The sequence below is a fragment of the Streptomyces sp. HmicA12 genome, from assembly GCF_000373565.1.
Lineage (GTDB): Bacteria > Actinomycetota > Actinomycetes > Streptomycetales > Streptomycetaceae > Streptomyces.
Genome location: NZ_KB891799.1, coordinates 57,672 through 285,921, shown reverse-complemented (window position 1 = coordinate 285,921; position 228,250 = coordinate 57,672). Strand labels below are relative to the sequence as shown.

Sequence of the window (228,250 nt, the reverse complement as noted above, 5' to 3'; positions counted from 1 at the left end):
TGTAGAGGACCGCCGTCGAGCCGGGGCCGGGCCGTTTCCGGGTGGGGCCGTGCTCGTCGGTCGGCGTCCGGCCGGTGCTCTCGGGCCGTGCCCTACGCTGGACGGGTGACGACCCCGGAGACCGACGACGTGGCAGAGCAGCCGGAGGAGCAGCCTCGGGAGCGGCTCAAGGACCGCTTGAAGGAGCGCCTTGAGCGGGCCGAGGCGCGCGCTGAGGCGCGGCCCGAGGAGCGGCTCGAGCGGGCGGTGCGCGCTGCCGAGCAGGCGCTGATCGAGTTCGAGATCGCCGTGGAGACCTTCCGGGTCGAGGTGGAGAACTTCTCGCGGCTCCATCACCAGAAGCTCGGCCCGATGTACACCCGGCTCGACGAGCTGGAGGCGCTGATCGCCGAGGCGACGGCGGAGCGCACCGGCGATCCGGAGGACCGGCGCAGGGCCGACGAGGCGCGGGCGCGGGTGCTGCCGATGCCCGGCGTCGAGGAGCTGTTCCACGGGTGGATGGACGGGGACGGGCTGTTCCCGGAGGCCGTCGCGATGCTCACCGACCAGCCGGTGCGGCCGCCGCAGCGGGTGCGGCCCAGCGAGGAGGCCCGCAAGCTCTACCGCGAGCTGGCCCGCCAGGCGCACCCGGATCTGGCGCAGGACGACGCGGAGCGGGAGCGGCGCGACGAGTTCATCTCGCGGGTGAACGCGGCGTACGCGCGCGGCGACGAGACCCTGCTGCGTGAGCTCGCCGACGAGTGGGCCGCGGGGCCGGTGCCGCCGGAGCGGGAGCCGTCGCCGAGCGAGGAGCTGTACGCCCGGCTCGAGTGGCTGGCGCAGCGCAAGGAGATGCTCACCGCGGTGGCCAAGGAGCTGGAGGAAGGTGCGATCGGCTCCATGCTGCGGATGGCGCCGGAGGACCCGGACAAGCTGCTCGAAGAGATCGCGGAGCAGCTGATCGCGCAGGTCGGCGAGCGGGAGGCCGAGTTGGAGCGGCTCACCGCGGGCTGAGCGACGGTGGGCGGTCGGGTAGCGTCGGGGGCATGGTTTTCGGTTCTGGTGTGCCCACGGTCGGTGTCGACGAGCTCAAGGAAGGTGACTTCCTTCTCGACGTGCGTGAGGACGACGAGTGGCAGGCGGGTCACGCCGCGGGCGCGCTGCACATTCCGATGAGTGAATTCGTCGCGCGGTTCGGTGAGTTGACCGAGGCGGCGCCGCAGGACGGCCGGGTCCACGTGGTCTGCCGGGTCGGCGGACGCTCCGCCCAGGTCACGGCGTACCTCGTGCAGCAGGGCATCGACGCGGTGAACGTCGCGGGCGGCATGCAGGCCTGGGAGTCGGCCGGCCGCCCCGTCGTGGACGACAAGGGGCAGCCGGGCGCCGTCGTCTGACCGGCCGGGTTTCTCAGCCCAGGGGATGGGCCGCCAGCAGATCGCCGAGCGCCTCCTCGTGGGCCGCGGCCGGGCCGAGGGACAGCTCCAGGTGCTTGGCCCAGGCGTGGTAGCGGTGCAGCGGGTAGTCGGTGTCGGCGCCGAAACCGCCGTGCAGGTGCTGCGCGGTCTGCACGGTGCGCCGCACGCCGTCGGACGCCCAGGTCTTGGCGACCGCGATGTCACCGGCGACAGGTAGCGCGCCGCCCGCCCCGGTGCTGATGCGCCAGGCGGCCTGCCACAGGGTGGCCTCCATGGCGCGCAGGTCGATGTAGCGGTCGGCGGCCTGGACGGCGACGGCCTGGAACGTGGCGATCGGGTACCCGAACTGTTCCCGCTTGCCCGCGTAGTCGCTGGTCATCTTCAGGACGCCCTCGCCGAGGCCGAGCGCGAGCGCGCAGGTGCCGGTGGTGAGCAGGTCGTGCAGTCGGCTCCAGGCCACGGCGTCCTCGATGAGGTGCCGGTCGTCCAGGTGCACGCCGTCCAGCCGGATTTCGGCGAGACGTTCGCCGGTCGTCGAGATCTGCTCGGTGAAGGTGAGGCCCGGGACCTGGGGTCCGTCCGCGGCCGGGCCGGGCAGGACCGCGAGCACCGCGGTGCCTTCGCCGGTGTGCGCGGGGACGAGGACCAGGTCGGCGCCCCAGGCCCAGGGCACCGCCGTCTGTACGCCGTCCAGGACCCAGCCGCCCGCCTCCGTGGTGCCCTCGCGCCGTGCGGTGACGGCGAGTTCGGCCGGGTCGTGTCCGGTACGGCCCGCCGACGCCACGGTCAGCGTGAGCTCGCCGGTGGCCGCGCGGGGGAGGATCTCCCGCTTCAGTTCCTCGCCGCCGTACGTCCCCACGGCCGCCGCCGCCGCGCTGTGCTCCAGGAGAGGTACGCGGGCCAGGACCTTCGCGGACTCGCGCAGCACCAGGCACAGCGCGATCGCGTCCAGCCCGGCGCCGCCGTGCTCGGGCGTGATGAGCAGGCTGAGCAGATCCGCGTCGCCGGCCTTGGCCCACAGGGCGCGGTCGAAGTCGTCGGCCACGGCCCCGGAGGTGAGAGCGGGGCTGGGCACGCTGTCGGGGGCGACCGGCGTGAACACCGCCCGCGCCGCCTCGACGGCCGCCTGCTGCTCCTCGGAGAAGGTGAAGTCCACCGGGCTGTCCTCCCGTTCCTGCTCGGTTCTTCCTGCCGTGCCGAATCTGACGGAGCGTCAAGATAGAACAGGTTCTACGAGAAGGGAACAGGTCCAGGCGGGTCCGGGCCGTCCCGCGGCTCAGCGGTCGAAGTCCAGCTCCACCTTCTCCGTGGTCGGACGGGACTGGCAGGCCAGGACGTACCCCGCCTCGGTCTCCTCCGGTTCGAGCGCGAAGTTCCGGTCCATCGTGACCGAGCCCGAGACGAGGAAGGCCCGGCAGGTTCCGCAGACGCCGCCCTTGCAGGCGTAGGGAGCGTCGGGACGATTGCGCAGCACCGTCTCCAGGAGGGACTCGCCGCTCTGCACCGGCCAGCTGCCGGCGCGGCCGTCGAGCTGCGCGGTCACCGTGCTGTGGGCGGGAGTCGAGGTCCGGCCGGCCCGGTCGGGGGCCGGGCCCGCGTCCACGTGGAAGATCTCCTCGTGGATGCGGTCGCGCCGCACGCCGAGCCCGCGCAGCGCCCGCTCGGCGCTCTGCACCAGGCCCAGCGGACCGCACAGGAACCAGCCCGCCATCCGCTCCACCGGCAGCAGCGCGGGCAGCAGTGCCGTCAGGCGCTCCTGGTCGAGGCGCCCCGACGCCAGGCCCGCCTGCTGCTCCTCCCGGGACAGGACGGTGACCAGCTGGAACCGGTCCGGGTAGCGGTCCTTCAGGTCGGCGACCTCCTCCAGGAACATCGTCGAGGCGGTGGTGCGGTCGCTGCGTATCAGGCAGAAGCGGGCCTCGGGCGCCCGATCGAGGAGCGTCGTGGCGATGGACAGGACCGGGGTGATGCCGCTGCCGCCGACCACGGCCGCGTAGTGCCCGGGGGCCGCGTCGGGGGTGGTGTCGGGGGTGGTGTCGAGGGTGAACCGCCCCGCCGGTGTCATCACCTCCAGCTCGTCGCCGACGGCGATCTCCTTGTGGGCGTACGTGGAGAAGGCGCCGCCGTCGACCAGGCGCACGCCGACCCGCAGTGTGCGGGGGGCGCCGTCGGCGGGGGCGGCGGAGCAGATCGAGTACGTGCGGCGGACCTCCGTGCCGTCCACGGTGCGGCGCAGGGCGAGATGCTGGCCCGGTGCGTGGCGGTAGGCCTCGCGCAGTTCCTGGGGGACGGCGAAGGTCAGGGCCACGGAGTCGTCGGTGAGCCGGTCGACCGCTGTGACGCGGAGCCGGTGGAAGCGGGCGCGGGCAGCGGCTGCCATCACAACTCCTTGAAGTGGTCGAAGGGTTCACGGCAGGCGAGGCAGCGGCGCAGCGCCTTGCAGGCGGTGGAGGAGAACCGGCTGAGCAGCTCGGTGTCGGGCGAGCCGCAGTGGGGGCAGACGAGCGCGTCCAGGGTCGTGTCCCCGGCCGTGTCCGTGGTGTGCCGGGTCGGGCCGAGGCCGACGGCGACCGGGCCCGCGGGGGCGTGTGTGGTGCGCGGGGGCGCGATGCCGAACTCCTGGAGCTTTCGGCGGCCTTCGGGGGTGATGTCGTCCGTCGACCAGGCCGGGGCGAGCACCGGGCGGACGGTCACGTCGGGGACGCCGTGCTCGTGCAGGACCCGCTCGATGTCGGCCGACATGGCCTCTATCGCGGGGCAGCCGGTGTACGTGGGGCTGAGCTCGACCTCCACGCGGCCGGGGCCGAGCGTGTGCACGGCGCGCAGTACGCCCAGCTCCTCCAGGGTCAGCACCGGCAGCTCAGGGTCGGGCACCGAGCCCGCGAGGCGGCGCAGTTCGGCTTCCAGCGGCGTGGTCACCATGTCGCCCCCGGGTGGCTGCGGTGCAGGTGCTGCATCTCGGCGAGCATCCGGCCGAACGACTCGGTGTGCAGGCCCTGGCGTCCCGCCCCGGCCCGCCAGGCTCCGGTCCGCGGGCCCTCGGGAACGGCGAGCGTCGCCTCCCGGAGCGTCGCGGTCACCGTCGCCGTCCAACTGATCCGCATCTCCTGCCAGTCGACGTCGACCCCCGGGACCGGCTGGAACATCTCGCCGGTGAAGCGCCACAGCGCGTCGACCGCCCGCCCCATGCGCGTGTGGCTCTCCTGCGTGCCGTCGCCGAGGCGCAGCGTCCATTGCCGGGCGTGGTCCTGGTGGTAGGCCACCTCCTTGACCGCCTTGGCGGCCAGCGGGGCGAACGCGCCCTCTCCAGCGGCCAGTTGACCGTACAGAAGGTGCTGGTACGTGGAGAAGAAGAGCTGGCGGGCGATGGTGTGGGCGAAGTCGCCGTTCGGCTGCTCGACCAGTTGGAGGTTGCGGAAGGCGCGCTCCTCGCGCAGGTACGCCAGCTCGTCCTCGTCGCCGGCCATGCTCAGCAGGACGCGGGCCTGGCCGAGCAGGTCGAGCGCGATGTTCGCCAGGGCGACCTCCTCCTCCAGGACCGGGGCGTGGCCCGCCCACTCCCCCAGGCGGTGCGAGAGCACCAGGGCGTCGTCGCCGAGAGCCAGGGCGGCCGCCGCGGTGTCCGCGCCGGACAGGCCGGGCGTGCCTGGCGCGCCGTCCGTCTGCTGCACGGGCCGCGTCACAGGTGCTTCACCCCTTCCGGGATCTCGTAGAACGTCGGGTGCCGGTAGGGCTTGTCGGCGGCGGGCTCGAAGAACGGGTCCTTCTCGTCCGGCGAGGACGCGGTGATCGCCGAGGACGGGACGACCCAGAGCGAGACGCCTTCACCGCGGCGCGTGTACAGATCCCGCGCGTTGCGCAGCGCCAGCTCCGCGTCCGGGGCGTGCAGGCTGCCCGCGTGGGTGTGGGCGAGGCCGCGACGGGAGCGGACGAAGACCTCCCACAGGGGCCAGTCCGTGCTGCTGTGGGTCTCGCTCATGCCGCCCTGCCTTCTCGGGTCCGTGCCGTGGCTGTCCTGGAGTGCTTGGCCGCGTGGGCCGCGGCGGCCTCGCGCACCCAGGCGCCCTCGTCGTGGGCGCGCCTGCGCTGGGTGATCCGCTGTTCGTTGCACGGGCCGTTGCCCTTGAGGACGTCCTTGAACTCCGCCCAGTCGATCGGGCCGAAGTCGTGCTGCCCCCGCTCCTCGTTCCACTTCAACTCCGGGTCGGGGAGCGTCAGTCCGAGGGAGGCGGCCTGGGGGACGCAGATGTCGACGAAGCGCTGCCTCAGCTCGTCGTTCGAGTGGCGCTTGATCTTCCACTCCATGGACTGCGCCGAGTGCGCCGACTCGTCGTCGGGCGGGCCGAACATCATCAGGGACGGCCACCACCAGCGGTCCACCGCGTCCTGGGCCATCGCGTGCTGGGCCTCGGTGCCTCGGCTCAGGGCGAGCAGCAGCTCGTACCCCTGGCGCTGGTGGAAGGACTCCTCCTTGCAGATGCGGACCATCGCGCGTGCGTAGGGCCCGTACGAGCAGCGGCACAGCGGTACCTGGTTCGTGATCGCCGCGCCGTCCACCAGCCAGCCGATCGCGCCCACGTCGGCCCAGGTCAGCGTCGGGTAGTTGAAGATCGAGGAGTACTTCTGGCGGCCGCTGTGCAGCTTGTCGAGCAGTTCGTCGCGGCCGGTGCCGAGGGTCTCCGCCGCGCTGTAGAGATACAGCCCGTGCCCTGCCTCGTCCTGCACCTTCGCCATCAGGATCGCCTTGCGGCGCAGGGACGGTGCGCGCGTGATCCAGTTGGCCTCCGGCTGCATGCCGATGATCTCGGAGTGCGCGTGCTGGGCGATCTGCCGCACGAGCGTGGCGCGGTAGGCGTCGGGCATCCAGTCGCGGGGCTCGATGCGCTCCTCCGCCGCCACGGCCGCGTCGAACGCCGTCTGGAACTCCGCGGCGCCGGTGGCACCGTCCACCTGCTGCGGGGCTGCTGTCGCCATTCCCGGTCCCCCTCGACCTCGACCTCGGCTGCCCGATCCGCCCGCCCGGGGCTCACCCGCTCCCGACCGATCGTTCGGTTCGTCGGATTCAATGGTGGGACGCGGCGCCGTAGGGTGTCAACCCTGAATGACCCGGCCTGTGGATAACCCCGGCCGCCTGTGCTTCGGGGCCGCTCCCCAGTACCGTGCCGGTGCGCCGCACCTGCGCGTCGGCGGCGCGGAATCGGTTCGGCGGTGGGCGGGCCGAACACGACGGGACCGGGACGGGGAACGGGGAGCATTGATGAAGACGGAAGCAGGCGCCGCGGGCGAGGCCGATCGGCCCGCACCGGGGCCGCCGGCCGCACCACCGCCCGGTTGGGCCCCGCCGTCGGACCCGGTCGGGAAGCCGGGTGCGGAGCCCTCGGGTCCGGCCGAGCACTCGAACCCCTACGCGCCGCCGGACGAGACCGCGAACGAACCTGCCGAGCCCGCGCTCGACCCCGCCGGGCCCACGCACGAACCCCCCGAGCGCCGGGGGCTCGCGGCCCTCTCCCCGGGCTACCAGGTGGTCGCCGCGCTGGCGCTCGCGGGCGTCGTACTGATCGCGTGCATCCACATCCTGATGGTGTTCCTGCACGTCGCCCCGGCGAACACGATGACGAAGAAGCACGGCGCCGTGGTCGACGAGTGGATCTATCCCGAGTTCGAGCAGAACTGGAAGCTGTTCGCCCCCAACCCGCTGCAGCAGAACGTCGCGGTGCAGGTCCGCGCCCAGGTGCGCTCGTCCGACGGGGAGCGGCGCACGACCGGCTGGTACGACCTGTCCGGGCAGGACGGCGCCGCGATAAAGGGCAACCTGTTCCCCAGCCACACCCAGCAGAACGAACTGCGTCGCGCCTGGGACGTCTTCGTGGCCACGCACGACGCGCAGAACCGGCCCACCGGCCTGCGGGGCACGCTGTCCGAGCAGTACCTGCGCCGCATCCTCGTGCTGCGTCTCGACCGGCTCGACGTGGGCGGGAAGGGCGACGTGATCGAGCGCGTCCAGACCCGCTCCCGGGCGACGACGATCGCGCCCCCGAAGTGGAGTGACGAGAAGGTGAACCAGAAGCCGGTCTACCGGCAGGTGCCCTGGTGGACGGTGACCTCGACCGACGCGCCGCTCGACAGCGGTACGCGCGTGCGCGTGCAGGGTTCCGCGGGCGGTGCCCGATGAGCCTTGCGGAGAAGGGAGCCCCCCGCGGTCTCGGGGGCACGCTGAGCGCCGGAGTCCAGCGGATCACCGGGTCCGCGCTCGGCCCGTACCAGAGCGCCGTGGTCCGCATCGGGTTCTCGGCGACCTGGCTGCTGTTCCTGCTGCGCGAGTTCCCGCACCGCCAGGAGCTCTATGGCCCCGACGGCCCGTGGAGCTGGAACCTGGCGCAGCAGCTGATCGCGAACAACCACGCGTTCACCGCGCTCCTGTGGTCGGACGACCAGGCCTGGTTCGAGTTCGTCTACATCGCCGCCATGGTCGCCTCCGCCCTGCTGATGCTGGGCTGGCGCACCCGCACGACGGCGGTCCTGTTCATGATCGGCGTGCTGTCGCTGCAGAACCGCAGCGTGTTCATGGGGGACGGCGGCGACAACGTCATCCACCTGATGTCGATCTATCTGGTCTTCACCCGGTGCGGGCAGGTGTGGTCGCTCGACGCGCGCCGGGCGGCACGCGCGCGTGCCGGGCAGTCCGGCCGGTTCGGCACCGACCGGGTCGGGCCCGCCCTGTGGTGGGTGGTCGGTCTCGCGCTCTCCGCGATCACGTTCACGGGGAAGGTGAGCGGCGGCTGGCTGCTCTTCTTCTGGGCGCTGTGGGCCGTCCACGGAGTGTGGTGGTTCCTCAACCAGCGCTTTCCGCAGGGCGATCCGCGGCTGCTGGGCGACGTCGTCGCGAACCTCGCGCACAACGCCGCCCTGCTGGTCGTCATGGTCGAGGCGTGCCTGATCTACGCCACGGCCGGCTGGTACAAGATCCAGGGCACCCGTTGGCAGGACGGCACCGCCGTCTACTACCCGCTCCACCTGGACTACTTCTCGCCGTGGCCCGCGCTGGGTGATCTGCTCAGCGCGTACGGCCCGATGGTGATGCTCGTGACGTACGGGACGGTCGCCGTACAGGTCGCGTTCCCGTTCACCGTCTTCAACCGGCGCGTGAAGAACGTCCTGCTGGTGCTCATGATCATCGAGCACACGTTCATCGCGGTCGCGCTGGGGCTGCCGTTCTTCTCGCTCGCCATGATCGCGGCCGACGCGGTGTTCCTGCCGACGTCCTTCCTGCGGCGCGTCGGCGGCTGGGCGGCACGCGCGCGTGATCGCGTGCTCCCCGCTCGTGCGGCGAGCGGCACCGAGCTGCCCGAGCAGCGTCGGGCGGAGCAGACGACCGGGACGGAGCAGGCGGGGGCCGAGGAGGGTGCCGAGCCGCTGGCGGCGGATCCGTCCGCGGCGCGCACGTAGGCTTCCTGCCATGAGCGGGACGAGCACGGCGGGCGGCCGGGACAGCGGGCTTCAGCGGGGCGCCGAAGGCGCTGAGGACGCCGTACGGGCCTGGCGCCGGGGCGCCGACACCGCCGTGCTCCTCGACGGTTTCCACGCGCTCAAGCACGCTCTGCGCTTCGGCGCGGACGTGCCCGTGGCGCTCGCCGTCGACAGGGCGGCCGCGCTCACCCTGGCCGACGAGCTCGCGCCCGATGTCGCCCCGGACCTGGCCGCGCGTCTCGTTGAGGTCCCCGGCGACGTGCTGCGTTCGCTCGTGCCGCGGCTGCATCCCACCGGGGTCGCCGCGCTCGCCGGGCGCCCCGCGCGCGCCGACCACCTCGCAGCCGTCGCCCGTACGGCACGCACCACACCGGTCGTCGTCCTCGACAACCCGCGCAACCTCGGCAACGCGGGCGCGGTCATCCGCCTCGCCGCCGGGTACGGGGCGGCCGGGGTCCTCACGACGGGCAGCCTCGACCCCTGGCACCCCACCGTCGTCCGGGGCGGTGCCGGGCTGCACTTCGCGACGGCCGTGGAGCGGCTGGCCGTCGACGAACTGCCCGGCGGGCCGCTCTACGCGCTCGATCCCGAAGGCGCCGACATCCGCGGCCTGAAGCTGCCCGACGACGCGCTGCTCGCCTTCGGGTCCGAACGCAGTGGCCTGTCCGGCGAACTGCGCGCGCGTGCCGACCAGTTGGTGTCCCTGCCGATGCGGCCCCAGGTCTCCAGCTACAACCTGGCCACCAGCGTCGGCATGACGCTCTTCCACTGGAGCGCGCACAGCGCGCACGCGCCCCAGTAGGTCGTGTCGGGCGCTGTCAGGCGCCTTCCCGGCGCACCTCCACCACCCGGAAGCGGTTCGCCACGAAGGCGGCGTCGCACAGTGCCGCGTTCGCCGCGGGGTTGCCGCCCGAGCCGTGGAAGTCGGAGAACGCCGCCGTCTGGTTCACGTACACCCCGCCCGTCAGGTTGAGCGAGAGCTGGGCGCACTCCTCCAGGCAGACCTCCTCGACGGCCCGCGCCACCTCGTCGGAGGTGGTGTACGCGCCGACCGTCATGGCGCCCTTCTCGCGCACCGTGCGGCGCAGCAGGTCCACCGCGTCCTGCGTGGAGTCGACGGCGACCGCGAAGGAGACCGGGCCGAAGCACTCGCTCATGTAGGCGGCTTCCGCGTCGGGCTTGGCGCCGTCCAGCTTCACGATCACGGGGGTGCGCACGACGGCGCCGGGGAACTCCGGGTTGTCGATCTCCCGTGAGGGCAGGGCGACTTCACCGAGTCCGGGCGCCGCCTCCAGGCGGGACTTCACCTCGGGGTTGACGAGCGCGCCGAGCAGCGCGTTGGCCCGGGCGTCGTCGCCGAGCAGGCCGCCCACCGACTTCGCGAGGTCCGTGACCACCTCGTCGTACGACTTCGGGCCCGCGTCGGTGGTGATGCCCTCGCGCGGGACCAGCAGGTTCTGCGGGGTGGTGCACATCTGGCCGCTGTACAGGGACAGCGAGAAGGCCAGGTTGGCCAGCATGCCCTTGTAGTTGTCGGTCGAGTCGACGACGACCGTGTTGACGCCCGCCTTCTCCGTGTAGACCTGCGCCTGGCGGGCGTGGGTCTCCAGCCAGTCGCCGAAGGACGTCGAGCCCGTGTAGTCGATGATCCTGACCTCGGGGCGCACGGCGAGGGTCTTCGCGATGCCCTCGCCGGGCCGCTCGGCGGCGAGCGCCACCAGGTTCGGGTCGAAGCCCGCCTCGGTGAGCACCTCGCGGGCGACCCGCACGGTGAGCGCGAGCGGCAGCACCGCGCGCGGGTGGGGCTTCACCAGGACCGGGTTGCCGGTCGCCAGGGAGGCGAACAGGCCCGGATACCCGTTCCACGTCGGGAACGTGTTGCAGCCGATCAGCAGCGAGACACCGCGCCCGACCGGTGTGAACTCCTTGGTCAGCTCCAGCGGATCGCGCTTGCCCTGCGGCTTGGACCACTGCGCCGTGTCCGGGGTGCGGACCTGCTCCTGGTACGCGTACGCCACCGCCTCCAGGCCGCGGTCCTGCGCGTGCGGGCCGCCCGCCTGGAACGCCATCATGAAGGCCTGGCCGCTGGTGTGCATGACCGCGTGCGCGAACTCGTGCGTGCGCGCGCTGATCCGCGCCAGGATCTCCAGGCACACCGCAGCGCGGACCTCGGCGCCCGCCTCGCGCCATGCGCGCATGCCGACGCGCATGGCGGGCAGCAGGGCGTCCACGTCCGCGTGCGGGTACGTGACCCCCAACTCGATTCCGTACGGCGAGACTTCACCGCCGACGAAGTCGTCCGTGCCGGGCTGCCCGAGGTCGATCCGGGTGCCGAGCAGCGCGTCGAAGGCGGCCTTGCCCTCGGCCATGCTCAGGCTCCCGCCCTCGCCGTAGGCCTTGGGGTGTTCGGGATGCGGGGACCAGTACGCGCGCGTGCGAATCACTTCCAGCGCCTGGTCGAGGGTGGGCCGGTGCTTGGCGATCAGGTCGTGCGCGGTGGATTCGGCGGCAGCCATGACGGACCAACTCCTCCTCGGCGGCGGCTCCTCGTCGAGCCGGCGAGCTGGGTGGGGACTGGGCGAGCTGGGCGGGTGGGCACAGCAAGAGTTAGAGTAACCGAACGATCGGTCGGGACAAGGGGGTGCGGAAAAGCTGTGGAAAACCCGCCCATCGGGCCCCGGAGGCCCGGGTCCCGGACTCGTGCGGGAGGATCGCGGCCATGACTGCACATGACCGCCTCGTCGGCGTGGTCGGCACCGGGACGATGGGGCAGGGCATCGCCCAGGTCGCGCTCGCCGCGGGCCATCCCGTCAGGCTGTACGACGCCGTGCCGGGACGGGCGCGCGAGGCCGCCGACGCGATCGCCGCGCGGCTCGGCCGGCTCGTCGAGAAGGGGCGCATGAGCGCCGAGGAGCGCGCCGTCGCCGTCGCGCGCCTCGACCCCGCGCAGACGCTCCACGAGCTGGCCCCCGCCGTCCTCGTCGTCGAGGCGGTTCTGGAGCAACTGGACGTCAAGCAGGAGCTGTTGCGCGACCTCGAGGACATCGTCACGGACGACTGTCTGCTCGCCACCAACACCTCGTCCCTGTCCGTGACGGCGATCGGCGGCGCGCTGCGCCTGCCCGGCCGCTTCGTCGGACTGCACTTCTTCAACCCGGCCCCGCTGATGCCCCTGGTGGAGGTCGTCTCCGGCTACGCCACCGACGTCACCGCGGCCACGCGCGCGTACGAGACCGCACGCGCCTGGGGCAAGACGCCCGTGGCCTGCGCCGACACCCCCGGCTTCCTGGTCAACCGGATCGCGCGGCCCTTCTACGCGGAGGCGTTCGCCGTCCACGAGGAGCAGGGCGCCGACCCCGCCACCATCGACGCGGTGCTGCGCGAGAGCGGCGGCTTCAAGATGGGCGCCTTCGAACTCACCGACCTCATCGGCCAGGACGTGAACGAGGCCGTCACGCGCTCCGTGTGGGAGGGCTTCTTCCAGGACGCGAAGTTCCGGCCGTCCCTGGCCCAGCGCCGCCTCGTGGAGGCAGGACGGCTCGGCCGCAAGTCGGGGCAGGGCTGGTACGCCTACGAAGAGGGCGAGGAGCGGCCCGAGCCGCACACCGCCGCCCCGGCGGAGCCGCCCGCGCGCGTGACCGTCGAGGGAGACCTGGAGAACGCGGCCGAGCTGGTCGCGATGATGCGCGAGGCCGGCATTGAGGTCGTCCAGGAGGACGAGGACAAGGGCACGCGCATCGTGCTGCCCAGCGGTGGCCAGCTCGTGCAGGCGGACGGGCAGACGTCCATCGAGTTCCGGGACGTCGTCTACTTCGACCTCGCGCACGACTACCGGGCGGCGACCCGGATCGCCCTGGCGACCGGCCAGGACGGCAACCCGCGCACCCTGAAGGAGTCCGTGGGACTCTTCCAGGCGCTCGGCAAGAAGGTCAGCGTCATCGGGGACGTACCCGGCATGATCGTCGCCCGGACGGTGGCACGGATCATCGACCTGGCGCACGACGCCCTCGTGCGCGGAGTGGCCACCGAGGAGGACATCGACACCGCGATGCGGCTCGGCGTCAACTACCCGCTCGGGCCCTTCGAATGGCACCGCAGACTCGGCCGCAACTGGGCCTGCGGGCTGCTGGAGGAACTGCACGACCGCGACCGTTCCGGACGCTGCGCACCGTCCCTCGCACTCCTGAGGCACTCGTACGACCCCAAGAAGTGGGAGGGCTCCGCATGACCACCGCCCGGCGCGACACCTACACACCGGAGTCCCTGCTCGCGGTCGCCGTGACCGTCTTCAACGAGCGCGGCTACGACGGCACCTCCATGGAGCACCTCTCCAAGGCGGCCGGTATCTCCAAGTCGTCGATCTACCACCATGTGGCGGGCAAGGAGGAGCTGCTGCGCCGCGCCGTCAGCCGTGCGCTGGACGGGCTCTTCGGGATCCTCGACGAGCGTCCCGCGCGCGTGGGGCGTGCGGTCGAGCGCCTGGAGTACGTCACGCGACGCATGGTCGAGGTGCTCACCGGTGAACTGCCCTACGTGACGCTGCTGTTGCGCGTGCGGGGGAACACCGGCACCGAGCGCTGGGCCATGGAGCGGCGCAGGGAGTTCGACCACCAGGTGGCCGAGCTGCTCAAGGCGGCCGCCGCCGACGGCGACGTACGCGGCGACATAGAGGTGCGGCTCGCGACGCGGCTCGTCTTCGGGATGATCAACTCCATCGTGGAGTGGTACCGGCCCGAGGGCGGCGAGCTGGTCAGCCAGGAAGTGGCCGATGCCGTCGTGGAGTTGGTCTTCGGAGGGCTGCGCAAGGAAGCGCCCTCCTCGTAGACCCGTGCCGGGCTACGCCTCCGGTGCGCTGGAGTCCAGGGTCTCCTCCTCGAAGACCAGCAGCGTGCGCGTGCTGAGCACCTCCGGGATGGCCTGGAGCTTGGTGAGGACCAGTTCGCGCAGCGCTCTGTTGTCCCGCGTGTGCACCAGGATCAGGACGTCGAAGTCGCCGCTGACCAGCGCGATGTGCGAGGCCTCCGGCATCCTGCGCAGCTGCTCGCGGACCGTGCGCCAGGTGTTCTGGACGATCTTGAGCGTGATGTACGCGGAGGCGCCCTGTCCGGCCCGCTCATGGTCGACGCGGGCGCCGAAGCCGCGGATCACGCCGTCCTCGATGAGGCGGTTGATCCGCGCGTAGGCGTTCGCCCGTGACACATGGACGCGCTCGGCCACGGAGCGTATCGACGCGCGCCCGTCCTTGAGGAGCATCTGCAGGATGTCGCGGTCGATGGCGTCGAGCGGACGGGCCGCGGGGTCGGGGGTGCCGGGATCCTCCGGGGGGCGGCCCCCGGAGCCGTCGGCCATTTGTTCAGATGCCATGTGGCCCCGCCTCCTTACCATGGACGTACTGCGTTCATCTCAGGCTGTGGAGAACCGATTGTCCACAGCCTGGAGGGGCCTGTAGCCAAAATGTGCCGACGACCGAACAATCGGTAGGTGAGGCGGGTCACACCCGACGCGTCTCACGAGCCGCTCCCACGAGGAGGTGTCGTCATGACGGTCATGGAGCAGCAGGGCGCCCGCAGCCCCGGCGCGCCGACCCCGCCGCCCGCCTGGCAGCCCCGCACGGATCCCGCGCCGCTGCTGCCGGACGCGGAGCCGTACCGGGTCCTGGGCACGGACGCCGCCGCGCAGGCCGATCCCGGGCTGTTGCGCCGGCTGTACACGGAGGTGGTGCGCGGCCGGCGGTACAACGCGCAGGCGACCGCGCTGACCCGGCAGGGCCGCCTCGCCGTCTACCCGTCGACGACCGGCCAGGAGGCGAGCGAGGTCGCCGCCGCGCTCGTCCTCGAGGAGCGCGACTGGCTCTTCCCCAGCTACCGCGACACCCTCGCGGCCGTCGCCCGGGGCCTCGACCCCGTCCAGGCCCTGACGCTGCTGCGCGGCGACCGGCACACCGGCTACGACCCGCGCGAGCACCGCATCGCGCCCCTGTGCACCCCGCTCGCGACGCAGCTCCCGCACGCGGTCGGCCTCGCCCACGCCGCACGGCTCAAGGGCGACGACGTGGTGGCGCTCGCCATGGTCGGCGACGGCGGCACCAGTGAGGGCGACTTCCACGAGGCGCTGAACTTCGCCGCGGTGTGGCGGGCCCCGGTCGTCTTCCTCGTCCAGAACAACGGGTTCGCCATCTCCGTGCCGCTGGCCAAACAGACCGCGGCGCCGTCCCTGGCCCACAAGGCCGTCGGGTACGGGATGCCGGGCCGCCTGGTCGACGGGAACGACGCGGTGGCGATGCACGAGGTCCTCGGCGAGGCCGTCGCCCGCGCGCGTGGGGGGCACGGCCCGACGCTGGTCGAAGCGATCACGTACCGCATGGAGGCGCACACCAACGCCGACGACGCGACCCGCTACCGCACCGACGCCGAGGTGGCGAGCTGGCGCGCGCACGACCCGATCCTGCTCCTGGAGCGGGAGCTGACGAGCCGCGCGCTGATCGACGAGGCCGGCATCCAGGCCGTGCGCGACGAGGCGGAGGCCATGGCGGCCGGGCTGCGTGAGCGCATGAACCAGGATCCGGCGCTCGACCCGATGGACCTGTTCACCGACGTGTACGCCGAGCAGACGCCGCAACTGCGCGAGCAGGCGGCCCAGTTGAGGGCCGAGCTCGACGCCGAGGCGGAAGGGGGCCGGGCATGACCGCCGTGGCCGAGCCGGCCGTGACCAAGCCCGCCACCATGGCGCAGGCCCTCGGCAGGGCGCTGCGCGACGCGATGGCCGACGACCCGAGCGTGCACGTCATGGGCGAGGACGTGGGCACCCTGGGCGGTGTCTTCCGGATCACCGACGGGCTCGCCAAGGAGTTCGGCGACGACCGCTGCACGGACACGCCGCTGGCCGAGGCGGGCATTCTCGGCGCGGCCGTCGGCATGGCGATGTACGGCCTCAGGCCGGTCGTGGAGATGCAGTTCGACGCGTTCGCCTATCCCGCCTTCGAGCAGCTGATCTCGCACGTCGCGCGGATGCGCAACCGCACGCGGGGCGCCATGCCGCTGCCGATCACGGTGCGCGTGCCCTACGGCGGCGGGATCGGCGGGGTCGAGCACCACAGCGACTCCTCCGAGGCGTACTACATGGCGACGCCGGGCCTGACCGTCGTCACGCCGGCCACCGTCGCGGACGCGTACGGGCTGCTGCGGCAGTCCATCGCCAGCGACGACCCGGTGGTGTTCCTGGAGCCCAAGAGGCTTTATTGGACGAAGGATTCCTGGAACCCCGAGCGGCCGACGGACGTTGAGCCCATTGGTACGGCAGTGGTCCGACGCCCCGGGACCAGTGCCACGCTGATCACGTACGGACCGTCGGTGCCCGTCTGCCTGGAGGCGGCCGAGGCGGCCCGGGCGGAGGGCTGGGACCTCGAAGTGGTCGATCTGCGCTCGCTGGTGCCGTTCGACGACGTGACGGTCGCGGAGTCCGTGCGGCGCACCGGACGTGCGGTCGTGGTGCACGAGTCGGGGGGCTTCGGCGGTCCTGGCGGGGAGATCGCGGCGCGCGTCAGTGAGCGGTGCTTCCATCATCTGGAGGCGCCGGTGCTGCGGGTGGCCGGGTTCGACATCCCGTATCCGCCGCCGATGCTGGAGCGGCACCATCTGCCCGGTGTGGACCGGGTGCTCGACGCGGTGGCGCGGCTGCAGTGGGACCAGTGAACATGGGGCCTGTGACGGAGCCGGCGATGGGTCCGGTGAGGGACGGTGGACTGATGGCGCAGGTGCTGGAGTTCAAGCTGCCCGACCTCGGGGAGGGACTGACCGAGGCGACGATCGTGAACTGGTTGGTGCGGGTCGGTGACGTGGTCGCCGTCGACCAGCCGGTGGTCGAGGTGGAGACCGCCAAGGCGATGGTCGAGGTGCCGTGTCCCTACGGGGGTGTCGTCACGGCGCGCTTCGGGGACGAGGGCGCCGAACTTCCCGTCGGAGCGGCGCTGTTGACGGTCGCCGTGGGAGCCACCGACGCGACGGCGGCCGCCTCCGCGTCGTCCGCCGCCTCCGCGCAGGTGCCGCTGCCGGTGCCCGTCGCCGAGGAGTCCAAGGCGCCGAGCGCGTCTGAGGGGTCGGGGAACGTGCTGGTGGGATACGGGACCGGCGCCGCCCCGGCCCGGCGACGCCGGGTGCGGCCCGCGCCGCAGGGCGGCGAGCCCCAGCGGCCCGCGCGTGCCACGCCGACGGGGCCGCCGGCCCCGCCGCGTACCGGGGCCGACGCGCCGGAGCGTCGGGCGGCCGGTGGCGGGCCCGTGCCGGTGATCTCCCCCCTCGTGCGCCGGCTGGCCCGTGAACACGGCCTGGATCTGCGGCAGATGACCGGCTCCGGGCGCGACGGGCTCATCCTGCGCTCGGACGTGGAGCGGGCCGCAGCGGAGCTCGCCGGAGCGGCGGGCACCCGCACCGCGGCCGCCGTGCCCGAGGACCGCACCCTCCAGGCCCCGCCCGCCACGGCGAACGGCTCGGCGAAGGCGCCTGCCCCGCAGGGCCATCGCACCCCCTTGCGCGGGATCCGCGGTGCCATCGCGGACAAGCTCTCCCGCAGCCGCAGCGAGATACCCGACGCGACCTGCTGGGTGGACGCCGACGCCACCGAACTCCTGAACGCCCGCGCGGTGATGAACGGGGCTACCGGCCCGTCCGCCGGGCCGAAGATCTCCGTCCTGGCCCTGTTCGCCCGCATCTGCACGGCGGCCCTGGCCCGTTATCCGGAGCTGAACGCGACGGTGGACCTGGAGTGCCGCGAGATCGTCCGCCTCGACGCGGTGCATCTCGGGTTCGCCGCCCAGACCGAGCGCGGTCTGGTCGTGCCCGTCGTCCGGGACGCCCACGCGCGCGGGGCGGAATCGCTGAGCGCCGAGTTCGGGCGGCTCACCGAGTCGGCCCGGGCGGGGACGCTGACGCCCGAGGAACTCACGGGCGGGACCTTCACGTTGAACAACTACGGGGTGTTCGGGGTCGACGGATCCACGCCGATCATCAACCACCCCGAGGCGGCCATGCTCGGCGTCGGCCGTATCGCGCCCAAAGCCTGGGTGCACGAAGGGGAGTTGGCGGTCCGTCAGGTCGTCCAGCTCTCCCTCACCTTCGACCACCGGGTGTGCGACGGCGGCACGGCCGGCGGATTCCTGCGGTACGTGGCGGACTGCGTGGAGCGACCGGCGGTGCTGCTGCGCACGCTGTGACCGGCGCCGCGTCGCCGAGTTGGGCTCCCCCGGGGTGGCAATGATCGCTTCTGCGCCCATACTCGGGGGATGACCGAAGCCGCCGTGACCGGCCGTCGCGCCGCGCCCGGGTTCGACGCCGTCGTGCTCGCCGGGGGCGCCGCGCGCCGGCTCGGCGGCGCGGACAAGCCCGGGGTGCGGGTCGGCGGCCGCGCGCTGCTCGACCGGGTCCTCGCGGCCTGCGCCGGGGCCCGGACCACGATCGTCGTGGCCGAGCCACGGCCGACCGCGCGCCCCGTCGGCTGGGCACGCGAGGACCCGCCCGGCGGCGGGCCGCTCGCCGCGCTGGACGCCGGAGTACGGGCACTGGGCGCGGAATCGGAGGGCCTGGACCAGGGGTCCCCGGGGGTGCCGGGGTCTTCGGCGCCTTCGGAGTATTCGGCCCCTTTGAGTCCTTCGGTGTCTTCGGGGTCTTCGGAGTATTCGGCTCCTTCGCGTCCTTCGAGTCCTTCGGTGTCTTCGAGTCCCTCGGTGTCTTCGGGTCCCTCGGGGACGGTCGTCGTGCTCTCCGCCGATCTGCCGTTCCTGGAGGAGCGCACCATCGGACTGCTGCTCGACGCGCTGGCCGGGGCTGCCCCGCATTCCGGGCCCGACCGGCTCGCCGCGCCTGACCCGCCGGCCGGGCCCGGCAGACCCACCGCACCCGCCACGCCCAGCAGCCCCGCCACGCCCGGCCCGCTCGTCGCTTCGGGTGTCGAGGGAGTGGTGCTGACCGACGCCGAGGGGCGGGACCAGCCGCTTGTCGCCGTCTATCGGATCGCCGCCCTGCGCCGGGTCCTCGACGCCCTCGCGCGGGAGCACGGGGCGCTCACGGGTCTGCCGCTGCGGCTGCTCACCCGGAATCTGGAGCTCGCCCGCATCACCGACCCCGTCGATCCTGCCGCGTCCTTCGACTGCGACACCTGGGACGACATCGCCGCCGCCCGATCACGGATCAGGGAGCATGGGCACGTGTTGGATGAATGGATCTCCGCAGCCAAGGACGAACTGGGCATCGACCTGGACGTCGACACCGGCGTCCTCCTCGACCTCGCCCGTGACGCGGCGCACGGGGTGGCACGCCCCGCGGCGCCGCTGACGACGTTCCTCGTCGGGTACGCCGCCGCGCAGGCGGGAGGCGGCCCCGAAGCCGTGGCCGCGGCCGCCGCCAAGGCCGCCGCGCTCGCCAACAGGTGGGCCGAGGAGGCCGCGAGCGAGGCGGCCGACAAGCCGGGCGACGCCGCACCGGACGCGGGATGAGCGGCGGCCACGGGCGGGCGGCACAGGCCGACCCGCTGGACGGCGACGTCGCCGAGGCGCTCGCCCTGGCCAACGGCGACCGTGACCGGGACCGGGACCGGAACCGTGACCGTGATCGGGACCGGGAGGCATCCAGGGCCGACGGCACCCGGGCCACGGACGCCGCCTTCGACGGCCCGGCCGACGGCACCGTCGGCGATCCCTCCGACTCCGGGCACCGGGCGGGGGACCGGCAAGCGGCGCCGCCCGGCGCCCGTTCGGCCCCCGACACCCCGCACGGTGCGCCGGCCCCGCAGGACGGTACCGGCCACCGCGAGGGAACGGCCTGGTCCGCCGCCCGCCGCGCGGCCGCGCAGGCCGGCCGGAGCGCGGCCGAGCACCGGGCCCGCGTCGCGCGTGCCGCACAGGAGCAGTCGTCTCGTACGGCACGGGCCGGCACCGTCGGCACCGTCGGTGGCGCGGCTTCCCTGCCGGTGCCCGAGGCCGTCGCCGAGACCCGGCACCCTCGTACGGAAAGGGAAGGCGCCACCGGCGCCAGCGACGCGCTCGCCCCCGTACCCGTGGACGAGAACCAACTCCCTCTCCCTGGGCTGCCGTTCACGGCTCCGGCCCCACCGCCGCCGCCCCCGGTCGCGCCCCCGGTCGCGCCCGCGGCCGCACCCCCGGCCGAGAGCACCCCGGCCGGGACCGTCCCGCCCGGCGCCACTCGTACCCCCCTCGACCGGGCCCTCGGTCTCGTCCTCGCCGCGCCGCTCACCGCCCTCACCGACCTGCCGTCCTTCGACACGTCCGCGATGGACGGCTGGGTCGTGGCCGGGCCGGGGCCGTGGGACGTCCGGGGCGCGGGGATCCTCGCCGGGCACGACCTGTCGATGCGGCTGGCCGACGGCGAGGCGGCGGCGATCGCCACCGGCGCCCGCATCCCGCCGGACACCACCGCCGTCATCCGCAGCGAGCACGGACACCTCGACGACAAGGGCCGCCTGCATCCGCTGCGCGACGTCGCGCACGGGCAGGACATCCGGCCGCGCGGCCAGGAGTGCCGCAGCGGTGACCTGTTGCTGCCCGCGGGTGGGATCGTCACCCCGGCGGTCCTCGGACTCGCGGCCGCCGCCGGGTACGACGAGCTGGTCGTCGTCCCCCGCCTGCGGGTCGAAGTCCTCGTCCTGGGCGACGAGTTGCTGACCTCGGGCCGCCCCCGCGACGGCCTCATCCGGGACGCGCTCGGCCCGATGCTGCCGCACTGGCTGCGCGCGCTCGGCGTCGAGGTCACGGCGGTGCGCAGGCTCGGCGACGACGCGAAGGCGCTGCTCAAGGCGGTACGGAAGTCCACCGCCGACCTCGTCGTGACCACCGGCGGTACCGCGTCGGGCCCGGTCGACCACGTCCACCCGACCCTCAGTGCCGTCGGCGCCGAACTCCTCGTGGACGGCGTCACGGTCCGCCCCGGTCACCCGATGCTGCTCGCCCGCCTCAAGGAGGGGCAGCACCTCGTCGGCCTGCCCGGCAATCCGCTGGCCGCCGTCTCCGGGCTGCTCACCCTCGCCGAGCCGTTGCTGCGGGAGCTCTCCGGACGGGCGGCCGCGCACCCGGAGCCGTACAGCGCCCCCCTCCACACCCCCGTCCACGGCCACCCGCGTGACACCCGCCTGGTCCCCGTCGTCGTACGACAGGACGAGGAGAGCGGGCACGACTGGGCGGTTCCGCTGCGCTACAACGGCCCGGCCATGCTGCGCGGCATCGCCGCCGCGGACGCGCTCGCGGTCGTCCCGCCGGGCGGTGCCACGGAGGGGCAGGAGGTCGAGATCCTGGATCTGCCGTGGTCCTGGGGCCCGCGATGAGAACGGTGACCACGGCCGTGCCGAAGCGCGGTACCGGCGGCGGTACGAGGCCCGCTGTGAGGGGCGCGACGACAGCAGGGACGATGGACCTTCTCAACTCTCCGCGGAACGAAGGGTGTTTCACGTGAAACTGGCCGGCCATGACGCCATGGCGCGCCAAGCGGACGAGCGCACCACGACCTACCGGGTGAAGCTGCCCCGGCGGGTCGTCGAGCGTCCGCTGCGCCAGGTCGCCCGCCGTGTCCTGATGGCGCTCTCCGTGCTGGTCGCCACCGCGCTGATCGTGTGGTTCGACCACGACGGCTACAACGACACCTCCGACGGCAAGGTCGACCTGCTCGACGCCTTCTACTACGCGACGGTCACCCTCTCCACCACCGGCTACGGCGACATCGTCCCGGTCAGCGACGCCGCCCGCCTCGTCAACATCTTCGTCATCACGCCCATGCGCGTGCTCTTCCTGATCATCTTGGTCGGCACCACGCTCGAAGTCCTCACCGAACGGACCCGGGAGGAATGGCGTCTGAACCGCTGGAGGTCCACCTTGCGTGACCATGTCGTCGTCGTCGGCTTCGGAACCAAGGGCCGCAGCGCCGTGGAGACCGTCTGCGCCACTGGCCTGAAGCCCGAGCAGGTCGTGGTCGTCGACCCCAGCGCCAAGGTCATCGAAGCCGCCAACGCCCATGGGTACGCCGGCGTCATGGGCGATGCCACCCGCAGCAGCGTCCTGCTCCGGGCCGAGGCGCAGAAAGCCCGGAAGATCATCGTCGCCACGCAGCGCGACGACACCGCGGTCCTGGTGACGCTCACCGCGCGGCAGATGAACCGCGCCGCGAAGATCGTCGCCTGTGTGCGCGAGGAGGAGAACGCGCCGCTGCTGCGCCAGTCGGGCGCCGACGCCGTCATCACCAGCGCCAGCGCGGCGGGCCGGCTGCTCGGCCTGTCCGTGCTCAGCCCGCACGCGGGCATGGTCATGGAGGACCTGATCCAGAAGGGCAGCGGCCTCGACCTGGTGGAGCGGACGGTGACCAAGTCCGAGGTCGGACTGAAGCCGCGGGACACCGAGGACCTGGTCGTCAGCGTCGTACGGGGACACCGCGTGCTCGGCTACGACGACCCGGCCATCGGCACGCTCCAGCTGACCGACCGGCTGATCACCATCTCGCGGGTCACGCCCAGCGCCCAGATCGCGCCGGACACGAAACCGCTGCCGTAGGCACGGACGGGAACTCGGACGTGGACGTCGGCGCGGGTACAGGCACGGGCGTAGCTGTATGTGTGTACGTACGGGAACTCGGACGTGGACGTCGGCGCGGGTACAGGCGCCGGTGGAGCTGTATGTGCGTACGGACGGGAACTCGGACGTGGACGTCGGCGCGGGCGCAGGCGCCGGTGGAGCTGTATGTGCGTACGGACGGGAACTCGGACGTGGACGTCGGCGCGGGTACAGGCGCCGCGTAGCCGTACGCGCGTACGTACGGGAGTAGCCTCGCGGCCATGTATGCGATCACGATCCCGGAACCCGGCGGACCCGAGGCACTCGTCTGGACGGAGGTCCCCGACCCCGTGCCCGGCGAGGGCGAGGTTCTCGTCGAGGTCGTCTCCAGCGCCGTCAACCGCGCCGATCTGCTCCAGCGGCAGGGCTTCTACAACCCGCCGCCCGGCTCCTCCCCGTACCCCGGTCTGGAGTGCGCGGGCCGGATCGTCGCGCTCGGCGACGGTGTCGCCGGCTGGTCGGTCGGCGACGAGGTGTGCGCGCTGCTCGTGGGCGGCGGTTACGCCGAGAAGGTCGTCGTCCCGGCCGGCCAGCTGCTGCCGGTGCCCCGCGGTATCGACCTCGTCACGGCCGCCGCGCTGCCCGAGGTGACCTGCACCGTCTGGTCCAACGTGTTCATGATCGCCCACCTGAGGCCGGGCGAGACCTTCCTGGTGCACGGCGGCTCCAGCGGCATCGGCACCATGGCGATCCAGCTGGCGAAGGCCGTCGGCGCCAAGGTCGCGGTCACCGCGGGCACCAAGGAGAAGCTCGACTTCTGCGGGGAGCTCGGCGCGGACATCCTGATCAACTACCGCGAGCAGGATTTCGTCGAGGAGATCAGGAACGCCACGGACGGCGCCGGAGCCGACGTCATCCTCGACAACATGGGCGCCAAGTACCTGAACCGGAACGTCGACGCCCTCGCCACCAACGGCCGCCTCGCCATCATCGGCATGCAGGGCGGCGTCAAGGGCGAGCTGAACATCGCCACCCTGCTCGGCAAGCGCGGCGCCATCACGGCGACCACGCTGCGGGCCCGCCCGCTCGCGGAGAAGGTGGCGGTCGTGGCGGCGGTGCGCGAGCACGTGTGGCCGCTGATCGAGGGTGGCCACGTGCGGCCGATCGTGGACCGCACGCTGCCGATGAGCGACGCCGCGCAGGGCCACCGTGTCCTGGAGGAGTCGGGCCACATCGGCAAGGTGCTGCTGACGAACGGCTGAGCCGGGTCAGCGGCGCAGCCGCAGCGCCAGGAAGCCGATGCCGAGCCCGGTCAGCAGCAGGCCGGCGCCCAGCGGCAGCACGTTCACGACGGGCCCGTCGTACCCGCGCGGCACGAGCGACTGCCGTGCTTCGGCGGGGCGATCGGGCCGCCGAGGGGTCGGCGTCGCCGACCCCTCGGGGCTGTCCGGGGTGGACGAGGGCGGCGGGGTCTCGGCGGCCGGGGGCAGCACCCGCCCCGGCGGAGTCCGCCCCACGCCCGCCCGGCTGCCCGCGAGGGAACCGTCCGGAGAGGGTGCGGAGGAGAAGCGCGGCGAGGGTTCGGCAGCGTACGTGAGACCGGCGTACGCGAGGCCTCCGAGGAAGAGGGGCAGTACGAGCAGAGCGGCGAGCGCTCCGGCCACCCACCGAACCCGCCGCATGCCCTGCCCCTTCCGGCCGGCCCGGGCGTGATCGCCCGATGCCTGCGATAAGCCTCACATAGCCAGATAAAACGGGCACGCCGGATTTCGGGGCCGCCGCACACGGTGGATCAGCCCGGAACGGGGGCACCACGGTGATGTGACAGCTCGGTGCGAGAGAATGGCGGCATGGAGATGCCGAGGAACGAACAGTCGCCCAAGGACCCGCAGATCTTGGTCGTGGGCCAGGACGGAATGGCTCTGGGCGGCGGCGGAGACGATGACTCCCGCGAGGTCCCGGTGACGGAGATGGTGGAACAGCCCGCCAAGGTGATGCGGATCGGCAGCATGATCAAGCAGCTGCTCGAAGAGGTGCGCGTGGCCCCGCTGGACGAGGCGAGCCGGCAGCGGCTCAAGGAGATCCACGCCAGCTCCGTCAAGGAACTCGAGGACGGGCTCGCGCCCGAGCTCGTCGAGGAACTGGAGCGGCTCTCCCTGCCCTTCACGGACGACGCGACCCCCACCGACGCCGAACTGCGCATCGCGCAGGCCCAGTTGGTGGGCTGGCTGGAGGGTCTCTTCCACGGGATCCAGACGACGCTGTTCGCGCAGCAGATGGCGGCGCGGGCCCAGTTGGAGCAGATGCGCCGCGCCCTCCCGCCGGGGGTCGGCGGCGGCGACGAGGACGAGGACCCGCGAGCGGGCGGCCGCTCGGGCGGGCCGTACCTGTAGACGTCCGTACCTGTAGACGTCCCTACCTGTAGACGCCCGTACGGACGGCTGACCGCCGTACAGAACGGAGAAGGGCCCGGCCCGCGCGAGCAGCGCGGGCCGGGCCCTTTCCCATGGGGCTTCCCCGCTCGTTCGGGTTCTTCTGCGGATATGCGGACGAGGGCCGGACGAGGGCGAACGAGGGCCGGATGGGGGCGGACGAGGGCCGGACGGCCGGACGAGGCCGGGCGCTGTCCGGGTGCGTGAGCTTCGCCACCGCCCGGGCCCCTGGCGCGCGACGTCGGCGGAAAAAGTTCGCACGCCCGGGTTCCGTCTGCAAAGTCCGGATGGCGACGGTGCGGCCGGTGATCGAATGCAGCCGTTCCCGGCCAAGTCCCCCCACAGGAAGCGATACGGGAAGGGGCAGGAGAACAGCCCTGGAACAGTCATGGAACGGTCATGGACCCGGCACAGAAATTGCGCGCACGATTTGCATGGCGTGCACGGCAACGGGTTTGATGTCCGGTCCGTCTCGGGCCGGAGCGGTGGCCGGAGCCTGTAGCGTGGCCCGACGGAGACCGTAATTCACAACCGCGCGTACTCCGACGGGATGCAGGAATCCGGCAGCACGGACAGAAACGACGGCGAGGACTGATGGCACAGCAGCGCGCTCAGGGCCCGTCCGACCCCGAGGCGACTGGCGGCGGTATGTCAGATGCGCCGGAGATGTGGGGCAACGGCGGACTGGTCGGGGACGGACGGTACCGACTGACCCGCAGACTCGGCCGGGGCGGCATGGCCGAGGTCTTCGCGGCCGAGGACGTACGCCTCGGGCGCACCGTCGCCGTCAAGCTGCTCCGCTCCGACCTCGCCGAGGACCCGGTCTCCAAGGCCCGCTTCACGCGCGAGGCGCAGTCGGTCGCCGGTCTGAACCACCACGCGGTCGTCGCGGTCTACGACTCCGGCGAGGACTACGTGAACGGCTCGACCGTTCCGTACATCGTCATGGAGATCGTCGAGGGCCGCACCATCCGCGACCTCCTCCTCAACGCCGAGGCGCCGGGCCCCGAGCAGGCCCTGATCATCGTCTCCGGCGTCCTGGAGGCGCTCGCCTACTCGCACCAGCACGGCATCGTGCACCGCGACATCAAGCCCGCGAACGTGATCATCACCAACACCGGCGCGGTGAAGGTGATGGACTTCGGCATCGCCCGCGCCCTGCACGGCGCGCAGTCGACGATGACGCAGACCGGCATGGTCATGGGCACGCCCCAGTACCTCTCCCCCGAGCAGGCCCTCGGCAAGGCCGTCGACCACCGCTCGGACCTCTACGCGACCGGCTGCCTCCTCTACGAACTTCTCGCGCTGCGCCCGCCGTTCACCGGTGAGACCCCGCTGTCGGTCGTCTACCAGCACGTCCAGGACGCCCCGGTGCCGCCCTCCGAGGTCTCGGACGCGACGCCGCCGGAGCTCGACGGGCTCGTCATGCGCTCCCTCGCCAAGGACCCGGACGACCGGTTCCAGACGGCCGAGGAGATGCGCGGCATGGTCCAGTACGGGCTGCAGATGCTGTACGAGCAGGGCGGTCACACCGGCACCTGGAACACCGGCCCGGTCGCCCTGCACGAGGGCGGCGGGACCCCGGCGATGGGCGTCGCCGCCACCACGGCGATGCAGCACCCCGGGGACAGCGGCACGGCCGCCCAGCCGATGCTGCGCCCGCCGGGCGGCGACGACGGCGGCTTCGAGGGCGGCGGCAACCGTGGCGGTGGCCGCGGCCGGATGTGGATCGTCGCCGTGCTCGCGGTGATCGCGATCGCGGTGGGCGTCGCGTGGGCGCTCAGCAACAGCGGTGGCGACGGTGGGGGCGGCAAGAAGGAGTCGCCGTCGCCGAGCCAGTCCCAGAAGTCGAAGTCGCCCAGCGAGACGTCGTCCGACGACGCGACCGACGAGGCGACCGAGGAGCCGGGCGGCGGCACGGGCGGCCAGTCGGACTACACGCCGTCGACGGATCCGACCACCGCGAACCCCACGCCGACCGACACGGGCGAGCCGACCGACACCGGTGAGCCCACGCAGCCGACCAAGGAACCGACCAAGGAGCCGACGGACACGGGCGAGCCCACCCAGCCCACCGACGAACCGACGCCCTCGGACGACGGCAACACCGGCAGCCCCGCCGCCGACGGTGGCCTCAACGGCGGGATCGGGTGACCCGCGGCTGATCCTGCCGGTCCTTCGGCCCCGCCGACCCACCCCGCAGTTCGTGCACCGTCACGAACTGCGGGGTGACGTGCAGATAGACCGGGTCGAAGACCTCGCCGTCCGCGAAGTGCGGGGCGGGGCCGAAGAGTTCGAGTTCGGCGGTGCTGGGGTCGATCTGTTCACAGGTGCCGACGCACTGCACCGACCACTGGCCGTCGTCGCCGGGTCCCGAGGCGCCCAGGTTGTCGGCGCCGTACGCGACGACGCTGCCGACGCACGCCACGTGGTAGCCGTATCCGCGGTGCAGGCGCAGCAGCAGGCGGCCGTCGGCCACGACGTGGCGGGCGGAGGCGAGGAAGGGCAGGGCGCGCATGCTGGTGGCGACCCGCCCGTACGGTACGCGGGCGAGCAGTTCGAAGCCGCGGTCCAGGTCCGGCTGCGTCTCGGAGGGCATGTCACCACTGTGCGTTGCCGACGCGGTGCCGGAAAAGAGGAGCCCGCCCCCACCACGGGGGACCTACGTCCCGTGCGGGAGGGCGTCCGGGGGACCGGCCGGAGCGGTCACGGCAGGGGCGGTCAGTGCTTCTCGGCCTGCATACGGGCCACGTACGCGGCCGCCTGGGAGCGGCGCTCCATGCCGAGCTTCGAGAGCAGGCTGGACACATAGTTCTTGATCGTCTTCTCGGCGAGGTGGAGGCGCTCGCCGATCGCGCGGTTGGTCATGCCCTCGCCGATCAGGTTCAGGATCTTGCGCTCCTGGTCGGTGAGGCCCGCGAGCCGGTCGTCCTCCTTGCTGCGGCCGCCGTCGCGCAGCCGCTCCAGGACGCGGGCGGTGGCGACGGGGTCGAGCAGGGACTTGCCGGCGGCGACGTCACGTACGGCCGTCAGCAGCTCGTTGCCCCGGATGGCCTTCAGCACGTAGCCGGAGGCGCCCGCCATGATCGCGTCGAACAGGGCCTCGTCGTCCGCGAACGACGTCAGCATCAGGCACTTGATCGACTCGTCCTGGGAGCGGATCTCGCGGCACACCTCGACGCCACTGCCGTCGGGCAGCCGCACGTCGAGAACAGCGACGTCGGGCCGGGTCGCGGGGATGCGCACCAGGGCATCGGCGGCGGTGCCGGCCTCGCCGACGACCTCGATGTCCGTTTCCACCGAGAGCAGCTCATGGACCCCCCTTCGCACCACTTCGTGGTCATCGAGGAGAAATACCTTGATTTTTCCGTCTTCGCGCACGCTGTCAGTCTCACACACGAACTCTTCCCGCGCCCCAGGTGACCGGGATAACGTGCCGGTGTTCCGGCCCCCTGCCAGGCTGAGACCAGGTGTCGTCGCACAGCTGTTGACCTGCGGCGCTCCGTCCGACGTGCGGTTACTAGGACCTCCAAGCAAGCAGATACTTGGAAATCCAAGCAAAATCGCAGGTCAGATGGGGTTTCGCGGATGTGTGACCCACTGGGTAACGTGCTGGTTGAAGGGTGCTCGCCGGAGCACTTGTCCCGCCTGCCTCCGGCACCTCGCACCCACCCCGTGCGTGGACGGATCAGGCGAGCCGAGCCGACTGGCCATCCGGCAATCCCGGGGCCGGACCGACGGAGGAGCACACGTGACCGTTGACAGTGCTGACAGCACTGCCGCAGCGCGCAGCCCGCGCAAGCGAGCCGCTGCGAAGAAGTCTGTGAAGAAAGCCCCCGGCAAGACCGCCGCGAAGCAGCAGCCGGAGCTGGTCCAGCTGCTGACCCCCGAGGGCGAGCGGGTCAAGGACGCCACGTACGACAAGTACGTCACCGATGTCACCGACGACTCGCTGCGCGGCCTGTACCGGGACATGGTGATGGCCCGCCGCTTCGACGCGGAGGCGGTCACGCTGCAGCGCCAGGGCGAGCTGGGCCTGTGGCCCTCGCTGCTGGGCCAGGAGGCCGCCCAGGTCGGCTCCGGGCGCGCGACCCGCGACGACGACTACGTCTTCCCGACCTACCGCGAGCACGGCGTCGCCTGGTGCCGCGGGGTCGACCCGACGAACCTGCTCGGCATGTTCCGCGGCGTGAACAACGGCGGCTGGGACCCGAACACCAACAACTTCCACCTGTACACGATCGTCATCGGCTCGCAGACGCTGCACGCCACCGGCTACGCCATGGGCATCGCCAAGGACGGCGCGGACAGCGCGGTGATCGCGTACTTCGGTGACGGCGCCTCCAGCCAGGGCGACGTCGCCGAGTCCTTCACGTTCTCCGCGGTCTACAACGCCCCCGTCGTGTTCTTCTGCCAGAACAACCAGTGGGCCATCTCCGAGCCCACCGAGAAGCAGACCCGCGTCCCGCTCTACCAGCGCGCGCAGGGCTTCGGCTTCCCGGGCGTCCGCGTCGACGGCAACGACGTGCTGGCCGTGCTCGCCGTGACCCGGTGGGCGCTGGAGCGGGCCCGCGACGGCGAGGGCCCCACCCTGGTCGAGGCGTTCACGTACCGCATGGGCGCGCACACCACCTCCGACGACCCGACGAAGTACCGGGCCGACGAGGAGCGGGTGGCCTGGGAGGCGAAGGACCCGATCCTGCGCCTGCGCACCTACCTGGAGAACCACACCGACACCGGCGAGGAGTTCTTCACGGAACTCGAAGCCGAGAGCGAGACGTTGGGCAAGCGGGTGCGCGAGGCCGTGCGCGCCATGGAGGACCCGGACCGGATGGCGATGTTCGAGAACGCGTACGCGGACGGACACGCGCTCGTCGACGAGGAGCGGGCTCAATTCGCCGCCTACCAGGCGTCGTTCGCGGACGGAGAGGGTGCCTGATCATGGCGGTACAGAAGCTTCCGATCGCCAAGGCGATCAACGAGTCCCTGCGCACCGCGCTGGAGAACGACCCGAAGGTCCTCGTCATGGGCGAGGACGTCGGCAAGCTCGGCGGTGTCTTCCGCGTCACCGACGGCCTGCAGAAGGACTTCGGCGAGGAGCGGGTCATCGACACCCCGCTCGCCGAGTCCGGCATCGTCGGCACCGCGATCGGCATGGCCCTGCGCGGCTACCGGCCGGTCGTGGAGATCCAGTTCGACGGCTTCGTCTTCCCCGCGTACGACCAGATCGTCACGCAGCTCGCCAAGATGTACGCGCGCTCGCTCGGCAAGGTGAAGGTGCCGGTCGTCGTGCGCATCCCGTACGGCGGCGGCATCGGCGCGGTCGAGCACCACAGCGAGTCGCCCGAGGTGCTGTTCGCGCACGTGGCGGGCCTCAAGGTGGTCTCGCCCTCCAACTCCTCGGACGCGTACTGGATGCTCCAGCAGGCCATCCAGAGCGACGACCCGGTGATCTTCTTCGAGCCCAAGCGCCGCTACTGGGACAAGGGCGAGGTCGACACGGAGGCCGTCCCCGGCGACCTGCACAAGGCCGTCGTCGCGCGCGAGGGCACGGACGTCACGCTCGTCGCGTACGGGCCGATGGTGAAGGTCTGCCTGGAGGCGGCGGCCGCGGCCGAGGAGGAGGGCAAGTCCCTGGAGGTCCTCGACCTGCGCTCGATCTCGCCGCTCGACTTCGACGCCGTGCAGAAGTCGGTGGAGAAGACGCGGCGGCTCGTCGTCGTGCACGAGGCGCCCGTGTTCCTCGGCTCCGGCGCGGAGATCGCGGCCCGGATCACCGAGCGGTGCTTCTACCACCTGGAGGCGCCCGTGCTGCGGGTCGGCGGGTACCACGCGCCGTATCCGCCGGCGCGCCTGGAGGAGGAGTACCTGCCGGGTCTGGACCGGGTGCTCGACGCCGTCGACCGCTCGCTGGCGTACTGAGGAAAGGGCCGAAGAACGATGGTGCGCGAGTTCAAGATGCCCGACGTGGGCGAGGGCCTGACCGAGGCCGAGATCCTCAAGTGGTACGTGCAGCCCGGTGACACCGTCACCGACGGGCAGGTCGTCTGCGAGGTGGAGACGGCGAAGGCGGCCGTGGAGCTGCCCATCCCGTTCGACGGGGTGGTGAGCGAGCTCAAGTTCCCCGAGGGGACGACCGTCGACGTCGGGCAGGTCATCATCGCCGTGGCGGTGGGCGGTGAGGAGCCCGCCGCGGTCCAGGAGCCGGTGGCCGAGCCCGCCGCCGAGTCCGCCGCCGAGCCGGACGCCGAGGAGCAGCCGGCCGGGCGGCAGCCCGTGCTCGTCGGGTACGGCGTCGCCGAGTCCTCCACCAAGCGCCGGGCCCGCAAGGACCCCGCGGCCGCCAACGGGTCGGCGGCCGCCGTGCTCACCGAGCAGCGGCCGCTGGCCAAGCCGCCGGTGCGCAAGCTCGCCAAGGACCTCGGGGTCGACCTGACCACCGTGATCCCGTCGAACCCGGACGGGATCATCACGCGCGAGGACGTGCACGCGGCGGTCGCTCCGGCGCCCGCGCCCGTGGCGGCCCCGGCGGTGGAGGTCCCGGCCGTGGAGGTGCCCGCGCAGACGACGCCGGCCGCCCCCGCCGCCGTCTCGTACGACGCCGTGCGCGAGACGCGGATCCCGGTCAAGGGCGTGCGGAAGGCCACCGCGCAGGCGATGGTGGCCTCGAAGTTCACCGCGCCGCACGTCACCGAGTTCGTGACGGTCGACGTGACGCGGACGATGAAGCTCGTCGAGGAGCTGAAGGCCGACAAGGACATGGCCGGCGTGCGGGTCAACCCGCTGCTGCTCATCTCCAAGGCGCTGCTCGTCGCGATCCGGCGCAACCCCGAGGTCAACTCGGCCTGGGACGAGGCGAACCAGGAGATCGTCCAGAAGCACTACGTGAACCTGGGCATCGCCGCCGCCACGCCCCGCGGGTTGCTCGTCCCGAACATCAAGGACGCGCAGGCCAAGACCCTGCCCGAACTGGCGTCCGCGCTGGGCGAGTTGGTGGCCACGGCGCGCGAGGGCAAGACGTCCCCGGCGGCGATGCAGGGCGGGACGGTCACGATCACGAACGTCGGCGTCTTCGGCGTCGACACCGGTACGCCCATCCTGAACCCGGGTGAGTCGGCGATCCTCGCCGTCGGGGCCATCAAGCTCCAGCCCTGGGTGCACAAGGGAAAGGTGAAGCCGCGGCAGGTCATGACGCTGGCGCTCTCCTTCGACCACCGGCTGGTGGACGGGGAGCTGGGGTCCAAGGTGCTCGCCGATGTGGCGGCGATCCTTGAGCGGCCGAAGCGGCTGCTGACCTGGAGCTGACGAAGAAGGGCGCCCCTCGCGGGGCGCCCTTCGTTCAGTTTCCTGAGCCGTACGTCACTTCTTGAAGCCGTAGTCCATGAGCTTCTTCGCGTCCGACGTGCGCGCGTTCACCGACGTCGACTTCAGGACCGTACCGATCACGGTCTTGCTGCCCCGGGTCGCCGCGAACACCAGGCAGTAGCCCGCCTCGGGGCCCGAGCCGGTCTTCACGCCGATGGTGCCGGAGTACGAACCCAGCAGGGTGTTCGTGTTGGACCACGACATGTACCGGTAGCCGCCGGACTTCGTGGTCACCTTCTGCTTCGTCGACTTGGTCTTCACGACCGAGCGGAAGGTCGAGCTCTTCATGGCGCTGCTGGCGATCTTCGTGAGGTCGCGCGGCGTCGAGTAGTTCGAGCCCTTGCCTATGCCGTCGAACGAGTCGAAGTGGGTGTTCTTCAGGCCCAGCTTCTTCGCCTCGCTGTTCATCTTGCCGATGAACGACTTCACGCGCGCCGAGCGCGTCGTGCCCGAGCCGAACTTGTCCGCGAGCGCGTAGGCGGCGTCGCAGCCCGACGGCAGCATCAGCCCGTACAGGAGCTGGCGGACGGTCACCTTGTCGCCGACGATCAGGCGGGCCGAGGAGGCGCCGTTCTTGACGATGTAGTCGCTGTACGCCTTGCTGACGGTGACCTTGCTGTCCAGGTTCAGGTTCTTCTGGGCCAGCACCACCTTGGCGGTCATGATCTTGGTGGTGGAGCCGGTGGACCTGCGGGTGTCCGCGGCCTTGGTGAACAGGCTCTTGCCCGTTCCGTTGTTCATCACGTAGCCGCCCTTGGCGGCGATCGTGGGCGTGGCCAGTGTCGTGGCGGCCTGCGCGGAGGTGGTCAGGGCTCCGCTGGTGAGCACGGCTCCGGCGACGAGGACAGCCATGCCCGTTATGCGAGTTTTCAAGGTAAACGCTCCAAATGCCCCTGGGGTGCCGCCCGTTGAGGTAGGGCGCACGCACTAGGGAGACGGTTGAGGCGGGTGAAGGGTTGCACGGGCGGCTACCCCTGAAGCACATCGAGGAACGCGTCCCGCATCCTGGACGTGATCCATCTTGCGTACGTGTTGTATCTATGATGTGCGCATGCCCTCGACGGTCACCGAAAAACGCCCCCCAGCTGCCGAACGCGTCTACGACCACGTCAAGCGCGCCGTACTCGAACGCCGTTATGAGGGCGGGACGTTGCTCACCGAGGGCGAGCTCGCCGAGGCCGTCGGCGTCTCCCGCACCCCGGTCCGCGAGGCCCTCCTCAAGCTGGAGGTGGAGGGGCTGCTGCGCCTCTACCCGAAGAAGGGCGCCCTCGTGCTGCCCGTCTCCGCGCAGGAGATCGTCGACGTGGTCGAGACCCGGCTGCTCGTCGAGGAGCACGCGGTGCGCAAGGCGGTGCCCGCGCCGCCGCGCCTGATCGAGCGGCTCACCGAGCTGCTGCAGGAGCAGCGTGAGCAGGTCGCCGCCGGTGAGCTCGCCGAGGCCGCCGCCACCGACCGCTGCTTCCACGCGGAGATCGTGCGCAGCGCGGGCAACGCGATCCTGGCCCGCGTCTACGACCAGATGCGCGACCGGCAGTTGAGGATGGGCGTCGCCGTCATGCAGGCCCACCCCGGCCGCACGGCGAAGACGCTCGCCGAGCACGAGGAGATCCTCGACGCGCTGCGCGCCGGGGACATGGAGGCGGCCGTGGCCGTCGTGCGCCGGCACGTCACGCGCGTGCGCGACCTGGCCCGTGGAGAGGAACGATGAGCACCACCAGTCCCACGTCCCTGCCCGGTGATCCGCCCGGCGGCCGCCGGGCCGTCGTCGTGTGGTCGATCGGCGTCGCGGTCTACTTCGTCGCGGTCGTCTTCCGTACGTCGCTGGGGGTGGCGGGCCTCGACGCGGTGGAGCGGTTCCACATCAACGCGTCCGCCCTGTCCACCTTCTCCATACTCCAGCTGCTCGTGTACGCGGGCATGCAGATACCCGTCGGCCTGATGGTCGACCGGCTCGGCACGAAGAAGGTGCTCACGCTCGGCGTGGTCCTCTTCACCGTCGGCCAGCTCGGCTTCGCCTTCTCGTCCTCGTACTCCATGGCGCTCGCCTCGCGCGCGCTGCTCGGCTGCGGCGACGCCATGACGTTCATCAGCGTGCTGCGGCTCGGCACGCGCTGGTTCCCCGCGCGGCGCGGTCCGCTGGTCGCGCAGCTCGCCGGTCTGGTGGGCATGGCGGGCAACCTCGTCTCCACGCTGGTCCTCGCCCGGCTGCTGCACGGGGTCGGGTGGGAGACGGCGTTCGCGGGCAGCGCGGCGCTGGGTGTCCTCGTCCTCGTGCTGATGCTGCTGTTCCTGAAGGACCACCCCGAGGGCTTCGAGCCCGCGCCGCTGCCCGTCACGCACAAGGGCGCCGTGTACGTCCGCGCGCAGATCCTGGCCTCCTGGCGGGAGCCGGGGACGCGGCTGGGCCTGTGGGTGCACTTCACCACGCAGTTCCCGGCGATGGTGTTCCTGCTGCTGTGGGGGCTGCCGTTCCTCGTGGAGGCGCAGGGCCTCTCGCGGGGCACGGCCGGTGAGCTGCTGACGCTCGTCGTGCTCGCCAACATGGTCATCGGGCTCGTGTACGGGCAGATCGTCGCCCGGCACCACGCGGCCCGGCTTCCGCTGGCGCTCGGCACGGTCGGGAGCGTGGCCGTGCTGTGGGCGGCGCCCATCGTGTGGCCCGGGCAGGCGCCGATGTGGCTGCTCGTGGTGATGTGCGTGGGGCTCGGCGCCTGTGGTCCCGCCTCGATGATCGGCTTCGACTTCGCGCGGCCCGCGAATCCGCCGGAGCGGCAGGGCACGGGCTCCGGGATCGTGAACATGGGCGGCTTCGTCGCCTCCATGACGACCCTGCTCGCGGTGGGCGTGCTGCTGGACGCGACCGGCGACAACTATCGGGTCGCGTTCTCCGCGGTGTACGTGCTGCAGGCGCTCGGGGTCAGCCAGATCCTGCGGCTGCGTCGGCGGGCGGCTCGGGCGGAGCGGGAGCGGCTGGTCGCGTCCCGGGTCACTTCGGTGCACGTTCCGGCCTGAGCGGAGTGCGGCGCCGGGCCGGGGCGGGGGTCTCCTGAGCGCCTGCCCCGGCGCTGGAGTGCTGTTACGACGTGACGACCATCGAGCGGAGTATGGCTGCCGCCAGGTCCGTGTCGCCCTCCGTCTTGATGCGGTCCGCCACCGCTTCCGGGGTGACGCGGCCGCAGGAGAGCCGGACGAACGTCTCCCAGTCCATCGCGAGCGTCGCCGCCGGGCCGAGCGAGGGGGCGCCGTCGATCGTGCCGTTGCCGTCCGCGTCGACGCGGACCGTGCGCAGGAACTCCATCGGGCCGTGCACGTCGAAGACGACCGCCGAGTTCGCGGGGGCGCCCGCGTCCTTCGCGACGATCTTCGGGAGGACCGCGAGGATCATGTCGCGGGTGATGTGCGCGCCGGGGGAGTCGAGATTGCCCGGCTTGTTCAGGGACACCCGCAGGTCCTGCTCGTGCGCCCAGATGTCGAACGCCCGCCGGCGCAGCGCGAATTCGAGGGTCTCCTCGACGGCGCGCGGGCCGCGCACGATGGTGCCGGGCTCACGGCTCTCGTTGCGCAGCTGCCGCGAGCGGCGAATGATCGTGTACTCCAGCTCGGAGACCATCTCCGGAGCCGTGTGGTGGCGCCGGACGTCGACCTGGACCTCCGTGTAGCGCTGCGCCTCCGTCTGTACGTGGTAGAGGTCGCGGGGCAGCGTGTGGATGGGGCGGGGGTCGCCCAGCATCTCGCAGTCGACGCCGATGACATGGGAGACGATGTCGCGCACGGACCAGCCGGGGCACGGGGTCGCCCGGCTCCACTCACCCTCCGCGAGCGGTGTCACCAGCTCGGATATCGCTTCCACGGAGTGGGTCCAGGCATCGGCGTAGGACTGAAGGCTGGGGTGGAGACTCACGGAAGGGAACCCCTTGAACGGTTGGTGCGCGATGGGTACGCGGGCGGTGACGTAGGCGGCGGGCACATTCGGCGTGGGTGTCTTGGGTGGCTAAGTTACGCTGCCCCGAGGTACCCCTGCAGTGCTTTCGTGTGACGATCGTAGGCCGTTGTTGACGTCTAGCCGACGGCTCGAATGCCAGGACGGTGGTAGTGTGCGCGCCTCCCTCATCCAGATCGCTGTAAACGAGGACGAATCGGTCAACTCTCGTCGGGAGCGAGTCGGTTCGCTGGTGCGGGATCAGGCCGGTTCGGCCGACCTCGTCGTCCTGCCCGAGCTGTGGACCACCGGCGCCTTCGCGTACGAGCTGTTCGCGGCCGAGGCCGAGCCGCTGGAGGGGCCGACCTTCGAGGCGATGGCGAAGGCGGCGCGGGACGCGGGCGTATGGCTGCACGCCGGCTCGATCCCCGAGCGCGATCCCGACGGACCGCTCTACAACACCGCGCTCGTCTTCTCCCCCGAGGGCGAACTCGCCGCCGCCTACCGCAAGATCCACCGGTTCGGCTTCGACAAGGGCGAGGCGGTACTGATGAGCGCGGGCCAGGAGCTGGTGACCGTACGGCTCCCGGAGACCGTCGCCGGCGTGACGACCTGCTACGACCTGCGCTTCCCCGAGCTGTACCGGGGTCTGGTCGACCGGGGCGCCGAGACGCTGATCGTGTCCGCGGGGTGGCCCGAGCGGCGCCGCTCCCACTGGACGCTGCTCGCGCAGGCGCGGGCCGTGGAGAACCAGGCCTATGTGCTGGCCTGCGGCAGCGCGGGGACGCACGCGGGGGTGCCGCAGGCCGGGCACAGTGTCGTGATCGACCCGTGGGGCGAGGTCCTCGCCGAGGCCGGGGCCGGGGAGGAAGTGCTGCGGGTGGAGTTCGACCCCGCGAAGGTCGGGGTCACGCGCGAGCAGTTCCCCGCGCTGAAGGACCGGCTGCTGGGGCTGGACGCGCCGCGACGCTGAACGGGGACCCCGGCGGGGCGGGTCGAGCGCTCGCCCCGCGCCGCCCCTGGCCGCGCCGCCCCGTCCCTCAGTCCACGACGCCACGCTCCTTCTCCGCGAGGTGGATCACGCACACCGCGACCGCGATCAGCAGCGCCGGATCGGCGTCCTCGCGGATCACGTTCACGCCGTACGTGTCACGCACCCGCAGCCAGCGCCGGGAGATCTCGGCGAGCAGCTCACCCTCGTACTCGATGGCGAACTCGCGGTCCAGGATCTTGCCGCTGACATCCAACTCGGTGCTGCCGTCGGCGAGTTGAACGCGGTAGTGATTGCGCAGCAGGGACAGGCGCTTGCGTTTGATCCGGGCGAGTTCCTGGTCGCCCTGCTCGATCACCATGGTGTCGCGCAGTGCGAACACCTTCTTGTGGATGTCGATCAGCACGCGCCCGTCCGGGCCCTTCAGCTCGAAGGTGTCGCGCAGTCGCATCGCCTTGCCGTCGACGAGGAACGCCTTGCGGCCGCTCTCGTCCTCGATCCAGTAGTCCTCGCCGATGGCGAAGAGCTTCTCTCGTACTTCGTAGCGCATACGTCGATGAGTGCCCGGAAGCCGCCGGGCGGACCCTTCCGCGGCCCGGGCGGGTGAATTCGGCGCGAAGTGGATGCGGGTGCGTCCCGGCGGGTGAGTGGATGCGTGGACTGTCACGCAACGTGCCCGGAGGTCACGCCCTGTGAAGGTCCGCAGATCACTCGCCCTCGCCCTCGCGGCTCTGCCGCTGCTCGCCGCGCACCCGGCGGCCGCCGACATCGGGCCCCGCTACCACGAGTACGCGGCGCTCGGCGACTCGTGGAGCGCCGACGTCACGCCCGTCGGAATCCAGACGGACCAGGCGCCCAGCGGCTGCGCCCAGTCGTCCTGGAACTATCCGCGGCAGGTCGCGAAGGCCCTGGGCGTCACGACGTTCCGCGACGCGACGTGTGGTGCCGCGACCTCCGACCACGTACGCGCCGCACAGGACGTCACCTACGTCAGCGGTCTGCTCGACGGGGTCAACGAGCCGCAGATCAGCCGGGTCACGAAGACGACGGACCTGGTGACGTTCGGCTTCGGCGGCAACGACATCGGGCTCGCGGGCGCGGCGGCCGGCTGCTTCGCCCCGCTGCCCGTCGGCGAGGACTGCCGGTCGGAGTGGGTGAAGCCGGACGGCACCGACGCGATGTCACGGCGGATCGCCGACGCGGAGCCGAAGCTGGTCAGGGCCATCGAGGCCGTGCGGGACGCCGCCGCGCCGGACGCCACCGTCCTCGTCGTCGACTATCTGGCCGGGGTCCCTGTGGACCACGGCTGTTACCCGTACGTGCAGGCGCACAACGGCGACCTGATGTGGCTCGGCGCGAAGCTCCGGGAGCTGAACGGGATGCTGAAGCGGGCCGCGGACCGGGCGGGCGCCACGTACGTCGACACGTACAGCGGCAGCGTCGGGCACGACGTGTGCCGACAGCCCGGAACCAAGTGGGTCGAGGGCTTCGTGCCGCTCACCACCGACCCGCCGGGACTGGCCGTCCCGCTGCACCCGAACCGGCTGGGCGCCGACCACCAGGCGCGGTCCGTCCTCGACGCGGTCAAGACCCGTAAGAAATAAGACAGTTCGGTGGTACGTGCAACCAAAAGAGAAACGGTTGGGTCCTAGGAGGTGGACGTGACTTTACGACCTGACCGATCGAAGGAACTCCTCTCATGGCACGTGCACGACTCCGGCTCTCCGCACCGCTGATGGCCGCCGCACTCGTCGGCGGCGGGCTCGGCGCCCTGTCGCTCGCCCCGGGCGCGGTCGCCGCCACCGCCCACGGCAAGGCAGCGGCCGCCGACGACTTCAACGGGGACGGGTACGCGGACCTCGTCGCCGGCGCCCACGGCGGCACCGTCTCCGGCAAGAGCGACGCGGGCTACGTGGCGGTGACCTACGGCTCGCCGACCGGCCTCACGGCCGCGAACAAGAAGCTGATCAGCCGCTCCACCAGCGGTGTCCCCGGCTCGGCCACCGCCAACGAACGCTTCGGCACGTACGTCACCAAGGGCGACCTCGACGGTGACGGCTACAGCGACCTCGTCATAGGCAGCGAGAAGGCGACGACCGGCGCCGTCATCCTGTGGGGCTCCGCCTCCGGCCTGACCGGCGGCACGAACATCGCCACGTACGGCCGCTCCCCGCAGATCGGCGACTTCGACGGCGACGGCAAGGCCGACCTGGCGCTGCTCGCCGCGATGGGCCAGTACGGCGACGACCCCGAGCACCAGGACGCCGCCCTGTGGAAGGGCCCGGTCACCCGGGCCGGCGCCCCCGCCAAGAAGCTGGACTTCATGGACAAGTCCGCGTGGTGGGGCTACGGCGCCGACGACGCGACCTGCGTCGACGACGAGTCCGGCTGTGTCGACGGCCCCGGCTCGACGACCGGCCCCGTCGTCTTCAAGGCGGTCGGCGACCTCAACGGCGACGGCCGCGACGACCTGGCCCTGCGCTCGTACAACGGCGACGGCATGTGGAACAACACCGTGCTCTACGGGAGCGCCACGGGCTTCAAGCGCGGCTGGGCGCCGGAGACCCAGGGCGCCCTGGCGGTCGGCGACGTGAACGGCGACGGCATCGACGACCTGGTCGTCGGCTCCGACCCCCAGATCTCCGACATCGGCGAGACGATGCAGAAGGCCACCCTCGCGTTCGGCACGAAGGACGGCCTGAAGGGTGACCGCGTCCAGGAGTTCGACCAGTCGCTGCCCGGCTTCTACGGAGCCCAGGAGGAGGGCGACACGGTCGGCTCCTGCGTCGCGGTCGGCGACGTGAACGGCGACGGCAAGGCCGACGTCGCGCTCGGCATCTCGGGCGAGGACTTCAGCGGCCAGACGGACGCGGGCGCGTTCGCCCTGCTGCCGGGCACCGCGAACGGCGTGACCGGCACGGGCTCCGTGGTCCTGAACCAGAACTCGGCGGACGTGCCGGGCGTCGCGGAGAGCGGTGACCGGTTCGGCTCGAACTGCGCGCTGCTCGACGTGAACGGCGACGGGTACCGGGACGCGGCCGTCGCCGCCACCGCGGAGAACGCCTCCTCCGGCGCCGTCTGGTCCTTCCCGGGCTCCGTGAACGGGGTCACCGGCAAGGGCTCGGTCGCCATCAACCCGAACGACCTGGCGGCGCCCGCCACCAAGGCGCTTCTGGGCAGCCCCCTGAAGTAGGCCCGCGGCAGTTCCGCGAGCAGTTCCGCGAGCAGTTCCTCGAGCAGTTCCTCGAGCAGGCGGGGAGCCGTGGAAGCGTCCACGGCTCCCCGCCCCCTTTAGGCCCATCCCAGCGAGCGGAAGCCGCGCACTCCACGTCTCCTTGAGTCATGACCAGGGACGACGAACTCGCCGCACTGAGAGCTCGGGTGAGCGAACTGGAGGCCGCGGAGCACCGGCCGCCCCGCTCCCGCGTGAAATCGACCTTCGCCGTCGTCCTCGTCCTGCTGGCGGCGCTCCTCACCCCCCTGAGCGTCGTGGCCGTCTGGTCGAACGCGCTGATCGGCGACACCGACCGCTACGTCCAGACCATGGCGCCGCTCGCCGACGACCCGGACGTGCAGGGCGCGGTCGCGAACCGCGTCACCACCGCCGTCATGCAGCAGATCGACGTCGACGACCTGCTCGGCGACGTCGCCCCCGCCGACCGGCCCCGCCTGGAGAAGGCGCTCGGCGCGGCCAGCGGCCCGATCACCAGCGGCCTCACGTCCCTGGTCCACAACACGGCCGAGAAGTTCGTGGCCAGCTCCGCCTTCGCCACCGTGTGGAACCAGCTCAACCGCACCGCCCACGCCGCCGTCGACAAGGCGCTCACCGGCAACGGCGGCGGCGCCGTGAAGGTCGAGAACGGCGAGGTCACCCTCGATCTCGCGCCGGTCGTCGAGAAGGTCAAACAGGCCCTCGTCGACCAGGGGCTGACGGTCGCAGGGAAGATCCCCGAAGTGCACACCAGCATCACGGTCATGCAGTCCACCGGCACCCTCGCCAAGGCCCGCACCGGCTTCCGGCTCCTCCAACTCCTCTCCTGGGTCCTGCCGTTGATCGTCCTCGTGCTCGCGGCCGGCGCGGTTCTGCTGGCCCGGCGCCGCCGCCGCGCGCTGATCACCGCGGCCCTCGCGGTCGCCGTCGGCGCGCTCGTGCTCGGCCTCGCGCTGTGGATCGGCCGCGCGGTCTACCTCGACGCGCTGCCCCCGGACGTCTCCCGGGCCGCGGCCGGCAGCGTCTACGACACCCTGGTCCGCTTCCTGCGCACGGCGGTACGCGTCGTCGCCGTACTCGGCGCGGTGGTGGCCCTCGCGTCCTGGCTGGGCGGTCCCGGCCGCTGGGCGCGGGCGGTGCGCGGCGCGTGGACCGGCGCGATCGGCTCCGTACGGGACGCCACCAACGTGGGCACGTTCGGGCCGGTGGGACCGTGGGTGCACCGGATGCGCAGGTGGCTGAACTGGACGGTGGCGGCCGTCGCGGCCGCCGTCCTGATCGCCTGGAACTACCCGACGGGCGCGGTCGTCGCCTGGATCGCGGTGTGCGCGGTCTGCGCGCTCGCCGTCATCGAGTTCCTGGACGCTCCCGCGCTGCCCGGGCCGGATCCCTCCGAAGCAGCCGCGCCACCGGCCGCTCCTGCGCGATGACATAGCCCGCGGCGATCCCCACGCACACCACCGTGAACAGCACGATCAGCCAGGACAGCAGGGTGAACACCAGCCCCAGCGGCCCGAACTGGGCCAGCGAGCGGTCCAGGGTGCGCGGGATGTAGATCCGCGAGGCGACCGTCAGCGCGACCACGCCGACGGCGGTGAGCAGCGCGCCGGGCAGCAGCGGCAGCCAGGTCACCCGCCCGCCGAGCAGCAGGTGCTGGGTCCACCACCACAGAAGAGTGCTGGTCAGCAGGGTCAGCGGGACGCCCACCCACAGGCCCGCGCCGAATCCGTCGCGCAGCAGGCCCTGGGCGACGAGCGCGACCAGCCACACCGCGAGCCAGGCGAGCCAGCGCCAGGCGACCAGCGAGAACTTGCCGGGCGGCAGATGCCAGGCCCGCTCGCAGACCCGCTGCAGTGCCCGGCTGCACGCGGTCGCCGAGACCAGCAGGACCAGGACGCCGATCACCCCGGTGGTGTTGCGGGTGGCCCCGTCCTGGGCGCCGTACACCTGCCTGACCTGGTCCAGGGAGGCACCGTCGAGGCCGAGCAGGGAGCGCAGCGAGTCGACGAGCTGATCGCGCACCGAGGCCGGGGTGAACGCCGCCGCGACGAACAGCACCGGCAGCCCGGTCAGGAACGTCTGCGCGGCGAGCCGGGTCGCCGAGTCGAGCAGGTTCACGGCGACCATCTGCCGGGTCATGCGCGTGATGAAGGGGAACTCCTCCTGGAGGTCCCGCACACGTGTGGTGGCCCAGCGCGTCGCCCGGGCCAGGGTGCTCGTCTCGCTCATGCGGCCACACAAGCGCATGCGCCGCCCGGCCCGATGGTGGCCGGGCGGCGCGTTGGGCCGTACGGGGGGCCGCCGGGCCCGGATTTGTCCGAACGTCGCGGAGCCGCCGATGCCAGGATGCGCAAGGCTTGGGGGTGTTCGTATGCCACAAGGCGTCGACTGCGTACGCGGACGTGGAGTATGAGAGGTGTTGCCATGGGACCGGTGGAGTTCATCGTCCTGGCCTTCCCCGAGGAGGAGCTCCGGGTCGGGGTGGTCGACACCCTCGCCGACCTGCGCCGTGAGGGCTCGCTCCGGGTCATGGACTCGCTCGTCGTCACCAAGGCCGGGGACGGTTCGGTGACGTCGAGCGAGCTGCACGAGTACGAGGAGCTGAAGGCCGTCCTCGGCCCCGGGTACGAGGACGAGGCGACCCTGATCGGCCCGGAGGACGCTCAGGAGGCCGCCGGCCTCCTGGGCAAAGGCAACTGCGCCCTCCTTCTGCTGGTCGAGCACGTGTGGGCGCAGCGCGCGGCGGAGTCGGTGCGGGAGGCGGGCGGCCGGATCGCGGCGTCCGTGCGCATCCCGCCGGAGCACGTCGACGAAGCGGCCACGGCCTATCTGCGCGCGGTGGCCGACGCGGCCGCCGGGAACGGGAGCTGACAGCGATGTTCATGCGACGAGGACCGGCGATCCGCCCGGCGGTCAGGCCCGCGGGCCGTCCACTGCTGCGCGGCGCCCTGGTGGGCGGCACGGCGTACGCGGCCGGGCGCAGCGCCGCGAGGAAGCAGCAGAACGAGTACGAGCAGAACCAGCAACTGATGGACCAGCAACAGCAGATCGCCGACCTCCAGGCACAACAGGCCCCTCCGGCACAACAGGCCCCTCCGGCACAGCAGCCGGCGCCCACCGGCGCCCCCAGCCTGGCGGACCAGCTCGCCCAGCTGGGGCAGCTGGTGCAGCAGGGGCTGATGACGCCGGAGGAGTTCGCGGCGGCCAAGGCGAAGCTCCTCGGAACCTGACACACGGCGGGCGCCGCGCGCGGACACGACCTAGCGGCCGGCGTCCACCCCGGTCCGGAATCTGCGCCGGTACGCCGACGGACTCAGCCCCGTCTCCCGCTTCACCCGCGCCCGCAGATTCGCCGCGCTGCCGAGGCCGCTGCGCCGGGCCACCACGTCGAGGCGTTCCTCGCCGCGCTCGATCAGCCGGCAGGCGAGGGCGACGCGCTCGCCGAGGAGCCAGGCCAGCGGGGTCGTGCCCAGTTCGGTGCGGAAGCGGCGGTGCAGCGTGGCGGGGCTGACCCCGGCACGGGCGGCCAGCGCGGAGACCGTCAGGGGCCGGTCGAGCCGCTCCTGCGCCCAGCCGAGCAGCGGCGCGAGCGAGGCGTCCGGCACCTTCGGCACCGGCCGCTCCACGAACTGCCGCTGCCCGCCGTCCCGGTGGGCCGCGAAGACGAGCCGCCGGGACACCGAGTTCGCGATCTCGGCGCCGTGGTCGCGCCGCACGAGGTACAGGCCGAGATCGAGCGCGGCCGCGCTGCCCGCCGCGGTCAGCACGTCGCCCTCGTCGACGAACAGCACGTCCGGTTCGAGCAGCACCTTCGGGTGCAGCGCCCGGAACTCCCCGGCCCACCGCCAGTGCGTCGTCGCCCGCCGCCCGTCCAGCAGCCCCGCCTCGGCGAGCGCGAAGGCCCCCGTGCAGAAACTGGCGATGCGGACGCCGCGCGCATGGGCGTACCGGATCGCGTCGAGGACGGCCTCGGCGCGCGGTACGACGTTGTCCGGCCGCCCCGGCACGATCAGCGTGTCGGCCCGGTCCACGGCGTCGAGCCCGGCCGCCCCGGTCAGCGTGAAGAAGCCGTGGTTCATCCGGATCCCGGGGGCCGGGGTGCACAGCGTCAGCTCGTACAGGGGTGTGCGGCGGCCGAGTTCGGGCCGTGGGAGGCCGAAGACCTCGGTGGCGACACCGACCTCGAAGGGGTTGATGCCCTCGTCGACGAGGACGACGACCCGGTGCGGCACTGGCTGCGAGGATCCTTGCGGCATGTGCGATTTCTAGCACTCGTACGCGGGCGGCGGCCGCCGCACGATGAAGCCATGGAACCCGTCGCCCTCACCGAGGCACTGAAGACCTTCGACGCGCTGTGGAGCCCCCGCATCGTCACCACCGTCAACGACTACGACGTCCGCCTCGCCAAGGCCGAGGGCGAGCACGTCTGGCACGTCCACGAGGACACCGACGAGTTCTTCCTGGTCGTCGAGGGAGAGCTCACGATCGCGCTGCGCGAGCAGGACGGCGAGCGCGCGGTGACCCTGCCCCGCGGCGCGGTCTTCACGGTCCCCCGCGGCACCTGGCACAAACCGCACGCGGCCCCCGGCACCGCCCTCCTCGTCCTCGAACCGTCCGGCACGTCGTCGACGGGGGACGCCCACGATCCCGTACCGGAGCACGTGGACTCGACGACGGGGCACGTCTGGCACGCCTGAGAGCACCGCTCGAAGACCGCGTGGCACCCTTGAATCATGAACGACGCAGCGCCCGCCCCAGCAGCCCGCCGTGCCCGTGTCCGCGCCCCCGAGCTGGTCGGCGAAGGCGGCTGGCTGAACACGGGCGGGACCGAGTACACCCTCGCCGACCTGCGCGGACGCATCGTCATTCTGGATTTCTGGACATTTTGTTGTGTGAACTGCCTGCACGTCCTCGACGAGCTGCGCGAGCTGGAGGAGAAGCACCGCGACACCGTCGTGATCATCGGGGTGCACTCGCCGAAGTTCGTGCACGAGGCCGAGCACGCGGCCGTCGTCGACGCCGTCGAGCGGTACGGGGTCGAGCACCCGGTCCTCGACGACCCGGAGCTCGCGACCTGGAAGCAGTACGCGGTCCGCGCCTGGCCCACGCTCGTGGTGATCGACCCCGAGGGGTACGTCGTCGCGCAGCACGCCGGTGAGGGGCACGCGCACGCCATCGCCGCGCTCGTCGAGGAGCTGGAGGCCGAGCACGGGGCGAAGGGGACGCTGCGGCGCGGTGACGGGCCGTACGTCGCGCCGGAGCCGGTCGCGGGCGACCTGCGCTTCCCCGGCAAGGCGCTGCTGCTGCCCTCCGGGAACCTCCTGGTCAGCGACACGACCCGGCATCAGCTGGTGGAGCTGGCGGCCGACGGGGAGACCGTGGTGCGGCGGATCGGGAGCGGGGAGCGCGGCCTCGGCCCCGACTCCTTCAACGAGCCGCAGGGCCTCGCCCTCCTCGACGAGGACACGGTCGTCGTCGCCGACACCGTGAATCACGCGCTGCGCGCCGTGGACCTGCGGAGCGGCGCCGTCTCGACGCTCGCCGGCACCGGCCGGCAGTGGTGGCGGGGGTCGCCGACCAGCGGTCCGGCCCGCGAGATCGATCTGTCCTCGCCGTGGGACGTGGCCGTCTTCGGCGGCAAGGTGTGGATCGCCATGGCCGGCGTGCACCAGCTGTGGACGTACGACCCCCGGGCGGGCGTCGTGGCCGTCGCGGCGGGGACGACGAACGAGGGCCTGGTCGACGGGCCCGGCGCCGAGGCCTGGTTCGCGCAGCCGTCCGGGCTCGCCGCCACGCAGGAGCGGCTGTGGGTGGCCGACTCGGAGACGTCGGCGCTGCGCTGGGTGGACCGGGAAGGCGTCGTGCACACGGCCGTCGGCACCGGCCTCTTCGACTTCGGTCACCGCGACGGAGACGCCGAACAGGCCCTGTTCCAGCACCCGTTGGGCGTCACGGCCCTGCCCGACGGCTCGGTCGCGGTCTCGGACACGTACAACCACGCGCTGCGCCGCTACGACCCGGCGACCGGTCAAGTGACCACGCTCGCGACCGACGTGAGGGAGCCGAGCGACGCCGTCCTGGTGGGCGACTCCGGTGACATCGTGGTCGTGGAGTCCGCGCGGCACCGGCTGACCCGGCTGCGGCTGCCGGAGGAAGCGGTACGCGTCGACGCGGTCGCCCACCGCACGCAGCGCGCCGCCACCGAGGTGGCGGGCGGGAAGCTGCGGCTGGACGTGGTGTTCCAGGCGCCGGCGGGCCAGAAGCTCGACACCCGGTACGGTCCCTCGACCCGGCTGCTCGTCTCGTCGACCCCGCCGGAGCTGCTCGTGTCCGGAGACGGCGCGGGCACCGGCCTCTCCCGCGAGCTGGTCCTGAACCCGGACATCACGGACGGCGTGCTGCACGTCTCCGCGATGGCCGCGTCCTGCGACGACGACCCGGCGAACGAGTACCCCGCCTGCCACGTCCACCAGCAGGACTGGGGCGTCCCGGTCGTGGTGGTCGGGGAAGGCGGGGCGGAGCGGCTGCCGCTGGTGCTCGCGGGGATGGACGAGCCCGACACGGCTTCCTAGAAGTCGAATTCTCAGAAGTCGAACGGCTTCTTCGGGTTCCAGGAGAGGACCTCGATGCCGTCGGCGCGCTTGCCCGCGTACTCGACCTCGCCGGGCGTCTTCAGCGTGACGGACGCGCCGGAGGCGTCCGCGTCGTTCCTCACCAGGGACAGCCGGATCGACGTGAAGTAGTCGTCCTCGGCCTTGGTCTCCTGGTAGACGGGGAGCGCCGAGTAGACGGTGCCGCCGGCCGGGACGAGCAGCGGCTGCGCGGGCCGTACGTCGTCCTTGGCCACCGGGACGTCACCGTTGGCGCCGCCCGGGGTCACGACAGGGAACTTCTGCACCGTGCAGGCGCTGCCGGACGTGTTCACCGCGGTGATGAGCAGGTGGTCGCCCTGCTGCTCGGGGAACCTGCGCTTGAGGGTGTACGAGAGCGAGGTGACCTTGCACTCGGGGGCCGACTTCGCGGCCGCGCCGGTTCCGGTTCCGGTTCCGGTGGAGGTCTTCTTGGCGGCGTCGGCCTTGGTCGCACCCGTGCCGGTGTCGGAGCCCGTGTCGGTGGCGCTGTCCTCGGTCGACGCGGAGGACGAGGCGGCTGCGGTGGTCGACGACTTGGCGGCCGCGCCCTCGTCCTTCGTCCCGGACCCGTCGCCGGAGCAGGCGGTCAGCGTCAGGCCGAGCGCGGCGGCGGTGGCGGCGAGGACGGCGGTGCGGGTGCGGATGCTGGTGCGGGTCATGGTGGTACTCCCCCGGTTCCGTGCGGCCGCCCGGTCGGTGGGTGGGCCGCTGTGATCACTACAGTGCCCGGTGCCGTCGCCGTTCCGTCGCTCCCGCGCTAGTGCCCCGTCACCGTTCCGCTGCCGAGCGCTTGTCGACCGCGCTGAGCTGGGCGTTCGCCTCTCGCACTCCCTGCTCGAAACCCCGCCGCAGCGCGTCCTCGTGGGCCTCGCGCAGACACGTGCGGGCCGCTTCGAGCTCGCCGAGCGCGAGCAGGGCGGTGCCGCGCGAGACGCGCAGCGAGATGCGGCGCAGCGGGGCGAGGCCCTCGGTGCCCGCGCCGGGCAGCGTCGCCCCGCGCTCCGTACAGGCGAGTACGGCGTGATGGTCGGCGCGGGCGAGCAGCTGGCGGGCCCGGTGGTCCAGGGCGAGCAGCTCGGTCAGTACGTCGTCGGCGGCGTGGGCGAGATCGGCCGCGCGCGCGACATGGGCGAGGGAGGCGGCGCCGGGCGGTCCCTCGCGGTCCATGGCGAGGGCGAGGTTGACCAGGGCGGTGGCCTCGCTGGACGGGTCGCCGGCGCGGGCGGCGAGTGCGGGCGCCAGCTCCAGGTGGTGCAGGGCCTGGGTGAGCCGCCCCTCCTCGGTGAGCACCCAGCCGTACAGGGCCCGGATCCGGGACTCGGCGTCCGGGTCGCCGAGCCGGACCGCGGCGTCGAGTCCCTGTTGCAGCAGGGGCACCCAGTCGTCGCGGACGTATCCGACGATGTACGGCCACTGGAGGACGGCGAGCCGCCAGGCCCGGTCGTCGAGTCCCGCCGCGTGGGCGGCGGCGGTGGCGGCCGCGAGGTTCTCGCGCTCGGCCGCGTACCAGCCCAGCGCGCTCGCCCGGTCGGGCAGCGGCGGCCCGCCGTGGTCGGCGCGCAGGCCGGCGGGTGGCGTGCAGCAGGGCCGGTCGTCGGGTTCGGCGACGGCGGCGGCCCGCAGGGCGGTGCGCAGGTAGTGGTCGAGGAGGCGGGTGAGTGCCTCGGCCGTGGGCTCCGCGTCGCCGGTCCCGGGGGCGGACTCCGCCGGGTCCACGAGGCCGCGCGCGTACAGCCGCACCAGGTCGTGCATGCCGTACCGGCCCGGCGCCCGTTCCGTCACGAGGTGGGCGTCGGCCAGCCGGTCCAGGTCCGCGGCGGCCTCGGCGGGCGGTGTCGCGGTGAGCGCGGCCGCGGCGTACCGGTCGAGATCGGGGCCCGGGAGGGCGCCGAGCAGGCGGAACAGGCGCCGGGCGGCGGCGGGCAGGGCCCGCAGGGTGAGCCGGAGCGCGGCCGCGACGCCGGTGTCGCCCACGTCGAGGAGGGCCAGCCTGCGCTGTTCGTCGGCCAGTTCGTCGGCGAGGGCGGACAGGGGCCACTGCGGCCGTGCGTTGACCCGGGCGGCGACGACGCGCAGTGCGAGCGGCAGTCCCGCGCAGAGTGCGGCGAGCCGGGCGGCGGTGTCCGGTTCGGCGGCGAGTCGGTCGTCGGTGGCGGCGGCGAGCAGCGCGGCGGACGCGGCGCCGTCGAGCACCCCGATGTCGACGGTGCGGGCGAGTTCGCTGACCGCGAGGCCGTCCAGGCGCAGCCGCGAGGTGACCAGGGCGGCGCTGCCGGGTCCGGCCGGGAGCAGTGGGCGGACCTGGGCGGCGGTGCGGGCGTTGTCGAGGACGACGAGGATGCGGCGCCGCTCGGTGCGGCCGCGGTAGGCGGCGGCCAACGCGCCCTGGGTCTCGGGAAGTTCACGTGCCGGGACGCCGAGGGCGATGAGGAACTCCCGCAGGACGTCGGCCGGTTCGTGCCCGTCGTGCCCGTCATGGCCGTCGGGGCCGGTGTCCGCGGGGGAGTCCGTGCTGAAGCCGCGCAGGTCGGCGAAGAGGACGCCGTCGTAGGCGTCGCGGGCGGTGTGCGCCCAGTGCAGGGCGGCGGCCGTCTTGCCGGCCCCGGCGGGCCCGGTGATGACGACGACGGCGTGTTCGCGGCCCGCGGCCCCGCCGATCGCGGCCAGTTCCCGCTCCCGGCCGACGAATCCGCGGGGCGGCCGGGGCAGCAGATCGGGCCCGGGCGCGCTCGGCACCGGCTCCCGGACCGGCACCGTCTCCCGGCCCGTCTCCCGGCCCGGCTCCCGGCCCGGCACCGGCGCCGGCCCGGGTGAGGAACCGTCCCCCGCGAGGATCTCCGCGTACGCCTCCCGCAGGGCGTGCCCCGGGTCGACGCCCAGCTCGTCGGCGAGCAGCGTGCGGGTGCGGTGGTACTGGTCGATGGCGTCGGACTGGCGACCCGCCCGGTACAGGGCGCGCATCAGTGCCGCCGCCAGGGACTCCCGCATCGGGTGGGCGACGGCCTCGGCGTGCAGCAGGGCGGCGGCCCGCGCGTGGTCGCCGAACTCCCCGTAGGTGCGGGCGAGTTGCTCGACGGCGCTGATCCGTGCCTGCTCCAGGCCGTCCGCCGCGACCCGCAGCGGCCCGGCGGTGGCGACGCCGACCAGCGCGGGCCCGCGCCACAGCCCGAGCGCCTCGCGCAGCAGGGCCGCGGCGTCGTCTGGGCGGCGCTGGTCGTGGGCGAGCCGGACCAGCTCCTCGAAGCGGTGGGCGTCGAGCAGCGTCTCCGGCATCTCCAGGACGTACGCGTCGCCGCGGGTCACCAGCCGTACGCCCCACTCGTCGGCCCCGCCCTGCGCGAGCAGCGCCCGCAGCCGCGACACATGGCCCTGCGCCACGGTCCTGCCGCGCGCGGGCGGACCCTCGGGCCACAGCGCGTCGATCAACTGGTCCAGCGGGACGGCGGTGTTGGGGCGCAGCAGCAGCGCGGCCAGCAGGCTGCGCCGCTTGGCGGGCCCGAGCGGCAGTTCACCGCTCTCCGTGGCCACGGCGACCGTTCCGAGCAGGCGGAACTCCACGGCAGTGCTCCCCCCGGCCACCCCGGCCATCACCCCGAAAACTCAGGTGATCAGGGTACGTGGCGGGAGCAACCGGTCACGTGGCAAGGGGGGCTCAGATGCGGTGGTCCCGCTCCTCCTCGATCACGGTCGTGTGGCTCGGCGGCATTCCACGGCGCTTGCCGATGCTGCGGAACGCGAAGACCCCGATCAGCCCGACGATCATCAGGATCCAGCCGACGAGGTCGAGATTGACGTCCTGTATCTGCCAGTCGGTCGCGAACGCGAGGATCGCGCCGACGGCGATCAGGATGATGCAACCCCCCAGGCTCATGAGGTCTGCCTCCTGCCGTGTGTACGTGGATACGGGTGTGGATCTGCTTGAGGGGTCCGGGTACCCCGAACCCCTCCGCGTCACACGGCAGTCGCGACGAACGCGAATCAGCCCTCCAGGAAGGCCGTCAGCGCGTTCGCCAGATGGAACGGGTCGTCCGCGCCGCACAGTTCGCGCACGCTGTGCATGGAGAGGATCGCCGCGCCGATGTCGACGGTCTTGATCCCGTGCCGGGCGGCGGTGATCGGGCCGATGGTCGTGCCGCACGGCATCGCGTTGTTCGACACGAACGCCTGGTAGGGCACGCCCGCCTTCTCGCACGCCGCGACGAACACGGCGCGGCCGGCGCCGTCGGTGGCGTAGCGGTTGTTGACGTTCACCTTGAGGATCGGGCCGCCGTTGGCGCGCGGGTGATGGGTCGGGTCGTGCCGCTCGGCGTAGTTGGGGTGCACGGCGTGCCCGGTGTCGGACGACAGGCAGATCGTTCCGGCGAAGGCGCGGGCCCGGTCCTCCAGCGAGCCGCGGCGTGCGAACACCGAGCGCTCCAGGACGTTGCCGAGCAGCGGGCCGTCGGCGCCGGTGTCGGACTGCGACCCGTTCTCCTCGTGGTCGAAGGCGGCGAGCACCGGGATGTACGGCAGGTCCTCCTGCTTGCTCACCTCGGTGAGCGCGGCGACGCAGGCGTGCACGGACAGCAGGTTGTCCATCCGCGGGCCGGCCACGAGCTCCTGGTCGCGGCCCAGGTAGGAGGGCGCCTCGATGGAGTACGGCATCAGGTCCCAGCCGGTGATGGCGCCGGACTCGAGGCCGTACTCGTCCTCCAGGAAGCCGAGCAGATCGCCCTCGTGGACGTCGCCGCCGAGGCCCCAGATCGGCTGCATGTGGCGCTGCTTGTCGAGCTTCAGGCCGTCGGCGTTCACGCCGCGGTCCAGGTGCACGGCGAGCTGCGGCACCCGGAGCAGGGCGCGGTCGATGTTCACGAGGCGCTCGCTGCCGTCGCGCAGCGTGATCCGCCCGGCGAGGCCGAGATCGCGGTCGAGCCAGGAGTTGAGCAGCGGGCCGCCGTAGATCTCGACGGCGACCTGGCGCCAGCCGTTGCTCCCCATGTCGGGCTGCGGCTTCACCCGCAGGTTCGGGGAGTCGGTGTGCCCGCCGACGATCCGGTACGGGGTGTGGGCCTGCGCGCCCCGCGGCACGTACCAGGCGATGACCGCGCCACCGCGGGTGACGTACTTGCCGCCCGCCTCACCGTCCCAGGCGTCGGTCTCCGCGACCTGCTTGAAGCCGGCCTTCTCCAGGCGCGCGGCGACGTTCGCCACGGCGTGGTACGGCGTGGGGCTCGCCGCGAGGAAGGTCATCAGGTCGTCGGTGTGGCGGCGATCGAAAGAGCCGCTGGGGCCGGTGGGTGTGTGCATGACGCCAGCGTAATGCGGGCCCCACCGGGCCCGCCCTCGGTGGTCCGCGCCTGTTCTTCCGCCGGGTGCGCCACCGTTCGCGGCCGCGGGCCGGTGGGGCTTCTCGCGCGGTTCCCCGCGCCCCTGGAAGCGGGCTCCGCTCGCCAGGCCACGACGCACCCGCGCCCGCGAAGCAACCGCACCCGGCGGACGGAACGGCCCGCCGCCCCGGGCGAGGGGTGACGGGCCGTGCGTCAGGTGCGGGTCAGAACGACGCCTCGTCCAGCTCCATCACGCCGAGCCCCGCCTCGCTCGTGCCCTGGGCGAGCTTGCGCGCACCCGTGACACCCGGCAGGACGTTCGCCGCGAAGAACGTCGCCGCGGCGACCTTGCCCCGGTAGAACGCGGTGTCCTTGCCCGCGTCCCCGGCGGCCAGCCGCTCCGCGGCGACGGCCGCGCCCTTCAGCAGCAGGTAGCCGACGACCACGTCACCGGAGGCCATGAGCAGCCGGGTCGTGTTCAGGCCGACCTTGTAGATGTTCTTCGGGTCCTGCTCGGTGGCGGCCAGGTCGGTCAGCATGACGCCGACGATGGCCTCCAGCTCGACGGCGGCCTTGGCGAGGGACTCGCGGGCCGCGGCCAGCTCCTCGCCGCCGGTCTCGACCGCGAGGAACTTCTTGATCTCCTCGGCGAGGCCGTTCAGCGCGGCGCCCTGGTTGCGGACGATCTTCCGGAAGAAGAAGTCCTGGCCCTGGATCGCGGTCGTGCCCTCGTAGAGGGTGTCGATCTTGGAGTCACGGATGTACTGCTCGATCGGGTACTCCTGCAGGAAGCCGGAGCCGCCGAAGGTCTGCAGCGACTGCGCGAGCTGCTCGTAGCCCTTCTCCGAGCCGTAGCCCTTCACGATCGGCAGGAGCAGGTCGTTCAGCGCGTGCTCGGTCGAGGCGTCCTCGCCGTTCGCCTCCTTGACCTGGATCGCGTCCTGGACGGAGGCGGTGTGCAGCACGAGCGAGCGCATGCCCTCCGCGTACGCCTTCTGCGTGAGCAGCGAGCGGCGCACGTCCGGGTGGTGCGTGATGGTGACCTTCGGCGCGGCCTTGTCCATGAACTGGGCGAGGTCGGGGCCCTGCACGCGCTCCTTGGCGTACTCCAGGGCGTTCAGGTAACCGGTCGACAGCGTCGAGATCGCCTTCGTGCCGACCATCATGCGGGCGAACTCGATGATGCGGAACATCTGGCGGATGCCGTCGTGCTTGTCGCCGATCAGCCAGCCCTTGGCGGGGTGCTGGTCGCCGAACGTCATCTCGCAGGTGTTGGACGCCTTGAGGCCCATCTTGTGCTCGACGTTGGTCGCGTACACGCCGTTGCGCTCGCCCAGCTCGCCGGTCTCCCAGTCGAACTCGAACTTCGGGACCAGGAAGAGGGAGAGGCCCTTGGTGCCGGGGCCGTGGCCCTCGGGGCGGGCGAGGACGTAGTGGAGGATGTTCTCCGACATGTCGTGCTCGCCGGACGTGATGAACCGCTTCACGCCCTCGATGTGCCAGGATCCGTCGTCCTGCTGGACGGCCCTGGTGCGGCCGGCGCCCACGTCCGAGCCGGCGTCCGGCTCGGTCAGGACCATCGTCGAGCCCCACTGCTTGTCGACGGCGATCTCGGCGATCTTCTTCTGCGCCTCGTTGCCCTCCTCGAAGAGGACACCGGCGAAGGCCGGGCCGGACGCGTACATCCACACGGCCGGGTTGGCGCCCAGGATCAGCTCGGCGTGGGCCCAGATGAGCGAGCGCGGGGCGGTCGTGCCACCGATCTCCTCGGGCAGGCCCAGACGCCAGTACTCGGAGTCCATGAAGGCCTGGTAGCTCTTCTTGAAGGACGCCGGGACCGGCGCGGTGTTGGTCTCCGGGTCGAAGACCGGCGGGTTGCGGTCGGCGTCCGCGAAGGAGTCGGCCAGATCGGTCTCGGCGAGGCGGGCGACCTCTTCGAGGATGCTCTTGGCGGTCTCGACGTCCATCTCCCCGAACGGGCCGGTGCCGTACAGCTTGTCGCGGCCGAGCACCTCGAAGAGGTTGAACTCGATGTCGCGGAGATTCGACTTGTAGTGCCCCATGGCGACGGCTCCGTAAAGGCTTGGGAGGGATCGACGTCGGTCGATCTCGTACGCGTACTAACTAGTAACCACCAGGATGCTACCCGCCGGTAATAAGAATCAACCCCTCTGGGGTCAACTGTGACGAACGCTTCCGCTTCCGCTGGGCGGGCGGAGCGGGCGCCGCGCCTCGCTCATCCCGCGGTCTCCGCGAGGAACTCCACCATCAACGTGCCCCATGCGTCAGGCAGTTCGGCGAACGGGAGGTGGCCGGTCGGGAGTTCCGCGACGCGGGCGCCGGTGATGCCGGCGGCCAGCTCGCGCTGCACGGCGGGCGGGACCAGGCGGTCCTTCGTCGTCACCGTCACCAGCGTCGGCGCCGCGATCCGGGCCAGGTCCGCGCGCACGTCGAACCGTGTGACCAGGTCGGCGTGGTCCGCGGTGCCGGGCGGGGTCGTCGCCGCACTCTCCGTCAGGGCGGCCGCCACCTGCTCGTCGGTCAGTGAGCGCAGCGCCTCCTCGCTCAGGGCGCGCGGCATCGTGAAGCGGGCCAGCGTGTCCAGGTCGCCCGCTTCGGCGAGCGTGCGCCAGACCTCGACGGTGAGGCGTACGTCGTGGTCGGGGCGGGCGAGGGTGGCCGTGAGCAGCAGGGCGGTGACGCGCTCGGGGTGCCGGGCGGCGATCCGCACGGCGACCGCGCCGCCCAGCGAGTACCCCGATACGGCGAATCGGTCGAGGCCCTCGGCGTCGGCCGCGGCCACCAGCTGGTCCGCCAGATCGTCCAGCCGCAGCGGTGAGGTCGCGCGCGGGGTGGCGCCCGTGCCCGGATAGTCGACGCCGACGACCGTGCGGGCCGCGGCCAGGGTCTCCAGGACCGGGCCGTAGTTCGCCTCGACCGAGCCGCCCGCGCCGTGCGCCACGAGCAGGCCGGGCCCGGAGCCGCGCACCGTCCGTGCGTACGCCGTGACCTCGCCGGATGTGATGCCGGACGCGATGCCGGACGCGATGCCGGACCCAATTCCCCTGGCTGCCATGCCTGTTCCTCCCCGTCGGCGCGCGGGCGTCCCCCGCCACGCAATTCTGTATCGGCGACTACATAAATAACGTAGCAGCCCTCCCCGCCCTTTCACTAGCCCCCACTACAGAAATCCATCCCGCGCCCATCACCCCGCCCGCCCTCGGTACCCTTGCCCCCATGTACGGATACGAGCGGACCCCGGGCGGAGCGGGCGCCGGGCAGCAGTACGCCCCGCCGCAGCAGGGCATGCCCCCGCAGGGCGGCATGGGCGGATACGGGCAGCAGGCGCCGCTGTACCCGGAGCCGTCGCCGCCGTCGCTCGCCGACGCGGTCCGCGCGTTCACCACCGGCTCGATGTCCGCCGAGGACTTCCAGCAGATCTTCGCGTCGTCGAAGGTCTACTGCCCGCGCGGCGACAACCCCGGGTTCCTCGCGCTGCACAACACCCAGCAGCCGGTGATCCCCATGTTCACCACGCTCAAGGAGCTGCGCCGGTACGCGGGCAAGGAGTCCAAGTACTTCGTCATCACCGGCGCCGAGGTGATCGACCTGCTGCCCACCGGGTACGGCTTCGTCCTCGACATGGAGGGCGAGCATCGGATGGTCTTCGACGCGAAGGCCGTCGAGCAGATGGTCGACTTCGCGATGCGCCGCATGTACGGCTGACGCACCACGTCGCACAGCGCGAGAGCGGGCCCGGGCGGGCTGAACACCCGTCCGGGCCCGCTCTCGCGTATGTCCGGGAGGTGCGCTCCCGAAGCCCCCGCAGTGCCCCCGCGGCACCCCCCTCAGGACCCCCGAGGACCCCTGGCGGCCCGCCCGGAATAACGCGGGGCTTGCGAGATGTTCACTGTTCAACTAAATTGATGGCAGAGCTTGAGGAGGCCGCCATGCCCGCTGTGACCGTCGAGAACCCGCTGACCCTGCCCCGTGTGTCCGCGCCCGCCGACGCCGTGGCGCGCCCGGTGCTCGCCGTGACGACCGCCCCCGGCGGATTCGAGGGGGAGGGATTCCCGGTGCGCCGCGCGTTCGCCGGGATCAACTACAAGTACCTCGACCCGTTCATCATGATGGACCAGATGGGCGAGGTGGAGTACGCGCCCGGAGAGCCCAAGGGCACGCCCTGGCACCCGCACCGCGGCTTCGAGACCGTCACGTACATCATCGACGGCACCTTCATCCACCAGGACTCGCACGGCGGTGGCGGCACCATCACCAACGGCGACACCCAGTGGATGACGGCGGGCTCCGGCCTGCTGCACATCGAGGCGCCGCCGGAGTCCCTCGTCATGTCCGGCGGCCTCTTCCACGGCCTGCAGCTGTGGGTGAACCTGCCCGCCAAGGACAAGATGCAGGACCCGCGGTACCAGGACATCCGCGGTGGCCAGGTCAAGCTGCTCACCACGGCCGACGGCGGCGCGCTCCTTCGCGTCATCGCCGGTGAGTTCGACGGCCACGAGGGCCCCGGCATCACGCACACCCCGATCACGATGGTGCACGCCACGATCCGCCCCGGCGCCGAGGCGACCCTGCCCTGGCGCGAGGACTACAACGGACTCGTCTACGTCCTCGCCGGACGCGGCACCGTGGGCACCGACCGCCGGCCCGTCCACACCGGGCAGACGGCCGTGTTCGGCGCGGGCTCGTCGCTGACCGTGCGGGCCGACGAGTCCCAGGACGGGAACACCCCCGACCTGGAGGTCGTGATCCTGGGCGGACAGCCCATCCGCGAACCCATGGCGCACTACGGCCCGTTCGTGATGAACACCAAGGCCGAGCTCCAGCAGGCCTTCGACGACTTCCAGGCCGGCCGCCTGGGCGTCGTCCCCAGCGCGGAGCGCCTGCCGCACACCAGCTGACTGCACGTCACCCGGCTGGGCCCGCCCGGAAGGTGGGCCCGGCCGAGACGTGATCGCCTGGCTGCGTGGACACCAGTAAGCCGGACAGCAAGCCGCTGCTTCCCGACGGCGCTCGGCGCACCGCAGCCTGGTGCGCCGTGGCGCTGCTCGTCATCGGGGTCGCCGCCGTCGGCGTCTGGCTCTGCGTCGTCTTCAAGTCGGCGGTCACGCCCACCCTGCTCGCGCTGCTCGGCACCGCGCTGCTCGCGCCGGTCTTCGACTGGCTGATCAAGAAGAAGGTGCCGCGGGCGCTGGCCGCCGCCCTCACCTGCGTCGCGTTGGTCGCCGTCGTCGGCGGCGCCGGATACATCGTCGTCAAGTCCCTCATCGACTCCGGTGAACAGATCGTCGACTCCCTGCAACAGGCCGGGGACTGGTTCCGCGACCACCTCGGGATCACCGGCGCCGACGATCTCGGCAACATCGCCGACAACGCCAAGAACCTGCTGACCAAATGGGGATCGAGCCTGGCCAGCGGAGTCCTCGCCGGGCTCTCCGTGCTCGGTTCGCTGCTTGCGACCAGCGTGCTCGCGCTGCTGCTGACCTTCTTCTTCCTGAAGGACTCCAACCGGGCCGTGGGCCTCGCGCACGCCATCGCGCCGCGCGGCACGGGACCGGTCATCGAAGCGATGGGCCGCCGGGCCTTCGAGGCCGTCTCGGGCTTCATGCGCGGCACGACCTTCATCGCCCTCATCGACGCGGTGTGCATCACGGTCGGCCTGCTGATCCTGCGGGTTCCGGGCGCGGTGGGCCTGGGCGCGCTGGTCTTCGTCGGCGCGTACATCCCCTACCTGGGCGCCACCATCTCCGGCGCCGTCGCCGTCCTCGTCGCGCTCGCCGACCGGGGACTCGTGATCGCTCTGTGGGCGCTCGGCGTGATCCTCGCGGTGCAGCAGCTGGAGGGGCACATCCTGCAGCCCATGATCCAGTCGCGCACGGTGCAGATGCATCCGGCGATGGTGATGCTGGCCATCGCGGCGGGCGCCTCGGTCGCGGGGATCCTCGGGATGCTGCTCGCGGTACCGGTGGTGGCCGCCGCGTTCGGGGTCATCGGGGAGCTGCGGGGCCGCTACGCGGACCCGGTGGAGCCCTCTGTTTCACGTGAAACAGGCTGATCGGGTGACGGCTCGTAGAGCTCGAACCAGATGCTCTTGCCCTCGCCCCTGGGGTCCACGCCCCACTTCTGGGCGAGCAGCTCCATCAGCACCAACCCCCGCCCGGACGAGGCGAGTTCGCCGGGCCTGCGCTTGTGCGGCAGGTCGTCCGAGGCGTCCGCGACCTCCACGCGGAGCCGGCGCGTGCCGTCCTGGACACAGCTGACCTCGGCGACCAGGAGGGCGTCGCCGTCGGTGTGCACCAGGACGTTGGTGGCCATCTCGGAGACCATGAGGACCGCCGAGTCGACCTGGTCCTCGTCGGCCCAGTCGTGCAGCAGCTCGCGCAGCTGCTGACGGGCGGTGGCGATCCGCTCGGGCTCGGCCTGGGCGATGGTCATCGCGGTGCGGCGGGCCGTGGTGGGCATCCGCGACTCGGTCGTACGGCGCAGCAGCAGGAGCGCTATGTCGTCCTCGCGGCGATCCGCGAGCGGGCCCGTGGTGTGGTGCGAGGACGGCCCGTGGACCGCCTGTACGAGCGCGTCGGCCAGCTCCTCCAGCTGTGCGGCGGGGCCGTTCTCCAGCGTCGTGCGCAGCCGGGCCCAGCCGGAGTCGAGATCGTGCCCGCCCGTCTCGATCAGGCCGTCGGTGCAGAGGAGGAGCGTCTCGCCGGACTCCAGGACGAGGCGGGTCGTCGGGTAGTCGGCGTCCGGGTCGATGCCGAGCGGCAGGCCGCCCGCGGTGGGGCGCATCAGGACCGTGCCGTCGGCGGTGCGTATCGCGGGGTCGGGGTGGCCCGCGCGGGCGATCTCCAGGGTGCCGGTGGCCGGGTCGACCTCGACGTACAGGCAGGTCGCGAAGCGCGCGCTCAGTTCGTCGGTCCGGTTGTCGGTGATCCCGTACAGGAAGCGGGAGGCGCGGGAGAGGACCGCGTCGGGGCGGTGGCCCTCGGCGGCGTAGGCGCGCAGCGCGATACGCAGCTGGCCCATCAGTCCCGCGGCGCGCACGTCATGGCCCTGCACGTCGCCGATGACCAGGGCGATCCGGCCGTTGGGCAGCGGGATCATGTCGTACCAGTCGCCGCCGACCTGGAGGCCGCCGCCGGTCGGGACGTAGCGGGCGGCGATGGTCATGCCGGGGATCTCGGGGCCCAGCGTGGGCAGCATCGACTTCTGCAGGCCGTCGGTGAGCTCGCGCTCCGACTCGGCGACCCCGGCCCGGGAGAGGGCCTGCGCCAGCATGCGGGCGACGGTGGTGAGGACCGAGCGCTCGTCCGGGCTGAAGGTGACCGGGTACGCGAAGCCCGCCATCCACGCGCCGATCGTGCGGCCCGCGACGACCAGCGGCAGGAACGCCCAGGACTGCCGCTCGAAGCGGGCGGCCAGCGGCCAGGCGGCCGGGTAGCGGCGCCGGTACTCCGCGGGTGACGAGAGGTAGACGGCCCGGCCCGTGCGGCAGACCTCCGCCGCCGGATAGTCCGTGGCCAGATCCATGTCGGTGAAGGGGCCCTCGGCACCCGGCTGGTGCCCGTGGTGGCCGATGACGGTGAGCCGGTCGCCCGCGACGCCGAACACGGCGAGGCCGTCCGGCGAGAACCCGGGCATCGACAGGCCCGCCGCGACCCGCATGACCTCGGCCGTCGAGTCGGCCTCCGCGAGGGCGCGGCCCGCGTCGAGCAGGAACGCCTCGCGGGAGCGGCGCCAGTCGCCGGTGACGGGGGTGCGCGACGAGGCGCCGGGCGGGGGCTCGGCGACCTCCTGGAGGGTGCCGACCAGCTCGTACGAGTCCGGGGCGTCGCCGTGCATCACCGGCCTGGAGCGGCTGCGTACCGTGCGGATGACGTGACCCTGGTCGTCCATGATGCGCAGCCGGGCCTCGGCGAGGGTGCCCTCGGCGACGGCGAGGCGGACGACGCCGTCTATCTCGTTCCAGTCGACCGGGTGGAAGCGGGCCCGGGCGCCCGCCTCGGACAGCGTGGTGACCTCCGCGGGCAGCCCGACGAGGCGGGCGGCCTCCGCGTCGAAGGTGACCAGACCCGCTCGGTTGTCCCAGCGCCACAGACCGGTCGCGAGAGCGGCGAGGACGTCCTCCAGCGGAGGGAGGGGGTCACCAGTGAGCATTGCCCCACTTTAGGAAGAGGTGATCGGGAAGTGCCACCGAGAGTATTTGAAGAGCGATCTTGAGGCGGCCGGTACCCTTGGGGAGATCCGGGTTGTCTCCCCGGGAACCCCAAGCGCAAAGGCTGGATGAACGACGATGCATCGGTACAGGTCCCACACCTGCGGCGAGCTCCGCGCCTCTGACGTCGACACCGACGTCCGGCTGAGCGGCTGGCTGCACAATCGCCGAGACCTGGGCGGCATCCTCTTCATCGATCTGCGCGACCACTACGGCATCACGCAGCTCGTCGCCCGCCCGGGCACGAAGGCCGCCGAGGTCCTCGACAAGCTCACCAAGGAGACCGTCGTCCGTGTGGACGGCAAGGTCGTCTCCCGCGGCGCGGACAACGTGAACGGCGAGCTGCCCACCGGCGAGATCGAGATCGAGGCCGCCGAGGTCGAGGTGCTCGGCGCGGCCCAGCAGATCCCGTTCACGATCAACGCGGACGACGGCGTGAACGAGGAGCGGCGCCTGGAGTACCGCTTCCTCGACCTGCGCCGCGAGCGCATGCACCGCAACATCATGCTGCGCTCCGCCGTGATCGCCTCGATCCGCTCGAAGATGGTCGCCCTCGGCTTCAACGAGATGGCGACGCCGATCCTCGCCGCGACCTCCCCCGAGGGCGCCCGCGACTTCGTCGTCCCGTCCCGCCTGAACCCGGGCAAGTTCTACGCGCTGCCGCAGGCCCCGCAGCAGTTCAAGCAGCTGCTGATGATCTCGGGCTTCGACCGCTACTTCCAGATCGCGCCCTGCTTCCGCGACGAGGACGCCCGCGCGGACCGCTCGCCGGGCGAGTTCTACCAGCTCGATGTCGAGATGAGCTTCGTGGAGCAGGAAGACGTCTTCCAGCCCATCGAGAAGCTCATGACGGAGATCTTCACGGAGTTCGGCGGCGGCCGCGAGGTCACCTCCCCGTTCCCGCGGATCCCGTTCCGCGAGTCGATGCTGAAGTACGGCAACGACAAGCCGGACCTGCGCGCCAAGCTGGAGCTCGTCGACATCACCGACGTGTTCGAGGGCTCGGAGTTCAAGGCGTTCGCGGGCAAGCACGTGCGCGCGCTGCCCGTCCCGGACACCGCCTCGCAGTCCCGCAAGTTCTTCGACGGCCTCGGTGACTACGCGGTCGAGCAGGGCGCCAGGGGCCTGGCCTGGATCCGCGTGGGCGAGGACGGCGCGTTCGCGGGCCCGATCGCCAAGTTCCTCACCGAGGAGAACGTCAAGGTCCTCACCGAGCGTCTGGGTCTCGCCGCCGGCCACGCCGTGTTCTTCGGCGCGGGCGAGTACGACGAGGTCTCCAAGATCATGGGCGCCGTCCGGGTCGAGGCCGCCAAGCGCGCCGGGCACTTCGAAGAGGGCGTCTTCCGCTTCTGCTGGATCGTCGACTTCCCGATGTACGAGAAGGACGAGGAGACCGGCAAGATCGACTTCTCTCACAACCCGTTCTCCATGCCGCAGGGCGGCATGCAGGACCTGGAGGAGAAGGACCCGCTCGACATCCTGGCCTGGCAGTACGACATCGTCTGCAACGGCATCGAGCTGTCCTCCGGCGCGATCCGGAACCACGAGCCCGACATCATGCTGAAGGCGTTCGAGATCGCGGGCTACGAGGCCGAGACGGTCGAGGCCGAGTTCGCGGGCATGCTCCGCGCGTTCCGCTTCGGCGCCCCGCCGCACGGCGGGATCGCCCCGGGTGTCGACCGCATCGTCATGCTCCTCGCGGACGAGCCGAACATCCGGGAGACGATCTCGTTCCCGCTGAACGGCAACGCGCAGGACCTGATGATGGGCGCCCCGACCGAGCTGGACGAGACGCGCCTGCGCGAGCTCAACATCCAGCTGCGCAAGCCGGTCGAGAAGAAGTAACCGGCACCGTACGGCAGTTCACCTCAGGGCCCCCGCTCCGCACGCCGGAGCGGGGGCCCTGACGTTTCCGGGTGATGCACAGCCTGATGCGCGGCCCTGATACACAGTCCTGATACACAGCCCTGATTCACAGTCCGCACCCATGGCCCTGACAGCTTCGGCCCCTAGCGTCCACGCCCATGACCGATCCGACTGAGCAACCTGAGCCCCAAGTAGCTTCACACAAAAGAGAGTTGACCCGACGGAGGGCCATCCTGGCGGCCGGCGCGACCGTCGCGGCCGTGGGGATCGCCGGCACCCTCACGGAGGGTGGAGCGTTCGCCGACGACACGGCGTCGGGCACGGACGCCTGCTATCGGCTCACCACGGAGACCACCGAGGGCCCGTACTACATCGACGCCGACAAGCTCCGCCGCGACATCACCGAGGACCAGGAGGGCATCCCGCTCCTGCTGAGCCTCAAGGTGATCGACGCGGACACGTGCGAGCCGCTGAAGGACGCCGCCGTCGACATCTGGCACTGCAACGCCGTCGGGATCTACTCCGGCTACGAGGACATGAGCTCCGGGGGCGGCGGTACGCCTCCCACCGGCGCCCCCACCGGCGCCCCCACCGGCGCCCCCACCGGCGCCCCCACCGGCGCCCCCACCGGTGAGCCCACCGGCGCCCCCACCGGTGAGCCCACCGGCGCCCCCACCGGTGAGCCCCCGACGGGCGGTCCCGGTGGCGGTGGCGGTGGTGGCGGGCACCAGGTGCCCACCGACGACGAGCGCTATCTGCGCGGCACATGGAAGACCGACAAACACGGCCGCGTCGCGTTCAGGACGGTCTTCCCTGGCTGGTACCAGGGCCGCTGCGTGCACATCCACGTCAAGGTGCACGTCGACGGCGAGTGGACCGACGCGGGCTACGAGGGGGGCCACACCTGCCACACCGGCCAGCTCTTCTTCTCCGAGGCATCCGTCCTCGCCTCGGCCGAGGTCGCGCCGTACTCGACGAACACCACGGCCCGTACGACGCTCGACGAGGACACGATCTACCCGGACAACGGCACCGAGGGCGGCCTGCTGCACCTCAAGTACCTCAAGAAGCACATCGGCAAGGGCGTCGTGGCGTCACTGACGATGGGGGTGGCGCCGGACGAGACGCACGAATCGACGGACACGATGCCGGGGGCTCCTTCGGCCTCCGCGTCGTCCGCCGCCTCGTAGGACTCAGCCCGAGCGCGGCACCACGAGTCCCGACTCGTACGCCGCGACCACCGCCTGCGCCCGGTCGCGCACCCCCAGCTTGGCGAGCACCCGGCTGACGTGGGTCTTCACGGTCTCCCCGCCGACGACCAGACGCCGGGCGATCTCCTGATTGGACAGGCCCTCGGCGATCAGCCGCAGCACCTCGCGCTCGCGCGGGGTCAACGCGTCGACGGCGAGGGCCTGTTCGGGCACCGCGCGCGGGCGCAGCCGGGTGAACTCGGCGATCAGGCGGCGGGTGACCGTCGGCGCGAGCAGCGCCTCGCCCGCCGCGACCACCCGCACCGCCTCGAAGAGCCGCTCGGCCTGCATGTCCTTGAGCAGGAAACCGCTGGCACCGGCGGCGAGCGCGTCGTACACGTACTCGTCGAGGTCGAAGGTCGTCAGCATCACGATGCGGGTGTCCGGCAGGTCGCGGGTGATGCGACGGGTCGCCTCGATGCCGTCCATGCCCGGCATGCGGACGTCCATGAGGACGAGGTCGGGGCGGACCTCGCGGCAGACGCGGACCGCCTCGGCGCCGCCGGGTGCGCTGCCGACGACCGTGAAGTCCGGCTGGCTGCCGAGCAGCGCCCCGAAGCCGGCCCGTACGACGTCCTGGTCGTCGGCGACGACGATGCGGATGCCGTTCACCGGGCGGCGCTCCGCACCGGCAGCACGGCCTCGACCAGGAACCCGCCGGCCGGGGCCTGCCCCGCGTGCAGGGTGCCGCCTGCCATCGCCGTGCGTTCACGCATGCCGAGCAGGCCGTGACCCGGCTCGCCGGCCCCCGTGCCCGGGCCGCAGTCCCGTACACGTATCGCCAACTGGCTCTCCCTGTAGTGCAGTTCGACGTCGACGGCGACGCCGGGCGCATGCCGGCGGGCGTTGGTCAGGGCTTCCTGGACGATGCGGTACGCGGTGAGTTCCAGGCCGGGATCGAGGGCGGTGACACGACCGCGGACGATGAGGCGGACGGCGGTGCCGGTCGCCGCGCGGGCCTCGTCGACCAGGGTGACGAGCTGGTCGAGGCCCGGCTGCGGGGAGCGGGGCGCGGCCGCCGCGGGCTCGGCGGGGGCGTCCTCGCGCAGGACGCCGAGGAGGCGGCGCATCTCCGTGAGCGCGAGGCGGGCCGTGTCGCCGATCGCCAGGAAACGCTCGGCACCCTCCGGCGGCAGGCCGGGGGTCGTGTAGCGGGCCGTCTCCGCCTGCACCGAGATCGTCGAGATGTGGTGGGCCACGATGTCGTGCAACTCCCTTGCGATACGGGCGCGTTCACCGAGCGCCGCATGGGCGAGGGCCGTGTCCGCGTACGCCCAGTCGGCGGCGGAACGGCGGGCCGCCTCGGCCTTCGCGCGCCGGGCGCCGCCCGCGGTGAGCGCTGCCGCCGCGCCCGCGAGGAGGACGACGCCGTAGGGGCCGCTGTCGTCCGTGAGCGCGTACGTGGTGAAGGGCACGGCGAACAGGACGGCGGTGCGGCCAGGACCGCGCCGCCCCACCAGGTACAGGGCGGCGGCGAGGGCCGGCAGTCCCGCGTACAGCGTCCGGCCGTATGCGAGAGGGGCGAGCAGCGCGGCCGCGGTGAGGGCCGTGGCGGTGAGCAGGAGCTGGGAGCGGACGAAGGCGAGGGGCGCGGTCGCGCCGAGCGCCAGGGCGAGCAGCCCGGGAAGTTCGGGCTCCGGGCCCCGGCCCTGTCCGGTGACTTCGGCAAGGGCCGCCAGGGCCAGCACCGCGGCGGCGAGCAGCGGCAGGTCACGTGCGGTCGCCGCGCGCCGCGCCCGTGCCCGTGCCGCGGTCCAGGTCCCGGTCATGGCGGTCATTATCGGCGGGGCGCGGCGTGGGCGGCGTCCCCCTGCGGGGGGAGCGGGCCCCCCGTGAGACCACGCCCGGGCGGGACGCCGTTCCGCCGCCCGGTCCCTAACGTCAACAGGCATGACGGATATGACGATCGAGGCCCGCGGGCTGTGCAAGCGGTACGGGTCCACCACGGCCGTGGACGGGCTCAGCTTCACCGTCGAGGCGGGGCGGGTGACCGGGTTCGTCGGGCCCAACGGGGCCGGGAAGTCGACGACGCTGCGGATGATGCTCGGGCTCGACCGGCCCGACAGCGGGGCCGCGCTCATCGGCGGGCAGGACTACACTCGGCTCGCCGACCCGCTGTCCACCGTCGGCGCGCTGCTCGACTGCGAGGCGCTGCACCCGGGCCGCCGGGCCCGCGACCATCTGCTGTGGCTCGCCCACTACAACGGGCTGCCGAGCCGCCGCGTCGACCTCGTCCTGGACCAGGTCGGCCTCGCCTCCGCCGCGAAGAAGCGCGCGGGCGGCTTCTCCCTCGGGATGCGCCAGCGGCTCGGCATCGCGGCCGCCCTGCTCGGCGACCCGCCCGTGCTGATCCTCGACGAGCCGGTCAACGGGCTCGACCCCGAGGGCGTCCAGTGGATCAGGCGCTTCCTCAAGTCCCTTGCCGCGGAGGGGCGTACGGTCCTCGTCTCGTCGCATCTGATGAGCGAGCTGCAGGACACCGCGGACCACGTCATCGTGATCGGCCGGGGGCGGCTGCTCGCCGACACCGGCGTCGCCGCGCTGCTCGACGAGGCGTCCGGCGAGCGTGTCGCCCTGCGGACCGGCCGGCGCGCCGAAGCCCTGGCGGTCCTCGCGGGGGCCGACGCCACCGTCGCCGTGACCGGCCCCGACTCGCTCACCGTCACCGGACTGGCCGCCGAGGAGGTCGTCGCCCGGCTCGGCGCGCACGGCATCCCGTTCTCCGAACTGGCAAGGCACCGGGCCACGTTGGAGGAGGCGTACATGGAACTCACCGGTGCAGCGACGGAGTTCACGGCACAGGAGGCGTCGTCATGAGGTCGCCGATGCTCCGTGCCGTGCGCGCCGAGTGGACCAAGCTGCGCAGTGTCCGCAGCACCCCCCTCGCCCTGATCGCGCTGATCGCCCTCAGCCTGCTGCTGACCGTCGCGTCGGCGAACGGCAGCACGTTCAGCTACGCCGGCCCGAAGAAGTACGACAGCTCGACCTTCGTGCACCGCACCGCCGCGGGCGACGGCACCTTCACCGTGCGGGTCGCCGCGCAGCAGAACAGCGCCGCCTGGGCGAAGGCGGGACTGCTCCTGAAGGACGGCACCGCGAGCGGATCCTCGTACGCCGCCCTGATGGTGACGCCGGAGCACGGCGTGCGGATGATGGCCGACGGGGAACACGAACTGACCGGCTCCGGCGGCGCGGACGCCCCGCTCTGGCTGCGGCTCGTACGGTCCGGGGACCGGGTCACCGGCTACGAGTCCGCCGACGGCCGCGCCTGGACCAGGGTCGGCACGCTCACCGTCGCCGGGCTGCCCACGGCCGCCGAGGCGGGCCTCTTCGTCACCTCGCCCGTGGACGGCAAGGAGGAGCGCACCGGCCCCGGCGATCTGCGCATGCACCCCGTGGCCACCCTCGGCAGGGCCGTCTTCGACCACGTCGCCTTCCCCGCGGCGGCAGGCGCCGGCGGCTGGCGGCAGGCGGACATCGCACAGCCCGTGAAGAAGGGGGAGAAGGAGGAGATGGCCGACCCGGTCGCCGCCCCCAAGCCCTACCGCGAGCACGACGGCACCTTCACGATCACCGGCAGCGGCGACCTGGGCGGCCTCGGCATGGGCGGTGTCGGACAGCTCGGCGGACAGCCCGACCTGGTCAAGATGGCCCTCGACGACGGCATCCAGATCGCGACGATCGCGGTGATCGCCCTGGGCGTCCTGTTCATCACGTCCGAGTACAAGACCGGGACCGTGCGCACCACGTTCACCGCGAGTCCGCGGCGCGGCCGGGTGCTCGCCGCGAAGGCGCTCGTCCTCGGCGCGACGGTGTTCGCCGTGGGCCTGGTCGCGTGCGTGGCCGAGTTCCTCGTCGCCCGCCCCGCCCTGCGCGACAACGGCTTCGCCCCGCCGCTCTTCCCCGAGCTCTCCCTCACCGACCCGGCGACCGTGCGGGCGATCGTCGGCAGCGCGGCGTTCCTGGCGCTGGCCGCCGTGCTGAGCCTGGGAGTCGGGGCGCTGCTGCGGCGCGCCGTGCCGGCCGTGGTGCTGATGATCGTCACGTTCGTGGTGCTGCCGATCGTCGCGCAGAGCACGTCCATCGGGTTCAGCGACTTCGTCGGCCGGGCCACGCCCACGGCCGGCCTCGCGGTCCAGCAGACCCGCCGGCTCCTCGACACCGTCGTCACCCCGTGGGTGGGCTTCGGAGTGCTCTGTCTGTACGTGGCCGTGGTGCTCGGGGCGGCGCGGTGGCGGCTGGCCGGGCGGGACGTATGACGGCCACGGGAGTCCGCCGGGCGATCCACGGGGAGTGGACCAAACTCCGTACTGTTCCCGGGCAGTTGTGGACGGTGGCGTCCCTGACCGGAGTGATGGTCGCGTGCACCGCGCTGATCGCGGCGAGCGCCGGGAAGGGCCAGTCGGGGGTTCTCGCGCCGACCGCGCTGTCCCTGTCCGGGGTGTACCTGGCGCAGACGGCGGCCGCGCTCGTCGCCGTCGCCGTGGTCTCCTGCGAGTACCCGCGCATGATCCGTACGACCCTCGCGGCGAACCCGCGGCGCACCACGGTGTTCCTGGCGAAGGCGGCGGTGACCGCGGCGGCGGTGCTTGCCGCCGCGCTCCCCGCGGCCCTCGGCTCGCTGGCGGCGGGCCGCACGGTCCTGTCGGGACAGTCGGGAGCATCGGGATTCGGTCAACTCCCGCTCTCCTCCAGCATGTTGTGGCGAGCGGTGCTCGGCACGGTCGTCTATCTGCTGCTGGTCGCGCTGCTGAGTGTGGGGGTGGCGCTGCTGGTGCGGCACGCGGCGGCGGCCGTCGGGGCGGTGATGGCGCTGCTGTACGGGCCCTACCTGGCCACCCTGATCATCCAGATGCCGGCGCACGTGCTGCACCGGGTCCAGAAGTTCTCCCCGATGACGGCGGGCCTCGCCGTCCAGACGACGAGCGGCACCGGTACGGCTCCGCTCGCCCCCTGGACGGGCATCGCCGTCCTCGCCGCCTATGCGGGCGGGGCGCTGATGCTGGGCTGGGGGGCGCTGAGGGCGCGGGACGCGTGAGGTGGCGGAGGGGGTGACGTGCTGTGATGGCAGGACCTTTTCCGCGATGACGAGGTAGGGGGGAGACCCTCATGAGTCCCGTAGAGGCGCGATCCACTGTGATGCTGAGTCAGGGGGGCTTCGAGGAGCTCGCCGGGCACGCCCTGCGGATCGATGAGTCCCTGTGGCGGGAGGCCCTCGGAGGGAGGCTGGGCGCCAAGGCCCTGTCGGACGGAGACCACAGCACGATCGTCGAGTGGTCGACGAGGCTGTGCAGGCAGGCGCACGGCGGCGGGTGGCTCTGTCTACCTGCTGATCGACCGGGACACGGGATCGACCGGGACACGGGATCGACCGGGACACGGGCGAGGTCAAGGTGCACTCGCAGCCGGACGGGGTGCGGTACGAGCAGGTCGTGACGGTGCCGTTCGGGAAGGCGGTGACGTTGCCCGAGCCGGTCGGCATCGTGCTGGACACCGAGGCGCTCACCCAGTGGGCGCGCTGAGCAGCGCGAAGGGCCCGGAACCGGGGAATCGGTTCCGGGCCCTTCGCGCACGCGTCCGCGTTACGCCGCAGGCTTCTCCTCCAGGCGCGGGAAGAGCACCGCGCCCTTCGTCACCGTGGCGCCCGCCGACAGCTGACCCCAGCTGCCCGCCGACTGGACCCGCTGGTCGGCGAGGGCGCCCAGGGACGCCTCGGCGCCGAGCGACTCCCACAGCTTCGCGGAGGTCTCCGGCATGACCGGGTTGAGCAGCACGGCGACGGCGCGCAGCGACTCGGCGGCCGTGTAGAGGATGGTCGCGAGCCGCGCCTGACCCTCGTCGGAGGTGTCCTTGGCGACCTTCCAGGGCTCCTGCTCCGTGATGTAGCCGTTGACCTGCTTCACGAAGTCGAAGATCGCCAGGATGCCGCCCTGGAAGTCCAGCTCCTCGCCGATCTTCCGGTCGGCCTCGGCGACGGCCTTGGCCAGGCCGTCCTGGACCGCCTGCTCGGCCTCGCCCGCGGCGGTGGTCCCGGGCAGCGCGCCGCCGAAGTACTTGCCGACCATGGCGGCCACGCGCGAGGCGAGGTTGCCGTAGTCGTTGGCCAGCTCGGAGGTGTAGCGGGCGGAGAAGTCCTCCCACGAGAACGAGCCGTCGCTGCCGAAGGCGATCGCGCGCAGGAAGTACCAGCGGTACGCGTCCACGCCGAAGTGCGAGGTCAGGTCCTGCGGCTTGATGCCGGTCAGGTTCGACTTCGACATCTTCTCGCCGCCGACCATCAGCCAGCCGTTCGCCGCGACCTTGCCGGGGACCGGCAGGCCCTGCGCGAGCAGCATCGCGGGCCAGATGACGGCGTGGAACCGGAGGATGTCCTTGCCGACGAGGTGCACGTTCGCGGGGAACGTCTCGTCGAACTTCTCCTGGTTCGCGCCGTAGCCGACCGCGGTCGCGTAGTTGAGCAGCGCGTCGATCCACACGTAGATCACGTGCTGGTCGTCCCACGGGACCGGGACGCCCCAGTCGAACGTGGACCGCGAGATCGACAGGTCCTGAAGGCCCTGCTTGACGAAGTTCACGACCTCGTTGCGCGCGGACTCCGGCTGGATGAAGTCCGGGTTCGCCTCGTACAGGGCGAGGAGCTTGTCGCCGTACTCGCTCAGCTTGAAGAAGTAGTTCTCCTCCTTGAGGATCTCCACCGGCTTCTTGTGGATCGGGCACAGCTTGGTGCCGTCCTCGGCCTCGATGAGGTCGCCGGGGAGCTTGTACTCCTCACAGCCCACGCAGTACGGGCCCTCGTAGCCGCCCTTGTAGATCTCGCCCTTGTCGTAGAGATCCTGGACGAACTCCTGAACGCGGTCCGTGTGACGCTTCTCCGTCGTGCGGATGAAGTCGTCGTTCGCGATGTTCAGGTGCTCCCAGAGGGGCTTCCAGGCTTCGGTGACGAGCTTGTCGCACCACTCCTGGGGGGTCACTCCGTTCGCGTCGGCCGTGCGCATGATCTTCTGACCGTGCTCGTCCGTGCCGGTGAGGTACCACACCTTCTCGCCGCGCTGACGGTGCCAGCGCGTGAGCACGTCCCCTGCGACGGTCGTGTAGGCGTGGCCCAGGTGAGGAGCGTCGTTTACGTAATAGATCGGGGTGGAGACGTAGTACGCCTTCTCACCCTGCTTCTCGGTTCCAGTGGCCGCCATGGTCGAAATCCTACTGGGCCGACGGAGGGCGGTTCACCCGCGTTTCAGCGGGTGGACCGCCCTCGTCCGGTTGATCAGGGATGTCGATCAGGGATGTCGACAGGGATGTCGATCAGGGGTTACGGGCGCCAGCCGGCGAGCAGCCCCTCGTACAGCTCGGTGTCGGTCAGTTCCAGGGGAGTCTCGCCCGCCGGGAAGTAGCCGGTGTTGGCGGCCTTGAGCTTGCGCAGGTAGTCGAAGCCCTTGCCCTCCGGGGCGCCGAACGAGACGAACCGGAAGTGGATCGGGTGGCTCGCCGCCTGCGCGAGGGCCTCGTTCGCCGGGCGCTGCACGTCCGGCGGGCCGTCCGTCTGGAACACCACGAGGGCCGGTGCGGTGGGGTCGTCCGACTTCTCGTGGTGGGCGACGACCTCCTCGATCGCACGGTGGTAGCTGGTGCGGCCCATCCGGCCCGCCGCCGCGTGCCACGCGTCGATCCTGCCCTCGTACGAGCCGTCCAGGGCGAGGTCGCCCGTGGCGTCGATGTCCGTCGAGAAGAACACCGTGTGGACGGTGGGGGTCTCGCGCTCGTCCAGGTGGGCGGCGAGCGCGAGCGTCTGCTCGGCGAGCGCGGTGGCCGAACCGTCCTTGTAGTACGGGCGCATCGACCCGGACCGGTCGAGCACCAGGTAGACCGTGGCCCGGGCCCCGGCCAGCCCCTTGTCCTTCAGCACGGCCCCGGCGGCCTTGTAGGCGGCGACGAGCCCCGGCGTGCGGGCCTTGACGCGGGTGACGGGGTGAGCGGGCTTGCCGGGGGTGGCGGTGTCCGGCTCGGGGGCGGCTGCGACGGGTGCGGTTTCGGGGGTTGCCTCGGGTGCGGGTGCGGGTGCGGGTGCGGGTGCGGTGACCGCGAGGGGTTCGGGCTCCGGAGTGGGCTCCGGGGTGGGCTCCGGCTGGGGCGCGGCTGCGGCGGCGACCGGCTCGGCTTCGGGCGCGGCTTCCGGCTCGGGTGCCGGGGCGGGGGCCTCGGGCTCGGCGGCCTTCTTGGGCTTCCGGGCGGCTGCCTTGCGAACGGGGGCGGCTGCGGGCTCGGGGGCGGCCTTGGGCTCGGGGGTGGCTTCCGGCTCGGATTCCGTCTTCGGCTCGGCGGGGGCCTCCGTCTTGGCGGTGGCCTTGGTGGCCTTGGTGGCCTTCGCCTTGGCGGCGGTCCTGGGCTTCCGGGCGGCGGCCTTGGGCTTGGCCACCGGCTCGGCCTCGGGCTGGGCCGTCTCGGCTTCGGGCGCCTTGGGCTCGACCTCGGCCTCGGGCTGAGCCGTCGCGATCTCGGCGGCCTTGGGCTCGGTCTCGGTCTTCGGGGCCGGCTCGATCTCGGCTGCCGTCTCGGCGGCGGCTTCGGCGACCGGCTCGGTCTCGGCGGCGGCCTTCGGTTCGGCTTCCGCCTTGGCCGTCGGTTCGGCTTCGGCCTTCGGCTCGGCGGTGGCCTCCGCCTCGGCCTGCGGTTCGGCGACGGCGGTCTCGGGCTCCGCCTTCGGCTGGGTCTCAGCCGGGGCCTCCGCCTGAGCCTCCTCCTGGGCCACGGGCTCAGCCTCGGCCTCAGCCGCCGACTTGCCGGAAGCCGCGGTCTCGGCCCCAGCCACCGGCTCGGCCGCGCCCTGCGCCGCCCGACCGGAAGCCTCAGCCCCGGCCTCGCCCGAGGTCTCCGCGTCCGCGGCGCCGCCCACCCGCTCCTCGCCCACCGGGCGGGACGGATTCGGGACCGTTACGTTGTCGAAGGCCGCGGCCACCAGGTCGTCGGCCGCGCCGGCCTTCTTCGGGGCGGGGACCTTGGCGGGCGGGGCCTGCTCGGTCGACTCCACGGCCGCGGGCGCGGCCGGAGCGGGGACGGTCGGCTCGTCAGCGGCGGCGGCCGGCGCGGACGACGCGGTCGACGCTGCCTCCGGTTCCGACGCGGCCGCGGCCTCGTCCTTCTTGCGAGACCGCCCGAACGCGTTCCGCAGCAGATCCAGAATGCCCATGTGCGCAACCTTCCGCATGAATTGGTCGAGTTGGTCCCGATCCCCTGGAACCCCTGGCCAGGGCGGACACGTAAGGTTAGCCGCCACCGGCGGTGATCTTGGGAAGGGTCGGCCCGATCGGCGGAGCGCGTGACGAGCGCACAACTTCCCTCCCCCTCGTACAGGTTCACTCCTCGTTCATCCCGAGTCCCCCTCCGCGCACCCGCACCCCCCTACCGTCGCGGCCGAGACGAATCGCAAAGGGGAGGAAAAGCGTGCGCAAAATGCTGCCGCTCATCACGCTCAACAGCGGGCACAGCGGGGGGCGTTCGGCTCTTACGTGCAGGTTCCGGTGCGGTGACGCCTGCTTCCACGAGGTGCCCAACACCAGTGACAACGAGTACGTCGGCGATGTCATCGCCGGTGCGCTGAGCCGCCGTTCGATGGTGCGGGCCGCCGCCGTGGTGACCGTGGCGGCCGCCGCCGGATCGGCGGTCGTCGGTGCGGGGGCGACGCCGGCGAGCGCATCCTCGTACGACCACGACCACGACCACGACCACGACCGCGGCCATGACCACGGTCACGGTCACGAGGCGCAGGGTGCGCGCGGGCTGCGCTTCGCCCCCGTCGCGCCGAACACCGCCGACACGGTCACCGTGCCCGCGGGCCACGAGCAGAACGTCGTGATCCGGTGGGGCGAGCCGATCCTGCGCGGGGCGCCGGCCTTCGACGCGGAGAAGCAGACCGCGAAGGCGCAGGCGGGCCAGTTCGGTTACAACAACGACTTCCTGAGCCTGCTGCCGCTGCGCGGCGAGCACGGCCGTCAGGTGCTCGTCGCCAACCACGAGTACACCGACGAGATCCTGATGTTCCGTGGGTACGACCCGGCGAACCCGACCCGCGAGCAGGTCGAGGTGGCGTGGGCCGCGCACGGTCTGTCCGTGGTCGTCGTGGAGGAGAGCCGCAGGAGCGGCGCGCTGCACGCCGTGACCCGGCACCGGCTGAACCGGCGGCTCACCGCCACCAGCCCGTTCCGCCTCTCAGGACCCGTCGCGGGCAGCGCCCTCGTGCGGACGAAGGCCGACCCGAGCGGCATCACCGTCCTCGGCACGCTGAACAACTGCTCCGGCGGCACCACCCCGTGGGGCACCACCCTCCACGGCGAGGAGAACTTCAACCAGTACTTCGCCAACGCCCAGGACGTGACCGACCCGACGGCCGCCGCCCGCCTCAAGCGGTACGGCGTCGCGGGCGGTGCCTCCGAGCGCAAGTGGGAGCGGTTCGACGCGCGCTTCGATCTCACCAAGGAGCCCAACGAGGTCAACCGGTTCGGCTGGGTCGTCGAACTCGACCCGTACGACCCGGAGTCGGCCCCGCGCAAGCGCACCGCCCTCGGCCGCTTCAAGCACGAGGCCGCGCAGCCGCGCCTGACCTCCGACGGCCGCCCGGTCGTCTACATGGGTGACGACGAGCGCTTCGACTACTTCTACAAGTTCGTCAGCAGCAAGCGCGTCGCCAAGGGCACCTCGCGCGCCGCGCACGAGCACAACCTGACCCTGCTCGACGAGGGCACGCTCTACGTCGCCAAGCTGACCGGCGACTCCCCGGCGGAGCAGATCGACGGCAGCGGCGCGCTGCCCGCCGACGGCGAGTTCGACGGCAGCGGTACGTGGATCCCGCTGGCCACCGCCTCCGCGGGCGGCCGCGCCGTGTCGCACGTGGACGGCATGACCGCCGAGGAGGTCTACCTCTTCACGCGGTTCGCGGGTGACGCGGTCGGCGCCACGAAGATGGACCGGCCCGAGGACATCGAGCCGTCGCCGCGCACCGGCAAGGTGTACGTCGCGCTCACCAACAACACCGACCGCGGCAAGGCGGGCAAGGCGGGCGCGGACGAGGCCAACCCGCGCAACCTGAACAAGCACGGCCAGGTCCTGGAGCTGACGGAGCGCCGGAACGAGGCGGACGCGAAGTCCTTCGGCTGGTCGCTGTTCCTGGTCGCGGGCGACCCGGAGGACCCGGCGACGTACTTCGCGGGCTTCCCGAAGGAGAAGGTCTCCCCGATCTCCTGCCCGGACAACGTCGCCTTCGATCCGCACGGCAACCTGTGGCTCTCGACGGACGGCAACCAACTCGGTTCGCACGACGGCCTGTTCGGGGTCGCCACGCGCGGCGAGCGGCGCGGTGAGCTGAAGCAGTTCCTGACCATGCCGACCGGCGCCGAGACCTGCGGCCCGCTCGTCCAGGACCGCCGCGTCCTCGTCGCCGTGCAGCACCCGGGCGAGGTCGACGGCGCCTCCGTGGAGAAGCCAGCGAGCAACTGGCCGGACGGGCCGGGGAAGATCGTGCGGCCCTCGGTGGTGTCCGTGTGGCGTGCGGACGGGCGCGACATCGGCGTCTGATCCCGGCCCCGGTCAGGGCCCCGGTCAGGGTCCCGGTCAGGGTCCCGGTCCGGGCACGTAGGCGTACGACGATCGGGGCGTCCCCCGAGGGCGCCCCGATCGTCGTCGCTCCGGTCCGGCGGTCCGGATCAGCTGCCTGATCAGTTGTCGTGCTTGCGGCGGTAGACGGAGAAGCCGAGGCCCGCCGCGCCGACCGCCGCCGCACCGGCACCGGCCGCGATCAGTGCGGTCCGGGCGGCGCCGCCCGAGGTGTGCGCCGAGACGTTCTCCGCGCCCGCCTTCACACCGCCCTGCGGGAGGGCGCGGGCGCCGTCCTGCTGCGACAGCTGTGTGCCGCCTTGGGTGTTCACGTGCGTGCCGCCCTGAACGTTCCCCTGGGTGCTCCCGTGGGCGTTCGCGTGGACGCTTCCCTGCGTGGTCCCGTGCGTGGTCCCGTGCGTGGTCCCGTGGGTGTTTCCGTGGGTGTGGGTCCCGGAGCCGTCCAGCCAGGACGTGACGGTGCCGTCGCACTTCAGGGCGATGTGCAGACCGTTGTGGTGGCTGTACGCGATCCGGTGGTCGGCGTCGAGGGTGCCGACCTTCTTGCCGTGGGCGTGCACGTCGGCCTGGTGGTGGTCCGCGCCCAGCCGGTAGACCCTGGCCGCCGAACCGTCGGCGAGCTTCACCGTCTTCACGTACGTGCGCTTGGTGTCCGGTACGGGCTTGGAGTGGCCGTCGGACCAGGACTTCACGGTGCCGTCCGGGTTCAGGACGATGTGCAGGCCGTCGTTCATGGCCTTCCCGGCCTTGCCGTTCGCGTCGACCGTGCCGAGCTTGGTGCTGCCGGAGTAGATGTCGGCCTGGTAGTGGTGCGCGCCCAGCCGGTAGATCTTCGCCGTGGAGCCGTCGGCCAGCTTGACCGTCTTCACGTGGACCCGCTGGTGGACAGGGGTGGGCTTCGGGCCCGGGGCCTTCTTGGCGGTGACCGTGCCGTCGGCGGCCAGCGTGAAGGTGCGGTCGCCGATCTTCTTCGAGGCGTTGTCGATGTACGCCTTGAGGTGGCCCTTCACCGTGCCGCTCCGGGAGATCTCGGCGCGGGCCGAGCGGGCCGAGGCGTTGACGTCGACGTTCGCGGACCAGCCGCCGCCGAGGTCCGTGGTGCCCCGGGACTCCCAGCTGCCCGGGGCCGGGGGCCGGGGCTGGGTGTGGTCACCGCTGCTGTCCTGGTCGGCGGTGAGCTGCCCGTCCGTCGTCAGCTGGAAGACGTAGCCGCCGGTGGTGGTCCTGGCGGTGGAGCCGTTCGCCTTGAGGGTGGTGACGAGGTCGCCGGACTTGAATATGTCGGCCTCGGAGCCCTTGCTGCCGACGCTGTAGACCTTGGCGGAGAAGCCCTCGGACAGGTCGACCGAGTTGATCAGCTGACGGGCGTCCTGGCCCTGGCCCTGGCTCTGGTCCTGGCCCTGGCTCTGATCCTGGCCCTGGTCTTGACCCTGGTTCTGGTCCTGGGTCTGGCCGTTGTCGACCTGGCTCTGGTCCTGACCCTGACCCTGGTCCTGGCCGTCGCCGCTCTGGTCCTGGCCGGTGCTCTGGTCGCCCGCGGCGGCCGGCTGCGGGGCGGGCGTGGTGTCCGCGAAGGCGGCCGTGGCCGGGACGGCCAGGGCGGCGATGGCGCCGGTGGTGACGGCGGCGGTGCGGAAGGTGCGACGGGTGGCGCGCATGGCGGTGTTCCCTCGTTCGTGCCGGGCCTCGCGACCAACGGCTTCATGTCCCTGTTTGTGCCCCTTTGTGGTGGCCACGGATATGAAGTTAGGCGCGTCGTGTGTGCGTCACCCGTACGTCGTGTAACAGTCGGCGCGCTGCCCGGCCAAGCAGTCGTAAAGAGGGAAAAAGCCCAGGTCAGAGCGGGTTATGTGGGGTCCTGGACCTTGGTCCTGACTGGCGTGGGGCCAAGGTCCGCGGGGCCGGGACCGAGGTCCGGGCCGGTGCCGGGGCGCGCGAACCGCTCCGAGTAGGCGGGGGCCTGCCGCGCCGCCTCCCAGTACGCGGCCCGCAGGTCCGGCAGCACGGTGTCCAGGACCTTCTCGGTGCGGGCCGCGAGCAGCAGCCGTACACCCACGGGGTCGCCGTCCAGCGGCCGGATCGCCATGTCGGAGCGGGCGCGGGACGTGGGCTGACAGAGGGTGACCACCTCGCCGGTGGCGACGAGGGAGGAGGCGGTGTGGTAATCGCCGTGCAGGACAAGGGGGTTGAGGCCCGCGGAGCGCAGTGCGCGCAGGAGCCCGTCCCACTCGCCGTCCACCGTCGGGTCGACCATCCACCGGTCGCCGGCCAGGTCGGTGAGGCGGACGACGCTGCGGCGGGCGGCCGGATGGTCGGTGGCGAGGGAGACGAACTGCGGCTCGCGCTCGACCAGGACCCGGCTGACCAGGCCCGGCGGCATCCGCAGCGGGCAGCCCTCCACCTCGTGCACGAACGCCACGTCGAGCCGCCCCTCGGCGACCAGGCGCAGCAGAGCGTGCGCGGAGACGTCCATGCGCAGGACCGGTTCGGCGCCGTGTCCCGCCGGTCCCGTCCGCAGCCTGCGCAGCCAGCCGGGCAGGGCGCGGCTGGCGGTGGAGCCGATGCGCAGCGGGCCCGCGGCGTCGGTGGCGGCGGCCGCGCGGGTCTCGTCGACGAGCGCGCGCATCCCGTCGACCAGGGGCCGGGCGCGGCCGAGCAGCACGCGGCCGAGCGGGGTGGGGCGGCAGCCGGTGCGTTCGCGGGTGAACAGCCGGCCGCCGACGAACTCCTCGATACGGCGTACCTGTGTGCTCAACGAGGGTTGGGTCATGCCGAGCCGACGGGCCGCCTTGTGCAGGCTTCCGGTGTCCTCGATCGCGCACAGGACGCGCAGATGCCGCACCTCCAGCTCCATGAACGTCGAGGGTAGGCGGGGCCCACGGCTCGCACCAGGGTGCCAACTCGGAGGTGATAGCCCCGAGTTATCACCAAGTGCCATCATTCCCCCGGGCCCCTCGCACCCCCACACTCACTTGCATGACCATGACATCGCCCCCCACAGGCGCCCCCACAGTCATCCGTCTCCTCGCGTGCGCGCTCGGCGCGGGGCTCACCGTCACCGCCCTCGCGGCGGCCCCCGCGACCGCCCAGGCCCCCACCTCGGCGCGCGTCCACTACGCGGGCTCCGCCGAGGACGCCGCCGCCAACAAGGCGTTCTTCGAGGCGGTCGTGAAGTCCGTCGCCGAGAAGCGGGCCGCCAACCCCGGTGCCGCGTCGGTCACCGTCACCTACGACGCCTCGCAGGCCCCCAGCTTCCAGCAGCAGATAGCGAACAGCGCGTCCATCTGGAACTCGTCCGTGTCGAACGTGAAGCTCCAGGCGTCGTCCGGCGGCGGCGACTTCGCGTACTACGAGGGCAACGACGCGCGCGGTTCGTACGCCTCCACGGACGGGCACGGCAGCGGCTACATCTTCCTCGACTACGCGCAGAACCAGCAGTACGACTCCACGCGCGTGACGGCGCACGAGACCGGGCACGTGCTCGGCCTCCCGGACCACTACGAGGGTCCGTGCAGCGAGCTGATGTCGGGTGGCGGTCCGGGCCCGTCGTGCACGAACCCGTACCCGAACGCGAACGAGAAGTCTCAGGTCAACTCGCTCTGGGCCAACGGTTTCGCGAAGGCCCTCCGTAAGGCGGGCGCCCAGCTCGGCTAGTCCGGTTCGGCTAGTCCGGTTCGGCTGGTCCGGTTCGGCTGGTCCAGCTCAGCTGGTCCGGTTCGGCTGGTCCGGTTCGGCTGGTCCGGTGACGCGCCGGACCAGCCCCGCTCACCCCGCGGTCGGCTGATCCGCGGCCGGCCCTTCCCGGACCCCGATCGCCCGCGCGGCGGCCACCTCCTGGCGGACCGGTTCGAGAACCCCGCCCGGCGAGCCGGCCGGACCGAAATCGGCCCGCACCTCCCACAGCACCACGGACGCCCGCAACCCGTCCGCCAAGTCCCGCAACTGCAGGACGACCTGGCTGACCTCCGCCGCGGCAGGCGGCGGCGATCCGTGGCGCACGCGCACCGTCGCCGCGGTCGTCGCGTCCACGATGCGCTCCACCGCGACGACCAGCGGCCACCAGGCCGCCGCCCGCTTCCCCACCGGCGGCGGCTCGGTGAGCGCCCGCTGGAACTCGGCACGGATGACGGACAGGTCCCGGTACAGACGGCGCCGCGCGCGGGCCCGTACGGCGAAGTCGTCCGTGGCACCGAACGCGCACTCCACGTACGCCGCCGCGTCCGCGACCGCGTCGGCGAGCCGGTCCCCGATCCGGGTGTGCCAGCTCTCCGGCCACAGCAGATACCCGGCGACGAGCGCGATCCCGCACCCCATCAGGCTGTCGAGCAGCCGGGGCCACAGCAGCGCCGTGCCCTGGTGGTTGAGGATGTCGGAGAGCAGCAGGATGACCGGGGTGATGGCGGCGGTCTGGAAGCCGTAGCCGCGCGGGGTGAGCGCCGGGATCAGCGGCGCGAGCACCATCATCACCGGCACCGACCACCAGCCGAGCGGCACCTCGGAGAGCACTGCCGCCGCCACGACCAGGCCCGCCGCAGTGCCGAGCGCGCGCAGCACGGCCCGCGAGAACACCGACCCGAAGTCCGGCTTCATCACGAACGTGATGGTCAGCGCCACCCAGTACGAGCGCGGCACCGGCACGATCGACACGAGCGCCTGCGCGATGCCGATGCAGAGCGCGAGGCGCAGCCCGTACCGCCAGGACGCGGAGGACAGCAGCACGCCGAGGACGGCGCGGCGGGCGCGCACCCGCAGCGCGGCCGGCCGGCCGAGCCGGTCGTCGACGTTGGTGAAGTCGGGGTCCCCGCTCCGGGACGCGACCTCGGCGGCGTGCCGCAGCGCGTGGTCGACGGCGCGCGAGGCCGGGCCCTCCGGCTCGGGCAGGTCGAGGACGCCCACGTCGCCGGGACGGCCCGCCGCGATGGAGTCGGCGATGCGCCGTACGGCGGCCGGCACGGACGGGGACAGCGGGATCCCGCAGTGATGGGCGGCGGGCGCGGCCTCCACGACGGGCGTCACGGCGTTCAACGCGCTGACCAGCCGCACCAGTTCGGGGTTGCGGCCGTGCGCGCGGGTGCGCCGGGCGAGGACCAGGTCGTAGGCCTGGTTGAGGGACTGGGTGACGGCGAGCCGGGTCTCGGCGTAGGTGAGGGCGTCGGTGGCGGCGGCCTCCAGGAGGTTCGCGACGCTGCGGTACGTCGCCGCGACCGCGGCCCGTTCCGGTACGCCGGCCCGCAGCGGCCAGGTGAGCAGCGCGAGCAGCAGCACGAGCAGCCCGCCACCGGTCATCAGGAGCGGCGCCAGCCACCAGTCGCCGGGCATCGGGAGCCCGGCGCCCACCACGCAGTTCAGCAGGAGCAGCAGCCCCGACACGGAGGCGACCGCGCCGACCGTCGAGATCATCCCGGAGGCGAGCGCGACGGCGGTGACGATCCCGACCGCGAGCCACCCGTGCCCGTACACGGCCGAGCCGACCGTCACCCCGACCGCGCCGAACAGCTGCGGCACGGCGATGTTGAGGATCCGCATCCGGTACGCGTCGGCGGTGTCCCCGATGACCCCGGAGAGCCCGCCCATCGCGGCGAGCGCGCCGTACGCGAAGCGGTCCGTGGCGAGGCCCACCGCGAGGGGCAGCGCCAGCGCGATCGCGGCACGCGCGACGGCGGGCCAGGGTACTGCGGCCTTCTGCGGCCGCAGTGTTCTGACCAGCCAGTCCGGGGGCGTCGGCATGTGATCATTATGCGAGTTGTGCGTGATGTTCGTCCGCGGGCCGGTGGGAACCGCGCGGCCGGCCCCCACCGGCCGTCGCCCGACGAACGCCGCGCTACCTGCGCAACGTCAGATCCGCCAGCACCGCCCGATGGTCCGTCTCCGCGAGCCGCAGGAACCGCACTGCCTCGGCGGAGAACCCGTCGCTCACCAGCACATGGTCGATCTGCGTCCCGAGCGGCCCCGGCGCGGACGACGGCCAGCTCGGGGTGCGGGACACCCCGTCGATCCGGGCCGCGTCCCGGAGGGCCCCCGCGTCGAGGATCCGCCGGAACGCGGCATGGTCCTGCGTGGCGTTGAAGTCCCCGGCCATGATCATCGCCCCGTCCCGCGCGGCGGCGACCCCGCGCAGCCGGCCCAGCTCGGTCCGCCACACGCCCACCTGCCCCGGCAACGGCGGCATGGGATGGACGAGTTGGAGCCGTACGGCATGTCCGCGTACGTCGGCGACCGCGCCCGGCATACCCATGGTCCCGGCCACCGCGGGCGCCGCCTTCAACGGGAACACGGACAGGATCAGCGATCCCTCCGAGCCGCCCGCCCGCACCGCCCGCCGGTACGGGTAAGCGGTCTTCAGGGAGTCGCGGGCCAGTGTGTCCTGGCAGGCGTAGTCGCACTCCTCGACGAACACGATGTCGGGGTCGTGCCGGGTGATGGTGTCGATCAGCGCGTGCGTCCCGCGGCCGAACTGCACGTTCGAGGCGAGCACCCGCACCCCGGAGACGGGCACCCCGGTCGCCCCCGACGTGCTCCCGTACGGCTCCATGTACCAGGCGAGCGCCCCGAGCGCGGCGACGCCCCACACCATGCCGGTGCGCCAGCGCGCGAGCAGGGCGAGGAGCAGCGCGGCGACGGTGGGGACGATCAGCCACGGCAGGAACGCGAGCAGTTGCGGGACCGGGGTGATCCCGTCGCGGTCGGCGGCGCGGACGCCGACGACCGCGCTGACCCCGGCGAGCAGCAGCCCGGCCGCCCAGGCCCCGGCCCGGTGCACCCGGCGGCGCCCGGCGCCCCGGGGTGCGTACCGCAGGGCGTCGGGCGCCGTGTCCGTGATGTGCCGCTGGTCCAAGGCCCGGCCCTTCGTCGGTGACTCAGGCATCATCCTGAAGGACGGGAACGGGGGCCGGACGGTTGTCAGGCGTGCTTGGCCGTACCTGGGCCGGACGGTTGTCAGGCGTGCTTGGCGGTACCGGGGCCGGACGGTTGTCAGGCGTGCTTGGCCGTACCTGGGCCGGACGGTTGTCAGGCGTGCTTGGCCGTACCCGGGCCTACCGCACCGCCGGGGGCGCTCTGCGACGCGGTGGCGAGCGACCAGATGACGAAGACGCCGATGCCGATGGAGATCACCGACCAGACGGGCGCGTACGGCAGGAACATGAAGTACTCGACGATGTACAGCGCGGCGAGCGCGATGCCCGCGCCGCGCGCCCAGTCGGCGCCCTTGAGCAGGCCCCAGCCGACGATCGCCACGACGACGCCGAGGATCAGGTGGATCCAGCCCCACGTGGTGAGGTTGAAGGAGTACACGTAGTCGCCGACGCGGCCGTACACGTCGTCCTTGGCGATGCCCGCGATGCCGTTGAGGATCCCGAGGACCCCGCTGACCAGCATGAGGACACCGGCGAACATCATGCCGCCGCTCGCCCATCCGTTGCCGGTGCCCTGACCGCGGGTCGGATCGGGGGTCTGCGCGCGGTGGTCCGCGGACCAGGCCGCGGGGTTCGGCTCCTGCTCGGGGGTCGCGTTCGGGGTGGTCTGGCTCATGGGGGCGCCTCCTGTTCCGTCACCTGAATGCTCGGGCCGACACCGGCTGACGGCATTTCAGGCGCGGCTGAACGGGTGGCCCGTTCCGTCCGCCTCCGGCTGTTGGTGCCCCGTGCCGACCCGCGCCCCCGTGCCGACCCGTGCCCCCGTGCCGGGCCGCCCCCGGCGCCCGACCACCCACGCGCCGAGCGCCACGACCAGGCCCACCGCCACGATCACCCACGAGGCGACCCGCATCGAGGACGTCAACGCGTCGTACACCGCTCCGGCGGCCGCCTTGTCCGAGCCGTTCGCGCTGTCCGGCAGGTCGCCGAGGGTGAGGGCGCGGGCGATCGTCAGGGCGAGGAGCAGCGCGCCCGCGCCGAGCGCCAGGCCGACGGCCGTCCAGGCGACCGCGAGGCGGCGGCGCGCGGCGAGCGCCAGACCCGCGGCTCCGCACACCAGGGCGGCCAACAGGGGCCAGATTCCGGCCAGTTGGAGCAGATGGAAGCCGCCCCGCAACGCTTCGAGGTCGCCGCCGGACAGCAGGGTGATCTCGGTGTAGGTGACCGGGATCTGCCCCGCGAACGGCACGTTCTCGTCCTGGAGCTGCTGCTTGACCTGCTCGGTGACCGGCGCCAGGTCGAGGGTGACGGGGCCGGTGCTGCCGTCGTCGAGGGCCTGCTGCACGGCGTCGTGGGCGGCCCGGTTCGCGGTGTTCCACGCCTTCTGGAACGCGGTGGTGTCCGTGAACGAGACGACCGCGTCGTGCAGGTACTTCTCGACCGTGGACCGCAGCGGGCCCACGTCGACGCTCTTCATGATCCCGTCGGTGACCGCGTCCGCGACCGCGCTCCGCACGTCCGGCTGGGTGGCGAGCGGCGCCATCGTGGACACGTACCGGTCGCTGTCGCCGATCTCGAACTTCGCCCAGGTGGAGAGCGTGCCGATCGGGACGAGGAGACAGGCGAGGACGAGCAGCACGGGCGACAGGAAGGTTCGGGTCACCGTTCCAGGCAAGGCCCCGGCCGCGCGGGTCGCGACCGGGGTGCCTGCATACGGACTACCGCGGGGCTGGGGCAGGTGCCTGGATACGGACTACCGCGGGGCTGGGGCAGGTGCCTGGACAGGTGCCGGGGCAGCGCCTACTTGCGGTTGTAGAGCCGCATCGTGACGGGCCCGAACACGGCCACCAGCAGCGCCGCCCAGCCCAGTGACCACAGCACCTCGGAGGCGGGCCAGTCGCCCTCCATGAGGCCGCGCACGGCGGAGGCGACGTGGGTGACGGGGTTGTTGTTCACGAACGCCTGCAGCCAGCCGGGCATCGTCTCGGGCTTCACGAAGATGTCGCTGAGGAACGTCAGCGGGAAGATCACCATCATGCTGACGCCCATCACGGACTTCTCGGTGCGCAGCAGCAGCCCGAACATGGTCCAGATCCAGGAGAACGCGAACGAGAAGACCAGCAGCAGGGCCACGCCCGCCACGACGCCGAGCACCCCGCCGTCCGGCCGGAAGCCCATGATCAGGCCGACGACGAGCATCACGACGGACGCGATCGTGTAGCGCAGGGCGTCGCCGAGCAGGTAGCCGACCATCACCGCCGGGCGCCAGATCGGCAGCGTGCGGAAGCGGTCGAAGACGCCTTTCTCGATGTCGGTGTTGACCGAGACGCCCGTGTACATCGTGATCATGACGACGGACATCACGAGGATGCCGGGTAGCAGGTACTGGATGTACGCGGACGGGGAGCCGGCCAGGGCGCCCCCGAACAGGTACGTGTACATCAGCACCATCATGATCGGGAACGCCGTGACGTCGAAGAGCTGCTCCGGCACGTGCTTGATCTTCAGCACCGCGCGCCAGCCGAAGGTGAGCGAGGCCGCGACGGCGCTGGGCCGCGCCGGGCGGTCCTCGGCGATGAGGAGTCCGGCCAGCGTCTCGGCGCTGACCGGGGCGAGGTCCCGGGTGTCGGTGGGGGTGGTGGCGGTGCTCATGCCGTCGCCTCCTGTGCGGGCTCGGTCGGCGCGGGTGCGTCGGTCAGGGCCAGGAACACCTCGTCGAGGCTGGGCTGGCCGAGGGAGAAGTTGTCCACGGTGATGCCGGCGGCGGCCAGTTCGGCGAGGGCGCGCGAGGCGGCCTCGGCGGCGCCCCGGTCGCCGGTGCCCACGCGGGCGGTGAGCGCCACCGGATCGGGCTCCGGCTGGACGGCCGCGCCCGCCAGCGCGGCCGTCAACAGCCGCTCCGCCTCCGGGCGTTGCCGCGCGTCGCGCAGTCGTACGTGCACGGAGCCCGCCCCGACCGACGCCTTCAGTTCGCCCTTGGTGCCCTCGGCGATGACCTTTCCCCGGTCGATGACGGCGATCCGGGACGCCAACTGGTCCGCCTCGTCGAGGTACTGGGTGGTCAGCAGGACGGTCGTGCCCTGCGCGACGACCGCGCGCACGATCTCCCACACCTGGTTGCGGCTGCGCGGGTCGAGGCCGGTGGTCGGCTCGTCGAGGAAGAGCAGATCGGGCGTGTTGAGGATGGATGCGGCGATGTCGATGCGGCGCCGCATGCCGCCCGAGTAGTTCTTCACCTGGCGGCCCGCCGCCTCCGACAGGCCGAAGGCGGCGAGGAGTTGGTCGGCGCGGGCGGCCGCCGGCTTCCTGCCGTGGCCGGTCAGCCGGGCCAGCAGCACGAGGTTCTCGTGGCCCGTCAGGTCCTCGTCCACGGACGCGTACTGCCCGGTCAGGCTGACCCTGGAGCGTACGGCGTCGGCCTCGCGCACCACGTCGTGCCCGAAGACATGGGCCTCGCCCGCGTCCGGCCGCAGCAGCGTGGCGAGCATCTTGACGGTGGTGGTCTTGCCCGCGCCGTTCGGCCCGAGCACGCCGTAGACCGTGCCGGACGGCACGGTCAGGTCGACGCCGTCGACCGCGCGATTGTCTCCGAAGACCTTCACCAGGCCCGCGGTCTCGATGGCGATGGTGCTCATGTCGGGTGCCCCTCTCGGTCACGTCACAGGGGCAGACCCGCCGCGCGCCGCGAACTCATCGCCCGCGAGGGTTCCGGTGGAGGGCTGGGCCGAACGGGTGTTTCCTGGAACTGGGGAGCTAGGAGGCCGATCATGCGCCGTAAGCCTGTTGCTCTTGCCGCGTCCGCCCTGCTCGCGGGCGGTGTGCTCGCCGTGACCGCGGCGTCTCCAGCCAGTGCCAACAGCGGTGGCGGGAGCGTCGTCTGGGGGACGGTGGTCTCCGGATCCGATCTCAATCTGCGCTCCGGTCCGAGTACGTCCTCGTCCGTCGTCTACCGGCTCGCGCCGGGCAGCCAGGACCGGATCGAGTGCGCGACCAACGGTTCGTCCGTGCACGGCAACTCGACCTGGTACTGGTTCACGGGCGCCCAGGGCTGGGCCAGCGCCGCCTACGTGTCCATCAGCGACAACGTGCCGAGCTGTTCCGGGACCGAGGTGCCCTGCCCGCCCGACCATCAGCAGAGCGGCGGCCCGAGCAGTTTCTGGTTCCGCTCGGACTACCGGGTGGAGTTCGGATTCACGAGCTGAGCGAATAGGAAAAAAATATGCACAAATGGGGATGAATGGGCCGGTGTAACACTGTTACACCGGCCCATTCATCCCCATTCCTTGCCCATCCCTTATTCCTTGCCCATTCCTTGCCCGTTCCTGCAGGCGCACCGACGGTCAGACCGGCTCGTTCGCCGTGTAGTAGCGGTAGTACGTCGCCACGAACGTGCCGGCGGCGACGCCGAGGCCGAGCAGCGACGACCAGACGTGCGAGGCGTTGGAGAGGCTGTTGAGGAAGCCGACCGCGATGCCGGCGAACACCGCCCAGGTCGCCGCCCGCAGCCCGAAGTGCCGTCCGGCCTGCTGCTTGGACCACTGGTGGATGCCGAAGCAGAGGGCCGCGACGAGGATGCCGGTGACCAGGCCGAGGGCGATGTTGCCGCCGGTGACGCCGTGGCCGTAGCGCTGGATGTTCGCCGCCCAGAAGCCGTAGAGGACGCCGGTCCAGACCGGGATCCACACGGCGGCGCTGGTCGGGGAGAAGGCCGTGCCCGTACCCGGGGCCGCATGCTGAGCCATGAGGGGCTCCTTTCCGCGCGTCGCCGCGCAGACCGCGAAGGGTTCCCCCGCCTTCCATTGACCGCTGGCCGGGTGCCTTCCGCAACATGCGCGCGATCGGGCACCGTGTTTCGCTGAGGTCATGTCCCTGAACATCGTGCTGTTCGGCGCCACCGGCATGGTCGGCAGCCGCATCGCCGCCGAGGCCGTGGCGCGCGGCCACCGGGTCACGGCCGTCAGCCGCTCCGGTGGGTCCCCCGTGGAGGGCGCGATGCCGGCCGCGGCGGACCTGGCCGACCTCGCGAGGGTCGCGGAGGTGGCGGCCGGGCACGATGTGGTGGCGTCGGCCGCGGCCCCGCCGCGCGACGGCAGCGATCCGAGGGCGCCGTTCCTGAAGGCGAACCAGACCCTGGTCGCCGGTGTCCGCAGGGTGGGCATCGGACGCCTGGTGGTGGTCGGCGGCGCGGGCAGCCTGGAGGTGGCGCCCGGCCAAGCCCTGGCCGACCAGCCGGACTTCCCGGACGCCTACCTCGGCGAGGCCCTCGCCCACCGCGACGTACTGGAGTATCTGCGCACCGTCGACGACCTGGACTGGACGTACATCTCCCCGGCGGCGGAGATCGCGCCGGGGCAGCGCACGGGCGAGTTCCGGATCGGCGGCGACCGTCTGATGAGCGACGCCGACGGCAACAGCCGGATCAGCGCCGAGGACTACGCGATCGCGTTCGTCGACGAGGTCGAGCGGGACGGACACGTGGGCTCGCGCATGTCGGTCGCCTACTGAGCCTTTGCCTGCTGAGCCTTCGTGTACGGAGCGCTGGCCTGCTGAGCCTTCGTGTACGGAGCGCTGGCCTGCTGCGCCTTCGCCTACTGCGCCTTCGCCTACTGAGCGCTCGCGTACTGGGCGCTCGCGTGCGTGGGTGCGGAGGGCTGCGACCGCGGCAGGTACAGCCCCGCGTCGGACGCCGTCGCGTACGGGGCCACGGTCTCCGTCGTCCGCCGGATCACGGTCACCGCGGCGTCGTCGCTCGGCGGCCCGTACCGGTGCTCGTGCAGATCGAGCGCCAGGCGGCGCAGCAGCTCCTGCGGCGGCGCGTCCGCCGGAAGCCGCTCGACGAGGCGCGGCAGCCGCTCCCGTACGGGGTAGAACGTGCCGCCCGCGTCCCGGCACTCGGTGACGCCGTCGGTGAAGAGCACGAGGGTGTCGCCGGTACGGAACGGCAGCCGCACCGGCTCGGGCAGCCCCGCGCCCAGCGACCCCATGCCGAGCGGCACCCCGGGCGTCACCTCGGCGGTGTGCACCCGCCCCTGCGCGGTGACGACCAGCGGCGGCTCGTGCCCGAAGTTGACCACGTCCACGGCGTCGGCGTCCGGCGGGAAGTGCAGCAGCAGCGCCGTGGAGAACGGGTCCGGCAGCTCCTCCTCGTCCACGACCCGGGTCCACGCGCTGTAACGCTGCATGGCGATCTCCAGGCGGCGGGCCACCTCCGACACATCACCCTCGTGGTACGCGGCCTCGCGGAACGCGCCGAGCAGCGACGCCGACGCGGACACCGCGGGCAGCCCCTTGCCGCTGACGTCGCCGAGCACCGCGCGGACGCCGTGCGGGGAGGGCTGGAAGTCGTACCAGTCGCCGCCGACCCGGGCCGCGCGCGCGGCCGGCTGGTAGAAGTCGGCGATGTGCAGATCGCCGACGTGGTCCGGCAGGGAGCGCATCACAGCCCGCTGGGTGGCCTCGGCGATGTCCGTGACCGCCTGCAGCCGGGCCTGCTGCTCCTCCCTGCGGCGGGCGATCAGCACACCGAGAAGACCGCCGGTGCCGATGAGCAGCGGGCCGAGCACGGCCCAGCCGCCGGACGGCGTGGGGGAGACGGCCTGCAGCCCGACGTAGACGACGATCAGCGCCCCGGTGACGGTCGCGGTCGCCGTGACCGAGGCCAGGATCGCCACCACGATCGGCACCAGGCCGAGCAGGGCGCGGGCCCGGAAGTCGTAGGGCGTGGCCAGGTCGAGCGAGACGATGCAGACCAGCATCACGAGCGCGAGCAGCACCATGGTGCGCCAACCACCCGTGGGACGCACGGTGCTGGGCCGTGCCTCACGGGTCGCGGAGGTGAAGCTGCTGGAGCCGGTGAAAGGCATCCTGTAAAGAGTCCGGGGATTTGGTCGCCGCGAACAGGGCCGAAAGTCCGTCCCCGGCTGAGATCCCCGTCTCATGGCCTGCGCCACACGGCGCCGGGCTCTCAGTGCGCGGGTACGGCCACGAACCGCGAGGTCACCCGCAGGTCCGCCTCGATCAGCGCCGCGGTCTCCCGCAGCGCGTCCGCCCAGGCGAGGGCTTCGCCGCGTCCCCGGTGCGCGGTGACGTCGAGCGCGGACACGACGTCCCCGTCCCGCCCCCGCACCGGCACGGCCACCGACCACAGCCCGTCCTCGGGCCCGTCGGCCACGGCCTCGGCCACGCCGTCGGCCAGCACGTGCCCGGACGCCGTCATCCCGGCGGGCAGCCGTGACCCGACGCCGATGTCGACGCTCATCACCCGACGCGGCGCGACCCGCGCGGTGCACCGCACCCACTCCCCGTCCGGCACCGAGAGCCCCACCGACTCACCCAGCCGCTCCGACAGCGCGGCCAGCCGGGGCGCGGCGATGCGCGGCAGCGTCGTACGGGACAAGGGCGCACACCCGAGCCCCAGCACCCGCGGCGTGAGCCGCCAGACCCGGCCGTCCTGACGCACGTACCCGAGATGCTCGTACGTGATGAGGGCCCGCCGAGCGGTGGCCCGGGCGAGCCCGGTGGCCTCGGCGATCTCGCTGAGGGCGAGCGCGGGCCGCCGCGCACTGAACACGGTGAGCACGGAGAGCCCGCGGGCCAGGGACTGGACCGGGGCGTCGGCCATCCCGGCAAACTCAGCCTCTCCGGCGTTTGAGGCGAGGGGTCCGGGGCGGAGCCCCGAGACATCAGCCTCGGCGCGGAGAGCCTCCTCCATGGATCGCACACAGTCCGACAGAGCCCCCCGCACGGCCCCCGGCAGGGAACCCGCGCCGTGCCGACTCGTATGACTGACCACGCTCACGGCACAGACAACCCGCCCGGAGGGCCCCCGCACCGGCACCGCCACCGCGACGAGCCCCGGCTCCACCAGCTGATCGTCCACGGCGAAGGGCACCCCCCGCCGGAACACGATCCCCGGTGCTGAACCCTCGCCCGGCAGCAGATCCCCCACCCGGAAACTGATCGACAACGCGCGCCGCCGCAGCACCTGATGCACGAAGCGGATGTCGTCCCCGTCCGGCACGGCGATCGACACCGACTCGTCGAGCGCGTCGGCGAGCCGGTCGGCGAACGGCCCGAGCAGCTCCGGTACCCGCAGCGCGTCCAGGCAGGCGTTGGCGACGGCCATCAGGCCCGGCGCGAGAGACGCGTCCCGCCCGTCGAGCCGTACGTAGCCCAGGTGGGCCAGCGTCGCGCAGATCCGGTCGACCGTGGAGCGGGCGAGCCCGGTGACCCGGGCGAGTTCGGCGAGGGCGAGCGTGCCGTCCGCGTCCGTGAGCCGCCGCAGGACGTCGAGGCCGCGCATCAGCGGGGCGACGGCCTCGGCGGGCGGCTGCTGGGTCACGTACGCGGACGATCCGGTCGGTACTTCGAGCACGGGGCAACCGTAAGGGACGGGGCCCGCGCTCAGCGGTTCAGCAGTTCCACGATCCGGTCCAGGGCCGAGGGGGCGAGATGCCGGCGCAGCGCCTCGACGACCTCCTCCGGGGTGGAACGGCTGTCGAGCTCGATTACGCCGTAATCGTTCTTCCTCCGCTCGCGCTTCTCCTTGCGGGCGGCCGGGACGACCGCGGTGACCGGACCGGGGAGTTCCTGCTCGTCCTTCGGCAGGCGCGCGATGCGCCGGGCGTCCTCCACGGACACCCGCCCGTCGGCGAGCGCCTCCTGGATGTCGTCGCGGAGCTTCATCAGGGAGAGCCGCTGCGAGATGAACCCCTGGGTCTTGCCGATCCGGGCGGCGACCTGGCGCTGCGAGTAGCCGTACGCGGTGATCAGGCCCTGGATCGCCTGGGCCTGCTCCAGCTCGGTGAGGTCGTCGCGCTGGACGTTCTCGATGAGCGCGTCCTCGTCGGAGCGGGTGGCGTCGTCCCGGACCAGGACCGGCACCTCGTCCATGCCCGCCATCTTCGCGGCGGCCAGCCGCCGGTGGCCGTGCAGGACCACGTACGGGGCCTTGCCCACCGGCTCCTTGTGATGCGGGTGGGCCGCGAGGAACACGGCGGCCGGAACGACGCTCAGGGCCTGGAGAACGCCGCGCTCGCGGAGGGTCTCGGCGAGTCCTTCCAGGTCACGCAGCTCGTGGCGCGGGTTGTCGGGGTTCTCGGCGAGATCGCCGACAGCGACGGTCAGCGGTCTGGTGTCGGGGCGCTTCTTCACCGCGGTGGCTGTCCCCGCCGTGCCCGCGGCGCTCGCGGCGTCCTTCTCCGACGACAACAGGGAGGACAGATCGGTACGGCGGCCCATCAGGCGGTCACCTTCTTCTTCGTGGCCTGCGCAGGCTTCTGGGTCTTCGTGGCCTGCGCAGGCTTCTGGGTCTTCTGGGTCTTCTGGGTCTTCGTGGGGTTCGCGGCCTTCGTGGGGTTCGCGGACTTCCTGGGGGGCGGGGTCTTCGCGGCCTTCGTGGGGGTCGCGGTCTTCCTGGGGCTCGGGGTCTTTGCGGTACTCGCCGTGCTCGGGGTCTTTGCGGTGCTCGCCGTGCTCGGGGTCTTCGTGGTGCTCGCCGTGCTCGGGGTCTTCGTGGTGCTCGCCGTGCTCGGGGTCTTCGTGGTGCTCGCCGTGCTCGGGGTCTTCGTGGTGCTCGCCGTGCTCGGGGTCTTCGTGGTGCTCGCCGTGCTCGGGGTCTGCGGACGCGAGGTCTTCTTGCGGCTCGCGGGCCTCGGGATCGCCGCGAGTCCCACCTCCAGGGCGAGGCGGAAGAAGTCCTCGCGGGCCTGGAGCGCGACTTTGTTGGCCCCGTACTGGGTGACGACGAGTCCGTCCGCGCTGGCACGGGTGTGCAGCTTGTAGTGGCGGACGACGGTGCGGGCCAGCGGCCAGCCCTGGCCCTCGACGAAGGCGCGGGTCTGCTCCAGGTCGGACTTGCCGTCGCGCGGGTCCCAGTTGTTGATGACGACGCGGAAGGGGAGGCCCCGGGGCTTCACGACCTTCTCGACCGTGCGCTGCGTGGGCTGGAAGCCGAGCGGCTCCGGCTCGATGGGGACGATGACGTCGGTGGCGTTGGACAGGACCGCGCGCAGGGCGTCGGCGGCGGCGCCCTTGCCGAGCGGGTCGGCGCCGTCGTCCTCGGCGAGGTCGAGCCAGCCCGGGGTGTCGACGAAGACGTGCTGCGCGGACGGGATCCGGGACAGCGCGGCGAGGCCCGCGAGGTCGTCGTGGGCCTGCACGAAGTCGAAGGGCAGGCCGTCGCCGACCCGCTCGGACCACCACACGGCGGAGCCCTGCGGGTCGATGGAGACGGCGACGACGGGCGGTTGCCCGCCCGAGCCGCTCGGGGGACCGCCCAGGACGTCCGCCGTCACGGCGGCCAGGTTCACGGCGAGCGTGGACTTTCCGACGCCGCCCTTCTGGTTGAGGATCACGTGTACGTGTGCCACGAAAGCTCCCTGACTGGTGCTTTTGGGGGGTATTCGTGGCCACTGTGGCAGCGGGGCCACCGCGAGCCGCGGTGTACACGCCGTCACGTACGCGAGGAGATGCCCCAGATGTCCGGGGGGACGAGGTGCTCGCGGTTCCCGTCGGGGCCGAGCACGTGCGCGCCGAGCTTGTGCACGCGCAGCGAGACCATCGTGTCCGCGATCCGCATGTCGGGCGCCTTGAGGGCCAGTTTCTGGATGTACGCGGGCAGTTCCTCGACGCGGCTCAGCCAGGCGCAGACGAAGAGGTTGTGGGGCCCCGTCACCGCGGTGACCGTCCGGGTGTCGCGCAGCCGGGCCGCCGCCGTCGCCACCGGCGCGAGCTGGTCCGGCGGTACGTCGGCGCAGATCAGGCACCACACCGGGCGGCCCGAGTGGCGGGGCGCCACCTCGGTCCTGAAGAGCACGGCGTCGGTGGCCTCCAGGCGGGCGAGCCGGCGCCGCGCGGTCGACTCGCTGGCGCCGATCTCCTGGGCGAGCGCGGCGACGCTGACCCGGCTGTCCGCCGCGAGGGCGAGCAGCAGTCGCTGGTCGACCGCGTCGGGCGGCGCCACCAGCGGGGCGGCCCGGCCGGTGCGGGACGGGCGCCGGCCCAGCTCGCGCACCCTGCGCAACTGCGGGGGAGTGAGCTGGTCGAGACGCGGGGGCGCCCCCGGGCCGTAGAGGGCGGTGATGACATGGGTGCGGGTCGCGCGCACGCCGGGCAGCCGGTGCAGCCGGTCCACGAGGTAGCGGTCCAGGGCCGCCGCGTCGGGCAGGGCCACGAACACGACGAGGTCGGCGGCGCCGGTGACGTGCTGCACGGTCAGGGTGCCCGGATCCCGGGCGAGCGCCGCCGCGGTGTCCGGCACGGTGCCGGCCGCGCACTCCACCCGGATCCACGCCGTGGACACCGCGGGGCTGCCCGCGGTCAGCGCGCCCGGCAGCATCCCCGACCAGGCGTATCCCTTGGCCGTGAGCCTGCTCCAGCGCCGGGCCAGGGTGTCGGCGGAGGGGCCCAGCGCCCCGGCCAGCTGGGCCCAGGTCGCGCGCGGGGAGATCTGGAGTGCGTGGATCAGCGTGAGATCGGCCTCCGAGATGGCGGATTCCCGTGTGCGCACAACCTCTCCTCGGTGGTTATCCGGACAACACCGTGGCGTTTCGTCGTGCGATACGAACATGGGCCTCAGGCATATGCATTGAATAGGACACGCAGCGCCCACGACCATAGAGCGTGCCCCAAATCCGGAATCGGGGGATCGGAACCATGGCGCCGTACGGCGAGCTGGACGGACGGGACGGCGGTGCGGGGGACCGCCGCTCGGCCGGAAGGGTACCTGCCGGAAAAGGCGAGAATCCACCTCGAAGCGGACAATTCGCCGAGCGAGGTGATGTCGCCCGGCCCGGCCATCTCGTCGGTCGTACCCGGGAGCTCGCCGCGCTCCTCTCCCGTCTCGCCACCGCCCGCCTCGTCTCCCTGACGGGGCTGCCCGGCGTGGGCCGCACCCGGCTCGCCCGCGAGGCCGTCGCCCAGGCGCGACGCGAGGTGCTGTGGGAGTCCGGGGCCGCGTACGAGCCCGAGATGCTGGACGGGGTCGGGGCGCGGCTGCGGCACCGGTTCCAGGACCGGCGGGGCGCCCTGCTCGTGCTCGACGACTGGGAGCGGCTCGGCGGCGCGGGCACCGCCCTCGTCGCGTCGCTGCTCCTGGACCTGCCGGAGCTGACGATCCTGGTCGTCGCCGAGCGGCCGTGCCATCTGCGCGGCGAATCCGTCGTGGTGCTGGCCCCGCTCGCGGTGCCGCCCGCCGGGTGCCCGCCCGAGGAGAGCGGCCGTCACGAGGCCGTGGAGCTGCTCGCGGCCGAGTTCGGCGACGCGGTGGTGGCCCGGGACCCGCTCGGCGCGGCTGAGCTGTGCCGGCGGTTCGGCGGGGTGCCGGGACCGCTGATCGAGGCTGCGCGGGCCTGGGCCGGTGGGGAACGTGGCGCAGCCCCGGGCGCGTTCGCCCCGGGGGAGTTCGCCCCGGGGGAGGGGCAGATCGCCGCGGCGCGGCACTCCTACGCCCGCTGTTCGCGCGTCGAGCGGCTCCTGTGGCGCAGGCTCGCCGTCTTCGAGGGCGGCTTCGACCGGGAGGCCGTGCGCGAGGTATGCGGCAGCGGCGCGCTCCCCTCCGACCAGGTGCTGACCGTCCTCGACCGGATCGCGCCGCACGTCCTGCTCCTGGACCCCGCGGACGACACCGGCCGCTACCGTCTTCCGCCCGCTCAACTAGTCTTAGGGCAAAGGGAGTTGGAAGCTTCCGGCGAACGCTGGGCGGCCGTCCTGCAGCACCGCCGCTGGGCGGTCGGCGTGGCCCAGCAGGCCGCCGAGTGGTGGAACGCGGGCCGTCAGGACGAGGCACTCGCCCTGGCCCTGCGCGAACTGCCCGACCTGCGGGCGGCGATGGACCCGGCGACCGCGCCGCTGTCTCCGCACGTCGAGGCGGGCACGGCCCTGAAGGTGGTGGTGCACCTGTGGTTCCTGTGGGCGGCGTGCGGGCGCACCGCCGAGGGCCGCGCCCTGCTGCGCCACGCCCTCGCCCTGCACCAGGACCCGCCGCCCGCGCGGGCGCTGTGGCTCGCGGCCTGGCTGGAGCTGGACCTCGGCGCGCCCGAGGCCGCCGACCCGCTGCTCACGGCGGCCTGGGCGGCGGCGGTGCGCGAGGGCGACGACCACTGCCTCGGCCTGCTCGCCCACGTCCGGGGCGCGGTCGCGCTGTGGCAGGGCCGCGGCGAGGCGGCGGTGACGGAGTTCCGCGAGGCGCTCGAACTCATCGGTGATGTACCGGACTTCGGTCCCGGCCCCGCGCACTGCCGGGCCGCACTGGCCCTCGCCCTCGTCCGCACCGACCCGGAGGCCGCCCTGGAAGTGGCGCAGCCGGGCCCCACCCACCCCGGCGAGGCGCGGGACGTCTGGGCGGAGGCGTGGATGCGGTACGCGCGGGCGGAGGTGCTGCGCTGGGAGGGAGACGCCGACACGGCGCGGGACCTGGCGCTCTCGGCGCTGCGGACGTTCCTCGCGTTCGGCTCCACGGTCGGCGGGCTGTGCGCGGGGGAACTCCTCGCGGACGCGACGGCGCTGCGCGGCGACGCCGTGCGGGCAGCCCAACTCCTCGGCGCAGTAGATGAGGTGAGGGCCGGGGCGGCGCCTCTGCAACGGGCCCCCTACCTGACCCCCGTGCGCCGCCGCTGCGAGGCGCTGCTCGCGGAGGCCCTGCCGCCGCAGCAGCGGGCGGAGGCGTACACGAGCGGGGCCCGGACCGGGCTCACGGGGCTGCTGGTGCGGGCCTGACGCCGGGGCCGAGTGTCCGGGGCGGGCCGAGTGTCCGGGGCGGGCCGAGTGTCCGGGGCGGGCCGAGTGTCCGGGGCGGGCCGAGCGTCCGGGGCGGGCCGAGTGTCCGGGGCCTGACGTCCGGGGCCTGATGTCCGGGTCCCGCGCGGCCCGTACCGCCTAAGGCAGGGCGCCCCGCACCCACGCCTGAGTCTGGGCCGGCTCGTCGCGCGCCGCGTTCCCGGCCCAAGTCACCAGGCCCAGCAGGACGAACGCCCCCACGAGGATCCGCCCGGTCCCGCTCACCATCAGCGGGCGGGTCGCCGAGGGACCCCGTACGACACCGATGACCGACTCGGCGGACGACTGGTCGCCGAAGAGGCGCTTCGGGTACGAGGGCGTCAGCAGCAGGACGTACGACGTGACCCGCATCCGGTACCGCAGCACCGCCGCCGTCGCCTCGAACAGGGGCAGCGGCATCCGGCCGAGCACCAGCACGACCAGCCACGACACCAGTGACACCGCCCACCATCCGGCCATCGCGAGCCAGGCGAGCAGCGCGGCCGGGAGGACGAGCAGCAGCCGGAAGAAGACCGCGAGCCGGTTCAGGGCGGTCGGGCGGAGCCGGACCTGGACCGGATACCCGTACGCCTCCCCGAGCAGCTGGAACGGCGGGTAGCGGTCCGTCAGCAGCATCGCCGAAGCGCTCAGCCGGGTCTCGTAGCCGACGAACCCGGCCAGCCAGTGCTCCAGCGGGTCGGGGACCCGGCCGAGGACCAGCGTCGCGCACCACGCCGCCACCGCCACGAAGAACGTGACGACGGAGACGAACGCGAGGACGACGGCGTGCGGGAGCAGGAGCAGCAGCCGCAGCAGCACGGTGAGCCGGTTCTGTCCGCCGGGCGGCGGCACGTCGAGCTCGGGCAGCGGTTCGGTACCGGGGACCGGTGGAACGGCGCCGTAGTGGGGGGAGGAGGCAGCCATGCCCGTAACTCTGCCGAGCGCCGCAGGTCAGGGCATCCGCTGGCGGCCGATCAGGTGGCGGTTTCGGCGGGCCCGGCGGGCTCGGTGGACCCGGCCGGTTCAGCGGGCCCGGTGGCCTCGGCCGTGCCGCTGTTCGCGGTGCCGCCCCGGCCGAGGAGCAGTGCCGGTGTGGCGAGGAGCAGGAGCCCCGCCGCCCCGATCGCCTCCCGCGTCCCGGTCACGGTCGCGAGGGCGCCCGCGGCGAGGGTCAGCAGGGCCTTGGCGGCGTTGCCGGTGACGGTCCACGCGGCGAGCACCCGCGTGATCCGGTCCGGGGCGGTCTCCTTCAGGCGGAGCGTGGCGTACACCGGGTTGAAGACGCTGCAGCAGAAGATCAGGCCCAGTTCGACGAGGGCGACGGTGGCGAAGCCCGCGACCCCGGGGCCGGTGAGGGCGAGCCAGGGCAGCCAGACCGCGCGGGCGACGCCGCTCCACAACAGCACGCGCCGCTCCCCGTACCGGGGGACCAGGCGGCGTGCGAGCCGCGATCCGACGAGCCCGCCGAGGCACGGGAGGCCGAACATGAGCCCGTAACTCCAGGGAGCGAAGCCGAGTTCACCGAGGAGGAGGACGGCCAGGAGCGGGGCGGTGCCCATGATCAGGCCGTTGACGAGGGTGGTGTTGAGGAACAGGGCGCGCAGTTCCGGATGGAACCAGATGTACCGCCAGCCCTCGGCGATCTCCCGCGCCTTCGTGGGTGAAATCGCCGGGGCCGCGGGGCCCGCGGGCGCCGCCGGGGGTCGTTCCGGCGCCCGGATCGCGCGGAGGGCCGCCGCCGACAGGACGTAGCTGAGCGCGTCCGCGACCACCGTGACCAGCGGCCCGAGGACCCCGATCGCCAGCCCCCCGAGCGGCGGTCCGACCGCGGTGGCCGTCCACTGCGTCGACTCGAAGCGGCCGTTGGCGACGAGCAGTCCGTCCCTCGGCACCAGGTCCTTCAGGTGGGCCCCGCTCGCCGCCCGGAAGACGATGTCGGCCGCCGCGACGACGACCGAGACCAGCACGAGCTGGGTGAAGGTCAGCGCGCCGAGGACGTAGGCGCCCGGCAGCGACAGCAGCGCCGCGCACCGGACGAGGTCCGCCGCGATCATCACGGGCCGCTTGCGCCGGAACTCCACCCAGGGCCCGAGCGGCACCGCGATCAGCGCGCCCACCGCGAGCCCCGCCGCGGCGAGGAGGGAGACCTGCGCGGGACCGGCGTCGAGGACCAGGACCGCGACCAGCTGGAACGCGTCGAGCGCCAGCCAGGTGCCCGCCGTGCTCACCGCGAACGCGGCCCACAACCATCCGAAGTCCCGCCCCAGCCGCCCCGGCCGCACATCGCTCATGACCTGCGATCCAAGCCGCCCCGGCCCGCCCGATCAAACAACCGACAGGCCGCCCGTACACAACCCGTGGTTGTATGGCGAGGCATGGTCGTATGGCGAGGCATGGTCGTATGGCGAGGCATGGTTGTATGGCGAGGTGGATCTGGAAGCCGTACGCACCTTCGCAGCCGTCGCCGCCGAAGGGCAGATCCAGGTGGCCGCGGCCGAACTGGGCATCACCCAGCAGGCCGCCTCCAAGCGGATCGCGGCCCTGGAGCGGGAGCTCGGCGTCCGGCTCTTCACCCGCACCCCGCGCGGCGCCCGCCTCACCCTCGACGGGCAGGCGTTCCTGCCGCACGCCAAGTCGGTGCTGCGCGCCGTCGACCGGGCCGCCGCCTCCGTGCGCCCGGGGCGGCGCCCCCTGCGCGTCGACGTCATGGGCACCCGCGTGGTCACCGCCGGGCTGCTGCAGGCCTTCCACCGGGACCACCCGGAGATCGACCTCGACATCGTCGCCCAGGGCGGCAGCGGCCGGGTGATGCTCGCCGCGGTGCGCGACGGCGGCCTCGACGCCGCGTTCTGGGCCCGCCGGATGCCCGAGGAGCAGCTGCCGCCCGGGGTGCGCAGCACGCGCGTACTCGACGAGCCGCTCCTCCTCGTCACCGGCCCCGCGCACCCCCTCGCCGCCGCGGAGCGCCTCACTCCGGCGGACCTCGCCGGGCACCGCATCTGGATGCCCGGACTGACCGAGGGCACCGAATGGGCCGCGTACTACGCGGAGTTCGCTGCCGCGTTCGGCCTGGACATCGACGCGTCGGGGCCCAACTTCGGTACGGACCACCTGTTGCAGGCGGTCGCGGAGTCGGCGTCTGTCGCCACGTTCATGGGCCCGAGGACCCCGCTCGCCTACCCGGCCGGCCTCACCCTGCGCGCGATCCCGGTGCACCGGCCGACGCCCGTCTACCCGCACTCCCTGCTGTGGCGGGACGACAATCCGCACCCGGGGCTCGAAGCGCTGCGGGCGTACCTGGTACGGGACTACGAGGCCGCGCCCGTCCCTGATCACTGGCTGCCGGGGTGGGCCTGACCCGGGACCCGTTCGGCCCGCCCCCACATGCGTGACGCCCGCACCTGACCCAGGCTCAGGTCATGTCGACCATGCGTACGCGTACTCCTCTCGCCTGTTGCCTCGCCGCCGCCGTCCTGCTGACCGCCACCGCCTGCGGTGACGACAGCAAGCCCGATCCCATGCGGGACCAGCAGTGGGCTCTCGACGCGCTCGGCCTGCCGGACGCCTGGGACACGTCGAAGGGCGACGACACCGTCATCGCGGTCGTCGACACCGGCGTCGATCTCGGCCACCCCGACCTCAAGGGCCGGCTCGTCGACGGCCACGACTTCGTCGACAACGACGACGAGCCCAAGGACCTGAACGGCCACGGCACGCACGTCTCCGGCATCGCCGCCGCCCACACCGACAACGGCGTCGGCATCGCGGGCGGCGCCCCCGGCGCCAAGATCATGCCGGTGCGGGTCCTCGGCGCCGACGGCTCCGGCACCAACGACAACATCAACAAGGGCATCAAGTGGGCCGCCGACCACGGCGCCGACGTCATCAACCTCTCGCTGGGCGAGTCGGGCCTCATGGCCAAGCTCCTCAAGGGCGGCACCCTCAACGCGTCCATCAAGTACGCCTACGGCAAGGGCGTCACCGTCGTCGCCGCGGCCGGCAACGACGGCGACGACGTCCAGACGTACAAGGTGGACACCCCGGTCCTCGTCGTCGGCGCCACCAACCAGGCAGGACTCCCGGCGTCGTTCTCCAACTTCGGTGTGGAGAACGCCGTTTCGGCCCCCGGCGTCGACATCCTCTCCACCCTCCCCACGTACACGACGAAGGAGACGCTGAAGGACACCTCCGGGTACGGCGACCTGTCCGGTACGTCGATGGCGTCGCCGTACGTGGCCGCCGTCGCCGCCCTCCTGCACCAGCAGGGACTCAAGCCCGACGCGATCATGTCGACGATCCGGTCGACGGCGAAGAACCCGAAGAACCTCACCAAGCTGGGCCTCGGCATCGTGGACGCGGAGGCGGCGGTCAAGAAGGCCGGGTGACGTAGCCCCGTGACATTTGTCCCGGCAGAGCGAGGACGGCTCGCTCTGCCGGGGACGACCCCCCTTCCGCGAAGCTCAGTGATGTCGGAAACGGATCACATCGCAGGGGGCAGCAACATGAGCGCGGACACGATGGTTCAGCAGTCGGCGGTCGAGCGGCTGGCGGTCGAGCAGTCGGTGGTCGAGCGGCTGGCGGTCGAGCAGTCGGTGGTCGAGCGGACGACGTCGGTTCAGGCGGAGCAGGTTCAGGCGGAGCAGGTTCAGGCGGAGCCGGTTGAGGCGGAGCAGCTTGAGGCGGAGCAGGTTCCGGCGCAGCAGGTTGAGGCGACGGCGGACTTCAAGGGCCTGCCCGCCTGGTACTTCCCGATCATGGGCTGCTTCGCCGGGGTCTTCGACATCGCCCGCGCCTACCCGGCCGCGTACTGGGCGATCCCGGTCATCTTCGTCCTCAACCTCGCCCTCACCCTCACCGTGCTCAAGACCCGCATGCGCCTGATGAAGGCCCTGTGGAAGAACAAGCGCACCCGCCTGCTCGCCCTCGGCCTGGTCGCCCTGCGCTTCGCGGTGCGGGCCCTGCTCGTCGTGACCGGGCTCGCGGCCGGCGCTGCGGCCGGCGGCCTCGTCCTCGGCATCCTGATGGCCGTGCTCGGCACCGCGATGGGCTGGGGCGACCAGTGGCTGATCCTGCGGACGCTGCGCCGCAACACCGCGGCCCCGGCTCAGGCCTGAGGGCTCTCGGGCCCCTCGGAACTCGTGGGGCTCTCGGGGCTTGCGGGCCCAGACGGGCCGCCGCCGCGCCGTTTGCGCACGTTGCGCATCCGGAACGCGGCGGCCAGCACGATCAGCACGACCCCCGCCGCGACCACGGCGATCGAGCCCGACGACACCGACGTCACGTCCACCTCGAACGTCATCGGGTCGCCCCACGGCTTGCCGTCGCTGGTGGTGTAGAGCCGGGCGGTCACCTGCGCCTTGCCGTTGGCCTTCGCGGTGACGCCGATCTGCGAGGTGTGGCTGGCCGATCCGGCGGCCTCCAGGGACAGCTCCCCGTCGTTGATCCGCAGGCGCTCCGCGTCGCTGGACGCGACACGCAGTTCGAGCCCGGAAACCGGCTGCTGCAAGCCGTTGTCCACGGTCACCGGGATGGTGGCGTCGCCGGAGGTGAGCGTGACGACGGTCTTCGGGACCAGGCGCAGCGACTTCACGGACGTGCTCAGGAAATCGGTCGTGCGCTGCTGGAACGTCTCCTGGTCCGCGTCCTCAAGCGCCCGCCAGGCCGTCGACAGGGCGCGCGCCATCGCCGCGTGCACGGACGCGGTGGTGACCTTCGGGTCGGCGAGGACCTTCGAGAGCGTGGCGAGCCCGTCCAAGTTCCCCGCCACCGAGGTGAGTTGGTCGGGCGTGAGCTCGCTGTTCCGGAGCCTGGACGGGTACGCGGAGGGCGATCCCGCCCGCCCCGTCACCGGGTCGTTGTCGGCGGTGCGGATGCCTTCCAGGTCCAGCCAGCCGTCGTCGGTCCCGGAGTCGATCGCGGCGGCGAGCGCGTTCGCCGCGGTGCCGGACAGGGTGCGGGGCGGTACGAGGACGGGGCGGGTGTTCGCCTTCAGGAGCGCGGTGACGCGGGTGACGGTCGCGGCGTCGGGGGTGTCCGGGGCGTCGGAGCTCTCGGAAGCCGAGGGCGAGGGGGACGCGGACGCCGATCCGGACGCCGACCCGGACGCCGACCCGGAGGGGCTCCCTTCGGGTGACAGGGAAGGGGCGGAGGCGGAAGCCGAGGAAGAGGCCGACGCAGAGGCGGACGGGGAGGCCGACGGGGAGGCGCTGGAGGACGGGTCCACGTCCTTGATGCGGGCCAGCGCCGTCGTGAGGTCCCCGTCGTACGGCAGCGCGGTGATCGCGTCGTCGCCGCTGCCGAGGGTCACCGGGGACGCCCCGGCCGGGCTGACCCCCTGCCCCGACGTGAGCATCCGCGTGACACCCAACTTCTCGGCCAGACCGGTGATCTGGGTGTCGACGGCGCCGTCCGCGGGCCAGCCGAGCCCGGTCCTCGTCCCCGTACCGAGAACGGAGTCGACCTCCTTCTTGGCGTTGTCCGCGAGGTTCGAGACGACCTCCGTCAGGTCGTCGGTGTCGGCGGACGGGTGGTGGGCGAGCGAGGCCAGGTCGGTGTCCGCGTACGGCAGCAGCCACACGTCCCGCCCGCTGACCGCGTCCTTCAGCTCGGACAGCCACGCCTTCGCGGCGCCCTGCCCGGTGCCCTGCGTGCTGTCCTGCGGGTTGCTGGACTCGGTGCTGTCCGCGACGCGGTAGCCGCTCGCCATGGCCTGCGCGGCGATCACGAGGTCCGGGTCGACGACCCAGCTCACCTCGCGCCCCTTGCCCGCCTCGACGACCGTACGCAGCCGCCCGCCGTCCGCGAACAGATCGGCCAGCTCGTCGTCGTCGAAGACCGCCTTCGCGTCCGGACCGGAGCCGAGCGCCGCCGCCGTCATGTGCGGGGTCGCCGTCACCGGCCACACCACGGCGGCGTGCCCGGCGGCCCCGGCGTCGTCGTCGGCCGCGTGCGCCTGCACCCCTGTGGTGGATGCCCCCAGCACCATGGCCGACACGACCCAGGCCCGCGCCGCCCCGTTCCTCGCCATGTCCGTCCCGTTCCTCCCGCTCGGTGCCCTGCGCCTTTGAGGTAACACGCGCCTTGAGGCAACACACGCCTTGAGGTAACACGCGCCTTTGAGGCAACACACGCCTTTGAGGTGACGCGCGCCTTTGAGGTAACACCGTGCGGGGCGCCGCCGCGCGGACCGCGACGCCCGGCGGCGCGTCGGCCCGGGTGCCGGATCAGCCCTCGGTGTCCTCCAGCGCGGAGCCGATCCGCAGCAGATTCCCGTCGGGGTCGACGAGCGCGAACTCCCGCATCCCGTACACGGTGTCGTCGGGCTCGACGAGCCGCGGCGTCGCGTACGGGTCGGCGCTCGGTCCGCCGTCCCGCCACTCCTCGTGCAGCGCGTCGACGACGTGCGCGCCGCCGTCCAGCCGCAGGTACGCGCCGTGCGCGGTGGTCAGCGGGTCGGTCTCGGGCGCGTGGAAGAAGTGCAGCTCGGCCTCGTCGCGTACGAGGATGAGGTAGCCGTCGTCGGGATAGTGACCGTCGACGGTGAACCCGAGGGCGGCGTAGAAGTCGGTGCTGACGGTCAGATCGCGGCTCGGCATGATCGGCGCGAGCCGGCCGGTGAGGGTGGTGCGGGGCATCGGGGCTCCCTGGGGCGCTCGGCGGGGGAGCCGGTGTCGCCCGATAGAGTGCGGCTCCCGACGTGGACGTTCTTGACGTCGTCGTCGGTCTTGATGTTGTGACGTTTCCGAGCATGACGCACCCGGCACGAGGTACCAGGCAGTGACTCCCGCGACTCCCGTGACGCGCGCGAACGAGGAACCGGCGATACCCTGGGCGACCGTCGTGGGGATCGGCGCCGACGGCTGGCCCGGCCTGCCCGAGGCGTCCCGCGCGGCGCTCGCCGACGCGGAGGTCGTCATCGGCGGCCCGCGCCAGCTCGCGCTGCTCCCGGCCGACGCGTGCCCGGCGGAACAGGTGCCGTGGCCGTCCCCGCTGCGCCCCGCCGTCCCGGCCCTCCTCGACCGCTTCCGGGGCCGCCGCCTCGCGATCCTGGCCAGCGGCGACCCCCTGTTCTACGGCATCGGCCGCACGCTGGCGGAGACGGCGGGTGCCCACGCCTTTCACGTCCTGCCCCATCCCTCCTCCGTCTCCTACGCGTGCGCCCGCCTCGGCTGGCCGCTGGAGGACACGGAGACGGTGACGCTGGTGGGCCGCCCGGCCGACCGCCTCGCCGCCGCGCTGCACGACGGCCGCCGGGTCTTGGTCCTGTCGGCGGGCGCGGACACCCCGGCGACGGTGGCGGCCCTCCTCACCGACCGGGGCTTCGGCCCGAGCCGCCTGACGGTCCTCGAACAGCTCGGCTCGGAGGCCGAGTCCGCGTACGAGGGCGTGGCCCAGGACTGGGCCCACCCGTCGGGCGACGCCCTGAACGTGATCGCGGTCGAGTGCGTACGCGCCGCCGACGCCCTGCGCCTGGGGGCGGTTCCCGGACTGCCGGACACCGCGTACGAACACGATGGCCAGCTCACCAAGCGCCACGTCCGCGCCGCGACCCTGGCCGCGCTCGCCCCCGCCCCCGGCGAACTCCTGTGGGACGTCGGCGGCGGCTCGGGCTCGATCGGCGTCGAGTGGATGCGCACCCACCCGTCGTGCCGCGCGTACGCGGTGGAACGCTCGCCGGAACGGGCCGAGCGGATCACCCGGAACGCGGCGCGCCTCGGCGTACCGGGCCTGACCGTCGTGACGGGCCCGGCACCGAAGGCCCTGGCCGAACTCCCCACCCCGGACGCGGTGTTCATCGGCGGCGGCCTCACGGCCCCGGGCCTGCTGGACGCGTGCTGGGAAGCGCTGCGCCCCGGCGGACGCCTGGTCGCGAACACGGTGACGCTGGAGTCGGAGGCGCTGCTCGCCGACCGGTACCGGCGGTGGGGCGGCGACCTGGTGAAGCTCTCGGTGGCGCACGCCGTCCCCGTCGGCGGCTTCACGGGCTGGCGCCAGGCGATGCCGGTCACGCAATGGTCAGTGACGAAATCCGTGTCGAACGAGTTCCGCGGTCGGACGCAACCCGTGTCGGACGAGTTCCGCGGTCGGACGCAACCCGTGTCGGACGAGTTCCGCGGTCGGAGGCAACCCGTACCGGACGAGATCCGTAATCGGAGGCAACCCGTACCGGACGAGATCCGTAATCGGAGGCAACCCGTACCGGACGAGATCCGTAATCGGACGCAACCCGTATCGAAAGCAGGGCCTGAGGAACGATGACCGTCTACTTCATCGGAGCGGGCCCCGGCGCCGCCGACCTGATCACGCTGCGCGGCGCGCGCACGCTGGCGGCCTGCCAGGTGTGCCTGTACGCGGGTTCGCTCGTCCCCGCCGAACTCCTCGCGGAGTGCCCGCCGGACGCTCGACTCGTCGACACGGCGAACCTCGATCTCGACGCCATCGAGCGGGAGTTGGTCGCCGCCCACGAGGCCGGCCTGGACGTGGCCCGGCTCCACTCCGGCGACCCGTCGGTGTTCTCCGCGGTCGCGGAACAGATGCGCCGCCTGGACGCGCACGGCATCCCGTACGAGGTCGTCCCCGGCGTCCCGGCGTTCGCCGCGGCCGCGGCGGCCCTGAAGCGGGAACTGACGGTCCCCACGGTCGGCCAGACCGTCATCCTGACCCGCATCGCGCAGCAGGCGACGCCCATGCCGCCCGGCGAGGACCTGGCGACGCTGGGCGCGAGCGGCGCGCTGCTCGTCCTGCACCTGGGCGCGCGCTACGTCGACCGCATCGTCTCGGAGCTGCTGCCGCGCTACGGCGCCGACTGCCCCGCCGCGGTCGTCGCCTACGCCAGCCGCGACAACGAACTCGTCCTGCGCGGCACGCTGGGCGACATCGCCGACCAGGTGAAGGCGTCGGGTGTGCTGCGTACGGCGGTGATCCTGGTGGGCCGCACGCTGGGCGCGTCCCAGTTCCGGGACAGCCATCTGTACTCGGTGGAGCGGGACCGGCACAGCTGCTGAGGGCGTAAGCCCTAGGTCCTTCTCTGGCTGCCCGCTCTGCCCGCTCTGTCTGTCCGGCTGTCTGGCAGTCCCGCTGTCCGGCAGTCCCGCTGTCCTGCGGCGGAGCCAATTCCGTTGCCCCGCACGGGTACCCCTGACAGGATCACCCACGGCCGACGCCGCATGCGTCGGCCGTGACGTGCGATCGGCCGCTTCCGGCGGCCCTGTCGTTACCGCATCCTTCCACCGGTCGGCGGCCCGCCAACGCGCCGTCGACCGGCACCCTGACGCCCGAAAGATGGCTGAATGACCTTTTCCGGCAACACCGCTCCTCGCTTTTCCTCCGTGCCGGGCCCCGGCGCCGAACTCGACCAAGTCCTGGCCCTCACCTCCGGCGAACCCGTGTGGCGGCTGCCCGCCGACGCCTACCGCGAGGAGGCTGCCCAGCGGCAGTACCGCCCGGAGTGGACCTGGGCAGCCTGGAGCCCGGACGGCCGGGTCCTGGCCCGCGCCCTGTGGTGGGGGCAGAGCGACAGCACGCACCCGCTCGCTCTCGACTGCCTCGCGATAGCCGACGAGGTGCCCGTCGCCGAACGGGCCGCCCTCGGCGCCGCCCTCCTCGACGCGGGGCACCAGGCCTTCCGTGAGACCGGCGCAGAGGCCCCGCCGCTGTACAACCTCATGCGGCTGCCCGGCGCCTGGCGCGACGACCCCGAGCACGTCGCCGCCGTGACCTGGCGCCAGGGGGCCGCGCGCCTCGCGGGCCTGAGCGTCGAGGTGGAGCGGCTGCAGTTCGAGTGGACTCCGGAGTCGCCGCTGCCCGCCGAGCCCGAGCGGCTGGTGTTCTCCCCGGAACCGGACGACGAGGTCTTCCTCCAGGCGATGCTGCGCGTTGCCGAGGGCACGCTCGACGCCCACACCGTCGAGAGCGAGGCGGCCACGGGTCGTGAGGCCACCGCCCGCGAAAGCCTGCAGTTCTATCTCGACCGCCCCGCCAAGCGGGACTGGTGGCGCCTCGCGTACACCCCGGACGGCGCCCTGGCCGGCCTCGCGATCCCGTCGGCCACTCCGTACACCCGCAACGTGGGCTACCTCGGCGTCGTCCCCGAACTGCGCGGCCGCGGCTACGTGTCGGAGATCCTCGCCGCCATCACCCTGTTCCAGGCCGCGAGCGGCGCGGAGCGCATCACCGCCACCACCGACCTCGGCAATCGGCCGATGGCAGCGGCGTTCACCCGCGCCGGCTACAGCACCACGGAAGTCCGCCTCATCTTCTCGGCCCCGGTGGCTTAGGGCCCGTCCGCGGGTCCGCGGACCCGCGGACCCGCGGGTCTAGTCGCCGGTCGTGCCGTCGAGCAGCTCGCGCAGGATGTCCAGGTGGCCGTTGTGGCGGGCCGTCTCCTCGGTGAGGTGGAGGAGGATCCAGCGCAGGTCGACGTGGAGATCGTCGCGGACGGCGCGCTGGGCCTTCTTGTCCAGGCCGTTCCCGGCGGCCAGTTCGCGGTACCGGGCGCTCTGTTCCGCGTACTCGTCGAGCAACTGCGTGAGCGGGAAGTCGACGGCGATACGCATCTCGCGGTCGGGGTCCTCATCGGTCCAGGGACCCTGGTCCTCCTCCCCGAGGAAGATCACCTGGAACCAGTAGTACTCGACCCAGCGGAGATGGTTGATCACTCCGCTCATGGTCATCAGCGGTGAGCCCGGCAGGAGCGCCTTGCGGGCGTTCTCCGCCGAGACGGCATCGCACTTGGCGCGGGCGGTGTCCCGTGCGTAGTCGAGGAACGTGGTGAGCTGGGTGCGTTCGTCCCACGCGGGCGGTGTGTCATCGATTCGTGTCATCGCGCGAAGCGTCCCCGATCGCCGCGACCGACGTCGAGGCATTTAACGACGGGCCTCCCGCGACGCGGCTCAGCCAGAACCTTCCTGCACCGGCGGATTCTTGGCGACGAAGGACCCCTTGCCCCGCACGGTGACGATGAGGCCGCGTTCGCGGAGTTCCTGAGCGGCGCGGCGGGCGGTGAGCCGGGCCACGCCGTACTCGTCGGCCATCGCGTTCTCGGAGGGGATGGGGCGGTCGGGCGCCAGCGAGCCGGCGCGGATGCCCGCCTCGATGACGTTGGCGAGCTGGACGTACAACGGTGTGGCGCTGTGCGGGTCCAAGGCCCCGGACGCCTTGCCGGGCTTCTCTGCTTCGGTCATCCCTCCACGGTAGACCGCCCCTGACCTGCGCAGTTCTTTAGATCCGCCTGTACTTGTATACAGAGGGATGTAGCTCGGTGTACGTCAGGCACGAAAAGATCCCGGCGACGGTTGCGCCCGTCCCGGGGCATGGCACCAGCTACACAAGGAGGAACTGGCGCATGGGCGACCATATGCCTGCTGTCCTCGCCGAGGTGAGCTTTCTGCTGGTGGCGATCGCGGTCCTCGTATCGCTCGCCCGCGCGACGTTCCCGGCGCCGAGCGGCCGCCACCGCCGCACTCCGGAGCCACCGGTCCTGCCCTGGCCCGCGCACCACACCCCCCGCCGCCCGGAACGCCCGCTGAACGGGGACGCCACCCGCCTGGTCCGCCCCTACGTCGTCGCCGCCGAACAGGCATCCCGGCGAGGGGAGTTGCTGCTCGCGGACTTCGGCCACGACGGGCCGGGCCTGTACGTCATCCACGGCCTGGAGGTCGCATGAGCTGCCCGGAACCGCAGGAACCGCGCCTTCTGCCCTGGACCGGCGCGGACGGCAGGGCCGCGTACGTCATCGGCGATCCGGACTGCCCGGGGCCGGTGTCGCGTCGGGCGGACGCTGTCGAGGCGGTGCAGATGGAGATGGCCGGAGTGCTGCTCGGGCACGCGCGGCAGCTGGTGGACGAGCTGGGTCCGACCGAACTGCGGCACCTGGCAAGGGAGTTGACCCAGGCACTGACCGATACGTTGCGGATCGCCTCCCGGGCGTAGCCGTAGCCGTAGCCGTAGCGATCGTCCGTCGGCAGGCGGATGGGCTTGAGTCTCCCGTAGGGGGAGACGCCAAGGTGGGGGCATGGAAGGCGACGCGCTCTACTCGATCGGCGAACTGGCCCGACGGACCGGTCTGACGGTCAAGACCATTCGGTTCTACTCCGATCGCGGGATCGTGGCGCCGACGGACCGCAGCCCGGCCGGCTACCGCCTGTACGACATCGATGCCGTCGCGCGCCTGGACCTTGTGCGGACCCTTCGGGCCCTGGGGGTGGACCTGCCCACGATCAGCCGGGTCGTGCAGCGGGAGCTCTCGCTTCCCGAGGTCGCCGCGACGCATGCCGAAGCTCTGGCCGTGCAGATCCGCGTCCTGCGCTTGCGGCATGCGGTGCTGACGGCGGTGGCCGAGCGCGGACTGACTGCTGAGGAGACGGATCTCATGCACAAGCTGGCCCAGCTCTCCGAGGACGAACGGAGACGTCTGATCGGCGACTTCCTCGATGCCGCCTTCAACGGTCTCGGCGCCGACCCCGCGTTCGAGGGCATCCGGCGCTCGATGACACCTGAGCTGCCCGACAGTCCTGAGACACAGCAGGTCCGTGCATGGGTGGAGTGGGCCGAACTGGTCGCGGACCCGGATTTTCGCGTCGGCGTGCGGCGGATGGCCGAGGACCTCGCGACCGAACAGGCACTAGCCGAGACCGCGGGCCCGCGCCGCGACCTCGGTGTGGTCGTCCGTGACCGGGTCGGCCCCGCCTTGGCGGCGGGCATCGCCCCGGACTCGCGCCAAGGCGATTCGATCGTCGCAGCGATTGCGGCCCACTATGCACAGGTCCTTGGCCGCCCCGACGATGCCGAGCTGCGCCGCCTGCTGCTGGCCCGGCTGGGGGGTATGAGCGACCCGCGCCGAGACCGGTACCTCCAGCTGCTCGCAGTGATCAATGGCTGGCCCGCTCCGGAGAGCCTGGTGCCTGCGTTCACCTGGTGCATCGAGGCCGTGCGCGTCCGAAGGGAGCGGTAGTGGGCCAGGATTCGTCGGTGTGGGGGCGGAACACCGCCACGCAGGGCGGAGCCCCGCTGCGCAGCTGATGCACTCCCACGACCGGCTCCTCCAGCCCTCGCCCCACCTCGAGGGCTCATTCGCGGTATCTACGAGGTGTGTTGGCGTATGTGTGGCCTGTTGGTGTCGTCCAGGTGGTGGTGCCGGTGCTCGGGGACCGGGTGACGGTCCAACCCTTGGCGTGAGTCTTGAGTCGATGGTGCCGACGACACAGGGGCTGCAGGTTGTCCGGGACGGTGGGGCCTCCCCGCTCGGGGTGCTCGTGGTCGAAGGGGATGACGTGGTCCACGTCGCAGCGCTGCGCGGGCATGTGGCAGCTGGGGAAGGCGCATTCGCGATCCCGGGCCCGTACGTGCCGGGCCGTCTCCGCGGTGGGCCTGTAGGTGGTGGCATCAGCCTTGATCAGCTGACCGGTGGCGGGGCGGGTGAGCAGGCGCCGCCAGACGGTGCCGGGAGCGAAGGCCAGATCGCGGGCCTGGTCTGCGGTGATGGGGCCGTAGCCCTTCAGCTCGGCGGGCTCGTCGTCGGCTCCGAGCAACGTGTCGAAGTCGACGGTGACCTGGATGATCGCCCGAGGTGAGCCTGGGGTGGCCGAACTGCCCTCCTGTCGAGGCTGGTTGACCACCAGGTCGTACAGGGCGTCCGCGCGCTTCTGCGGCAGGGTGCGGCCGTCGTCCTCGAAAGTGGCGGCGTGTGCGTCTACGGCCTGCTCCATCTGGGCGGTCTGTTGGGCGGGCAGCAGTGCTCCGAAGAACGCCATGCCGTCCTCGTGCGGGTAGTGCACCGTCTCGCGGTCGCGGCGCCGCTGCTCATGCCGTGCCTGAGCACCTTCCGGGTCGGCCTTCAGGATCGCGCGGCGCACTGCGGCTCGCGTCTGCCCGGCCGCTTGCCGAGGCATGGTGTCCGCCATCATCGCCTCCACCTCGCCGGCCGTGGACACGGGCAGCACCTCACACAGGTCCGCCATGGCGCGGGCCTGCTGATACGAGATGGCGCCGTCGCCGAGAAGTTCCAGAGTCTTCGGGTGGCGCGCCGAGAGCAGTTCGGCGATGTGAAGGCGGTCGGCCGCGGTGGAGTTGGCCAGGCGGAGCGCGCAAGCCACCTCTTCCACGGCCCAGTTCGGGTCGTCCACTCCTACCCCGCCCGTGCGCTCGGCGTGGGTGGCGATGTCGGCCAGCAGCCCGGCTTGCAGCGCCTGGAGCCAAGCGATGTGCCGCTCCAGAACCGCCAGGGCATCCACCCGGCCGGCAGGCGACAACTGCCCACGGTCCAAGGCCCCCAACTGTGCTGCCGTGATGGGGGAGGGCGGGGTCTCGCGCAGCATGGCGGCCAGTGCATCCGCGTCGACGCGGGCGGTAGAAGAGGCCAGTTCTTGCGCCGGCTCCGGTTCCATCGTGAGCGTCATGCGGACCACCTCCCCTCGCTTCGCGTACCGCCCGTCCTTCCTCACCCATGCTTCATCACTCTGTGTAGTAACGCCAGGTCAATGACTTAAAAGGGAGGCCCCATTCCGCCTTTCCAGCCCTTCAGGTGAATCCGGCCGCGACCGGGAACTTCCCCGAACCCACCCATAACCCGCCACCCGCCACTCACCACCCTGATCCATGAAGAGCGGCTACCGGCCCGCGGACTCCGGGACTCCGGCCAAGCGGGCACCAGGCGCCAGGCGCCCGCGATTACGGGTGCGGCGATGGCGCCCAGTGTGCTCTGAAGGTTCCGGGTACGGCGGATCCGGTGCCCGCGGCGTGCGGGACGCGTTCGATGGCGATTGCTGTGGCGGTGCCGAAGACCTGGCCGAGGCCGATGAAGGCGATGCCGACGAGGGTGACGGCGAGTACGCGGTTCAGGTGGTGCGTGAGGGTGATCAGCAGGGCCGCGGTGGTGGCGATCGACATCGTGCACAGCTGGGCTGCTAATCGCGACTGACTGTTGGCCGGGACGGACCGATGCCCGCGACTGACTTGCCCGCGACTGACTGGGCCGGGACTGACTGTTGGTCGGGACTGACTGTTGGTCGCGACTGACTGTTGGCCGGGACGGACCGATGCCCGCGACGGATAGTGGAGTTCGTGTGCGGCTCGCCCCCACCCGAAATCCGGTACCGGCACCGCGCGCCCGGCGCCTACCATCCCGACCATGCCCAGACCCTTCGGTTTCACCTACGAGCAGCGGCCCGACGGCACTGTGACGATCACGCATCAGGGGCGTGCCGCGGGGACGCTGCGGGGTGCGCGGGCCGAGAAGTTTCTCGCTGAAGTCGAGTCGGGGGACGCGCAGTTGGTGATGGCGCGGTGGACCGGCGCCTACAAGCACGGGAACGAGCGCGCGGCGCGTAACCATCCGCGCAATCGCTGAGGAGTCAGTCGCTCAGTGCGAGCCGGACGCCGAAGGCGGCGATCACGGTGCCGGTGATCCGGTCGAGCAGGCGGCGGGCCCGGGGCCTGCGCAGCCAGGTGTGCAGGACGCGGGCGAAGCCGATCAGGACCGCCGACCACACGAGGCCGATGAGGATGTGCACCGAGGTGAGCAGCAGGCCCATGGCGAAGTGACTGGTGCCCGCGGGGATGAACGGGGGCAGGACGGCGACGTAGAAGGCGCCCATCTTCGGGTTGAGGAGATTGGTCAGCGTCCCCTGTCGCCAGCCGCCGGTGAACGAGTCGTCGCCGGTGAGGAGGCCGGCTTCGGCGGTCCCTCCCGAGGATCCGCCCCGGAAGGTGTCGCGCAGCATGCGGGCGCCCATCCAGACCAGGTAGGCGGCGCCGACCCAGCGCAGGGTCAGGTAGGCGAGGTGCGAGGCCGTGACGAGCGCGGTCACGCCCAATGAGGTGAGCGCACCCCACAGCAGGGTGCCGGTCTGGATGCCGAGGACGACGCCCCAGGCTCTTCCACGGCGGCCGAGGGCCGAAGTGCGCAGGATCAGAGCGGTGTCGAGACCGGGAGTCAGAGTGAGGAGCCCTACGACGAGGGCGAAGGACCACAGCGCGGTGCTTATTGCCATGGAATGCCAGCGTACGACACCGCTCCGACCCGGCTAGGTTGCCCCCATGGATGAGTTCGATGAGTTCAGTGGATGAGTTCGATGGATGAGTTCAACGGGGTGGAGGTCCGCGCCTTCGCCGACGCCGCGGCCTTCGACGCGTGGCTGGCCGGGCAGCACACGCGGCGTGAGGGCGTGTGGGTCAAGGTGGCGAAGAAGGCGTCGGGGATCGCCTCGGTGACGGACGACGAGCTGGTCGACGTGGGCTTGTGCTGGGGGTGGATCTCCGGGCAGCGGCGCGGGCTCGACGACCGGTACTACCTGCAGAAGTACGTGCCGCGGCGGCCGCGGAGCCTGTGGTCCCTGGTGAACGTGGAGAAGGTCGCGGAGCTGACGGCGGCGGGCCGGATGCGGGAGCCGGGGCTCGCCGAGGTGCGGCGGGCGCAGGAGGACGGGCGCTGGGAGCGGGCCTACGCGTCGCAGGCCGCGGCCGTCGTCCCGGAGGATCTGGAGGCGGCCCTCGACGCGGATCCCACGGTGCGGGCGGCGTTCGACGCGCTCGACCGGAGCGCCCGCTATCAGGTGCTGCTCCCGCTGCTCCAGGCCACGACGCCGAAGACCCGGCAGACACGCCTTGAGCGGGCCGTGCGGGATCTCGGGACAGACAAGGCAAGCAAGGCAGACGAGGCAGGCAAGGCAGCAGACAGGGCAGACGAGGCAGGCAAGGCAGGCAAGGCAGGCAAGGCAGCAGACAGGGCAGACGAGGCAGGCAAGGCAGCAGACAGGGCAGACGAGGCCTAACGCACCGTGCTGCGGCCCACCACGTTCCCCGCCCGGTCGATGCAGATGACGTCCACCGCGACCGGTGCCCCGCGCAGCACGAGGAGCGCCTGGTCGCGGGCCTCCGCCGCCACCAGGTCGCCGAGCGGGACGCCGGCCGCCGTGCACGACTGCAGTGCCGCGAGGCCCGTGTTGGCGTCGCGGACCTCGGCGGCCAGGGCTTCGGACGCGCCGCCGCGGCGGGCCAGCTCCGCGAGGAAACCCTTGTCGACCTGGGAGCGGGCCGAGTGCAGGTCCAGGTGGCCCGCCGCCAGCTTGGAGAGTTTGGCGAAGCCGCCGCAGATCGTGAGGCGGTCGATGGGGTGGCGGCGGATGTACTTGAGGACGGCGCCCGCGAAGTCGCCCATGTCCAGCAACGCGTCCTCGGGGAGGGCGTGTTCGCGTACGACCGTCTTCTCGGACGTGGAGCCCGTGCAGCCCGCCACGTGCGTACGGCCCGCCGCCCGCGCCACGTCCACGCCGCGCCGGATCGAGTCGATCCACGCCGAGCAGGAGTAGGGCACGACGATGCCCGTCGTGCCGAGGACGGAGAGGCCGCCGAGGATGCCGAGGCGGGGGTTCCAGGTGGAGCGGGCGATCTCCTCGCCGTGGTCGATGGAGACGGTGACCTCGACGTCGCCGCTGCCGCCGTGCGCCGACGCCACCTCGGCCACGTGGTCGCGGATCATCTGCCGCGGCACCGGGTTGATCGCCGGTTCGCCCACGTCCAGGGGGAGCCCGGGGCGGGTGATCGTGCCGACGCCGGGGCCCGCGCGGAAGACCACGCCCGAGCCCGCCGGCAGGGCCCGCACCGTGGCGCGGACGAGCGCGCCGTGCGTGACGTCCGGGTCGTCGCCCGCGTCCTTCACCACGCCCGCGCTCGCCGTCGCGCCGTCGTACGACTCGACGGCGAGCGCGAAGGACGGGGTCTGGCCCTTCGGCAGCGTGATCGTCACCGGGTCCGGGAAGTCGCCGGTCAGCAGCGCCGTGTACGCGGCCGTGGTCGCCGCCGTCGCGCAGGCGCCGGTCGTCCATCCGGGGCGCAGGCCGGTGTGCTTGAGTTGGGCGCCGCGGCCGCCCTTCGCCTCAGCCGATTCGTTCATGGAGTTCCCCGATGCACGTGCTCATCCTCGGCGGGACCACCGAGGCCCGCCGCCTCGCCGAGACCCTGCACACCCGGGTACGGGTCACCAGTTCCCTCGCGGGCCGCGTCGCCGCGCCCCGGCTGCCGCCCGGCGAGGTGCGGATCGGCGGGTTCGGCGGCGCCGAGGGGATGGCGGACTGGATCCGCGCACAGGCTGTGGACGCGCTCATCGATGCCACCCATCCCTTCGCGGAGACGATCAGTTTCAACGCGGCGCGGGCCGCCGCCACCGCCCATGTTCCCCTGCTCGCGCTGCGTCGGCCCGGCTGGGTCGCGGGCGAGGGCGACGACTGGCGGGAGGTCGGCTCGCTGGAGGGGGCAGCGGACGCTCTGCGCGGCCGTCGGCGGGTCTTCCTCACCACGGGCCGGATGGGCCTCGCCGCGTTCGCGCACGTCGGCGACGCCTTCTTCCTCGTACGGTCGGTGGACGCGCCCGAGCCGCCGCTGCCGCCGCACACCGAGGTGCTGCTCGACCGCGGCCCGTTCACCCTGGAGGGGGAGCGGGAGATCATCGCGCGGCACCGCATCGACGTACTCGTCACCAAGGACAGCGGGGGCGCCGCCACCGCGCCCAAGCTGACCGCCGCACGGGAGGCCGGGATCCCGGTCGTCGTCGTACGGCGGCCGCCCGTGCCGGAGGGGGTGGCGGTGGCGGCCGACGTGGCGCAGGCCGCCGACTGGGTTCAGCGGGTGGCGGGCGTCTCCGGGTAGCGGCGCGGCGTCCACGCCACCGTCCGGCCGTCGCCGCGCGCGACCGCCCGGGTCTGCGACGAGCCGATGATCAGCAGCGTGCGCATGTCGACCTCGGCGGGGTCGAGGTCGGCCAGCCGGATCACGCGGACGTTCTCGTGCGGGCCGCCCACGTCGCGGGCCACGACCACCGGTGTGTCCGGGGCGCGGTGCTCCAGGAGCAGTTCGCGGGCCTTGGCGACCTGCCAGGTGCGGCTGCGGGAGCCCGGGTTGTAGAGGGAGATGACGAGGTCTGCGGCGGCCGCCGCGTGCAGGCGCTCCGCGATGACCTCCCACGGCTTGAGGCGGTCGGAGAGGGAGATCGTCGCGTAGTCGTGGCCGAGCGGTGCGCCGGCCTTGGCCGCCGCCGCGTTCGCGGCCGTCACGCCGGGCAGGACGCGTACGGGTACGTCGGCGTAGACGTCCTGCGCCGCGACCTCCAGGACCGCCGTGGCCATCGCGAAGACGCCCGGGTCGCCGCCCGAGACGACGGCGACGCGGCGCCCGCGCCGGGCCAGGTCGAGGGCGAACTCGGCGCGCTCCGACTCCACCTTGTTGTCCGAGCCGTGGCGGCGCTGCCAGGGCCGGGACGGGACGCGGTCCAGGTACGTGGTGTACCCGACCAGGTCGTCGGCGGCCGCGAGGGCGCCGCGCGACTCGGGGGTCAGCCAGGGCGCGCCGGCCGGCCCGGTGCCGACGACGACGACCTCGCCGGGACCCGCGACCGAAGCCCCATCGGCGGGCTCGGCCGGCCCGGTGCCGACGACGACGACCTCGCCGGGACCCGCGACCGAAGCCCCATCGGCGGGCTCGGCGGGCTCGGCGGGCTCGGCGGGCTCGGCGTCGACGCGGGAGGGCAGGACGGCGACCGAGAAGTACGGGACCGAGTCCGGGTCGATGTCCGCGAGGCGGCCGGTGCGCTCGCCCGCCAAGAAGGCCCGCTCGACGTAGCGGGCGTCGTTAAGGCGGCCCGAACTCTCCAGCGCGGTGCGGACGTTGGTGAAGGTGCGGCCCAGCTTCATGACGACGGCGGAGTCGGCGGCGGCCAGGCGTGCCGTCAGTTCGTCCGGGTCGAGGGTGCCCGGGATGACGGTCAGCGTCTCCTTGTCCTCGCAGAGCGGCTCGCCGAGGCGGGCGGCGGCCGCGCTGATCGACGTGACACCGGGGATGACCGTCGCGTCGTAACGGTCGGCGAGACGCTTGTGCATGTGCTGGTACGAGCCGTAGAACAGCGGGTCGCCCTCGGCGAGGACGGCGACCGTGCGGCCCGCGTCCAGGTGCGCGGCGAGGGTGGCGGCGGCCTCGGCGTAGAAGTCGTCGAGCGCCCCGCGGTAGCCGCCGGGGTGGTCCGTGGTCTCCACCGTGAGCGGGTACATCAGGCGCTCCTCGATCTGGTCCTCGCGGATGTGCTCCGCGGCGATCGAGCGGGCGATGGAACGGCCGTGGCGGGCGCAGTGGTAGGCGATGACGTCCGCCCCGGCGATCGCCTTCACGGCGGCCACCGTCATCAGCTCCGGATCGCCGGGCCCGAGCCCGACACCGTACAGCCTGCCTGCCGTGCTGCCTGTCGTGCTGCCTGTCGTGCTGCCTGTCGTGCTGCCTGTCGTCCTGCCTGCCGTGCTGCCTGTCGTCCTGCTCGTCGTCACAGGGGAGTCGCTCATGCCCGGTCCTCCAGGATCTCCGCCTCGGTGGCTATCGCGTTGAGGGCGGCCGCCGTGATGGCGCTGCCGCCGCGGCGGCCCCGGACGATCAGGTACTCGAGGCCGAGGTCGTTCGCGGCGAGCGCGTCCTTCGACTCGGCCGCGCCGACGAATCCGACGGGGATGCCGAGCACCGCCGCGGGCCGCGGGGCGCCCTTCGCGATCATTTCGAGGAGGTGGAAGAGGGCGGTGGGGGCGTTGCCGATGGCGACGACCGAGCCTTCGAGGCGGTCCCGCCACAGTTCGAGGGCGGCGGCGCTGCGGGTAGTGCCCAACTCGGCTGCCAGGGAGGGTACTTGCGGGTCCCGGAGCGCGCAGAGTACGTCGTTGCCGGCGGGCAGCCGCTTGCGCGTGACGCCGCTCGCGACCATCTGGGCGTCGCACAGGATCGGCGCGCCGGAGCGCAGGGCGGCGCGGGCCTTCGCCACGACACCGGGGGAGTAGGCGATGTCCGGTACGAGATCCACCTGGCCGCAGGCGTGGATCATGCGGACCGCGACCTGGGCGACGTCGGTGGGCAGGGCGGCGAGATCGGCCGCCGCCTCCGTGCGGATGGTGGCGAAGGACTCGCGGTAGATCGCCGCGCCGTCCTTCTCGTAGTCGTACAGGGACATGGGGTTCGGCTCTCTCAACTGGGTCGGTTGGTGCGGGTGTTGATGTCGTAGCCGCCGTCCGGGCGGGCCGTGATGTCGACGTACGTCCCGGCCGGGTGCCCGCAGCGGCGTTCGCAGCCGGACCAGTAGGTGGGCAGGGTCGGGTGCGCTTCGGCGAGGCGGGCGGTGGCGTCGGCGCGTACGTCGGTGTGGGACTTGGCGCAGCCGGGGCGGCCGATGCAGGCGCCCACCCGTGTCCACGGGGAGGCCTGGCCCTCGGCTTTGCCGGTGATGCCGGTGATGCCGGGGATGCCGGGGATGACAATGCGGCGCCAGGGCGTCAACCGGATTTCCTGTGCGGGGAGTTGGGCGGCGCGATCGGTGAGGTCGGTCCATTGGGCGGGGGTCGCCGTGCCGAAGGGGAGGGCGAATCCGGACGGTGCGTCGTCGGGTGCGGTGCCGTCGTGGCCGGTCGCGCCCCGCGGCGGAGCCGCTGATGAGCCCAGCCCCGCGCCCCTTGCGGGGCTGATCTCCAGACGGCGCGTCAAGCGCTCCGTCAACTCGGCCACAGGTATGGCCAGTTCAGCCACCCGCCACACCCGCCGCCCGGAAACCTCCCGCGCCGCCTCCACGAACACCTCGGCCGCGATCACAGCCGCCCGCGCCGCGTCCTCGTACCGCACCCGGAACTCCGCGCCTCCGACGGACAGCAGCCCCTCGCCCCCGGGCAGCCCGCGCACCAGCACGTCGGGGCCGAGCGCGGCGACGTCCCCGCGGCCGTCGTCGAGCGCGAACAGGAAGCGGCCGGACAGCTCCGGGGTGACGGAGCTCGCGCACACCTGCGCGTCGAGCTCGCGCAGCCAGTCGCGTACGTCCACGAAGCCGAGGTCGTCGAGGCCGGACATCGGGGACGCCACCACGTTGCGCACCCGCTCGTGCGCCGGGGACGGCAGCAGTCCTGCCTCGCCCAGGGCCCCGGCCAACTCGCCGCCGCAGCCGTCCCGCAGCCCGCGCAGCTGGAGGTTGCCCCGCGATGTGAGATGCAGCATGCCGTCGCCGAGCGCGCCGGACAGCTCGCCGAGCGCCCGTGCCTGCGCCACCGTCAGCACCCCGCCGGGAATCCGCACCCGCGCCAGGAACCCGTCGTCCGCGGCGTGCAGCCGCAGCGCGCCCGGGCAGGCGTCGCCGGGCGTGCCGGTGCCGGGGGGTATGGGGGAGGTGGACATGTTCGGGAGCATACCCATGGGCCTGTGACCGGCAGCGGGGCCTGTGACGGGCATCCCGTACCGGGTCGCGGACCCGACCCGTACGATGAGCGTGCCAGCGACGGCAAATGGGGAGGAAGCCCGGTGTGAATCCGGCGCGGTCCCGCCACTGTGAGCTCCCGTGGGGAGCGAGCCAGGAACTCCCGCCGTCCAACGACCACCTGGGGCGCGGACACCCCGAGGAAGGCCAGCCGACGCATGCTCCTGCTCCTGTCGACCTCCGACACCGACCTGCTCAGCGCCCGTGCGGCGAACGCCGCCGACGCCGCGGACAGCGCGTCGGCCCCGGTCACGTACCGCTTCGCGAACCCGTCCCGGATCAGCGTCGAGCACGGTGACCTGGACGCGCTCCTCGACGGCGTCGACCTGGTCGTCGTCCGGCTGCTCGGCGGGGTCCGCGCCTGGCAGGACGGCATCGACCGGCTGTCCGCGGCCGGTGTCCCGCTGGTGGTCCTCACCGGTGAACAGGCGCCGGACGCCCAGCTGATGGCGGCCTCCACCGTGCCGATCGGCATCGCCGCCGAGGCGCACAAGTACCTGGCGCACGGCGGCCCGGCGAACCTGACGCAGCTGGCCCGGTTCCTGTCCGACACGGTGCTGCTCACCGGCCACGGCTTCGAGCCGCCCGCGGCCGCGCCGACCTGGGGTCCGCTGGAGCGGGCCTCTCGGGAGTCCGACGGCCCGACCGTCGCCGTGCTCTACTACCGCGCCCATCACATGAGCGGCAACACGGCCTTCGTGCACGCCCTGTGCGACGAGATCGAGCGCGCCGGGGCCCGCCCGCTGCCGCTGTACGTGGCGTCGCTGCGCGCCCCGGAGGCCGAGCTGATCGACGCGCTGCGGCCGGTCGACGCGATCGTCACCACCGTCCTCGCGGCGGGCGGCACCCGCCCGGCCGAGGCGAGCGCGGGCGGTGACGAGGAGGCGTGGGACGCGGGCGCGCTCACCCACCTCGACGTCCCGATCCTCCAGGCCCTGTGCCTGACCTCCTCGCGGGCCGACTGGGAGGAGAACGACGAGGGTGTCTCGCCGCTGGACGCCGCCAGCCAGATCGCGGTGCCCGAGTTCGACGGGCGCCTGATCACCGTCCCGTTCTCGTTCAAGGAGATGGACGAGGACGGGCTCCCGGCCTACGTCGCCGACGCCGAGCGGGCCGCGCGGGTCGCCGGTATCGCCGTACGGCACGCCCGCCTGCGGCACATCCCGGCCGCGGACAAGCGGATCGCCCTGGTCCTGTCCGCGTACCCGACGAAGCACTCCCGGATCGGCAACGCGGTCGGGCTCGACACCCCGGCCTCCGCGGTGGCCCTGCTGCGCCGCCTCATCGACGAGGGCTACGACTTCGGGGACCGGGCCGACATCCCCGGCCTCGTCTCCGGCGACGGCGACGAGCTGATCCGCGCGCTCATCGAGGCGGGCGGCCACGACCAGGAGTGGCTGACCGAGGAGCAGCTGGCCAAGAACCCGGTCCGCATCCCGGCCGCCGACTACAAGCGCTGGTACGCGACGCTGCCCGGGGAGCTGCGCGAGCAGGTCGAGCGGCACTGGGGCCCGCCGCCCGGCGAGATGTTCCTCGACCGCAGCCGCGTGGGCCGGGGCGGCGACCCGGAGGGCGACATCGTCCTCGCCGCGCTGCGCCGCGGCAATCTCCTCATCCTCATCCAGCCGCCGCGCGGCTTCGGCGAGAACCCGATCGCGATCTACCACGACCCGGATCTCCCGCCGTCCCACCACTACTTGGCCGCGTACCGCTGGATCGCCGCGTCGGCGGACGACAACGGGTTCGGCGCCGACGCGATGATCCACCTCGGCAAGCACGGCAACCTGGAGTGGCTGCCGGGCAAGAACGCGGGCCTGTCCGCCGCCTGTGGCCCGGACGCGGCCCTCGGTGGCCTGCCGCTCGTCTACCCGTTCCTCGTGAACGACCCGGGCGAGGGCACCCAGGCCAAGCGCCGGGTGCACGCCACGCTCATCGACCACCTGGTGCCGCCGATGGCCCGCGCCGACTCCTACGGCGACATCGCGCGCCTGGAGCAACTCCTCGACGAGCACGCCCAGATCGCGTCCATGGACCCGGCGAAGCTGCCGGCGGTCCGGGCCCAGATCTGGACCCTCATCCAGGCCGCGAAGCTCGACCACGACCTGGGCATCGAGGACCGCCCCGAGGACGAGGGCTTCGACGACTTCATCATGCATCTCGACGGCTGGCTCTGCGAGATCAAGGACGTCCAGATCCGCGACGGCCTGCACGTCCTCGGCAACGCGCCCTCCGGCGCCGACCGGGTCAATCTCGTCCTCGCCATCCTTCGTGCCCGTCAGATCTGGGGCGGTACGACGGCGCTGCCGGGGTTGCGGGAGGCGTTGGGCCTTGACGAGTCGGCGGCGACCCGCTCCGCGGCGGACCAGGTGGAGGAGACGGCCCGCGCTCTTGTCGAGGCGATGGAGGCTGCCGGCTGGGACTCGGACGCGGTTCCGTCCGACGTCTCCGACCAGGTGCGGGCCGTGCTCGAATTCGCCGCCCGCGAAGTCGTCCCCCGCCTCGACGGCACGACCGCTGAACTCGACCACTCCGTAAGGGCGTTGGAGGGGCGCTTTGTCCCCGCCGGGCCCTCCGGATCTCCCCTCCGCGGCCTCGTCAACGTCCTGCCGACCGGCCGCAACTTCTACTCCGTCGACCCGAAGGCCGTTCCGTCCCGCCTCGCGTGGGAGACGGGCCAGGCCCTCGCCGAGTCCCTGGTGGAGCGCTACCGCACCGACAACGACGGCGCGTACCCGACGTCCGTCGGCCTGTCCCTGTGGGGCACCAGCGCCATGCGCACCGCGGGCGACGACATCGCGGAGGCCCTCGCGCTGCTCGGCGTGCGGCCCGTGTGGGACGACGCCTCGCGCCGCGTCACGGGCCTCGAACCCATCCCGTACGAGGAACTGAACCGCCCCCGCATCGATGTCACGCTGCGCATCTCCGGCTTCTTCCGGGACGCGTTCCCGCATGTCATCGGGCTGCTCGACGACGCGGTGCGGCTCGCGGCGGACCTCGACGAACCGGCGGAGCGCAACCACGTGCGGGCGCACGTGCAGGCGGATCTCGCCGAGCACGGCGACGAACGCCGCGCCACGACCCGTATCTTCGGCTCCCGGCCCGGCACGTACGGCGCGGGCATCCTCCAGCTGATCGACTCCAAGGACTGGCGCACGGACGCGGACCTCGCCGAGGTCTACACGGTGTGGGGCGGCTACGCGTACGGCCGCGGCCTCGAAGGACGCGCGGCCCGCGGCGAGATGGAGACCGCGTACAAGCGGATCGCGGTCGCCGCCAAGAACACGGACACCCGCGAGCACGACATCGCCGACTCCGACGACTACTTCCAGTACCACGGCGGCATGGTGGCGACGGTCCGCGCGCTGCGCGGCACGGCGCCCGAGGCGTACATCGGCGACTCGACCCGCCCCGAGACGGTCCGCACCCGCACCCTGGTGGAGGAGACGTCCCGCGTCTTCCGGGCCCGCGTCGTCAACCCCAAGTGGATCGAGGCGATGCGCCGCCACGGCTACAAGGGCGCCTTCGAACTCGCCGCCACCGTGGACTACTTGTTCGGCTATGACGCCACGACGGGTGTGGTCGCCGACTGGATGTACGACAAGTTGACCGAGACGTACGTCCTCGACGAGACGAACCGCCGGTTCCTCTCCGAGGCGAACCCGTGGGCCCTGCACGGCATCGCGGAGCGCCTCCTGGAGGCCGAGTCGCGCGGCATGTGGGAGAAGCCGGACCCGCAGACGCTGGAGGCCCTCCGCCAGGTGTACCTGGAGACGGAAGGCGACTTGGAGGCGGACGAGTAGACCTCTGACCAGGGGGAACGTGCCTGCTTGCTCGTTCGGGTGAGCGGTCACGGGTTTCCGGGGGCGTGCCCGACCTTCCCTGGGTGTGTCGCGCTGAGCGAAGGAGGAGAAGGAGGAGAAGGAGGAGAAGGAGGAGAAGGAGGAGAAGGAGGAGAAGGAGGAGGACGTCTGTCATGGCAGCAGAGCCGGTCCCCGAGTACCCGCCTGCGTCCGCCGGGCACCTCGACGCCCGGGACATCGAGGAGGCCTTCACTCAGCTCAGTGCGGCTGCTCCCAAAGGGTGGCGCGTGGAGTTGATCGAAGGGGAGATCCACGTGGTACCTCCGGCAAACGGGGAGCATGAGGAGTACGTGCCCGAGGTCAACGGGCAGGTCCGGGATCACAACAAGCAGGTCGGCCGCTATACGGGCATCGGCCTCAACGTCCCCGGCGCCTCCCAGACCGGCCACGTGGTCCCCGACCTGGTTGTCGCCCCCCAAGGGCACCTTCGACAACAAGGAGGAGTGGCACGATGCGTCGGCCGTCCTCATGGTCGTCGACGTCACCTCGGATTCCACTGCGGGAAACGACCGCGTCAAGAAGATCCGGGGGTACGCGCGTGCCGCCATCCCCGTACATCTGCTGATCGACCGCGAGGCCGGAGAGGCCACCGTCTGCTCCGAACCAGAGGGCGACGACTACGCGAGGAAGTCGTCGTACAAGCACGGCCGCACCGTCCCCCTCCCCGACCCCCTCGGCTTCGACCTGGACACCGCCGAGTTCTGAGCGCGGGGATCCCTACCGCAGCGTCACCGTGAAGCTCCGCCCGTACGCGTGGTGCGTGTCCACCGTCAGGCGGGTGCCGCCCGGGACCCGGTCGACCCGGACCGCGGCGTCGCCGGAGACCTTGCGCAGGGGGCGGCCGGGCAGCACCACGGTGACCGTGTCGCGGGTGGTCGTCGGGTCGGACACGGCGACCGTCACGTCCTTCGAGTCCCGCCTCACCAGAACCGATGCCGGGCCGTCGATGGTCAGGCCCGCCGTGCGGTGGGCGCCGGACGTGAACGTGTTCGCGGCGGTCAGGCCCAGCGTGCGGTGGTGGACGGCCTGGAGGCGCGGGGTGTTCGCGAGGAGGCGCACGGGGGAGCGGGCCGCCGTCTTCGCGGCGTTCGGGGTCAACACGTAGGCGAACGAGGCGAGTTGGGTCCCGGCCCGCTGCTCCACCGTCACCGAGAAGACCTGCTTGGTCACCGCCGTGTCCGGGTTCGTGGTGCGCACCACGCGCCGGCTGCGCGTCACCGTGTCGAGGCGGACCTTCGGCGCCGGACCGGACAGACGCAGGTAGCCGACGGAGACGTTCTGGGTGGTGTTGGCCCAGTGGGTCCAGTCACCGTCCTCGGTGACCTCGACCCGGTCGCCCGCGGCGGCGATGCGCGCGTCGACGGTCGTCGTCACGGCCCGCCCGGCGCCCGGCGCGTCCCCGACCCCGGCCGAGACCACGACGATCTCGTCGTCGAGGAGGAACCAGGACTTCGTGGAGCGCGCGTTGCGGTAGGCGACGAAGTCGTCCGGCAGGACGCCCGCCTGCTGGTCGCGCCACGGCACGTCGTCGGACTGCACCCAGCCGGCCGCCCCGTACGCGCCGAGCACGGCCCCGCCCGAGTACGCCTGCGTCGCCGTCGGGAAGTAGACGTAGGTGTTCTGCGACTCGCTGGACGCCGTGAAGTTCAGGGGGTGCGACGGATTGTCGTAGAAGAGCTTGCCGTCGTACGACTCCGGTACGGTGCGCCGGAGTTCGACCGGCGCGGTGACGCCCGCGAGTCCGTACGGGGAGACGGTCGTGAAGTAGTCGATGCCGAACGCCTGCGTCTGGTCCTGCCCGGAGAGGTACAGGTGGTGCGCGCCGGCGCCCTGGAACCAGGGCATCAGGTTCTCGCCGCTCATGTACTCGTACGTGCTGATCCGCGACGAGCTGCGGGAGAGGGAGAAGGCGTAGCCGGGGCGGCGGTGCACCGTGCGGTCCATCGCGTTGAAGGCGACGGAGCGGGCCGGCGGGTTGAGGTCGGCGGCGGGGACCGAGGCGTCGGCGAGGATCGCGGTGTAGTGGACGATGCTCAGCGGGGAGACGAACGTCGTCGGGTCGAGCGCCGCCCGTGACGTGGCGCGTACGTGCTTCACGTATCCGGCGAGGGCGGTCGCCGGAGCCCCGGTGGACAGGGACGCGAGGTCGACGACGGCCTCGACGATCGTGGCGACGTCGGCGTATCCGGTGCCGGTGCGCGAGACGGACCGGCCCTTGACCGACTCCATCATCCAGCCCTCGAAGATGAGCGGCGCGAAACCGTCGCGGACCCATCGGTGGATGGTCGGCAGCAGCTCGCCGCCGTTGGCGAAGCCCGTACCGTCCAGGATCTTCAGCGTCTGGACGACCCGGCTGAGCAGGCCCTTTCCGTACGAGCCCGTGTACGCGACCGACGCGTGCTGGAGGAACGACCCGTCCGCGTAATAGCCGTCCGTGACCCCGTGTTCGAGGGCGTACGGGTCGACCGTCGCGAAGACGGTGAGCTGGTCGGTGAGGGCCTTGCGGATGCGCGCCTCGCCGTCGGCCGAGCCGAGGAGGGCGCCTTGGAGGATGCGGTTCGTGGTGATGTCGGCGAGGTTGGCGCCGGTGTGGAAGCGGGAGTCGAGGTCGACGTCGCCGTCCTCGCCGTTGCGCAGATACGCGTCCATGGAGGCGATGTAGGTGCGGATCAGGTCGGCGGGGGCGCGGTCCGCGAGCAGGATCAGCGTCTTGCTGATGTGCTGCGAGATGCCTATCTCCCAGTAGAACCAGTTGCCGTAGTAGCCCTGGGACTGGTCGCCGTAGTAGTGCTCGTGCAGCCATCCGAGCTTGTCGAGGACCCGGTCCTGGACGGCCGAACTCCCGTACAGGTCGGGGGAGATGCCGGGGGTGCGGGTCGCCAGGGCTATCTCGTACAGCCGCTGGTAGGTGGTGTTCAGGTTCGGGTCGCTGGTGCCGAGGGGGACCCCGGCGAACAGCTCGCCGTCGCCGCTCGCCGCGTCCATCGACGCGAGGTTCGTGCGCGCCGTCCTCTCGGTCGCGGCGAGCTTGGCGGCCGTCTCCGTACGGGAGTTGGACTCCTCGGTGCCCGCGAAGACGCCGACCGTGTTGGCCACGAGCCGTTCCACCCCGGCCGCGACCTCGGCGGCGCTCGCCCAGGCGGTGGGCACGGTGGCCAGGACCCCGGTCGCGGCCAGCACGGTCAGCAGACGTCTGCGGGTGATCTCCATGGGCACCAGCATGCAACTCCGGACCACTGGTACAACACCCGCTTGCCGGTACGGAGTTGGCAGTTCTCAGTGTTGGTTGCCCAGTACCGGTTGCCCAGTACCTGTTGCTCAGTACCGGTTGCTCGGTACCGGTCGAGCACCAGCTGCTCAGTACCGGTCGCTCGGTACCGGTCGAGCACCAGCTGCTCAGTACCGGTCGCTCAGTACCGGTCGCTCAGTACCGTTCGGTCAGTACCGGTCGAGCACCAGCTGCGTCTTGAGGATGTCGCCCTTGTACAGCCAGCCCTTCGCGTCGGCCACCGAGATCGCGTCGGCGTGCAGGTCCGCCGCGTCGTCGTAGGAGTCGGTCTTGAACGACAGCTCGACGACGTACTCCGTGCCGCTGCCGCTCGCCGCGACGACCGGGACGACCTCGATGGAGGCGTCGTCGGAGGACTCCCAGGCGCCGGAGTACACCGCCGAGGTCACCGGGCCGTGCACGCGGGCGGCGGCCAGGGTGTCGGTGCCCCAGCCGTCGGAGTTCCAGTCGGCGAGCTTGCCGGGGAGGTCCTTCGACAGCCAGCCGAGCCCGGTGGCGCCGGTCGGCAGCGCGGTGCCGGAGTAGCCGCTCGCGCTGTGGCTCTTCTCGTTGCTGAAGCTGAGGGTCTGCTTGCTGTAGCCCCAGTCGACCTCGGCCTCGTAGTTGGTGTCACCGCTGTCGAAGCCGGCGTCGTTCGCCGTGTCCAGGGCCGCGTCGATGTCCCCGCCGGTGATCGCGAAGCGCTTCTTGTACGTCTCCTCGAAGTCCTTGCCGCTCTTGTGCCGCAGCCGGACGTCCCAGCCCTGGCCGTCGAGGGCCTGGGCGTCGGTGTCGTAGTACGCGTAGCTGCGCGAGGTGGCCGAACCGGTGATCCCGAACGCCGACTTGACCGCGGCGAGCGGGGCGTGGGCGGAGTCGAGGGCCGCCGTGGTCAGGTTGATCTTCACTTCGTACGTGGGGACCGCGTTGGAGTCGGCGTGGGCCGGGGTGGCCTGCGCGGCGAGGGCGACGGCGGCGGTGAGGGCCAGCGCGGCGGACGCGGTGCGGCGCGGCAGGGGCGTGATCGGCTTGATCGGCATGGCCGGACTGTCGCGTTCCGGGATGGTCGGCGGGTGGACGGTGCGTGGCCGGGGGCCGAACCGGTGATGGCGGGTACGGGGGACGGGCCTGCCGGGGACGCGCGGGGGCGCGCGCCAACTGGCTCTCGGCCGCTCGCACTTGGCCCGGCTAGGATCCTGGCCATGGCGCTGACGCTGAACGACGTGGACCGGTTCGAGGCGGCCAGGCCGCGCCTGGAGGCCATCGCCTACCGCCTGCTCGGCTCGGCGAGCGAGGCGGAGGACGCCGTGCAGGAGACGTATCTGCGCTGGCAGGCCGCCGACGTCGGGCGGATCGAGGTCCCCGAGGCCTGGCTGACGAAGGTGCTCACCAACCTCTGTCTGACTCAGCTGACGTCGGCGCGGGCGCGGCGTGAGACGTACGTCGGCCAGTGGCTGCCGGAACCCCTGCTCGGCGGCGACCCGATGCTCGGCCCGGCCGACACCGCCGAACAGCGCGAATCGGTGTCGTACGCGGTCCTCGTCCTCCTTGAGCGGCTCACGCCGAACGAGCGGGCGGTGTACGTGCTGCGCGAGGCGTTCACGTACGCGCACCGGGAGATCGCCGAGATCCTCGACATCAGCGAGGCCGCCAGCCAGCAGATCCTCCACCGGGCGAAGAAGCACGTGGCGGACGGCAGGGCCCGGGCCCGTACCGCCGAGGTCGACGGGGCCGCCGCCCGTCGGATCGTCGAGGAGTTCCTCGCGGCCGCGACCAGCGGCAGGACCGAGCCGCTCGTCGCGCTGCTCACCCAGGACGCCACCGCGATCGGCGACGGCGGCGGCAAGGTTCCGGCCCGGGCCTCCGCGTTCGAGGGCGCGAAGGCGGTGGCCGTGTTCATGCGGGGCCTGTTCAAGCCGAGCAGGGCCAAGCAGGACCTGGTCGGCGGCTCGCCCGAGGTGTACGTCTCGGCGGCCAACGGCGAGGTCGCGATCCTCGCGGTCCTCGACGGCCGGGTCATCGGCGTCATGTGCCCGGAGATCGGCGCCGACGGCATCGTCGCGTTCCGCAGCCAGGTCAACCCCGACAAGCTGGAGCGCGCGACCCGCCGCTGGGCGGCCACGGACCACGGGGAGCCGACGCTGAAGGCGGCCTTCTGACGCACCCCGTGGCGATGTGACCTGGTTCACATCGCAACGGTGTCAGGAATCGGCGGGCTGTCCGGTTCAAGGGGCGAGCCCGCCCGGAACGGGGCGGCCAGAGCCTCAGGAGCCCGCCATGCAGCAGCACCGCATCGTCGTTCTCGGAGCCGGCTACACCGGAGCCACCGCCGCCGGGCGCATCGCCAAGCGGCTGCACCGCGACGACGTCGACATCACCCTCGTCAACGCCGAGCCGGACTTCGTCGAGCGCGTCCGCATGCACCAGCTCGCGACCGGCCAGGAGCTCAGGACCCGGCCCTTCGCCGAGATGTTCGCGGGCACCGGCGTCCGGCTGAAGCTCGCCCAGGTCACCGCGATCGACGCCGACCGGAAGACGGTGACGGTCGAGGCGACGGGTGCCGGGGAGGAGTCCCTGGCGTACGACACCCTCGTCTACGCCCTCGGCAGCGGCTGGGACGACCAGGGCGTCCCCGGCGTCGACCGGCACGCCCACCAGATCGCGAGCCGCCCCGGCGCGCTCCGGCTGAGCGAGCGGCTCGCGCAGCTGGGCGCCGGGCAGCCGGTCGTGGTGGTCGGCGCCGGGCTCACCGGCCTGGAGGCCGCGACGGAGATCGCCGAGGCCCGCCCCGACCTGGACGTCGCGCTCGTCGCCCGCGGCGGCCTCGGCGACTGGCTCGCCGACAAGGGCCGCGCGCACGTGCGCGAGGTCGCGGGCCGGCTCGGCATCACCGTCCACGAACACGCCGAGGTCACCGCGGTCGACGCGGACCAAGTGGCCCTCGCGGAAGGGCGGTTCGTCCCCTCGGCGGCGACCGTCTGGACCACCGGCTTCGCCGTCCACCCGATCGCGAAGGCCACCACCCTGGAGGTCTCGGACACCGGGCAGATCGTGGTCGACCGCACCATGCGCTCGCTCTCGCACCCGGACGTCTACGCCGTCGGCGACGCGGCCCTGGTGGAGGGCCCCGGCGGCAAGCCGCTGCGGATGTCGTGCGCGTCGGGCGTGCCCACCGCCTGGCAGGCCGCGGACGCCCTCGCGGCCCGGCTGGCGGGAGCCGAGGTCCCGACCGTGCCGATCCGCTACTTCAACCAGTGCGTCTCGCTGGGACGCAAGGAAGGCCTCATCCAGTACGTCACGGCCGACGACCGCGCGAAGAAGGCGGCCCTGACCGGCCGCACGGCCGCCCTCTACAAGGAACTGGTCTGCAAGGGCGCGGCCTGGGGCGTCGCCCACCCGACGGTCGGCATGCCCGCCCGGCGCCGCCGCGTCGCCCCGGGCGCGTGAGGGGACGCGGTCAGCGCGGGCCGGGCGCGGTACGCCGCCGCCCGGCCGCGAGACCGACTGCGCCCAGCACGATCCCGAGGCCCGCGAACAGCGCGGGCCGGACGGGCACGGCGGCGCCCTCGACGACGCGCCCCCGCACGCCCGAGGCCGCGAAGCTGCCCTCGTGCACTTCGAGGTGGTAGCGGGAGTCGTTGGCGTTCGCGCGGTGGTCGCCGAGGACGAACAGCCGCCCGGACGGGACCCGCACGTCGTACGGGCCGACGCGCGGGTCGCCCTCGTCCGCCACGTACGGCTCGTCGAGCGTCCTCCCGTTCACCGTGACCCGGTTCCCCGACCCCGTGACGTGATCACCGCCGACGCCGATGACGCGCCGCAGCACCCCGTCGCTCATGTACCGCTCGGGCGGGTCCATGAGGACGACGTCGCCCCGGTGTATCCCGCCCGCGTCGATCCGCTCGACCAGCGCTCGCGTCCCGGGCGGGAATCCGGGCCGCATCGAGTCGCTGGCGACCGTCACCGTCTCGTACCGCACGAGGCCGTACGCGACGGAGCCGGCCAGCAGCACGACACCCAGCGGCGTCAGCCCCCAGGCCACAACTCGCCATCCCCGCACGGCTCTTCGCTGACTCATGAATGCCCGCCCCTCCCTCTGATCCGCTGACGGCACACCCACCACAGCGCGGGGAGCCCGCCGAACGTCACCCCACGTCCACCGGGGCCCGGCGCCCGCGCAGCACGACGAAGACGGCGCCCGCCCGCCGCCAGCACCCCGCGCGCCGAACGTCACCCCGCGGCCACCGGGGCCCGGCGCCCGCGCAGCACGACGAGGACGGCGCCCGCCCGCCGCCAGCACCCCGCGCGCCGAACGTCACCCCGCGGCCACCGGGGCCCGGCGCCCGCGCAGCACGACGAGAACGGCGCCCGCCCGCCGAACGTCACCCCACGTCCACCCGGGCCCGGCGCCCGCGTAGCACGACGAAGACGGCGCCGCCCGCCGCCAGCACCCCGCCCGCCGTCCATACGCCCCAGGAGGCGCCGTCCTTCGTGGCGGCCTCGGGGCCGGCGGCCGCGGGCGCGGTCAACAGGTCCAGGTCGCTCGCGCACACCAGCGGGGCGTCCGAGCCCTTCCGGTACGCGCAGACGGTGCTGCCCGCCCGCAGCGCGCCCGCGCCGGCCGCGCCGAGGGTGAGCGTGGAGGTCAGCTCGGCGGGCCGGCCCGGCGCCACGTCCGTGCGCCAGGAGGCCGTGCCCCGGCGCACCTTCGCCCCCTGCCCGGCGGCGGCGTGGTGCGCGGCGTCGGGCATCCGCTGCTCGACCCGCAGGCCCTCGACCGGCCGGGAGCCGTCGTTGCGGACGGTCACCGTGTAGTGGAGCCGGTCGCCGGGCCGGGCCCGGGACACGCCGTCGGTCAGGGCGATGGAGACCGCGGGGCGCTTGTCGTCGGAGGTGGGGGCGGAAGCGGTGGCATAGGCATAGGTGGAGGCGGAGGCGGAGACAGAGGCGGAGGCGGTGCCGTCGTCGGCGTGCGCCACCACGGGCACGGTCAGGGCGAGGCCGCACAGCGCGGTGCCGAGCGCGGGGAGACGGTGGGCGGGCATGGGCACTCCAGGCGGGAGGGGACGGGCGGGCTCGGCCAGACCCTGCCAGCGCCGGGGCGCGCGGCCGCGCCATGACGCGGGCGGTCGCGCGACATCACCTGTCCGGACGCGGAGTCGGTGGTACCCCGCCCGTCTCCCGCCCCGCCCTCAGGCCGGCAGCCGCTCCAGCAGGGCCGCGAAGTCGGTGCCGGGCGGCAGCGTGCCGAAGGCGAGGCCCTGGTCGCCGCCGAGCCGCGAGGCGCAGAACGTGTCCGCGACCGCGGCGGGAGCGTGCCGTACGAGCAGGGAGCCCTGGAGGACGAGGGCCGCCCGCTCGATGACGCGGCGGGCGCGCAGCGGGGCGTCCTCGGTCAGCACCAGCTGCTCCCTCAACTCCCGCCAGGCGGAGTCGAGTCGGCGGTCCGCACCGGCCGCGGCCTCGATCTCCGTACGGAACGCCTCCAGGGACTCCGGCTCACGGGCCATGGCGCGCAGCATGTCGAGCGCGTTGACGTTGCCGGAGCCCTCCCAGATGCCGTTGAGCGGGGCCTCGCGGTACAGGCGCGGCATGCCTGACGCCTCGTCATAGCCGTTGCCGCCGAGGCATTCCAGGGCCTCCGCGACGAGCGACGGCTGCCGCTTGCACACCCAGTACTTGGACACGGCGGTGGCGAGCCGCAGGAACGCCCGCTCGCCCGTGTCGCCGCGCTGCGCCCGGTCGGCGGCACCGGCGAGCCGCAGGCCGAGCGTGGTCGCGGCCTCCGACTCCAGGCCCAGGTCGCCGAGGACGTTGCGCATCAGCGGCTGGTCGATCAGCCGGGCGCCGAACACCGAGCGGTGCCGGGTGTGGTGCGCGGCCTGCGCGAGCGCCTCCCGGATGTGCCCGGCGGAGCCGAGGACGCAGTCCAGGCGGGTCATCGTCACCATGTCGATGATGGTGCGCACGCCCTTGCCCTCGTCGCCGACGAGCCAGGCCACGGTGTCGTCGAACTCGGGCTCGCTGGACGCGTTCGAGCGGTTGCCGAGCTTGTCCTTGAGGCGCTGGATGCGGAACGTGTTGCGGCTGCCGTCGGGCAGCACGCGCGGGACCAGGAAGCAGGAAAGCCCGCCGGGCGCCTGCGCGAGGACCAGGAAAAGGTCGTTCATCGGCGCGCTGGTGAACCACTTGTGGCCGCGCAACCGCCAGGTACCGTCGGCCTGTTCGACGGCCGACGTGGTGTTGGCGCGCACGTCGGTGCCGCCCTGCTTCTCCGTCATGCCCATCCCGGCGAGCAGGCCCCGCTTGCCGGTGGGGGTGCGCAGGCCCGGGTCGTAGACGGTGGAGGTGAGCAGCGGCTCGTACGTCTTGGCGAGGTCGGGGGTGCGGCGCAGCGCCGGGATCACCGCGTACGTCATGGAGACCGGGCACATGTGGCCCTGCTCCATCATGGTCGCCACCATGAAGGTCGCGGCGCGCGCGACGTGCGCCCCGGGCCGCTCGTCCGCCCAGGCCGAACCGGCGGCGCCCGCGCCGACCGTGGCGGTCATGAGCGAGTGGTAGGCGGGGTGGAAGTCGACCTCGTCGATCCGGTGGCCGTAGCGGTCGTGGGTGCGCAGCTCGGGCTCGAACCGGTTGGCCTGGTCGGCCCAGGTGCGGGCCTCCTCGCTGCCGACGACCTTCCCGAACCGGTGCAGGTCGTCGAGGTGCCAGGCCGCGCCCTCGCGCCGCACGCCCTCGATCAGGACCGGGTCGTCGGCGGCGTCGTGGCCGGTCAACGGCGGCGCCTGATTGGTCACTTCGTGCGTCACGGCGGTGGGGCGACTGGTGACGGTCATGGCGGCTCCTTCGGGTCGTATCCGGTGCGGGTCGGTGATCACGGGCCTACAGGCGCGGGTGATCGGCGTCAGTGGTCGGCGTCAGTGGTCGGCGCCGGTGCCGGCACCGGCGGCACCGGGGGCCGCGCCCGCGCAGCGCAGCACCGTGGCGGTCAGTTCGGTGATGAGTTCGTCGGTGGCGGTCTCGGCCGGGGCGGCGCCGAGCGGGTACGCGAGCACCTCGCCGACGGCGCCGGTGAGCGCGGCGGCGGTGATCTCGCCGTTCTGCGGCGGCAGTTGACCCGAGGCCATGCCCTCGCGCACCACCTCGGCGAAGAGCGCGCGATAGCGGCGGCGGAAGTCGAGGCGCTCGGCGCCGACCGCCGGTTCGGCGGGGGCGGCGAGCAGCGCGTAGGCCAGACCGCGGTTCTCCAGGGCGCGGCGGGCGAAGACGTCGACGCCGCGCGTGAGCCGCTCGACGGGGTCGCCGGGGCCCTGGAGCACCTCGCCGAGCACCTCCACCTCGCGCCCCGCGGCCCGCCGGAAGACCTCCACGGCGAGCGCGGCCTTCGACGGGAAGTGCTGGTAGACGGAGCCCGCCGCGATGCCCGCCGAGTCCGCGACAGCCGTCACGGAAGCCTGTGACCAGCCCACTTCGGCGACGACCGAGGTGGCGCAGGCGATCAGGTGCTCCCGCGCGGCTTCGAGCCGGCGGATTTCGGCGGGGGTCTTGCGGTAGGCCATGCAAGCAGTGAACCATCATTCAGAACTTCACGCCATGGTCCCGCCGCACCGGTCGGGGCCGGCTCGTCAGGAGATCGTGATGCACCTCAGCGCCTTGCTGGACAACGCTGTTCAGTCGGCCGGCGACCGAGAGGCCGTCGTCTACCGGGACCGGCGGTGGACCTACCCGGAGTTCGCCGACGCGGCCCGCCGCGCCGCGACCGTGCTGCGCCGGGCGGGCCTGGGGCCCGGCGACCGGCTGGCCGTGATGACGTACAACACGCCCGCCTTCCTGTTCGCCGCGTTCGGTGCCTGGTACGCGGGCGCCACGCTGGTGCCGGTCAACCACAAGCTCCAGACGGCGGAGGTCGCGCATCAACTGCGGCACTGCGGGGCGAAGGTGGGCATCGTGGACGCCGAGATCGGGGAGCGGGCGACGGCCGCCGACACGGACGGTCTGCGCTGGCTGACGAGCCACCCGGACGACCCGGGCGTACCGGGCTCCTTCGAGGACCTGATCGCGCGCGCCGAACCCTGGACCGGGGAGCCGGGCGCCGCAGCCGACACCGCCGACGCCGATGACACTGACGCCGCCGATGCCGCCGGCGACACGGACGCCGCCGACGATGGGGACATCGCGCAGATCCTCTACACGTCCGGGACGTCGGGCCGCCCCAAGGGCTGCGTCCACACCCACCGCGGCATCGCGCTCACCGCCACGTACACGGCGACCGCGGTCCCGCTCCGCCGCGACGACCGGTTCCTGATCTGCATGCCGATCTGGCACGCGTCCCCGCTCAACAACTGGGCGCTCGGCACCCTGTTCCTCGGCGGCACGGTCGTCCTCCAGCGCGAGTACGAGCCGCGCGGCATGCTGGAACTCGTCCAGCGCGAGCGGATCACGGCCCTGTTCGGGGCGCCGATCGCGCTCATCGCGCCCGTACAGTCCGTCCCCGACTTCGCCGACTTCGACCTCACCTCGGTACGTGCCTGGATCTACGGGGCCGGGCCGCTGGACGCCGACACCGCGCGCCGCCTGATGAAGGCGTACGGATCCGACGACTTCCACCAGGTGTACGGGATGAGCGAGACCGGCCCGGTCGGGGCGACGCTCTCCCCGGCCGAGCAGGTCGAGAAGGCGGGCTCGATCGGGCGCGGCGGGATGCCGGGCGTGGCCCTGCGGGTCGTACGGCCGGACGGCGCCGACGCCGGGGCCGGGGAGACCGGGGAGATCTGGCTCAGGTCCGACACCCGCATGGTCGGCTACCTGGACGACCCCGCCGCCACCGCCGAGGTGTTCGCGGGCGACTGGTACCGCAGCGGTGACCTGGGGCGGATCGACGCGGACGGGTTCGTCACCCTCGTCGACCGGATGAAGGACGTGATCGTCACCGGCGGCGAGAACGTCGCCTCGCAGGAGGTCGAGGGCGCCCTGCGCGGCCACCCGGACATCCTCGACGTCGCCGTCGTCGGGCGCCCGCACCCGCAGTGGGGCGAGACCGTGGTGGCGGTCGTGGTGCCGCGCCCGGACGCCGGGCTCGACCTCGACGGCGTACGGGAATGGCTGGAGCCGCGCATCGCCCGCTACAAGATCCCGCGCGAGCTGGTGCTGCGGGACGAGCTGCCCCGCACCCCGTCGGGGAAGGTCACCAAGCACGTCCTGCGTGCCGCGCTCGCGGAGGCGCCCGCGTAGGGTCTCGGCATGGCCGACGACCAGGACGAGCGGGTGCAGCGGGGGCGCAGAGGGCCGGGGCGGCCGCGGCAGGAACACGTCACCCGGGCCGTGCTCGACGCCGTCGTGGAACTCGTCGCCGAGCACGGCATGGGGGCGCTGACCATGGACGCCGTCGCGGCCCGCGCCGGGGTCAGCAAACCGGCCATGTACCGGCGCTGGTCCACCAAGCAGGACCTCGTCATCGCGGCCGCCGAGTCGCGGATCGGGCAGCTCACCGTGCCCGACATGGGCGACTTCCGGGCCGAGCTGCGCGCGGTGCTCGTCGCTCGCATGGAGGCGTACCGGCGGCCCGGCGTCGACCGGCTGCTCGCCGGGGTGATCGGCGCGTCGGCGGAGGAGGGCGCGGTGCGCGAGGCGTTCCACGCGTACACGGAGCGGGTGACGAGCGAGACCCGGCACGTCCTGGAACGCGGCGTCGCGCGCGGCGACGTACGCCCCGACGCCGACCTGGCCGCCACCACGACGCTGGTCGCCTCGTCGCTGGTGTTCCGCATCGTCGCCGAGCAGCGGATGCCCGACGAGGCGCTGGTCGAGTCGGTGGCCGAGCTGATCGGCCGGGCGGTCGGCGCGCGCCCGTAAGTACCCGTGCACCCCTCCCGTAAGCGCCCGTGCACCCCTCCCGTAAGCGCCCGTGCACCCCTCCCCTAAGCACCCGTACACCCCTCCCGTAAGCGCCCGTGCACCCCTCCCGTAAGCGCCCGTGCACCCCTCCCGTAAGCGCCCGTACACCCCTCCCGTAAGCGCCCGTGCACCCCTCCCGTAAGCGCCCGTACACCCCTCCCGTAAGCACCCGTGCACCCCTCCCGTAAGCGCCCGTGCACCCCTCCCGTAAGCGCCCGCACACCCTTACGGACCAGGTGAGTTGAGCACCCGGTCCGCGTTTCGGCCTGCCCGCGGCCGCTGTTCCGCGCGCCGCGCACCTCCCGGAAATCAATCCCTCCAGACCCCTTGCCCCGCCGCATCTCAATATCGATACTGCCGGTTACGTAATAGCGTCATCAGTCTCGCTGTGGGGAGTACCACCCATGCACGACATCGCCGCCGCTCCCGTCGCCGACCCCAAGCCGATCCTCGACAAGCCCCTCATGCACTACGGCCGCCGCACCCTGGACCGCCTGGCGCCCGGGGCCGAGCAGACCGCGTACGAGCTGTGCGAGATCAGCCCGCTCACCCCGCACTTCGGCGCCGTCATCGGCGGCGTCGACCTGACGCGGCCGATCACCGACGCGCTCGCCGAGGAACTGCGCCAGGCGCTCCTGGAGTGGAAGGTGATCTTCTTCCGCGGGCAGAGCGGGTTCGACTCCGAGCAGCACATGGCGCTTTCGGGTGTCTGGGGCCCGCCGGAGCCGAACCCGTTCTTCGGCAAGACCGACACCGTCGGCATCTCCCGGCTCGCCAAGGACGCCAAGGCCGCGGGCAACAAGAACATCTGGCACAGCGACCACTCGTTCATGGCGAACCCGTCGCTCGGCGCCGTGCTGCGCGCCGTCGAGGTGCCCGCCGCGGGCGGCGACACCATGTGGGCCGACATGGCGGCCGCGTACGACAACCTGCCCGACGACCTGAAGGCGCGCATCGAGAACCTCACCGCCGTCCACGACTGGGAGGCCAGCTGGGGCGCGCTGATGAACGACGAGCAGAAGGCCGCCTTCCGTAAGTCCTGGCCGCAGGTCGAGCACCCGGTCGTCGCCCGCCACCCGCGCACCGGCCGCAAGACGCTCTACGTCAACGAGCCCTTCACCCGCTTCATCAAGGGCGTCAGCGACGAGGAGAGCCGCGAACTCCTCGACATCCTCGTCCTCCAGGCGCGCATCCCCGAGTTCCAGATCCGCTTCCACTGGGAGGCCGACTCGATCGCGATCTGGGACAACATCGCCGTCCAGCACTACGCGGTCAACGACTACTTCCCGCAGCGCCGGGTGATGGAGCGCATCGCCATCGCCGGGGTCCCGCTCGCATGACCACCGCACAGGCCGTGCCCGGCACGGCGGCCGAAGCGATCGGCGGCGACCGCCGCGCCTGGACGGTGACCGCGCTGCTCGTGGTCTTCATGATGGTCAACTTCGCCGACAAGTCCGTCCTCGGGCTCGCGGCGGACGAGATCCGTGCCGACCTGCATCTGAGCGCCACTCAGTTCGGCCTCGCCAACAGCGCGTTCTTCCTGCTCTTCTCCGTCGCGGCGATCGTGGTGGGGATGGCGGCCGACCGGGTGTCGCCGAAGCTGCTGATCCTGGTCATGGCCGTGCTCTGGTCCGTGGCGCAGGTCCCGGCGGCGATCGGCGGCGGGCTCGCGGTCCTGGTGACCTCGCGGGTGTTCCTCGGGGCGGCGGAGGGGCCCGCGTTCCCCGTCGCCCAGCAGGCGACCCTGTCCTGGTTCCCCAACGACCGGCGGAACCTGCCCGGCGCGCTGATCACCGTCGGCATCACCCTCGGCGTGATCGTCTCCGCGCCCACCCTGTCCTGGGTGATCCAGCACCACGGCTGGCGCACCGCGCTGTGGGTGCTGGCCGTGATCGGGGTGGTGTGGGCCCTGGCCTGGGCGGTGTTCGGCGCGGACAGCCCCCGGGCGCGCCGTGCCGAAGCCACGGACAAGGCGAGCGCGGCGAAGGTCCCGTACCGCCGGATCTTCGCCAGCCGCACCTGGATCGGCACCACGATCGCGTACTTCACCAGCTACTGGACCGTGGCCCTGATGCTGGTCTGGCTGCCTTCCTACCTGCGCAACGCCCTCGACTACTCGGCCGACACCGCCGGCACCCTGGTCGTCGCGCCCTGGGCGGTCGGCGCGGCCGTCCTGTTCGGGCAGGTGTGGCTCACCGGCCGGCTGATGCGGCGCGGCGCCGGCACGAAGGCCGCCCGCGGCCGGGTCGGCGCGTGGACGCTCGCCATCGGCGCCGCGTGCTGCCTCGCCGTCCCGCTGTCCGGCGGCGTCCTCGCGCAGACCGTGCTGATCTCGCTGGGCCTCGGCTTCAGCGGGGCGTACGCGACCGTCGCGGCGACCACCGTCACCGAGATCGCCCCGCCGGGCCGGGCCGGTGGCGCCCTCGGCCTGATGAACGCCGTCGTCACCGTGGCCGGGCTGCTCGCGCCCGCCGCCGTCGGCGCGCTCGTCGACGCCCAGGGGGACGCCGGGTACCAGCACGCCGTGCTGCTGTCGGGCGGCCTCGTCGCGCTCGGCGCGGTCGCCGCGTTCGCCCTGATCGACCCGGGCCGGGACGCGGCCCGGCTGCACCACTGATCCGCCGGTTTCGGTCGTCTTGCGGCTGCGGCCCGGTGGGGGCGGGTCGCGCAGTTCCCCGCGCCCCTGAGAGCGAGCTCCGCTCGCTTCAGGGGAAGCTGCGCGCAGCGCATGCTTCAGGGGCGCGGGGAACTGCGCGAGAAGCCCCACGCACCCGCACCCGTCCACACACCCAACCACCCCCGCCCCCAACGGAGTTGCCCCGTGCCCGCCACCCCCACCCTCGACACCGCCCCGCTCGACCTCGCCGTCGGTGAGCTGAAACAGCACGCCGCGTCCTGGACCACCACCCCCCTCACGGACCGCATCGCCCTGCTGGACCGCATGCTCCCGAAGATCGCCGAAGGCGCCCCCGCGATGGTCGCCGACGCCGCCCGCGCCAAGGGCTACGCCGCCGACTCCGCCTGGGCCGCCGAGGACTGGATCACCGCGCCCTGGGCGCTGGCCCAGACGATCGGCGCCCACCTGCACGTACTGCGGCGCCTCGCCGCCGGGCACGACCCCGTCGACGCGAAGGCCGTGCACAGCCACGAGGGCCGCACCGTCGTCGACGTCTTCCCCGCCACCACCGCCGACCGGCTGCTCCTGAACGGGTTCACGGCCCAGGTGTGGACCCTGCCCGGCACCACCCCCGACCAGGTCGTCGCCCGCGCGGCCGGCGAGTACCGGGGCAGGCCCGGCGAGGGCGCCGTCGCACTCGTGCTCGGCGCGGGCAACGTCGCCGCGATCACCCCGCTGGACATCATCCACAAGCTGTACGCGGACGGCGAGGTCGTCCTCGCCAAGATGAACCCGGTCAACGCCTATCTGCGCCCGCACTTCGAGAAGGTGTTCGCGGAGTTCGTGGCGGCGGGCTGGGTGCGGTTCGTGGACGGCGGCGGCGCCGAGGGCGCCTACCTCACCACGCACGAGGGCATAGACACCATCCACGTCACCGGCTCCGACCGCACCCACGACGCCATCGTGTGGGGCACGGACGACCAGGCCGAGGAACGCCGCCGCACCGACACCCCGTACAACGACAAGCCGTTCACCAGCGAACTCGGCGGGGTGAGCCCGTGCATCGTGACGCCGGGCCCGTGGAGCGACGCCGACCTGCGCTTCCAGGCCGAGCACATCGTCACCAGCAAGCTCAACAACTCGGGACACAACTGCGTCGCCACCCAGATCCTGGTCGTGCCCCGGGAGTGGGACGGCACCGAGAAGCTGCTCGCGGAGATCCGGAAGGTGCTGCGCGAACTGCCGCCGCGCCCCGACTACTACACGGGCGCCGAGGACCGCCTCGACGCCGTCGCCCGGGCCCACGCCGACGCCGAGTTCACCGGCGACGACACCTGCCGCGTCCTCGTCCCCGACATCACCGACCCCGACGACCCGATGCTCAGCGTCGAGGTGTTCGCCAGCGCCCTCGGCGTCGTCCGCCTCCCCGGCGCCGACGCCCCCCCATTCCTGCGCGCGGCAACCGAGTTCGCCAACGACAAGCTGCCCGGCACGCTCGGCGCCACGCTCCTGGTCCACCCGCGGACCGAGCGCACCCACCGCGCGGCCGTCGACGAGGCGATCGCCGGACTGCGCTACGGCACCCTCGGCGTCAACTGCTGGTCGGCGTTCGGCTTCCTGCTCGGCTACACGCCCTGGGGCGCGTTCCCCGGCCACACCCGTCAGGACATCGGCAGCGGTATCGGCTTCGTGCACAACGCGTTCATGCTGGAGGACGTCGAGAAGACGGTGCTGCGAGCGCCGTTCGCGCCGTCGCCGCGCGGCCTGTTCACCGGCTCGCCGTCGCTGTCGCCCCGGCCGCCGTACTACGTCACCAACCGCACCGGCCTGACGACGATGCGCCGCCTGACCGCGTACACGACCGACCCGAAGGTGTCCCGGCTGCCGGGCATCTTCGCGTCGGCGCTGCGCGGCTGACGCAGCCGCGAGAACGGGGAAGGCCCCGGGCGAGGAATCCTCGCCCGGGGCCTTCCCCGTTCTGCCGTGGGATCAGCGGCGGCTGCCGCGGGCCATCCTGCGGACGGTGAACCCGGCCGCGAGGGCGAGCAGCGTGAACAGCGCGCCGAGCAGCGTCCAGTCCCGGGTCCCGGTGTCGGCCAGGTGACCGTTGTCCCCGTGGCCGCCCGGGGTGTCGGGGGTGTCCGGGGTGTCCGGGGTGTCCGGCGTCTTCGGGAAGGTGTTGGTCACGTCGACCGATCCGGACCCGTCGACCACGACCTTGCCGCTGTCGCCGCCGTCGTCGCCGTCGGACGTCTTGTACGTGACCGTGTCACCGCTCGGCACGTCCGTCTCGGTCACCGTGCACGCGGCGCCCTTCGGAACGCTGATCGTGCGGCTCTCGCCGTCGCTCAGCTCGAACGCGCTGTCCTCGGCGGCCAGGGCCACATCGCCCTGGTCGGTGGTGCAGGCCAGCTCGAAGTCGTACGGTCCCGCGTCACCGTTCACGACGTGCTTGGTGACGACGAGCTCGCCGGCCGGGAAGGTGTTGGTGACGGAGATGGTGGCTGTGTCACCGTCGCCGTCGGCCGTGATCACGGCCGGGTTGTCGGCCGAACCGTGGTCGACGACCGCCTTCTCGGCGCCACCGGTGTCCACTTCCTCCGCCCAGCACTGGGAGTTGACCGGCAGGGGGCTGACGGTGACCGGCTCGTCCGCGGTGACGTCGTACGTCTTGCGCAGGACCCGGTCGGTGGGCCTGCCCGCCGCGTTGGGCAGCGCACAGGAGACCTGGACCTTGAAGACGCGGCCGTCCGCGTACTGCGCGGCGTCCCCGTCGACCGACTTGACCAGCTGCAGGGCACCGAACTCGAAGGAGTTGGTGATCCGCGCCGTCTCCACGGTCTTCTTGCCGTACCCGGGCTCGATGGTGACCTTCACCGGGTCGCTCTCGGGATGGTCACTGGCCCCGCCGCGCGCCGACGTCTCCCACACCGTGCACTCGGCGCCGGCCGGGATGCCCTCGACGGTGACGGGCTTGTCGACGGAGACCCGGTAGTCCTCGTTGACGACGACCTGCGGCGGCCGTCCCTGCGGGCGGATGACGCAGCGGACGTGGAACGGGAACGGCACCTTCTTCAGCGCGGAGTCCAGCGCGTCGGGGTGCGCGCCGAGCCGCTTGACCAGCCGCAGGTCGCCGTAGGCGAGGGCGACACCGACCTGGATCGGCTCGTTGGGCTGCAGCACGCGGGCGGCGCCGCCGCGGTCGGTGGTCTCGTTGTGGGCGTAGGAGTTCCAGGCGATGGTCGGGTCACCGTTCTTGGTGACGTCGAGCGGGGCGTCCATCGACCAGGTGACGTTGACCGTGCCGCCCGGGGCGAGCGGCGTGGGGAAGGTGAGCTTCAGACGCATGCCGCGCGCGTCACCGCTGAAGCCGTCGTCCCAGGTGTCCGAGCCGCACTGGGCCTCACTGGATCCGGCGCCGCCCATGTCGAGGTCGTCGGTGCACAGCGGCTCGTCGTTCTCGTAGGCGATGTCCATCGTGCCGGGCCCGTCCAGGACCGGCGGCGTGGCCAGCGTCGGGCGCTTGTCCCAGGCGGTGCCGCGCTCGGAGTCGAGGATGACGCCCTTGTCGCCCTGGACCGGGAAGCGGTCGACGACGCGCATGGCCGTGCCCGACTCGGTGCCCGCGTTCTGGATGCGCATCAGGTACTTGTAGCGGTCGCCCGGGTTGACCAGGGCGACGCACGGCGCGGTGGTGTACCGCTGCCCCGCCGAGTCCGTGGTCGACAGGCAGGAGTCGTCGCCGACGGGGACGACCTTCTTGCTGTTCTGGTTGTACCAGCCCAGGCTGTCCCTGCCGGAGACCCACTTGCGGGCCTGGAAGCTGGCGCCGGTCTTGGCCCGCAGCGTGGCCGGGTCGGTGCAGTAGAGGCCCGAGCCGAAGCGGCCGTCCGTCTCCGGGGTGCCGCCGTCGCAGGCGAAGTCGGGGTCGGAGGAGGTCGCGCCCATGGTGTTGGTGACGACCTGGCCGGCGCTGATGCCGGGCTCCAGGGTCACGTGGATCTCGATGGTGAAGGTGGCGCCGGGCGCGAGCACCCAGGCCTTGCCGTCGTCGTCCTTCGAGAAGTCCCAGGTCAGTCCGGAGACCCGGTCGCCGCTGTTGACCTGGTTGAACACCGGGGTCGGTACGGCGGGCGTCCCGCTCGGCACGCTCTCATCGATGATCTTGTACGGCTGTCCGTCGTCGCCCTGGAAGGTGTCGAGGAACCGGATGCCCTGCGGCAGTTCGTCCTTGACGACCAGGTTCGGGATGTTGGCGGTGCCGGTGTTGGTGACCTTCAGGTAGAACGGGGCGTCCTCGCCGGGCGCCAGGTCGGTGTTCGGGGTCTTGTCGACGGCCAGCTTCGGGTCGCCCTTGACCAGGTTGAGCGTCGCGTCGACGGGGTCGATGTCCTTCGGGTTGTCCTCGGACTCCAGCTTCGTGAGGAACTGGCCGCTGACCGTGTCCTCCAGGTGGCTGGGCACCGGGTCGCCACTGCTGCGCAGCGACTCGCGCGGGCTGACGTCGAGGACGAGGATTCCGTAGCAACTCGACGTGGTGCACTCGGGCTTGATGACGTAGCCGTCGTTGGCGGTGCTGGTCGAGGTGTAGGTGACGCGGAGGCCGACGACGTCACCGGCGCTCACCCCCGAGGGCAGCGCGGCGCTGGACGACGGCGTGCCGTTGACCCAGGCCCCGTCGACGTAGGCGTCGATCTGGACCCGGTCGGCACCGGCCGGCATCTGGTTGGACTTGATGGAGACCAGGTCGACCGCGTCGAAGAAGTCGTCGTCCTTGTCCGTCATCCGCAGGTACTTCGCCGACATGTTGCCGGTGTTGGCGACGGTCAGCGACATGTCGGCGTGCTGGCGCGGCAGCCCCGGCACGTACTCGGGCAGGGTGCCCGGGGTGATCGTCTTGTTCAGCGACGCCGAGTCGGAGGCCGGCGCGGTGTCCATCGAGGGGCCGCAGACCGGGGCGCCCGGCGTGTAGTCGCCGCCCGCGTCGATCGAGTAGCAGTTCTGCAGCGTCGTACCGTCGGGGACGCCGGGGCGGCGCTCGGCGACGATGGTCACCGTGAAGGTGGACTGCGGCGACATCTCACCGTCGTAGGAGCCGCGCACACCGGTGGCCCGCGCGAGCAGGTCGGCGTCGTTCGCGTCGTACGCGACCCAGGCGCCGTTGCCGCCGTCCGCGTCCGGGTCCCACAGTTCGAGGTTCACCGGGGCGTCCGACGGGCTGACGGTCACGGACGTGATCTGCACGACGTCGAACGGGTTGTTCGTCGTCGACGGCGAGCCGTCCGGGTTGGCCGTCGGGTCGGTGACGACCGGGGACACCAGCGGCTTGTTGCCGTTGTTGGTGACCTTCAGGTTCATCGTGATCGGCTGGTCGGCCGGGATGTCGTTCTGCGAGGAGTCCTTCGTGCCGCTGCCCGAGGTGTTCGGCTCCTCGATCGGCAGCGTCTTGCAGGCGTTGCCGGAGGCGGTGCCGCTGCCGTCGGTGCGGCCCGCGTCGCCCTTGTACCCGGCGCAGTTGTCGACGCCCGGGCTGGTGCCGCCCGGCAGGTCCTCGGCGGTGACGCCGTCGGTCAGCGTGCCGTGCAGGTCGAGCCCCGCGGTGGCGCCCGCCGTGATGGTCGGGTTGCCGTCCGCGTCCATGCCCGTGTAGGTGACCTCGACCTTGGTGACCTGCTGGCAGGCCTCGGGAACCTCGTACGTCGCGTTCTGCGTGTAGGTCTCTTCCTCGGTGGACCCGTCCGCGCAGGTGACGGTCAGCTTCGCCTCGGTCGCCCCCTCGGGGAACCGCAGCCGCACCTTGTCGACGTCGAGCTTGTCGAACTCGCTGGCCGACTCCGCGGACGGCTCCGTGATGGTGATCGACTTCACCGGGAACGGCGAGGCGTTCTTCACGTCGACCTCGGTGCTCACCGGCGAGTTCTCGCCGAGCACCGCGTGCTCCCCGGTGTCCTGGCTGAAGTCGCCGTTCGTGTCCGGGTAGAACCGCTTGGTCGGCTGGAGCACGAGGATGTCGGGAAGGATGTCGTACGGGGCGCAGGCCTGGTCACCCGTGACGTCCCCCTCCGTCGTCTCCTTGGCGGCCGGGACGGCGCAGTTGTTCACCGTGACCTTGTCGGTCGGCTCCAGCTTGGCGCCGCTGGAGCGGTACGTGTCCCGCAGCTTCATCTTGACCTCGACGGTGCCGCCGTCGGAGTCGTAGGGCAGCGGGTCGCCGGCGCTGTTGGTGAACACGACCTCGAACCCGACCACGTCGCCCGGGTCCACCCCGGCGGGCATCGGCAGTGCGCCCGGCGCGCTGATGTCGGCACCGGTGTGCGTCTGGCCGTCCGCGGTGGTGACCACCAGATGCGCCTGGTCGGCGCCCTTGGGGAACGTGGTCACCGTGGCCGACTCGAAGTCGAAGTACTCGAACGTGTCCTCGGTCGTGTCGGACACCGACAGCTCGGTGACCTCGGCCGACGACGAGGAGTTGTTCCGCACGTTCAGCGTGATCGTGGACTCCTCGTCGCTGAGCGCGATGGCGGAGCCGTCCTCCCAGTCCTTCGTCACCACCGGCTTGACCACGCGGGGGATCTCGACGGTGACGTCGGTGGAGGAGTCCTTGGGGTCGGCGTTGTCGGCGTCGACCGTGGCCGTGTTGGTGACGGTCGCGCCGTCCTCCAGCTGGGTGTCGGTCGGCACCCGCATCCCGATCTCCACCGAGCCCGCCTGCCCGGCCCGCAGCCCGGTCTTCCCGGCCGGGTTCTGCAGGGTCTGCTTGTAGACGACGGTCAGCTGGCGCGTGCTCTCGTCGTACGTGACGTCCCGCGTGGTCGTGCTCTGCGGCAGGCTCGTCACCTCGAACCCGGCCGGCAGCGTGTCCGTGACGGTGAAGTCCACACAGTCCACGGTCAGCCCCGAGCACTGTCCGGTGAGTGTGTAGATGAACTCGTCACCCGGCTGCTGAGGTTCGCCACCGGTGTCGTTGGTCTTGGTGATGCCGACCGAACTCATCGGATCGTCGGCCGCGGGGGCCAGCGGTACGGCTGCCGCGTGCGACCCGACGAGAAGACTCAGCGCCGCTGTCACCCCGACCAGCAATCGCCGCAATGTGCGTGGTTTCGCGTGCATGTGACCCCTACAGCCGTTTCCGTGAGCTGTTCGACCGATTCCGGGGCAGACGGTAGGGGTGGGACGCGGCCGATCGGGGCGAGCCGCGCTGTTCAACTGATAATCCGTCAGATTATTGATTCGTACGGAGCAACGGGCGCCCGGGGCCCGCCGGTCCTCCCGTCACTCGATGAAGTTCCCGGAGACGCTGCCCATGCGCGAGTCGCCGACTTCGAGCAGGACGTCCGCGATGGTGAAGTGCTCCTCCAGCGCGGCGCGCAGCGCCTCCAGGGCGCCGCGGATCTCGGCCAACTGCCCGCGCGGCTCGCGCTCCCGGAGGTACAGGACCACGCAGTCGTACGTGGACGGCCCCCACTCGGAGGACGTCGCGAGCGCGCTGTCGTGCCACCGGGGCGACAGCTCCCGCATCAGCGCCATCATGCGGTCCTGCCCGTCGTCGGACTCCGGGTCCCCCGCTTCCATGGCCCGCGCGATGTCCTCCCCCGTCGGCGCGAGCGGCAGTGCGCCGGAACGCATGATGTCCAGCAGCACGCGCAGGGCGTTGAACTTTCCGCTGAGCAGAGGGTGGAGCCGGTTGTAGGCGTCGGGGTTGATGATCTGCAGCGCGGTGCCGTGTCTGCCCATGAGGCCGGAGATCCTCGTGAGGTTCACGATCTGCTTCCGCACGCTGCCGACGATCCAGTTGCCCGCGGTGAGCGCGTAGCGATCGTTCCCGTGCTCGAGGTGCCCGCCCATCCGCTCCACGTACACCTCAAGGCTCCGGACGATCGCGTCCGCCGCCAGCATCGCCTCGTTGAGCCGCACATAGAGAAGAAACAACTCGGCCCCGAGCTCGCGCCGCCGCTTCTCCTCCCGAATCCCCCGCAACCCCGGAAGCCCTTGGGTGACCGCTTCGACCAGGGCCCGTATCAGTTCGACCATGGCAGCGCAGAATAGAGGGTCGGTGCGGGCGCGCACAGCAAAAAGGCCCGGGCAGCCTGGCACGGCCGGGGTCTGCGGCGCGCGGTCGGCTTCCGGGGGTTCCAGCTCTGAAGGGAATGGTTGCATCCCCGGCCTGTCCGGGGGCGGCCCGGAGGTTCGTCCGGGACCTCACCGACGGTCGGGCTCTGTCGATGGCCAACAGGTGACCTGCCGGCGCCGGCCGCGCATCAATGGGATCCGCCGGCGGGTTCGGACCGGGCCGGGCTCTTCCGCCGCAGGCAACGCGATGGGGTCTGGCCGTCGGTACTGACCGGACTGCAAGCGCGCGGACGCGGGTGAGGACCAAGTGGGCTTGCTGACCGCCCAGGGCTTGACCATCACACCGTGTCAGGGTCTGCACTGGATGGCGTGATGTTCACCCTCTTCCTGGACTGCCCCAAGGACACCACCGCATGGGTGATGGGGCTGCAGCAGCCCATCAGCGCTTCCTGACCGAAGAAGACAGGACAACAGTGACCCACTACATCGGCTCCGGCCCGTACTGCTACGCCAACTCCCTGGCCATGGTGCTCGGCGAGGCGGCCCCGCCCCCGGCGGTCATCGAGGTACTGACCGGTTCGCCGTTCGGCTTCGAGTTGATCGGCGGCACTCTGCCGCTGTTCGACCCCTATGGCTGGGACCCGGACCTGGGCCTGGACGCGGCCGTCTCCCTACTCGGCGCCCGGTGCGCGCGTACCACCGGCGGCACGGCCGAGGAGGCTGAGGAGCGGCTGCGCGAAGCCTGCGCCCAAGGCCCCGTCCTGGTCGGCCCCGTCGACATGGGGCTACTGCTCCACCAGCCGGGCACACCCACCGCCGACGGTGGCGACCACTTCGTGGTCGTGCTGGAGGTCGAGGGCGGCATGGTGGTCTTCCACGACCCGCACGGTCATCCCTATGCGACGCTGCCGGTCGCGGACTTCCTCGCCGCGTGGGAGGCGAGGACGGTCGGCTATGCCGACGCCCCCTACGTGATGCGCGCCGGCTTCGTCCAGGAACGGAAGGTCACACCGGAGGAGGCGCTGCGACGGTCGCTGCCCGATGCGGAGCGGTGGCTGGCGGGCGGCGGCGACCAGCCGGTGCCGCCGGGGACGCTCGGAGGCGCCGCCGGTGTGGAGGCCTTGGCCGCCCGGGCCGACGGGGGACTCGACGTGGGCATGCGCGGGTTCCTGGCGCACTTCGCGATCAGAGTCGGCGCGCGCCGACTCGCCGACGCAGCACACTGCCTGGACTTGCTGGGACTCCCCGATGCGGCGGCGATCGCGTCCGGGCAGGCGCGGCTGGTCGGCGGCCTCCAACACCCCCTGGTCACGGGCGACGACCGGGCCCTGGCCGACGGTCTGCGCCGGTTGGCGCCGAGCTACGAGCAGCTGCGGACCGCGCTCGCGTCCCGCGTTGCTTGAAGGGGGCTCGTGCGGGGCGTCACGTGACAAGGGCCGCACGGATTCTTCGAGTGTGACCAAGAAGTGGGCCCGTGCGGCCTTGATCAGGTGCATCTCGGGGATTTGATCGAGGAGTTGGCGACCCCCGTGGACCGCGTCGGGCGCTTCACCGTACCGAGGCGATCGGCGAGATCCGTCCGCTGCTCGCCGCCGAAAGTTGTTGCTCAGCGGCTGGGTTGCCAGAGCGGTGCTTGGTACTGCTCATTCGCTTCGAACTCGTCGAGTTGGCGGAGCGTGGCTTCGGGCCGGCACGGATGTGGCACGCGACGACTGAGCGGATCCGCACAGCAGAAAGCCCCGGGCCGCTGGCCTGGGGCTTCTTCGTGGAGCGGGTGACGAGAATCGAACTCGCGCTCTAAGCTTGGGAAGCTTATGTTCTACCATTAAACTACACCCGCGCAGTACCGCCGTTGGAGCGGCTGGTACTGCCGGACACTGTACCTCATGCCGGACCCCGGGCGCTTGCGCCGTCGGGGTCCGACTGCGTTGTGGGGGTCGGAAGTGACTGCGGGTGAAGGGAGTTGAGGCGTACGGTGGGGGGACCGCAAGAGGGTCTTTCAGGAGTGTCCTGAGGTCGGGGAGTCGCCTGGATCGACGTCCCTTTCATCCCGTAATGTGACCCCTTGTCGTCGGCCGGGAAACCGGCCCATATGGCTCGTGGGGAAGGGACTCCGGACCTTGATGGACTCGATGGAGCGCACCGTCGTCCGATGTGCCGAAGGGCACGTCTTCAGCACCGCTTCGTTCCCGATGCAGCAGGCGGACCGCCTCGGTCCCGGCCGGCTCATCCGGTGCCCGCGCTGTGCTCGGTTGCGGCATGCCGTTCCTGTGGGACCGGGAAAGCGGTAGAAGCTCAGAGCAGGTGAAGCGCGCGGGCCCGCCGATTTAGGCGGGCCCGCGCGCTCTGCGTATCCTCGCTACGTGCTTCTCTCAGACAAGGACATCCGGGCCGAGATCGACGCCGGGCGGGTACGGATCGATCCCTACGACGAATCCATGGTGCAGCCGTCCAGCATCGACGTGCGCCTCGACCGCTACTTCCGGGTGTTCGAGAACCACAAGTACCCGCACATCGACCCGAGTGTGGAGCAGGCCGACCTGACGCGGCTCGTGGAGCCCGAGGGCGACGAGCCGTTCATCCTGCACCCCGGTGAGTTCGTGCTCGCGTCGACGTACGAGGTCATCTCCCTGCCCGAGGACCTCGCCTCGCGCCTTGAGGGCAAGAGCTCGCTGGGCCGCCTCGGGCTCGTCACGCACTCCACCGCCGGGTTCATCGACCCGGGCTTCAGCGGCCACGTGACCCTCGAACTCTCGAACCTCGCCACGCTTCCCATCAAGCTGTGGCCGGGCATGAAGATCGGGCAGCTGTGCATGTTCCGGCTGTCGTCGCCCGCCGAGCACCCGTACGGCAGCGAGCGCTACGGGTCGCGTTACCAGGGACAGCGCGGGCCGACCGCCTCCCGTTCCTTCCTCAATTTCCATCGGACCCAGGTGTGAGCAGCAGCGACATGAGTGACGTCAGCCCCGTGCGCGAGAACCTTACGTACGAGAAGTTCGGGGTCGCGATCCGCGAGCTCGCGCAGACCATCGCCGATGACGGGTACGAGCCCGACATCATCCTGAGCATCGCGCGCGGCGGCGTCTTCGTCGCCGGCGGGCTCGGGTACGCGCTGGACGTGAAGAACCTGAACCTGGTCAACGTCGAGTTCTACACCGGTGTCGGCGAGACGCTGGAGATGCCGGTGATGCTGGCGCCGGTGCCGAACGCCATCGACTTCTCCAACAAGAAGGTCCTCATCACCGACGACGTCGCCGACACCGGCAAGACGTTGAAGCTGGTGTACGACTTCTGCCTGGACACCGTGGCCGAGGTACGGTCCGCCGTCGTCTATGAGAAGTCGCACTCGCTCGTGAAGTGCGAGTATGTGTGGAAGCGTACCGAGGCTTGGATTAACTTCCCGTGGAGTGTCGAACCGCCGGTCGTGAAGCGGGACGGGCAGGTGCTCGACGCCTGAGGCGTACGAAGCGCGGGACGCACGCGAGGGGCCCGGCACCGAGAACGGTGCCGGGCCCCTCGCGTGTTGCGTACGTGACTAGAACGTGCCCAGCTTCACGATCGAGAGCAGGGCCACCAGCTGGATCGCGGATGCCGCGAGCGCCTTAGGCCAGGGCAGGTCGTGGGACTTCGAGACCATCGTGGTCAGCAGCGCGCCCGCCGCGATCCAGGTCGCCCAGCCGAGGAGCTGGACGAACATCTCGTTGCCGCCGAGGAACATGCCGACCAGCAGGCGCGGGGCGTCCGTGAGGCAGACGATCAGCATGGACAGGCCGACCGTGGGCTGCCAGGCGCCGTCGCCGCCGAGCTGGCGGGCGAGGGTGTGCGTGACCACGCCCAGGACGAAGAAGCTGAGGGTGACCGCGACGCCCGTGGTGAGGACGTAGGGGATCGCCGAGGAGAGCGTGGCGTTGATCACGTCCTCGCGGGCGCCGTCGAAGCCGAAGATGGCGAGGAGGCCGTAGAGGAACGTGACGATGAGTGCCGGGGCCCACATCGCGTAGTCGCGCATCTGGAGGTAGGTCGCGGACGGGCGGAAGACGACGCCCGTCAGGAGTTCCTTCCAGTGCAGGCGGGGGCCGACGGGGCCCGCCTGGGCCGAGCCCGCCTGGTAGGTGGAGCCCTGGGTGTACGGGTCGTCGTTCACCGAGAACGCCTGGGTGTGGCCGGGGTTGTTGGCGGCGTACGGGTCGTGGCCACCCTGGCCCTGACCTTGGCCCTGGTGGTCGCCGAAGTACTCCGGCTCGCCGTACCCGCCCCCGCCGTTGTTGCCCTGGGGCCACTGCTGCTGCCCGCCGCCGCCGTAGTACTGCGGGGGGCCTTGCGGCGCTTCGCGGTTGTCCCGGCCGCGTCCGTTCCTGAATCCAGCCACGTAGTCGAACGTACCTGGTTTCCGGGGGTGCGATGCCGGGCCCGGGGGATTGGGCCCGGCATTGGCGCTGAGCTGTGACATCCCCTACGGGGCGGCCTTAGGGGTCACTGGAGGAGCCCGTCCACGTCGACGCCGAGGTTCTCCGACGCTCCCGACGTGACGATGCCGGTGGCCGAGCCGCGCAGCCGCAGTGAGCCGTACCCGCCGTTGGCGTACAGGTCGGCCTTGCCGTCGCCGTCGGTGTCGCGCAGTCGGACCAGGCCGCCGAACCGGTCGTGGGCGTTCAGGGCGCCCGGTACACCGGCCGTGTTGCGGGCGAACCACTGCGAACCGGAGCCCGACAGGCCGCTCGCGCGGCCCTTGAGGATGTGGACGCCGCCCGCGTTGTCCTTGCCGTCGATCGCCTCGTCACGGACGCCGACCGCGAGGTCCTGGTAGCCGTCGCCGTTGACGTCGCCCGCCGAGACCGAGGAGCCGAACTGGTCGTAGTTCTCCGGGGTTCCGGCCATGCCGCTGGAGGACTGGGTGATGCGGGTGTCGTCGGCCGGGCCGGACGACGATCCGTACCAGACGGTCACGCGGCCCTTGTGCTTCGAGTGGACGGAGGTGCCGACGGCGATGTCGCCGTAGCCGTCCTTGTCGAAGTCCGCGATGACGCCGTCGCCGCCGCGCTCGATGAACTCGCCCTCACCGGACTGGGACTCCAGACGCAGCGTCCTCCCGGACGTCAGGGAAGAGCTGCCGCCCTTGATGAACCAGGCGTCCGAGGCGGCCGACGAGGACGTGATCACATTGCCGATGATCACCAGGTCGGTCCTGCCGTCGCCGTTCACCTTTCCGGAGATCAGAGCGGTGGCATCGAAGGCCGAGGTCTTGTCGAGCTTGGTGACCGTTCCGGTCTTGCCCGAGCGGGTGATCGGGCCGCGGTAGACGTACGTGACGCCGCGGTTGACGAGGGCCAGATCCTGTTTGCCGTCGCCGTTGAAGTCGCCGGTCGCCAGGTCCTCGCCCATGCCGTTGTGCGAGCCGGGGGCCTTGTTCGGCAAGGTGGTGCCCGTCGAGAGGCCCGTGGCGGAGCCCCACAGGATGGTGACGGAGCCCTGATCGGCGCCGGCCGAGCCGTTCTCGCCGGTCGCGGACACGGCGAGGTCGCCGTAGCCGTCGCCGTCGAGGTCGGCGGCGGCCCGCACCTCGCCGAACATGTCGTCGGCCTCGTCGGCGCCGGGCACGCCGGGGCTCGCCTGGGTGATGCGGCGCTCGGTGGTGCCCGGACCCGTCGGGGTGCCGTACACGACGCCGACGCCGCCGCCACCCTTGGCGCTCCAGCTGGTAGCGGCGTAGTCCCGGTATCCGTCCCCGTTGAAGTCGTCGCCGTACTTCGCGGGGGCGGCGGACGCCGTGGCCGCGGCCAGCGGGGTGAGCAGAGCGGATGCCGTGACTGCGGCGAGGAGGAGCGAGCGCTTGCGCATGGGGGTCGGGTCCTAGGGGGAGGCAGGGGAAGCCGGGCCGGGCCCGCGCCGTACGTGGCGCGGGCCCGGCCCTCGGGGTGAACTGCTCTGTCAGTCCGAGAAGTTGGAGCCCAGCAGCGGCGTGCCGCTGGTGGAGATGCCGAGCGTGGACGTGTAGATGCCGCCGGACGACGACAGGCTGCCGTCGGTGTTCGAGTGCAGGGCGTAGACGGCGCCGTTGTCGCCGTTCTCGCCGGAGGCGCCGATCACGACGTCGCCGCGGCCGTCGTCGTCGAGGTCGTCGATGTGGACGTCGGTGCCGAAGTAGTCGTTCTTCTCGTTGGAGTTGGGCACGCCGGGGGTGTCCTGGCTGTAGAACTTGGCGCCCGCGCCGGTGATCCCGGAGCCGTCGGCGGCGCCGTACAGGACGGTGGCCGAGCCGGTGTTGGTGATGCCGTCGAGGTCTTCGCCCGGGGTGCCGACGACCAGGTCGAGGTGCCCGTCGCCGTTGATGTCGCCGAGGTCGAGCTCGGCGCCGAAGGCGTCGCCGGTCTCGCCGCCGCCCGGGACGCCCGCGGTGTCCTGGTCGATGGTCTGGACGCCGGAGGCGACCGGGCCGGACGGGCTGCCGTGGGCGATGAGGACCGCGCCGCCCTTCTGGGCACCGGGGACCTCGGAGCTCGCGTCCCAGGACAGGCCGAGGACGACATCGCCGTCACCGTCGCCGTCGATGTCGCCGACGTCCGTGATGATGCCCGCGGGCAGCTTCACGTAGCCGTTGGCGGTGACGCCCGAGCTGGTGCCGGGCAGGTAGAAGTTGGCGTCCCAGCCGACGTCGCTGTCCTTCTCGAAGCCGTTGACGAGGAGGTCGTCGATGCCGTCGCCGTTGATGTCGCCGGAGTGCAGGTTGCGGATGCCGTCGCCGCCGCCGCTCCACACCGGGGCGCCCACGGTGTACGCGCTGCCGGTGCCGCCGCGCAGCACGTCGACGGTGGCCGAGTTGGGCGTGGCGACCGCGAGGTCGTCCTTGCCGTCGCCGTCGAAGTCGCCGGCCTCCAGCATGGAGCCGAAGTGGTCGTGCGCGGAGGCCCGCGGGTCGGTGACCGTCTTGCCGCCGGTCAGGCCGTTCGGGGAGCCGTACAGGATGGCGGCCGTACCGCCGTCGGCGTCCGAGCCGACGTCCTCGCCGGGGGCGCCGACGGCGAGGTCGTCGTAGCCGTCGTTGTTGAAGTCGCCGTAGGCGGAGTCGGCGCCGAAGAAGTCGGAGGACTCGGCGGAGCCGGGCACTCCGGCGGTGTTCTGGCTGATGGTGGTGTGCTTGCCGCCGCCGTAGAGGACGCTGATCTGTCCGGCCTTGGAGTGGCCGCTCACGGACGCCCAGGACGCGGAGACCGCGACGTCCGCGACGCCGTCGCCGTTGAAGTCGGCGTCGGACGCGGCGACGCCGGGCGTGGCCGCCGACGCGGAACCGGCCGTGGCCACGAAGAGGCCACCGGTGAGCGCGGCCGCGGCGGCCGTCGCCGTGACGAGCCGGATGCGGGTCGGGGAAGGGGCGGGTATACGGCGGTGCTTGGCCATGCTCGTGCTCCTGTGAGGTGAGTGAAGTCGAGTGAGCGGGCGCCCGGTGAGCCCGGCGCCCGTGCCGAACGGGCGGGTCAGTCCGTGAAGTTGGCGCCCAGCCGTGGCGTTCCGCTGGCCGAGATGCCGAAGGTGGACGTGTAGAGGCCGGAGGAGGCCGCCAGGGTGCCGTCGGGGTTGATGCGCACGGGGTAGACGGCGCCGTTGGAGCCGTTCTCGCCGGAGGCGCCGACGTAGGCCTCGCCGCGGCCGTCGCCGTTGAGGTCGTCGATGTGGACGTCGGAGCCGAAGTAGTCGTTCTTCTCGTTGTCGTTGGGGACGTAGGCGTTGTTCTGTTCCAGGAACAGGGCGCCCTGCGCGGCGATGCCCGTGCCGTCCGCCTTGCCGTACAGGACCCAGGCGGCGCCGGTGTCGGTGCCGCCGGTGAGGTCCTCGCCGGGGGCGCCGACGATCAGGTCGAGGTGCCCGTCGCCGTTGACGTCGCCGAGGTCGAGTTCGGAGCCGAAGTTGTCGTCCGTCTCGCTGCTGCCGGGGATGCCGGCGACGTTCTGGGTGAAGGTGGAGTGGCCGCTCGTGTCGGGGCCGCTCGGGGTGCCGCGGACGACGTAGACGGCGCCGCTGTTCTGCTTGCCGCCGCTGGCGGACCAGACGTTGCCGATGACGATGTCGTCGTAGCCGTCGCTGTCCGTGTCGCCCAGGTCGGTGATGATGCCCTGCTGGAGGCGGACCGCGCCGGAGGCGCTCGGTCCCGATGAGGTGCCGGGCAGCCAGAAGTTGGCGTTGTAACCGCCGTCCTTGGCATAGCCGTTGACGATCAGGTCGTCCTTGCCGTCGCCGTTGGCGTCGCCCGAGTGCAGGTTCCACACGCCGGCGCCGGTGTCGCTGATCACCGGGACCGTGACGACGGAGTGCTTCGCGGCGCCCGCGGTGCGGCTGACGCCGCCCCTAAGGATGTCGACGGTGTCCTTGTTGTTCGCGCCGACGGCCAGGTCGTCCTTGCCGTCGCCGTCGAAGTCGCCTGCCTCGACCGGGGCGCCGAAGCCGTCGTGGGCGGTGGGGCGCGGGTCGGCGATCGTGGTGCCGCCGGTGAGGCCGTTCGCGGAGCCCCACAGGATGGCGGCCGTACCGCCGTCGGCGTCCGAGCCGACGTCCTCGCCGGGGGCGCCGACGAGCAGGTCGTCGTAGCCGTCGCCGTCGAAGTCGCCGTACGCGGAGTCCGCGCCGAAGTAGTCGCCGGACTCGGCGGAGCCGGGCACGCCCGCGGAGTTCTGGCTGAGGACGACCCGGTGGGTGCTGACGGCCCCGCCGTAGACGACGGCTATCTGGCCCGCGTTCGCGTGGCCGCCGACGTAGGCGTGGGAGGCGGAGGCCGCGAGGTCCGCGTAGCCGTCGCCGTTGAAGTCGGCGTCGGACGCGGCGACGTCGGGCGTGGCGGCCGACGCCGCGCCGGCCGAGACGGCGAGGAGCCCGCCCGTCAGCGCGGCCGCGGTGGCCGTCGCCGTGGCGAGGCGGACGCGGGCGGGGGACGGGGCGGGGGTGCGCTTGTGCTTGGCCTTGCTCGACATCGGAACGGCTCCTGCGGGAAGGGGATGCCTGGCGGGCATCCCGCGACAAAGGACGGAAGTGCTGCCGTTTGGCGGGTGTTTGCCAGGTGTTGTCCTGTGCATGTCCCGCCAGTCGGCGAACAGGAGACTCGTTGTGGGGTGCAAGGGTTGTACGGGGGCTGTGTGAATTTCGCGAACCGCTGTGTGCCCGGACCGGCCCGGTGTCAGTGGCCCAGCACCGTTCCGTGCCCGACGGCGCCCGAAAGGCCCAGCTTCTTCGGCGTCACCGAGACCGTGTCGGTGAGTGCGGGCTTCTCGGCGCCCTTCTTGAACCAGACGCCGCCCGTCGAGCCGTTCTCGCCGGGCGCGCCGACCGCGAGGTCCGGGTACCCGTCGCCGTCGTGGTCGGCCGCCGCGAGGGCGGAGCCGAACCGGTCGTTGAACTCCGAGGTGCCGGCGACCTGGGCCGAGTTCTGGGTGACGAGCGGACCTTCCAGGACGGGCTCGCGGTAGACCGTCTCCAGGAAGGCGTACGCGCCCGCCGCCCGCTCCTTGGTGCCGACGGTCTCGTGCGGGATGCCGACGAGCAGGGCGTCGCTGCCGTCGGGGCTTCCCGCGTGGACCGTGGCGAGGGCGGCGCCGAAGTCGTCCTCGGGCTCGCCGGTGCCGCCGACGTACGGGCTGTCCTGGGTGGTGCAGTCCCAGTCGCCGCCCAGCGTGGTGCCCGCCGCTCCGGAGATCAGCGCGACGGCGCCGCCGGTGCGGTCCTTGGGGCAGTACGTCTCCTCCACCTCGGGGTTGGGTTCGACCAGGCCGATCGCGAGGTCCTGGGTGCCGTCCCCGTCGAAGTCGCCGGCCGCGAGCGCGGCGCCGTGGTCGCCGGTGGTCCAGGAGGTCGTCCAGTCGCCCGTCGCCGGTTTCGACGTCACGAACGTGCCCTGGTCCTCCATGCCGCTGTAGGTGACCGCGAGGTCGTCGCCCCCGTCGCCGTCGAAGTCGGCCGTGGCGAGGGCGGAGGGGCCCGCGAAGTGCCAGTTGCGGATCACGGTGGAGGCGGCGGCGGAGGTCTGCGGGCCCGGGCGCAGGCGCAGCGCCGCGGTCTCCTCGCCGTTGCTGCTGTACGCGAGGTCGCCGTGCCCGTCGTGGTCGTAGTCGCCGGTGTTCAGGAGTCGGCCGATGTGCGCCTCGTCGTGGCCCTTGGCGGTCGTGGTGCCCGAGGTGAGGCCCTTGGCCGAGCCCCACAGGACGTAGAGGGCGCCCTCGCGGCTCTCGCCGGGGGTGTCGAGGGTCTCGTCGGGGGCGGAGACGGCGAGGTCGGCGTACCCGTCGCCGTTCAGGTCGGCGGGCGAGACGGCGTACCCGAAGTGGTCGCCGGACTCCGAGGTGCCGGGTATTCCGGCGGAGTTCTGGCTGTACGTCGATGAACCCCGGGCGCCGAGGCCGCCGGGCCCGCCCCACACCACGTTCACGTAACCGGCCCCGGTGTGCCCGCTCACGTTCGCGGCAGGCAGGCCGACGGCCAGGTCGGTGAAGCCGTCGCCGTTGAAGTCACCGTGGAGCGGGGCGGGTCGGGCGGTCGCCGCGGGTGCGAGGGTCAGGGTCGCGGCGCCGAGCGCCAGGGCGCAGGACAGGGCCAGGTTTCGCTTCCGCACGAGTCGAACTCCCGGTGTGTGAGGGGGGGTTGGCTACCGGTGGTGTGACACGTGGGGTGAACGGATGGTTGTGTCCGGGTCAGCCGGAGGTGAACTCCGCTGTGGAGAAGGAGAGGTGAGACGTCGAGGCGACGAGTGCGGAACCTCGCGCGCCCGGGAACACCGTCACCGCGTCCTTCGCGGACCCCGAGCCCGAGGCGCGCTGCAGCACCAGATCGTCCCGCCCGTCCCCGTCGAAGTCGGCCACGGCGACGACCCGGCCCGCGCCCGGCGAGCCCGCGACGAGGCGTGCGCCGCCGTCGACCAGGCGGACCTCGGCGCCGCCGGACACGACCAGGTCGGTGCGGCCGTCGCCGTTCAGATCGCCCGCGTCGAGCGCGTCACCGCGGACGTCGAGCGTGCCGCGCCCCTTCACCGCGAGGCCGTCGCCGGTCAGCACCGCGGAGCCGAACCGGCCGAACACCACGTCCTTGCCCGCCGGGTAGGCGGCGCCGGGCGTCTGCGGGCCGTTCGGGCCGCCCAGGACGAGGGCCGAGCGGGCGGTGCCGCCATGGGCGCGGACCAGGATGTCGTCGGCGCCGTCGCCGTTCACGTCGGCCGCGGGGCCCGCGGGGAGGTCGCCGATGGACCGGGCGAGCCCGGCCGGGCCGCCGCGCGGGGCGCCGGAGTCGGTGAACGGGCCCGGCAGGAAGGAGAGTTGGCCCGCGCTGGCGTGCACCACGAGGTCGTTCTTGCCGTCGCCGTCGAAGTCGCCGCACACGGGCTGGTCGGGCCAGTCGTTGCCGAACCTGGCCTTCGCAGGGATCGCGACCTTCACGCCCTTGCCGACGATGCCGCCCGGCGAGCCGAACAGGATCTGCAGCGGCACCGGCGGCTGCCCCTGCCCGTCGTAGGGCGGGTCGGTCGACACGACGAGATCGGTGAAACCGTCCGCGTTCAGATCACAGCTCGCCTCCGACGCGAACGCCGCCGGGGTCTGCCCCTTCGTCGGCGCCGCGAACTTCTCCGGGGTCAGCAACTGCCGTACGTCCGGCGTCAGTCCGTGCCCCTTCTTCCCGTACACGATCCCGATCCCGGGGTCGTCGCCGAGCCCGTCGTGCGCGAGATCGTCCAGTACGAGGTCGGGGGCGCCGTCGCCGTTGAAGTCCGCGGAACCCTTTGCGGACGCGGCGCCGGTGCCGTGCGGGACCGGCCGGGCCGCCCCCGCCGTTTTGCCGGTCTTGCCGCTCAGGGCGACGGGCCGGTCGCCGGCGGCGGTGTCGTGCGGGGCGCCGCCGCAGCCGGTGAGCGCGGCGGCGAGGAGCAGGGCGCCGCCGAGCCCCGCCGTGCCCCTGCGCGGCGCGGCGCTCGGTCCGCCGCGCCCACAACCCCGTATGCCTGCCATCAGCAACGACCCCGTTCACCTCATGAGTTCACAACCTGCACATGATGGCGCCCGTCCCGCGGTGGCGTTAAGGGGTGCGGGGTGCCGCGTTCGTCACGCTGCCCGGCCGCGGGGGTCAGCGCAGCGCGGTCCCGAAGCCGATGCCCGCGGCGGGCAGACCGAAGTCGGCGCCGTTGAAGGAGGTGATCCCCGTCGTCGTCAGGAACGGGTCGGCGCCGCGCAGCACCCACACCGCGCCCGCGTCCTTCTTCGTGCCGATGTCCTCGCCGGACGCGGCGATCTCCAGGTCGGCGTGCTGGTCGCCGTTGATGTCCTTGAAGGCGAGGCTGGAGCCGAAGGCGTCGCCGGTCTCCGGGGTGCCGGTGATGCCGGGGGTGGCCTGGTGGTAGGCGCGGCCGCCGCTCTCCACCCAGCCCTTGCGGCCGTCGAGGACGGTGACCGAGCCGGTGCCCTTGACGCCGTCGACGGTCTCGCCGGGGGCGCCGATCGCGATGTCCGCGCAGCCGTCGTCGTTCATGTCGCCGACGGCCACGGACGCCCCGAACCGGTCCTCGGGCTCGGTGACCCCGGGCACGTCCTGGCTGTTCTGGGTGACCTTGCCCATGCCCTCCATCTCGTCGGTGAACACGGCGCCGCCGCCGTAGATCACCCAGACCGAGTTGTCCTCGGGCTGTCCGGTGACCAGGTCGGGGATGCCGTCGCAGTTCACGTCGCCGGTGGCGGCGGCGCCGGTGGTGGAGCCCTCGAAGTCGCCGTCGAGTCGGCCCGAGTGGTAGCCGATGTCGCCGGGGCCGCCGTCCACCCAGCCGGTGTAGGGGGAGCCGTCGGCGTTCTTGCCGTAGAGGACGTACGTGTACGTCCTGCCGACGCCGGCGCCGTGTATCTGGAGCGCGGTCTCGCCCTCCAGGGTCACGCCGTCGGGGATGAAGTCGACCTCGGGCGCGTACGCCGACGCGGGCGTGCCGTCCCCGTACCACCACCACTTCTCGGCGCTGACGACGGACAGCTGTTCCCAGTCGTCGCCGTCGAGGTCGACGAAGACGGCGCCCTCGCCGAACCGTTCGTCGTCGGCCGTCGGCGCGTGGTAGACCTGCGCGCCCGTGGTGAAGCCCTTGGCGCCGCCCCACACGACGGTCACGGACCCGGAGGCCCAGTCGGCGACCTGCTCGCCGGGGGCGCCGACGATCAGATCCGCGTAGCCGTCGTGGTTCACGTCGCCGCTGGTGACGTTCTCCCCGAACTCGTCCTCGGCCTCGGTGGTGCCGGGCACACCGGCGGTGGCCTGGCTGATGGTCACGGACTTCCCGGCCCCGGAGGCCGAACCGAACGTCACCGTCACGGAGTTGGCCTTCGGGGTGCCGATGGCGAGGTCGCGGTAGCCGTCGCCGTTGTAGTCGTCCTTGAGGGTGCTGGTGGCGGCGGATGCGGTCCCCGCGTACGGGAGGGTGAGGCCGCCTGTGGCGAGGGCGGCCACTCCGGCGGCTACGGCCAGCTTCTTGAGGCGCACGGTGAACTCCGTTGGTGGGGCGGGGTTGTCTGTCACCGGTGTGACGCGTGAGGGGGTGGGGGTGGTTGTACGTCGGCGGGTGCGGGTTGTGTGTGGCTGGTCGCGCAGTTCCCCGCGCCCCTGAGATGCGCACTTCGTGCGCCGTCTCATCGGGAAGGCCGCGCGTCAGCGCATGCCTTCAGGGGCGCGGGGCCGTATCGCTACGCGGCTCCGCCGCGTGGGCGCGACCGGCCGAAACGAACCGGCACTCGACAGCGAACCCCGCACCCCCAACGGCGCCTAGTCGTCGATCGCGGCCCCGAAACGCGCCCCCTGAGCCGGAGCACCCAGCGAGCCGGCACCGTACGTCCACGACCCGGACGCCGTGACCCCGCCCGACCCCGCCGAGAACACCCAGACGACCCCGTCCCCGGCGTTCTCCCCGGGCGCGGCGGCCAGCAGGCCGAAGCGGCCGTCGTCGTTCGGGTCCGTGAAGGAGACCTGCGCGCCGAACTTGTCGCCCTTCTCGGCGGCGCCGGGAACGTCCGCCGAGTCCTGGTTGAAGTCCCGCACGCCGCTTGCCGTCAGGCCGGAGGCGGAACCGCGCAGGACCCAGACCGCGCCCGCGTCGGCGACGCTGCCGATGTCCTCGCCGGGCGCGCCCACCGCGACGTCGGCGAACCCGTCGCCGTTCGTGTCGCCGACCGACAGGTCCGCGCCCCAGCGGTCGCCCCGCTCGTGGGCGCCCGGGACTCCGGGGCTGTCCTGCGTCCACCGGTCGGCCTCTCCGGCGGGACCCGCGTCCGAGCCGTAGTAGACGCCGATCATGCCCCCGGCGACGGACTCGCCGCCCTCGTCGGGGCCCTGCGGCTCGCCGGTGACCAGGTCGTCCTTGCCGTCGCCGTCGATGTCCCCGGAGGCGACGACCGGGCCGCCGCGCAGGGCGAGCACGGGCAGCGGGTCGGCGTCGGACGCGGTGCCCGGCAGCACGTAGGACCAGCCGTGGTTGCTGTCGTCGTCCGCGGAGATGCCGGAGACGACGAGGTCGGCGAAGCCGTTGGCGTCGTAGTCGCCGGTGCTCAGGTTCGTCGGCCGGATGCCCGGCGGCTCCTCGGCCGCGGACCGGGCCTCGGGCGCCTTGGCCGCGAAGTCCGTACGGGAGTGCCGTACGAGGTGCTTGCCGGACGGCGCGTCGGCCGTCCTGCTCCTGGCGGCGGGCGCCGCCTCGTACTGGAAGATCGCGAGGCCGACGGAGTCGAGGACGGCGAGCATGTCCCCGTCGCCCACGTCGCTGAAGCGGGCCGCGGCGAGCGCGGAGCCGAAGCGGCCGCCCTTGGCGGGCTCGTCGGCCTCGAGACCGGTGGACTCGGATCCGACCAGGCCCTTGGGCGTGCCCCACAGGACGACGCCGCCGCCGGAGTCGGTGACGGAGCCCAGGTCCTCGCCGGGCGCGCCGATGATCGCGTCGTCGTAGCCGTCCCCGTCGAGGTCGCCGGTGGCGACGGCCTGACCGAAGGCGTCGCCGGTCTCGGCGCTGCCCGGCACACCCGTGGTGTTCTGGCTGAAGACGGCGGAGCGGGACGTCCCCATCCCGCTCGCGCCGCCGTACTGGACGGTGACGAGACCGGCGCCGGCGTGCCCGCCGACGGTGGCGCCGGGGGCGCCGACGAGGACGTCGTCGTAGCCGTCGCCGTTGAAGTCGGTGTTGCGGTCGTTCGCGCGGGTGCCGCCCGGGGTGCCCGCGTACGCGGACGGGGCGGAGGCGATGAACGTACCCGTGAGGAGAAGGAACGAGGCCGCCGCGAGGGCGGCCGTACGGTTCTTGCGCACGTGCGGCTCCTGAGCTGAAGGAAGGCCGGGCAGCGCGGGGGGATGGCCGGAAAGGGCCCGTTCCTCGTCCGGCGCACCGTTTGACACGGGATCATCCGAAAGGGTTGTACGGGACCGGACAAGCAAAGAGGGCACCCCGTGGCGACGGGGTGCCCTCAAGTCGCTTGCGCAGGCGGTTACTTCGCCTGCTTCCGCACTGGCCTACTTCACCGGCTCGGGCTCCGGCGCGTCCTCGGTCTCCGTCTCGCCCGCCGGGTCGGCCGGCGTCTTCACGGAGTCGAGGAGCAGCTGGGCCACGTCGACGACCTGGACGGACTCCTTGGCCTTGCCGTCGTTCTTCTTGCCGTTGACCGAGTCGGTCAGCATGACGAGGCAGAACGGGCAGGCGGTGGAGACGATGTCGGGGTTCAGCGACAACGCCTCGTCAACACGTTCGTTGTTGATGCGCTTGCCGATCCGCTCCTCCATCCACATCCGCGCGCCACCCGCGCCACAGCAGAAGCCGCGCTCCTTGTGGCGGTGCATCTCCTCGTTGCGCAGGCCCGGGACCTTGCCGATGATCTCGCGCGGCGGCGTGTAGATCTTGTTGTGGCGGCCCAGGTAGCACGGGTCGTGGTACGTGATGATGCCCTCGACCGGGGTCACCGGGACGAGCTTGCCGTCGTCCACCAGGTGCTGGAGCAGCTGGGTGTGGTGGATGACCTCGTAGTCGCCGCCGATCTGCGGGTACTCGTTGCCGATCGTGTTGAGGCAGTGCGGGCAGGTCGCGACGATCTTCTTGGCGGTGCGGGGCTTCTTCGAGTCCTCGGTGACCTTGCCGTCGTCGTCGTACTCCTCGCCGAAGGCCATGTTCAGCGACATGACGTTCTCCTGGCCGAGCTGCTGGAACAGCGGCTCGTTGCCGAGGCGGCGGGCGGAGTCACCGGTGCACTTCTCGTCGCCGCCCATGATCGCGAACTTGACGCCCGCGATGTGGAGCAGCTCGGCGAAGGCCTTGGTGGTCTTCTTGGCGCGGTCCTCCAGGGCGCCGGCGCAGCCGACCCAGTAGAGGTACTCGACCTCGGTGAGGTCCTCGATGTCCTTGCCGACGACCGGCACCTCGAAGTCGAGCTCTTTGAGCCACTCCAGGCGCTGCTTCTTCGCCAGGCCCCAGGGGTTGCCCTTCTTCTCCAGGTTCTTGAGCATCGTGCCCGCCTCGGACGGGAACGCGGACTCGATCATCACCTGGTAGCGGCGCATGTCGACGATGTGGTCGATGTGCTCGATGTCGACCGGGCACTGCTCGACACAGGCGCCGCAGGTGGTGCAGGACCACAGGACGTCCGGGTCGATGACGCCGTTCTCCTCGTGCGTCCCGATCAGCGGGCGCTCGGCCTCCGCGAGGGCGGCGGCGGGGACGTCCTTGAGCTGCTCCTCGGTCGCCTTCTCCTCGCCCTCCATGGACTTGCCGCCACCGGCGAGCAGGTACGGGGCCTTGGCGTGCGCGTGGTCGCGCAGCGACATGATGAGGAGCTTGGGGGAGAGCGGCTTGCCGGTGTTCCAGGCGGGGCACTGCGACTGGCAGCGGCCGCACTCGGTGCAGGTGGAGAAGTCGAGCAGGCCCTTCCAGGAGAAGTGCTCGATCTGGCTGACGCCGTAGACGTCGTCCTCGCCCGGGTCCTCGAAGTCGATCAGCTCGCCGTTCGAGGTCATCGGCTGCAGGCCGCCGAGGGCCACGTCACCGTCGGCCTCGCGCTTGAACCAGATGTTGGGGAAGCCGAGGAAGCGGTGCCAGGCGACACCCATGTCGGTCTTCAGGGAGACCGTGATCATCCAGATGAAGGACGTCGCGATCTTCACCATGGCGACGAAGTACACGATGTTCTGGAGGGTGCCGAGGCTCAGCCCCTTGAAGGCCAGGACCAGCGGGTACGAGGCGAAGAACGAGGCCTCGTAGTGGTCGAGGCCGTGCATCGTCGCTTCCAGCGCGTGCAGCGTCATGATGCACAGGCCGATGATCAGGATCACGGCCTCGACGAAGTAGGCCTGGCCGAAGTTCGAGCCCGCGAAGCGGGACTTGCGGCCCGCCTTGCCCGGCTTGCTCAGCTGCCGGATGACGATCAGCGTCAGGATGCCGAGCGTCGTCATCAGGCCGATGAACTCGACGAAGATGTTGTACGGCGCCCACTCGCCGATGATCGGCAGCAGCCAGTCGGCCTGGAAGAGCTGGCCGACGGCGTTGACGATCGTCAGGATGAGGGAGAAGAAGCCCACCGCGACGAACCAGTGCGCGAACCCGACGATGCCCCACTGGTTCATGCGCGTGTGGCCGAGGAACTCCTTGGCCACGGTCACGGTGCGCTGTACGGGTTCGTCGGTGCGCGTGCCTGCGGGGACGTTCTGGCCGAGCCGCACGAAGCGGTAGATCTGCGCGATGGCCCGGACGAACAGGGCCGCGCCGACCACGATCAGGGCCAGCGACACGATGATCGCGGCGAGTTGCATTTTGGGGGCTCCTCGGGCCTGCGAGGGGGAGTCTTCTCGGGACGGGTTCTCGAACGGTGCTGATTACTAAGCGGTAACTTATGCAGTCCGTCTGAGACTACCCACTTACGCGGTCGCAATGTAGTCGGCCGGGTGGTGATCTGCGTCGCTGAGGCAAGCCTCACGCGCGGGGGGTGCCCGCACGGCGGCCCGGAGCCGCCGCCAAAGCAGATCGTGTTATTCGCCCCATATTTGGACATAACGGAATAACTTATGTAGGGCTCCGGACGGGCGCGCCCCACCGGTGTCACCCCGATACCGCACCCCAACTCACCGAACCGAGGGGCCCATGGCGAGCGCACCGACCGCACCTCTGACACATCTGGTCACCGGCGGCGCGGGCTTCATCGGCTCGCATCTGACCGACGCACTGCTCGCGCAGGGTCACACCGTCGTCGTCCTCGACGACCTGTCCACCGGCGACCGCGTCAACCTCGCGGCCGCCTGGCCGAACCCGCGGCTGCGCTTCGTGCGCGGCTCGGTGCTCGACGCCCGGCTCGTCGACGAGCTCGCGGGCCGCTGCGACCGCGTGATCCACCTGGCCGCAGCGGCCGGTGTCCGGCCGGTCGTCGAGCAGCCGCTGAAGTCGTTCCTGACGAACGTGCGGGGCACCGAGACCGTCGTCGAGGCCGCCCGCCGGCACGGCCCCCCGCTGCTGCTCGCCTCCAGCTCCGCGATCTACGGCAAGAACGACGCGGGCCCGGTCGCCGAGACCGCCGACCGGATCCTCGGGCCGACCACCGTGGCCCGCTGGTCGTACTCCACCGCCAAGGCGGTCGACGAGATCCTCGCGCTCGGCCACCACCGCGAGCACGGCCTGCCGGTGACGGTGGCCCGCCTGTTCAACACCGTCGGCCCGCGCCAGTCGCCCGTGTCCGGCACGGTCGTGCCGCGGCTCGCCGCGCAGGCCGTCGCCGGGCAGCCGCTCACCGTGCACGGCGACGGCACCCAGCGCCGCTGCTTCACCCACGTCACGGACGCCGTCGACGCGCTGCTGCGCCTCCTCGCCCACCCCGGCGCGAACGGCGAGATCTTCAACGTCGGCAGCGGCGAGGAGACCACCATCGGCGACCTCGCCGGGATCATCGTCGAACGCGCGGGCTCACCGTCGCCGCTGCGCTTCCTCCCGTACGAGGAGGTGTACGGCGGCGTCGCGGGCGGCTTCGAGGACCTGGCCCGGCGCGTCCCCGACACCACCAAGCTGCGCGAGCTCACCGGCTGGGAGCCGAGGCGGGGCCTCGTCGACATCGTGGACGCGGCGCTCGTCGACGCGGGTGGGGGCTTCCCCGGGCCCGCGGCCCCGACGGCCTTCCCCGCCGTCTCACCGGTGCGGGTCTGACGTGCTGTACGGGACGGCGGCCGCCGCGACCGCCCTGCTGCTCGCCGCCGCGCTGACCGCGGCCCTGCGCGCGCTGGCGCTGCGCACCGTGTTCCTGCGGGCCCTGGTGGACCGGCCCGGGGGCCGCAGGGCGCACGCCCGGCCGACGCCGCGCCTCGGCGGGGTCGGCGTGGTCACCGCCACCGGGACCGTCTCGGCGGTGGGCGCCGCCACCGGGCTCGTCCCGCTCGGCTCCGCCACCGGGGCGCTGCTGCTCGCCGGGGTCGTCGTCGCCGGGCTCGGACTCCTCGACGACCTCCGGCCGATCGGGGCGCGCGCCCGGGTGATCGTGGAGGCGGGGGCCGCGACCGTCGTCGTGCACGGCGCCGGGCTCGGGCTGATCGCGGGCGCGTTCGCCGTCCTGTGGATCGTCTTCGTCGCGAACGCCTTCACCCTGCTCGACAACTCCGACGGGGCGATGGGCACGGTCGGCGTCGTCACGGCGCTCGGCCTGTGCCTGTGCGCGGGGGCGGAGGGACTCGGCTCGCTCGCCGTCGTCCTCGGTCTGCTCGCCGCCTCGCTCACCGGCTTCCTGATGCACAACTGGCATCCGGCGCGGATGCTGCTGGGTCACTGCGGCTCGCTGTTCACCGGGTTCCTGGTGGCCGGGGCGGCGCTCCTGGTGAACGCCGAGCACGAGGCGTCCGCCTCGGCGGCCGCGCTGTTCGCGGTGACCGTGGTGGCCACCGCCGACGCGGTGCTCGTCATGGTCTCCCGGCGGCGCGCCGGACGCGGTCTGCTGCGCGGCGGCCCCGACCACATCGCCCACCGGCTGCGCCGTCTCGGCCTGACCGCTCCGGGCGTCGCCGTGGTCCTCGGCGCGGCCGCGGCCCTCGGCACGGCGACGGGCGTCCTGCTGCACCGCGGCCTCGTCGGCGTCTCGGCCGTCTGGTGGCTCGCCGGAGCGGCCGCGGTCGCGGTCGTGCTGCTGCTGCGGGTGCCCGTGTACACGGCCCGGCGCGCCCGGGGCCGCGCCCGCGAACGCCTTCCGGCACCGACGCGGGCCGGGCAGACGGCCGCGGGTCGGGCGATCACGGGTCAGGCGGTGGCCGGTCAGGGAGTGGGAGGCCAGGGAGTGGGAGGCCAGGTAGTGGGAGGTCAGGGAGTGGCGGGGCAGACGGTCGCGGGACAGCAGATCGCGGGACAACAGATCGCCGGGCAGCAGATCGCCGGGCAGCCCGTGGCGGGTCCGTCGGTCGATCTGGCGCGGGGATGAGCGCCGTGGGGCATCCGAGGTTCGTCCGGGTGGCCCGCGGCAACAGAGGAAAAGGGAGTGCGGCGATGACGATTTTCGGCCGGGTGCGGATGCTGGCGCACCAGCTCGCCGAGTACGAGATCGACCTGGTCCTGGAGTCCGGGGCCCGCGACGGCGCCTTCGGACGGGGGCTGCGGAGAGCGGGGTACCGGGGGCGGATCGTCTCCTTCGAACCGTTCGGCGGGGCCCGCTCCGGGGTGCGCAGAATCGCGGCCCGCGACACGGACTGGGACGTGGTGCCGTACGCGCTCGGCGACCGCGACGGCACGTGGATGCGGCGCCTGGACGGGATGTGGGAGGACGTCGTCGCCCCCGGCGAGCGGGTGCTGCTCCAGGTCGACGAGGTGGCGGAGCTGCCCCAGGTCATGGACGGCGCGGGGGTGTTCGGCGACGACCTCACCCTCGTACGGACCGGCGCCGCGCGTGAGGCGGCCTTCGCGTGAGGCGGCTGCGGATCGCCCTCGTCCACAGTTTCCACGGGGCCGCGGTGCCCGGCGGCGAGAACGAGACCGTCCTCGACCAGGCCGCCGCCCTCGGCCGCGCGGGCCACGAGGTGCGCCTGGTCGCGGCCCGCACCGACGTCCTGCACAACGCGCCCTGGTACGCGGCCCGTTGTGCCGTCACCGTAGCCACGGGGCGCGGCCGCAGCCCGCTGCCCGCGCTGCGCTCCTTCGCGCCGGACGTGGTCCACGTGCACAACCTGTTCCCCAACTTCGGCCGCGCCTGGCTCGCCCAATGGACCGGCCCGCTCGTGGCGACCCTGCACAACTACCGTCCGCTGTGCGCGGCCGCGGTGCTGTACCGGGACGGCGCGCCCTGCACGCGCTGCCTGGACGGCGACCGGTGGGCCGGGGTGCGGCACGGCTGCTACCGGGGATCGCGGCTCGCCACGCTGCCCCTCGCGTGGGCGTCGCGCGGCGGGGTGCGGGAGGACCTGCTGCTGCGCCGCGCCGACCGGGCCGTGGTCCTCTCGGAACAGGCCCGGGACACCTATCTGCGGGCCGGGCTGCCGGTCGAGCGGATGGCCGTCGTCCCCCATTTCGTTCCCGGGGCGAAGAGTTCGGTGTCGTCGGGCGAGGGCGGCTGGGTGTTCGTCGGCCGCCTCACCGAGGAGAAGGGCATCCTCGACCTGCTGCGGCGCTGGCCCGCCGGGCGGCGCCTCGACGTCATCGGCGCCGGGCCGCTGGACGCCGCGTGCCGGGCGGCGGCCCCGGAGTCCGTGCGGTTCCTCGGCGCGGTCGAGCGCGGGGTGCTGCGCGCCGCGCTGCCCCGGTACCGGGGGCTCGTCCTGCCCGGCCGCCGGCGGGAGGGGCTGCCCCTCGTCTACCTGGAGGCGCTGGCCGCCGGGGTGCCCGTGCTCGCCTTCGAGGGGTCCGCCGTGCCGGGCGCGGTGCGCACCGAGGGCACCGGCACCGTCACCTCCTGGGACGCCCCGCTGCCCGCCGCCCTGGACGCCGCCGAGCGGATCTTCCCGACGTTGCGCGGGCACTGCCGGGCGGTCTACGCGGAGCGGCACGGGGAGGCGGCGTGGGTCGCGCGGGCCGAGCGGCTGTACGCCTCGGTCGTCGCGTCCCCGGCCGAGGACGCCCGGAACGCCGGGGACGCCGGGGACGCCGAGAACGCCGAGAACGCCGAGAACGCCGAGAACGCCGAGGAAGCCGGGGACGCCGAGAACGCCGAGACCGCTGGGGACGCCGGGGCCGTCGAGGACAAGGTGGGCGTGTGACGGGCGGTGCGCAGGGCAGGGCGCGGGTCACCGTCGTCGAGCCGTACCTGGCCGCGTACCGACTGCCGTTCTTCCGACGGCTGACCGACGAACTCGCCGCCCGCGACGTGGAGTTGACGGTCGCGCACGGGCGGCCGGTGGGCGGTCCTGCCGCGCCGACGCCCAGCGCCACACGGTGGAGGCGATGGCGCGCAGATTCGCCACGGGCGTCGAGGGGCTGCTGGCCGGACCGGGGCGCGGGAGCCGGGCCGCGGCACCGGCCTGACGTCCGTCCGGCGGTACACGGACGGGCGTATGAGCGGTCGATCGGGATGCGGCGTGGAAGGACTCAACCATGGCATCGCGGTCTTTGCGTACGAAACTTACCCGACTCCTGCCGAAACGACGGCGGCTGCGCTGGAGTCTGCTCGTCTCCACCCTGCTCCTCGTGACGGCGGTGTGCGCGGGCGGATACGCGTACGCGCGTCTGAACGGCAACATCCGCACCGACGAGGCCACCGACCGGGCCCTGGAGGCCGAGCACGGCAGCCGGCCCGTCGCGCTCAGGCCGGGGGCGCAGAACATCCTGATCATGGGCTCGGACATCGAGGCCACCAAGGACAGCCAGCGCTCCGACACGACGATGCTGCTGCACCTGTCGGCGGACCGGAAGCGGGCCGCCCTGGTGAGCGTGCCGCGTGACCTGATGGTGGACATCCCGTCCTGCCGCACCTGGGAGGGGGAGCGCAGCGAGCCCGAATACGCCCAGTTCAACTGGGCGTTCGAGCGGGGCGGCGCGGCCTGCGCGATCCGTACGTTCGAGGAGCTGTCGGGGGTCCGCGTCGATCACCATCTCGTCATGGACTTCACCGGCTTCGAGGAGGTCGTGGACGCGCTCGGCGGTGTCGACGTGGACGTGCCCGAGCGGATGCGGGTGCCGGGCGGTGACGTCGTCCTCGACGAGGGCGAGCAGCACCTGGACGGCGAGCAGGCCCTGGTCTTCGTCCGGGGCAGGACCGGTGTCGGCGACGGCAGCGATCTGCAGCGCATCGAGCGGCAGAAGGAGTTCGCCCGCGTGATGCTGCACCACGTCCGCGCCGCCCGGCTGCTCGACCACCCCTCCGAGCTCTACCCGGTGCTGCACGCGGTGACGTCCTCGCTCACCGCCGACCGGGGCCTGGACTCGCTCGGCGAGCTGAACGGCCTCGCCAAGGACGTGGGCGCCGTCGCCGAGAAGCGCATGCCCATCGTGACGGTGCCCAGCGTGGAGCACCCCGACTACTGGGGCCGCTACATGCCCGTGGAGGACCAGGCCGACGCGCTCTTCACGGCGCTGCGCGAGGACCGCGAGCTGCCCGCGCACCTCTACAACGCCTACGACGCCGACAACGACGAGCTGTGATCCCGCGGCGGCGCCGCGGGGCTCACCGCGCGCCGCGGGCCAGGCCCGCCCGCACCACCGTCGTCACGTACGGGGCGACCATCAGCGCGGGCGCCCGCCAGCCGGTGTGCCGCAGGCAGTACACCCACCACTGCCGCACCGGCAGCTCCCGCTGCGACACCCGCCGGCGCAGCGCCTCCCGCACCCCGATGCCCGGCTCGCGCGAGCCGCGCAGCACCGGGTCGGCCGGGCAGTCGCCGACGTGGCGCGGCGCGACGTAGGCGGCGATGCCCGCGCGGCGGGCCCGGAAGCCGTGGTCGTAGTCGCCCATGCCGTTCCGGAAGACCTTGTCGATGTCGCCGACCCGCTCGCGCACCGCCCACGGGAGCAGCACCGCGTTCCCGTTGTACGTGGCGCAGGGCTCGGGCCTCCCCGTCGGTTCGACGAGGGTGAGGGCGCGGCCGCGGCGGCCGGAGTAGGTGGTGGCGCCGTCGTGGCACAGCGCGCCGACGATCACCGCCTTGTCGTCGAACTGCCTTGATGTGTGGAGGAGTTGGGCCAGTGCGTCCGGGGCGAGCCGGACGTCGTCGTGGAGCCACAGCTGGTGCGTCGGCTCGGGGCTGCCGGCCGCGCGGCTGTTGCGGCTGGCCAGGCGCATGCCGTGGCCCCAGTAGACGTCGGGGCCGACGACCGTCACCTGGACGCCGGGGTGGGCGCGGCGCACCGCGTCCGGGGTGCCGTCGGTCGAGCCCGCGTCCACGAGGTGCGTGCGCACGGTCGTGCCCGGCGGCAGACCTTGCTGGGCGGCGAGCGTGTCGAGGGCGGCGAGCGTGGCGGCGCGCCGGTTGTGGCTGGTCATCAGCACCGCTACCCGGGGCGGCTCCACGTGGGGGCTCCTGACGTCGCGCGTTCGGGACGATCGGGGCACAAGTCTCCTGCCTCGATCCCCGGGAACCGGCGAGCGACATCGGAGCCTCCGGGTGGAGGGGGGCCTTGGAGGGGGGGCTTAGGGAGGGGCGAAAGTCCTTCGCGGTCGGGCCGCCGACATCTGCGTATACGCGGAAGGTCGGGGGAAAGCGCTGGTCAGAGCGTCCTTCCCGGCGAGATGAAGATAAGCGCAGGATAAAAGTTGAGCCTGGTCGACTCAGGTCTGTTGACGTCGAGGGGGGTGGTGTTGCAGTCTTGAGTCAGTTCCACTCAAGTAAGCACCTGGAGGAATCGAAATGGCACGTGCGGTCGGCATCGACCTGGGCACGACTAACTCCGTCGTCAGCGTTCTCGAAGGCGGCGAGCCCACCGTCATCACCAACGCCGAGGGCGCCAGGACCACGCCGTCCGTCGTCGCCTTCGCGAAGAACGGCGAGGTGCTGGTCGGCGAGGTCGCCAAGCGCCAGGCGGTCACGAACGTGGACCGTACGGTCCGCTCGGTCAAGCGCCACATGGGCACTGACTGGAAGATCAACCTGGACGGCAAGGACTTCAACCCGCAGCAGATGAGCGCCTTCATCCTGCAGAAGCTGAAGCGCGACGCGGAGTCCTACCTGGGTGAGAAGGTCACGGACGCGGTCATCACCGTGCCCGCGTACTTCAACGACTCGGAGCGTCAGGCGACGAAGGAGGCCGGCGAGATCGCGGGCCTGAACGTCCTGCGTATCGTCAACGAGCCGACGGCCGCCGCCCTGGCCTACGGTCTCGACAAGGACGACCAGACCATTCTCGTCTTCGACCTCGGTGGCGGCACCTTCGACGTCTCGCTGCTCGAGATCGGCGACGGCGTCGTCGAGGTGAAGGCCACGAACGGCGACAACCACCTCGGTGGTGACGACTGGGACCAGCGCGTCGTCGACTACCTGGTCAAGCAGTTCAACAACGGCCACGGTGTGGACCTCGGCAAGGACAAGATGGCGCTCCAGCGCCTGCGCGAGGCCGCCGAGAAGGCGAAGATCGAGCTCTCGTCCTCGACCGAGACCACGATCAACCTGCCCTACATCACGGCGTCCGCCGAGGGCCCGCTGCACCTGGACGAGAAGCTCACGCGCGCCCAGTTCCAGCAGCTCACGTCCGACCTGCTGGAGCGCTGCAAGACGCCGTTCCACAACGTCATCAAGGACGCGGGCATCCAGCTCAGCGAGATCGACCACGTCGTTCTCGTCGGTGGCTCGACCCGTATGCCGGCCGTCGCCGAGCTCGTCAAGGAGCTGACGGGTGGCAACGAGGCCAACAAGGGCGTGAACCCGGACGAGGTCGTCGCCATCGGCGCCGCCCTGCAGGCCGGTGTCCTCAAGGGCGAGGTCAAGGACGTCCTGCTCCTCGACGTCACCCCGCTGTCGCTTGGTATCGAGACCAAGGGCGGCATCATGACGAAGCTCATCGAGCGCAACACGACGATCCCGACGAAGCGCTCCGAGATCTTCACGACGGCCGAGGACAACCAGCCGTCGGTGCAGATCCAGGTCTACCAGGGCGAGCGCGAGATCGCGGCGTACAACAAGAAGCTCGGGATGTTCGAGCTGACGGGCCTGCCGCCGGCCCCGCGCGGTGTCCCGCAGATCGAGGTCGCCTTCGACATCGACGCCAACGGCATCATGCACGTGACCGCGAAGGACCTCGGCACGGGCAAGGAGCAGAAGATGACCGTCACCGGTGGCTCCTCGCTGCCGAAGGACGAGGTCAACCGGATGCGCGAAGAGGCCGAGAAGTACGCGGAGGAGGACCACGCCCGCCGCGAGGCCGCCGAGTCCCGCAACCAGGGCGAGCAGCTCGTCTACCAGACGGAGAAGTTCCTCGCGGACAACGCGGACAAGGTCCCCGGCGACGTGAAGACCGAGGTCGAGGAAGCCGTCACCGAGCTGAAGGAAAAGCTCAAGGGCGAGGACACGGCCGAGATCCGCACCGCCACCGAGAAGGTCGCCGCCGTCTCGCAGAAGCTGGGCCAGGCCATGTACGCCGACGCCCAGGGCGCGCAGGCCGCCGGTGACGCCCCGCAGGGTGACGCCCCCGCCGGCGACAAGGCCGCCGACGACGACGTCGTCGACGCCGAGATCGTCGACGAGGACCGCAAGGACGGTGCCGCGTGACGGAGGAGACCCCGGGCTTCGACGAGAACGAGAAGCCTGACGTCCCCTCCGGCGCCACCTCCGAAGACGCCGAGCCGAAGACCGCCGCCTCGCCCGACAAGGGCGAGGGGGCGGCCCCGGCCGGGGACTCAGCTTCCTCCAGCCCTCAAGGCGCACAGGACGTCGCCCTGACGGCACAGCTGGACCAGGTGCGTACCGCGCTCAACGAGCGGACCACGGACCTCCAGCGCCTCCAGGCCGAGTACCAGAACTACCGTCGCCGTGTGGAGCGGGACCGCGTCACGGTCAAGGAGGTCGCCGTCGCGAACCTCCTGTCCGAGCTGCTGCCCACCCTCGACGACATCGGCCGCGCCCGTGAGCACGGCGAACTCGTCGGCGGCTTCAAGTCCGTCGCCGAGTCGCTGGAGACGGTCGCCGCCAAGATGGGCCTGCAGCAGTTCGGCAAGGAGGGCGAGCCCTTCGACCCGATGGTGCACGAGGCCCTGATGCACAGCTACGCGCCGGACGTCACCGAGACGACCTGCGTGGCGATCCTGCAGCCGGGTTACCGGATCGGCGAGCGCACCATCCGCCCCGCGCGGGTGGCCGTGGCCGAGCCGCAGCCGGGTGCGCAGACGGTCAAGCCGGAGACCGCTGCCGAGTCGGCCGACGAGGCCGACGAGAAGGAGAGCGGTGGCCCGGAAGAGGGCTGACGTACAAGGGATCCACGGCATACGCAGCACATGTGAGGAGGGACGTCGAGGCCGATGAGCACCAAGGACTTCATCGAGAAGGACTACTACAAGGTCCTCGGCGTCCCCAAGGACGCCACCGACGCCGAGATCAAGAAGGCGTACCGCAAGCTCGCCCGGGAGAACCACCCCGACGCCAACAAGGGCAACCCCAAGGCGGAGGACCGCTTCAAGGAGATCTCCGAGGCGAACGACATCCTCGGTGACCCCAAGAAGCGCAAGGAGTACGACGAGGCGCGCGCCCTGTTCGGCAACGGCGGATTCCGCCCGGGGCCGGGCGGGGGCGGCGGTGGCTCGTTCAACTTCGACCTGGGCGACCTCTTCGGGGGCGGCGCCCAGGGCCAGGGCGGCGGCCAGGGCGGTTTCGGCGGCGGCATCGGGGACGTGTTCGGCGGCCTGTTCAACCGGGGCGGCGCGGGCACGGGCACCCGGACCCAGCCGCGCCGCGGGCAGGACATCGAGTCCGAGGTGACGCTCAACTTCACCGAGGCGGTGGACGGGGCCACGGTCCCGCTGCGGATGTCCTCCCAGGCTCCCTGCAAGGCGTGCTCCGGCACCGGCGACAAGAACGGCACGCCGCGCGTGTGCCCGACCTGCGTCGGCACCGGGCAGGTCTCGCGGGGCGGCGGTGGCGGCTTCTCCCTCACCGACCCGTGCGTGGACTGCAAGGGCCGCGGCCTGATCGCGGAAACCCCCTGCGAGGTCTGCAAGGGCAGTGGCCGCGCCAAGTCGTCGCGCACCATGCAGGTGCGCATCCCCGCCGGGGTCTCCGACGGCCAGCGCATCCGCCTCCGCGGCAAGGGCGCGCCGGGCGAGCGGGGCGGCCCGGCGGGCGACCTGTACGTCGTCGTGCACGTCGGCGCCCACCCGGTCTTCGGCCGCAAGGGCGACAACCTCACGGTCACCGTCCCGGTGACCTACCCGGAGGCGACGCTCGGCGGCGAGGTCAAGGTGCCCACGCTGGGCGGCCCGCCCGTCACCCTGAAGCTGCCCCCGGGCACGCCGAACGGGCGGACGATGCGGGCCCGCGGCAAGGGCGCCGTCCGCAAGGACGGCACCCGCGGCGACCTGCTGGTCACCGTCGAGGTCGCGGTCCCCAAGGACCTCCCGGACGACGCACGCGACGCCCTCGAGTCGTACCGCAAGGCGACTGAGGACACCGATGTGCGGGCAGAACTGTTCCAGGCCGCGAAGGGAGCCTGAGCCAGATGGACGGCCGCCGACGAAGCAACCCGTACGAACTGACCGACGAGACACCGGTGTACGTCATTTCGGTGGCGGCCCAGCTGTCCGGCCTGCACCCGCAGACGCTGCGCCAGTACGACCGCCTCGGCCTGGTCTCGCCCGACCGCACGGCCGGGCGCGGCCGGCGCTACTCGGCCCGCGACATCGAACTCCTGCGCACGGTGCAGGAGTTGTCGCAGACCGAGGGCATCAATCTGGCGGGCATCAAGCGCATCATCGAGCTGGAGAACCAGGTCGCCGCGCTCCAGTCCCGCGTGGCGGAACTCTCCGCCGCCGTGGAGGGAGCCGCCGCGGCCATGCAGCAACGTGAGGCGGCGGTGCACGCCTCGTACCGCCGCGACCTGGTCCCGTACCAGGAGGTGCAGCAGACCAGCGCGCTGGTGGTGTGGCGCCCGAAGCGGCCGCAGGACTGACGCCGCGGTAACGGCGTGAAACGCGTGAAGGGGCCCCGGAGTTCGACGACTCCGGGGCCCCTTCACGGTGTTCACCTTGCTGCGGGTCACCTGCCCGCGGACTGCCACAGCGCCACCGCGAGCGCCGCGCACGACGTCAGCGCGGCCAGTGACGGCAGCGGCCAGCGGGTGCGCTCCAGGGCGTCGAGGCGTTCCTCGTGTTCGCCGAGGGTCTTGTCGGTCTGGTCGGCGCGCTGCAGGAGCAGGGCCAGATCGCCGCGCGTGGTGGCGAAGCCGACGTCGACGGATCGGCGCAGGCGCTCCACCTCCAGTGCAACGCCGCCCGGTTCGAGTGCGGTCACGGCCCCGCCTCCTTTCGGAGCCAGTGCGGCAGCAGCCGGTCCACCTCCGGCAGCGCCATCACGCGGCTGACGGCCGCCGCCACGGCGACGACGCCCGCGAGCGCGGGGACGTCCGCGGCGGCCCCGCCGTCGGCGAGCAGCGGCAGCAGCGCGACGACGGTCTGCAGCGCGGTGCGCAGCGTTCTGCGTGCGGCCTCGGTCATCGTCGGTCACCTCCTCACGTGTGCGGCACGCGCAGCCGGTCCCAGCTCGCGCGCCCCGGAATTCCGTCGGCCGCCGCGCCCACGTGGCCCAGCTCGCGCTGCCAGGCCGCGTACGAGAGGACGTCGGCCTCGCCCCACACGGGCCCGGGCCCGACGTGGTAGCGGCCGCAGCCCTCCGCGACGAGCCGCCGGCCGACGGCGGTGAACAGGTCGCTGCGCCGGCCCGTCACGAAGAAGCCGGCGCCGGGGAAGGGGGCGAACCCCTCGGGCGTCGGTGCGGGAACCGGCCGCACCCCGAGCCGCGCCTCCACCCGCGTGCGCATCCCGCTCATCGAGAACGACGGGTCGATCTTGCGGCGGGTCCACTCCTTGTGTCCGATCACGCTCGCCGCCGACCAGCCGTGGGCGCGGCACAGGGCGGCGGACACCCGTTCCACGGAGGCGAGTTGCGCCGCCGGGTAGGGGTCCTTGCCCGTGCCCAGGTTCTCGATGGCGGTGCCGCGCAGCGTCAGCGTCTGCTGCGGCGCCGCACCCGCCTGGCAGGTGGTGCGGATGCCGACGACCCAGGCGAGCGTGTCGAGCTCGGCGCCGGTGACGTCCACCACCCTTACGACGTCGCCGAGTTGGATGCGCGGATCGTGCAGCACCTCGACCTCGCCGAGCACCGGCACGGGGAAGCGGCCGGCGTCGAGCATGGCGTGCGAGAGGGTGTCGGCGGACTGCCGGGACTGCACCCAGGCGGAGGCCGAGGCCTCGTAGACCTGCTTGCCGTAGTAGGCCTGGCTCGTGGTGTTGTACCAGGCGAAGGTGCGCTGCTTCGACTGTCCGGAGCGGACCTGCGGGATGATCTGCACGGACGGGTTGCCGTCCTTGGTCACGGTCCACACGGCGGCGGTGCCGTGGTTGATGAACCGCACGACGTAGTCCGGGCCGTCGCGCAGCGAGCTGACCGTGACGCTGCCCTTGACCGAGGTGCCGCCGGTGGCGGCGCTGCCGAAGCGCACCTTGTGGCCGCTGATCGGGGAGGCGTCGTCGTCGATCTGGAGCGGGCCGATGTCGTTCTCGTCCTCGGCGATGGCGTACCGCACCTCCACCACGGACCCCGGGTTGATCTTGCGGACCACGGTGTCGGTGACGGTCTCGCCGTTGACGCTCGTGATGCCCGTCCAGTCGGCGTAGGGCTGCTGGCAGTAGTTGCGGCAGGCGTCGATCTCCTCGGAGACGGTCAGCGCGGAGACGGAGCGGCGCGTGGTGACCGTCAGATCGGGCCGCGGCGGCACGGTGCGGAACCGGGCGGGCCCGTACCACCGGAAGACACCCTGTTCGTGGCCCGCGCGATCTCCGTCAGGGCGTCCCACTGCGACCCCGACACCTGCGGGACGTCGTACAGCGGGATGTCGGCGTCGTCGAGCACGGCGCCCTTGCGCCAACGGCCCTTCTGGTCCCACTCGTTGCCGTTGTACGAGTCGAGGTCCGGCCACGACCGGTCGGTGACCTGGACGCACTCGACGGGCATGTCGGTCAGCAGGTCGACCCGGTGCAGTTCGGACGGCGGCTGGCCCGCGGAGGTGTCCGTGTAGGTGCCCGGGCCGCCCGCGAGGTACTCGCCGTCGGGCGCCGTCAGGCGTGGCTTCACGGTCGCCATGACCGACGAGCCGCCCGCCCGGGTGTCCACCGCGAAGCCGAGGTGCCAGGCGCCGCGCAGTGAGGCGAGCTTGCTGAAGGTCCAACTGAACTGCGAGCTCGTGCCGTTGAGCGTCCCCGAGGCGACCTTGACCTGCCCGGTGGAGATGTCGAAGGTTCCCGTGTAGTAGCCGTACTTGTTCGCGCTGCGGTCGAAGACCAGCTTCAGTTCGACGACGCTGTCCTTGGCCAGCGCGGTGTTGACGTACGCCTCGGCCTGGAACACCCGCCCCGACACGGCGAACCGCGAGCGCGGCATCCACGACACGGAGAGTCCTGCCGCGGCCGGCCTGAGCGCCATCTCGTGCGGGGCGCCGTCCCTGATCCAGGAGTACGCGGACGGGTCGGGCAGGGTCTCGGGCTGGCCGTAGGTGGAGTTGAAGCCGCCGTGCAGCGAGGCGTACAGCGCGGTGAAGGGCTGGTCGAGATCGGCGGCGGGCGCCGGGGCGCGCGGCGGCGGGCAGGTGTGGATGCCGCCCTGGCGGAGCAGTTCGTCCACGCACCAGACGGTGGTGGCGACGGGTTTGCCGTACAGCAACCCGTGGTAGGGGCGCGGGAGTTGGGCGGGGCCGCGCAGCCGCTCCGCGCCGTCCAGGGCCTGCACGGTGACGGTGTCGCTGCCGGACGCGGCGGTGCGTGAGCGCACGGTGCCGCGGAAGGCGGGCACGGTGCGGCCCGCGACCCCCGCCGCGTGCACCACGGACTGCCCGGGCCGTGCGACGTCGGAGGTGGCACGCGGCGCCCAGGCCGAGTACAGGCGCGGCGCGGGGACGCCTTCGGCGCCGCCGAGCTGCACCTCCAACTGCGCGGACGCGCTGCCGGACACCGCGCGCATCGCGTCCGGCAGATCGGTGGCGTAGGCCCGCTCCACCTTCCACGACTGCACCTGTCCGCCCAGCTCCTGCCCGCCGAAGCGGGTGGCGTGGGCGGGGGCGCGCTCGGGCGCGGCGAGGGAGACGTCGAGGGCCTCGTCGTCAGAGTTCAGCACCGCGCACCTCCACCAGGTCGATGCTGACGTTGCGGTACGGCAGCGGGTTCGCGGGCGCGTCGCTGTACGCGGTCACGCTCATCGCCGGGCAGCCGTCGCCGAGCGCGTACGGGACCGGGGTGTCGCCGATGGTGAGGCAGGCGCCGGCGAGCCCGGCCATACCGGTGACGCCGGGTCCGCCGACGGGGGTGACGAAGGCGGCGCCGGCCGGGGCGGTACCGGTGACGCTCGCGCCGGTCACGGCGGTGGTGGCCAGGTACGAGCCGTCGGCGGCCTTCCAGTCCAGCTGGGCGGTGGCGGTCGCCGGGTTCCAGTCGGGCGGCACCAGCCACGACACCTTCATGCCGGGGGCCACCGGCCAGCCGGTCCAGGTGCCGTGCCGCCAGCCGATCCGGGTGGTGTCCTGGAACTGGGCGACGACGGTGTCGCCGACGAACGGGCTGACGACCATGGTGCCGGTCACCGTGAACCAGTGGTCGGCGCCGCTGGGCGAACTGCTCTGCGCGGCGGCCTGGTACGGGTCGAGGAGGTTGACGGTGGCGGGGTCGAGCAGGGCGACCGGCCCGTACGAGGCTACTGAACTCCCTTGCAGTCCGGGCCCGTTGACGCGGCGGGCGAGCCGGGCGAGGTGCTGGGCGTCGTCCGGCGGGAGCAGGTCCCAGGAGAACTTCAGGCGGCGGGGCGTGCGGGCGGGGGCGACGGTGGTGACCGTGCCCTCCAGGGACTTGAACTCCGTGACGTTCAGATCGGCGGTGCGGTCCCAGCTCTTGGCGGCCTGGACGATCTCCCGCAGCAGCCCGGGCTTGCCTATCCACAGGTTTCTGATCATGGCGTGCTGTTCACCTCCGAGCGAGCTGGCGCTGTCCGACCTGGACGGCGCGGGCGATGACCTGGGAGTCCACGGCGACGTGCACGGGCCGCGCGGCCATCGCCTCGACGGCGGCGGCGAGCCGGGCGAGCGTGGCGGCGTTGCCCGGGTGGCCGCCCATCATGCGGCTGAGCTTGGACAGCGGGATGACGGCTTCGTTCTCGCCGCCTTCACCGATGAGGGCGAGCCGGCCGCCGGAGCGGGCCTGCACGACGCCGCCCTCGGCGAGGGTGGGGATGTTCGGGATCTGCGGCAGGTGGATCCCGAATTCCTTGCCGCCGACGACCGGGACCCAGCCGGGGATCTTGACGTGGATCGAGTTGAGCCCGCGGATCATGGCGTTGATGCCGCTGATGTAGGCGCGGGGCAGTGCGGTGAACCCGTTGACCAGGCCCTTCATGATGCTCTTGATGGGCCCGGAGTGGGACTTGATGGCCCCGGAGATCGCGTTCCAGGCCCACTTCACGCCCTTGGCCAGCGCCTTGGACACCTTGTCCATGTTGATGAACTGCCCGATGATCGGCGCGAGCAGCGAGATGACCAGGCCGAGGGCGTTGGCCTTCATCGCGGTATTGAGCCCCTTCTGGGCAAGCGTGGCCCCCTTGAGCCCCTTGCCGAGCCCGGTCATCGACTTGCCCCCGCCGGTGGCGGTCTTCCCGGCCTTCCCGACGGACTTCTCGACGGCGTCGGACTGGCGTTTTACGTCGCGGAGGGCGGTGTTGGTTTTGGAGGAGGAGGCCTTGAGGCGGTCCAGGGAAGTCTTGAATTTATCGGTACCGGACCGCGTCCGGGACAGTCGGGCGTCGGTCTGCCCGAGACTGCTCTTGAGCCTCCCCACAGAGCCGTGCAGGGAATTGACGCCGCTGGTAGTACGGCTGACCGTCGTTCCCGCCTTGCCGGCCGCAGCGGAAAAATTGCCGAAGGCACCTCGGGCAGACAGCAGTCTTTGAGTGAGGGACATGGGTATCACCTGGGTTTCTGGCGAAATTCTGACGTAGTCAGATATGCGATTCGAGTGCCACTACCCGCTCTTCCAGCGCGCCGAGTTTCTGGCTGGCTCGGGACGCGTTGTCTGCGGCGAGGCGAGCACTGTGGTTGGCACTGCGCAGGAGGTTGTCGGCGCGCTGCGCGTCATGCTGAGCCTTGACGGCGACGTCGTGAGCCGTGGTTGCGCTGTTGCGGGCACCGCGAACGTGGCGCATGAGGTCTTCCTCGAACTTCTTTATGCGTTCCCGCTCCTGCTCGCGAGCGGCCTTGGCCTTCTCTGCTTCCAGACGTTCATTTTCCTTCTTCTTCGTCGCAGCCTCAGCGTCCCTGCCGCCGTGGACCAGTGTCTGCAGCGAGAAAGTGCTGATCTGTTTCCCGGCGAAAGTGAAGCCCTTCTCGTCCCACTTGAACAGCGAATGGTCCATCTTGAAAAACTGCGCACTGAGGGTGGCAGCCTGGTAGTCGGACTTGACCAGCGTTGCCTGTATGTCTTTGACCAGCTCCGTTTTAAATTTTGGCCATTGAATAGCGAGTTCGTGTTGGACTGCCGGCGCCAGGGTTTTACCGTCCGTCATGGCTTCTCCAGGTGAAGGGTCTCCATGCGAGGGAAAAGAAAAACCCGGTCACCTCGTGACCGGGGAGTGGTGGGTGGCTTGCAGAGGTCAAATAGTGAGCCATACGTCCAGCGTTATAGCCCCTGCAACGAGCGGAGCCAGACACCAGAAAGCCAATCTGTGCATCCTTATGCTCGACTCGACGCATGCAGCTATGTCTGCATTCTCCGGGGAGGATGGATCGTAAATGATCTCTATATCCTCGCCCGGTGACGCTGCGTTGGTCGACATGTAGGACGAGGTCCCCTGGAAGTCGGCGCCATCTACTGAGAACACAAAACTCAGCGTGACGCTGTCCTCGTGGTAAGAGATGTGCGTGCAATGCGCCGTGGCGAAGGCGCCCGCCGTCCTCAGTCGAAGCCCCGCTCTCCAGAGGCGCAACAGTCGGAACAGGAAATAGATCAGCGCGACCGTGACCAAGTAGAAAATGATCATGCGCCCCCCAGGGTGATGGATGGGAAGAGAAGTCGCCATGAGCAACGGGCGACACTATACGAGCGCATAGTTACGGGAGCGACAAGCCGTTTCCGATCAGGCGAGAAACTTGGCTACGTACTCTGGAGAGGCCATTACGCTGGAGTTCGGGGCGCTGTCTTCGCTCGGGGTGGCGTCTGCGCCAGGGCGGGGCATGGGCTGAGGCGGGTCGAGAGGGTCGCTGTCCTCGTCCCGGTTGACCGTCGCGAACATCCAGTTGGCTTCCTGCAGTTGGTCCACCGCATGCGCGAGCAGATGTTCCATCACGTGCCACTCGGCGGCCTCACCGTGCATTTCGTGCGCGAGCGCGCTGTCCCGCGGCATGTGCCGCACCAGCACCGCCAGCCGTCGTGACGACAACCGCCCCCGGTACCAGTCCAGCAGGTCCACGCCGTAATGGCGCAGCAGATCGGCCTCGATGGCCTCGGCGTGCTCTTCTACGAGCGCGACGAGGCTCAGTCTTCCCCCAGGCCGAGCCCGGTCTCCTTGCCGTACGCCTCCAGGATCGCGGCGATGTCCTGCATGGTGACGTCGTGCTGCTCGAAGCGCGCGAACTGCTGATCACCCAGGAGGAGTTGGAGGAGACCGTCCACGTCGTTGTCGTCGAGGGCGCGCAGCTTGCGGGCGACACCGCGGCTGAGCTCGGTCGGCAGCTCGAAGGTGTCGGTGTCGAGCTGGAAGGTCCAGGCGCGGCCGAGCGCTTCGAGGCGCTGGGCGCGGGCGGCGTTGACGTCGAATCCGGCCATGAGGTGCTCCTGATGGGGAAGTTGAGGTGTGCGGGTGGAGGAGGGGACGGCCCGGCGCGCGACGGATGCGCGCCGGGCCGACTGGTGCGGGCAGAGCCCCGTTACGCGTACGCGCCGTCCTTCATGACCCAGGTCGCGAGCGGCAGCGACGTGTCGTCCTGTGCGTAGGCGGTGAAGGTGACGCCGAGCTTCATGGCGCCGGTGCGGGTCATCGAGATCTCCTCGGTCTCGGTGACCTGGCCGCGCGGGACGATCAGCCGGTAGATGACCGCGGACCCGTTCTGCGTGTCCGTGAACTCGAAGCCCAGCGCCCGCTCGTCCGCGGCCGGGTTGGTGGTGAGGTCGTACTTGAAGGTGCCGGCCTCGGCGCCGGTCGCCGCGGCAGCCGTCGCCCCGCCGCCCATGAAGAAGGGCAGCGTGGTCTTGTTGAACTGCATCAGCTGGAACTTCAGCGTCAGCTCACGGTCGGAGTAGATGTAGCGCAGCGCGCTCACCGACTGCCATCCGTCGACCTGGTCGATCTTGTCCTTCTTGGCGAGCTTCACGCCGTCGGTGGAGGTGTAGCCGAGCTCGGTCCAGTCCGTCGCGGACCACGGAACCTTGGTGTCGATCGGCGCGGCGGCCGGCGTGGCGGCGTTGTACTTCGCCACGAGCACCTTGCCGGTACCCGGGACGCGGATCTGGGAGCTGGTGTTCGGAGAAGGCATGGAAGGACTCCTTGAGTGGGTCAGGCAGGACGGATGGAGAGCTGCAGCCGGGTGAGATAGCGGCTGGCGGCCGGGCGGTTGTAGTCGGGCAGCCAGCGCGGCCCCTCGACCTCCGACACGTCGGTGACGACCGCCGTGCCGTAGCCGGTGCCCTGCAGCTCGTGCACACAGGCGCGGGCGGCGAGGGCGATGGTGTGGGCGACCGTCTTGTCGGCGGCGTACGCCTCCAGGTCGACCACGGGATGGTCGAGGTAGAGGTCGTCGATCCAGGTCCCGCCGGTACGCGAGACGAGGACGACCTGCTGGGTGCCGTCGAACCCGGAGGGCGGCCGGTTGTCGACCGTCGTCCCGACCAGTTCGGCCCGGCTCTTCAGGAAGTCGACGACGAGTCGTTCGACGTCGGGGAAGTTCAGTGCGGACACATGAAGGATCCCGTCAAAAGGGGGAGTCGAGGAAAGGGCCGTTGAGGCGTGTACGCGCAGGCCTGCACGCTCCGGACCACGACTGCGACGAGGGGTCCGGGCAACACGAAGCGGCAGGTCCGCCGCCCCGGGTCCTTGCGGTCCGTGGGCGCAGCTCTGCCGCTGCTCCAAGTGTGATCGGGGGGCGCGGATCTCGCAACTGGCGCCCTGCACAGGCCAGTTGACCTGGTGCTACGGCATGGGAAAGGGCCCGCCGACAGAGGTCGACGGGCCCATGGGAGTGGTGCGAGGGTTCAGCTCTCGGGCGGATGGTTGGGCGAGGCGGCTCGCCCCCGCGCGACGCGCTCCGCGCTGAACACGTCCTCCAGCCGGTACAGCGCCTTGCGTCCCTGCCGTCCGGCGGCGCGCAGATGCCCGAGCTGCACCCACTTGCGGATGGTGGCGGGGGCGACGCCGGCCTCGGCGGCGGCGAGTTCACCGGTGATGAAGCAGCTCATGCGGGACCCTCCTCCAGTACGTGCCGGCAGACAGGGTTCACGCACATCACGACGGCCCGTTCCGGCAGGGCCCGCAGCGAGACCGAGTCGCAGGCGGGGCAGCGCCCGGCGATCCGCACCAGCTGTTCCGGGTCGCCCACGACGCGCCCGCACCGGGCCGCCATCCGGCGCGCCTCGTTCACCAAGTGGGCTTCCAGGTCCGGGAGTTCGGCCACACGCTCCGCGAGGTCGGCGAGGCGTCGCAGCCGTACCACGACGGGTGCGGGCCGCGCGAGCCGCAACCCGAGCCGCTCGCGGACCGCCTCCTCCAGCTCCACCACGCCGTCGGTGACGTCGCGGAGGGCGTCACCACGACCCGCCGCCCCCTCCACCCGTACCGCCCCCGACCCCGCCGCCGGAACTCCCGCCGCCGCCCGAGCCACCGCTCCCGCCGGAGCCGCTGGAGGACGGAGCCGTGGCGGAGACGGCCGCGGCGGTGATGAGGCCCACCGCCAGGGCCGGGCCGAGCTGGGCGAAGGCGGTCGAGCGGCGGGTTCCGCCGGTGGTGGCGGGGGCCGTCGAGGTGGCGATGGACCGCTCCCAGCGCTGCGCCAGGCCCAGTGCCACGGCCCACGCGGTGAGCAGCTCGAACCGTTCGGCGTCGGCGGTCGCGTCGCCGACCGCCTCCGGGGACGCGTCGGTGAGCCACTGCCGGAACGTCTCCACCTGGAGGCGCAGGGCAGCTCCCCGGGCGCTACGGCGCTTCAGTTCCCACGCGCGCAGGCACAGGGCCAGGCCGGCCCCGGTGACCAGTGCGCCCGCCAGTGACATCGGCCAACCCGCCGTATTCATATGGCTGATGAGCACGCTGCCGATGATGGCGGCGACCAGGCCGAGCAGAGTCGCGCCGAGTCCGGTCAGCCGTGCGACGCGTTCGCGGCGCTCACTGGCCGGGTCCCAGAGATCGCTGGTCCGCTGCCACTCGGCGAGCCGGGTGCCGAGGGACTGCCAGGCCGACCGGAACAGCGGGTCGTACATCCCCAGGACGAACTCGGCGCGGCCCGCGAACATGTCGTCGAGCACGGCCGTGGTGTCCGCGTCCGGGACTCCCCCGAGGCCGCGCGTGCGGCGCAGGGTGGGGTGCTGGCCGGTGCCCCTGATGTTGATGTGCCTGCGGAACGCCGTATGGAGCAGCCACGCCACCTGGTGGTGCGGCTCGACGTGCTCGCTGAGCAGGATGCCGCCCTGGGCCGGGGTCAGCGCCTCCGGCGGGGTTCCCTCGGCCGGTCGCTCCAGGTCGGCGGGGCGCCGGTCGCGGCCGAGCAGGCGCAGCGCGCCCACCGCCAACAGGCCACATCCCAGGGCGAGTCCGGCGACGGTCAGCCCGGTCCAGAGGGGGTCGGGGGCCGCTTCGGCGTCGGGCCGCGCTCCCGCGGGCGGTGTCGGCCGGGCCGCCTGAACGGCAGCGCCCCGCGCGGCCGCGGACGCGTACAGCGTGACCCCGTTCCCGGGCGCGACGTTCCCGGGCGCGGCGACGAGGTGCCCGGTGTCGGGCTGTGCGGCCCGGCAGCTCTGCGTGGATCCGGTTCTGCCCCGCACGCACCGGGTCGCGTCGAGGCCGTACGGGGCCGCGACGTGGATCTCGACGTTGCGCAGGTCGACCTGCCAGCCCGTGCCGACCGCGTCCCAGGCGAGCTTGCCCTTCTTGACGACGTCCGGGAGCGGGTACGTGATCCGGTAGCGGTGCAGCCCGCTGACCGTCCGGTCGGCGTCGCCGACCCGGATGCTCCGCTCCGTCGTCTCGCCGTACGACAGCTCGTACGGGACCGGCCCGCCGTCCATCGTGGCGTGGACGTCCTCGTCGTCGACCTCGTAGGTCAGACCGGGGATGTCGCGGAAGATGCCGTGCCGGTCGCTCGTCGGATGCCCGAAGTCGTAGTCGATCACCTCGGTGACGCGTGCACTGCCGTCCTTGGCGACCTTGGCGCTCACCCACATCCGGGTGACCCGCTCACTGTTCCCGGCGGCCCCGGCGAACCAGGTGACGCAGCCGAGCGCGAGCGCGAGGAACACCATCCAGACGAGCCCGCGGACCCGGCGGCGCCGGGCGCCCGAGCTCCGGGGCCGGCCGGCGCCGACCGTCCCGCTCTCGTTCTTGTCACTCAAGACAACCCCCAGTCGTCTCGGGACGATCGGTCCCCGGCCGCCCGCACTCGCAAGTGGGGGATGCTAGTGCGATTTCAGGAAAAGGGCCGCACACGGGCAGGTATTGAAGTGATCAAAGTTGTTTGGTTTCGGACCAGTTGACGGTGGGGCGGAGTCGGGAGGGGACGCATGAAGTGGTTTCGGCGCGACACGGGCGGGCCGCGGGGCGAGCACGGCCGAGGGCAGGGCCAAGAGGGCCCGGCGCTGCTTCACGGGGTCACGAAGACGGATGGGGCCCCCGGCCCGGAGCCTCAGGGCCACGGCCACCGACAGGGTGACGGTCACGCGACCGTGCGGCTGACCACGGGGACGACCCCGGCCGTCCTCGCTGTCACGCACAGCGGGCGCGGCCACTTCGTCGTGGACGCCCTCGACCCGGATCTGCGGTCGCAGAGCCAACTGGTCTACGCGGACGGCCCGTTGACCGGCCGGGCGCTGGTGAACGCGGACGAGGACCGACCGGTGCACGCGCTCCGCGTGCAGGCGGACGAACCCGGGACCTGGACCGTCGACGTCCTGCCGGTCACCAGCGCGCTGCCCCTGGAGGGTTCGGCGCGACGCCCCGCCTCGGACGTGCTCCGCTACGACGGCGGCCCGGCGATCGCGAACCTCCGCCACGAGGGCGACGTACAGGCCGACGACGGCGGCTACTTCCTCGTGGACACCTTCGCGCCGGACGGCCACGGCTTCGTCGACGAACTCGCCAACCATGTGGGTCCCTGGCAGGGCGAGGTGCCACTGACGGGCCCGTGCTTGGTGTATGCCCGTTCCGACGGGCCCTGGTCCATCAGTGTGCCCGGTGTGCCGTCGACCCTGCGGAAGTGAGGCTCAGCAGGCTCAGCCCTCGGTCGCGTACGTGACGAAGTCGGCCCAGGCCGCGCCGCTCAGGGAGAGATGGTGAACCTGGGTGTTCTTGGAGTCGCGGATGTGCACGGTGCCGGGGGTGTGGGCGATCTCTACGCAGTCGGGCTCGCTGCCGCCGTCGCTGTAGCTGCTCTTGAACCAGGCCAGCTCGTTCTCGCGGTTCATAGTTCTCCCAGCACCTGCTCGATGAAGGCCAGTGACTCCCCGGGAGGGAGAGCCTGAGTCCGGATGATCCCACACCGCAGTTCGATGATGCGGAGCTGCTTCGGGTCGGAGACCGGCCGTCCGGCGTAGAGGCCGTCGCAGCGCCCGATCGCCGTTCCGTCCCTGAACTTCAGCACCTGCATGTCCCCGTCCATTCCGGCGTGGTCCTCGCGGCCCGTCGGCATCACCTGGATGTCGACCGTGGCCAACTGGGCCAGTTCCAGGAGATGTTCGAGCTGACGCCGCAACACCATCTTCCCGCCGATCGGTCGTCGTAGCGACGCCTCTTCCTGGATGAAGCTGAGGTCGGGTGTGGGATCGCGCTCGAAGATTGACTTACGGGCTGAGCGTGCGGCCAAGGCTCGCTCGATCTGTTCCGACGACAGGGCGGGGCGACGCATGGAGAAGAGTGCCTGTGCGTACTCCGGTGTCTGGAGCAGGCCGGGCAACTTGTGGGTCCAGTACGCCGTCAGCTCCACCGCCTTGGCCTCGATCTCGGCGAGATCGCGCACCTTCTTCGGATACCGCAGCTTGGCCGCGTCCTCCTTCATCTCGCTGAGGCGGCCCCCGGCGTTCAACACCTCGTCCGCCTTGTCCAGGAACTCGGGGCGGGGAATCCGTGCCCCGCTCTCCACCTTGTAGACGATCCCCTCCCCGTACCCCATCGCCACCCCGAGCTCGGACGCCTTGAGCCCCGACGCCTCGCGCCACGACCTCAACTGCCGCCCGATCAAGCCCATGACGGCCGCGCCCTCCTCGTCGCCCGGCTCCAGCTCCCAGCCGTCACCATCCGTCGTCGCCCCAGTCATCCGCGCACCTCCAGCCCGCCGAACTCCCCGCCCACTGTCAGTCAACAGCCGTACCCGTCAGAGGTGTTGGACAGCCTGTACAGCTCTGGACAAAAGCTGGACAGTCACCGTACGTGACGGCCGTGTCGCGGGTCAGCGTAAACAGGCGCGGCCACGCTGAGTGACATGAACGAGAAATTCGCGGTGCTGCTCTCACCCACGCCGCGCGCGGCCCGCCTCGCGCGCCTCCTCGCCACCGAACAACTGCGCACCTGGGGGCTGGCGTTCCTCCTGGACGAGGCCGCGCACATCGTGGCGGAGCTGGCCGCCAACGCCGTCACGCACGCCCGCGTCCCGGGCCGCGACTTCCGGCTCGCCCTGTACGTCACCGAGGGCGTGCTCCGGGTCGAGGTGGCCGACACACGCGGGGACCGTAGGCCCGAAGTCCGTTGCGGAGAAGGAGAGTCGGGGCGCGGGCTCATCCTCGTAGAGGCGCTCTCCGACCGGTGGGGCGTCGGCGAGGGACCGTCCCCGCGCAAGACGGTCTGGGCCGAACTGGACCTCGTACGACCGGGGCACGGAAACCCGTGCTCCGGTGCTCCCGGCGACCACTGCAAAGGAACGTCGATGAAGGGAAAGGAACCCGCCCAAGCCCACCCCGCCCTCCGCGCGGGGGCCGTTCACCCGCAACGGTGAACATCGCCAACTCGGCTGGCAATTGCCCCGGTTGCTTGCTCTACGCTCAGCGCCACGCACCACCACAACAACCGCAGACATACGTCGGCCCCCGGCCGGGACTAGCGATCCCGATCGAGGGCCTGACCATCAAGGAAGTAGCACCTTCCCCCATGGATACCCAGCACCCTAGCGCGCCCGTGCCCGCCCCGGGCCCGATCCCGGGGGAAGTCCCCCGTGCGGGGATCGTCCACGAGAACGCGCGCCACCATTCCCACTTCACGGTCGTCGGCAACCACCTCGCCCAGCACCGCGAACTGTCCGGCCTCGCCATCGGCCTGGCCGTCCACATCCAGTCGCTCCCGGCCGGGGCCCGCGCCGACGTGAAGACCCTCGCGGCCCGCTTCCCGGAGGGCACGACCCGGATCGCCGCCGCCCTGCGCGAGCTGGAGGCCCACGGCTACCTGCGCCGCGAGCGGCGCCGCGCCCCCGACGGGCGGGTCCGTACGCGTACGGTCTCCTGCAACCAGCCGGGCGCCCCGGCCCACCCGGACAAGCCGCAACCGTCCCAGAAGAAGAAGCCGCCACGCCCGCTCACCGTCCCCCACCCCGAGCACCGCCCCGGCCCGGCGCTCCTCCAGGCGGCCACCGACCTCCTCGCCGCCCTGCACCGAACCGACGCCCGCCTCACCCTCTCCGCCCGCGACGCCGAACGCCTCGCCCCGGGCGTCGTCGCCTGGCTGGAACGCGACCTGATCCCCTCCGCCGTACGCCACGCCCTCACCCGGGACCTGCCGGAGGGCCGCCCCATCCACCGGCCCGCGGCATTCATCGCACACCGGCTGACGGCACAACTACCGCCGAGGACAAGCCCGTTCAAGGCCCCACCGGAGGCCGAGCCGGCGGCGCCATCGGTCCGCCACCCCCTCCGCAACTGCGACGTCTGCGACCACGCCTACCGGGGCCCGGAACCGGACCGCTGCCCGGGCTGCCGCTCCACGCCACCGGCGCATCCGGAAGGTGCTGCCCGCCACGACCCCTCGGGTTCCGACCGCACCGTGCCTCTTGATCGGTATGGCGGAAGATGGGGTGCATGACCGAGATCCGTACCCCCCGCCTCCTCCTGCGCCGCTGGCTGCCCGACGACGACCTGGGGCCGCTGTCCGAGATCCAGGCCGACCCGGCCGTGATGCACCACATCGGCGGCGGTGCCCCGCGTTCCCTCGACGAGAGCGCCGAGGACATCGAGCGGTGGGAGGAGGAGTGGGACGACGAGGGCTTCGGGGTCTTCGCCGTCGAGCTGCTCGGTTCGGGTGAGCTGGCGGGCGCGGTCGGTCTGTACGTGCCGGACGCGCCGGCGCGGGTGGCCGGGCACATCGGCATCCAGTGGCGGCTCGCGCGGCAGTTCTGGGGCCAGGGCTACGCCTCCGAGGCGGCCCAGGCCTCCCTGGAGTTCGCCCTCCAGGACCGGGGGATCGACCGGGTCGTGGCCGTCGCCGCCCCCGACGACGCACCGTCGATGAAGGTCCTCCACAAGCTGGGGATGACGCCGACCGGCGAGGACGAGGGGCTCCGGCTCTACGCGATCGACCTGACCGAGTACCAGGACTGACGACCGGCGGCCGACCCGCGCCGACCGCTCCCGGCCCGCCGTCACGCGATCTCGGGGTCGCTCTCCTCCCGCACCGTCCACTCCGCGTCCGCGACGACGCAGTCCATGGTCGCGGACGTCCCCCGCAGCACCCCGGTGATCAGCGCGGCCCCCGCCGGCACGCACAGCGGCCAGGAGATCAGTCCGGACAGCGCGTCCCTGTCGACGAGGAGCACCGGCAGGCAGAGGAGGGCCGCCAGCAGGGCGCCCCCGGCGATGGGGCCGTGGATCGGCGTGCGGAACTTGGCGTTGCGGCGCAGGCGCCGCGCGCTGCGCTCGCGGCTGGTGCGGCGCGGGTCGCGGGCGCTCGCGGTGGCGGTGCGATAGGTGACCTCCGCCGGGTCGGTCAGGCCCATGATCGTGGCGCCGTCGCGGTCGGCGACGAAAGCCACCGGCTGCGCGCCCTCGATCAGCTTGTAGCGGCGGGGCCAGACGAGCCAGCCTTCGGAGCCCGTCAACAGGGTTCCCGCGCGGGCGAGTTCGGCTATGTCGATCCGGTCGACGGCGAGCGGAACCTCGTCGCCCGCACCCACCTCACCTTCCGCGTCTTCCGTGAGTTCGAAGAGCGCGAGGTGGTACGCGCGGCTGACGGAGACCGTGCCCGGGCGGTCGCCGCGCTCGCTGTAGCGCAGGAGCTGCGGCCGTCCGGCACGGACACGCACCCCGTGCACCTCGCCCGCCGCGGCGTCCTCGATCAGGACCTTGACCTTGGCCCGCTCGTCCTTCGGCGACGTCGAGCGGCGCATCCCTGTGGCCAGCTTCAGTGTGCCGAACAGGATGAGGAAGAAGAGGAACATGTCGACGAACGAGGTGCCGTCCCGCATGGCGAGGCGGGCCAGGGTGACCGGGGCCAGCGCGATCAGCACCGCGCCGACGGCTCGCCCCACGTCCGGGTCCGGACGAGGGAGTCGCGCGGGTATGGGCGGAATCCCGGCCCGTGGGGGCAGCGCGGGCTCGGGCTTCAGGGGCGGCGCCGTGCGGCAGGCCAGCGCCCAGGCGGCGGTGAGCACGGCGGCCGCGGCCAGGGCGCCGACGATGTCGAGCCGCGGGCCCGAGGCGTCCGCCGGAAGGTGGACGAGTGCCTGGGAGGTGGCCGCCGCGGCCAGCGCGCCCGTACCCAGGGCGCGCGTGAGGAGCGTGGAGCGTCGCATGGTGCTTCCTTGGGTCGCGGGGGGAGCATGGGGCACGAGCAGCCGCGGGGGTGGCGGAACCATGGTGTGTCCCTTCACCATCTGATGTACACAAGCGGGCAGTGTTTTCAGGGTGGTTGAGGCCGCGTCGGGGCCGGACGGGGGCGTAGTGGACCAGGTGTTGCGCAGTCGGCTGACCACCGCGCGGCTGGAGCGGGGCGCGGTTCTGCTGGACCGGTCGGGGTCGGGGCGGCGCGTACGGATCCCGCTGACCGCCATCGAGACGGTCCGCCCGCGCGGGGCGTCGGCGCGGCGCGGCATCGAGATCGTGCTCACGGCCGGGCCCGGCGAGAGCGACCCCGCCGTCTACCGGCTGCGCCCGTCGAGCGCGACCGCCGCCGCGGCCTTCGCCGACACGGTCAACTCCGCGCTGCCGGTGCGGGACGCGGCCGAGCGGAGGCGGAGCGGGCGGGTGTCCGTGACCCAGGAGCCGAAACCGGCCCGGGCCCGGCGTCCGGGCAGGGCGCGGTCTCCATGGGTGTGGCTGGGCGGACTGTTCGCCCTGGGGGCGTGTCTCGGCGCGGCCTCGGGTGCGTGGGGGCTCGTGCTGGTGTGGGCGGCCTCCTTCCCGGTCTTCTGCGTCGGCTTCGTGCTCACGCGGCTGGTGTGGCTGGCGACGGAGGACTGGTGGCTGCTGCGGCGGCGCGGGATCACCGTTGTCGCGACGTACGAACGGACCGACTACGGGCGCGACTCCGACGGCGACTCCACCTACACGAAGGTGTACGTCTTCGAGGACGGCGGCGGAGCGCGGCGCGAGCACCGGGGTGGCGGGCGGCGCGTCGGTACCGATCCGGAGCGGATCGAGGTGACGTACGACCCGGTGGCCGAGGACCGGGTGAGCGCCCGGTACGGGCTCGTCGCCCGGGCCCTGATGTGCCTCGCCTACGTCGTGCTCGGCCTGCCCGTCTGCCTGCTCACCGCCGCGTACCCGGTCGTTCTCCTCTCCGCGACGATCGCGGCCTCCCCTTACCCGTGACGTAATCGACCGCCTCCGCCCCCGCCCGGCACCCTGAACTCACCGGAACCCGGGCGGCGCACTCCGCTCGGGCTCCGGGTTCCGTACCGGACGGACGACCAGGAGGTCGAGCGACATGACCGCAGCAGCGAACATCCACGAGAGCGCCGCAGCCCGCTACTTCGAGGCCTGGAACGCTCGTACTCCCGAGGACCGGGCCAAGGCCGTCGCCGCCGCCTGGGCGGAGGAGGGGAGCTACACCGACCCGCTCGTCGACGTCGCCGGGCACGACGGGATCGCCGCCGTCATCGGGGGCGCGCACGAGCAGTTCCCCGGATTCTTCTTCCGGCCGCTCGGCGACGTCGACGGGCACCACCTCGTCGCCCGCTTCGGCTGGGAGCTCGTGTCGGAGGCGGACGGGTCCGCTCCGGTCGCCGGGTTCGACGTGGTCGAGCTCGCCGAGGACGGGCGGATCCGGGCCGTCCACGGGTTCCTGGACCGGGTGCCGGCCTGAGGTCCGGCGGGGTCGGTGGGGTCGGTGGGGCGTGACGGGTTCGTGAAGCTCCTGTGAACAGATCACAGATGTCCTGTATTCGCCCCTTGGGGCGACTTCCGGCTTCATGTGGGGAAGTAACGGACGCGGTTTCGTTGCGGTGTGGCTTCACCTCTTGACGCTGAGTGGGGCGCCGAGTTGTCTTCGAGACACCTCGGTCGCACCGTCGCGGCCACGTCAGGGAGGTATCCGTAATGAACACGCGAATGCGATGCGTCACGACGGCGGGCGCCGCATCCGTCCTGCTGGTATCGCTCACGGCCTGCGGTGGTGTGCTGCCCGGGGGGAGCAGCGACAGCAACGCGCCCGTGCGCAAGGGCAACGATGTCAAGATAGGTCTGCTCCTTCCGGAGAAGGAGACCGCACGCTACGAGAAGTTCGACCGGCCGATCATCGAGAAGCAGGTATCCGAACTCACCAAGGGCAAGGGCAGGTTCGTATACGCCAATGCCGATCAGGACGCCGATCTTCAGAACGAGCAGTTTCAGAAGATGATCGACGAGAAGGTGGACACGGTCATCGTGGACGCCGTCGACGCACACACGATCGGCGCCATGGTGAAGAAGGCGAACGAGGCGGGCATCCACGTCATCGCCTACGACCGCCTCGCCGAGGGCCCCGTCGACGCGTACGTCGGATTCGACAACGAGCTCGTCGGCCAGACCCAGGGCAAGGAACTCGTCGCCGCTCTCGGCGCCAAGGCCACCAAGTCGAGCAAGATCGTCATGATCAACGGTTCGCCGACCGACCCCAACGCCAAGGACTACCGGGACAGCGCGCGGGCCGAGCTGGAGAACGCGGTGACGGTCGTCGAGTCGTACGACACCGACGGCTGGAAGCCCCAGAACGCCAAGGCCAACATGGAACGGGCCATCGCGGCGCTCGGTGTCTCCAACATCGCGGCCGTCTACTCGGCGAACGACGGCATGGCGGGCGGTGTGATCGAGGCACTGAAGGACGCCGGTGTCACGAAGATGCCGCCCATCAGCGGCCAGGACGCGGAACTCGCCGCGGTGCAGCGGATTCTGACGGGCGATCAGTACATGACCGTGTACAAGCCCTATCCGGACGAGGCCGCGACCGCCGCCGAGATGGCGGTCCGGGTCGCCCAGGGCCGTGACATCGAGTTCGAGTCCCTCGCGTCGAGCCGCACGGACAGCCCGACGACCAAGCAGATCCACACGGCGAGCATCAGTGTGGTCGCGCTGACCCGCAAGAACATCAAGGAGACGGTGATCAAGGACAAGATCTTCACCGTCAAGCAGATCTGCGCGGGGAAGTACGAGGCGGCCTGCGTCGCGGCGGGTCTGAAGTAGCGGTTCAGTTCGGCTCGCGCGGCCCGTACAGGGCGTGCTCCGCGCCCGTCGCCATGGCCCAGTAGCGGTCGCCGTACGACCAGTGCCACCACTCCGTGGGGTAGTTGACCAGTCCGGCGGCGCCGAGCGCGGCCCCGAGGACCTTCCGGTTCGCGCGGGCCGCGGGGCCGATGGTGGCGGCGTCGGTGCAGCAGGCGCCCGCGCTCTCCTCCGGCGAGGCGTTCATCCGCGTGCCCAGGTCCAGCTCGGTGCCGTCGGCATCGGCCAGGGTCAGGTCGACGGCGGCGCCCGCGCTGCGCGGGGCGATCTCCGGCGGGGAGACGTAGCGGCTGGCCGCCGTGTGGATCTCGGCGGCCGGCCGGTCCGGGTGCAGGGCGCGCAGTTCGGCCGCGTACTCCTCGAAGTAGGCGCGCTGGAGGGAGAGCGGTCGGTAACCCTCGACGACCAGCAGCCGCAGCCCGTCCGGGAGCAGCTCCTGCGCGTACAGGAGCCGGTCGACGACTCCCGCGCGCAGGTGGGCGTAGGCGCCGAGCGGATCGGCCTGGCGCGGGTCGACCGGCAGGGCGTCCACGTCGCGCAGATCGACCAGCGGCTCGCCGCGGTCCGCCACGGGCACGGTGGTCACCTTCGGGTGCGACATCAGGATGATCTCGGTCATGGAGGGGATCATCTCCCCTGACCGCACTGCTTCCTGGGCCGGCCCTGACCAGGCGGGGGATCGCTGGACAGGGCCGGCGCGCTCCGGGAGCGCTGTGGCCACCCTGCCCGCGGCGCGCGGCGTGGCGCTACCGTCAGGTTGTTGCGCGAGCACGTTCATGGGGTCCGCGCAAACAGTGAAATCCCCCTGAAAAGGGGATGATTCGGGGCCGGTGACAGGACGATGACGGGGCTGGGCGGCGCGACGGGCGAGCGGCACGCGCACGGCGTGGAGCGGCTGTGCGACGCGGGCAACCGGGTGTACGGGGAGGCGCTGCGGTCCGGCCGCCTGCTGCGGGAGGCCGCCGAAGAGGCGCCCTGTCTGCTGGAGTTGGCGCTGTTGTACGCCGATCCCCGCGATCCCGGCTGGTTGGTTCCCGTGCCGCCCCAGCAGGCCATGGCGGGCGCGCTGCGGGCGACGTACGAGGCGGTCGCCGAAGGGCACCGGCGGATGGGCGCGACCATCGAGGCGCTGTCCCGGTACGCGGAGCTCGACACCCGGTCGGGGCCGGACAGCGGGGTCGCGCGGGTCGTCGAGGGCAAGTCGCGCATCCAGGAGGCCGTCGACGAGGCGTCCGCGGTGTGCGTGGGCACGATACGGACCATCCAGCCCGGCGGCATCAGAAGCGAGATGGACCTCAGCGAGTCGGCGCGACGGCTCGTGGAGCTGCGGGAGCGGGGCGTGGGGATGCGCACCCTGTACACCCACGTCGCCCGGCACGGCCTCGGGCTGTACGAGTACCTGGACATGGTCGGCGACGTCGTCGAGGTCCGCACGCTCGACGAGGTGCCCGAGCGGCTCATGGCGTTCGACACGACGGTGGCGTACATCCCGGGCAACGCGGACCGTTCCCTCGCCCTGGAGATCCGGCACCCCGCGCTGGTGTCCTACCTGGTCACGGCCTTCGACCGGCTGTGGCGGCTCGCCATGCCGATGGCGCAGCGGCTGCCCGGGGCCGACGCGGCCGGCATCACCCACCGGGGGCGGGCCATCGCGGCGCTCCTCGCGGAGGGGCACACGGACGCCGTGGTCGCCGAACGCCTCGGGATGAACGTCCGTACCTGCCGGGCGCACATCGCGCGGCTCGCGGAGACCCTGGGCGCCTCGAACCGCACCCAACTGGGCGTCCGCATCGCCCAGTCCGGCCTGGCCGAACCCGGCGGCCCGGCCGGTGATCCGGTCGACGATCCGGCCGGTGATCCGGTCAGTGCTCCGGATCCAGCATCCCTGACCGCCCGATGAGATACCCGAGCTGAGCCCGGCTCTCGCTGCCGAGCGTGGCGGCGAGCTTGGCGATGTGGACGCGGACGGTGCGGATGTTCATGGCGAGGCGCTCGGCGATGACGGCGTCGGTGTGACCCTCGATGAGGAGGGTGGCGATGGTGCGCTGGCGGGCCGTGACGCCGTCCGACGTCAGCTCTTCCCCCGCGGCCTGCGGGAACATCGGGGTGGCCAGGCGCCACAGCCGCTCGAACGTCGTGGCCAGATAGGTGATCAGCGCGGGATGGCGGATCTCCAGGGCGACCGTGCGGTCCGGGTTCGCGGGGATGAAGGCGACGGAGCGGTCGAGCATGATGAGGCGCTCGGTGACCTCGTCGAGCGTGCGGACCTGGACGTCGCCGGTCAGCTGCTCGTAGTGCGCCGCGACGGTCGGAGAATGGCGTGAAGTGTGCTGGTACAGCGTGCGCATGCGGCAGCCGCGGGAGAGCAGGTCCTGTTCCCTGGGCAGTGCCATCGCGAGCAGCGAGCCGGGGCGGTGGCCGCCGGGCTGGATGGTCAGCAGCTCCTTCGAGGAGGCGGCCATCGCCTCCCCGATGGCGTTGTTGATCCGCTGGAATCCCAGCAGAACGCTGATCATCGGAGTGTCGGGAACCGCGGCGCGCTGGGCGTCCAGGGCGATGAGTGGGGCGAACGCCTCGGCCAGTCTGGCCTCTTGGTCGCGCTGGTGCGCGATGTTCTGGTCGATGACGGTGAGCAGCCCGGGAAGCGCGACGGCGGGCGGGACCGGAAGCATCCAGCCAGGCGAATCGGTGTTGTCGCGGAGCAGACCGCGCTCTTCCAGACAGGGCGCGGGCTCCACGTCCTCGCGGGCGATGCGGCCTTCCCGCAGGGCACGGGCGTACAGGGACATCCCCTCTTCGCACAGCTCCGTGACCCCGTGTGCATGGGTGTCGATGGTCACGCTTCGTCTCCCCCGGTGGACAGTGCGGGCTCCTTCTCCAGAAGTCCCGACTGGGCTATCAGGTAGCCGAGTTGAGCGCGACTCCCGCTGCCGAGAGCGGCGGCGAGTTTGGCTATGTGCGCACGGCAGGTCCGTACGTTCATGCCGAGGCGCCGGGCGATGGCCTCGTCGACGTGGCCCTCGATGAGGAGCTTGGCTATGGAGCGCTGGACGCCGGTGATGCCGTCGGGGGCGGCGTTGTAGGGGATCTCCTGGGTCAGCGGGACCGCGCGCTCCCAGAGCTGCTCGAAGACCCTGCTGAGGTACTCCACGATGCCCGGGTGGCGCAGTTCCAGCGCCACCCGGCGGTCGTCGCTCGCCGGGATGAACGCGACGGTGCGGTCGATGACGATGAGCCGCTCGATGAGCTCCTCCAGCGTGCGGACCTGGATCTTGCCGCCGGTGATGCGGTCCACGTAGGCCAGGGTGCCCTGGCTGTGCCGGGCCGTGTGCTGGTAGAGCGTCCTGATGGTGACACCGCGGTCGGCGAGCGGCCGGTCCCGCTTCAGCGCCTGGTCGAGGGCGTCGGCCGGGCGGCCGCCGCCGGGCTGGATGGTGAGCATCTCGGTGTGGCACTCGGCAGTGGCCGAATTTAGTGCCGAGTTGATCCGGTCGAACCCTTCGAGAACGGTGATCGCGTGGCTCTCGGTGGTGTCCTGAGTGCTGATCGTGATGAACGGGTCGAAGGAGTCGACCAGTTCGATCGAGAGCTGCCGGCGTTCCTGGATCTCGCGCTCCAGCGGGTGGAGCCGTTGCGCCAGGGCGATCGACGGGGGGACCGGCCTGAGCCAGTTCGCGTCGTCCGGATCCGGGTGGAGCAGCGCGAACTCCAGGAGACAGGGCGCCGGTTCGATGTCACCACGTGACACGCGTCCCGTGCGGAGCGCGTCGGCGTACAGCCGGGTTCCTTCGGCACAAAGCTCGGTCACGGCATGGTGATGCGCCGGATGTGAGTCATTTGTGACCATTTCTCCACCCCCCAGGGTCCTGAACGTGCAAGAACATGATGCATCTCTCCTGTGGCATCAGCGGGCTGTAATGAGCCATCGTCGTCGGTGCCGGGGGAGAAGAGACCATCAAGTGAGGACGAAGCCGACTATGCGCGTGAGACTGATTGGGTCGCTGCTCGCCGCTGTCTTCTCTGTCGCGGTGGCCGTCAGCGCCCCGGCCGGCGCTCTTTCTGCGCAGCAACCGCCGGACAGCGGTTGGACGAGCGTGGAAGCAGCGATACCGGGGCCCGGCGACAGCGGTTGGACCCGTGTGGAAGCGGCGAAACCGGGACCGGGCGACAGTGGTTGGACCCGTGTCGAAGCGGCGAAGCTGGGGCCGGCCGACAGCGGTTGGACCCGTGTGGAAGCGGCGAAGCTGGGGCCGGCCGACAGTGGTTGGACCCGTGTGGAAGCGGCTGCCCCGATGGACAGCGGCTGGACGGACATGCCGACGGGTGTGTCCGCATGATGACCCCACCCGACGACAGAACCCTGCGCCGCGAGATGGCGATCGCCTACCGCTCCGGTTGGCACACGATCGACCTCGTGACGGCGATTCCGAATCCGGGTGATTCCCTCATGGTCACCCTGTTCGGAGAGCCGATCGTCGTGGTGCGGGAGGAGGACGACGACATCCGGGCCTTCCGGTGTCTGCGTCGGCCGCGCGGCGCCCCACAGCCGGTGCGGTCCGTCGTCCGGTACGGAATGATCTTCGTCAATCTCGACCAGCGTGACCATCAGCTGGTCGGCGAGGCAGGACCCGAGGCCTCGCAGACGTCCCGAGGGACGTCCCCCCGCACCACAGCCACCCCCCGCAGTGCCTGACGCGATACCCCCGTCGTTCTAGATCGCGCAGGTGCTTCCCCCCGCAGCGGCGTCACCGTGAACCTGAAACACGGTGGCGCCGCTGCAGTTTTGCGTGCGGTTCCGCGGATACCCGGCTACTCGTCGAAGACGGCGTTGCCCGTCGCGCGGCTCACGGCGATCTCGATGACCACCCGGTTCGGATTGACCCGGGGGGCGCGCGTGTACCGCTCCGCGTAGCGCCGCTCGGCGTCCGCGACGCGCTCCGGGTCGGTGTGCACGGTGGCCGGCCCCTCCAGCGTGGCCCAGCGCCGGCCGTCGACCTGGCAGACCGCGGCCCGCCCCGTCCCCGCCATGAGGTGGGCGACCTTCCGGCTGCCCTTGTCGGTGATCACCCGTGCCACCCGCGCCTCGGCGTCGTAGGTCACGCCGACCGGGACGACGTGCGGGGTGCCGTCGGCGCGCAGCGTCGTCAGGGTGCACAGGTGCCGTTCCCGCCAGAAGCTGAGAAAGGCGCCGGAAGGGGTGTCGAGGTCGATCCGCTTGGCCATGCCCGGGAACTTACCTCCCGGACACGAGGTTGAGTGGAATAGACTCAACTTTATCTACGTTGGTGTAGTCAGATTCTGTAGGCAGGGTTCTGTACGCAGAGTCTGTGGTCGAGTTTCCGTAGGTACACGGGACATGGAGGAGAACAGGCACGTGGACGCCGAGCTGACGAACCGGAGCCGCGACGCGATCAACGCGGCCGGCAGCCGGGCCGTGTCCGGGGGCCACCCGGATCTGACCCCGGCACATCTGCTGCTCGCCCTGCTGGAGGGGCAAGGAGGACAAGCAAGCGCGAACATCACCGACCTGCTGGCGGCCGTGGACGCCGACCAGGTGCAGGTCAGGACCGGTGCCGAGCGGGTGCTGAGCTCCCTGCCCAGCGTCGCCGGGTCGACCGTCGCGCCGCCGCAGCCCAACCGGGAGCTGCTCGCCGTCATCGCCGACGCCGCCGAGCGCGCCAAGGAGCTGGGCGACGAGTTCCTCTCCACCGAGCACCTGCTGATCGGCATCGCCGCCAAGGGCGGGGCGGCCGGTGACGTGCTGACCGAGAATGGGGCCGGTGCGAAGCAGCTGGCCGAGGCGTTCGCGAAGAGCAGGGGAGGGCGACGGGTGACGACACCGGATCCCGAAGGGTCGTACAAGGCTCTGGAGAAGTTCGGGACCGACTTCACCGCCGCCGCGCGGGAAGGGCGGCTCGATCCCGTCATCGGGCGGGACCAGGAGATCCGCCGGGTGGTGCAGGTGCTGTCGCGCCGCACCAAGAACAACCCCGTGCTCATCGGTGAGCCCGGCGTCGGCAAGACCGCCGTCGTGGAGGGCCTCGCCCAGCGGATCGTGAAGGGCGACGTGCCCGAGTCCCTCAAGGACAAGCGGCTCGTCTCGCTGGACCTCGGCGCGATGGTCGCGGGCGCGAAGTACCGCGGCGAGTTCGAGGAGCGGCTGAAGACCGTGCTCTCCGAGATCAAGGAGAGCGACGGGCAGGTCATCACGTTCATCGACGAGCTGCACACGGTCGTCGGCGCGGGCGCCGGCGGCGACTCCGCCATGGACGCGGGCAACATGCTCAAGCCGATGCTCGCGCGCGGCGAGCTGCGCATGGTGGGCGCGACGACGCTCGACGAGTACCGGGAGCGGATCGAGAAGGACCCGGCCCTGGAGCGCCGTTTCCAGCAGGTGCTGGTGGCGGAGCCGAGCGTCGAGGACTCGATCGCGATCCTGCGCGGACTCAAGGGGCGGTACGAGGCCCACCACAAGGTGCAGATCGCCGACAGCGCGCTGGTCGCGGCCGCCACCCTCTCCGACCGGTACATCACCTCCCGCTTCCTCCCCGACAAGGCCATCGACCTCGTCGACGAGGCGGCCTCCCGGCTCCGCATGGAGATCGACTCGTCGCCCGTCGAGATCGACGAACTCCAGCGCGCCGTCGACCGGTTGAAGATGGAGGAGCTCGCGATCGGCAAGGAGACCGACCCCGCGAGCAGGCAGCGTCTGGAGAAGCTGCGGCGCGATCTCGCCGACAAGGAGGAGGAGCTGCGCGGCCTCACCGCCCGCTGGGAGAAGGAGAAGCAGTCCCTCAACCGCGTCGGTGAGCTGAAGGAGAAGCTCGACGAACTGCGCGGCCAGGCCGAGCGCGCCCAGCGCGACGGCGACTTCGACACGGCGTCCAAGCTGCTCTACGGCGAGATCCCCACCCTGGAGCGGGACTTGGAGGAAGCCTCGGAGGCCGAGGAGGAGGTCTCCAGGGACACCATGGTGAAGGACGAGGTCGGCTCCGACGACATCGCGGACGTCGTCGCCTCCTGGACCGGCATCCCCGCCGGACGCCTCATGGAGGGCGAGACGCAGAAGCTGCTGCGCATGGAGGACGAGCTCGGCCGGCGCCTCATCGGGCAGTCGGAGGCCGTGCGCGCCGTGTCGGACGCCGTCCGCCGCACCCGCGCCGGGATCGCCGACCCCGACCGGCCCACCGGTTCCTTCCTCTTCCTCGGCCCGACCGGTGTCGGCAAGACCGAACTGGCCAAGGCGCTCGCCGACTTCCTCTTCGACGACGAGCGGGCCATGATCCGCATCGACATGAGCGAGTACGGCGAGAAGCACTCGGTGGCCCGGCTCGTCGGGGCGCCCCCCGGCTACGTCGGCTACGAGGAGGGCGGCCAGCTGACGGAGGCGGTGCGCCGGCGCCCGTACAGCGTGGTGCTCCTCGACGAGGTGGAGAAGGCGCACCCCGAGGTCTTCGACATCCTGCTCCAGGTGCTCGACGACGGCCGCCTCACCGACGGCCAGGGCCGCACGGTCGACTTCCGCAACACCATCCTCGTCCTCACGTCGAACCTGGGCAGCCAGTTCCTGATCGACCCGGCGACCTCGGCCGACGTGAAGAAGCAGCAGGTCCTCGACGTCGTACGGGCGTCGTTCAAGCCGGAGTTCCTCAACCGGCTCGACGACCTGGTGGTCTTCTCCGCCCTGGAGAAGGACGAGCTGCGCCGCATCGCCGGACTCCAGCTCGACCGCCTGGCCAAGCGCCTCACGGACCGTCGTCTCACGCTCGACGTCACCGACGCGGCCCTGACCTGGCTGGCGGACGAGGGCAACGACCCGGCGTACGGCGCCCGCCCGCTGCGCCGCCTGGTCCAGACGGCCATCGGCGACCGCCTGGCCAAGCAGATCCTGTCCGGCGAGATCAAGGACGGGGACACGGTACGGGTGGACGCGTTCGGGGACGGGCTGATCGTGGGGCCCGCCACCGGGAAGACGCTGTAGCGGGGGCGCGTCTGCCGGGTTCGCTTCGTCGCCGGGCGCAGGTCGTGGTGGGGTGCTCGCGCGGGGAACCGCGCGAGAAGCCCCGCCGGCCCGCAGCCCGCAGCGAACAAGACGCGGCAGACACCGGCCCGGGCTTGCCCCCGGGGGGGCCTCCCGAGAGAGGATGGGCCCATCCATACGAAGGGAACAAGCACGTGAGCATCGACCCGTCCTCGATTCCGAATTTCGGGGGACAGCCCCAGCAGCAGCAGGGGGCGGGACCGGCGGGCCCCGTCATTCCCGACCAGGATCTCGTCAAGCAGCTGCTCGACCAGATGGAGCTCAAGCACGTCGTCGACGACGAGGGTGACCTCGCGGCGCCGTGGGAGGAGTTCCGTACGTACTTCATGTTCCGCGGCGAGGGTGACCAGCAGGTCTTCTCGGTGCGGACGTTCTACGACCGCCCGCACGAGATCGAGGCCAAGCAGCAGCTCCTGGAGTCCATCGACGACTGGAACCGCCGCACCCTGTGGCCCAAGGTCTACAGCCACACCCACGACGACGGCCAGGTCCGCCTCATCGGCGAGGCCCAGATGCTGATCGGCACCGGTGTCTCCCTGGAGCACTTCGTGTCGTCGACCGTCAGCTGGGTGCGCGCCGCGATCGAGTTCGACCGCTGGCTGGTGGAGCAGCTCGGCCTGGAGGCCGACGTCGACTCCGCCGAGGGCGACGAGAAGCCCGGCGACGACGCCGAGTAGTCATTGCGTCTACAGCGGTCTGCCGGCGTGCACCAGCAGATACGCCCCGTACGACACCGAGAGCCCGGCCAGCGCGCCCACCACGAGGAGGGCATGCGCGGGCCGGGTTCTCGCCGTTCTGGCCAGCGCGCAGGCCAGCGGCAGGAGCAGCGGGAACGCGGGCAGCAGGAAGCGCGGCTTCGACTCGAAGAAGCCGGAGCCGCAGACCGCGATCAGGAGCAGCACCCCGCTGTAGGCGAGCAGCGGCAGCGGGGCCCGGTCCAGGAGCAGCAGCGCGTACAGGAGCACGGCCACCGCCACGATCCCCAGCGCCACGGGGAAGATGAACACGTCCCCGCGCAGCAGCATCTTCTTCGTGAACCGGGCCGAACCGAGCCCGAAGTCGAACGTCGATCCCCAGCCGCGCTGCACCGCGAAGTACCCGCCGAGCGGGTCGCCCTTCCTGATCCCCACCCACAGCACGTACGCGGCCCAGCCGGCCGGGGCGAGCAGCGCGCCCGTCCACAGCCTGTGGGGAACCCGGCCGCGGCGCCGGACGATCTCCCAGCCCGCGGTGACCAGGACGGCGGCGGCGACCGCGAAGCCGTTGGGCCGGGCCAGACCGGCGAGCGCGGCGAGCGTGCCCGCCCACAGCCAGCGGCGGGTGAGCACCGCGTACAGCGACCACGCGGCGAACGCCGTGAGCACCGGCTCCGTGTACCCCATCGACAGCACCACCGAGTGCGGCAGCACGCCCCACAGCACGACGAGCAGCGTGGCCACCGACGGGCCGTGCAGCCGCAGCCCGATGCGGTGGATGCCGAGCGCCGCGGCGGCGGCCGCCGCCCAGGCGACCAGCAGGCCGCAGGCGCCCGCGCCGAGCATCGGCAGCACGGTGTGCACGGCGCGGATCAGCCACGGGTAGAGCGGGAAGAACGCCAGGTCCGCGTAGACGAGGCCGGGGCCCGGGTGCAGGGTGTGGGCGCCGTAGCCCTGCGCCGCGATGCCGAGGTACCAGAGCGAGTCCCAGGAGCGGCCGAGCAGCGCGAAGGGCTGCTGCCCGGAGAGCCGGCTGTCGAGGGCGACCGCGAGCATGCCGGTCAGGCGGGCGGCGGCGAACAGGGTGAGGGCGTGCAGGGCGGTGGCGGGGCGTGCGGATGCCCTCGGGGCGGGGGCGGAGGCTGAGGGGGCGTCAAGTACGGCGGTGCTGTTGCTCGGCGCGGTCACATCCAGAACCCTGCAATGCGGGTGCCGGGTCCGCGAGCTGGGCTGCGCCGACCGGGTTCGTCACGGGGGGCGTTGTCGGGTGCGTCGCCGGGGGCCGGTTGCGTCGTGGCTGGTCGCGCAGTTCCCCGCGCCCCTGAAAGATCGGCTTCGTCGCCGCCTGCGGCCCGGTGGCCTCTTCCCGCGCAGTTCCCCGCGCCCCTAGATGCGAGCTTCGCTCGCCCAGGGGAGGCTGCGCGCAGCGCATGCCTCAGGGGCGCGGGGAACTGCGCGAGAAGAGGCCACCGGCCGTCACCTGGCAACGAGCCCTCGTGGGGCAGACGCGGTCAGAGCCGCTTCAGCCTGCCGACCGCCTCCGCGAGGACGTCCTGGCGCTTGCAGAACGCGAAGCGGACGAACGGGGCCCCGGCCGCCCGGTCGTCGTAGAAGACGGCGTTCGGGATCGCCACCACCCCGCACCGCTCCGGCAGCGCCCGGCAGAACGCGAAGCCGTCGTCGAAGCCGAGCGGGCGGATGTCGGTCGTGACGAAGTACGTGCCCTGCGGCCGGAACACCGAGAAGCCCGCCTCCGTCAGGCCCGCCGAGAGCAGGTCCCGCTTGGCCGTCATGTCGGCGCGGAAGTCCGTGAAGTAGGAGTCGGGGAGGGCGAGGGCCTCGGCGACCGCGTACTGGAAGGGGCCCGCGGAGACGTAGGTGAGGAACTGCTTGGCCGAGCGGACCGCCGTCACCAGCTCCGGCGAGGACGTCACCCAGCCGACCTTCCAGCCGGTGAAGGAGAACGTCTTGCCCGCCGAGCCGATGGTCACCGTCCGCTCCCGCATCCCGGGCAGCGTGGCGAGCGGCACGTGCTCGGCGTCGTCGAAGGTGAGGTGCTCGTAGACCTCGTCGGTGACGACGAGGAGGTCGCGCTCGACGGCGAGTTCGGCGATCGCGGTCAGCTCGGCGCGGGTGAGGACGGTGCCGGTCGGGTTGTGCGGGGTGTTGACGAGGAGGAGGCGGGTGCGGGGGGTGACCGCGGCGCGCAGCTCGTCGAGGTCGAGGCGGAAGCGCCCGTCGTGCGGGCGCAGCGTGACCGGGACCCGGGTGCCGCCCGCCAGCGCGATGCTCGCCGCGTACGAGTCGTAGTACGGCTCGAACGCGACCACCTCGTCGCCGGGCTCGACCAGGGCGAGCAGGGACGCCGCGATGGCCTCGGTGGCGCCCGCCGTGACGAGGACCTCGCGGTCGGCGTCGAGCCCGATCCCGTAGCGCCGCTTCTGGTGGTCCGCGATCGCGGTGCGCAGCTCGGGGACGCCCGGGCCCGGCGGGTACTGGTTGCCGCGCCCGTCGCGCAGCGCCCGCACCGCCGCCTCGCGCACCTGCTCGGGGCCGTCGGTGTCGGGGAATCCCTGCCCGAGGTTGATCGCGTTCGTGGCCAGGGCGAGGGCCGACATCTCCGCGAAGATCGTGGTCCCGAACTCGGCGAGGCGGCGGTTGAGGAGAGGGCGCGCGCTGGAGGTCATGGGCGTCATCCTGCGCCGAACCTCTGGAGTTCCTCAACTCTGCTTTGACCGCGTACGCGCAGGGGCATCCCCCTGTCACGCCCGCTCGGGGCGCCCCTCGGGGGATTCGGGGGAAAGGAAAGGGGGGCCGGTGATGGGAGCAGTCTTCACCGTGGTCTTCATCTCTCTGATCGTGGCCGTCGTCATCGCTCTGGCCCAGAGGGGCGGCAGCGGCCGTTCGTCGCGTACGTCGTTGAACAAGCGGTCCCGGGGATCGGACGGCGGCAACAGCGGCGGCTGGTGGGCCGGAGGCGAAACCGCGAGCGGCGGCGCCTCGTGCTCGTCCGGTTCGTCCGGCCATCACGGACACTCCTGCGGCGGCGGTTCTTCGTGCGGCGGGAGCAGCTCCTGCGGGGGCGGCTCGTCGTGCGGCGGCGGGGGAGGGTGCGGCGGCGGCAGCTGACGCCGCACTCACGGGGAGGTGTGCGGCCCGCGCGGAGGCGACTGACACGGGGCAGTCGGTCCGCGTGGGCCGCACGCATGTGCGGTCACGGTCTCGGAAGGTGTGCGTCGGGCGCGTTCGGTGGACCTGGAAGTTGAACAGTTGAGCTGTGCTGCGCCCGAGGGGATGGAAACCCCGTCAAGTTGGGTAAAAACGCTGTGACGGCATCTCCGCCCATGATTCCCTTTGAGCCGTTGTCACCCATCAACTCAGCCCTCGTACGGCGCATTCACAGCGTTCGCGTGGGCACGAGCCGGTCCCTTTGACACAGCCGGCCCCACCTCCCTTTGCGTGCTAGCGGAGCCGACCCATGCTCACGACCCTGAACACCGCCTACACCGACACGCGTGCGGACGACCTCGCCTGGACCCTGGGCCGTGAGCCGCTCCCCGCGCTCGCCACCCTCGACCTCGAACTGTCCGGCGCGTCGCTCCAGTTGAGGCTGCTCGGCGCCTCCCACCAGGTACTCCTGGAGGAGGAGAGCGGCAGCTGTTCCGAGACCGTCGCCTGTATCCCCGGCAGCAGTACCCCCCTGCCGCTCGGCGTCGCGAAACGCCTCGGCGACTGGGAGTACGAATTCGCCGCCCGGGTCGAACACTTGACGCCAGGTCAATTCGCGGGAAGAGCGCAGGAATTGCTCGCCCTGGTGTCCGACCATCCGAACGGCCTCGCGGGCGTCTTTCCCGGCAGCCCGGACGCCTTCACCGCCATGCTCGCCCAGCGGCACGAGGGCCAGGTGCACTGGCGCACCTGGCACGCCTATCCGCAGGACGGTCAACTCGTCGCCACCCGTACCCGGGTGGGAGTGCGGATGCCGGCCGCCGCTCTGCTCTAGCGCGATGTATGCGCACGGAGTGGCTATTCCACACGTGTGGGTGACCGGCCGGAGTTGAGCGGTGACGTAGCGTTCCAGGCGTGATCGAACCGCACGCCCCTGCCCCGCGCTCGGGGGCCCCACGGCCCCCGAGCGCGGCGGGCCGGGCCCCGCTCCCGGTGAAACCGGGCACCGGCCGGTTCCTGGTCCTCGCGGGCGTCTTCATCTGCGCGGCCTGCGGACTGGTCTACGAGCTCGAACTGGTCGCGCTCGCCTCCTACTTGATGGGCGACTCGGTCACCCAGGCCTCCGTCGTGCTGTCCGTCATGGTCTTCGCGATGGGCCTCGGCTCGCTCGCCGCCAAGCGTCTGCGCTGCCGCGCCGCCGCCGGTTTCGGCATGGTCGAGGCGGTGCTCGCGCTGGTCGGCGGGTGCAGCGCGATGGCGCTGTACGCGGTGTTCGCGTGGACCGGCGGCTGGGGCGGGGCGTGGAGCGAAGGGCCGAGGTATCTGCTGGTCGCCTTCTCGCTCGCCATCGGGGTGCTGATCGGCGCCGAGGTGCCGCTGCTCATGGTGCTCATCCAGCGGATCCGGAGACAGGACCCGGGCGGCGCGGTGGCCGACCTCTTCGCCGCGGACTACGTGGGCGCGCTGGTCGGCGGACTGGCCTTCCCGTTCCTGCTGCTGCCGATGCTCGGCCAGCTGACCGGGGCGCTGCTGACCGGCGCGGTCAACGCCGTGGCCGGCGGCGCGCTCGTCCTCGGCCTGTTCCGGCGGGACCTGAGCGTGCGGGGCCGCTGGCTGCTCCTCGTCGCCAACGTGACGGTGCTCGCGGTGCTCGCCGCCGCCTGGGTCCTCGTCGACGACTTCGAGCGGGCCGCGCGGCACGCCATGTTCGGGGCGCCGGTGCGGGTCGCCGTACAGAGCCAGGTGCAGGAGGTCGTCCTGACCGGCGGCGAGCGGGGCCGCCCGCTCGGGCTCTACCTCGACGGCAGGCTGCGGGTGCGCTCCGGCGACGCCGCGCGCTACCGCGCCGACCTCGTCGACCCGGCCCTGCGTGGCGGGCCGCGGGCGCGGGTGCTCGTGCTCGGCGGCGGTGACGGGGTCGCGGCGCGCGAGGTGCTCCGCTTCGGCGGGGTGCGGCGGGTCGACGTCGTCGAGACCGACCCCGAGGTGGTGCGGCTCGCCCGCAGCGACCCGGGCCTCAGGGCGCTGAACGGGCGGGCGCTGAGCGACCCGCGGGTGCGGGTCGTCACCGGGGACGTGTTCGGGTACCTGCGGGGGGCGCTGTCCGGGAGGTCGTACGACGTGGTGGTCTGCGATCTGCCCGATCCCGGCATCACCAGCAGTACGAAGCTGTACTCGCAGGAGTTCTACGGGCTCGTGGGGCGGGTGCTCGGGCCCGGTGGGCGGGTGGTGGTGCACGGGGGGCCGGTGTCGAGGCGGTTCTGGACCGTCGCGGAGACGGTGCGGTCGGCGGGGCTGCGGGTGGTCGCGTACCGGGGGAACCGGGACGCGGGCTTCGTCCTCGGCGGCCGGGAGGCTCCCCGCGCGGGGGATGTGCGGGTGGTGCGGCCGGGACGGTCGTACGGGCCGTCGACGCTGGTGCACCCGCGTTACGGGGACTAGGCGCCGTAGGGGTGTGTCGCGCGTGGTCGGGTGCCGGTCGCGTCGTGGCTGGTCGCGCAGTTCCCCGCGCCCCTGAAGGCATGCGCCGCGGGGCGCGATCAGCCCCCGCCGGCCCGCGGCCCGGTAGGAAACCGCACCGGCAACGGCGAAGAGGGGGTCACGTTCCCGACGGAGTCGTTAGGCTCAGGTCGCATGGAGCATGAGGTGTTCGTTCCGGTTCCGGCGGAGTCCGTGAGGGCGGTGCTCAGTGATCCCCTTCGGGTCGCCCGGGCCCTGCCCGGGTTCCAGCGCGACGCGTCCGGCGACGGCGGCCGCCTGAAGGTACGGATCGGCGGCCACACCATCACGTACCGCGGCAGCGTCACCGTGGCGCGGGCCGCCGACGGATCGTTCGCGGTGACCGGCGTCGGCACCGAGGCCCGCGGCACCGGCGGCGTGAAGTTCACGCTGTCCGCGAGGGTCGCGGCCATGGACGGCGGCGCGGCCCTCACCTTCACCGGCACCGCGTCCGGCGACGGCCGGGTGGCCGAACTGCCGCGGGACGCCGTGGAATCGGCGGCACAGCGCCTGCTGAACCGTTTCGCGGAGAACCTGGTGGCGGCGCGGCAGGAGCCGGGCACCGACCCCGAGGCGGAGACCGAGCCGGACCCGGAGCCCGAGGCGGAGCCCGCCCCCGAGCACGTCTCCGTGTACGAGACCGACGTACCGCCCCCGTCCCTGGACCCCGAGGCGGAGTTCGGCGAGCACGACCACGACGCCGACGTGGAGGTGGACGTGGACCTCGACCCGGACGACGACGAACTCGACCTGCCCAGCGAGCCCGCCGCCGCGCACGCCCGGCGCACCATGATCGGCCGCAGCGCGGAGGAGGTCGACCACGCCCCGCCGCGCGGCCGCTACGCCCCGGTGCCCGCCCCGTCCGGCGTCACCGCGAGCGCCACCCTGCGCTGGGCCGCACCCGCCGCGGCCCTCGCCCTCGCCTCGGCGATCGTGGTCGGCCGGGCCCTGCGCAGGCGGCGATAGCGGACGGCCGCATAGGCTCAGGGGTCGTGACGACACAGGAAACGACGCTGACCGCGGGCGACGCGGAAGTGACCGTGGCGCCGGGCAACGGCTGCCGCATCAGCAGTCTGAAGATCGCCGGTACCGAACTGCTCCGGCAGGGGGAGCGGTACGGCTGCTTCCCGATGGTGCCGTGGTGCGGCCGGATCGCGGACGGGCGGTTCAGGGACGGCGGCCAGGTCCACCAGATGCCGCTGAACTCCCCGCCGCACGCCATCCACGGCTTCGCCCGCGACGCCGAGTGGACCACGGCGCGCACGACGCAGACCGAGGCCGTCTTCACGTACGACCTCACCGAGCCGTGGCCCTACTCCGGCCGCGTCACGCAGATCGTCGCGCTCACCGGGGACTCGCTGACGCTGAGCATCGGCATCGAGACCTACGGGGACTCGTTCCCGGCGCAGATCGGCTGGCACCCCTGGTTCAACCGCCGGATCGGTGAGAGCGACGTCCGGATCGCGTTCGACGCCGCCTGGCAGGAGCAGCGCGGCGAGGACCACCTGCCCACCGGCAAGCGCATCGACGTACAGCCCCAGCCGTGGGACGACTGCTTCGGCATGCCGGACGGGGTGGACGTGACGCTGACCTGGCCCGGAGCGTTCGAGGTGAACGTGAAGAGCCGTGAGCCGTGGGTCGTCGTCTACGACGAGCAGGAGGCCGCCGTGTGCGTCGAGCCGCAGACCGGCCCGCCGAACGGGCTCAACAGCGCGCCGCGCCTCGTGACCCCCGTGGAGCCGCTGGAGGCCAGCACCACGTGGACCTGGCAGCGCCTTTAAGCTCGTAGCCATGACGACGAACGACGTGCGCGACGCGCTGCTCCAGCAGATCAAGGACAAGGCCGTGGTGCACGGCAAGGTGACGCTCTCCTCCGGTCTGGAGGCCGACTACTACGTCGACCTGCGCCGCGTCACCCTCGACGGCGAGGCCGCGCCGCTGGTCGGGCAGGTGCTGCTCGACCTCACGAAGGACCTGGAGTTCGACGCGGTCGGCGGCCTCACCATGGGCGCCGACCCCGTCGCCGGCGCGATGCTGCACGCCTCCGCCGCCCGCGGTGAGCGCCTCGACGCGTTCGTCGTCCGCAAGGCCGCCAAGGCGCACGGCATGCAGCGCCGCGTGGAGGGCCCGGACATCAAGGGCCGCCGCGTGCTCGTCGTCGAGGACACGTCCACCACCGGCGGCTCCCCGCTGGAGGCCGTCCAGGCGGTGCGCGAGGCCGGGGCCGAGGTCGTCGGCGTCGCCACCATCGTGGACCGGGCCACCGGCGCCGCCGAGAAGATCACCGAGGGCGCCGGGGTGCCGTACCTCTTCGCCTTCTCGAAGGACGAGCTGGGCCTCGACTGAGAACCGGGACCTTCCGGGTCCTTCGGGACTTTCGCCGGGCTGGAGCATTCGGCCAAGTCTGGAAAGATGGGGGCGACGATGATGTCACCCCTTGTTCCTTGGTGAGGGTCACCAGCAACAACCCAAACCCGCAGAATCGCGCTTCACGAGGAGACGGCAGATGCCCATCGCAACCCCGGATCAGTACAACGAGATGCTCGACCGGGCCAAGGCGGGGAAGTTCGCCTACCCGGCCATCAACGTCTCGTCGACGCAGACCCTGAACGCGGCGCTGCAGGGCTTCGCCGAGGCCGAGTCCGACGGCATCATCCAGATCTCCACCGGTGGCGCCGAGTACCTGTCGGGTCAGGGCGTGAAGGACATGGTCGTCGGCGCCCAGGCGCTCGCCGAGTTCGCGCACGTCGCCGCCGAGCGCTACGGCAACAAGATCGCGCTGCACACCGACCACTGCCCCAAGGGCAAGCTGGACGGGTACGTGCGCCCGCTGCTCGACATCTCCGCCAAGCGCGTCGAGGCCGGCGGCCTGCCGCTGTTCCAGTCGCACATGTGGGACGGCTCGGCCGAGACCCTCTCCGACAACCTGGAGATCGCCCAGGAGCTGCTCGCCAAGGCCAAGGCCGCGAACATCATCCTGGAGATCGAGATCACCCCGACCGGCGGTGAGGAGGACGGCGTCTCGCACGAGATCAACGACAACCTCTACACCACGGTCGACGACGCGGTGCGCACCGTCGAGGCCCTCGGCCTGGGCGAGAAGGGCCGCTACCTGCTGGCCGCGTCCTTCGGCAACGTGCACGGCGTGTACAAGCCGGGCAACGTCGTCCTGCGCCCCGACCTGCTCAAGGAGCTGAACGAGGGCATCGCCGCGAAGTACGGCAAGCCGGCCGGCTCCAAGCCGTTCGACTTCGTCTTCCACGGCGGCTCGGGCTCCACGGTCGAGGAGATCACCACCGCGCTGGAGAACGGCGTCGTGAAGATGAACCTCGACACCGACACCCAGTACGCCTTCACCCGCCCGATCGCGGGCCACATGTTCCAGAACTACGACGGCGTCCTGAAGGTCGACGGCGAGGTCGGCAACAAGAAGACGTACGACCCGCGCGTGTGGGGCAAGAAGGCCGAGGCCGGCATGACCGCCCGCATCGTCGAGGCCTGCGAGAACCTGCGCTCGACCGGTACGCGCATCAAGTAACCGCTCGTGTCGTGTACGGGCCCGGTCTCCCTTCGGGGGCCGGGCCCGTGCCATGTCTGGAGGCCTTCAGTGACGTACGACTTCGATACTCCGGTGGACCGGCGCGGCACCTGGTGCGTGCAGTGGGACGGCATCACGGACCGCTTCCCGGTGGCGGACCTGCTCCCGTTCACCATCTCCGACATGGACTTCAGGTCGCCGCCCCAGGTCCTCGACGCTCTTGAGTCCCGGATCGCCCACGGTGTGTTCGGCTACACGGACTGGCGCAACGACGACTTCCGCGGGGCGATACGCGACTGGTTCCGCGACCGCCACGCCACCGAGGTCGACGTCGACCGGCTGGTGTACGCGCCGTCCGTCCTGAACCAGATAGCGCAGCTGCTGCGCATGTGGACCGCGCCCGGCGACGGTGTCGTCGCGCACGCCCCGACGTACGACGGGCTCCGCAAGGCGGTCACCGGGCTCGGGCGCGAGCTGCGCACCGTCGGCCTCGACGACTGGGCGGGCCTGGAGCGGGAGATGGCGCGGCCCGACTCCCGCGCCCTGTTCCTGTGCTCGCCGCACAACCCGACCGGGCACGTGTGGACCGACACCGAGCTGCGGCGCATCGCCGAACTGGCGCGCGCGCACGACGTCGCCGTCGTCAGCGACGAGATCCACGCCGACCTCACGCACGACGGGCACACGCATCTGCCGTGGTCCCGGTACGGCGGTCACGACGGGCGCGACGGGCGCGACGGGGCCGGCCTGCGCTGGGCCCTGGTCACCTCCGGTACGAAGTCCTTCAACTTCCCCGCCCTCAGCGGCAGTTACGGCTTCGTCGGCGACCCGGACGACCACGCCGAGTTCGTCCGCCGGATGGACACCGCCGAGGGTCTCGCCTCGCCCGCCGTGCTGTCGCTGACCGCGCACATCGCCGCGTACCGGCACGGCGGCGACTGGCTGGACGGGCTGCGCGCGTACACGTACGGCAATCTGCGGATGCTGGAGGAGCGGCTCGACGCCGCCTTCCCCGAGCTGAGGTGGCGGGTGCCGGAGGCCGGGTACCTGGCGTGGGTCGATCTGCGGCCGCTCGGCATCCGGGAGGACACGGAGCTGCAGCGGGTCCTCGTCGAGGAGGAGAAGGTCGCCGTCATGCCCGGCGGGACGTACGGGGCGCCCGGCTTCGTACGGCTGAACCTGGGCTGTCCGCGCTCCAAGGCGGAGACCGGTGCGGACGCCCTGGTCAGGGCTGTCCGGAAGGTGGCGGACCGGGCCGCCGGCTGACCCGGCACACTGGACACCATGAGCCTTCACGAGAACCTGCTCGGGGGACCGCCCCCGACCCACCTGCCCGACGACCCCGAGCCGCGCGAGCTGCTCGCGAACGGCACCGCCCCGGCGGACGTCGCGGCGAAGTACCCGACCTCCTCGCTCGCCTGGGCGCAGCTCGCCGACGAGGCGTTCGAGCGCGGCAGCGTCGTCGAGTCGTACGCGTACGCCCGCACCGGTTACCACCGCGGCCTGGACTCGCTGCGCCGCAGCGGCTGGAAGGGCCACGGCCCGGTGCCGTGGGAGCACGAGCCCAACCGCGGCTTCCTGCGCGCCCTGCACGCCCTGGCCCGGGCCGCCGGCGCCATCGGCGAGCAGGCGGAGTTCGAGCGCTGCTCGCAGTTCCTGAAGGACTCGTCGGAGACGGCCGCGCAGACGCTCGGCTAGTTCCTCCGGTGAACCGGGGCCCGCCTGTGATCAGGCGGGCCTTGCCGTTCGGGGAGACCATTGTGAAGGATGCGAGGTGGGGACCGGGGCCCCGTGCCGGTAACGGCAGGGCGGACCGCTACCCGTAGTACGCAACAGGAGACAGCGATGTCCCACGACGCGGATCACGAGGCGGCAGCGTCCGCTGCACCGCATCTCGACTTCGCGGGCACCACGCCCTACGAGGACTACGTCCAGGCGGATGTCCTCACCCACCTCCAGCACCTTCGCTCGGACGACCCCGGCGAGATGGTCTTCCTGGTGACGACCCAGGTCATGGAGTTGTGGTTCACCGTCATCGTGCACGAGTGGGAGACCGCGACCCGGGCTCTCGCCGCCGACGACGTCCCGACCGCGGTGGCCGCGCTCAAGCGGTCCGTGCGCGAGCTGGAGGCGCTGAACGCCTCCTGGCGGCCCCTCGCGCAGCTCACTCCCGGCCAGTTCAACTCCTACCGGGCCGCGCTCGGCGAGGGCTCCGGCTTCCAGTCGGCGATGTACCGGCGCATGGAGTTCCTGCTCGGCGAGAAGTCGGCGTCGATGCTGGTGCCGCACCGCGGCGCCCCGCGCGTCCACGCCGAGCTGGAGAAGGCGCTGCAGGAGCCGAGCCTGTACGACGAGGTGCTGCGGCTGCTCGCCCGGCGCGGCCACGACGTGCCGCGCTCCGTCCTCGACCGTGACGTGTCCCGGCGCTACGAGCCGGCGCCGGAGGTGGAGGCCGTCTGGACCGCGCTGTACGCGGGCGACGAGAGCGCCGAACTCGCCCGGCTCGGCGAGGCCATGACCGATGTCGCCGAGCTGGTGTGGCGCTGGCGCAACGACCACCTGGTGGCCACCCGGCGCGCGATGGGCGCCAAGACGGGCACCGGCGGCTCCGCCGGGGTGGCGTGGCTGGAGAAGCGCGCCCGCAACAACGTATTCCCCGAGCTGTGGACGGCGAGGTCCCATGTCTGACCTGTACGAGCGGGCCGCCGGGCTGGATTCCGCCGATCAACTGGCCGCGGTCCGCGGCGACTTCGTCCTCGACGACGTGGTGTACCTCGACGGGAACTCGCTGGGCGCGCTCCCCGTGAACGTGCCGGGCCGGGTCGAGGACGTCGTCCGCCGCCAGTGGGGTGAGCTGCGCATCCGCTCCTGGACCGAGTCCGGGTGGTGGACCGCGCCCGAGCGGATCGGTGACCTGATCGCCCCGCTGGTGGGCGCGGGCGCCGGGCGGATCGTGGTCGGTGACTCGACAAGTGTCAATGTGTTCAAGGCCGTTGTGGGTGCCGTGCGGCTCGCGGGCGGTCCCGGTGCCGGGCGCGACGAGATCCTCGTCGACGCGTCCACGTTCCCGACGGACGGCTACATCGCCGAGTCGGCGGCCCGGATGACCGGGTGCACGGTGCGCGCCGTGGACCCGGCCGAGGTGCCGGACGCGCTCGGCGCCCGTACGGCCGCCGTGCTGTCGAACCATGTCGACTACCGCAGCGGACGCCTCCAGGACCTGCCCGGTCTCAGCGCCGCGATCCGCGCCGCCGGCGCCGTGTCGGTCTGGGACCTGTGCCACAGCGCGGGCGCGCTGCCGGTCGGGCTCGACGAGCACGGCGTGGACCTGGCCGTGGGATGCACGTACAAGTTCCTCAACGGCGGGCCGGGCGCGCCCGCGTACCTGTACGTCCGTGCGGAGCACCAGGAGCGGTTCGACTCGCCGCTGCCGGGCTGGAACTCGCACGCCGAGCCGTTCGGTATGCGGTCCTCCTACGAGCCCGCCGACGGCGCCGTGCGCGGCCGCGTCGGCACCCCGGACATCCTGTCCATGCTCGCGCTGGAGGCGGCCCTGGAGGTGTGGTCGCGGCCCGACGTGTCCGTCGCCGCCGTGCGCGCCAAGTCCCTGGCCCTGACGGACTTCTTCCTGGAGTGCGTCGCCGCGTACGTGCCCGAGGGGCGGGTCGAGGTCGTGACACCGGCCGCCCACGCGGAGCGGGGCAGCCAGGTGGCGCTGCGGTGCCCGGACGCCGGTGAGGTCATGGGGCGGCTGATCGCGGCGGGTGTCGTCGGGGACTTCCGGGCCCCCGACGTGCTGCGGTTCGGGTTCACGCCGCTGTACCTGTCCTTCGCGGAGACCGAGAAGGCGGCGCGGGTGCTGGCCCGCGAGCTCAGCTGACGTAGACCCCGGCCCGTGCCGCCGCCACGGCGGCGGCGACGGCCCGGTCCGCGTCCGCCTCGGTGGGCGCGGCGCCGGTCGTCAGCATCCGGTAGTAGAGCGGGGCGGACACCGCCCGGACGACCTCCGCGGCGTCCGTCCCGTCGGGCAGCTCGCCCCGGGCCACGGCCTCCTCGACGACCGGCGCCCACTCGGCGACCCGTACCGCGTAGAACTGCCCGAGGGCCTCGGCGGTACGGGGGTCGCAGGTGGCCGCCGCGATCACGGCGCGGAACAGCGGGCCCTGCCGGGGATCCGTCAACGTCCGTTGCACGAGGCGGGCGTTGGCGGTCAGGTCGCCGTGCAGGGAGCCGGTCGCCGTGCGCGGCAGGGACTCCTCGGCCATCTCGGCGAGCAGATCCGCGACGAGGCCGGTCGGCGAGGACCAGCGCCGGTACACGGTGGTCTTGCCGACCTCCGCGCGGCGTGCGACGTCCGCGAGGTCGAGCCGGTCGAAGCCCTGTTCGGCCAGGACGTCGCCCGCGGCGGCGAGCACCGCGGCGCGGACCCGGGCGGTGCGGCCGCCGGGGCGCAGGGTGCCGGGTTCGGGGTCGGATGCGGAGGTGCTCGTCATGCCGTCCAGAGTAACGGAACAGCAGGACCGTTTACTCGATGACGCTGTGTGCGGCGGGACTTGATCATCCTGGTAGCGTCCGCATACCCGCTGGTCCCCCCCCGTGCGCTGAGAGGCTGGAGCATGCAGGACCCTGACAATGCTGCCGCTGCCCGTGACGAGGCCGAGGAGGCGTCGGCCTTCTCGCACCCCGCCGTCCCGCCGGACGTCACCGCCGCGTACGGCGATCACCCGGATCAGGTCGTCGACTTCTACGCGCCCAGGGACGGTTCCTTCCAGGGCGGTGAGAGCCCGGCCCCGCTGGTCGTCGCCCTGCACGGCGGCGCGTGGCGGGCGCCCTACGACCGGCTGCACCTGAGCCCGCTGTGCGACTTCCTCGCGCGGCGCGGGTTCGCCGTGGCCAATGTCGAGTACCGGCGCGGCAGTTCGCTGCCGCACCAGGACGCCGACGGCCCGGTCGCGGGGCGCTGGCCGGAGACGTTCGACGACGTGGCGGCCGCGTTCGACGCGCTGCCCGCGCTGGTCGCCGAGCATCTTCCGACGGCGGACGCGCGGCGCGTGGTGGCCCTCGGGCACTCGGCGGGCGGCCAGCTCGCGCTGTGGGCGGCGGCCCGGCATGTGCTGCCCGCGGACGCGACGTGGCGCACCGGGGCCCCGCCGGCGCTGCGGGGCGTGGTCGCGCTCGCCCCGATCGCGGACTTCGCGCTGGCCGAGGAGCTGGGTGTGTGCGGGGGCGCGTCCGCCCAACTGCTCGGCTCGGAAGCCGGGTTGTTCGACGAGCGGCGGCCGTACGCCGACCCGGCGCTGCTGCTGCCGACCGGCATCGCGACGACCGTCGTCCAGGGGCGCGCGGACACGACGGTGCCGTTCGCGCTGGCCGAGGCGTACGCGGACGCGGCGGCGAAGGCCGGTGAGGTCGTCGGCGTCACGTTCCTGGAGGAGGTCGGCCACTTCCCGCTGATCGACCCGGCGGCGGACGCCTGCGCGGTGGTCGCGGAGGAGATCGCGCAACTGGCCTGGTGAGCACGGTCGGGTGGGCGGCGCCTGGTGGGCAGGGTCTGGTGGGCGCGGTCCGGTCAACCCCGGGATGGCATACCGGGGTATGACGCGTGATACCTGAGAGCTACGTGCGAAGTTGGCTCCGTGGTGTGATGCCGACTACGGCCTGTGATCAATAACTTCCTTTCCAGCGGCGCCGACCGGGCGCCGCGGGAGGGAGCGGGTCATGGGTCGCTGGACGGGACGGGTGCGCCGCACGGCGCTCGCCGCGATCGTGACGGGTGCCCTCGTCGTGCCGCTGTCGGCCGCCGCCCACCCCGTGATCCCGGCTCCGCCGCCCGCGCGGCTCGGCACGGTCACGGCGGCCTCCCTGGACGCGGCGTACGCGGCGAACCGGGCGACGGCGGAGCGGGCCGCCGGGATGGCCGCGGACCACGGCGACACCGCACGGGCCCGTGAACTGCGCGACATGGCGTCCGGCGGGCGTACGTTCCTGACGCTCGACCCGCGCGGGCAGGGCCGGGCCGCCGAGGTGTTCGGCGACCTCGCGCACGCCGACCGGATCGCCGTCCTGGTACCCGGCTCGGACACCTCCCTCGACACGTACGACCGGTTCCGCGCGGGCGCCCTCGCCCTGCGCGAGAAGCTCGACGGGCGGACCGCGGTGGTGGCCTGGCTCGGGTACGAGACGCCGGGGACGGTCAGCCCGGCGGTCGCCACGACGGGGCGGGCCGAGAGCGCCGCCCCCGAACTCGTCGCATTCGTACGGCAGTTGCGGACCATAGCCGCCGTACCCGCAGGAGCACCCGGCGGCCCGCACGTCTCCGTCTCCCTTGTCTGCCACTCGTACGGGACGGTGGTGTGCGCGAGCGCCGCCCCCGGTCTCACCGGGACCGCCGCCGTCTCCGACCTGGCCCTGGTCGGCAGCCCGGGGACCGGAGCCGGCAGCGTGGCGGACCTGCGCACCGGCGCGACCGTGTGGGCGGGGCGCGGGGCCGACGACTGGATCGCCGACGTACCGCACACGAAGGCCGACGTCTTCGGCACCACCGTCGGCTTCGGCACCGACCCGGTCGCCGCGGCGTTCGGCGCGCACGTCTTCGCCGCGGGTGACGGCGGCCACAGCGACTACTTCAGACCCGGCTCCCCCTCCCTCGACAACCTCGCCCGGATCGTCCTGGGCCGCTCCGCCGACATCACGGAGACCACCCATGGCTGAACCCATGGCCGAACTCATGGCTCCCGCACGGTCGTTCGTCCGCCGCGTCGACGCGACCACGCCCGCGCGCCGGGACCGGGCGGTCGACGCGCTGCGCGCCCTCGCGATCTGCGGGGTCGTCCTCGGGCACTGGTTCGTCACGGCCCTGGTGCCCGGCGACGACGGCACCCTGCACACCGCGAGCCCGCTCCAGGACATGCCGTGGCTCGCCCCGGTCTCCTGGCTCTTCCAGACCCTCGCCGTGTTCTTCCTGGTGGGCGGGCACGTGGCGACGAAGAGCTACGCGGCGGCGCGGGCGCGCGGCGACACGTACGGGCGGTGGCTGCGGGCCCGGCTCGGCCGTCTGTTCCGGCCGGTCACGGCGGTCCTGACGCTGTGGGCGGTGGCGGCGGGCGGCATGCTCCTCGCCGGGGTCCCCTTCGCCACCGTCCACACCCTGGGGAAACCGGCGCTGTCCCCGATGTGGTTCCTGCTGGTCCTCGTGGGACTCACCGCCGCGACCCCGCTGGTGGCACGGCTCAACCCGCTGTGGCCGGTCGCGGTCGTCCTGCACGTCGACCTCATACGGTTCGGGTTCGGCGGCCCGGCCCGACTGGGCTGGGTGAACGTGGCGGCGGGCTGGCTCGTCCCGTACACGCTCGGCGCGGCCTGGACCCGGGGCGAACCGACCCGGCGCGCGGGATGGGCGCTGCTCACCGGCGGGGCCGTGGCGACGGCCGGCCTGATCCTCTTCGCGGGGTACCCGGCGTCGATGGTCGGCGTGCCCGGCGCGACGATGTCGAACCTGAACCCGCCCACCCTCGCCGCGGTCGCCTTCGGCCTCGCCCAGTGCGGCCTGGCCCTGCTGCTGCTCGACCCGCTGCGCCGGTGGACGCGCCGTCCCGCGGCCTGGGCGGCGGTCGCCCTCGCCAACCTCTCCGCGATGACCGTCTTCCTCTGGCACCAGACGGCGCTGATGGCGGTGACGGCGGCGGGCCTGCTCGCCGGCCGTCTGCCCGGCCTGCACACGGCGCCGGACTCGCCGGCCTGGGTCGCGGCGCGGGTGGCTTGGCTGCCGGCGTTCGGACTCGGCCTCGCGGTGTGCGGCGCGGCGTTCTTCGCGTACGAGCACGGGGGTGGGCGGGGTGGGGCTTCTCGCGCAGCTTCCCCTGAAGGCCGCAGGCCGTTCAGGGGCGCGGGGCTGTCTCCGTCAGCGGCTCCGCCGCGGGGCGCGAGAAGCCCCACCGGGCCGCACCCGTAAGACGCACCGCACCCCGAGGCCGCGGACGCGTAGTACTCAGGGCGGATCCGTACAACCCGTCTCCCTGGGGACGACCCGCGATACCCGGGGACCGTACCGTCGTGGCATGACCGAGACGACCACCACCATGCCGCCCAGAGAGCGCAGCCCCGAGTTCAGCCTCGTGCAGTCGGCGCTGCGCGGGCTGCGCGCGGACCTGTTCCGGGACGTGCGGGCGTACCGCCCGCTGCCCCGGGCGGCCACGGACGGGCCGCTGGCCCAGCTGTTCCCGGAGCGGATACGCAAGGAGCTGGAGGTCGGGCCGCACGTCGTCGTGATCGCGCTGGCCCTGATCACGCTGGCCGTCGGCGCGACGTCCCTCGGCGACGAGTTCTTGTCCCTGGTGGCGGGGCTGCTCGTGGCGGTGCCCGTGGCTCTCACCCTGGTGCGGCCGGTCCTCGCCTGGTGGCTCTCGCTCGCGGTCGCCCCCTTCCTCGCGGTGGCGAACAACAGCGGGCTCTACCCGTGGGCGGCCGGCAGCATCGTGGGGCACACGGTCGTGATGGTGATCGTGACCGCTCGTACCCGGCCGCGTACGGCGGGGTGGATGTGGGTCCTGAGCGGGGTGTACGGACTGTTGGTCGGTGAGGTCCTCGGCGGCTGGTACGACGGCGACGCCCTCCCGATGGCGCTGTTCTCCGGTATCGCGCTCGCCCTCGTCACCCTGGGCCAGGTCAACCGCGCGACCCGCCGCCAGGTCGTCGAGGAGCGCACCGTCACCGCGGTGGAGCGCGACAAGCGGACCCTCCTCGAGGAGCGCACGACGATCGCCCGCGAGCTGCACGACGTCGTCGCCCACCACATGTCGGTCGTCGCGATCCAGGCGGAGGCGGCGCCCTACCGCGTCGAGAACCCGCCGCCCGAGCTGGAGCAGGCGTTCGTCACGATCCGGGAGAACGCGGTGGCGGCGCTCACCGAACTGCGCCGGGTCCTGGGCGTCGTACGGGCCGAGGATTACGAGGCGCCCGACGCCCCGCAGCCCACGCTCGCCGACCTCGGTAAACTCCTGGAGAACGTGCGGGAAGCAGGACTGACCGTCACCAAGGCCGTCACCGGCGCGGTCCGTGAACTGCCGCCGGGCGTCGAGCTGTCGGCGTACCGGATCGTGCAGGAGGCGCTCAGCAACACGCTGCGTCACGCGCCCGGCGCCGACGCCGCGGTCGAGGTGTCGTACGTGCTCGGCGGGCTCGGACTCAGGGTCGTCAACGGTCCGGCCACCGGTCTGCTGAAGCCGTCCCCCGGCGCCGGACACGGCATCACCGGCATGCGCGAGCGCGTCACCATGCTCAGCGGTGAGATGACGGCCGGCGCGAGCGCGGACGGCGGCTACGAGGTCGCGGTCTTCATCCCGGTCGCCGTGGAGCACCCCGCGACCGAACACCCCGCGCCGGAGGCCGACGCATGATCAGGGTCCTGATCGCCGACGACCAGATGATGGTCCGCGAGGGCTTCTCGGTCCTGCTGAACGCCATGCCCGACATCGAGGTCGTCGGCGAGGCCGTCAACGGCGTCGAGGCGGTCGCCAAGGTCCGCGAACTGAGCCCCGACGTCGTCCTGATGGACATCCGCATGCCCGAGCTGAACGGCATCGAGGCCACCCGCGAGATCGTCGCCTCGGAAGCGGCCGACTCCGGCGCGAAGGTCCTCGTCCTGACGACGTTCGACCTCGACGAGTACGTGTACCAGGCGCTGCGCGCCGGAGCGTCCGGGTTCCTCCTGAAGGACGCCTCGGCCCGCCAACTCGCCGACGGCGTAAGGGTGGTGGCCTCCGGCGAGGCACTGCTCGCGCCGTCCGTCACGCGCCGCCTGATCACCGAGTTCTCGAAGCTGTCCGAGATCCCGAAGCTGCCCGCCGTGCAGCAGTATCAATCAGCGGCTTCGCCGGGGGCCGCCGCGTTCGGCGAACTCACCGACCGTGAGACCGAGGTGCTCGTCCTCATCGCGCAGGGCCTGTCCAACGCGGAGATCGCCGAGCGGCTCGTCGTCGCCGAGTCGACGATCAAGACCCATGTCAGCCGGGTCCTGGTGAAGCTGGGGCTGCGCGACCGCACGCAGGCGGCCGTGTTCGCGTACGAGGCACGTCTGGTCACACCGGGGTGACCAGGACTAACGTCCCCGCATGAAAGCGACTGACATCTCGTTCGACCCCTGGTCCCCGGCCTTCCTCGCCGATCCGTACCCCGCGTACGCGGCCCTGCGCGAGGCCGGCCGCGTCCACTGGTACGAGCCCACGCGCCAGTATCTGATCCCGCACCACGCCGACGTCTCGGCCCTCCTGCGGGACCGGCGCCTGGGCCGCACCTACCAACACCGGTACACGCACGAGGACTTCGGCCGCACCGCGCCGCCGCCGGAGCACGAGCCGTTCCACACCCTCAACGACCACGGCATGCTCGACCTGGAGCCGCCGGACCACACCCGCATCCGCCGGCTGGTCTCCAAGGCGTTCACGCCGCGCACGGTGCAGCGGCTCCAGCCGTACGTGGAGAAGCTGGCGTCGGATCTGGTGGCGTCCCTCGTCGCGGACGGCGGCGGCGACCTCCTCACCCGGGTCGCCGAGCCGCTCCCCGTCGCCGTCATCGCCGAGATGCTCGGCGTCCCCGAGGCCGACCGGGAACCGCTGCGGCCCTGGTCGGCGGCGATCTGCGGGATGTACGAGCTGAACCCGCCGGAGGACGTCGCCCGCGCCGCCGTCCGGGCCTCGGTCGAATTCACCGAGTATCTACGCGAGTTGATAGCGGAGCGGCGCGCCGATCCCGGCGACGATCTCGTCTCCGGTCTCATCACGGCCCACGACGACGGCGACCGCCTCACCGAACAGGAGATGATCTCGACCTGCGTGCTGCTCCTGAACGCGGGCCACGAGGCCACCGTCAACTCCACGGTGAACGGCTGGGCCGCGCTCTTCCGGCACCCGGAGCAACTGGCCGCCCTGCGCGCCGACCACTCCCTCGTGCCGTCCGCGGTCGAGGAGTTGATGCGCCACGACACCCCGCTCCAGCTCTTCGAGCGCTGGGTCCTGGAGGACATCGAGATCGCGGGCACCACGATCCCGCGCGGCTCGGAGGTGGCCCTCCTCTTCGGCTCCGCCAACCACGACCCGGCCGTCTTCACCGACCCGGCCCGCCTCGACCTGACCCGCGCCGACAACCCGCACATCTCCTTCTCCGCGGGCATCCACTACTGCATCGGCGCGCCGCTCGCCCGGCTCGAACTGGCCGCGTCCATGCGGGCGTTGCTCACGCAGGCGCCGACGCTGCGGCTCGCCGCCGAACCGGTCCGCAAGCCGAACTTCGTCATCCGCGGTCTGGAGGCCCTGACCGTCGAGCTGTGAACGGCCGGGTCCTGACCAGCCGGTGCAGCAGGACCCCGGCGAGCGTGCCGAGGACGATCCCGCCGCCGAGGCAGACGGGCAGCCCGAGGTAGAACACCCGCCAGTCGGGGCCCGTCTCGAACCGGTGGATCCGCCCCTCGGCGACCACCTCGCTCCACACGACGCACCCGGCACCGAGCCCGGCGAGCGCGGTGAGGCAGCCGACGGCGGCTTGTGTGCGTTGGCCCATGCCCGTAACAGACGCGGAACCCTTTCTTCGGGGTTCCGTGATCACGCACACGGATGAGTGGCCCCCGAACCCGGCACACGCTGCTCAGATGCCCGTACACGGTGGTGCACGCCTGAGAGGGAGGGCGCCATGACGGTTATGGCAGAGCGCACAGCCCAGATGTCGGTCGAGGAGTTCGAGAAGATCGCCGCGTTCTCCGCCAGGGAGACCGAGGCCGTCAGGTTGGAGTTCATCGACGGACGGATCGGGATCAAGTGCGTGACGGACGGTCAGCGCGGCGCACTCGTCATGTGGCTGATTCGCCAGTGCATGCGGGCGCGACCGAACTGGACCTCAACCCCACTCAGGGGCTGAAGGTCGAGACGTATCGCAAGGGACGGGCGGAGCCCGACGGGGTCCTGGCCCCGATCGACCATTTCATCGGCCACGACGGCAACTGGGCGGACACCGAGGGCGTCCTGATGACGCTCGAAGTGACGTCGTACGACTCCGACGCGCACGCCAGGGACCGGGTGGAGAAGCCCGCCGCCTACGCGGAGGCGAACATCCCGGTGTACTTGCTGGTCGACCGGGACGCCGGTTCGGTGACGGTGCACAGCAAGCCGGACCCGGAGCAGTCCGGCTACCGGGACATCCGCATCGCGCGCTGCGGCGAGCCCGTCACCCTTCCCGACCCGGTGGGGATCGAGCTGGACACGGAACAGCTCAAGCGGTACGCCCGCCGACGTCCGGGCGCCGCCCTTCCGGGGTGCGCCCCAACGTGTCGCGGATACGGGTCAGTTGGACAGGTCGCGACGCCGCAGCCCGGCCAGGCCCGCCCCCACCAGCGCCGCCGCCAGCGCACACAGCACCAGGACCGGGCCCCACGCCATCTCCCCGCCCGGCAGCTTCGGCAGATGTCCGAACGGGGACAGGTCCATCACCGCCTGCGACAGCTTCAGCGCCGGGCCGATCCAGCCGAGCAGCAGCGCCGCGCCCGCGACCCCCCAGCCGCCGCCCACCGCGGCGCCCGGCGCGAGGCCGTAGAGCAGCACCGCCACCGCGCCGAGCGTCCAGACGGCGGGGAGCTGGACCAGGCAGGCGCCCAGGACCGGCCCGAGATCGTGCCCGTAGCCCGCGGCCAGGCCGAGTCCGCCTGCCAGCATGACGAGCACCGCGCCCCCGAACGCGAGGGTCAAGTGGCCCGCGGCCCAGCGCAGTCGGCCCACCGCGCCGGACAGCACCGGCTCGGCGCGCTGCGAGGTCTCCTCCGCGTGCATCCGCAGGACCGACTGGACGACGTACAGCGCGGCCACCATCCCGAGCATGCCGACCATCCCGGCGAGGAACGCGTCGGTGAGCCCGGACTGCCCGCCCATCCGCTCGATGATCTCGCGGGTGTTCGCGTTGTCGCCGACGAGATCCGTCGCCCCGTTCGTCACCCCGCCGAGCATCGCGCCCGACGCGAGGAACGCCAGGCACCAGCCGACGACACTGCCGCGCTGCAGCCGCCACGCCAGCGCGCCCGCCGAGCCGAGCCGGCCCCGCGCGGGCCCCGGCCGGGTCGGCCAGAAGCTCATGCCGACATCGCGCCGGCCGGCCAGCACGTACGCCACCGCGCCCTGGGCGAGCACGGCCGCCGCGAACAGCAGCAGCACCCACCAGCGTTCACCGGCGTAGGCGCGGGTGTTCTCCAGCCAGCCGATGGGGGAGAGCCAGGTCAGCACGGACGAGCCGTCAGCGGTGCCCGCGTCGCCGGCCGCCCGCAGCACGAAGGCCGCGCCCAGCAGGCCCGCGCTCAGCCCCCGGGCGAGCCGCGCGCTCTCGGTGAACTGGGCGACGATCGCCGCCAGCGTCGCGAACACCATCCCCGTGCCGGCGGTCGCGAGGCCGAGCGCGAGCGCGCCCGCGACGCCCCCGTCGGCCGTCACCGCCAGGCCGGCCGCGATGATCACGGCGACGGCGGCATTGGCGACGAGCGCCGCGAGCAGCGCGGAGGTCAGCGGCGCCCGCCGTCCCACCATCGCGGCGGACACCATCTCCTGGCGCCCGCTCTCCTCCTCGTCGCGGGTGTGCCGTACGACGATCAGGAGGCTCATCGCCGCCGCGAACAGGCCCGCGTACGCGCCGACGCGCCACACGGTGAGCCCGCCGAGCGAGTCGTCGAGGGCCGGGCCGTACAGGGCGCGCAGCGAGCCGTTGGCGCGCATCGTGGTCAGCACGTCGGCGCGTTCGGCGGCGGTGGCGTACATGCTCCTCAGCGTCTTCGGCATGGAGACGACGGTCAGCGCGACGAGGTAGACCCAGAGCGGGAGCATCAGCCGGTCGCGCCGCAGCGCGAGCTTCAACAGGGTACCGGTGGCGGCGAGTTGACGGCTCCCGCCGTTCAGCGCGACGGTGCTCATCGCTCCTCCTGGTAGTGCCGCAGGAACAGCTCCTCCAGGGTGGGCGGGGTGCTGGTCAGCGACCGCACCCCCGACTCGGTCAGCGACCGCAGCACCCCGTCGATCTTGTCCGTGTCGACCTGGAGCCTGACCCGGTGCCCCTGTACGTCCAGGCCGTGCACCCCCGGCAGGGACGCCAACCCGTTGGGCGCGCCCACGAGTTCGGCGGTCACGCTGGTCCGGGTCAGGTGCCGCAGCTGGGCGAGGGACCCGCTCTCGACGGTCCGCCCCTTCCTGATGATGGAGACCCGGTCGCACAGCTCCTCGACCTCGCTGAGGATGTGGGACGACAGCAGCACCGTCTGTCCGCGCTCCCGGGCGGCCTCCTCCACGTACGACTGGAAGACCTCCTCCATCAGCGGGTCGAGACCGGAGGTGGGCTCGTCGAGGATGAGCAGCTCGACGTCGGCCGCGGCGAAGGCGGCGACGAGGGCGACCTTCTGCCGGTTGCCCTTGGAGTACGTGCGGCCCTTCTTGGTCGGGTCGAGCTCGAACCGCTCGATCAGGTCCGCCCTGCGCCGCGTGTCGAGGCCGCCCCTCAGCCGCCCGTACAGATCGATGACCTCGCCCCCGCTGAGGTTGCGCCACAGGGTCACGTCACCGGGTACGTACGCGACCTTGCGGTGCAGTTCCACGGCGTCGGCCCAGGGGTCGCGGCCGAGCATCCGCACGGCACCGGAGTCGGCGCGCAGCAGTCCGAGCAGGACGCGGATGGTGGTCGACTTGCCCGCGCCGTTCGGCCCGAGGAAGCCGTGCACCTCGCCGCTCGCGACGTCCAGGTCGAGGCCGTCGAGAGCGTGCGTCCGGCCGAACGACTTGTGCAGTCCGGAGACCGTGATGGCGTTCGTCATGATTCTGAAGCTACGCGCGCTTCACAAATTTGTGAAGTTAAGGAAGCGTATAAACTCGGGGACGCGACGGGGGCCGGAGAGCGCGAGGGAGATGATCGGTACATGGCCGGCGGCAGCAAGGACACAGCACGCTTCGTGGAGCGGTTCGCGGGCCAGCTCGTCGAGGCCGGTCTGCCCCGGATGCCCGCCCGCGTCTTCGCGGCGCTGCTCTCCTCCGAGCACGGCGCGCTCACCGCGGCGGAGCTGGGGGAGCGGCTGCAGGTGAGCCCGGCGGCGGTGTCCGGCGCGGTGCGCTATCTGACGCAGGTCCACATGGTCACGCGCGAGCGCGATCCCGGCACCCGGCGCGACCTGTTCCGGGTGCACGGCAACCAGTGGTACGAGGCGCTCGCCAGCCGGGACAGCGTCATGAAGCGCTGGGTCGACTCGCTGACGGAGGGCGTCGAGAGCCTCGGCCCCGACACCCCGGCGGGGCGGCGCCTCGCCGAGACCCTGGCGTTCTTCGAGTTCGTCCAGACCGAGCTGGGCGGACTCATGGAGCGCTGGCGGGAGCACCGCAAGACGCTGGGGCTGGACTGATCCCGCCACAGCCCCGCGCTCCGGGGCGAGCGGAGCTCGCTTCCAGGGGCACGGGGAACTGCGCGAGAAGCCCCACCGGCCCGCAGGTCACAACGGAACGGTCATGGGGCAGACGCGGATCAGGAGCGCGGGGAACCGTGTACAGCCCGGTCAGGCCTGTGCGG

At 72.1% G+C, this 228,250-nt stretch carries 204 protein-coding genes, 1 tRNA gene, 2 pseudogenes and 1 riboswitch (1 of these 208 running past the window's edge); of the genes and pseudogenes, 105 read left to right on the top strand and 102 right to left on the bottom strand.

Translation table 11 applies throughout. From position 1 onward, the window contains the following. Positions 1–177: 177 nt before the first annotated feature. Together B072_RS0108070 and B072_RS0108065 are read left to right on the top strand one after the other, a co-directional pair. Positions 178–993 carry a J domain-containing protein gene (locus B072_RS0108070; protein ID WP_202539513.1) on the top strand — a complete coding sequence of 272 codons (816 nt, stop codon included), beginning with the start codon at positions 178–180 and terminating at the stop codon, positions 991–993. 50 nt (positions 994–1,043) lie between these two features. Further along, positions 1,044–1,373 carry a rhodanese-like domain-containing protein gene (locus tag B072_RS0108065; protein WP_018529437.1) on the top strand — a complete coding sequence of 110 codons (330 nt, stop codon included), beginning with the start codon at positions 1,044–1,046 and terminating at the stop codon, positions 1,371–1,373. Between the two features lie 13 nt (positions 1,374–1,386). On the opposite strand, the gene B072_RS0108060 is transcribed toward B072_RS0108065, so the two are convergent. The 6 genes from B072_RS0108060 to paaA form a co-directional block, all read right to left on the bottom strand. Next, entirely contained in the window at positions 1,387–2,550 is a 1,164-nt protein-coding gene (locus B072_RS0108060) for an acyl-CoA dehydrogenase family protein (protein WP_018529436.1), read from the bottom strand. 120 nt (positions 2,551–2,670) lie between these two features. After that, positions 2,671–3,774 carry a 1,2-phenylacetyl-CoA epoxidase subunit PaaE gene (paaE, locus tag B072_RS0108055; protein WP_018529435.1) on the bottom strand — a complete coding sequence of 368 codons (1,104 nt, stop codon included), beginning with the start codon at positions 3,772–3,774 and terminating at the stop codon, positions 2,671–2,673. Beyond that, positions 3,774–4,316 carry a 1,2-phenylacetyl-CoA epoxidase subunit PaaD gene (gene paaD, locus B072_RS0108050; RefSeq protein ID WP_018529434.1) on the bottom strand — a complete coding sequence of 181 codons (543 nt, stop codon included), beginning with the start codon at positions 4,314–4,316 and terminating at the stop codon, positions 3,774–3,776. Before paaD ends, paaE begins: the two co-directional genes overlap by 1 nt. After that, positions 4,310–5,065 carry a 1,2-phenylacetyl-CoA epoxidase subunit PaaC gene (gene paaC, locus B072_RS0108045; RefSeq protein WP_078506347.1) on the bottom strand — a complete coding sequence of 252 codons (756 nt, stop codon included), beginning with the start codon at positions 5,063–5,065 and terminating at the stop codon, positions 4,310–4,312. Before paaC ends, paaD begins: the two co-directional genes overlap by 7 nt. An 8-nt stretch (positions 5,066–5,073) precedes the next feature. Then, positions 5,074–5,373 (bottom strand): 1,2-phenylacetyl-CoA epoxidase subunit PaaB, encoded by a 300-nt coding sequence (gene paaB / locus B072_RS0108040; RefSeq protein WP_018529432.1) that lies wholly within the window; start codon positions 5,371–5,373, stop codon positions 5,074–5,076. Then, a complete protein-coding gene (gene paaA, locus B072_RS42800; RefSeq protein ID WP_043243496.1) occupies positions 5,370–6,368 on the bottom strand; it encodes a 1,2-phenylacetyl-CoA epoxidase subunit PaaA in 999 nt (332 codons plus the stop codon). Before paaA ends, paaB begins: the two co-directional genes overlap by 4 nt. Positions 6,369–6,651: 283 nt before the next feature. Here paaA and B072_RS42795 point away from each other — a divergent pair, with 283 nt between their 5' ends. Genes B072_RS42795 through B072_RS0108020 form a run of 3 tightly spaced genes read left to right on the top strand, consistent with a single transcriptional unit; the run spans position 6,652 to position 9,663 of the window. Next, a complete protein-coding gene (locus tag B072_RS42795; RefSeq protein ID WP_018529430.1) occupies positions 6,652–7,566 on the top strand; it encodes a DUF5819 family protein in 915 nt (304 codons plus the stop codon). Next, entirely contained in the window at positions 7,563–8,840 is a 1,278-nt protein-coding gene (locus tag B072_RS0108025; RefSeq protein WP_018529429.1) for an HTTM domain-containing protein, read from the top strand. Before B072_RS42795 ends, B072_RS0108025 begins: the two co-directional genes overlap by 4 nt. A 10-nt stretch (positions 8,841–8,850) precedes the next feature. Further along, entirely contained in the window at positions 8,851–9,663 is an 813-nt protein-coding gene (locus tag B072_RS0108020) for a TrmH family RNA methyltransferase (protein WP_018529428.1), read from the top strand. Between the two features lie 16 nt (positions 9,664–9,679). On the opposite strand, the gene paaN is transcribed toward B072_RS0108020, so the two are convergent. Further along, positions 9,680–11,377 (bottom strand): phenylacetic acid degradation protein PaaN, encoded by a 1,698-nt coding sequence (paaN, locus tag B072_RS0108015; RefSeq protein ID WP_018529427.1) that lies wholly within the window; start codon positions 11,375–11,377, stop codon positions 9,680–9,682. A 203-nt stretch (positions 11,378–11,580) separates the two neighbouring features. Between paaN and B072_RS0108010 the strand changes: the two genes are divergently transcribed. Together B072_RS0108010 and B072_RS0108005 are read left to right on the top strand one after the other, a co-directional pair. Then, positions 11,581–13,089, top strand: coding sequence for a 3-hydroxyacyl-CoA dehydrogenase (locus B072_RS0108010; RefSeq protein WP_018529426.1), 1,509 nt, complete (start codon positions 11,581–11,583; stop codon positions 13,087–13,089). Further along, positions 13,086–13,685, top strand: a complete 600-nt coding sequence (locus tag B072_RS0108005) for a TetR/AcrR family transcriptional regulator (RefSeq protein WP_018529425.1) — start codon at positions 13,086–13,088, stop codon at positions 13,683–13,685. Before B072_RS0108010 ends, B072_RS0108005 begins: the two co-directional genes overlap by 4 nt. 12 nt (positions 13,686–13,697) lie before the next feature. Here the strand turns inward: B072_RS0108005 and B072_RS0108000 are convergent, their stop codons facing one another. Continuing rightward, positions 13,698–14,225, bottom strand: coding sequence for an Lrp/AsnC family transcriptional regulator (locus B072_RS0108000; RefSeq protein WP_063746433.1), 528 nt, complete (start codon positions 14,223–14,225; stop codon positions 13,698–13,700). Between the two features lie 174 nt (positions 14,226–14,399). On the opposite strand from B072_RS0108000, the gene pdhA (B072_RS0107995) reads away from it, so the two are divergent. The 7 genes from pdhA (B072_RS0107995) to B072_RS0107965 all read left to right on the top strand — a co-directional run bounded on the left by pdhA (B072_RS0107995) (position 14,400) and on the right by B072_RS0107965 (position 23,666). Beyond that, a complete protein-coding gene (pdhA, locus tag B072_RS0107995; protein WP_018529423.1) occupies positions 14,400–15,545 on the top strand; it encodes a pyruvate dehydrogenase (acetyl-transferring) E1 component subunit alpha in 1,146 nt (381 codons plus the stop codon). Continuing rightward, complete coding sequence (locus tag B072_RS0107990) at positions 15,542–16,552, top strand: alpha-ketoacid dehydrogenase subunit beta (RefSeq protein WP_018529422.1); 1,011 nt, start codon at positions 15,542–15,544, stop codon at positions 16,550–16,552. The genes pdhA (B072_RS0107995) and B072_RS0107990 overlap by 4 nt, the downstream gene beginning before the upstream one ends. 53 nt (positions 16,553–16,605) lie before the next feature. Continuing rightward, complete coding sequence (locus B072_RS0107985) at positions 16,606–18,069, top strand: dihydrolipoamide acetyltransferase family protein (protein ID WP_026245565.1); 1,464 nt, start codon at positions 16,606–16,608, stop codon at positions 18,067–18,069. A 69-nt stretch (positions 18,070–18,138) separates the two neighbouring features. After that, on the top strand, positions 18,139–19,347 hold the full coding sequence (locus B072_RS49050) for a DUF6457 domain-containing protein (RefSeq protein WP_018529420.1): 1,209 nt from the start codon (positions 18,139–18,141) through the stop codon (positions 19,345–19,347). Between the two features lie 473 nt (positions 19,348–19,820). Next, on the top strand, positions 19,821–21,188 hold the full coding sequence (locus B072_RS46330; RefSeq protein ID WP_420707533.1) for a molybdopterin molybdotransferase MoeA: 1,368 nt from the start codon (positions 19,821–19,823) through the stop codon (positions 21,186–21,188). A 124-nt stretch (positions 21,189–21,312) separates the two neighbouring features. After that, positions 21,313–22,404 carry a potassium channel family protein gene (locus tag B072_RS0107970; RefSeq protein ID WP_018529418.1) on the top strand — a complete coding sequence of 364 codons (1,092 nt, stop codon included), beginning with the start codon at positions 21,313–21,315 and terminating at the stop codon, positions 22,402–22,404. 281 nt (positions 22,405–22,685) lie between these two features. Then, positions 22,686–23,666 carry an NAD(P)H-quinone oxidoreductase gene (locus B072_RS0107965; RefSeq protein ID WP_018529417.1) on the top strand — a complete coding sequence of 327 codons (981 nt, stop codon included), beginning with the start codon at positions 22,686–22,688 and terminating at the stop codon, positions 23,664–23,666. Between the two features lie 6 nt (positions 23,667–23,672). Here B072_RS0107965 and B072_RS42785 read toward each other — a convergent pair whose 3' ends face one another. Further along, positions 23,673–24,086 carry a hypothetical protein gene (locus B072_RS42785; protein WP_051127117.1) on the bottom strand — a complete coding sequence of 138 codons (414 nt, stop codon included), beginning with the start codon at positions 24,084–24,086 and terminating at the stop codon, positions 23,673–23,675. Between the two features lie 168 nt (positions 24,087–24,254). Between B072_RS42785 and B072_RS0107955 the strand changes: the two genes are divergently transcribed. Both B072_RS0107955 and B072_RS0107950 read left to right on the top strand, forming a co-directional pair. After that, positions 24,255–24,797: a bacterial proteasome activator family protein gene (locus B072_RS0107955; RefSeq protein WP_018529415.1), complete on the top strand. Its 543-nt coding sequence runs from the start codon at positions 24,255–24,257 to the stop codon at positions 24,795–24,797. A 687-nt stretch (positions 24,798–25,484) separates the two neighbouring features. Then, the gene (locus B072_RS0107950; RefSeq protein WP_026245564.1) at positions 25,485–26,990 is read left to right on the top strand and encodes a serine/threonine-protein kinase; all 1,506 of its coding nucleotides are present in this window, start codon (positions 25,485–25,487) and stop codon (positions 26,988–26,990) included. Here the strand turns inward: B072_RS0107950 and B072_RS0107945 are convergent. After that, on the bottom strand, positions 26,971–27,435 hold the full coding sequence (locus tag B072_RS0107945) for a pyridoxamine 5'-phosphate oxidase family protein (RefSeq protein ID WP_018529413.1): 465 nt from the start codon (positions 27,433–27,435) through the stop codon (positions 26,971–26,973). The genes B072_RS0107950 and B072_RS0107945 overlap by 20 nt on opposite strands. 122 nt (positions 27,436–27,557) lie before the next feature. Continuing rightward, positions 27,558–28,217, bottom strand: a complete 660-nt coding sequence (locus tag B072_RS0107940) for a response regulator (protein WP_026245563.1) — start codon at positions 28,215–28,217, stop codon at positions 27,558–27,560. A gap of 235 nt (positions 28,218–28,452) precedes the next feature. On the opposite strand from B072_RS0107940, the gene pdhA (B072_RS0107935) reads away from it, so the two are divergent. Genes pdhA (B072_RS0107935) through B072_RS0107925 form a run of 3 tightly spaced genes read left to right on the top strand, consistent with a single transcriptional unit; the run spans position 28,453 to position 32,141 of the window. Continuing rightward, the gene (gene pdhA / locus B072_RS0107935; protein WP_237500071.1) at positions 28,453–29,775 is read left to right on the top strand and encodes a pyruvate dehydrogenase (acetyl-transferring) E1 component subunit alpha; all 1,323 of its coding nucleotides are present in this window, start codon (positions 28,453–28,455) and stop codon (positions 29,773–29,775) included. Positions 29,776–29,777: 2 nt separating this feature from the next. Beyond that, complete coding sequence (locus tag B072_RS0107930; protein ID WP_018529409.1) at positions 29,778–30,758, top strand: alpha-ketoacid dehydrogenase subunit beta; 981 nt, start codon at positions 29,778–29,780, stop codon at positions 30,756–30,758. An 18-nt stretch (positions 30,759–30,776) separates the two neighbouring features. Then, the gene (locus tag B072_RS0107925) at positions 30,777–32,141 is read left to right on the top strand and encodes a dihydrolipoamide acetyltransferase family protein (protein WP_018529408.1); all 1,365 of its coding nucleotides are present in this window, start codon (positions 30,777–30,779) and stop codon (positions 32,139–32,141) included. Positions 32,142–32,195: 54 nt separating this feature from the next. On the opposite strand, the gene B072_RS0107920 is transcribed toward B072_RS0107925, so the two are convergent. After that, positions 32,196–33,053 carry a D-alanyl-D-alanine carboxypeptidase family protein gene (locus tag B072_RS0107920; RefSeq protein WP_018529407.1) on the bottom strand — a complete coding sequence of 286 codons (858 nt, stop codon included), beginning with the start codon at positions 33,051–33,053 and terminating at the stop codon, positions 32,196–32,198. A gap of 199 nt (positions 33,054–33,252) precedes the next feature. On the opposite strand from B072_RS0107920, the gene B072_RS0107915 reads away from it, so the two are divergent. Together B072_RS0107915 and B072_RS0107910 are read left to right on the top strand one after the other, a co-directional pair. Then, complete coding sequence (locus B072_RS0107915; protein ID WP_018529406.1) at positions 33,253–33,909, top strand: GntR family transcriptional regulator; 657 nt, start codon at positions 33,253–33,255, stop codon at positions 33,907–33,909. After that, a complete protein-coding gene (locus tag B072_RS0107910) occupies positions 33,906–35,213 on the top strand; it encodes an MFS transporter (RefSeq protein ID WP_018529405.1) in 1,308 nt (435 codons plus the stop codon). Before B072_RS0107915 ends, B072_RS0107910 begins: the two co-directional genes overlap by 4 nt. Positions 35,214–35,277: 64 nt before the next feature. Here B072_RS0107910 and B072_RS0107905 read toward each other — a convergent pair whose 3' ends face one another. Next, positions 35,278–36,102 carry a maleylpyruvate isomerase family mycothiol-dependent enzyme gene (locus tag B072_RS0107905; RefSeq protein ID WP_026245560.1) on the bottom strand — a complete coding sequence of 275 codons (825 nt, stop codon included), beginning with the start codon at positions 36,100–36,102 and terminating at the stop codon, positions 35,278–35,280. A 193-nt stretch (positions 36,103–36,295) separates the two neighbouring features. Here B072_RS0107905 and B072_RS0107900 point away from each other — a divergent pair, with 193 nt between their 5' ends. Beyond that, positions 36,296–37,093: a carbon-nitrogen family hydrolase gene (locus B072_RS0107900; protein ID WP_018529403.1), complete on the top strand. Its 798-nt coding sequence runs from the start codon at positions 36,296–36,298 to the stop codon at positions 37,091–37,093. Positions 37,094–37,160: 67 nt separating this feature from the next. On the opposite strand, the gene B072_RS0107895 is transcribed toward B072_RS0107900, so the two are convergent. Next, positions 37,161–37,661 (bottom strand): LURP-one-related/scramblase family protein, encoded by a 501-nt coding sequence (locus B072_RS0107895; RefSeq protein WP_018529402.1) that lies wholly within the window; start codon positions 37,659–37,661, stop codon positions 37,161–37,163. Positions 37,662–37,803: 142 nt separating this feature from the next. Between B072_RS0107895 and B072_RS0107890 the strand changes: the two genes are divergently transcribed. The 3 genes from B072_RS0107890 (at position 37,804) to B072_RS0107880 (ending at position 41,752) form a co-directional block, all read left to right on the top strand. Next, on the top strand, positions 37,804–38,715 hold the full coding sequence (locus B072_RS0107890) for an SGNH/GDSL hydrolase family protein (protein WP_018529401.1): 912 nt from the start codon (positions 37,804–37,806) through the stop codon (positions 38,713–38,715). A gap of 95 nt (positions 38,716–38,810) precedes the next feature. Further along, positions 38,811–40,304 (top strand): FG-GAP repeat domain-containing protein, encoded by a 1,494-nt coding sequence (locus B072_RS0107885; RefSeq protein WP_018529400.1) that lies wholly within the window; start codon positions 38,811–38,813, stop codon positions 40,302–40,304. A gap of 149 nt (positions 40,305–40,453) precedes the next feature. Beyond that, entirely contained in the window at positions 40,454–41,752 is a 1,299-nt protein-coding gene (locus B072_RS0107880; RefSeq protein WP_051127116.1) for a hypothetical protein, read from the top strand. On the opposite strand, the gene B072_RS0107875 is transcribed toward B072_RS0107880, so the two are convergent. Continuing rightward, a complete protein-coding gene (locus B072_RS0107875) occupies positions 41,670–42,551 on the bottom strand; it encodes a YhjD/YihY/BrkB family envelope integrity protein (protein WP_018529398.1) in 882 nt (293 codons plus the stop codon). The genes B072_RS0107880 and B072_RS0107875 overlap by 83 nt on opposite strands. Positions 42,552–42,746: 195 nt before the next feature. Here B072_RS0107875 and B072_RS0107870 point away from each other — a divergent pair, with 195 nt between their 5' ends. Together B072_RS0107870 and B072_RS0107865 are read left to right on the top strand one after the other, a co-directional pair. Continuing rightward, positions 42,747–43,193, top strand: coding sequence for a DUF6325 family protein (locus B072_RS0107870; RefSeq protein ID WP_018529397.1), 447 nt, complete (start codon positions 42,747–42,749; stop codon positions 43,191–43,193). Positions 43,194–43,204: 11 nt separating this feature from the next. After that, entirely contained in the window at positions 43,205–43,552 is a 348-nt protein-coding gene (locus B072_RS0107865) for an SHOCT domain-containing protein (protein ID WP_063746436.1), read from the top strand. Between the two features lie 30 nt (positions 43,553–43,582). Here B072_RS0107865 and B072_RS0107860 read toward each other — a convergent pair whose 3' ends face one another. Further along, a complete protein-coding gene (locus B072_RS0107860; protein WP_026245556.1) occupies positions 43,583–44,578 on the bottom strand; it encodes a GlxA family transcriptional regulator in 996 nt (331 codons plus the stop codon). 51 nt (positions 44,579–44,629) lie between these two features. On the opposite strand from B072_RS0107860, the gene B072_RS0107855 reads away from it, so the two are divergent. Beyond that, entirely contained in the window at positions 44,630–45,019 is a 390-nt protein-coding gene (locus B072_RS0107855) for a cupin domain-containing protein (RefSeq protein WP_018529394.1), read from the top strand. A gap of 36 nt (positions 45,020–45,055) precedes the next feature. Beyond that, positions 45,056–46,894, top strand: coding sequence for an NHL domain-containing thioredoxin family protein (locus B072_RS0107850; RefSeq protein ID WP_018529393.1), 1,839 nt, complete (start codon positions 45,056–45,058; stop codon positions 46,892–46,894). An 11-nt stretch (positions 46,895–46,905) separates the two neighbouring features. Here B072_RS0107850 and B072_RS42780 read toward each other — a convergent pair whose 3' ends face one another. The 6 genes from B072_RS42780 to B072_RS0107820 all read right to left on the bottom strand — a co-directional run bounded on the left by B072_RS42780 (position 46,906) and on the right by B072_RS0107820 (position 55,336). After that, a complete protein-coding gene (locus tag B072_RS42780) occupies positions 46,906–47,613 on the bottom strand; it encodes a DUF4232 domain-containing protein (protein ID WP_018529392.1) in 708 nt (235 codons plus the stop codon). A gap of 109 nt (positions 47,614–47,722) precedes the next feature. Continuing rightward, positions 47,723–50,512 (bottom strand): AfsR/SARP family transcriptional regulator, encoded by a 2,790-nt coding sequence (locus B072_RS0107840; RefSeq protein WP_018529391.1) that lies wholly within the window; start codon positions 50,510–50,512, stop codon positions 47,723–47,725. Positions 50,513–50,606: 94 nt separating this feature from the next. After that, positions 50,607–50,825 (bottom strand): DUF6458 family protein, encoded by a 219-nt coding sequence (locus B072_RS0107835; RefSeq protein WP_018529390.1) that lies wholly within the window; start codon positions 50,823–50,825, stop codon positions 50,607–50,609. Between the two features lie 107 nt (positions 50,826–50,932). Beyond that, the gene (locus B072_RS0107830; RefSeq protein WP_018529389.1) at positions 50,933–52,240 is read right to left on the bottom strand and encodes a M18 family aminopeptidase; all 1,308 of its coding nucleotides are present in this window, start codon (positions 52,238–52,240) and stop codon (positions 50,933–50,935) included. 244 nt (positions 52,241–52,484) lie between these two features. Next, the gene (locus B072_RS0107825; RefSeq protein ID WP_018529388.1) at positions 52,485–54,323 is read right to left on the bottom strand and encodes an acyl-CoA dehydrogenase; all 1,839 of its coding nucleotides are present in this window, start codon (positions 54,321–54,323) and stop codon (positions 52,485–52,487) included. A gap of 173 nt (positions 54,324–54,496) precedes the next feature. Further along, positions 54,497–55,336, bottom strand: coding sequence for an alpha/beta fold hydrolase (locus B072_RS0107820; protein WP_018529387.1), 840 nt, complete (start codon positions 55,334–55,336; stop codon positions 54,497–54,499). 161 nt (positions 55,337–55,497) lie between these two features. Here B072_RS0107820 and B072_RS0107815 point away from each other — a divergent pair, with 161 nt between their 5' ends. From B072_RS0107815 to B072_RS0107805, 3 genes are all read left to right on the top strand, one after another. Next, positions 55,498–55,986: an SseB family protein gene (locus tag B072_RS0107815; protein ID WP_018529386.1), complete on the top strand. Its 489-nt coding sequence runs from the start codon at positions 55,498–55,500 to the stop codon at positions 55,984–55,986. A 224-nt stretch (positions 55,987–56,210) separates the two neighbouring features. Further along, positions 56,211–57,179 carry a pirin family protein gene (locus B072_RS0107810; RefSeq protein WP_018529385.1) on the top strand — a complete coding sequence of 323 codons (969 nt, stop codon included), beginning with the start codon at positions 56,211–56,213 and terminating at the stop codon, positions 57,177–57,179. A gap of 65 nt (positions 57,180–57,244) precedes the next feature. After that, positions 57,245–58,333 (top strand): AI-2E family transporter, encoded by a 1,089-nt coding sequence (locus B072_RS0107805; RefSeq protein WP_018529384.1) that lies wholly within the window; start codon positions 57,245–57,247, stop codon positions 58,331–58,333. Here the strand turns inward: B072_RS0107805 and B072_RS0107800 are convergent. Continuing rightward, positions 58,288–60,432, bottom strand: a complete 2,145-nt coding sequence (locus tag B072_RS0107800; RefSeq protein ID WP_018529383.1) for an ATP-binding SpoIIE family protein phosphatase — start codon at positions 60,430–60,432, stop codon at positions 58,288–58,290. The two genes, B072_RS0107805 and B072_RS0107800, sit on opposite strands and share 46 nt — an antisense overlap. Positions 60,433–60,568: 136 nt before the next feature. On the opposite strand from B072_RS0107800, the gene aspS reads away from it, so the two are divergent. Together aspS and B072_RS42775 are read left to right on the top strand one after the other, a co-directional pair. After that, the gene (gene aspS, locus B072_RS0107795; protein ID WP_018529382.1) at positions 60,569–62,335 is read left to right on the top strand and encodes an aspartate--tRNA ligase; all 1,767 of its coding nucleotides are present in this window, start codon (positions 60,569–60,571) and stop codon (positions 62,333–62,335) included. 179 nt (positions 62,336–62,514) lie between these two features. Then, the gene (locus B072_RS42775) at positions 62,515–63,546 is read left to right on the top strand and encodes an intradiol ring-cleavage dioxygenase (protein ID WP_078506339.1); all 1,032 of its coding nucleotides are present in this window, start codon (positions 62,515–62,517) and stop codon (positions 63,544–63,546) included. Between the two features lie 3 nt (positions 63,547–63,549). Here B072_RS42775 and B072_RS0107785 read toward each other — a convergent pair whose 3' ends face one another. Next, the gene (locus tag B072_RS0107785) at positions 63,550–64,218 is read right to left on the bottom strand and encodes a response regulator (protein WP_018529380.1); all 669 of its coding nucleotides are present in this window, start codon (positions 64,216–64,218) and stop codon (positions 63,550–63,552) included. Further along, on the bottom strand, positions 64,215–65,375 hold the full coding sequence (locus tag B072_RS0107780; RefSeq protein ID WP_018529379.1) for a sensor histidine kinase: 1,161 nt from the start codon (positions 65,373–65,375) through the stop codon (positions 64,215–64,217). Before B072_RS0107780 ends, B072_RS0107785 begins: the two co-directional genes overlap by 4 nt. Positions 65,376–65,496: 121 nt before the next feature. Between B072_RS0107780 and B072_RS0107775 the strand changes: the two genes are divergently transcribed. The 4 genes from B072_RS0107775 (at position 65,497) to B072_RS49595 (ending at position 69,128) form a co-directional block, all read left to right on the top strand. After that, the gene (locus B072_RS0107775) at positions 65,497–66,423 is read left to right on the top strand and encodes an ABC transporter ATP-binding protein (protein ID WP_026245555.1); all 927 of its coding nucleotides are present in this window, start codon (positions 65,497–65,499) and stop codon (positions 66,421–66,423) included. Continuing rightward, on the top strand, positions 66,420–67,865 hold the full coding sequence (locus B072_RS0107770) for an ABC transporter permease subunit (RefSeq protein ID WP_043243490.1): 1,446 nt from the start codon (positions 66,420–66,422) through the stop codon (positions 67,863–67,865). The genes B072_RS0107775 and B072_RS0107770 overlap by 4 nt, the downstream gene beginning before the upstream one ends. After that, on the top strand, positions 67,862–68,644 hold the full coding sequence (locus B072_RS0107765) for a hypothetical protein (RefSeq protein WP_026245554.1): 783 nt from the start codon (positions 67,862–67,864) through the stop codon (positions 68,642–68,644). The genes B072_RS0107770 and B072_RS0107765 overlap by 4 nt, the downstream gene beginning before the upstream one ends. A 355-nt stretch (positions 68,645–68,999) precedes the next feature. Then, positions 69,000–69,128, top strand: a complete 129-nt coding sequence (locus B072_RS49595) for a hypothetical protein (protein WP_018529375.1) — start codon at positions 69,000–69,002, stop codon at positions 69,126–69,128. A gap of 60 nt (positions 69,129–69,188) precedes the next feature. Here the strand turns inward: B072_RS49595 and metG are convergent, their stop codons facing one another. After that, positions 69,189–70,796: a methionine--tRNA ligase gene (gene metG / locus B072_RS0107755; protein WP_018529374.1), complete on the bottom strand. Its 1,608-nt coding sequence runs from the start codon at positions 70,794–70,796 to the stop codon at positions 69,189–69,191. 119 nt (positions 70,797–70,915) lie between these two features. After that, positions 70,916–72,790, bottom strand: a complete 1,875-nt coding sequence (locus B072_RS0107750) for a VWA domain-containing protein (RefSeq protein ID WP_018529373.1) — start codon at positions 72,788–72,790, stop codon at positions 70,916–70,918. A 263-nt stretch (positions 72,791–73,053) separates the two neighbouring features. Between B072_RS0107750 and B072_RS0107745 the strand changes: the two genes are divergently transcribed. Next, positions 73,054–75,171, top strand: a complete 2,118-nt coding sequence (locus B072_RS0107745) for a PhoX family protein (protein ID WP_018529372.1) — start codon at positions 73,054–73,056, stop codon at positions 75,169–75,171. Between the two features lie 140 nt (positions 75,172–75,311). Here B072_RS0107745 and B072_RS48070 read toward each other — a convergent pair whose 3' ends face one another. After that, the gene (locus B072_RS48070; protein WP_018529371.1) at positions 75,312–76,868 is read right to left on the bottom strand and encodes a hypothetical protein; all 1,557 of its coding nucleotides are present in this window, start codon (positions 76,866–76,868) and stop codon (positions 75,312–75,314) included. 188 nt (positions 76,869–77,056) lie between these two features. Beyond that, positions 77,057–78,064 carry a LysR family transcriptional regulator gene (locus B072_RS0107735; protein WP_018529370.1) on the bottom strand — a complete coding sequence of 336 codons (1,008 nt, stop codon included), beginning with the start codon at positions 78,062–78,064 and terminating at the stop codon, positions 77,057–77,059. 128 nt (positions 78,065–78,192) lie between these two features. Between B072_RS0107735 and snpA the strand changes: the two genes are divergently transcribed. Then, complete coding sequence (gene snpA, locus B072_RS0107730) at positions 78,193–78,864, top strand: snapalysin (RefSeq protein ID WP_018529369.1); 672 nt, start codon at positions 78,193–78,195, stop codon at positions 78,862–78,864. Positions 78,865–78,975: 111 nt separating this feature from the next. On the opposite strand, the gene B072_RS0107725 is transcribed toward snpA, so the two are convergent. The 6 genes from B072_RS0107725 to B072_RS42755 form a co-directional block, all read right to left on the bottom strand. Then, entirely contained in the window at positions 78,976–80,937 is a 1,962-nt protein-coding gene (locus B072_RS0107725) for an FUSC family protein (protein ID WP_018529368.1), read from the bottom strand. Positions 80,938–81,031: 94 nt separating this feature from the next. Continuing rightward, positions 81,032–82,045 (bottom strand): endonuclease/exonuclease/phosphatase family protein, encoded by a 1,014-nt coding sequence (locus B072_RS0107720; RefSeq protein WP_018529367.1) that lies wholly within the window; start codon positions 82,043–82,045, stop codon positions 81,032–81,034. Between the two features lie 173 nt (positions 82,046–82,218). Beyond that, positions 82,219–82,740: a DUF7144 family membrane protein gene (locus B072_RS42765; protein ID WP_018529366.1), complete on the bottom strand. Its 522-nt coding sequence runs from the start codon at positions 82,738–82,740 to the stop codon at positions 82,219–82,221. A 57-nt stretch (positions 82,741–82,797) separates the two neighbouring features. Next, positions 82,798–83,727 (bottom strand): hypothetical protein, encoded by a 930-nt coding sequence (locus B072_RS42760; RefSeq protein ID WP_018529365.1) that lies wholly within the window; start codon positions 83,725–83,727, stop codon positions 82,798–82,800. Between the two features lie 137 nt (positions 83,728–83,864). Then, positions 83,865–84,716, bottom strand: coding sequence for an ABC transporter permease (locus B072_RS0107705; protein ID WP_018529364.1), 852 nt, complete (start codon positions 84,714–84,716; stop codon positions 83,865–83,867). Further along, positions 84,713–85,699 carry a daunorubicin resistance protein DrrA family ABC transporter ATP-binding protein gene (locus tag B072_RS42755; protein ID WP_018529363.1) on the bottom strand — a complete coding sequence of 329 codons (987 nt, stop codon included), beginning with the start codon at positions 85,697–85,699 and terminating at the stop codon, positions 84,713–84,715. Before B072_RS42755 ends, B072_RS0107705 begins: the two co-directional genes overlap by 4 nt. Positions 85,700–85,831: 132 nt before the next feature. Here B072_RS42755 and B072_RS42750 point away from each other — a divergent pair, with 132 nt between their 5' ends. Next, complete coding sequence (locus B072_RS42750) at positions 85,832–86,266, top strand: SH3 domain-containing protein (protein WP_158689173.1); 435 nt, start codon at positions 85,832–85,834, stop codon at positions 86,264–86,266. A gap of 138 nt (positions 86,267–86,404) precedes the next feature. Here the strand turns inward: B072_RS42750 and B072_RS0107690 are convergent, their stop codons facing one another. Next, on the bottom strand, positions 86,405–86,806 hold the full coding sequence (locus tag B072_RS0107690) for a hypothetical protein (RefSeq protein ID WP_018529361.1): 402 nt from the start codon (positions 86,804–86,806) through the stop codon (positions 86,405–86,407). A 127-nt stretch (positions 86,807–86,933) separates the two neighbouring features. Here B072_RS0107690 and B072_RS0107685 point away from each other — a divergent pair, with 127 nt between their 5' ends. After that, entirely contained in the window at positions 86,934–87,569 is a 636-nt protein-coding gene (locus tag B072_RS0107685; RefSeq protein ID WP_026245550.1) for an NAD(P)-dependent oxidoreductase, read from the top strand. A 98-nt stretch (positions 87,570–87,667) separates the two neighbouring features. Here B072_RS0107685 and B072_RS42745 read toward each other — a convergent pair whose 3' ends face one another. The 5 genes from B072_RS42745 to B072_RS42725 form a co-directional block, all read right to left on the bottom strand. After that, positions 87,668–88,927, bottom strand: coding sequence for a PP2C family protein-serine/threonine phosphatase (locus B072_RS42745; RefSeq protein WP_158689172.1), 1,260 nt, complete (start codon positions 88,925–88,927; stop codon positions 87,668–87,670). A 101-nt stretch (positions 88,928–89,028) separates the two neighbouring features. After that, entirely contained in the window at positions 89,029–90,366 is a 1,338-nt protein-coding gene (locus B072_RS42740; protein WP_078506346.1) for a helix-turn-helix domain-containing protein, read from the bottom strand. Positions 90,367–90,467: 101 nt separating this feature from the next. Beyond that, complete coding sequence (locus B072_RS42735) at positions 90,468–91,304, bottom strand: ParB/RepB/Spo0J family partition protein (protein ID WP_018529356.1); 837 nt, start codon at positions 91,302–91,304, stop codon at positions 90,468–90,470. Beyond that, positions 91,304–92,434, bottom strand: coding sequence for a ParA family protein (locus B072_RS49045; protein WP_063746432.1), 1,131 nt, complete (start codon positions 92,432–92,434; stop codon positions 91,304–91,306). The genes B072_RS42735 and B072_RS49045 overlap by 1 nt, the downstream gene beginning before the upstream one ends. A gap of 83 nt (positions 92,435–92,517) precedes the next feature. Further along, positions 92,518–93,573 carry an Lrp/AsnC family transcriptional regulator gene (locus B072_RS42725; protein WP_018529354.1) on the bottom strand — a complete coding sequence of 352 codons (1,056 nt, stop codon included), beginning with the start codon at positions 93,571–93,573 and terminating at the stop codon, positions 92,518–92,520. A 146-nt stretch (positions 93,574–93,719) separates the two neighbouring features. Between B072_RS42725 and B072_RS45470 the strand changes: the two genes are divergently transcribed. After that, positions 93,720–95,780, top strand: a complete 2,061-nt coding sequence (locus B072_RS45470; protein ID WP_051127114.1) for an ATP-binding protein — start codon at positions 93,720–93,722, stop codon at positions 95,778–95,780. 159 nt (positions 95,781–95,939) lie between these two features. Here B072_RS45470 and B072_RS0107650 read toward each other — a convergent pair whose 3' ends face one another. Together B072_RS0107650 and B072_RS42715 are read right to left on the bottom strand one after the other, a co-directional pair. After that, complete coding sequence (locus B072_RS0107650; RefSeq protein ID WP_018529352.1) at positions 95,940–96,743, bottom strand: DUF4389 domain-containing protein; 804 nt, start codon at positions 96,741–96,743, stop codon at positions 95,940–95,942. A gap of 50 nt (positions 96,744–96,793) precedes the next feature. Continuing rightward, positions 96,794–98,110: an MFS transporter gene (locus B072_RS42715; protein ID WP_043243484.1), complete on the bottom strand. Its 1,317-nt coding sequence runs from the start codon at positions 98,108–98,110 to the stop codon at positions 96,794–96,796. 136 nt (positions 98,111–98,246) lie between these two features. Here B072_RS42715 and B072_RS0107640 point away from each other — a divergent pair, with 136 nt between their 5' ends. The 3 genes from B072_RS0107640 (at position 98,247) to B072_RS49940 (ending at position 100,700) form a co-directional block, all read left to right on the top strand. Further along, positions 98,247–99,176 (top strand): LysR family transcriptional regulator, encoded by a 930-nt coding sequence (locus B072_RS0107640; RefSeq protein WP_018529350.1) that lies wholly within the window; start codon positions 98,247–98,249, stop codon positions 99,174–99,176. A 62-nt stretch (positions 99,177–99,238) separates the two neighbouring features. Then, positions 99,239–100,204: a S8 family peptidase gene (locus B072_RS0107635; protein WP_018529349.1), complete on the top strand. Its 966-nt coding sequence runs from the start codon at positions 99,239–99,241 to the stop codon at positions 100,202–100,204. Between the two features lie 274 nt (positions 100,205–100,478). Then, entirely contained in the window at positions 100,479–100,700 is a 222-nt protein-coding gene (locus tag B072_RS49940) for a hypothetical protein (protein WP_420707532.1), read from the top strand. A gap of 223 nt (positions 100,701–100,923) precedes the next feature. Here B072_RS49940 and B072_RS42710 read toward each other — a convergent pair whose 3' ends face one another. Continuing rightward, positions 100,924–102,846 (bottom strand): DUF6049 family protein, encoded by a 1,923-nt coding sequence (locus tag B072_RS42710; protein WP_158689170.1) that lies wholly within the window; start codon positions 102,844–102,846, stop codon positions 100,924–100,926. A gap of 196 nt (positions 102,847–103,042) precedes the next feature. Next, positions 103,043–103,453 (bottom strand): bleomycin resistance protein, encoded by a 411-nt coding sequence (locus B072_RS0107615; RefSeq protein ID WP_018529346.1) that lies wholly within the window; start codon positions 103,451–103,453, stop codon positions 103,043–103,045. A gap of 160 nt (positions 103,454–103,613) precedes the next feature. On the opposite strand from B072_RS0107615, the gene cbiE reads away from it, so the two are divergent. The 3 genes from cbiE to B072_RS0107600 all read left to right on the top strand — a co-directional run bounded on the left by cbiE (position 103,614) and on the right by B072_RS0107600 (position 107,095). Next, positions 103,614–105,077, top strand: coding sequence for a precorrin-6y C5,15-methyltransferase (decarboxylating) subunit CbiE (gene cbiE / locus B072_RS0107610; protein ID WP_018529345.1), 1,464 nt, complete (start codon positions 103,614–103,616; stop codon positions 105,075–105,077). Continuing rightward, the gene (gene cobM / locus B072_RS0107605) at positions 105,074–105,823 is read left to right on the top strand and encodes a precorrin-4 C(11)-methyltransferase (protein ID WP_018529344.1); all 750 of its coding nucleotides are present in this window, start codon (positions 105,074–105,076) and stop codon (positions 105,821–105,823) included. The genes cbiE and cobM overlap by 4 nt, the downstream gene beginning before the upstream one ends. A 285-nt stretch (positions 105,824–106,108) precedes the next feature. Then, a complete protein-coding gene (locus B072_RS0107600; protein ID WP_199791020.1) occupies positions 106,109–107,095 on the top strand; it encodes a GNAT family N-acetyltransferase in 987 nt (328 codons plus the stop codon). A 39-nt stretch (positions 107,096–107,134) separates the two neighbouring features. Here B072_RS0107600 and B072_RS0107595 read toward each other — a convergent pair whose 3' ends face one another. Continuing rightward, complete coding sequence (locus tag B072_RS0107595; protein WP_018529342.1) at positions 107,135–107,641, bottom strand: DinB family protein; 507 nt, start codon at positions 107,639–107,641, stop codon at positions 107,135–107,137. 69 nt (positions 107,642–107,710) lie between these two features. Beyond that, positions 107,711–108,001: a GntR family transcriptional regulator gene (locus B072_RS0107590; RefSeq protein ID WP_018529341.1), complete on the bottom strand. Its 291-nt coding sequence runs from the start codon at positions 107,999–108,001 to the stop codon at positions 107,711–107,713. Positions 108,002–108,162: 161 nt separating this feature from the next. On the opposite strand from B072_RS0107590, the gene B072_RS45460 reads away from it, so the two are divergent. From B072_RS45460 to B072_RS0107575, 3 genes are all read left to right on the top strand, one after another. Continuing rightward, complete coding sequence (locus B072_RS45460) at positions 108,163–108,483, top strand: hypothetical protein (RefSeq protein WP_078506336.1); 321 nt, start codon at positions 108,163–108,165, stop codon at positions 108,481–108,483. Next, positions 108,480–108,749: a hypothetical protein gene (locus tag B072_RS0107580; protein WP_018529339.1), complete on the top strand. Its 270-nt coding sequence runs from the start codon at positions 108,480–108,482 to the stop codon at positions 108,747–108,749. The genes B072_RS45460 and B072_RS0107580 overlap by 4 nt, the downstream gene beginning before the upstream one ends. 82 nt (positions 108,750–108,831) lie before the next feature. Beyond that, positions 108,832–109,770 (top strand): MerR family transcriptional regulator, encoded by a 939-nt coding sequence (locus tag B072_RS0107575; protein WP_018529338.1) that lies wholly within the window; start codon positions 108,832–108,834, stop codon positions 109,768–109,770. A 115-nt stretch (positions 109,771–109,885) separates the two neighbouring features. Here the strand turns inward: B072_RS0107575 and B072_RS0107570 are convergent, their stop codons facing one another. Both B072_RS0107570 and B072_RS0107565 read right to left on the bottom strand, forming a co-directional pair. Continuing rightward, complete coding sequence (locus tag B072_RS0107570) at positions 109,886–111,214, bottom strand: HNH endonuclease signature motif containing protein (RefSeq protein WP_202539481.1); 1,329 nt, start codon at positions 111,212–111,214, stop codon at positions 109,886–109,888. A 271-nt stretch (positions 111,215–111,485) separates the two neighbouring features. Continuing rightward, a complete protein-coding gene (locus B072_RS0107565; RefSeq protein ID WP_018529336.1) occupies positions 111,486–111,704 on the bottom strand; it encodes a hypothetical protein in 219 nt (72 codons plus the stop codon). A gap of 241 nt (positions 111,705–111,945) precedes the next feature. Here B072_RS0107565 and B072_RS0107560 point away from each other — a divergent pair, with 241 nt between their 5' ends. After that, positions 111,946–112,164 carry a hypothetical protein gene (locus tag B072_RS0107560; protein WP_018529335.1) on the top strand — a complete coding sequence of 73 codons (219 nt, stop codon included), beginning with the start codon at positions 111,946–111,948 and terminating at the stop codon, positions 112,162–112,164. A gap of 4 nt (positions 112,165–112,168) precedes the next feature. Here the strand turns inward: B072_RS0107560 and B072_RS0107555 are convergent, their stop codons facing one another. Beyond that, on the bottom strand, positions 112,169–112,807 hold the full coding sequence (locus B072_RS0107555) for a LysE family translocator (protein ID WP_018529334.1): 639 nt from the start codon (positions 112,805–112,807) through the stop codon (positions 112,169–112,171). A 72-nt stretch (positions 112,808–112,879) separates the two neighbouring features. On the opposite strand from B072_RS0107555, the gene B072_RS42700 reads away from it, so the two are divergent. Further along, complete coding sequence (locus B072_RS42700) at positions 112,880–113,587, top strand: YdeI/OmpD-associated family protein (RefSeq protein WP_324603821.1); 708 nt, start codon at positions 112,880–112,882, stop codon at positions 113,585–113,587. Here B072_RS42700 and B072_RS0107545 read toward each other — a convergent pair. Then, positions 113,584–114,708: a cobalt-precorrin-5B (C(1))-methyltransferase gene (locus B072_RS0107545; RefSeq protein WP_018529332.1), complete on the bottom strand. Its 1,125-nt coding sequence runs from the start codon at positions 114,706–114,708 to the stop codon at positions 113,584–113,586. The two genes, B072_RS42700 and B072_RS0107545, sit on opposite strands and share 4 nt — an antisense overlap. An 11-nt stretch (positions 114,709–114,719) precedes the next feature. Here B072_RS0107545 and B072_RS0107540 point away from each other — a divergent pair, with 11 nt between their 5' ends. Beyond that, positions 114,720–115,460 (top strand): cobalt-precorrin-6A reductase, encoded by a 741-nt coding sequence (locus B072_RS0107540; RefSeq protein ID WP_018529331.1) that lies wholly within the window; start codon positions 114,720–114,722, stop codon positions 115,458–115,460. Here B072_RS0107540 and cobJ read toward each other — a convergent pair. The 3 genes from cobJ to B072_RS42695 form a co-directional block, all read right to left on the bottom strand. Then, a complete protein-coding gene (gene cobJ / locus B072_RS0107535) occupies positions 115,433–116,986 on the bottom strand; it encodes a precorrin-3B C(17)-methyltransferase (protein WP_018529330.1) in 1,554 nt (517 codons plus the stop codon). The two genes, B072_RS0107540 and cobJ, sit on opposite strands and share 28 nt — an antisense overlap. Before the next feature lie 149 nt (positions 116,987–117,135). Continuing rightward, complete coding sequence (locus B072_RS0107530) at positions 117,136–117,792, bottom strand: precorrin-8X methylmutase (protein ID WP_018529329.1); 657 nt, start codon at positions 117,790–117,792, stop codon at positions 117,136–117,138. Positions 117,793–117,806: 14 nt separating this feature from the next. After that, complete coding sequence (locus B072_RS42695; RefSeq protein WP_234018815.1) at positions 117,807–118,997, bottom strand: cobalamin biosynthesis protein CobG; 1,191 nt, start codon at positions 118,995–118,997, stop codon at positions 117,807–117,809. An 84-nt stretch (positions 118,998–119,081) separates the two neighbouring features. Continuing rightward, positions 119,082–119,202: riboswitch (cobalamin riboswitch) on the top strand. Between the two features lie 32 nt (positions 119,203–119,234). Between B072_RS42695 and cobN the strand changes: the two genes are divergently transcribed. Both cobN and B072_RS42690 read left to right on the top strand, forming a co-directional pair. Beyond that, on the top strand, positions 119,235–122,876 hold the full coding sequence (cobN, locus tag B072_RS0107520; RefSeq protein WP_018529327.1) for a cobaltochelatase subunit CobN: 3,642 nt from the start codon (positions 119,235–119,237) through the stop codon (positions 122,874–122,876). A 173-nt stretch (positions 122,877–123,049) separates the two neighbouring features. Then, a pseudogene (locus B072_RS42690) lies at positions 123,050–123,641 on the top strand (Uma2 family endonuclease). Between the two features lie 12 nt (positions 123,642–123,653). Here B072_RS42690 and B072_RS0107510 read toward each other — a convergent pair. Continuing rightward, positions 123,654–126,146 carry a polysaccharide lyase family 8 super-sandwich domain-containing protein gene (locus B072_RS0107510; RefSeq protein WP_026245546.1) on the bottom strand — a complete coding sequence of 831 codons (2,493 nt, stop codon included), beginning with the start codon at positions 126,144–126,146 and terminating at the stop codon, positions 123,654–123,656. Positions 126,147–126,374: 228 nt separating this feature from the next. Continuing rightward, positions 126,375–127,244: a hypothetical protein gene (locus tag B072_RS0107505; protein WP_018529324.1), complete on the bottom strand. Its 870-nt coding sequence runs from the start codon at positions 127,242–127,244 to the stop codon at positions 126,375–126,377. Between the two features lie 162 nt (positions 127,245–127,406). On the opposite strand from B072_RS0107505, the gene sigJ reads away from it, so the two are divergent. After that, positions 127,407–128,363 (top strand): RNA polymerase sigma factor SigJ, encoded by a 957-nt coding sequence (gene sigJ, locus B072_RS0107500; protein WP_018529323.1) that lies wholly within the window; start codon positions 127,407–127,409, stop codon positions 128,361–128,363. Between the two features lie 118 nt (positions 128,364–128,481). After that, entirely contained in the window at positions 128,482–129,651 is a 1,170-nt protein-coding gene (locus tag B072_RS0107495; protein WP_018529322.1) for an NAD(P)/FAD-dependent oxidoreductase, read from the top strand. A 10-nt stretch (positions 129,652–129,661) separates the two neighbouring features. On the opposite strand, the gene lepB is transcribed toward B072_RS0107495, so the two are convergent. The 4 genes from lepB to B072_RS0107475 all read right to left on the bottom strand — a co-directional run bounded on the left by lepB (position 129,662) and on the right by B072_RS0107475 (position 133,766). Next, a complete protein-coding gene (lepB, locus tag B072_RS42685; RefSeq protein ID WP_078506334.1) occupies positions 129,662–130,282 on the bottom strand; it encodes a signal peptidase I in 621 nt (206 codons plus the stop codon). 304 nt (positions 130,283–130,586) lie between these two features. Further along, entirely contained in the window at positions 130,587–131,249 is a 663-nt protein-coding gene (locus B072_RS45455) for a DUF11 domain-containing protein (RefSeq protein WP_018529320.1), read from the bottom strand. 147 nt (positions 131,250–131,396) lie between these two features. Next, positions 131,397–133,043: an acyl-CoA dehydrogenase family protein gene (locus B072_RS0107480; RefSeq protein ID WP_018529319.1), complete on the bottom strand. Its 1,647-nt coding sequence runs from the start codon at positions 133,041–133,043 to the stop codon at positions 131,397–131,399. A gap of 81 nt (positions 133,044–133,124) precedes the next feature. Further along, on the bottom strand, positions 133,125–133,766 hold the full coding sequence (locus B072_RS0107475) for a TetR/AcrR family transcriptional regulator (RefSeq protein WP_018529318.1): 642 nt from the start codon (positions 133,764–133,766) through the stop codon (positions 133,125–133,127). Positions 133,767–133,845: 79 nt separating this feature from the next. Here B072_RS0107475 and B072_RS0107470 point away from each other — a divergent pair, with 79 nt between their 5' ends. From B072_RS0107470 to B072_RS49035, 5 genes are all read left to right on the top strand, one after another. After that, complete coding sequence (locus B072_RS0107470; protein ID WP_018529317.1) at positions 133,846–135,438, top strand: class I adenylate-forming enzyme family protein; 1,593 nt, start codon at positions 133,846–133,848, stop codon at positions 135,436–135,438. 9 nt (positions 135,439–135,447) lie between these two features. Further along, positions 135,448–136,059: a TetR/AcrR family transcriptional regulator gene (locus tag B072_RS0107465; RefSeq protein ID WP_018529316.1), complete on the top strand. Its 612-nt coding sequence runs from the start codon at positions 135,448–135,450 to the stop codon at positions 136,057–136,059. A gap of 446 nt (positions 136,060–136,505) precedes the next feature. Then, positions 136,506–137,441, top strand: a complete 936-nt coding sequence (locus B072_RS0107460; protein WP_018529315.1) for a TauD/TfdA dioxygenase family protein — start codon at positions 136,506–136,508, stop codon at positions 137,439–137,441. Then, a complete protein-coding gene (locus B072_RS0107455; protein WP_018529314.1) occupies positions 137,438–138,718 on the top strand; it encodes an MFS transporter in 1,281 nt (426 codons plus the stop codon). The genes B072_RS0107460 and B072_RS0107455 overlap by 4 nt, the downstream gene beginning before the upstream one ends. A 204-nt stretch (positions 138,719–138,922) precedes the next feature. After that, a complete protein-coding gene (locus tag B072_RS49035; RefSeq protein WP_018529313.1) occupies positions 138,923–140,635 on the top strand; it encodes an aldehyde dehydrogenase family protein in 1,713 nt (570 codons plus the stop codon). Between the two features lie 72 nt (positions 140,636–140,707). Here B072_RS49035 and B072_RS0107445 read toward each other — a convergent pair whose 3' ends face one another. Both B072_RS0107445 and B072_RS0107440 read right to left on the bottom strand, forming a co-directional pair. After that, entirely contained in the window at positions 140,708–145,786 is a 5,079-nt protein-coding gene (locus B072_RS0107445; RefSeq protein ID WP_234018814.1) for a DUF5979 domain-containing protein, read from the bottom strand. Positions 145,787–145,990: 204 nt separating this feature from the next. Next, complete coding sequence (locus tag B072_RS0107440) at positions 145,991–146,749, bottom strand: hypothetical protein (protein ID WP_018529311.1); 759 nt, start codon at positions 146,747–146,749, stop codon at positions 145,991–145,993. Between the two features lie 512 nt (positions 146,750–147,261). Between B072_RS0107440 and B072_RS0107430 the strand changes: the two genes are divergently transcribed. Beyond that, a complete protein-coding gene (locus B072_RS0107430) occupies positions 147,262–148,191 on the top strand; it encodes a hypothetical protein (protein ID WP_018529310.1) in 930 nt (309 codons plus the stop codon). Between the two features lie 363 nt (positions 148,192–148,554). Here the strand turns inward: B072_RS0107430 and B072_RS0107425 are convergent. After that, a tRNA-Gly gene (locus B072_RS0107425) sits at positions 148,555–148,628 on the bottom strand. 523 nt (positions 148,629–149,151) lie between these two features. Here B072_RS0107425 and dcd point away from each other — a divergent pair. Then, the gene (dcd, locus tag B072_RS0107420; RefSeq protein WP_018529309.1) at positions 149,152–149,727 is read left to right on the top strand and encodes a dCTP deaminase; all 576 of its coding nucleotides are present in this window, start codon (positions 149,152–149,154) and stop codon (positions 149,725–149,727) included. Between the two features lie 11 nt (positions 149,728–149,738). Next, positions 149,739–150,245: a phosphoribosyltransferase gene (locus B072_RS0107415; RefSeq protein WP_043243529.1), complete on the top strand. Its 507-nt coding sequence runs from the start codon at positions 149,739–149,741 to the stop codon at positions 150,243–150,245. Between the two features lie 78 nt (positions 150,246–150,323). Here B072_RS0107415 and B072_RS0107410 read toward each other — a convergent pair whose 3' ends face one another. The 9 genes from B072_RS0107410 to B072_RS0107370 form a co-directional block, all read right to left on the bottom strand. Beyond that, positions 150,324–151,238, bottom strand: a complete 915-nt coding sequence (locus B072_RS0107410; protein WP_078506332.1) for a Yip1 family protein — start codon at positions 151,236–151,238, stop codon at positions 150,324–150,326. Between the two features lie 23 nt (positions 151,239–151,261). Further along, a complete protein-coding gene (locus B072_RS0107405) occupies positions 151,262–152,626 on the bottom strand; it encodes an FG-GAP and VCBS repeat-containing protein (protein ID WP_018529306.1) in 1,365 nt (454 codons plus the stop codon). A gap of 90 nt (positions 152,627–152,716) precedes the next feature. Next, entirely contained in the window at positions 152,717–154,183 is a 1,467-nt protein-coding gene (locus B072_RS0107400) for an FG-GAP and VCBS repeat-containing protein (protein ID WP_018529305.1), read from the bottom strand. A gap of 77 nt (positions 154,184–154,260) precedes the next feature. After that, positions 154,261–155,748, bottom strand: a complete 1,488-nt coding sequence (locus tag B072_RS0107395; protein ID WP_018529304.1) for an FG-GAP repeat protein — start codon at positions 155,746–155,748, stop codon at positions 154,261–154,263. A gap of 203 nt (positions 155,749–155,951) precedes the next feature. After that, a complete protein-coding gene (locus B072_RS0107390; protein ID WP_018529303.1) occupies positions 155,952–157,379 on the bottom strand; it encodes an FG-GAP-like repeat-containing protein in 1,428 nt (475 codons plus the stop codon). A gap of 79 nt (positions 157,380–157,458) precedes the next feature. After that, positions 157,459–158,763, bottom strand: a complete 1,305-nt coding sequence (locus B072_RS42675) for an FG-GAP repeat domain-containing protein (protein ID WP_018529302.1) — start codon at positions 158,761–158,763, stop codon at positions 157,459–157,461. 115 nt (positions 158,764–158,878) lie between these two features. Continuing rightward, on the bottom strand, positions 158,879–160,270 hold the full coding sequence (locus B072_RS0107380) for an FG-GAP and VCBS repeat-containing protein (protein ID WP_018529301.1): 1,392 nt from the start codon (positions 160,268–160,270) through the stop codon (positions 158,879–158,881). 279 nt (positions 160,271–160,549) lie between these two features. Next, positions 160,550–162,079, bottom strand: coding sequence for an FG-GAP-like repeat-containing protein (locus tag B072_RS0107375; RefSeq protein WP_018529300.1), 1,530 nt, complete (start codon positions 162,077–162,079; stop codon positions 160,550–160,552). A gap of 201 nt (positions 162,080–162,280) precedes the next feature. Beyond that, positions 162,281–164,563 (bottom strand): (Fe-S)-binding protein, encoded by a 2,283-nt coding sequence (locus B072_RS0107370; protein ID WP_018529299.1) that lies wholly within the window; start codon positions 164,561–164,563, stop codon positions 162,281–162,283. A gap of 328 nt (positions 164,564–164,891) precedes the next feature. Between B072_RS0107370 and B072_RS0107365 the strand changes: the two genes are divergently transcribed. From B072_RS0107365 to B072_RS42670, 5 genes are all read left to right on the top strand, one after another. Then, on the top strand, positions 164,892–165,941 hold the full coding sequence (locus tag B072_RS0107365) for an NAD-dependent epimerase/dehydratase family protein (RefSeq protein ID WP_018529298.1): 1,050 nt from the start codon (positions 164,892–164,894) through the stop codon (positions 165,939–165,941). 1 nt (position 165,942) lies between these two features. Continuing rightward, complete coding sequence (locus B072_RS0107360) at positions 165,943–167,196, top strand: MraY family glycosyltransferase (RefSeq protein ID WP_018529297.1); 1,254 nt, start codon at positions 165,943–165,945, stop codon at positions 167,194–167,196. Between the two features lie 65 nt (positions 167,197–167,261). Beyond that, entirely contained in the window at positions 167,262–167,678 is a 417-nt protein-coding gene (locus B072_RS0107355) for a hypothetical protein (protein ID WP_018529296.1), read from the top strand. Beyond that, positions 167,675–168,961, top strand: coding sequence for a glycosyltransferase family 4 protein (locus B072_RS0107350; RefSeq protein ID WP_018529295.1), 1,287 nt, complete (start codon positions 167,675–167,677; stop codon positions 168,959–168,961). The genes B072_RS0107355 and B072_RS0107350 overlap by 4 nt, the downstream gene beginning before the upstream one ends. Before the next feature lie 334 nt (positions 168,962–169,295). Continuing rightward, positions 169,296–170,342 (top strand): LCP family protein, encoded by a 1,047-nt coding sequence (locus B072_RS42670; RefSeq protein WP_078506331.1) that lies wholly within the window; start codon positions 169,296–169,298, stop codon positions 170,340–170,342. A 22-nt stretch (positions 170,343–170,364) separates the two neighbouring features. Here the strand turns inward: B072_RS42670 and B072_RS0107335 are convergent, their stop codons facing one another. Next, positions 170,365–171,207, bottom strand: coding sequence for a glycosyltransferase family 2 protein (locus B072_RS0107335; RefSeq protein ID WP_078506330.1), 843 nt, complete (start codon positions 171,205–171,207; stop codon positions 170,365–170,367). Positions 171,208–171,544: 337 nt separating this feature from the next. Between B072_RS0107335 and dnaK the strand changes: the two genes are divergently transcribed. The 4 genes from dnaK to B072_RS0107315 are packed head-to-tail and all read left to right on the top strand — an operon-like array spanning position 171,545 to position 175,787. Next, entirely contained in the window at positions 171,545–173,398 is a 1,854-nt protein-coding gene (gene dnaK, locus B072_RS0107330) for a molecular chaperone DnaK (protein WP_018529292.1), read from the top strand. Next, positions 173,395–174,090 carry a nucleotide exchange factor GrpE gene (gene grpE, locus B072_RS0107325; protein ID WP_018529291.1) on the top strand — a complete coding sequence of 232 codons (696 nt, stop codon included), beginning with the start codon at positions 173,395–173,397 and terminating at the stop codon, positions 174,088–174,090. Before dnaK ends, grpE begins: the two co-directional genes overlap by 4 nt. A gap of 54 nt (positions 174,091–174,144) precedes the next feature. After that, positions 174,145–175,332, top strand: a complete 1,188-nt coding sequence (dnaJ, locus tag B072_RS0107320; protein ID WP_018529290.1) for a molecular chaperone DnaJ — start codon at positions 174,145–174,147, stop codon at positions 175,330–175,332. A gap of 5 nt (positions 175,333–175,337) precedes the next feature. Then, positions 175,338–175,787, top strand: coding sequence for a heat shock protein transcriptional repressor HspR (locus B072_RS0107315; RefSeq protein WP_018529289.1), 450 nt, complete (start codon positions 175,338–175,340; stop codon positions 175,785–175,787). An 86-nt stretch (positions 175,788–175,873) separates the two neighbouring features. Here the strand turns inward: B072_RS0107315 and B072_RS0107310 are convergent, their stop codons facing one another. The 15 genes from B072_RS0107310 to B072_RS0107240 all read right to left on the bottom strand — a co-directional run bounded on the left by B072_RS0107310 (position 175,874) and on the right by B072_RS0107240 (position 186,462). Then, positions 175,874–176,128, bottom strand: coding sequence for a hypothetical protein (locus tag B072_RS0107310; protein WP_018529288.1), 255 nt, complete (start codon positions 176,126–176,128; stop codon positions 175,874–175,876). Next, the gene (locus B072_RS0107305) at positions 176,125–176,331 is read right to left on the bottom strand and encodes a hypothetical protein (protein ID WP_018529287.1); all 207 of its coding nucleotides are present in this window, start codon (positions 176,329–176,331) and stop codon (positions 176,125–176,127) included. Before B072_RS0107305 ends, B072_RS0107310 begins: the two co-directional genes overlap by 4 nt. A 14-nt stretch (positions 176,332–176,345) precedes the next feature. Then, entirely contained in the window at positions 176,346–177,026 is a 681-nt protein-coding gene (locus B072_RS46305) for a peptidoglycan-binding protein (protein WP_078506345.1), read from the bottom strand. A gap of 563 nt (positions 177,027–177,589) precedes the next feature. Beyond that, positions 177,590–179,002: a hypothetical protein gene (locus B072_RS0107295; RefSeq protein WP_158689169.1), complete on the bottom strand. Its 1,413-nt coding sequence runs from the start codon at positions 179,000–179,002 to the stop codon at positions 177,590–177,592. Further along, entirely contained in the window at positions 178,989–179,831 is an 843-nt protein-coding gene (locus B072_RS0107290) for a hypothetical protein (protein WP_018529284.1), read from the bottom strand. Before B072_RS0107290 ends, B072_RS0107295 begins: the two co-directional genes overlap by 14 nt. Before the next feature lie 10 nt (positions 179,832–179,841). After that, entirely contained in the window at positions 179,842–180,708 is an 867-nt protein-coding gene (locus tag B072_RS0107285; protein WP_018529283.1) for a hypothetical protein, read from the bottom strand. 160 nt (positions 180,709–180,868) lie between these two features. Continuing rightward, positions 180,869–181,432 carry a hypothetical protein gene (locus B072_RS0107280; protein ID WP_018529282.1) on the bottom strand — a complete coding sequence of 188 codons (564 nt, stop codon included), beginning with the start codon at positions 181,430–181,432 and terminating at the stop codon, positions 180,869–180,871. Positions 181,433–181,519: 87 nt separating this feature from the next. Continuing rightward, positions 181,520–181,906 carry a hypothetical protein gene (locus B072_RS0107275; protein WP_018529281.1) on the bottom strand — a complete coding sequence of 129 codons (387 nt, stop codon included), beginning with the start codon at positions 181,904–181,906 and terminating at the stop codon, positions 181,520–181,522. A 96-nt stretch (positions 181,907–182,002) separates the two neighbouring features. After that, a complete protein-coding gene (locus B072_RS0107270) occupies positions 182,003–182,335 on the bottom strand; it encodes a hypothetical protein (RefSeq protein ID WP_018529280.1) in 333 nt (110 codons plus the stop codon). Positions 182,336–182,400: 65 nt separating this feature from the next. Further along, positions 182,401–182,691: a hypothetical protein gene (locus B072_RS0107265; protein ID WP_018529279.1), complete on the bottom strand. Its 291-nt coding sequence runs from the start codon at positions 182,689–182,691 to the stop codon at positions 182,401–182,403. A 101-nt stretch (positions 182,692–182,792) separates the two neighbouring features. Beyond that, positions 182,793–183,398 carry a hypothetical protein gene (locus B072_RS0107260; protein WP_018529278.1) on the bottom strand — a complete coding sequence of 202 codons (606 nt, stop codon included), beginning with the start codon at positions 183,396–183,398 and terminating at the stop codon, positions 182,793–182,795. A 20-nt stretch (positions 183,399–183,418) separates the two neighbouring features. Then, positions 183,419–183,820, bottom strand: coding sequence for a hypothetical protein (locus tag B072_RS0107255; RefSeq protein WP_018529277.1), 402 nt, complete (start codon positions 183,818–183,820; stop codon positions 183,419–183,421). A gap of 293 nt (positions 183,821–184,113) precedes the next feature. Next, entirely contained in the window at positions 184,114–184,317 is a 204-nt protein-coding gene (locus B072_RS0107250; RefSeq protein ID WP_018529276.1) for a hypothetical protein, read from the bottom strand. Further along, positions 184,314–184,688: a hypothetical protein gene (locus B072_RS42660; RefSeq protein WP_018529275.1), complete on the bottom strand. Its 375-nt coding sequence runs from the start codon at positions 184,686–184,688 to the stop codon at positions 184,314–184,316. Before B072_RS42660 ends, B072_RS0107250 begins: the two co-directional genes overlap by 4 nt. Further along, positions 184,663–186,462, bottom strand: a complete 1,800-nt coding sequence (locus B072_RS0107240; protein ID WP_018529274.1) for a DUF2207 domain-containing protein — start codon at positions 186,460–186,462, stop codon at positions 184,663–184,665. Before B072_RS0107240 ends, B072_RS42660 begins: the two co-directional genes overlap by 26 nt. Positions 186,463–186,792: 330 nt before the next feature. On the opposite strand from B072_RS0107240, the gene B072_RS0107235 reads away from it, so the two are divergent. Next, a complete protein-coding gene (locus tag B072_RS0107235) occupies positions 186,793–187,326 on the top strand; it encodes a hypothetical protein (RefSeq protein ID WP_234018813.1) in 534 nt (177 codons plus the stop codon). Positions 187,327–187,338: 12 nt separating this feature from the next. Here the strand turns inward: B072_RS0107235 and B072_RS0107230 are convergent, their stop codons facing one another. Both B072_RS0107230 and B072_RS0107225 read right to left on the bottom strand, forming a co-directional pair. Beyond that, positions 187,339–187,530 (bottom strand): DUF397 domain-containing protein, encoded by a 192-nt coding sequence (locus tag B072_RS0107230; RefSeq protein WP_018529272.1) that lies wholly within the window; start codon positions 187,528–187,530, stop codon positions 187,339–187,341. Further along, on the bottom strand, positions 187,527–188,378 hold the full coding sequence (locus tag B072_RS0107225) for a helix-turn-helix domain-containing protein (RefSeq protein WP_018529271.1): 852 nt from the start codon (positions 188,376–188,378) through the stop codon (positions 187,527–187,529). The genes B072_RS0107230 and B072_RS0107225 overlap by 4 nt, the downstream gene beginning before the upstream one ends. Before the next feature lie 165 nt (positions 188,379–188,543). Here B072_RS0107225 and B072_RS0107220 point away from each other — a divergent pair, with 165 nt between their 5' ends. The 3 genes from B072_RS0107220 to B072_RS0107210 all read left to right on the top strand — a co-directional run bounded on the left by B072_RS0107220 (position 188,544) and on the right by B072_RS0107210 (position 190,644). After that, complete coding sequence (locus B072_RS0107220; RefSeq protein ID WP_018529270.1) at positions 188,544–189,053, top strand: ATP-binding protein; 510 nt, start codon at positions 188,544–188,546, stop codon at positions 189,051–189,053. 152 nt (positions 189,054–189,205) lie between these two features. After that, positions 189,206–190,129 (top strand): DNA-binding protein, encoded by a 924-nt coding sequence (locus B072_RS0107215; RefSeq protein ID WP_051127113.1) that lies wholly within the window; start codon positions 189,206–189,208, stop codon positions 190,127–190,129. Further along, on the top strand, positions 190,126–190,644 hold the full coding sequence (locus B072_RS0107210; protein WP_018529268.1) for a GNAT family N-acetyltransferase: 519 nt from the start codon (positions 190,126–190,128) through the stop codon (positions 190,642–190,644). Before B072_RS0107215 ends, B072_RS0107210 begins: the two co-directional genes overlap by 4 nt. Positions 190,645–190,685: 41 nt before the next feature. On the opposite strand, the gene B072_RS0107205 is transcribed toward B072_RS0107210, so the two are convergent. Then, positions 190,686–191,834, bottom strand: a complete 1,149-nt coding sequence (locus B072_RS0107205; RefSeq protein ID WP_018529267.1) for a hypothetical protein — start codon at positions 191,832–191,834, stop codon at positions 190,686–190,688. Between the two features lie 112 nt (positions 191,835–191,946). Here B072_RS0107205 and B072_RS0107200 point away from each other — a divergent pair, with 112 nt between their 5' ends. From B072_RS0107200 to B072_RS0107190, 3 genes are all read left to right on the top strand, one after another. Continuing rightward, the gene (locus tag B072_RS0107200; RefSeq protein WP_158689168.1) at positions 191,947–192,852 is read left to right on the top strand and encodes a hypothetical protein; all 906 of its coding nucleotides are present in this window, start codon (positions 191,947–191,949) and stop codon (positions 192,850–192,852) included. A gap of 115 nt (positions 192,853–192,967) precedes the next feature. Beyond that, the gene (locus B072_RS0107195) at positions 192,968–193,345 is read left to right on the top strand and encodes a nuclear transport factor 2 family protein (RefSeq protein WP_018529265.1); all 378 of its coding nucleotides are present in this window, start codon (positions 192,968–192,970) and stop codon (positions 193,343–193,345) included. A 233-nt stretch (positions 193,346–193,578) separates the two neighbouring features. Then, entirely contained in the window at positions 193,579–194,700 is a 1,122-nt protein-coding gene (locus B072_RS0107190; RefSeq protein WP_234018812.1) for a sugar ABC transporter substrate-binding protein, read from the top strand. 4 nt (positions 194,701–194,704) lie between these two features. Here B072_RS0107190 and B072_RS0107185 read toward each other — a convergent pair whose 3' ends face one another. Next, positions 194,705–195,358: a M15 family metallopeptidase gene (locus tag B072_RS0107185; RefSeq protein ID WP_026245541.1), complete on the bottom strand. Its 654-nt coding sequence runs from the start codon at positions 195,356–195,358 to the stop codon at positions 194,705–194,707. A 222-nt stretch (positions 195,359–195,580) separates the two neighbouring features. Here B072_RS0107185 and B072_RS0107180 point away from each other — a divergent pair, with 222 nt between their 5' ends. Next, positions 195,581–196,639 carry a helix-turn-helix transcriptional regulator gene (locus B072_RS0107180; RefSeq protein WP_018529262.1) on the top strand — a complete coding sequence of 353 codons (1,059 nt, stop codon included), beginning with the start codon at positions 195,581–195,583 and terminating at the stop codon, positions 196,637–196,639. Here the strand turns inward: B072_RS0107180 and B072_RS0107175 are convergent. Beyond that, on the bottom strand, positions 196,602–197,579 hold the full coding sequence (locus tag B072_RS0107175; RefSeq protein ID WP_018529261.1) for a helix-turn-helix transcriptional regulator: 978 nt from the start codon (positions 197,577–197,579) through the stop codon (positions 196,602–196,604). The two genes, B072_RS0107180 and B072_RS0107175, sit on opposite strands and share 38 nt — an antisense overlap. Next, positions 197,576–198,586, bottom strand: coding sequence for a hypothetical protein (locus B072_RS0107170; protein WP_026245540.1), 1,011 nt, complete (start codon positions 198,584–198,586; stop codon positions 197,576–197,578). Before B072_RS0107170 ends, B072_RS0107175 begins: the two co-directional genes overlap by 4 nt. 486 nt (positions 198,587–199,072) lie before the next feature. On the opposite strand from B072_RS0107170, the gene B072_RS0107165 reads away from it, so the two are divergent. Further along, the gene (locus B072_RS0107165; protein WP_018529259.1) at positions 199,073–199,432 is read left to right on the top strand and encodes a hypothetical protein; all 360 of its coding nucleotides are present in this window, start codon (positions 199,073–199,075) and stop codon (positions 199,430–199,432) included. Positions 199,433–199,548: 116 nt separating this feature from the next. On the opposite strand, the gene B072_RS0107160 is transcribed toward B072_RS0107165, so the two are convergent. Beyond that, positions 199,549–199,962 carry a pyridoxamine 5'-phosphate oxidase family protein gene (locus B072_RS0107160; RefSeq protein WP_018529258.1) on the bottom strand — a complete coding sequence of 138 codons (414 nt, stop codon included), beginning with the start codon at positions 199,960–199,962 and terminating at the stop codon, positions 199,549–199,551. Between the two features lie 151 nt (positions 199,963–200,113). On the opposite strand from B072_RS0107160, the gene clpB reads away from it, so the two are divergent. Together clpB and B072_RS0107150 are read left to right on the top strand one after the other, a co-directional pair. Then, entirely contained in the window at positions 200,114–202,720 is a 2,607-nt protein-coding gene (gene clpB, locus B072_RS0107155) for an ATP-dependent chaperone ClpB (RefSeq protein ID WP_026245539.1), read from the top strand. Between the two features lie 194 nt (positions 202,721–202,914). Further along, the gene (locus tag B072_RS0107150; protein ID WP_018529256.1) at positions 202,915–203,457 is read left to right on the top strand and encodes a YbjN domain-containing protein; all 543 of its coding nucleotides are present in this window, start codon (positions 202,915–202,917) and stop codon (positions 203,455–203,457) included. Positions 203,458–203,466: 9 nt separating this feature from the next. Here B072_RS0107150 and B072_RS0107145 read toward each other — a convergent pair whose 3' ends face one another. Together B072_RS0107145 and B072_RS0107140 are read right to left on the bottom strand one after the other, a co-directional pair. Next, positions 203,467–204,663, bottom strand: a complete 1,197-nt coding sequence (locus B072_RS0107145; RefSeq protein ID WP_018529255.1) for a hypothetical protein — start codon at positions 204,661–204,663, stop codon at positions 203,467–203,469. A 323-nt stretch (positions 204,664–204,986) separates the two neighbouring features. Next, complete coding sequence (locus B072_RS0107140) at positions 204,987–206,171, bottom strand: pyridoxal phosphate-dependent aminotransferase (RefSeq protein ID WP_026245537.1); 1,185 nt, start codon at positions 206,169–206,171, stop codon at positions 204,987–204,989. Between the two features lie 782 nt (positions 206,172–206,953). Between B072_RS0107140 and B072_RS0107135 the strand changes: the two genes are divergently transcribed. The 10 genes from B072_RS0107135 to B072_RS0107090 all read left to right on the top strand — a co-directional run bounded on the left by B072_RS0107135 (position 206,954) and on the right by B072_RS0107090 (position 216,560). After that, positions 206,954–207,478: a DUF2617 family protein gene (locus tag B072_RS0107135; protein WP_018529253.1), complete on the top strand. Its 525-nt coding sequence runs from the start codon at positions 206,954–206,956 to the stop codon at positions 207,476–207,478. 80 nt (positions 207,479–207,558) lie between these two features. After that, entirely contained in the window at positions 207,559–209,085 is a 1,527-nt protein-coding gene (locus tag B072_RS0107130; protein ID WP_026245536.1) for a polyamine aminopropyltransferase, read from the top strand. Between the two features lie 192 nt (positions 209,086–209,277). Further along, complete coding sequence (locus B072_RS0107125) at positions 209,278–210,108, top strand: SRPBCC family protein (RefSeq protein ID WP_018529251.1); 831 nt, start codon at positions 209,278–209,280, stop codon at positions 210,106–210,108. Between the two features lie 26 nt (positions 210,109–210,134). After that, on the top strand, positions 210,135–210,923 hold the full coding sequence (locus tag B072_RS0107120; RefSeq protein ID WP_026245535.1) for an aldose epimerase: 789 nt from the start codon (positions 210,135–210,137) through the stop codon (positions 210,921–210,923). Positions 210,924–210,933: 10 nt separating this feature from the next. Then, positions 210,934–211,488: an orotate phosphoribosyltransferase gene (pyrE, locus tag B072_RS0107115; RefSeq protein ID WP_018529249.1), complete on the top strand. Its 555-nt coding sequence runs from the start codon at positions 210,934–210,936 to the stop codon at positions 211,486–211,488. Positions 211,489–211,648: 160 nt separating this feature from the next. Then, the gene (gene fbaA, locus B072_RS0107110; protein WP_018529248.1) at positions 211,649–212,680 is read left to right on the top strand and encodes a class II fructose-bisphosphate aldolase; all 1,032 of its coding nucleotides are present in this window, start codon (positions 211,649–211,651) and stop codon (positions 212,678–212,680) included. A gap of 69 nt (positions 212,681–212,749) precedes the next feature. After that, positions 212,750–213,946, top strand: a complete 1,197-nt coding sequence (locus B072_RS0107105; protein WP_018529247.1) for a MalY/PatB family protein — start codon at positions 212,750–212,752, stop codon at positions 213,944–213,946. An 18-nt stretch (positions 213,947–213,964) separates the two neighbouring features. Next, positions 213,965–214,378 (top strand): DUF3151 domain-containing protein, encoded by a 414-nt coding sequence (locus tag B072_RS0107100; protein WP_018529246.1) that lies wholly within the window; start codon positions 213,965–213,967, stop codon positions 214,376–214,378. A 147-nt stretch (positions 214,379–214,525) separates the two neighbouring features. Then, the gene (locus B072_RS0107095) at positions 214,526–215,368 is read left to right on the top strand and encodes a tryptophan 2,3-dioxygenase family protein (protein WP_018529245.1); all 843 of its coding nucleotides are present in this window, start codon (positions 214,526–214,528) and stop codon (positions 215,366–215,368) included. After that, complete coding sequence (locus B072_RS0107090) at positions 215,361–216,560, top strand: kynureninase (protein ID WP_018529244.1); 1,200 nt, start codon at positions 215,361–215,363, stop codon at positions 216,558–216,560. Before B072_RS0107095 ends, B072_RS0107090 begins: the two co-directional genes overlap by 8 nt. On the opposite strand, the gene B072_RS0107085 is transcribed toward B072_RS0107090, so the two are convergent. Further along, positions 216,553–217,173, bottom strand: a complete 621-nt coding sequence (locus B072_RS0107085; RefSeq protein ID WP_018529243.1) for a TetR/AcrR family transcriptional regulator — start codon at positions 217,171–217,173, stop codon at positions 216,553–216,555. The genes B072_RS0107090 and B072_RS0107085 overlap by 8 nt on opposite strands. 123 nt (positions 217,174–217,296) lie before the next feature. Here B072_RS0107085 and B072_RS0107080 point away from each other — a divergent pair, with 123 nt between their 5' ends. From B072_RS0107080 to B072_RS0107055, 6 genes are all read left to right on the top strand, one after another. Further along, on the top strand, positions 217,297–218,196 hold the full coding sequence (locus B072_RS0107080) for an alpha/beta hydrolase (RefSeq protein ID WP_018529242.1): 900 nt from the start codon (positions 217,297–217,299) through the stop codon (positions 218,194–218,196). A 202-nt stretch (positions 218,197–218,398) separates the two neighbouring features. Next, on the top strand, positions 218,399–219,391 hold the full coding sequence (locus tag B072_RS0107075; RefSeq protein ID WP_018529241.1) for an alpha/beta hydrolase: 993 nt from the start codon (positions 218,399–218,401) through the stop codon (positions 219,389–219,391). Continuing rightward, positions 219,384–220,631, top strand: coding sequence for an acyltransferase family protein (locus B072_RS0107070; RefSeq protein ID WP_078506328.1), 1,248 nt, complete (start codon positions 219,384–219,386; stop codon positions 220,629–220,631). The genes B072_RS0107075 and B072_RS0107070 overlap by 8 nt, the downstream gene beginning before the upstream one ends. A 106-nt stretch (positions 220,632–220,737) precedes the next feature. After that, the gene (locus B072_RS0107065) at positions 220,738–222,075 is read left to right on the top strand and encodes a sensor histidine kinase (RefSeq protein WP_018529239.1); all 1,338 of its coding nucleotides are present in this window, start codon (positions 220,738–220,740) and stop codon (positions 222,073–222,075) included. Next, the gene (locus tag B072_RS0107060; protein WP_018529238.1) at positions 222,072–222,770 is read left to right on the top strand and encodes a response regulator; all 699 of its coding nucleotides are present in this window, start codon (positions 222,072–222,074) and stop codon (positions 222,768–222,770) included. Before B072_RS0107065 ends, B072_RS0107060 begins: the two co-directional genes overlap by 4 nt. Positions 222,771–222,789: 19 nt before the next feature. Further along, positions 222,790–224,004, top strand: a complete 1,215-nt coding sequence (locus B072_RS0107055) for a cytochrome P450 (RefSeq protein ID WP_018529237.1) — start codon at positions 222,790–222,792, stop codon at positions 224,002–224,004. Here B072_RS0107055 and B072_RS0107050 read toward each other — a convergent pair. Further along, complete coding sequence (locus tag B072_RS0107050; RefSeq protein ID WP_026245534.1) at positions 223,967–224,233, bottom strand: hypothetical protein; 267 nt, start codon at positions 224,231–224,233, stop codon at positions 223,967–223,969. The two genes, B072_RS0107055 and B072_RS0107050, sit on opposite strands and share 38 nt — an antisense overlap. A gap of 129 nt (positions 224,234–224,362) precedes the next feature. On the opposite strand from B072_RS0107050, the pseudogene B072_RS42655 reads away from it, so the two are divergent. Continuing rightward, positions 224,363–224,955, top strand: a pseudogene (locus B072_RS42655) (Uma2 family endonuclease); the annotation flags it as partial. 54 nt (positions 224,956–225,009) lie between these two features. On the opposite strand, the gene B072_RS0107040 reads toward B072_RS42655, so the two are convergent. Both B072_RS0107040 and B072_RS0107035 read right to left on the bottom strand, forming a co-directional pair. Then, positions 225,010–226,617, bottom strand: a complete 1,608-nt coding sequence (locus tag B072_RS0107040) for an ABC transporter permease (protein WP_018529235.1) — start codon at positions 226,615–226,617, stop codon at positions 225,010–225,012. After that, positions 226,614–227,507 carry an ABC transporter ATP-binding protein gene (locus tag B072_RS0107035; protein ID WP_018529234.1) on the bottom strand — a complete coding sequence of 298 codons (894 nt, stop codon included), beginning with the start codon at positions 227,505–227,507 and terminating at the stop codon, positions 226,614–226,616. The genes B072_RS0107040 and B072_RS0107035 overlap by 4 nt, the downstream gene beginning before the upstream one ends. Before the next feature lie 102 nt (positions 227,508–227,609). Between B072_RS0107035 and B072_RS0107030 the strand changes: the two genes are divergently transcribed. Next, the gene (locus B072_RS0107030; protein WP_018529233.1) at positions 227,610–228,086 is read left to right on the top strand and encodes a GbsR/MarR family transcriptional regulator; all 477 of its coding nucleotides are present in this window, start codon (positions 227,610–227,612) and stop codon (positions 228,084–228,086) included. Between the two features lie 150 nt (positions 228,087–228,236). Here B072_RS0107030 and B072_RS0107025 read toward each other — a convergent pair whose 3' ends face one another. Continuing rightward, positions 228,237–228,250: the final stretch of an MFS transporter gene (locus B072_RS0107025; protein WP_018529232.1), read on the bottom strand. 1,474 nt of this gene lie beyond the right edge of the window; 14 of the gene's 1,488 nt are visible here — the last part of the coding sequence; its start codon lies beyond the right edge, outside the window; the stop codon is at positions 228,237–228,239.

Coding starts and splice junctions, on each gene's coding strand:
- B072_RS0107600 (WP_199791020.1), top strand. CDS start 106,109: ATGACCTTTTCCGGCAACACCGCTCCTCGCTTTTCCTCCGTGCCGGGC.
- lepB (WP_078506334.1), bottom strand. CDS start 130,282: ATGAGTCAGCGAAGAGCCGTGCGGGGATGGCGAGTTGTGGCCTGGGGG.
- B072_RS0107055 (WP_018529237.1), top strand. CDS start 222,790: ATGAAAGCGACTGACATCTCGTTCGACCCCTGGTCCCCGGCCTTCCTC.
- B072_RS0108000 (WP_063746433.1), bottom strand. CDS start 14,225: ATGGCATCTGAACAAATGGCCGACGGCTCCGGGGGCCGCCCCCCGGAG.
- aspS (WP_018529382.1), top strand. CDS start 60,569: ATGCATCGGTACAGGTCCCACACCTGCGGCGAGCTCCGCGCCTCTGAC.
- B072_RS0107395 (WP_018529304.1), bottom strand. CDS start 155,748: ATGTCGAGCAAGGCCAAGCACAAGCGCACCCCCGCCCCGTCCCCCGCC.
- B072_RS0107085 (WP_018529243.1), bottom strand. CDS start 217,173: ATGACGAGCACCTCCGCATCCGACCCCGAACCCGGCACCCTGCGCCCC.
- B072_RS42675 (WP_018529302.1), bottom strand. CDS start 158,763: ATGGCAGGCATACGGGGTTGTGGGCGCGGCGGACCGAGCGCCGCGCCG.
- paaE (WP_018529435.1), bottom strand. CDS start 3,774: ATGGCAGCCGCTGCCCGCGCCCGCTTCCACCGGCTCCGCGTCACAGCG.
- B072_RS0107540 (WP_018529331.1), top strand. CDS start 114,720: ATGCACGTGCTCATCCTCGGCGGGACCACCGAGGCCCGCCGCCTCGCC.
- B072_RS0107810 (WP_018529385.1), top strand. CDS start 56,211: ATGCCCGCTGTGACCGTCGAGAACCCGCTGACCCTGCCCCGTGTGTCC.
- B072_RS0107830 (WP_018529389.1), bottom strand. CDS start 52,240: ATGCACACACCCACCGGCCCCAGCGGCTCTTTCGATCGCCGCCACACC.
- B072_RS0107195 (WP_018529265.1), top strand. CDS start 192,968: ATGACCGCAGCAGCGAACATCCACGAGAGCGCCGCAGCCCGCTACTTC.
- B072_RS45470 (WP_051127114.1), top strand. CDS start 93,720: ATGGCGCCGTACGGCGAGCTGGACGGACGGGACGGCGGTGCGGGGGAC.
- dnaK (WP_018529292.1), top strand. CDS start 171,545: ATGGCACGTGCGGTCGGCATCGACCTGGGCACGACTAACTCCGTCGTC.
- B072_RS0107510 (WP_026245546.1), bottom strand. CDS start 126,146: ATGGAGATCACCCGCAGACGTCTGCTGACCGTGCTGGCCGCGACCGGG.
- B072_RS0107415 (WP_043243529.1), top strand. CDS start 149,739: ATGAGTGACGTCAGCCCCGTGCGCGAGAACCTTACGTACGAGAAGTTC.
- B072_RS0107455 (WP_018529314.1), top strand. CDS start 137,438: ATGACCACCGCACAGGCCGTGCCCGGCACGGCGGCCGAAGCGATCGGC.
- B072_RS42740 (WP_078506346.1), bottom strand. CDS start 90,366: ATGCGCGGCCTCGACGTCCTGCGGCGGCTCACGGACGCGGACGGCACG.
- B072_RS0107275 (WP_018529281.1), bottom strand. CDS start 181,906: ATGATCATTTTCTACTTGGTCACGGTCGCGCTGATCTATTTCCTGTTC.
- B072_RS0107735 (WP_018529370.1), bottom strand. CDS start 78,064: ATGGAGCTGGAGGTGCGGCATCTGCGCGTCCTGTGCGCGATCGAGGAC.
- B072_RS0107040 (WP_018529235.1), bottom strand. CDS start 226,617: ATGAGCACCGTCGCGCTGAACGGCGGGAGCCGTCAACTCGCCGCCACC.
- B072_RS0107165 (WP_018529259.1), top strand. CDS start 199,073: ATGATGACCCCACCCGACGACAGAACCCTGCGCCGCGAGATGGCGATC.
- B072_RS0107860 (WP_026245556.1), bottom strand. CDS start 44,578: ATGCCGCAAGGATCCTCGCAGCCAGTGCCGCACCGGGTCGTCGTCCTC.
- B072_RS0107885 (WP_018529400.1), top strand. CDS start 38,811: ATGGCACGTGCACGACTCCGGCTCTCCGCACCGCTGATGGCCGCCGCA.
- B072_RS45455 (WP_018529320.1), bottom strand. CDS start 131,249: ATGCCCGCCCACCGTCTCCCCGCGCTCGGCACCGCGCTGTGCGGCCTC.
- B072_RS42775 (WP_078506339.1), top strand. CDS start 62,515: ATGACCGATCCGACTGAGCAACCTGAGCCCCAAGTAGCTTCACACAAA.
- B072_RS0107090 (WP_018529244.1), top strand. CDS start 215,361: ATGTCTGACCTGTACGAGCGGGCCGCCGGGCTGGATTCCGCCGATCAA.
- B072_RS0107990 (WP_018529422.1), top strand. CDS start 15,542: ATGACCGCCGTGGCCGAGCCGGCCGTGACCAAGCCCGCCACCATGGCG.
- B072_RS0107590 (WP_018529341.1), bottom strand. CDS start 108,001: ATGACCGAAGCAGAGAAGCCCGGCAAGGCGTCCGGGGCCTTGGACCCG.
- B072_RS0107265 (WP_018529279.1), bottom strand. CDS start 182,691: ATGGCCGGATTCGACGTCAACGCCGCCCGCGCCCAGCGCCTCGAAGCG.
- cobJ (WP_018529330.1), bottom strand. CDS start 116,986: ATGACGGTGGCCGCCGTGAAGGCGATCGCCGGGGCGGACGTCATCGCC.
- metG (WP_018529374.1), bottom strand. CDS start 70,796: ATGGCGGCCACTGGAACCGAGAAGCAGGGTGAGAAGGCGTACTACGTC.
- sigJ (WP_018529323.1), top strand. CDS start 127,407: ATGGCGCTGACGCTGAACGACGTGGACCGGTTCGAGGCGGCCAGGCCG.
- B072_RS0107140 (WP_026245537.1), bottom strand. CDS start 206,171: ATGACGCCCATGACCTCCAGCGCGCGCCCTCTCCTCAACCGCCGCCTC.
- B072_RS0107400 (WP_018529305.1), bottom strand. CDS start 154,183: ATGGCCAAGCACCGCCGTATACCCGCCCCTTCCCCGACCCGCATCCGG.
- B072_RS0107825 (WP_018529388.1), bottom strand. CDS start 54,323: ATGGGGCACTACAAGTCGAATCTCCGCGACATCGAGTTCAACCTCTTC.
- B072_RS0107355 (WP_018529296.1), top strand. CDS start 167,262: ATGACGATTTTCGGCCGGGTGCGGATGCTGGCGCACCAGCTCGCCGAG.
- B072_RS0107800 (WP_018529383.1), bottom strand. CDS start 60,432: ATGCTCACTGGTGACCCCCTCCCTCCGCTGGAGGACGTCCTCGCCGCT.
- B072_RS0107060 (WP_018529238.1), top strand. CDS start 222,072: ATGATCAGGGTCCTGATCGCCGACGACCAGATGATGGTCCGCGAGGGC.
- B072_RS0107405 (WP_018529306.1), bottom strand. CDS start 152,626: ATGCGCAAGCGCTCGCTCCTCCTCGCCGCAGTCACGGCATCCGCTCTG.
- B072_RS0107440 (WP_018529311.1), bottom strand. CDS start 146,749: ATGGTCGAACTGATACGGGCCCTGGTCGAAGCGGTCACCCAAGGGCTT.
- snpA (WP_018529369.1), top strand. CDS start 78,193: ATGACATCGCCCCCCACAGGCGCCCCCACAGTCATCCGTCTCCTCGCG.
- B072_RS0107820 (WP_018529387.1), bottom strand. CDS start 55,336: ATGGCAGCCAGGGGAATTGGGTCCGGCATCGCGTCCGGCATCGCGTCC.
- B072_RS0107965 (WP_018529417.1), top strand. CDS start 22,686: ATGTATGCGATCACGATCCCGGAACCCGGCGGACCCGAGGCACTCGTC.
- B072_RS0107775 (WP_026245555.1), top strand. CDS start 65,497: ATGACGGATATGACGATCGAGGCCCGCGGGCTGTGCAAGCGGTACGGG.
- B072_RS0107480 (WP_018529319.1), bottom strand. CDS start 133,043: ATGACCGTCACCAGTCGCCCCACCGCCGTGACGCACGAAGTGACCAAT.
- B072_RS0107615 (WP_018529346.1), bottom strand. CDS start 103,453: ATGCCCCGCACCACCCTCACCGGCCGGCTCGCGCCGATCATGCCGAGC.
- paaD (WP_018529434.1), bottom strand. CDS start 4,316: ATGGTGACCACGCCGCTGGAAGCCGAACTGCGCCGCCTCGCGGGCTCG.
- B072_RS42785 (WP_051127117.1), bottom strand. CDS start 24,086: ATGCGGCGGGTTCGGTGGGTGGCCGGAGCGCTCGCCGCTCTGCTCGTA.
- B072_RS0107315 (WP_018529289.1), top strand. CDS start 175,338: ATGGACGGCCGCCGACGAAGCAACCCGTACGAACTGACCGACGAGACA.
- B072_RS0107160 (WP_018529258.1), bottom strand. CDS start 199,962: ATGGCCAAGCGGATCGACCTCGACACCCCTTCCGGCGCCTTTCTCAGC.
- B072_RS0107075 (WP_018529241.1), top strand. CDS start 218,399: ATGGGTCGCTGGACGGGACGGGTGCGCCGCACGGCGCTCGCCGCGATC.
- B072_RS42750 (WP_158689173.1), top strand. CDS start 85,832: ATGCGCCGTAAGCCTGTTGCTCTTGCCGCGTCCGCCCTGCTCGCGGGC.
- B072_RS42670 (WP_078506331.1), top strand. CDS start 169,296: ATGGCATCGCGGTCTTTGCGTACGAAACTTACCCGACTCCTGCCGAAA.
- B072_RS0107745 (WP_018529372.1), top strand. CDS start 73,054: ATGCTGCCGCTCATCACGCTCAACAGCGGGCACAGCGGGGGGCGTTCG.
- cobN (WP_018529327.1), top strand. CDS start 119,235: ATGCTCCTGCTCCTGTCGACCTCCGACACCGACCTGCTCAGCGCCCGT.
- B072_RS42715 (WP_043243484.1), bottom strand. CDS start 98,110: ATGAGCGATGTGCGGCCGGGGCGGCTGGGGCGGGACTTCGGATGGTTG.
- B072_RS0107955 (WP_018529415.1), top strand. CDS start 24,255: ATGGAGATGCCGAGGAACGAACAGTCGCCCAAGGACCCGCAGATCTTG.
- B072_RS0107545 (WP_018529332.1), bottom strand. CDS start 114,708: ATGAACGAATCGGCTGAGGCGAAGGGCGGCCGCGGCGCCCAACTCAAG.
- cobM (WP_018529344.1), top strand. CDS start 105,074: ATGACCGTCTACTTCATCGGAGCGGGCCCCGGCGCCGCCGACCTGATC.
- B072_RS0107180 (WP_018529262.1), top strand. CDS start 195,581: ATGACGGGGCTGGGCGGCGCGACGGGCGAGCGGCACGCGCACGGCGTG.
- B072_RS42745 (WP_158689172.1), bottom strand. CDS start 88,927: ATGCCTTTCACCGGCTCCAGCAGCTTCACCTCCGCGACCCGTGAGGCA.
- B072_RS0107215 (WP_051127113.1), top strand. CDS start 189,206: ATGGATACCCAGCACCCTAGCGCGCCCGTGCCCGCCCCGGGCCCGATC.
- B072_RS0107495 (WP_018529322.1), top strand. CDS start 128,482: ATGCAGCAGCACCGCATCGTCGTTCTCGGAGCCGGCTACACCGGAGCC.
- B072_RS0107365 (WP_018529298.1), top strand. CDS start 164,892: ATGGCGAGCGCACCGACCGCACCTCTGACACATCTGGTCACCGGCGGC.
- B072_RS0107475 (WP_018529318.1), bottom strand. CDS start 133,766: ATGGCCTACCGCAAGACCCCCGCCGAAATCCGCCGGCTCGAAGCCGCG.
- B072_RS0107850 (WP_018529393.1), top strand. CDS start 45,056: ATGAACGACGCAGCGCCCGCCCCAGCAGCCCGCCGTGCCCGTGTCCGC.
- B072_RS0107815 (WP_018529386.1), top strand. CDS start 55,498: ATGTACGGATACGAGCGGACCCCGGGCGGAGCGGGCGCCGGGCAGCAG.
- B072_RS0107035 (WP_018529234.1), bottom strand. CDS start 227,507: ATGACGAACGCCATCACGGTCTCCGGACTGCACAAGTCGTTCGGCCGG.
- fbaA (WP_018529248.1), top strand. CDS start 211,649: ATGCCCATCGCAACCCCGGATCAGTACAACGAGATGCTCGACCGGGCC.
- B072_RS0107985 (WP_026245565.1), top strand. CDS start 16,606: ATGGCGCAGGTGCTGGAGTTCAAGCTGCCCGACCTCGGGGAGGGACTG.
- dnaJ (WP_018529290.1), top strand. CDS start 174,145: ATGAGCACCAAGGACTTCATCGAGAAGGACTACTACAAGGTCCTCGGC.
- B072_RS0107835 (WP_018529390.1), bottom strand. CDS start 50,825: ATGAGCCTGGGGGGTTGCATCATCCTGATCGCCGTCGGCGCGATCCTC.
- B072_RS0107880 (WP_051127116.1), top strand. CDS start 40,454: ATGACCAGGGACGACGAACTCGCCGCACTGAGAGCTCGGGTGAGCGAA.
- B072_RS0108005 (WP_018529425.1), top strand. CDS start 13,086: ATGACCACCGCCCGGCGCGACACCTACACACCGGAGTCCCTGCTCGCG.
- B072_RS0108025 (WP_018529429.1), top strand. CDS start 7,563: ATGAGCCTTGCGGAGAAGGGAGCCCCCCGCGGTCTCGGGGGCACGCTG.
- B072_RS0107865 (WP_063746436.1), top strand. CDS start 43,205: ATGCGACGAGGACCGGCGATCCGCCCGGCGGTCAGGCCCGCGGGCCGT.
- B072_RS42765 (WP_018529366.1), bottom strand. CDS start 82,740: ATGAGCCAGACCACCCCGAACGCGACCCCCGAGCAGGAGCCGAACCCC.
- pdhA (WP_018529423.1), top strand. CDS start 14,400: ATGACGGTCATGGAGCAGCAGGGCGCCCGCAGCCCCGGCGCGCCGACC.
- B072_RS0107065 (WP_018529239.1), top strand. CDS start 220,738: ATGACCGAGACGACCACCACCATGCCGCCCAGAGAGCGCAGCCCCGAG.
- B072_RS0107920 (WP_018529407.1), bottom strand. CDS start 33,053: ATGGCTGTCCTCGTCGCCGGAGCCGTGCTCACCAGCGGAGCCCTGACC.
- B072_RS0107170 (WP_026245540.1), bottom strand. CDS start 198,586: ATGGTCACAAATGACTCACATCCGGCGCATCACCATGCCGTGACCGAG.
- B072_RS0107875 (WP_018529398.1), bottom strand. CDS start 42,551: ATGAGCGAGACGAGCACCCTGGCCCGGGCGACGCGCTGGGCCACCACA.
- B072_RS0107725 (WP_018529368.1), bottom strand. CDS start 80,937: ATGCCGACGCCCCCGGACTGGCTGGTCAGAACACTGCGGCCGCAGAAG.
- B072_RS0107465 (WP_018529316.1), top strand. CDS start 135,448: ATGGCCGACGACCAGGACGAGCGGGTGCAGCGGGGGCGCAGAGGGCCG.
- B072_RS0107530 (WP_018529329.1), bottom strand. CDS start 117,792: ATGTCCCTGTACGACTACGAGAAGGACGGCGCGGCGATCTACCGCGAG.
- B072_RS0107560 (WP_018529335.1), top strand. CDS start 111,946: ATGCCCAGACCCTTCGGTTTCACCTACGAGCAGCGGCCCGACGGCACT.
- B072_RS42695 (WP_234018815.1), bottom strand. CDS start 118,997: ATGTCCACCTCCCCCATACCCCCCGGCACCGGCACGCCCGGCGACGCC.
- B072_RS0107370 (WP_018529299.1), bottom strand. CDS start 164,563: ATGCAACTCGCCGCGATCATCGTGTCGCTGGCCCTGATCGTGGTCGGC.
- B072_RS42780 (WP_018529392.1), bottom strand. CDS start 47,613: ATGACCCGCACCAGCATCCGCACCCGCACCGCCGTCCTCGCCGCCACC.
- paaA (WP_043243496.1), bottom strand. CDS start 6,368: ATGGCGACAGCAGCCCCGCAGCAGGTGGACGGTGCCACCGGCGCCGCG.
- B072_RS0107505 (WP_018529324.1), bottom strand. CDS start 127,244: ATGCCGATCAAGCCGATCACGCCCCTGCCGCGCCGCACCGCGTCCGCC.
- B072_RS0107915 (WP_018529406.1), top strand. CDS start 33,253: ATGCCCTCGACGGTCACCGAAAAACGCCCCCCAGCTGCCGAACGCGTC.
- B072_RS0107470 (WP_018529317.1), top strand. CDS start 133,846: ATGCACCTCAGCGCCTTGCTGGACAACGCTGTTCAGTCGGCCGGCGAC.
- B072_RS0107230 (WP_018529272.1), bottom strand. CDS start 187,530: ATGAACCGCGAGAACGAGCTGGCCTGGTTCAAGAGCAGCTACAGCGAC.
- paaN (WP_018529427.1), bottom strand. CDS start 11,377: ATGGCTGCCGCCGAATCCACCGCGCACGACCTGATCGCCAAGCACCGG.
- B072_RS0107895 (WP_018529402.1), bottom strand. CDS start 37,661: ATGCGCTACGAAGTACGAGAGAAGCTCTTCGCCATCGGCGAGGACTAC.
- B072_RS0107595 (WP_018529342.1), bottom strand. CDS start 107,641: ATGACACGAATCGATGACACACCGCCCGCGTGGGACGAACGCACCCAG.
- B072_RS0107185 (WP_026245541.1), bottom strand. CDS start 195,358: ATGACCGAGATCATCCTGATGTCGCACCCGAAGGTGACCACCGTGCCC.
- B072_RS0107290 (WP_018529284.1), bottom strand. CDS start 179,831: ATGATCAGAAACCTGTGGATAGGCAAGCCCGGGCTGCTGCGGGAGATC.
- B072_RS0107930 (WP_018529409.1), top strand. CDS start 29,778: ATGGCGGTACAGAAGCTTCCGATCGCCAAGGCGATCAACGAGTCCCTG.
- paaB (WP_018529432.1), bottom strand. CDS start 5,373: ATGAGCGAGACCCACAGCAGCACGGACTGGCCCCTGTGGGAGGTCTTC.
- B072_RS0107780 (WP_018529379.1), bottom strand. CDS start 65,375: ATGACCGGGACCTGGACCGCGGCACGGGCACGGGCGCGGCGCGCGGCG.
- B072_RS0107570 (WP_202539481.1), bottom strand. CDS start 111,214: ATGACGCTCACGATGGAACCGGAGCCGGCGCAAGAACTGGCCTCTTCT.
- B072_RS0107030 (WP_018529233.1), top strand. CDS start 227,610: ATGGCCGGCGGCAGCAAGGACACAGCACGCTTCGTGGAGCGGTTCGCG.
- B072_RS0107705 (WP_018529364.1), bottom strand. CDS start 84,716: ATGAGCACCGCCACCACCCCCACCGACACCCGGGACCTCGCCCCGGTC.
- B072_RS0107870 (WP_018529397.1), top strand. CDS start 42,747: ATGGGACCGGTGGAGTTCATCGTCCTGGCCTTCCCCGAGGAGGAGCTC.
- B072_RS0107565 (WP_018529336.1), bottom strand. CDS start 111,704: ATGTCGATCGCCACCACCGCGGCCCTGCTGATCACCCTCACGCACCAC.
- B072_RS45460 (WP_078506336.1), top strand. CDS start 108,163: ATGGGCGACCATATGCCTGCTGTCCTCGCCGAGGTGAGCTTTCTGCTG.
- B072_RS0107925 (WP_018529408.1), top strand. CDS start 30,777: ATGGTGCGCGAGTTCAAGATGCCCGACGTGGGCGAGGGCCTGACCGAG.
- B072_RS0107750 (WP_018529373.1), bottom strand. CDS start 72,790: ATGGGCATTCTGGATCTGCTGCGGAACGCGTTCGGGCGGTCTCGCAAG.
- B072_RS0107460 (WP_018529315.1), top strand. CDS start 136,506: ATGCACGACATCGCCGCCGCTCCCGTCGCCGACCCCAAGCCGATCCTC.
- B072_RS0107100 (WP_018529246.1), top strand. CDS start 213,965: ATGAGCCTTCACGAGAACCTGCTCGGGGGACCGCCCCCGACCCACCTG.
- B072_RS46305 (WP_078506345.1), bottom strand. CDS start 177,026: ATGCTCGACGCCGGCCGCTTCCCCGTGCCGGTGCTCGGCGAGGTCGAG.
- B072_RS0107205 (WP_018529267.1), bottom strand. CDS start 191,834: ATGCGACGCTCCACGCTCCTCACGCGCGCCCTGGGTACGGGCGCGCTG.
- B072_RS0107575 (WP_018529338.1), top strand. CDS start 108,832: ATGGAAGGCGACGCGCTCTACTCGATCGGCGAACTGGCCCGACGGACC.
- B072_RS48070 (WP_018529371.1), bottom strand. CDS start 76,868: ATGCGCGCCACCCGTCGCACCTTCCGCACCGCCGCCGTCACCACCGGC.
- B072_RS0107080 (WP_018529242.1), top strand. CDS start 217,297: ATGCAGGACCCTGACAATGCTGCCGCTGCCCGTGACGAGGCCGAGGAG.
- B072_RS0107050 (WP_026245534.1), bottom strand. CDS start 224,233: ATGGGCCAACGCACACAAGCCGCCGTCGGCTGCCTCACCGCGCTCGCC.
- B072_RS0107280 (WP_018529282.1), bottom strand. CDS start 181,432: ATGACGGACGGTAAAACCCTGGCGCCGGCAGTCCAACACGAACTCGCT.
- B072_RS0107945 (WP_018529413.1), bottom strand. CDS start 27,435: ATGCCCTCCGAGACGCAGCCGGACCTGGACCGCGGCTTCGAACTGCTC.
- B072_RS42755 (WP_018529363.1), bottom strand. CDS start 85,699: ATGAGCACCATCGCCATCGAGACCGCGGGCCTGGTGAAGGTCTTCGGA.
- B072_RS0107950 (WP_026245564.1), top strand. CDS start 25,485: ATGTCAGATGCGCCGGAGATGTGGGGCAACGGCGGACTGGTCGGGGAC.
- B072_RS0107220 (WP_018529270.1), top strand. CDS start 188,544: ATGAACGAGAAATTCGCGGTGCTGCTCTCACCCACGCCGCGCGCGGCC.
- B072_RS0107070 (WP_078506328.1), top strand. CDS start 219,384: ATGGCTGAACCCATGGCCGAACTCATGGCTCCCGCACGGTCGTTCGTC.
- B072_RS0107210 (WP_018529268.1), top strand. CDS start 190,126: ATGACCGAGATCCGTACCCCCCGCCTCCTCCTGCGCCGCTGGCTGCCC.
- B072_RS0107135 (WP_018529253.1), top strand. CDS start 206,954: ATGCTCACGACCCTGAACACCGCCTACACCGACACGCGTGCGGACGAC.
- B072_RS0108010 (WP_018529426.1), top strand. CDS start 11,581: ATGACTGCACATGACCGCCTCGTCGGCGTGGTCGGCACCGGGACGATG.
- B072_RS0107650 (WP_018529352.1), bottom strand. CDS start 96,743: ATGGCTGCCTCCTCCCCCCACTACGGCGCCGTTCCACCGGTCCCCGGT.
- B072_RS0107095 (WP_018529245.1), top strand. CDS start 214,526: ATGTCCCACGACGCGGATCACGAGGCGGCAGCGTCCGCTGCACCGCAT.
- B072_RS42710 (WP_158689170.1), bottom strand. CDS start 102,846: ATGGCGAGGAACGGGGCGGCGCGGGCCTGGGTCGTGTCGGCCATGGTG.
- B072_RS0107855 (WP_018529394.1), top strand. CDS start 44,630: ATGGAACCCGTCGCCCTCACCGAGGCACTGAAGACCTTCGACGCGCTG.
- B072_RS0107225 (WP_018529271.1), bottom strand. CDS start 188,378: ATGACTGGGGCGACGACGGATGGTGACGGCTGGGAGCTGGAGCCGGGC.
- B072_RS0107190 (WP_234018812.1), top strand. CDS start 193,579: ATGAACACGCGAATGCGATGCGTCACGACGGCGGGCGCCGCATCCGTC.
- B072_RS0107125 (WP_018529251.1), top strand. CDS start 209,278: ATGGAGCATGAGGTGTTCGTTCCGGTTCCGGCGGAGTCCGTGAGGGCG.
- B072_RS0107305 (WP_018529287.1), bottom strand. CDS start 176,331: ATGACCGAGGCCGCACGCAGAACGCTGCGCACCGCGCTGCAGACCGTC.
- B072_RS0107635 (WP_018529349.1), top strand. CDS start 99,239: ATGTCGACCATGCGTACGCGTACTCCTCTCGCCTGTTGCCTCGCCGCC.
- B072_RS0107910 (WP_018529405.1), top strand. CDS start 33,906: ATGAGCACCACCAGTCCCACGTCCCTGCCCGGTGATCCGCCCGGCGGC.
- B072_RS42795 (WP_018529430.1), top strand. CDS start 6,652: ATGAAGACGGAAGCAGGCGCCGCGGGCGAGGCCGATCGGCCCGCACCG.
- B072_RS0107690 (WP_018529361.1), bottom strand. CDS start 86,806: ATGGCTCAGCATGCGGCCCCGGGTACGGGCACGGCCTTCTCCCCGACC.
- B072_RS42735 (WP_018529356.1), bottom strand. CDS start 91,304: ATGGGCCGCCGTACCGATCTGTCCTCCCTGTTGTCGTCGGAGAAGGAC.
- B072_RS0108020 (WP_018529428.1), top strand. CDS start 8,851: ATGAGCGGGACGAGCACGGCGGGCGGCCGGGACAGCGGGCTTCAGCGG.
- B072_RS0107410 (WP_078506332.1), bottom strand. CDS start 151,238: ATGTCACAGCTCAGCGCCAATGCCGGGCCCAATCCCCCGGGCCCGGCA.
- B072_RS0107580 (WP_018529339.1), top strand. CDS start 108,480: ATGAGCTGCCCGGAACCGCAGGAACCGCGCCTTCTGCCCTGGACCGGC.
- B072_RS49050 (WP_018529420.1), top strand. CDS start 18,139: ATGACCGAAGCCGCCGTGACCGGCCGTCGCGCCGCGCCCGGGTTCGAC.
- B072_RS0107260 (WP_018529278.1), bottom strand. CDS start 183,398: ATGCCTTCTCCGAACACCAGCTCCCAGATCCGCGTCCCGGGTACCGGC.
- B072_RS0107765 (WP_026245554.1), top strand. CDS start 67,862: ATGACGGCCACGGGAGTCCGCCGGGCGATCCACGGGGAGTGGACCAAA.
- B072_RS0107555 (WP_018529334.1), bottom strand. CDS start 112,807: ATGGCAATAAGCACCGCGCTGTGGTCCTTCGCCCTCGTCGTAGGGCTC.
- pyrE (WP_018529249.1), top strand. CDS start 210,934: ATGACGACGAACGACGTGCGCGACGCGCTGCTCCAGCAGATCAAGGAC.
- B072_RS0107770 (WP_043243490.1), top strand. CDS start 66,420: ATGAGGTCGCCGATGCTCCGTGCCGTGCGCGCCGAGTGGACCAAGCTG.
- B072_RS42700 (WP_324603821.1), top strand. CDS start 112,880: ATGAGTTCGATGGATGAGTTCAACGGGGTGGAGGTCCGCGCCTTCGCC.
- B072_RS0107250 (WP_018529276.1), bottom strand. CDS start 184,317: ATGAGCTGCTTCATCACCGGTGAACTCGCCGCCGCCGAGGCCGGCGTC.